Raw genomic sequence first — 230,686 nt, 5'->3', positions numbered from 1 at the left:
CTGCCTATCGCGCTTATTACGTTGACAGTTACGGAATTATCTTCCAATATATCGTCGGATGACGTATACTATCGTTAAAATAACGTTAGTGATCGGAGTGAATACTATGTCTTTCATCGCGCATAATTTCGCGGAATCCCTCGAAGCCTATATCTCGGTGGACAAATTCAACCGTCTGTATCTATCGTCCGCACTTCGCACCAAGCTCGGCATAGTGCCCGGCACGCCGTTTAAATGCCACGTGGGTTACGATCCTGTGACCGGCAACATCGGAATCGCACGTCCGGGCGAAGTCTCCGTCGAAGACTCGGTTCAGCCGGCTACATTCGACGGCAAACGTTACTACGCGGCTGTGAGCTCCTTTGTCCGTAAAAATAACGTTCCCGTCGGCAAGTATCTGTATATCGAACGATCCAACAACTGGTACGCGTTCCGTCACGAGAATCAGGAGGCGCCGTCGCCAGCATCGGCTTCACCCGGACGTGGCCGTAAGAAATCGTAAGTAATTTCCGTTGAGGCGGCGTGGCGGCCATCCGTGTAGCCAGCACGGTAGCCGTCCGCATAGGCCTCGAGAACATAAGTAGGCCAGTCGGGTGTGAACGGGTCTACTTGACGATCAGCTTCACTATCTCGAATATCCAGCCCATCACTACAAACACAAGAATTAAGAATACTATCGGGTTCTCGTTTGCAAACTTCCACATCAAGCCGCCTCCTCGATTAGTTCGAAGTCAACAGACTCCGAATAATATCCGTTAGATGTCCCGTACCAACGGAGAGTCACGCTTCCTTTGATAGTCGCGAACTTATAAAAAGTCCACGTATAACGCTCGTCCCACTCATCGACAGGACCGCGCTCCTCACTAACTTCTTCCGCGAGTAAGAGTGGCGTTCCGAGTAAATCGTTCAAGTCTCCACAAATGTCTTCAAGATACACGGTCTCACAGCAGTCTTGCTCGTGGTACATCCGGTAACACTTGCCGTCCTCCGTATAAAAAATCAACTCATCTTCACGGCTGTCGTCGATTATCGTTAGTACCTTTCCACGCAAAACGTTTACCTCTACCATCAAACCGCCTCCCTACGCATAATCTCCCGCATCACAACGTCAATCTGCTCCCATAAGTCGAGGACTGAGCCGTTATTGTTCAACTCGTAATGGACCGCGAACATATCTACGTATCGTTCCGTATCGTGCGTTAAGTCCGCGAGATCAAACGTATCGCCTGCCGAGCGCATCCGGTCTATTCGCACATCGTCCGAAGCGTTTACGCGAATGATGACGTAGCCTTCCGAGTAAAGGCGTGCGTATTCGTTCGGCTGACGAAGGTCCGTGATCACTACATCGAAGCCCTGTGCTTGATATACTTCGCGCATGGTTCGTTTAATCCACACGTCAGGGTCAATCGCTCTCATCGCCTGCCCCACGCCTTGCAATAGCGCACGGGGCTTTTTGCCATTTGCGACTTGTTCGGGGAATAGTTCGCGACACACACGTTTGATGCCGTCGCCGAATGCGTACGGTACGAAGTCGTAATGTTCGACTAGATAGCCCGCGACGGTATCTTTTCCGCTCCGCATTTTGCCGCAGAGGGCAAGTTTAGTCGGACTAGGCAACGGCATACACCTCCGACACATATGCGGACTGCGGATTGCTGTCGTCAATTATTTTTACGTTCTTTAGATACGTCCAGCAACGTGAATAACCTTTTAGTTTTTCGTATTCTGTGTTACGGAAAACTAGTCCGTTAGCACCGTTGATAAAGCTTGTATCTCCTACAGATTCAACAAGACCACTGATGCCACCGTGTATCCCATCTATTGCTTTTACGACGTCACCTACACGCGGCTCCGTAGGATGTGGTGCGTTTAAGTAATCCGTGGGCACATCGAGTCCCAACGCGCGACGTAACGCGATAGCCTTGCCGATATGGACGTTGAAGCAGTCGTCAGGCGAACATTTGGCGGTGCCGCGAGCGAATACCCTTTCCGGCGGTACTCCGCCGCGAAGTAAGCAGGCTACCGTTCTCTTTTCCTTGTTGACGATAAAATCCGCAGTCAATCCGAGGTGTCCTTTGAGAAGGTAAATGTCGGCGCGTCCTCGAAGAGCCGGATTCAATACGTCGGACATGTCAGACCTTAGCTCCACCAAGTCCGCCTTTGCTCGTTCTACGGTGTTATCACGGATTTTCTGTAAAGCGCCACTTACAGCTCCCTTACTCGCCTGTTCTACGATCCCGTCACGTGATTTATTCGTTAGAACTTCCGTTATCTTATCCCGAGTTTCCTCGTTGTTTGGCGCACCCACGAATTTTGCCAACTCCGCCTGTACACTGTCCACGATCGCTTTAAGGATTTCGGTAGGAGACGATGAGGTTACGTTGACGGTTAAGTTCACCGTGATATTATTCGTGGCCGGTTCGTCTAAAGGCGTTATTACTACGTATTCGCGATGATAGATGATTCGACTGTGTTCGTTTACAATCACGCAATTAAACTGCTCCGGTATTTCTTTGACAGTTCGAACACTCCCGTTATCGTACATTCTATCAGCACTTTCAGCCGCGACGATTAGAATACGCTCGCCGGCCTTAGCCTCTCGCTTCTCTTCACGGTAGCGTACGCCGTCAACGTGGATAATGTCGGTGGGTTCGAGGACTACGTAAGAACTAACCCGATAAAGATCGTGTTCTCCAACTTTCACGTTTCCCTGACCAGAAAAATCCACGTTGTGATACCCGCCCACAAACTTACCAATGTCACCCTTTTGAAAAAACGGGGACGATTTCTTGTCTGCTTTCACTAGCTCTCCGACGTTTCCTTCACGTTTAACCTCGCGATACTCACGCTTAACTCCGTTACCATCCGTCAAAATAGTTACGTTCATCATATACCGATCACCCTCCGAAATTTTTATTTAGGCTACGTCAAAGTACGGTGCTGTCCACGGCTCTGCTTTCGTGACCTCTTTACGTAATTGTTCGGCTAATTCCGCAATCTCCCACTGACTACCACGCCCCTCTCGTCGTTTGCCGTAGAAGTCGAGCAAGGCCCGGAGATTCGCGGTCATAACTAGATTGGTTGCGGCCGCGTTCGGAAGTACCATTCGGGCGTCTTCCGGTGGGACTCCAGCACGACGTAGACGGTCGTATACCGATTGTAGGGTGCTCATCGCTTCTTCGAACTCTTCTAACGCCGTTATCTTTCGGAATATGAGGTCACCTGTCTCTTCGTCAAATCCGGTTCCTCTCGATGAATCAGTATCCTTTCCGTTGAGAGAAGGCGGCACCACGTAATCAAATCCGCCTGTCTTATCGGAACTCCCCATCCGTACATATCGTTGTGACTGGACGGAGTAACTAAAGCCGACCCGATGACGTGTCAATTGCGCTAGAAGGGCGCGGGATACGCCCTCGATTGCGAATGTGAACGTGAGGTGTTCCAAAGTGGACGTATGGCCCGATCGTGTAATGTGGCGGAACAGGCGGTCGGCTTCCGTTCCTTCTTCACCGTCAGATGCGGTCTGGCCGAAGTACTTGTCGCCTTCGAGAGCAACGATTTCGGACGGCTTGTTGGCGGAGTAACACGTTCTGATTGCGGTTAGGGCTACGGCTTGGCCGTCGGTTACGCCCCATCGGACTAGCTGATTTCCCTCAAACTCATCGAAGCTATCGTAAAACTCTTCGCTCAGTTGCGTATGAGAGATTAATTTTACGGACATTTGCGTCTCTGCCATTACGCCGATACCCCCGTACTCCCGAATCCGCCGGCTCCGCGTTCCGTCTCGCTTAATTCGTCCGCAACGATAAACTGCGCCTGCATCACCGGCAATATCAATCCTTGGGCAACGCGGTCTCCTTTACGGATTAGATAGTAACCGTCTACACCCGGATCATAGTAGTTGCCGTCCACCTCTATTCCCTCTCCGTTAGAACTAACGAGATAGTTTCCATTAACCAAACCGTAGGTGAAATCGTGAAATTCACTCTCTCCGCAAGTATTAACGAACATCATCGCAACTTCGCCCCGATAGTCACTGTCGATAATACCGATACCATTCGGCTGTCGAAGCGTCGTGTTATACGCAATGCCCGACCGCATGCACACTAACATCACGAAGCCCTCCGGTATTTCAAACGCGAGTCCTAACGGAACCTTTTTCGTCTCACCGGGCGAGATAGCCACGTCCTCAACCGCGACAAGATCGAAGCCGGCCGAGCCAGCCGTTGCGTACTGCGGGATTACTGCGTCCGGGTGCAGACGTTTGATTTTTACGGGGATCATTCGGTACCCTCCTTCATGGATTCGTAGACATCGAGAAGTTTTCGTTCGGCAAAATACAGACCAGCCTTGTAGGCTTTCGTTTCCAAGTCGTCTGGTTCTCGTAGGTTCACTCGGTAGTGTTCATCGTGTAGTTTACAAAGCGCATGAAATACGATATCAACTAGTTGTTCACCAACCGTGGGCTTGCCTCGTAATATTTCGATTAACTCGCGTTGTTCATTCGTTGGGCCGTAGCTCATCGACGTACTTCCTTAACGACGAATACCTTGCCCCGTTGTTCAATAATCTGGTACTTGTCGGTGTCAAATCGGGATATGTCCGTTATGGTGACCTCGTATCTTGGTGTAACGTAATCTACCGCAGCATGATATGTCCCGAACAGACATAACGCCGACATTACAGTAAGCGCTAACCCCACACTCTCACCACCGAGTATGCAGAGAGATGCCAGTGCTATAAATAGGAACGTCAGCAGTCCAAGACCTATAACTCCAAACAGTGCCCCGCCGTTTGATGCCGTACTCAGAATTTCCATCCCGCCACCTCCATTTATCTAATTGGACACGCCCCACCCTCACATGAATCAGCGCCCTCCAAATCGCTAGTTCCGTCCGTCTCGTACTTCGCTAGAATTGCCGGATCGAACGGCTTCATCTTGGCACGTAGCTCCTCGTATTCCTCTTTCGTAATAGCCTCGTACGGCGCGAGCTGATAGGTACCCCCGTCTAACGCTAAGAACGATACGCCCACAAAGTCGTCCCATCCGTCCCACACCGTCTGCTCGACCGTTGCCCACTCGTCCGGCCTTACCGTAATCGTATTGGACGAATTGTGGTCGGTGTACGATCGCTGGAATCGGAAGTAAGTATCGAATTGACGCGTGGCACTTACGTCGTCTTTCGTTTCTAACGCGCCAGAAGCTACAGGAAAGTCGATGACCAACGTTCGGGCATTAGCAAGACGTTCTGCTTCGGTTGTCGCCCGGTGTACCTACCTCGGGGCTAACTGTCCAGCCAAGCTCCTGCGCCACCTTAACGAGTGGATCGGACGCGTTGATACGGATGCGTCGAATGTAATACGGGCTGTGCGACCAGTGGAGACCGGACGATACGCCGCCGGCTAACTGCGATATGGTGCCCTCCGGTTTGACCGTTGTCACAAGTAAGGGCGCGTTCACACGGAGTTCCTTAGCGTAAGATTCCGCCTCGTTATTTGCTACTGTGCCGAGAAGTTCGAGTAAGTCACGTTCCTGACGTTCGTTATAGTTAACGGCCGCCATCGCATCTTTCCATCCGGTTAGTGACGTGCCGAGAAGCCTGTCACGTTGTTGGATCGCGTCCCAATGTGGTAATTCGAGTGTTACGAGAGTCATACGTAGGCCTGCACGGGCGGAGCGTCGTTGAGCTTGTAAAAGTGCGCGGATGTCGAGTTTACCGCCACTTACGAACTGCATAACGTTGACCGTCGTTAAGTTACAGACTCCGTATGAATCTAGTAGTATTTCCGCACATGGATTTAAGCCTTCGGCGTTCGGTCGTCTTCGTCTCGCCTCTTCCAAGTTGATGAATCCCGGCTCGCCTTCCGATTGCATAATTGTAAACACTAGATTTAAAAACTCACGACTAGGCTTAGATTCAAACGCGATAGAGTTATTCGATAGTCGCCGATGGTCAAGTCCGAACCGTCCGTCTCCTACTTTCGAAATGGTGTTGAACCACTCCGGCTTTTGTCCGATGGCTTCTAGCATTTCGCCCACCTTACGATGATGCGCGAGTTGATCTTCCGTCCACACGCCGTTTATACCGTATTTGGCGAGGAGGCACTCGTAGTCGTCCGCATCAAAGAGGAAGATTTCGGCTGTTCTGCGCACGCCTCCGACCACCACGTTAGCTCCGATGAGGTTTCCGATATCGAGAATATGGATCGGGCGGACGCGTTTGTAATCCGTCTCATAGCCTTTTGGAGCCAGGAAGGGCGTAGGAATATTGTTTTTTAATGGAGCTAACGTCGGGTCGATCTGGTTCTTTAGTACGCGGTCGATTCCCGCAAACATCTCCGCAAGAGGCTCATGCCCCGATGCCGTCCCTCCGAATCGTTTCAATCGTTCCCCTTTAGGTCGGACGGAGTTGTACGAAATCTTGATCGTATGGACACTCCGGTAATCTGGCTCCGTTAGGATTTCGAAATAGGCTCGGAGCGCTTCGACCCACCCCTCTTTACTGTCGCCCACGTAGATTTTCACGTAGCCGTTGTCGAGTTCGGTCACTTTCGTTCGCTCTAATCGTCGGCCTACGGGAACAGGTTCGTAAGGCGCGTTGATTAACGTGGTATTTGTACGGATTGACGCTAGGCCTGCCGCGAACTCCTTCGTACACTTGAATCCGACGCCTGTGCCGATCATCAATAGGTAGAACAGGTCGCCTAAATCCGACCACGATCGAATGTTAATACTAGAGCAATTGAAATTAGACAGTGGGTATTTGTCCGCGATCCCACTTTCGGCACCCCCAATCCACAACGTCCGCCCACTCAGGAATTGACGTAGATTGAACATCTCGTCAAAGAACGCCTCGGCTTCGGCCCGTAAACTCGCGTAAGGCACCGTATAGCCGATCTTTTCGTAATGCTTTGCTGCGAGACCGAGGTTGTACTCCGTAGCCCTGCGGCACGTTTCTTTCCACGTCTCACGGCGGCCAATTTCGGGTAGCCACCGTGAATATGTCCGGTAATATACGAACTTGCCGAGCTCGTTCATGTGTTCGGGAAAGTCCGGGTACTTTTCGACGAACTCATCCGTTAGTAGTTGGGTCAATCCGCGTCATCTCCCTTTCAATTTCGTTTATCGCGTTAATTATCGTTTGCCTGCGTAATCTTAGCGCCAGACATCTTCGTTCACTGACGAACAGGCTCTCGTTTACGTCCTCTAGCTCCTCGCGTAGGTAACGGAGTGATCGTTCAATGTGGGTTTCTTTCATTTATTCTCGGGCATCTTCGAAAAGAATACTTTACTCACGATGGATAGGAGTATTAACGATGCTATCGACTGCCAGAATCCGAAGTCAATGCCGAAAATGAATGTCACTAGTACGGACACTACCCACGCGAGAAACACGTTGATTCCGATGTCTAGTAACAACGCGCCTAAAATGAAGAGAGTAGATTGTTTACTATCGAACATCAAACCGCCTCCCACACTTTGACCATTTTTTCTACTTGATGTACTTCCGTGCATTCGACTTCATTCTCGTATTCCCACGGCCTCTCGTCTTGGCACTCTGTTGCTCCGACACTATAGCCGGTGGAGTAATACTTCCCATCAATCCATTTAAAGATAATGTCGTGGTGTATAGACCACCTCGATTGGTCGACAATTTGATCTAAAATCACTTCTACTCCGTCGTAACCTTCCCACGGGAGCCCGTACTCTCTTAACTCTTCTGTTCTAAAAGTAACCTTTGCCATTCTCACTCCGCCTCCTCAACGTCTATCAATTTATTCGCGATAAGATACGCCAGCACAACCGCACACGCATCGCTGTCATCGTAGCCAGCCGCAAACTCATAATCTTCCGGCAATCCTAGCATCTTACGGACACTTGCCGCGACCTCGCTCTTCTCCGCCCTCCCATCACCAGTTACCAGCCGTTTCACAGACGTCGGGCTAATCTCGTCAGTCACCGTGTAGCCATACCGAGCCAACCCTTGATCCACCGCCGCCCACGCACCGAACACGCCTTGGCGGGCACGCTTCGACCGGCCGTCCGTAAAGTCCTCACGTATAATTGCGATAAGTGGACCGGCATCGTGAGCTACTGCTACCGTCTTGGCTTCGATGTATGCGAAACGTTGGCCGTCCGTATGCGTCGTAGATGTAACGAGTGATGACGCGTATATTAGCGTAGGCACCCGGTTTACTACGTCTATGACCGCGAATCCCGGGTTCATCGAAATGTCTAAACCGAGATACCTACTCGACTGTTTCCGTCTTGCCATTCGCTAGCCCCCTTTAGACCCAGCCTTCCCGAATCTCTCTGTGAGTGGCATCAATGTGATATCTCTCGGATTTTATGCCGTATCTTCCTGCCATCTCAGCAGAGATGGCGTTTTTTTCTGCGGCTGACCTTGCGGCTAACTCTGCGTAGTGTTTAGAAAGTCCGTCGTAATACTGGCACTCTCCATTTGCTCTCGTCAGCTTCTCAGCTTCTTGTTGCGTAATAGTAGCCAAAACGTTTCTTTTTCCCATGATTACCTCCGTAAGCCCGCCGCGTTCTCTAAATGACGCGCATAGTCGAGCAGATTGTCGTACACCACATCGCTATCCTCCGTATGTAGCTCGGAGGCTAAACGGCGGAGGTCGCCGGACACGACCACCATCACCGTTTTAAGCGAGTCTACTTCGCGTTCCAATTCGTCATAATTATCGATCATCTCATGAGGGACTATCGGCATTTGGTAGACACCTCCTCTGTTAAACCCAGAGTTAACAGATGTGGATGCTCGTAAACATTGCCGATGACTTCGAAAGTAGTACATAATTCTTCAACCATAAATGTGTATTTCCCAATGCCGTACACAATAAATTCGTTATATCTGTATTGGACTTTTCCGATAAGCCGTCTAGGCCTAGTTTGCGTATAGCTTTTCCCTTTAACGATATCCCCCTCATGAATCTCCTTGCCGTTGCGGTCTTTGAGTCCGGTGTATTGCCTGATTACAAGATGTGGTAAGGTAAAAAACTCAGACAAGCGAATTGTTGGATCGGCTACGATCTCTTCCCATGTCACCATGATCTTAGCGATTGTATTGAAGGCTTGAAACTTTATCTCTCGCATCAGGCGTCCACCTCCTCTAACAACGACTCATGGACCACCGTTGATTCTCTAAGTTCCTCCGAGTAGATCACATGCAAACGTCCTTCCTCCGCGTACTTCGTGGCTTCCTGGTGGTGTACGACACCTAGAACGAAAACTTCATCACCCTTCGCGAACATAGTCCTACCCACAATATCAGATTCGTCCAATTCAGCGAGTGCTATCTCAGTGTTTAATTTTTTCTTAGGGCATTTTTTAAAATCAATCATCACGCCACCTCCACGATTTTCGCCCCGTAAGGTACGTATTTCAACGGCCGATCCAGCGCATTTACGACTACATTCCGGTAGTCAATTCCACGATAATCTGCAATCGGTTTAAGCTTGCGGAAGACCTCGATTGTGGCGAGTACGTCGTTCATTGCACGATGGTGCCCGGTTAACTCAACGCCATATCGAGCACACACGTCTTTTAACGAAGCTGACTCCGTGGGCGCTACCAGCTTGGCGAGTGCTCGGGTGCAGACGAACTTTTCAAGGAAAATAGCGCGTCCAGAAATAAACGATAAATCGAACGGAGCATTATGAGCAACGACCGTAGTATCAGTGAAAAATTTAGCTAACGCACCGACAGCGAAGAAACTATAAGTACCTCCGTGCAGTTCTCTTTCTGCGATACCCGTCAGCTCCGTGATAAAGTCAGGCAAGTCGCGCCCTTCATCGAGTTGCACAAACGTCTGGAACCGTCCGTACTCGCGTTCTAAATCCGTTTTCACCGCGGCTATCTCGATTATCTGGTCGTTCTCATGATCGAGCCCCGTTGTTTCCAAGTCAATGAACGTATAGATTTCGCCCATCAAGCCGCCCCTCCCTCTGCTAAATAGTTTCGTAAGCTTCGGTGATCCTGTTTGCCTGCAAGACTTGATCGAGCCATCCGCACGTCAACCTTTTGTAAGAACGCTAGGTTCTCAGCACTCAACGTCGCTTGACAATGACCGGCAAAGAATGGACAAAATCCGCACTTCGTTGTCATGTCCGCAGTCACTTCCGGTTGTTGTCCCTCGTAAACTAGCCGGGCTTGTCTCGCGAGATCACGGAGTAACCGTTCCTGCATTTCGTCGGTGATGTAAAAATAGAACGGGCGCATGTCCGCCATAGGCTTACCGTCAGCCCATGTCTTTTGTCCCTTTGTCACATACGATCGGTCCTCGTCAGAAAACCATGCGGGCTTCTGCGTCGACTCGTATAGAAGGACGCCCTCGTGGATACCGAATACGAGTGATTCAGCAGTTACTTGGCGCAAGTGGTCGTCCTGCGCCCCGTTGCGGTCGAGTTTGCTGTTCATCGCACGTAGACCGGACGCCTTCGTTTTGTATTCAAATAGTAGGCGATCGCTTCCGTTATATCGTAATATTCCGTCAGGCTTTGCAGTGATAGCGAACTTAACACCGTCGTATTCGAACACTACGCGTTGCTGTGCCTCGTCCTCGAACATGTACGCGCCCTCTTCGTTCGTTTCGACGGTAAACTTCGCGTTATCACCGAGTCGCTTCTCCATGTGTACGAGGTCAAGCTGTACAAGTTCGATGTTCGCGTTACCTTGACGGCGTTGGCGTCCTCGGAACGGGATGTCATCGGATTTCTTCGGCTTCACCTTCTGATTGCGGAAGAATACTTCGAGATCGCATTTGTCGGTACCAGACGCGCCGAAGGTTACAAGTCCGTCTTGTGGGTACGGCTTAAACTTTAGATGGCGGAGTTTCTGTTCATAGAACCTACGGGAAATAGCGTTGTCATAGTAGGATGTCGCGGGTGAGGCGTAGTAAGCGTCTAGCTGTTCGGTGAATTCACGTTCAATGCGGGGTGCTCGCTCGGATGTTACGATAAGGCATCGTCCTCCTTCTTAATCTTTGGCCGGCAATGTTCGTAGTCCCACTCTTCCGGCTTGTGTTCGTCCATCCATCGCGGCATGATTACTATGTCCGTCACTAACGGAACACTCAGCGAAACGGTTTCCGTCATGATCTCATTGACTAGCGCTACCGTCTCGGGCGTCAATTGTTCGCGTGGAACCGAAATCAATATTTCATCGTGTATAGACGCGTTCATTTCCCAACCTCGCGCCATACATTCGCGAGCCATTCGGTTACCGTTCATTTTCAGAATGTCAGCGCCAGTCCCTTGTATAACAGCGTTAAATGCTGCGCGTTCCCAGTAGCCGACGAGTCCCGATATTTCATATAAATGATCAAGCTCAGTTTGAATTTCTCTAAGGCGACGTTCCTCTTTACTAGAGCTGTCTTTGATCGTCAGATCACCGTTTAACGTAGACATACCGTTGCTTATCACTTTAGTTGAAATCCTATCAAGTAGACGTTTGCGCTCCGTGAACAACTGTATACGTCGACGCTCGTTCCCTTTTTTCTCGTCCGCTACACGCTTATAGTCCGGGAATCTGCGTTTTCTTCCGCGAAGTGTTTCAACGTATTGGTCACGTTTGAGGCCAGCGATGATGTCGTCGACCATTGTGTTAAATGACGGGAATGTGCGGTCGAAGTTTTCGAAAAACATTTCCGCAACCTCTTCCGTTACGCCCATTTTCTTCGCGAAAGAACGTTTGGATTGACGGTAGGCTACCGCGAGTACGCCGGTTTTCATAAGCTTACGTGGCTGAAACGAGCCTGTCGGATCGTACGCCTTGTCTACGCAAAACTCTTCCGCCAGATTAAACGTCATCATCGCCATAGTCGTGTAAAGGTCAACGCCATCAACGAAGATTTGACGCATGGAGTTATCTCGGTATTTCTCGTACATGATGTGCGCCATGATACGTGGTTCTATTTGACCGAGGTCGGCGCCGATGAAGATAAACCCCTCGGCTGGAATAAAACAGTTTCGAACACGATCGCCTTCGCCTTTAGACGGGAGGTTCTGTAAATTCGTACCGAGCTGTACTTTACGTTCATCTGCGATTAGCTTGCGGACGATTGCGTGATAATTTTCGTCAGTTATCGTCGGCATCTTCTTCTCCTAAATAGTGACGTGGATCAAACCCACTCCAAGAGACGCCTAGAACCTCAACAACCTTCTCAACAGTCTCTGAATCAAGATTGATTTTAGCGAAGTCTCCTTGCTCTAGTGTCCCGTAAACCTCACTGTGTTTACCGAGAACCTCCCCAAAATATGCAGACTTGCCGGCTAACCCTTGTATTTCATTCTCAGTAGCAACAAACAGCCCTTCAAGCTCGCCACTACGACCCCAGTCCCAATAAAATCTCCAGAGAAACCTCTCCATCTCTACACCTCCGTTTTGAACTCGTCAAGAATATCGATAGGTCGTCCGTTATATCCACTCGAACTATAACGCCCAGTTGCCGTCCCTCCCGCCTTAAATTCGGAATGCAATCGTCCATCCGGCTCTAGTGCGTTCGGAATCTTATTAACGTAAGTCGACAGTAGTTTCTCGTATGCGGCAACGGTTGCCAGCGGTGCTAGCGCCTCCTCATCTTTGTAGTACATTTCGAGTACATCTGCGGCAGTCGATCGTACCTTGCCGCGCTTTACGAGATGCGTTCTATCTCTAATTCCGACGTGATCGTAAATGAGATACGCGATATGATTACCGTTCGTCAGCTTGAACTCTGCATCATCCACGAATATAGGCGCGTGCTCCTCGTCTGCTGGCGCTAAGTCTTCCGCAAGATACTTTGCTAGTTGTTGTCGCGCGTTCTCATACTTCTTTAGCTTCGTTTTGCCCTGCGCCTCCAATTCTGCAATGATCGCCTGCTGCTTAGCTACGTTCTCTCCGCGTTTGGCAATGCGTTTCTTTTGCGCCGCGATCCAATCGGCTACTTTCTTCGCGTTAATAGTCCGATCCATCTTGCGGACAAACGCGTCGTCAATTTCGTAAGCCTCGAACAGTTGTCGCCTAGCTTCCGCCAATTTTTCCTCAAACTCAACGCTTAGTCCGTGCATCGTTTCAAGGTCGATTTCGAAGCCGCACCGTGCCATGAATACGTCCGTTTCCGGTAGTTTCGCATCAATTTCCGCATAGCAATCGAGTAGACGGTTTGTTCGCGCCATCGTTTCGTACTGCCACTCGAATAGTTTCCAGCCGTACAGTACGTCTTTGATCGCATAGATGCCGACAAGCTCGGTATTGAACGGAGCAGGCGATCTGTTACCGAAGAGGTCTTCGAAAGTGTATATCGGACCCGGTAAACCGAACCATCGTCCGTACTTCGCGACCAACGGTTTCAAACCGTACGCTTCCTCGTGTTCATTGAGATCGTTCATCGCGTCCAACGTATCCCAAACGCAACCCTTGATCGTGTAGCCATCGTTTCTAGCTACGTGTAAGTCGTAACGTGCGGACCCCATATGAAACGTCTTCCCGTGTTCGGGTCGTGAGAGATACGGTGTGATTGCGGCGAGTACTTTTGACCGTGTTAATTGCGGATCGCCCGCCTTGAACGCATTCGGCACATCGAAGCCATCCACGTGACCATACGGAAGATAATAACCTTCGTCGAGCAACGGGAGCCATATGGAGAATCCGATTGATATATCGATGTACGCGTCCACGCCCGTACCCTCGAAGTCGCCCGCGGTCATTGACTCTACGCCTAGCTTACGGAAACGGTCGGTCCACTCAGCTCGTTGCCGCCGGACTTCTTCGCGCAATCGCTCGACAAATGCCGGTAACTGCGTGTCGTCCGTGAGGATAAAGTAATTGTCCGGTTTATTCGCGAGCACTTCCGCAATCCGCCCTTCGCGGGCCTCCGCGTCACGTTTGCGTATGACACGGCGGCCCATTTCGAGGGCTTCGTCTTTAGCGAGCTTCTTCTCCGAGAGCCTGCCTATCGCCCCGGAGAAGAATGCGGTCTTGGCTGTTTCGTAGATGACACGTTCCTTGTCGGTTAGTTTCTGAGCGCCGACCCGTGCCCACGCCTGCTCAATCGTTTCTGTTGCGGCATACTTACGTTTGGTCGCGTCGGCTACTCGCTGTCTAACCTCGGCGTCGGCTACGGTCGGTGAACGGAGTTTTAACGATAACTTTACGGTCAGAGCGACCGCCTCCTTTCGTTAGGCTACTCGTAAGTTTACGATGGATTCTACAGGTGCGATGAGTTCTAGTTGGTCCGCCGTAGTCCACGTTCCGTTACCATCATTCACAAACCCGGGCTTACTAAGCCAATAAGGTACAAGGCTTCCACTAATCCGTTCAATAGTAGTAATAACTCCTACGTGCTTGTTTAAACCATGAATACCACCCGGGTGTCCAAGGAATCTTACTGTGTCGCCCGCCTTAAACTCGCCAACCTTACGGCCGAGCGCGGCCCATTTCGCCTCTTCGCTGGTTAGCTTCTCTAGTTGATCGGGGTTCGCGTAGCCCTCCAATCCGTCTTGATCTTGAATAGACGCTCTGTACTCGCCAGCGTCCACCGTAACCTTGTTTTGGACAACGGTATAAATACCGCCGTTCTTAAAACCGAATAGCGGAAACTTACCTCCACCGCTAACCAAACGCACCTTATCGCCCGGTTTAAACTGGTCAAATGCTTGTTGTCGCTTGGCTTCCGCAACTTCTTCGTCAGTGGCGCGGACTATCATACCCTCTCGGAACCAACCTGTAAACTCCCCGTTTAAGTCCTCGGTACGGAATGGCATATGGGACTCATCATCGATGACGACCTTCACTATTTGTCCAACCGTAGCTATCTCTCTACCGGCTTCTACTACTTTCGCATATTCCCCGATTTTCAAACGGTTTGCCTCCGCTACTTCCTTCTTCTTCATCGCTTCCAATTCGGCAACTCTCGCTTGTGCTACGGCTAACTCCTCGTCGATGGAAACCGGTTCTAGTACGGTGTACTCTCCTGGCGTTACGTAATATTCCTCGTTTACGTCGTCATTAAAGTGAGGATTACCACTACCGCCTAAACTGACGATCTCGTAAACTTTACCCGCGGTATAATCCATGGCTGATTCATTCTGAACTACAAATTTATCACCCGGCTTCGCCTCCCGGGCAACCTTACGGTAACTTACGCCTACATGCGTTACTAGTTCGTTCGGAACGGTGCCGATTTTTTCAAGTAACTCGTAGGAGGCAGACCATGAAGCATCGAACTCATCGCCTTCCTCATCAATAAATTGAGGATCACCGAAGGAGTCAACTTCCACTACCTCATACGGCTTACCTTCTTCAATATAGGACCTTGGTGATTCATCGTAGAACACATAATCGCCTACCTGCGCATCACGATCCGTTACCACACGATATTGAACGCCATTTACCGTTTTAATGTTCGATTGTTTTCCCATTATTAGACCGCCTCCGATAATTGTTTTTTAATAACAGTCGATAACTTGCACCATTTCTCGTTGATATTGTCTGGAGTCGCCCAATATTCGGACAGCTCCCGATTTTCGATCAAGTACACTTCGCCGTCGAGCACTCCGATGAGATAGTCCGCGTCGTCCCGCGTGTAAACTTCGCCACTGTTACGCGACCCACATACAACGAGCGCACCGCCTCGGTCTTCCCGTCTACGCACGGTCTTTACTTGAAACGTCTGCCAGTCGCGTGACAACGGGTGCCGCGCTACAATGTCGTACACTTCGGGGGCTTCGGGATTGGCGATCTCATAGCCGTTGGCAAGGAGCGCCGTTTTCGCCACTAACTGTGAATGGGCTCCGATATTATTCGAGTAGTTCGCCATCTGATCGCCTCCTTACTCGCATAGTGAGTTCGCGTACATTAGCGCGACGAACGCGATTAACATACTGTATTGGGTCTGGAAGAAGTCGGCACCTAAGCATCGGGCGACAAACGCCGGCACTACGTTAATGGCTACGATAAAGGCAAACATTATTAAAAACTTACGCATACGCGACCTCCTCTCGGTTAAAATGGCAAGTCCTCATCGGAAACGGTAATCGGCCCGTCCTCTAATACCGTCTGGTCTACGTTCTTCGTTGCGTTCTTGAGTATCTCGCGAATATCATCTTCGGTACGGAAGTTCGCGAGCTCTTCGTATTTGATTTCGGCTGATCCGATAAAGGCACGGGCGGCTTCGATGAGGGTTTCGTCAAGGTTCCCCGATTCCATCGAATACGATTTACCGTCGGAGGTTTTCGCGATAGTCACCGCATCACCAACGAGTGTATAGTCCGGCTTGAACTTCTGCGCGGTAATTTGAATCTTATCGAAGTCATCCATAATGTTTTTCGCGTGGAACTCTTTCAGGTCGAGAACGCGCCACGTTTTATACTCGGGGTCGTACACCGGCACCATGAAGTAGAGTTTGCGTTTGGCTTTCGCCTTGCACGATAGGCAGTTAGTTCCGTTCGGCTTCGCGTGCTGGTCGAAGAGTGTAACGCCCTCGTCGTCGTTAGCCGGCGCCTTTTTCGGGCTATGTGAGCACGTATGCTTTCGATAGTAGGTTTCGCGTGACGGGTACTTCTCGCCGTCCTCGTGTGTGTAATAAAAGTACCATTGGCCGTATGGTGCGAGGAGGACAAACGTCTTGCCCCCGGCTAGTTCTTGACCGAGCTTAACGTAGCGTGTAACACCTTCCGGCAAGCCTGCGTTAATGCCTCCGCCTGCTCCTTGTGCCGCCTTGTCGCGGGCTTCTTCACGTTCTTTTAACTTTTCGCGGATTCCCATGCACATCGCTCCTTTTTCGTTATGAATTGCGGATGGCTTCGAATTTGTCTCGTAGTTCCTCGCCGATTGGCTCATCCGATGCGAAATAACGTAGTGCGTTGATCAGCTCGCCCATCGTGTGTTCCGTTAGCTGGATCGTGTACGTCTTCTCGACGGCTGGCGTTGTGGAGATTAGCGTGATTGGTGTGCTGTGTGCGGTGTCTGTCACCGGCTCCAGTACAACGTATTGTTTACCCAAAGTATACCGAATGCCGCCTGTGTCACCGTAAAATAACCCGTCTCCGTCCCCGTCGAAACTTGTTAGAGCGTAAACTCTTCCAATAGTTAAATCCCATGCTCTTGTTTCCGTAATCTGAATGAACTTATCGCCCTCTTTCGCCTTACGCGCAACCTTACGATACAACTTACCTTCGTGCATAATCGTCTCCATCGTCAACACTCCTCGTCATCATTTCGGACACCGGTAGTCCCGCGTCCGCAAGACGGCATGAACGGTCGTCTACTAGAATCAGCTATCCAAGGACGCTGAATACTCCCCACAGGTTTACGACAGGCATACGGGGTGCCTCGCCTTCTTCGTCCACACCGCCTTGCCGACGCGGGAGGTCGGCCATACTAGCCCGCTGTAGCCCTCGCATACGCTACAACCGACTTAGCAACAAGACTTTTTCGCGCGATCAACTTTTCAATGTCAGCGTCTATCTGCGTAAAATATTCGTTAATGGCGTTTATACGCGCTTGACACGCTAACTTAACGGCGACACTTCGCGTTTTAAGCATACGAAGTTCTAGCTCCGATTTCTCACAATTAAGCTGTGCTTTGGTAATCGTTGCTTTACGTTCAGCCACCCTTATCGAACGATCAATTTTACGCATCTCTTTCGATACAATTTCGCTGAATTTGCGATATAGATTCGGGCAACTAATCGCGCCCGGAAATACCGTTCGTATAATATCTCGCCCAATATCGACGCATAACGAAACCCCATCACAACTAAAGAGGCGGCCGATGTTACCCTTCGAGTCTTTCGTATTAGCTACGAAAGTTGATTGTGTGAACTTATCCGCGAGCCATTGTGCGGCGCTCTCTGTCTCGATGCCGAACCGTTCCCTAGCCCGTTGTATCGCGTGCTTACGTACAAGTACGTTTCCCACCGATACACATCCGTCAGGTACGTTGTTTTTGGGCGGCTCATACGTTCCACTCGCACTTTCTACGACTACTTGTACGGGTGATACCTGTCGTACCTGAAATTGTATTCCGTGGTATTCGTACAAACCATCGTCAATCATCGTCGCCTTTCGGATTTTGTCCGCGATCCATGAATGTACTTTGTCGGCAGGTCTGCGGGTGATCCTCGCTACTTCTTGACATACTCGCGGCGTAACTCTTAGTCGGTAGTCGGCGAGATTCATCCGAGCCGCACCGCCTTTCGGAGCGAGGTGGATAAGGTAATCGGAATATAGTCCGCAGGATCATCATAGGGCGGGAAACCTCCGTTGTAGATATATTCGGTGTCTTCGTATTGCTCACGTTCAAACATCGGGATCAGCTCCGTTTCAAGAGTAATTAATTCGCTGTATTTAACAGAACGTTCTGTATAATAACAATTAAAGATGGTTAAGATTTTGTAATAACCACTTTGTTACAATTGAGTTATTACACAGAAATGAACTATACTAATATTAAGGCACCTATCTTACGCAATAATCTTGCGTGAATAGGAACGCTTGTATTAAACCGCTAAGTAATCGCGTAAGTCTCCGAATCGATTAGCGTCGTACAATCGTGAGACTCTGCGTAACTTACGGTTTACAGTCTCGTGGTGTAGCCCTAAAGCTTTGGCGAGCTTGTTGGGCGAATCGTACTTCGAGAACTCTGTCAGTATTTTCACGGTAACCTCATCGGATAGAGTCTTGGCGGACTCGATGAGGTGGGAGACAAGTTCACGCTTGTCTCTTTCTTTTTTTTCTAAGTAATTCTCTTCTGTTGAAGACGTGTATTTAACAGCGTCGAAATTATCGGATATTCGTTCGAGAGTGTTGGCGCACTCTTCTTCGGCTGTGAGAACCCGTTCTAATTTCAACCGTCTGGTATACTTCCGTCCTATGTCTATACGTCTTCTACTAATATGGAAATTTAGAAGATGTAAAAACTCGTCTGACCTTTCTTGGTAATCGTACAAATCTAAGGTTTTTATCAGTGCGTCTTCATACATCGCCAGGATTGAATCTTCATCAACACTCGTATTTCTTGAATCAATTTTTTTACGGCGGTTCCAGTCCTTCGTCAGCTCGCGGTATAACTCGTTAAAGACGTTCTGGTCACTGGACTGCTTGTACAAGATTGCAAGGCTATTTATTTTTCTTTTTCTTTCCAATTTTGACCCTCCTTAGTTACCCTACATAATGATATACGCTTCTCATTTTTAATTCGCACACATTGCTTGAATATTTTTATTACGATTTCATTTTGATATACTTAATGTATTACTTATATAGAGGTGCCGTATGACGTTTAAAGTCGGAAGGTGCCGCTTGTATGAACGGTTGAAGATCGCTGATATGACGCAGACTGACCTTGCGGAAAAAATCAAGATGAAACGCCAGCAAATATCTGACTACGCAAACAACCGGAATGTCATGTCACTGTCTAACGCGAAGTCTATTGCGCACGCTTTAGACTGTCATATCGACGATCTGTACGAGTGGATCGAAATACCTCCCTCGAAACGAAACCGTAACAGCAATCGGGACCAAGAAGAGTAGCGGAGACTTCCGCTCTCACCAACTTTTGTACCGATACTTCGGTAATATTTTTTTTATTAGTTACCTCCCTTTCTGCTATATATCGCTTTCTTGTTTTTATTGTATACCCGGTAAAGGGTAATTTTACTACTAGGTTTATAATTTTGATTTTTCTCGCATTTTGTCGAATTTAGGCGAAATAAAAGAAAAAACACACAAAAAAAAAGACACCCATTACAGGTGTCTTAAATAGGTTAGTAGTACTACCAACCTCCCCCAACTATTCTGGAAGTTACATATGCCACGCTCTCTTCTGATCCATTATCATAAGTAAACTGTTCTGCCTGTGCTGGTTGAGTAAATAAAACGGAGACAATTGCTACTAATGTAACCATAAATGCTTTCATTCTAATTCGCCCCTTTTAAAATATTTAAATATCTATGTTCAACGTCCTCTCCTAAAATAGCCTTGTGCTCGAAGAGGATCGCGGACATTTTTTGGTATATTGAAATATCTCCGAACTCTAGTGCTGTTTTAACGACTTCAAGAACGTCGTTGAATGCTTCATTATACTGTTTCACAGCTAGAAAGTACTGTAATCTAACAACTTGAAAATTATAGAATTGACTCTTATTATACTTATCCTTCTTTAATGCAACAGACTCAAAAATCGCGTTATATTTCTCTAAAAACACACCTATTCTTTCTAACTGCCCTTTTGAAAGTAGTATCTCCATGGCGTATGGGGCTACCGTAATAATCTCATGTTCACAATTCTTGTCTACCACCAGTCGGATAAACTCATTTACTGCTTCGATCTTGCCTTCCATTACTTCAATTAACTTCTCATTTGATAACGCCGCCCAACGGTAATGATCGTCTAGTCCGCGACATTCTCGGAGGAGTTCTGCCGCTTTTCTGAGTTCTCCCAGTCCTATTAAACTTGCGGCTTGATAGAGAAGCGACTCCCCTAGATGCTTAGTATCTTTAGCGTCCTTTGCCTCTTTGTAGTAGGCATCTGCTACAGCAGAAAGTTCCTCCCACTCTTTGGTAACATTATACCAAGTAACGACGCGATAGTACCCATCTAATTGTAAATTTACTGTTTCTGCAACACCATTTTTTTGTGCGGGATATTCTGTGGGTAGATCGTTCAATACTGCTCGTAATTTATGTAATGCTTCTACGCCTTTCTTACGCATATCCCTGTCGCGTTCGATCAAGAAAATTCGATGGCAGCAAACCGCAAATCTTTCTGATATTTTCTTTTCAATATTTGTAATTGCGTAATATACAGACGCGGCCTCTGCTAGAAAGCCGTAGCCGAAAAGTGTCTCTGCAAAAGTTAAGGCGGTGGACATATCCTTTATATCTATTGTTTCCAAGAATAACTCGACTACTTTACCACAATGATTGACACCTTGTTTGCAGTGAAAGCATGCCCTAATAAAGTCTGTTACTTTGGGAAGAGAAACTTTGGACGAGTCCTTGAAAAGCTCTCCATAAACCATTCCATAAAAAAAATCGTCGTCTAACCTGAATACGCGTGTCAGTAAATCTATCTGGTTCAGCGTAAGCGCTTGCTTGTTCTTCATAATATAAGAAAGCGATTGGGGAGAGATATACATCAATTTAGCTAGGTCTCGTTGACTAAGATTATTTGAATGCATTTGGATTAGTATTTCTTCCCTTAATTTAAGACGATAATAAGTCAAGTCACTGATGTCGATCATTGGTTATCACCTGCCATCAATTATTCGAAATAGTATAATTAAAGTATACGACACATAATGTAACGTGTCAATACATTATGTGTCATTAAAATACACTATGTGCTGTATTTTATTTAAATATATGCTATGATGAATATAAACTTAATAAAGGAGAGATATTCCAGATGAAGAAAGAAATTGAACTACAAGGAAATACATTTAAAGAGTGCTTAGATATTATGAAATCAGAGAAGAAAATAAAAACTTATAAGGAATTAGCTGAACTATTAGGGGTGAAGGAAACAACTTTTCGCCAGCGCCTTATTCGAGAAAATATGAACCTGAGTGACGTCGCTACCCTACTCGAAGCTCTTGATTATGAAGTCATATTTCGTAAAAAATAATTATTACCTTTACAAAAATTTATCTTAATAAAACTTTTTTTATCTGTAAACACATTTTTTAACACTTGATTTAATTCCGCCTTATTTTTTATTTCGTTCGGGTCCTTGTATCGGATCGGATACCCTACGACGTTAACCGTCATATATCCCGACAGCCCTCCGACGACCGCCCGTTTCATCTTCTGACCCGCCTTGTCGTGGTCCGCCATCACCCCGATAATCTCTATCGGGCTCTTCCGCAAAGCCTCCGCCTTCTCTTCGCTAAGCACCGAGCCACCTAACGCCACCGCCGGCACTCCCGCACTCCACAGATACATCGCGTCAATCTCCGATTCCACGAGTACCGCCCCTGTAATTCTCTGCCTATAAACAATGTCCAACCCGTACACCATTTCACGTATAGGCCGCCCTCCCTTGGCGTACCAAAACGTCTTCTCATTAACTTTTCGGTATTTAACGTTGCCTAACGTTCCCTCTGCGTTAAACCAAGGTATAGTAATCGCATTAGTCCTCGGATCATAGCCCGTCTGGAATAGACGTTGTACCTCTTCGGTAATACCTCGCGAAGATAGATACGGATGGTCACGGTCTGTGTACTGCTTATGAAAGTCGGAATCTAACGTCTGTGTTCGCGCCTGGCTCATACGTAAACTCCCCGACAGGTCCAACGTAAGAGCCTCGGGGTCAACTGTTCCCTCCCCGTATTTCCACCGTAAGTAATCCCGCGTCTCCTCTTCCGTTTCTTCCCGTAGAAACGCCAGCAACTTTACGATCCCGCCGTGTTGATAGTCCGTATCCTTTGCGCCTAAATCCGACCAGTAGCCGGCCTTTGCTATATTACGTGGGTCGTTACTATCCCGTAACCATACGTAGAATGACGGCGACCTGTCCCAACGGAAAGGACTCGCCGCAAGTAGCTTGTCACCCGTCCACGTTGCGGCTGTCCACGGAAACTGTTCGAGCTCGGCCCGAATATCTATCTGCATCTATACGCCCTCCTTAAAACGGTAGCTTAAATTGATCTGCGGCCGCTTCAACGCTAGGTAGCTCACGTAGTACACCGTAGTCCATTAGCGCTATCAAATCCACCGTAAGGTCCTCCGCGCCATTTCGCCCTTTCTCGATCCCCAGTTGTGCATTACCATCCGCTGAATCAAACGAGAATAGATTCGTTGCAATGTCGAGGAGTGCCTTCGTTGTCTTCACTTGATCGCGAGTCGGGAGCTTGATTTCACGATCCCCTTCTTCGCGTGTTTTCTTCTCAACCGTTGCCTGCACCGCGTATATTCCGACTACATCGTTTTCCCCAACAATTCGTTCGAATTTACGTGCTGCCTGTTCCGCCGCGCCTCCTGTTGTTTTATTTGCGTTACTTCCATAAACATCCGATATCCCGTAGAAGGGATCGACTACCACTACGTCAATATCTGGCCGTAGTTTAAGCTCCCGCTCTAATTCCGTAAGAGATCGCGTAAGGTCTCGATCTCCTTTCGCTTGCAATACCAACTTACCCGGATAATATTCGTTGAGTCGCGTTAACATTTCGAAGAAATAACTTTCAACCTCACCCTCGAGTTTTCCGGCAAGTATCTCTTTATTCGGCAGACCTACCGATTGGTTCGTCCGCTCATCGACAAACGCCTCATCCCTTGCAGTCGCGACCGAAAGGAGACGTGATACCCATAGGAATGCTTTTAACTCGAATGATTTAACTAAAACCGTTGCACCTTGGCGTAATAATTCGTCTATTAACACAATGATGAGATACGATTTACCCCGACCTGATTCTGCCATTATCCCGTAAATGTCACCGGTAAATAGCCCGCCGATCGCCTCGTTTAGTACGTTAAATGGCGTTTTCCAAAGTCTGAACGACTTACCCTCTTTACGTTTGTTATACTCTTCGCGCATTTCGTCTGACAGTTCATCGAGAGATCGGCCTATACTCTTTTTTGTCTGCACGCTTACTTGTACTTCTTCGACGCGCTCTACTAACCACGCGGCAAACTCTTCCGTCGGCAGTTCCGTGAATTTATCGCTCACGTCCCGCCCGGTTAGGAACGAATGTAACCGTACCTTGCCCGCGTCATTCCTAATCTTTTTCGCCATATATTCGAAGGAGTCGCCCACTTCCGGCATGTACGTGAAGCCCGCACACTCAGCGACTACAGTCCGGTAATCAGGCGCCTGCCCTCCGTTACTGTCCGCGTAGTCCTTTATGAATCGGTAGGCCTTCCGTTCAGCTTCCGTGGGGAAATGCTCGGCCCGAATATCGTATCGAAGCAATGCTCCCGTATCGTTTGTGTCAATCACTTTCGATAGAAACGATTCACCGTATGCCAAAACCGTTCACCTCCGTGTATGAAAACGCTTTACAACCAAATGATACCATGGTTGTGTTTGCCAATTGTATGCATAAATATTTACAATTCTTTCTATTTATTGGATTTTATAAACTTAAATTTTTGATGCCATTCCTCTAGCTTATTATTTAAACGGTCAGCCTTCTCGTCCGACAACTCCCCGAACTCATTCCGAAACTCAATTAACAGCGCGTAATCAATAAATGCCTCTGCGCAGTAATCCCGTTCCTCGTCGGTCACACGCGGCTTCGTACGGAATAATCTCGCAATCATTTTCGTATCCCCCTCTTAGAATCGCCATTAAACCCTAGTTGCAAGCATTGCTCCCGCACGCGATCCGCTAGTCTTTTATCGTATAGAGTAACCAACTCTTCCATCGGTATATTCGACGTATAAACCGTAGGCAGTCCGTTGGTGACACGCGCGTTAATTACCGTGTGCAGATCGCCCCTGAACGCACTTGTCGCGTCCCTCACGCCTATATCGTCCAGCACAGCGAACGGAGCCTTTTTAGCGTGCGCCATCCAGTCGTAGTATACTCGCGCGGCAGGCTCCGCAATATCCGCAGGAACGTGCTTACGGTTGAACTCGTTATACTTCTCTTGCCACTCGTTTACGTCGAGGAAGAAGACCGGCCGCTGTAACGGCTGGCGCCCTCGTTGGACCGAGCCGATATAGTGCGTTGTTAGATACGCGTTCGCAATTGCGGCGGCTGTCGTGGTTTTGCCTGTGCCGGGTTCATACGAAAATAGATACAACGACTTGATACGTTCAGAAGGTTCTGAAACCTCGTTAAATTGGCGAATAAACGTCGCTATATAACGTTCGATACCCGAATAGATACCGCGCTGTTCGACCCGTGGCGGTGCCGTCTCGACGGTTACATGGGCATAGTCACTCGGGATGCAGGCGGCGGCTACTCGGCCCCCCGTTCCGCTGGCTCCGTGCATAGCGATGAAGGACGAGCACAGGCGAGTGCAGGCGATCGGGTCGGCGGTGTGGCGGCAGGGTTCGCGTAGTATGCAGGAATTAGCGTTCGTCAATCGCATTCACCTCCGAATTACATTTACTTACAATAACTTCATACGTGTTATACTGAATAAAAACATGAGGTGTCAAAAGTGCCAAAACCTATCTTCTGCCCTAACTGTGCAGGTCCAATACCTGATATTTCTTTTAATCTTAAAAAATTTACAGGCCTCGAATGTAAAGATAGAAAAGGCAAAACAGTCGTAGCCGCGATCAATGGGTGGGGTGTTGATTGTGACATTTGTGGGTGGAATGGCGAAATTTTACCCACAGACGAAGACGATAAGATGTACTAAAGTCACAACCACTCCGCCAGCTCCTCCGTACTCATTACGTTCCCCTCCGCAGTTACTCGTTTCTCCTCGCGCAATACCATCGCCAGTACCCGCGCCCGCATATACGTATACATAAACGTAAAGGTCAACGTTGGGTACTGTCGCGTTGGCTTATACGCCCGGAAGCACCCGTCAATAAACCGTTTGACTACCTCCGTTCCGTGTTCGTCGATCATCCGTTTAATCATCCCTTGTTCAGATCGCCAGCCCCGGGCAGGAACGTAGGGGAGTCTGTAGAGTTCTGCGTGTCGGTCACGTAGATACTCGGTAAATGTAGTCGTATTCCAATCCGCAATTTCCCGTTCGCGCCATGCCTTCGCAGGCGGGAGTTTACACTTTGTCATCGAGGGACACCTCCTCTGATTCGTACTCCATCACGAAAGCCCAAAAGTCCTGACATCCGTAGGGATCGAGCATACGCCCTACAGTAGATTCAACCGCGCGAAGTCTTCGTTCCATCTGCGCTACTTTCATTTCCGCATCCAGTGCTCTTTCAATCGCATGAGGCCATCCGTCACGGGCTTCGGCAATAAACCGAGCGTCTTCGTAGCTTACAGCGCAAGCTAGTCCGTCATGATGCGTAGATACCCAATGGCGCAGGTTAGCATTACCCGGCCACTCATCATGGCTCGCGCCCCAAGGGCCTTCTGTCGCCGCGTAACATGTCTCTAAGTCTTCTTGTAAATTACGGTCAGTCGTATACAGTAATCCTTTCGCATCTATTATTTTCCGTGCCTCATTTGCCAGCTCAGATATCTCAGCATCGTCACAAAACGTTTCCTCTGCGATGATTACTGCCTCTGGATTTTCGGCATGAATCAGGGCTCCTACGAGGCAATCTCGATGTACAAATGTGTCAAATGCGGTGTCGAACACCATGTCGTTCGTTTTCGTATAACAAAACCAACATCCGCCGTCATGAGGCGTTACCCTTTTATTCATTTACACATCGCTCCCTTTCCGTGTCGTAGCGCGTGCCATTCGCAAAAGTGTCGTGTGTACGCCTTATCTGCGGCAACCATCCGTTTGACTGCGCGTTTTAATTGAAAAGCGTGGTAAGCTAGTTTGATTCGGGTTAACATTCCTCGCCCTCCCGCTCTAGTGCTCGAATCATCTCTTGCACGTTATTAAATGCGCTGAGCCTACCTGCGAAGAAGTATTGAGCACCACTGCTCTCTGACACGTCGTGATCCTCGAAGGATTTGTCTTGCCATTCACATACGTACTCTTCCAACCGTTGCCAATTCGTCTGCAATCGTTCGATCTCCGCTAGTAACTTCGGTATGTCTTCCCGGGCATGCGCTATGAACTCTGCGTCTTCATTACGTAAAACCTTAATATAACTCATATCATCGCCAACTACTGTAACTATCACGTTGCCTTCACTATTTGATAGTGAACAATCATAGTATTCTTGCCATTTCCATGACCCTTCTGTTGCCTTCTCCGCACGTTCACGTATCGCTCCGATTTCTTCACGCGTCATCATATTAGACCACGTTCCCCTTTCCATTCGATCATTAAGTAGTCGTCATCTCGCGAATAGAGCGCCCCGTTGTCATATATAACACCTGCCCAATACTCAAAACTACATAGCGTGTTATTGAGAGCTAAGTACAGTTCTTCGTCAGGCCCAACGTCTTCTACGTAATCCTCGATGCCTTTAAGAGCTTCGTTCAATCCGTTTACGATGCGGTCGATAGCGTCATTCTTTCGTTCAGCTCGTTTTATTGCCGCAGTCTGTTCGGGGTCAAATAACACGTAGGGTCTTCCGCATACCTTCGTCATAAGGACGCCTCCTCCATTAACTCTGGATTTTCGTAGATATTGCCGATGACTTCAAGGAATTCGTGATAATCTCTCAGATCGTCAATATCGGGTCCGTGCCAATTAACAATAAAACTTCCATATGACAATTCCACCATTCCTGTTGCTGGTTCATTTCGATCAAGAACAATATCTCCCACATAGATATCCTTGCCGTTCTCGTCGTCTAGTCCGGTATGAAGCATGAGATTTTGACTAGCCGAGGAAGGACACATGTCATCTTGTGCTTCTTCGTTAAATGCCATGTATAACGCCACATCGAAATAGTACATTTTCATTCCGTCCCAACCTCGAACCTTTACCTCTCGCATAGTCAGTCCCCTTTCCCATCCAAACTACCGTACAACGCTAAATTCGCGATTTCTTCCGCAGTAAGAATACGAGCCCTCCACGCATCTAGCTCGAAAGTCGGAGTCTCGTACATTTCGCAATCCAACTCCGCTTTATCCGCGTCTAGTTCGAAGTAAAGTTTCCCTAGGGAAAAGTCTTGTCCGACGCACTTTTTAACGATCTTGTCGTCGATTATGCAAACCTCGCCTCGAAAATCATCCATTAACGCGCACCCCCGTATAATTTAACCGCTCTCTGTGCCGCGGTCGTCTGACTAAACGACGTGCCCACGCGAATACACTCACGCACAAACTCAGGGTCTACGTCGCGATGCGGTAATCCTAGCGACCAAAGCCGCCAGTGTACGAGTTCGTGGAGTAACGTGTCTATTACCTCGTCTCGTGTTTGTTGTGCATTAACAACGGAGCAAAATCGTATCGCCGCATACTCAGGTTCGTTTCTACGAGTAGAAAAGCAAGCAAGTCGACGTCTCCAGTTACGACGCTTCAATTCGATAATACCCGTATAATCTACGCCCCAATGTTTACGGCACATCTCATTCGCGACCTCATACAGTTCGCATAACGTTAAGTTACCGTCCATTACCGAACACCTCGATTCATACGTATATAATCTGCACGCGGACTATAGCTCTCCATTTCCAACCGTATTTCTTCTACAGTTTGAATGTAAACCAGTAGCCACGCACTGACTCGTATAAAAGAGTTGATAGATACTTGTTCCACTCCTAAGTCTCGTGCAAGTTTCGCCTGTTGTATCATCGCTTTAATGTCCTCAATAGTTTCACTGTTTGTCATTAACGTGCACCCCCGTACATCGCAAATAAATTCGCCTTCATCTCTTCACGTATCAGTCGTTCACGTAACTCTGTGACCTCTTTTTCCGCCTGCTGTGCTACGTACTCGCATAATTCCAACGCCTCTACCAGCGCATCAACAGAAACCTCATCTACTCCACCTTCACTTAACCCTTTTGCCCTACCAACTTGTATCCCGATCTGTACTCTAATCGCGCCCCAATTTGCCATACGTACCGCCTCCGATTAATTAATTTTGTCCCAATTGATCTGTTGTTCGGTCATATTTGCCTCCCCATTTTCAAAAGCCGCCATACACTTTGACTTCTCCTGTCATTTTGTCTACTTCTACATATGCATAGTTCTCAGACAAAGTTTGCACTGTTTCGTGTATAATCTTTTCATCACAATGGGGACATTTATCCAGACGGAAATCTATGAGTTCCCAGCCAACCCATTTCTTTTTTTCAATCTGTTCATCAAATTCATAAAAAACACCATTACATACATTACATTGCATTTCTTTAACCAGTAAAGACGGACTTCCTCCTATGTTTTTCATTGCTTATCCCCCTATTTTTGTCTCAACTCCTCACACTATAATTCGCAGTAAAGGAGTGTGAACTATATTGAATATTTCGTTTACTTACGTTGTACCTTACGAAGATATTTCGATGATTCTTCCGGAATTAAATTCCGCCGCGATCCCGTACAAACTCGAATGGGAAGGCGGGCATTACACGTTAGGATTTCCAGAATTACATGTGCGACAGTTTGCGGTAGTACATCGTCTACTGGGTCACGATGCCTCCGCAAGCAAGTCACGGTACCATCGGTAGTCACCGTCGTGTTCGGTCGACGCTGTTTTAACCTCTAGCCGAATCTCATCCGTAAAAAGAAACTTTCGGAAATAGTCTAGTTTTTTCAGTGTCCGATCGGTGAGCTTACGATAGCACTCGTCGAAATACTGATAGACGTTATGGCCGCGGACTACGGGTATGACCTCTTTTCCGAACCACCTTCGGTTCAACGCGAAGTAGATGAACTCTAAGCCTTGGTAAACCGCACGGGGGACGTTCTTCCTCGCGCCGTAATCGTAAACAACGCATGTATGTCCGAGGGCCAGCGACATCAGAAACGTATAGTCGAGGTCTTGAAGCAGGTAGTCCCATCGTTTCTGCTCGCAAGCTGTCGACTGAATACGGATAAATGAATACTCGCCCGGGATGACCGGGATAGCCTCGATTCCATTCGTTAGATTGACGAAGTGCTTACGCATCATATGACCTCCATATTCGTTTTATTTACGTGACCACGCGTTGAGTAATCGTATTTTTGTGGCGGGAGATAACCGGCGCCACGTTCCGGCGAGTATACGCATTGGGCTAGGCTCCTTTCTTCTTGACGTGATACGCGATAAAATCAAGCTCATCTTCGTCATAGGCCGCGATTACGTTACGCGGTAATAATGGGGCCCCTTCGCGAACAATCAGCAGTCCGTACCCCTCTCGATAGTAAGCGTCCGTGCGGATGCCGTGTCGTGAATAGATGCCAGCTTGAATTGCGGTGATAATTTCCATAGAACGCGATCCCTCCTATTGATTAGCCGTAGCCATCGTCCTACTCATCAATTCACTTATACATCCGTTACCGCGTCATAATCTTTTTCGTGCTTTTATTTCTATTAATACATTGACCGCGCGATAGAAGGAACATAGTGACTGATTGATGCGCTATCTTTTTCTTGTTAAAGATTAGTTCTTGTTAAAGAGTAGTTATAGTTAGTGTCAAGTCTATCCGTATCCGACGTATCGGTGTCAGACGTGTGAGACATGGACACAAACCCGCCCTATCCGGAGTTAAATATCGCTAGATGACTGATCGGGAGCACTGTATACCTCGCATTAACCCACCGCCCCTTCCCGTCACGCTCCTTCACCGCCCGTATGACCTCGCGCCCATTCCAACGATATTCTAGTAGTCGTTTGACGCGCCTATTCGCTGTCTGGCGGCTTACGCCGAGCCTGTGTGCGATCATCTCTTGCGTTGGGTAACACTCGCCCTTCTCGTTCATGAACGAAGCTATAACGCAGAGTGTGCGCCAGTTTTCGTCGCCAATATCCGCTAAGAAGCCGGAGTGTACGGCGTCCACGTACATTTTAAGGAAGATGCGGGTCTCGCGACGGCCGCTAGTGACGGAGAACTCCGATTGTGTTTCGACTGATACGAGATTCTGTTCGGTCATGAACGTTTCACCTCTGGACTTTTGACTTCTATTTGGTTATACGGACGCCAAATTGTTTTCGCACACTTTCATAAGAACTTTTTATCCCTTTACTCCTAATAGGGGCATGTGATTGTAGTAATTGGGACATTTCATAAAAATTTATTGATGAAAAACTCTAAGACTAGTAGACGTGGTACCTTTTTGAAAAAAAAAAAATAGCCGAGGAGTCATAAACCCTCCTCAGCTATCCCATTTTATACTGGATACAATTGTAACTTTCGCCCCTGTCGATATTATTGTCTCGTCAGGCGTTGCGACTGTAATTATCAAATCATAATAATCGTAGACCTCTCCATAATAGTCCTTTTCTGGGGATTTCCCGCCTGCTGCTGATCCAAGAGTGCGTACAAAGTTATCACCGATACGTTTTGCAGTCTCTTTATTAACAGTATAGTCAACGATTACTGCCAGACTAACTCGGTCCTTGTCTACGGTAATTGCCGCGTCTTTAACGAAGTCTCTTTTCTTCACGTCATCGGTCACTCTTTTTATAATCGCGTCCTCAATCTGTATCTTAGGCTGTTCTTCACTTTGTACATTACTCGTTGTCGAGACGGAACCTGTTGGTCCATCCAAGGCTACCGCACATACAAATCCTACAAATGACAATAATAAAACTATTAAACCATGTTTTCTCGCAAGATGAAATTTTCCCCTTGATAGCCATCTTGGATTTATAACGACTACTATTGCAATAAAAAATATAATTATTGAGGTTGCTCCTAGTACGGCCAACTACGTTCCTCCTATGCATTAAATAATAATAAAATCCTAAAACTCTAATTACCTTCGACTGGTTCAAGCGTCGGTTTTCCGTGCTCTGCTACGTTAATATAATTCACCTCCATACCGATATGTTTTCGATAGAGGGAAAGGATTCCCTTTCTAATAATTTGCGAACTTATGAACATAAATACGCCAGCCCCGAAGGACTAGCGTATTGCCTCGCGATATACATTTGGGTTACACTATGAAACAACGACACGTCCGATAAATTATGGTCCTTTGCGAAAGGTGTTTACGCTATCTTCATTAGATATCGTAACAAAAAAGTTTATCGGAATCTCCGCCAAATTTCCGCTTAAATTTACGGGAACAGGACGCCTAGCTTAACGTGAGAACAGCGTAGGTATAGACATCAAGACACCTTATGCTCAATCCGCAGCTTGTCTGCAACCATCGCAATAAACTCACTATTCGTAGGTTTTGCCTTGGTATTTGAAACCGTATAGCCAAACAAGCTAGAAATGGAATCCAAATTACCTCGCGACCAAGCCACTTCAATGGCATGACGGATTGCACGTTCCACACGACTGGCTGTTGTATTAAACTTTTTAGCAATATCCGGATATAGCACCTTTGTGATAGAACCCAATAGCTCGACATCGTTATAGACCATGGTAATAGCTTCTCGTAAATATAAATAGCCTTTAATATGAGCCGGTACTCCTATCTCATGGATGATGCTGGTTATACTAGCATCTAAATTACGTCCCTTATTTTGCATCATAGAAGAGGTTTTCATCACTGGGATAAAAGAGGTCTTGCTACCGATCATTTGGCGAATTCGCTGTGCAAGAATGTCCATGTCAAAAGGCTTTAATATATAGTAAGATGCCCCAAGTTCTACCGCGCGCTTTGTGATCTCTTCTTGGCCAAATACTGTCAGCATAATGATTTTGGGTTGAGGTGTTAGTCGCATCGCTTGAATTTGCTCTAATACAGCCAAGCCATCCAGATGAGGCATAATAATGTCCAAAATGATAATATCTGGAACGCGCTCTTGGACGATCTTTAATACATCATTTCCGTTGTAAGCGACCCCACTTACGTTCATATCACTCTGAGTGTTAATATACTCTTCAAGAAGACCTACAAACTCACGATTGTCATCAGCTAATACCACGCTTATCTTACTCAAATTCCGTTCCTCCTTAACGCATTCGGTCACAGAGCATGATCCAACACTTCTTTCCTGTGAAGAAGTACGTTTCTCTTGATTCCTTATGGTAAATAATTCGACAGGTCATTTTCAACTCCTGCCCATGACGAAAGATTGAATGATATCTCTGATGATTCGACAAATAAGAATAAAAGGATAAATGATCGGATTTTCATATGAGGGTTGCCCTGTAATTTGCTGTAGAACTTTGCTATTTTCCGTTCGTTTCATCAAAATCACATATGAAAAAAAGGTCTCAAGCAAGCATTAGCTCGCCTTGAGACCCACAGGTTGTTGCTGCTTTATCGTCAGTCCTGCATCCTGTAGCATCCATTCAATAAAACAACCATAGCCAGAAGTAGGATCATTGACGAATACATGTGTAACTGCTCCAACCACTTTACCATCTTGAATAATAGGGCTACCGCTCATACCTTGTACAATGCCACCTGTTTTTTCTAGTAATCGCTTATCATTAACCTTAATGATCATCCCTTTAGTTGCAGGAAAATGCTGTTTTACAACGTTGACAATCTCAATCTCAAACTCTTCTACCTCTTGTCCATTCACGACTGTTAAAATTTTAGCTGGACCTTCTTTTACCTGCTCAGCTAATGCTACCGGCAATGGTTCATTTTGTTTTGCTCTTTTGGGTTTATCGTACATTTTTCCGAAAATGCCAAACGGGGTGTTTTTAGAAATGTTGCCTAACACTTCATTTTCATTGTAAAAGCGGGCGAATTTCTCACCTGGATTACCACTCTGCCCTTTCTCAATGGAAGTAACACTAGCCTGCACGATTTGTCCATCTCCCACAACGATAGCCTGTCCTGTATCTACATCAGAAATGACGTGACCAAGGGCTCCGTATGCCTTTGAATCTGGCTCATAAAAAGTTAACGTTCCCACACCTGCAGCGGAATCACGAATATAAAGTCCCATACGATACTGATTATCTTTCTTGTCTTGTGCTGGTTTAAGTGTCAAAACGATCTTTTCTTTTCCGCGTACAACCATGAGTTGAATGGATTGATTTTTTGCACCAGCTTCATTTACAATCTTTTTTACCTCACTCATGTCATTAATGTACAGATCATTCATTTTGACAATCATATCTCCAACATGAATGCCAGAGCTTTCACCAGGTGAAACTTTTTCTTTACCTGTGTCAACCAAATGATGCCCAACTACCAGAACGCCAGCAGTCTGTAGTTTAACACCTATAGATTGACCTCCAGGTATGACTTTCAGATCGGGGAGCACATTAACTTTAACTTCTTTAATGGGAAGGCTGCCAACTCGCCATTGCAGACGAGCTTGCCCTACTTTTTTGGGTGCTACTTGCAATGGTTGGCTAAAATCGACGTGTACTTCACGGGCTTCTATTCCGTTTACGTGCAAAATTTCGGGGTTACTGTTTACTAGCGTTCCCATAACAGGTACGGAAAGCTTCAATTGGCTAAGGGAACCTTCAAATAACCGTAGTTCTTTGGGTAAAGAGGTTACATCATGAAAGGGGGTTGAAGTAACAATGAACGCAGTCAAGAGTAAGAGCAGAGATCCAATCCATTTTCTTTTGTGATTTCGTATCACCCAGCAATCACTCCTAGCTTCCCTACCTACACCTACAGCTACACCTCACTTACTAATATTTAATGTTACCTGCACGCCACCTGTTTATAACAACAAAAAGCTGTCAATTTCAATTGACAGCTTTCCGCTCGTTTCCAAGGAGAATCATTTCCTTAGCATGTTCTTTTGTTTTCTCTGTTACTTCAGCCCCACCAAGCATACGAGCAAGCTCGTTAACACGCTCTTCTGGTGACATAAGGATAACCGTCGTGCTGGTCTCCTGTTCATCCATCTGCTTTTGAATATAAAAATGGGCATCCGCCATAGAAGCTACTTGCGGTAAATGTGTAATACATAAAACTTGACGATGTTTCGCTACTCGTGCCAATTTTTCAGCAATAGCTTGAGCTGCTCGACCACTTACACCAGTATCCACCTCGTCGAAGATCAAAGTACCTACTTGCTCGGTAGTAGCTAGAATACTTTTAATTGCCAACATGACACGAGATAATTCCCCTCCAGAAGCAATCTTGGTTAAAGGGCGTAGTGGTTCACCCGGGTTCGGCGCAATCAAAAATTCTATCTCGTCAATCCCACGGGAATTCACTCTGACTCGATTTCCTTCCACCTCAATACCACGCTCGTCTGGCATATGCTTAATCTCAATCGCAAAGCGGGCTCGCTCCATGTGCAATTCTTTTAGCTCATGTTCAATTAAGTCAGCTAGTTCTATCGCTAACTCACGGCGAAGCGTACTTAACTCCAAAGCCTCAACCGCTACGTCAGCTTCGGCTTCACGGAGTGTCTTCTCCATTTGTTGCAAGCGATCATCATAATGTTGGATTTCATCTAATTCGTCCTGGATACCTGCTGCATATTCCAGGATTTCATCCACAGATTTACCATACTTTCGCTTTAATCCGGATAGCTGATCTAATCTGCCTTCTACTTCTGCCAATATAGCTGGATCAAAATCAAGACGATCTTTTATATGACGCAATTGTTGGACAGTATCTTCTACCTGATAATACGCACTTTGAATTGTTTCTACGATCGGGACAAGCTGTTCATCATATTGTTGCACCCGTTCCAATTCTCCCATGGCATGCCCAAGCCAATCTTGTCCCCTCTGGTCTCCATATAGGGACATGTAAGCATCCTGTACACCAGCAAATATTTTTTCAATATTAGCCCACTTCTTGCGTTGTTGCATGAGCTTATCATCTTCGCCTGGGGTCAATTTTGCAGCTTCAATTTCATTTAGCTGATAGCTTAATAAATCAATGCGTTGCATCAATTCTCGTTCATTTTTAGCCATTCGTGACAAATCTTGCACTGCTTTGCGGTACTTTTGATATAAATGACCAAATTCCTGTTTTGTCCCGACCAAGCGGGGCTCCCCGTAAGCATCAAGCCAGCGAATATGCTTGTCTGATTGCATAAGCGCCTGATGATCATGCTGACCATGTACGTTTACCAGCCATGGACCTAACTCTCGTAACATTGCTAAGGTAATTAGCTGACCGTTAACACGAATGATACTTTTCCCAGTGGAGGAAATATCGCGACGTACAACCAGAATACCGTCAGGATCGACCTGAATTCCAAAGCTCTCACAGACCGAATAAGCAGGATGGCTAGGCTTACATTCGAAAAGTCCTTCTATCTCTGCCCGTTTTTCTCCATAACGGATAAGCTCTGCTGAACTTCGATCACCGAGCAATTGCCCAAGCGCATCAATAATAATGGATTTACCTGCCCCCGTCTCCCCTGTCAGGATATTAAGCCCTTGACAAAAAGAGATTGTGGTGTGTTTGATAATCGCAAAATTGCGTATGGTTAGTTCGTGGATCATGCATACCCTTCCTTATAGCATGTCTAAGAAGCGTTGTGACACTTCTTTTGCATTCTCTTTGGTTCGACAAATGATTAAAATAGTATCATCACCGCAAACACAACCCATTATCTCATTCCAATGTAAATTGTCAATCAGAACAGCAACAGAATTGGCATTTCCTGGCATTGTTTTTAGTACGATAAGGTTCTCAGAAAAATCAATGCTCACAAAGGAATCCAGTAACACACGTTTCATTTTTTGCAACGGATTAAACTTCTGGTCCGTCGGTACAGAATATTTATAACGACCGTCACTCATCGGGATTTTAATTAAGTGAAGTTCTTTAATATCACGTGAAACAGTTGCCTGTGTTACACTGTACCCGTTTGAACGAAGATATTCTACGAGCTCATCCTGTGTTTCGATATCATTATTCATGATGATCTCTTTGATTTTGATATGTCGTTGGCCTTTATTCATACATTTACTCCCATTCACCTTGTAATTTAGTTCGAATTAATTCATAAAAATTGCCTTGTGTCCATTTAATTAGTTGTGTAACATGCTTGGATTGCTCAACAAAAATCTCATCGCCGCCCTCTAAACGAGAACCAAACTGCCCATCGATTGAAAGTCCTATCTCATCATGTACAGCATCTACCTCAATTCGTAGACGCTGATCTGACGCTAACACAATGGGTCTAGCAGTCAAGGAATGAGAAGCAATTGGTGTAAGCAAGAGCATGGCCACATTTGGAGCCACAATTGGACCACCAGCTGCTAAAGAATAGGCTGTAGAACCGGTCGGGCTAGAAACGATAATTCCATCCCCACTAAAAGTTCCTACATAAAACCCATTTGAATAAACCGAACACTTAATGATTCGACAGAATGATCCTTTAGTTATCCCAATGTCATTCATAGCTGTATAAGTGGCAAGTCGTTCACCTTGTCGGTACAGTTCAGTCGTGAGCATACTTCGCTCTTCTGTATAGTATTGCCCTGATAATAGCTTCTCTACGGCATCGGTTAGATTATCTGGTTCAGCCTCTGACAAAAAGCCTAGCGTACCGAGATTGATACCGAGTACTGGTAAATTCTGACCAGCTAACTGTCGAGCAATACCGAGCAAGGTGCCATCTCCTCCAAGCACGCAAAGAATCTCAACATATTTTGAAAAATCATAAAGGGATACGGCTACATCTTCTCGGCCAATCACTCCTGCTAAATCTTGTTCCAAATAAACTTTTGCCCCACGCGCTTCCAACAAGTATAATAACTCACGGGCGACGACGCGGGCTTTAGGCTTACCCTTGTTTGCGATAATTCCAATGGACTTCACAATGTCACCCCAGTATCTTTGATCATCTGCTTCTAGCAGGGAGATTACGCGAATCTTATCCCAATGAATTCTTGCTGATCATCTCAGATGAGGGTTACTCGTTTGATTTACTTGAAACGATGGATTCGCTTTACACTTTGTTCATCTTTATACAATTATACATACTTTTTTGCATAATGGATAGGGGATTGAGCCTTCCTTCTTAGATTGAATAGGTAAAAATGCATAAAATTTTCTAATTGTTATGCAAGTTATAATCTTTCCACATAATCCTTTGCTTCTTTTAGTGAAAGTCCCAACTCTTTTCTTGCTTCTTTTATCGCTTCAATTTTTTTCCCTTCTGAAAGTAGCCTACTTAATTTTGTGTTTATCGGATGATTTTGAACTCCAATGGAACTTAATTTCGTGATGTCTGAATAATCTGGAACTCCAACCTGTGTAGCAATTTGCTGTAGGATTACATCCATTTTTTTTAGTTGCTTTTGTAGGGAACTTACCTTTTCAAATAAAAGGAAAACAATGCCTAGCAAGGCCATGATCAGCGCAAATTCCATGATCTTCACTCCTCATTTTTTACCAAATTCTTTGCTTGCTTACCCATCTTATAGACGATGTGTAGGGACAAATCAATTTTTCTTGCAATGAAAGCCTATATTGATTTTTTATAGATAGCAAATAGGAAAAAAACCTCAAATTCATTAGAAAATGATTTGAGGTTCTGTTATTCATTAGCTTATATTCTTTAACTCAACCGCCTATGCGCTTCGGCTACTACTTCTTCAATACGAGCAAGCCACCAAGGCTCATCCTGATCTGCTACTTTCTCGTCAGCCCGCGGTTTGTAAAGATGGAGCAGAAATTCAATATTTCCCTCTCCACCCGTGATTGGCGAATAGCTGACACCATTTACTTGGAAACCTAATGTCGTAGCAAATCCGGCAATCTCCTCCACCACTTGACGATGAACAGTGGCATCCCGGACTATTCCATTTTTTCCTACTTTCTCTTTACCTGCTTCAAATTGTGGCTTCACCAATGCTAGTACATTTCCACCATCTTGTAAGAACATGTACAGCACTGGCAGAATCAGCCTTAAAGAGATAAATGATACATCAATCGAAGCCATATTTGGCATCTCGTGTTCAAAAGAGGCCGGATCCATGTGACGAAAGTTGGTGCGTTCCATGACAATGACCCGCTCATCCTGACGCAATTTCCACGCTAGTTGATTGTAGCCTACATCAATGGCATAAACCTTTCGAGCCCCATTTTGCAGGGCACAATCTGTAAAACCTCCCGTGGATGATCCAATATCCATCATGATCCGATCAGTTATGTCAATTTGAAACTCTTTAATAGCCTTTTCCAGCTTCAGGCCGCCACGGCTTACATAAGGATGAAGGTGACCTTTCACTTGAATGACAACATCTTCTGGAAATTTTGTGCCTGGTTTATCACATCTTTCACCTGCAACAATAACAAGCCCTGCCATGACGGCTCGTTTTGCTTTCTCACGGGTCTCATACAGACCTCGATCTGCAAGCAAGACATCTAATCGTTCTTTTTTCATAGTCGTTATTAGGCCCTCTGTTTATTTACTGGTAGTAAGGAGCGTACACGTGCAGCGATTGCTTCGGCTGTTAAACTGATCTCTTGTCGTTGTTCCTTAACACTTCCATGCTCAACAAAATAATCAGGAACACCCATTGGTTCCACTACTATATTATGATAGCCCTGTTCAGCATAAAATTCCATGACTGCACTGCCAAAGCCACCTTGTACACAGCCTTCTTCAACAGTAACAATATCCATATTTTCCTTAGCTAGTCGCAAGAGTAATTCTTCATCTAGTGGTTTACAAAAACGAGCATTGACAAACATCGGCATGATTCCGTCCATTTGCAAAAGATTAATTGCTTTTTCCGCTACGTCATAGATATGCCCAAATGAAAGAACAGCTACGCCTTTTCCCTCTTTAACCACTTCCATCTGACCGATTGGAAGTGCCTTGAGCTCTTCATCCATTTTGACACCAAGACCGTTTCCACGTGGATAGCGGAAAGAACTAGGGCCATCATAATCGGCCGCTGTTTTCATCATATGCTGCATTTCATTCTCATCTTTTGGTGCCATAATTACCATATTCGGAATGGCACGCATAAAAGCAATGTCATAAACACCTTGATGGGTCTCTCCATCGGCTCCTACCAATCCAGCCCGGTCTACAGCAAAAACAACTGGTAGCTTCATTCGAGCAACATCGTGAATGAGCTGGTCGTAGGCACGTTGCAAAAATGTGGAGTAGATTGCTAGAAACGGCTTCATCCCTTGTGTCGCCAACCCAGCAGCGAACGTACATGCATGCTGTTCAGCAATCCCAACATCAAACATTCGCTCTGGATATACTGATGCATACTTTAAGAGACCTGAACCATCGGGCATAGCCGGTGTAATTGCTACAATGCGATCGTCTTGTTGTGTTAGCTTAATCAGTGTATCTGCAAAGACACTTTTGTAGGCTGGTGCAGTAGCAACTGCTTTAATCATTTCACCAGATTCAATCTTATAAGTATCCGTACCGTGCCATTTCATAGCGTTTTGTTCCGCTGGCAGATACCCTTTTCCTTTTTTTGTAATTACATGCAATAAGACCGGACCTCGTGTATTCGCGGCTGTACGAAGTGAATCAATCACAAGCTCTAGGTTATGTCCATCAATAGGACCAATGTACGTAAAGCCCAGCTCTTCGAACAAAATGCCGGACACAAGCATATATTTCATGCTGTCCTTGACCTTCTCCGCCAGTTGAGCCAATTTGCCACCTACAGCAGGAATCGCCTTCAGTAGGCTTTCTACCTCATCCTTAGCTCTGTTATAAATATGATCGGTACGTAATTTTCCCAGATAGTTATGCATAGCACCTACATTTGGCGCGATGGACATTTCATTATCATTTAAGACCACGATTACATTCTTTTTTTCATGTCCGATGTGATTTAAGGCTTCAAAAGCCATACCGCCTGTCAATGCACCATCCCCAATGACACCTATCACATGGAAATTTTCCTTTTTTAAATCGCGGGCGCTAGCCATGCCCATGGCACCTGACAACGAAGTGCTGCTATGCCCTGTTTCCCAAACATCATGAGCGCTTTCTGACATTTTTGGAAAACCGCACAATCCCTTATATTGACGCAGTGTCGGAAAATCATCTTTTCGTCCTGTTAAAATTTTGTGCACATAGGCTTGATGGCCAACATCCCATAAAATTTTATCCTTTGGACTGTTAAAGAAATAATGTAAAGCGATCGTTAGCTCCACAACCCCTAAGTTGGGAGCTAAATGCCCTCCCGTTTGAGAGAGGTTTTCTATCAGGAACCGACGAATTTCTTCGGACAACTGCTGTAATTGGGAGATTGTCAAATGCTTGAGATCATCTGGGCTCTTCATGTTTTCAAGCAACACTGTAACCCCTCGCTTTCACTAAGTCGCAAACCTTCCATACTAATCATACATTATGATTCACAAAAAATTACACGTACACGCATTATATCCTTTTCTTATGTAAAAAACCATAAGAGAGTGATGATATCTCTCTTTAGATAAAGATAATTAACTAACCCGCTCCATTACATACTCCGCTAGAGCAAATAAGGCAGGGTGATTGATTTCTACTGCTTCAAGCTCTGCTTGAGCCTCTTTTACAAGCATCGCTAGTCGTCGTTTTGACTCTACAAGTCCGAGTAACGCAGGATAAGTTGCTTTCTCTTTGCTGGCATCACTTCCCACAGCTTTACCAAGCAAAGTAGCATCCCCCTCAACGTTTAAAATGTCATCTTTAATCTGGAAGGCTAGTCCAATCTTAATAGCATAATTGGTTAGGGCCTGCAATTGCTTAGGGGTTGCTTCCGCTAGATAGCCTCCGCCTCGCAAAGCTGCAACAAGCAAATCCCCTGTTTTATGTAAATGGATATACTCCAATTGCTCGAGGGAAAGCTGTTTACCTTCTCCCATAATATCAGCCATTTGTCCACCCACCATTCCTTGTTCACCGGCACGTTGCCCAAGCTCAGCTAGCAATTGAACGGTTGTCTCAGCTTTTACCTCGGGATGATGTAAATAAGAACTAGCCACCAATCCAAACGCTCTGGTCAATAAAGCATCCCCTGCTAAAATGGCAGTAGCTTCACCAAATACCTTATGATTAGTCGGTTTGCCCCTACGCAAATCATCGTCGTCCATGGCAGGAAGATCATCATGGATTAATGAGTAAGTATGAATCATTTCTAAGGCCGTCGCATAAGGAAGACCACGTTCAATCGGTTGATGAAACGCTTCCAGTACAGCTAGAACAAGAATAGGACGTAATCGCTTCCCACCAGCCATCAGTGAGTAGTGCATTGATTCGTACAGATTAGGGGGAACTCCTTCTGTAGATAGTGCCTTAGGTAATTCCGCTTCCAGTAAAGCAATCTTTTCATTCAAATAATCCTTCAGGCTAAAACTCATGCTAGTCCTCCTCCACATGGAACGGACGATCCGATACGCTGCCGTCTTGGTCTAGAAGCTGAATTACCTTAGCTTCAATTACATCTAGCTTCGTTGCACATTGACGAGATAGTTGAATTCCTTCTTGGTACAAATCAATCGCTTTCTCCAAAGGAACATCACCTTCTTCTAGCTGACGCACCACTTCTTCCAGCCGTTGCATTGCTTCTTCAAATAGAAGTTCCGTTTCCTGTTCTGCTTTTTTACGAGCCATGGTTCTCTTCCTTTCGCTCTATGTCTGTTACCGTTGTCATGATCTTTCCATCTTGATATCGTATCATGAGCTGATCGCCCACTTCAATTCCCTCAACAGATTTGATTAATGTATCACCCTTATAAGATAGGCTAAAACCACGTTGCATAACCTTTAACGGACTTAACGCATCCAGGTGCTGAACCAAAGCCAACCATGCTTGTCGAGACCGTTCAGTTTTTTGCTTCATATGCTGTGTCAATTGGCTTTGCATGCGGTTGATCTGAACACGTTTCTCTTCCACTTGTCGCTCTAATCGAATTTGTTTTAACCGTTGTTTCACATGGCGTACTTGCTCTCGTTTTCGAACTACCTTCATTTTCATGATGGCACTAAGACGTAACGTTACCTCATCAATTCGCTGTCGTCTCTCTTCTACTCGACGCAACGGATTTTTTAACCCATACGATTGCTGTAATCTTTGTAAATGGGTGCGCTTCTCTTGAAGTTGTGTTTGTAGGGCACGAGCCAGTCGATGATCTAACTGCTTGACTCGCTCCATCCACTCCAAATAATGAGGTACGGCTAATTCGGCTGCAGCAGTCGGGGTTGCTGCTCTCATATCTGCCACAAAATCTGCAATAGTAAAATCTGTCTCGTGACCAACTGCTGAAATCACAGGAGCTTGTGAAGCCACTATAGCTCTGGCAACCGCTTCATCATTAAATGCCCAAAGCTCTTCAATCGAGCCTCCTCCCCGACCTACGATCATTACATCTACTTGATACTGATTCATATTTCGTATAGCACGGATGATGGAAGCAGGAGCCTCGACACCTTGTACAATCGCCGGAGCAAGCATAATTCCTGCTTGGGGGTACCTGCGCTTGAGTGTGGTAATAATATCGCGTATTGCTGCTCCAGTAGGTGATGTAACCACTCCGATCGTTTTCGGAAACCTGGGTAATGCCCGCTTTCTTTCAGAAGCAAACAAACCTTCCTGTTGCAGTTTTTCTTTTAATTGCTCATAGGCAAGAAATAAAGCCCCTATCCCATCAGGCTGTAATTCTCTTGCATATAATTGATATGCTCCGTCCCTCTCAAATACAGAAATGGAACCACGCACAATCGCTTTGGTTCCATTCTTCGGTATAAATGTAAGGAAACGGTTATAGCTAGCAAACATCACGATTTTAAGCCGTGAATCTTTGTCTTTTAACGTGAAGTACATATGACCACTGTGATGATGCGTAAAGTTAGAGATCTCTCCGCGAATCCAAACATCAGCTAGCCTAAGATCTCCCTCCATCATACGCTTCACATAGCGGTTTAACTCCGCTACAGACATAACCTCTGCTGGCTTCATAAACGCTCCCTTCCTCTATCCACAATTATACAGTCAGTTTTCGCTTTGCAGAGATGACCGTGTTCTGCATGAGCATTGTGATTGTCATTGGTCCAACGCCACCTGGAACTGGAGTGATATGACTCGCTACTTCCTTCACTTCATCAAACAAAACATCTCCAGTCAGCTTGCCATCTAAACGGTTCATTCCAACATCAATGACAATAGCACCTTCTTTTACATGCTCTTTCTTGATTAAGTGAGCTATTCCTACTGCAACCACCAATATATCAGCCTGACGAGTTTGTTCCTCCAGATTTTTTGTACGAGAATGACACATGGTAACCGTAGCATTTTCATGCAAAAGTAATAAAGAAACTGGTTTCCCTACTATATTACTCCGACCTACTACTACAGCATGCTTACCCTCCATACTAATTCCTGTACTTTTAATCAGCTCAATCACACCATGTGGCGTGCAAGGAAGAAACGTGTCTTTACCAATACATAAGTTACCTACACTGATCGGATGAAACCCGTCAACATCCTTTTCCGGGGAAATAGTATCAATAATCGCTTCCTCGTTCATATGCTTAGGCAAAGGTAATTGTACCAAAATTCCATGAATGTTCGGATCTTGATTTAATTCCTCTACCAAATCTACTACTTCCTGCTGTGTTACGGTACTTTCAAGACGAAATGATTTAGAGGTAATTCCTGTTTCTTCACATGCTTTGATTTTGCCGTTCACATACGTTTGAGAAGCAGGATCATCACCGACTAAAACAACAGCCAAACCAGGTTGAATTCCTTTATCAACTAGTTCTGCTACCTCTTGTTTGATTCGTGCACGATACGATTTTGCAAACTCTTTACCATTGATTACTTGGGCTGTCATATTTGTCACTCCTCCATATTCGTTCATCTGTATACAGTAAGTGTAGCGGAAAGAGGATACAGGTGTAAAGACGAATTTTATTTATTAAAAAACTATTAATGTTCGCCTTTAGCTTTCATCCATCCTAACATAGCTACACCATATGCATTATCACCTGTATAAGCAGGGTCGCAGAAAAAGAGTTTGCCCTTTACCGCTGGATGTTCGAGTCGTTTAATCAAGCGTTCACGTATGTATTGGTTAGCCGCTACGCCACCTACAATCAGCACTTCCCGACCGTGACCAGCTTCAATCGCATTGCGCAAGGCTTTTTCTAAACTGTTAGCCACACACTGTTCCGTTGCCCGAGCGATTTGGGAAGGGGTTGCCATTCCCTCTTTGTTTGCTCGTAATAAAGCATTTTCTGGACCAGAGAAGCTAAAGGTAAGTCCTTTTACAGAAGAGGACACTCTGAATTCTTCTACTGAGGTCTCTACGTGATCTACCTCTTTAGCTAGTTCCTCCAGATAAGGCCCAGCAGGGAAAGGCAGTTTCAAAGCTACCCCGATGCGATCAACCAGTTGTCCTGCATGCAGATCGATTGTTCCTCCAATGATATCTATCAGGTAGCCTGTTTCAGTACGTTGGCACGAAAGAATTTCACTGGTTCCCCCAGATAAATGGACAGCTAAAAATCGGTCGTTTACAGGTCTTTGCCTAGCTGTATATTCGCCTGCCGCGATGTGACCTTCCTGATGCGTAGTCAGGTAAAGAGGGACACGCAAAAATAAAGAAAGTGATTTACCTAGGCCTTCACCCACTTTAAAGACAGGCATGTAGGACCCATCTTTAGGGCGAGGCTTTTCACTTACACAAATCCCCTTTACTTGATACTCTTGTAATTTTAATTGATCACAAAGTTCAGGAAGGTTCATCACATGCTGAAAGACGGCTTCCGATTGTTGCAAACCCCGCTCTCCTTCTTTCACACGCAAGAGTTTTTTGGCTTCTGCGACAATCTCACCGTCTTCTGTTGCAAGGCAAAGCGATGTCCGATAATTGCTGGTGTCAATTCCTACCATCACGTTTTTCATTCGCTTCACCTATCATTTATTCTTGAGTTTCTACTCTTTCTTTGCTTTGCAGATAATTAGATAGCACGCCATTCACAAAACGATAAGACTGATCGTCGCTAAACAGCTTCGCTAGCTCAATCGCTTCATTCACTATTACGCGAGCTGGTACTCCCTCTTCAAACATCAATTCAAAAAAGGCAAGGCGTAAAATCGCACGGTCTACATTTGCAATACGATCCAATTGCCATCCACGCAGATATTGTTTCACTGCTTCATCGATGGAATCTAAATTATTTAATGAGCCTTCTACCAGGTACAAAAGGTATTTGTTGTCTTCTGAGCTGTCTTCCATCACCATATGTAAAGCATGGTGTAGCTCAACCTCAGCCATGTCGATTTGAAAAAGGATTTGAACCGCTTTTTCGCGTGCAATTCTGCGTTTCATGTACTTAGTCACCTACTATTTAAATTTGCCAGGTAAAATCCGATCGAGAATTTCTCGCAGGTCTTCTTTTCGATCCAGTTTTTGTCCAATAAAGTAGCCTGTCCCAATAAACACGATGAAAACCAGCGTGTTCCAGAAACCCACCAACAAATAAATGATACCAAAAAGAAAACCAGCCAGTACTCCTAACAGTTTCCCCTTATGTTCCCATAATAACTCCCAAAGCATCCTATTCACCCTCTAATCCAACTTTCTGTTTCGAACGGCGACATTATTTTCCTTTGAGACGACTTCCGTTACCACAACAGTCACCTCTGCGATGTCAACGCCAGCGATGCTTTCCACTTGCTGTTTTACTTCGGTTTGCAACGTTTGCGTCATTTCAGGAATAGGGGATTCACCATCTACAGTGATTTTCAAAATGATTGCATTCCCGTTTTCCATTGAGCGAATTGTGGTTGTAAGATCGCGAACACCGCGAACTTTTCGCCCTGCGCGTTCTGCAATCGCTTTGATTGTTGCAAAGCTGATATTTACCATTCCATTCTCATTACGTTGATAGATCCCTTTTTCTTCTCGTACCTTTCGCTGTGGAAAAGCACTAAAAATAAATCGAACGCTAATCACCAAAAAGATGACAGCTACAATTAGATAGGGAATGTTAATCATATCCGTATTATACAGTTCATTGAGCACCGCTTCTACATAGTACGGCTGAATTAAACGAGTAATGACACCAATCGCAATAATTGAGCCCGCTGTGAGCGCAATACTGTAAATTGTTAGGATAAACCGGTCAAAAAGATTCATGCGCGCCTCTCCTTTGTAGGAACCATCAACCAGCAAAAAACTCTGATCAGCATGCTCGACCAGTAGGAAAAATGCCCCCTAAGCTGGGGGCACTCCTAATAAGGTTTATCGAACCCGCTGATATTCTTCCGTTTGTGTAGCAGGTGGAGTTGCTGCTGGTTGTACTTTTTCCTCGGATTTTAATTCAACATCGATGATATGTACATTCACTTCCACCACTGATAGCCCAGTCATCGCTTCAATTGCGTTACGTACGCTATCTTGAATGTTACGAGCTACCTCAGGAATTCGATGGCCGTATTTTACGATAATGGAAACGTCAACTGCTGCTTCTTTGGAGCCTACTTCTACACGTACTCCTCGGGCTGCGTTTTTTTTCCCTAACTTTTCAACGAAATCTCCAACTAATCCACCGGTCATATGTGCAACTCCGTCAACCTCAGCAGATGCCATACCAGCAATAACTTCCAAGACTTCGGGAGCGATCTGGATTTTTCCAAGCTCTGATTTTGTCTCTTCTGCATCTATAAATTCCACGCTTCGCACCTCCCTTTTCAATTACACCTCATTATAACAGCGGGGTATGTTTTTTTGCAAACTTCCTATAGATCATTCAAATGAAGATCGTATGTCTCTAAAAATTTTGTGTCAAATTGTCCACCGGTGAAAACTTCATGCTCTAATAATTTTAAATGGAAAGGAATTGTCGTATGAATGCCTTCGATCATAAATTCCTGCAACGCACGCTTCATTCGTTCAATAGCTTCCTCACGTGTTTTCCCCCAAACGATTACCTTTGCAATCATGGAGTCATAATATGGCGGAATCGAATAACCCGGATATGCAGCGCTATCAATACGGACACCAAATCCACCTGGCGCTAAGTAGCCCTCAATTTTTCCCGGTGACGGCATAAAGTTCTTTGCCGGATTTTCAGCATTGATACGACACTCCATTGACCAGCCATCCAGTACGATATCTTCCTGTGTAAAGGACAGATAGTTGCCAAATGCTACACTGATTTGCTCTTTAATAAGGTCTAAACCCGTGACCATTTCGGTTACCGGATGCTCTACTTGAATACGAGTATTCATTTCCATGAAGTAAAACTGGCCATGTTTGTCCAATAGGAACTCTACAGTACCTGCTCCATGGTAATGCACCGCTTTAGCAGCAGCCACGGCAGCCTCTCCCATCTGTTTACGTAGCTCTTGGCTTAGCGCTGGAGATGGAGCTTCTTCGACTAATTTTTGGTGACGTCGTTGAATTGAGCAGTCACGCTCTCCAAGATAAACCACATTACCATACTTATCGCCCATGATTTGGATTTCTACGTGACGAGGACCTTCTACGAATTTTTCCAAATAGACGCCAGCATTTCCAAATGCCGTTTTCGCTTCATTCTGTGCTTGACGAATTGCTTTTTCTAAATCCTCGTCGTCTACAGCTACTCGCATACCTCGACCGCCGCCGCCTGCTGTAGCTTTAACCATAACAGGATAACCGATCTCTTTTGCTGTATCCAATGCTTCAACAATGCTCTCGATTAGCCCGTCCGTTCCAGGAACAGTGGGAACTCCAGCACGCTTCATGGTATCTTTAGCTGTGGATTTATCCCCCATGCCTGTAATGGCTTCTGGATCTGGTCCGATAAAAGTAATGTTACAAGCCGAACAGATCTCAGCAAAGTCAGCATTCTCTGCCAAAAATCCATATCCTGGATGAATTGCATCTGCTCCCACCTTGGTTGCAACGCTCATGATACTTGCCATATTTAAATAGCTGTCTTTCGAAGCAGTAGGCCCTATACAGTAAGCTTCATCAGCGAGCTTAACATGTAAGGCTTCTCGATCTGCCTCTGAGTATACAGCAACCGTTTGGATACCTAATTCGCGGCATGCACGGATAACGCGCACGGCAATTTCACCGCGGTTGGCAATGAGAATCTTTTGAAACATCGCGTTTCTCCTCCAATTATTGTGCCTTTACCAAGAATAAAGGTTGACCATACTCAACCAATTGTCCATCTTCTACTAGGACTTTGACGATTTCGCCAGACACTTCTGCTTCGATTTCATTAAATAATTTCATTGCTTCTACAATACAAACAACCTTGTTTGGCGTAACTCGATCACCCGGATTTACATAGACTGGTGCTCCTGGTTCTGGGGATGTATAGAATGTACCTACCATTGGAGAAACAATTTTATGCAAATTAGCTTCATTTTCTACTGGTGGAGCCGCAACAACTGGTGCTACAGGTGTTGATTGCGGTGCAACATCAGCTTCAACTTTCGGTATGAATTGCTCAGCTGGAGCTGATGTATAAGCAACAGGCTCAGAGCGTACAACAACTGGTTGAGATGCTTCTACTCCGCCGCTTTTTTTAATAGAGAGCTTAGAGCCATCCGCCTCAAGCTCAAATTCTTTAATGGAGGATTGGTCCAGCAATTTGATAATTTCACGGATCTCATGCAGTTTAAACACTACTTAGCACCCCTTTGTTCATTCAATAATTCAGCTCTTTTGTCGATCGGGAATGACAATTATGATTGCATGTTATGAGCTGGTCATAAAATTTATGGTAACTTTTTGTCACGCGAACGTCAAGAAAGGATTTCTTTCTCATCCATATCTAGATTCGAGAAAGAAATCCTTTTTCCCCCCTTAGGGTTGAAAACTAACTGTAATATTTTTGCCTGGAACATTTAAATGTTGTTTGGCAAGAGCAATCAATTTAATTGCTTCTTTTGAATCCACCTTGTCTTTCTGAACAATAATACTGATACTCTCCTTTTGCGTATTCACTACGCAATCCTTATAACCCTTGGTTTTGATTAACTCTTCTAACGCTAGTGTTTGCTGCTCAAGGGTAGATAATTCCTCTAAACGTGCGTTTGCTTCTGCAATCGCTTGTGGAGTCGAACCTGAGTTGGTCATAATGGCCGTTTGCTCATCTTTTTGTAATTGGGTCATTGCCTCACGCTTAAGCTTATATCCTTGGAAAACGTCGGCTGCTTCTGGTGCAGGTAATGCAGTAACATCAGGTGTTGTGGCTGCTCCTGGATTTTTATTTGTAGCTTTCTGATCCGACTTCTCAGCATCTTTAGCGGTAGCTTGTGTTGTATCTTTATCTACTTCTCCTTTGCTTTCAACCGGTTTTGCATCTGGCATTGGTTGATCTAATTGCTTCGTATCTACTTCAATCCCTGTAATCGATTGATTTTCCTTTTGTGCTTCTTTATGATCGGTGGTTGCCGGCACCTGGTCGTTTGGACCTTTTACCATATAATATCCAGACAGCACGACCATTACTGCGAGCATTGTCAACAACCAGACTGTTTGTTTACGTAAAATCATTTGAAATCCCTCCTACTATTTTTTGGGTAAAATAGAAATTTTATAAGCGGGTACTTCCAATGTTTTTTGCACAGCTTCTGTAATCCAAGCCTTCACCTGAATGTTCTCGGCTCCTTTTGCTACAACCAGCACTCCTCTCACTTTAGGTTTTAAGGTTTTCACTATGACAGGCTGTTCTTGTTTGGAACCATTCATGACAACTACCTGTTCGTTGCGGGATTGGTCACTTTGAGCGCGGGTCGCTTTTTCTTTGTCGGTTTCGTTTGTAGTAGCTTGGCGTTGTTCCCGATTTTTCTCAACCACCACTTCTGGAGTCGAATCGAGATTCACCATCACTTCTACAGAGCCTACTCCAGTTACCTTTTCTAAAATATCTTTAAGTTGGGTCTCAAAACGATTTTCGTATTCTCGAATTAAGTCGCCACCTGTTGCATTAGAAGAGAAAGCGGGTGCGCTTTTAACCGGATCGTCAGGAGGCTGCACGGAGCTATAGTTACCTTCCTGTTCACGTGCTATATCTGGGGTGAACGACAAAAAATCAGTGAAAATCATGAATGCCGCCCCTAAGCAAAGCAGGATAATAAAATAATGAAGCGGCTTCATCTTTTTTGGCTCATCCTTGGATTGAATCAATTTCTTTAGTGAATTCAGCATAATGGGTCCCCCCTTTCAGATACCGCCCAATTAGCGCTTTTCCGCTTCCCGTTTGGGAGCAATTACTTCGACCTGCTTTATTTCCACACCACATTCCTTGGCAATATAGGCCGCAATCTCTGCATGAAGTGGGTCTTGTTTAACCACCGAAGCAGAAGCTTCGATAGCTTCATTCTTTCTCTCATTTCCCTCTCGTTGGTCATTTAGGTTGATTTCAACAGATTGGATCTGCGTAATTTTCTCAATAGGTGTAATGGTATCTTCTTGTCGCTCTTGCTTGGGTGGACTTGTAGGGTGTTGACCTGAACTAATCGTTGCTGTAATCTCTTTGATCACTTGTTCTTTCGAGTCAGGTGATGCAAATCGAATTGCTACATCCGAGAGTGTTATCCCATAAGTCTGCTTTACCTTTTCAGTAAGTAGGTTACTTAATTGTGATGAGACGTATTGGGTCATTTGTGCATCTTTATGTTGAACCAATTTCTGTGTTAATTGCTCCCACTGTGACTGTTTTTCGGTCTTTTCCTGTTCGTTTTGGTAAATACCAATTTTAGTAGCTAATTCATCTGGTGTAATTTGAAATATCGAGAAGACCGGCGACATGATTGTTAACAGAATAATAAGACCCATCACCATTTTCACGTATTGCTGTATCTTCGTATTGGGCAAGATGAGATCCAGAAAGGCGGCTAACAGCACTAGTAGAACAACTTTTCGTAACCAGAGATTTAACCATTCCATTTCACTTCACCTACCGAACCATCAAGGATATATTTCCAGCTGCAATAATGATGGTGATGGCCAAAAAGAACATCAATCCAACTGTTGCAAGGGCTGCAAAGACATACAGTAGACTTTTACCGATAGTTCCTAGAGCTTTGATAATTGGGCTATTTCCCAACGGTTGCAGTACCGCTGAGGAAAAATTATAAATCAGAGCCAATATGAGAATCTTCATAGCTGGAAAAGCACATAAAAGTAGTAGAATGAAAACACCAGCCAGTCCCACTGCATTTTTTACTAGCACAGAAGCACTTACGACGGTGTCTGCTGCATCCGTGAACATTCGCCCAACCACAGGTACAAAATTTCCTGTGATATACTTTGCTGTTCGAATCGTCACTCCGTCTGCCATGGCTGAGGTAGCTCCCTGAATACTTAGAATGGCAAGAAAGATAGTTAAGAAGGAACCCATCACTCCCATGGCTACATTTCGAAGCAATATAGCTAATTGGGTTACTTTATACCTTTCTGAGAATAGACTCACAATTGAAAGCATCGCTGAGAGAAATAAAAGTGGAAAGATTATCGTGGAAATAAGAAAACCGCTTATATTGATCATGAAGACGATAATGGGATGGAACATAGCTGCTGAAGCTAAGTTGCCCATGGAGGCCAGCAAGGCAAGGACAAGAGGTATCATGGCGAGCATAAAGTCTGACATCCCTTGGATTGCATCCTTAGCGTAGGTAATCGCCACATGAAAGCTATTCATCGCAAGCACCATCAGAACCAAGTAAGCAATAGCGTAGGCTACAACAGATACTGTATTTTTTTCAAAAGCATTCTGCATGGATTCTAGTAGCATCGCAAATACGGTAATGATGATGATCGAGCTGAGTAGCTTCCCGTTCATGAGAATTTCGTGAAAGAAGAATTTTAGAATCCCTTTAAACATGCCAGATGGCGACAAACCACCATCCTCCATCAGTAATTGCATGAAGCCTTTTTGTTTCAGATCTGGCAGGTACCCCTCGTATTGGTCTAATGTCTTTTTCCAAAAGGTCTCTATTTGTTGCAGATTTAGGTGCTCCGCCTGCTGCTTGACCATTTTTTCCACCGGCGAGAAATTCTCGGAGGTTGATGCTACTGCGATGGCACCATCTGCAAAGAATAGCAGAAGAAACAGGAGCAAGAGGGTACATCTTTGTGCCACCGTTCATCCTCACCTCCCTTTATGCAGGCAGTAAATTGACTACTGTTTCAATAATAATTTGAATAATGGGAACCGCCATGACAAGAATAAGCACTTTACCGGCTAATTCAATTTTGGAGGCGATCGCCCCTTGTCCAGCGTCTCTTGTCACCTGAGCCCCAAATTCTGCAATATAGGCAATCCCAATAATCTTTAGGATCGTTCCAAGAAAAACAAGATTGAGGTCAGCATGGACTGCTAACTTTTCCAAAACACGAATAACATCAGAAATCTTGCCAATTAAAAAGGTAAAAATGATGACACCGCTCACTACGGCCAACAAAAAGGCGAATAAGGGTTTTTGTTCTTTGATGACTAGGGCGAGAAGCGTTGCTACTAAGCCCAGACCGACAATTTGTACGATGTCCATCGGCTCCCCACCCCCTAATTAAAAAGGAAGACTCGTTTGACCTCGGTAAATAAATCACCCAGATAATGCGCTACCATAAACAATACAATGATAAATCCAACCAACGTCGCCCATTGAGCAATGTCTTCCTTTCCTGAGGCTTTCAGTACCGTCTGAATAATCGCAACGATAAACCCAACGCCGGCAATTTGAAACACTGGAGTCAAATCAAAGCCCACGCCCCACACCTCGCTCTTACATCATTAGTATGACAATGAGAAGTCCACCTAAAAATCCTAAACTTTTGTACATTTTTTCATACTTAATCTGTTCTGCCTTCGCTTCTTCCTCTAACCCTCGCAGATGAAAGACGGTTAGTTGCAGATGCTTCTTCTGGTCCTCTCGATCCGAATTTCCCATCACATAGCCTAGATTCTTTAAAATTTCTTTCTCCTCTTTTCGCAATGCTGTAGAGTTCCATGTCTGCTCTAATGCGGTTTGCCAAACCATTTGGGTGGATTCGCCTTCTTTTGTTTGTAAAAGCTCACTAGCCCGCTTGTACAGATTCCCAACGCTTTGGATCACTCGAACAGAAATTTTTTCAAAGGCTAGCGAGAGAGGAGTAGCTCCATAAACAATCTCCGTCTCTAACATTTGCAACGAATGAAGCAAAGCTCTTAATTCTTTAACCCGGTCGCTATAACGCTTTCCTAGCTGGACACCAATCAGAGAGGCTGACAATAGCACTACGATAGCTGCCCCTATCTTAAGCATATGACATTCTCCTTTTGAATCGATCGCAAGTGCTCATCATATAGTCCATGAATTGTGCCGGCTCCGTGTTCACGACTAAGAATCACGTACCGTTTAAATACCCTTTCCGTGATTAAACGAGAAATCGTAGGCCGCTTCGCGATATCTTCAAGCGCTATTCCATGAGCACTGCATAACACGGCTACCCCTGCATGCAAAGCTTCCCATATAGCTTCGCTGTCTTCCTGTCTTCCGATTTCGTCCACCACAATAAGGTCAGGTGACATGGAACGAATCATCATCATCATTCCAATCGCTTTAGGACAAGCATCCAACACATCGGTTCGCGGCCCTACGTCTCGTTGAGGAATACCATTGTAACAACCTGCTATTTCGGAGCGTTCGTCTACAATCCCCACTTTTTTGCTAGAAGACCACTCATTACCGTAGCTAATGCTTCTAGCCAAATCACGGAGTAATGTTGTTTTACCACATTGAGGAGGTGAGATCACCAATGTTGATAGGAATTGCCCCTGGTCAAACAAATAGGCTAGAACGTCCCTAGCAACTCCCTTTTTCTCACGTGCAATCCTTATATTGAAACTGGTAATATCTCGTATCCCTTTGACATCTCCATGCTCTAGAACCACTCTGCCAGCAATACCGATACGATGTCCCCCGACAACCGTAATGTAGCCCCGCCTCAACTCTTCCTCCAGCGCATAAAGCGAGTGCTGGCTAATCTGATTAAGCAGTTTCACGCTTGAATCCTCACGGAACATCCACCCTTGGCGAAAATTGGCTGTAAGCTGACCAGTGGGTGTTACATAACTAGCCTGATGTCCGTAACGGATTTCCATAGGTAAGTTTTGACGTAGTCGAATCTCTTCTACATGTTCTTGCACTTTTACAGGCAGAGCGGCTATCACGGCGCGAATCTCTGTCGGCAACAAAGACAAGATATGTTTCATAAAGTCTCCCCTTTGTCCACTCAGACTTATCTCATCCTATGCAGGAAGGGACAACATTTATGACTAAGAAACAAGGAAAACTAGTACAACTTTTCCCATTGCTAGAGTGACCTATCTCTACTTGTAAAATGGGGCTATGAAGGATTATAAACATCCTGATGGTAGCGATTCGTTATTTCATAGGAATGATAGCCCTCAGGATCAACCTCTTCTTTCACCATTAAAACCTCTCTGCATTGCGGACATTCTATTTCATGTACATGGGAAACAATCCCTTTCCTGTCAGCCGTGTGAAGCGCTTCGTAATAATACGCTTCGTCTGAGTCGTCCAAATCCGAGAATCGGTCTCGGTAATTCATCGCTTCTTGATAGTCTTCGTATACCGTTTCGTAAAATTCTTCATCATCATATAGCAAGTACTCCAAGTCGGTTAAATCTTCATCTACGGCTTCAACATATTGTTCACATTCTTCCACACGTACATGGATCGTTCTCAATTCCGCTACCAGATCATCACAAAGCTGTACAAGTCTGTACAAAGCTTTTTCTTCTAACCCTGCTAGTTCTGGGTCTAATCCCTCCACTAATCCTTGTAAGTAAGCCAAATGCTGTTCTACATGATCCATAAGAATTCCTCCTCACTTATGCTAGTGGGTAGTATTCCCCAGAACCATCGACCACTATTTACTTTTTACGCCAATCAAAATACAAGTCACCCCGATAAAGATCCATAATATTTTCGTAAGTGACAATTTGTCGGATATACTACCATTCCCATCGTAGTAGTTGCGAGTAAGATCATGGGACCAACCAACGCTAAACCGGAATTATAGATCAACGCTTTATCGACTTGATTTACCTTGAGGATTAGCAAAGCTACAATAATTTCCAGACTGCCGGACAACAATCGTAGGGACGCCATCCCAATAATTGCTTTTTCCCACATGCACGTCTCTCCCTTCTCTTACCCACTCTATGCAACTTGTCCGATGTTATGTCCTTTACCAATCAAAAATAGATAGGCTCATACCTCTTCGACCATGTAGACACAGATTGCATATGGTAAAACAAATGCCTATGGATTGGAGAGAGCTTGCTAATGGAAAAAGAGACTACGTTCTGGCCGACTCAATGGGTAGATCCATCCTGTACCCGAGAATGTAAGCCACGTCATACCGGAGTTACAATGGTAATAGACAAAGGATTAGGCTTACACGCAATGAAAGACTTGCTACACACCGCTTCCTCCTATATTGATATTTATAAACTAGGCTTCGGAACCTCCGTTCTCTATCCCTTTTCTGTGCTAGAAGAAAAGCTAACTCTAGCTCTCTCTCTAGATATTGCGGTTATGCCAGGTGGAACCTTTTTTGAAATAGCCTATACGCAGGATGGGATAAAAACATATCTGGAACGAATTCGCGATGCTGGATTTAATGCAGTGGAAATTTCAGATGGCAGCATGCCTATTTCAATCCAAGAAAGGCATGATGCAATTTCGATGGCTAGGGAAATGGGTTTTCGTGTATTTTCTGAATATGGTCAAAAGGCGAGTACCTTCCGTGCTGATCAAGAGATGCTCTTGTCTACACTCATGAAAGACGTGAATGCTGGTGCCGACTATGTCATTGTGGAAGCACGTGAAAGCGGAAATGTGGGGATTTATAACAAACAAGGAGAGATCGATTCGGAATTCGTGCAACAAGTCATTCAACAAGCATCTACACTAGCAACTAGGCTAATCTGGGAAGCTCCTCAGAAGCCCCAACAGATCGGTTTGTTGAAGACGATCGGACTTGACGCTAATCTAGGAAACATCGCTCCCGCTGATCTCTTATCTCTTGAAACCCTTCGTCGTGGGTTGCGTGGTGATACCGCCTATCAGGTATTAGAAGACAGGAGAAGATTAGTATGCGAATAGAAGTGGTTCCCACCGTAGAAGAAATTCGAGCCGAACAGATTATACATCGAACCGTCATCGTAATTGATGTACTCCGTTCCACTAGCACGATTGTCAGCGCACTAGCTCATGGTTGCCAGGCGGTTAGTACTACTGAGACAATTGGGCAGGCTATGGCACTACGTACATCACAATCTCTTCTAGCTGGGGAACGCCACTGTAAAAAAATCGCCTCGTTTGATGAAAATAATTCGCCTATTGCCATGAAAAAGGTGAACTGGGAACACACACCTCATTTAGTTTTAACCACTACAAACGGTACCCGTGCCATGCAAAAGGCTGAGAAGGCTGAGTATTTGTATATTGCCTCTTTTCTAAATGCAACAGCTTGTATTACACAGGCCCTTCAATTAAAACGCGATATCACTCTATATTGTTCTGGTACCCGAATGGAATTCGCTTTAGAGGATGGTCTGTGTGCCGGCTTATTAGTGCAAGAGGCGAAGCGTTTTCTTCCCTCCATCGAGGTATGTGATTTAGCTGAAGCATTACAAGCAGCATATCAGACTTTTGCTCCCTCCCTCTTACAAGTAATGATGAATAGTAAGACAGGGAAACGTCTACAGCAACATCATCATCACGAAGATATAGAAATGGCTAGTCAGCTCAATCTTTATAAAATCGTTCCTGTATGCAAGGAACAATGCATACTCCCCCTGCTTGGCTCATAAATTTGAGAAGAAGACAAAGGACAGGGGTTCGATGAAGCATGCATGTCGCAAGCGGTGAAATTATGTTGGTAGTGCTCATCATTGTTGGCCTAATTGGTCGTTCTCCCATCATTGCTACCGCAGCCAGCTTATTGTTGGTCTTAAAATTAACTTCGTTAGAACGCCTATTTCCATCTGTGGAGAGACGTGGTCTGGAATTGGGCCTTCTCTTTTTAACCGTATCCGTTCTCGTACCGTTTGCCAGTGAAAAGGTATCGCTTAAAGATGTAACTCCACTGTTTACCACCGTTGTCGGGATTATGGCACTGATAGGAGGTATCTTAGCTACCCATCTAAACGGAAAAGGACTGGATATGCTGCGTGCTGACCCTCAGTTAATTGTAGGTTTAGTTATTGGTTCTATTATTGGAATTGTATTTTTTAAAGGAGTGCCTGTCGGTCCTTTAATGGCCGCTGGTATAACAGCTTTTTTCATGAAACTATTGGACTGGATAGGCAAAGCAATGTGAGGGTTAGTTATGACAAGAAAAATGTAAAAATACACCCACTCATGTAGGCGTTGGTTCTTAGGAGAACATGAAGTCTCTACTAAGCTTCCCAATGCCATCGGGTAGGGTGTATTTTTGTATGTGATCAGCTACATTCTTTCTATGAATTTATCTTAATTCTACTTTTCCTGTAATAGCGTTCAAATAAATATGTTTATCAGCACTCTCTTTCGCACTTAATGGAACGTAGATTAACTTCGGCTCTGACAAGTTCTCTTTATCGACTCCCTTAAGGGTATATGCTAATTGAAGTGGCATAACTTTGAGGTATTCTTGTACAGCTTCCTTTACTGGAACGGCTTGACTCTTATCGGGCAGAACAATTTTGTCCTTCCATTGTGTATGATTTTGGAACCTATTGACCTTACCCGTAGACGGGTCAACCGATACATCATAAGCCTGATCAGGATATTGTTCGAGAACAGGTACCCCATCCTGACTCTTAAAGAATGAAAAATGCCAGTCACCAGAATTTACAGGGTTAGCCTCTCCTGGCTCCAGAATTCGGCTAATTTGTACCTCCGTAACACCTGGATCTACGTATTTTTCCAAAGTAGCGATCGCTTCCTTTAAAGCGTCTTGTTGAGAAACGGTTATTTTGCCATCAGCTCTCGGGATATAAATTTGCTCAACCTGACCTGTTTTGGCATTCGTAACCACCTCAAGCCGCTTCTCATTTTTTGTTTGCCATTGGAATGCATGTTGTTTTTCTCCAAACCTAGATTCTCCTTCCCTCTCACTCGATGGAAGGCCAGTTACCTCCACTCCAAATTGATCCGTCAATAGACGAGCCGCCTCTTCCTTCGTTTTGATAATGGTTGGTTGTGAGGCTTTGAGTCTGATTGGCTCATGGTTCGTACGACGATCATAATCAATCCCATTATTACCTAATCCATACTCCAATTTTCCGGTATCTGCATCTATATACCAGTTTAGTGAACGAATTTCACCCATTTGTACATGTGAAACGGCTGGAGTATAGTCAAGCAACGGGCGCTCTTCTATCACCTGATGTGTTTCTGGATCACGCTTCACTACTGAACGCTCGATGTAACGTAGTTTCATATTTTGAGTTAATTCTTCTTCAGCTTTTTTCTGAGAAATCGCTTTTGACGGTTCAGGTAAACTAGCTAGGTCGTACAAGCCTGTAGCCCTGGAGTAATAAAGAATACGTCCCCCTTTATCTACCACAACGGTAAGATTATCCTCTAGAACAGGCAGTCCGTTATAAAAACGCATGTAGCTAGCTCTGTCAGGTGTTCCTGTCTCTTGATAATTGGTAAAATCCTTCCCGAGCATATGCTGCAAAAACAGATTCGCTTTTTCATTAATCAACGACTTATGCGCCCATTCAAAACTCTCATCCCGAAGGCTTTCGAGTTCGTAGCTTTTTAATAAATCACCTTTTCCCTCCGTCCTGATCATTACCGAGTTGCCGTCTTTATCAGCATTCGCTAATGAAAAATGGTACCCAGGGGACTCTACCTCTTTGTTTGTCAAAGTAGCTTCGGTATTTAACTCAGGAATGGCTTCCTTCAGCTTGGTGAGCATCGCTTGCTCTGATTTGTTCAGTTCCCCATAGGAGACGATCCTCCCGGAACCATCCACCCATACTGATAGCTTAGCGAAAGGAACAGGTTCTCCGTTCTTCATCTGCTGGTAGGAGACATTCATTCCTTTAACATCTAACTCTAGGTATCCATTTTGTGGCCGCTTTATCTCACTTATAGCAAGCTGCTGGTATTCTTCACTGTGATCACCGAGTAGTGCTTTCAAAAATAAATCCGCCTTTTCTTTTGCAATCTTTTCGGATGGAATTTGCTCTGTGGAACCTCCATTAAACCACTTGAATACTTCTACACTCCCTGTTTCCTTGTTGATTGCCACTTTAGCAAGCTTTCCATCCGTTTTTCGTAACACAACGTTAATTCTATTATTCGCTGTTTCCTTTATGTCAACCTGATAGCTGTTTAAATCTGGTATTGCCTTCAGAAGAGACTGTAGGGCTTTTTCCACTATGGCACTTGTCTTTTGCTCCGTCAAAGCCGCTGCCGACTGTTTCAAAACCTCCTGCAATCCCGAAGGTGTCAATTTCCATACCGTTACCGCTAAGGCAAGGCAGGCTACTGCCGTGGCCACTGTATATAGTCTACGGTGGCGTTTTATGGCACCCTTGCTCGCCTTTTCTTTAATCCTTTCCTCCAAATCAGCGGAAAAACGCACATCCTTAACTGAATTACGGCTTACAGCCTGAACGGATTCTCGAAACTCTTTTTCTACATCCATTCCAACCCCTCCTTTTCTAACAGTGACTTAAAGCTCATTCGTGCCCGATGTAGCTTCGTACGAACTGCCTCTGCAGATATTTCAAGCACTTGTGCTATTTCTTTAACTGTAAAATCTTCATAATAATGTAGTAAAATAATTTGCCGATACGAAGGTGACAGTGCCATAACCCTTTCTGCCATTTCTGCCTTCGTCAGCTTACCAATGACCGTTTCCTCCACTCGCTGTTCTGTTTGTTCATATTGATTGTGAAAAACTTCTTCTTTTTTAAAGGTAGAGAAAATTCTCCGAAAGGACCATGAACGTAAGTATTTTTTTGCTTCGTTAATAGCAATACGGTACAACCACGTTTTAACATTACTTTCTCCTCGAAATGAATGTAAACCTCGAAAGGCTTTCAGAAATACCTCCTGTGTGATATCTTCCGCCATATTTTGATCCTTTACGATTAGATACACCAATTGAATAATTTTATCTCCGTACTCTTTCATCATGAATTCCAAGTATGCCTCTCTGGTCATCGTAAGATCCTGCTCTACCTGCTTTATATCCTCATACACAATGAAATGTCCCCTCCTTTTTCGTTTTGTATGTCTATTTGATCCATCTAAACGAAAACATGACAGTTCCTTTTGAAATACTTTTACGATTGTTTGAAAAAGAGAAACAAATTGCTATAATTCATGATTGAATCCCAAAATTTATAAGTTGTAGGAGCGATTAAACATGAATCCTTTTGATCAATGGATAAATGAAGCAAACGTAACGACAAAAGATAACCTTGTCCAAATTACTGCACCTTCAAAATCAGATTTTTTTATTAACCCAGCTACTGGAGAACGGAAGTTAAACGCCCCTTTCTTCTTTACGGATATTCAAGGTGATTTTGTTCTACGTTCTAAAGTAAGTCATCAATTCCTGGCAACCTATGATGCAGCTGTTCTCATGGTCATGGAAAGCGAGACGATATGGGCGAAGCTTTGTTTAGAATTTACTGATTTCAATACATACTCGATCGTAAGTGTAGTGACTAATGGCGTATCTGATGATGCTAACGGTCCTATTATTTCGAATAAAAGTGCTTGGCTTCAAATGGCTAGAAAAGGGAATACCTTCGCCTTGCATTATTCCTTGGATGGAGAAAAATTTCAAATGGTTAGATATTTCAGTTTACCAGTTAGCGATACAGTAAAAGTAGGAATCGTTTCTCAATCCCCAACAGGTGAAGGCTTAACCAGTGATTTTTCTGAGCTCTACCTAAAACGAATCACTTTACATGACATTCGAGCAGGTCAATAAATAATAAAAACAAGCCCTAGATGCTGCAATGCTAGTGGCTTGTTTTATTAATCAGAAAGCAAAATCTTCATTTTTACAATATATCCTGACATTCATCGCATGGGGGTCCCCGCAATCTCCCTTTTCTTATTTCCTCCAACAATGCCTTGTATTTGCTCATAGTTCACAGGTCCAATCACCTTTTGACGAATAATTCCTTGCTCATCAATAAAATAACTAGTTGGAATAGATATCGCTTGATATCGTTTGGCAACCTCTCTCGTGACATCCAATAAGATAGGAAATGTAACACCTTCCTGCTGAACAAAACCAGCCACCGACTCCATATTTTTCTCAGTTGCAGTTAAATTTACTCCTAGAATCACCACACCCTTTTGCCGATAATCCTGATGAAATTCTTGTAAATCAGGCATTTCGATCTGACAAGGCGGACACCAGGTTGCCCAAAAATTCAGAATCACTTTTTGTCCACGATAGGTTGACAGCTTTACTTTCTGTCCTTCTAGCGTGTTCAATTCAAAATCCGGAGCTTGCTCTCCTTTTTTTATCCCAATTGGAGCCTCCTGTTCTTTGGATAAGCTTCCTTGAAGATAAGAAGGTGAGTCTTTATGTACTAAAAACTCTGATGTTCCATAAAAAGTATCAATGATCGTTTTACATATGAGAGAAACCAACAAGGCAACGGACAATACTTGAGGAGTTACCCGTCTTTTTTTGACAAGAATCAAAAAGAGACAACCGGTTCCAATCATCAATAAATCAGCTGTCCACTCTTGCTTATCCCATAATAACGACAATGATAAGTAAAAAACCCAAAATAGAACAAAACCAACTGCGATTGGGTCAACATACTCCCAAATGGAGATTTTCTGCCTTTTGCTCCATACAAACAACAAAGCCATACAGCTAGCGACAGCAATCCATATTCCCGTTACACCACCAGAGAAGTATAACAGCGTCATGGGATTATCTATTACCTTCTGTGGGTGAAGGAACAAATAGCTACCTTTCCAAATGACAATTCCAAGCAAAATGAGTGAACCAATGGTATTCTCCATCAATTCTGAAGCACCCAGATTAGCTTGTTTTATCCGAAGTTTCATGACTAGATAACCAACCACTGCGGATACCACTATAACAATCCAACTACTTTTTATAAAAAAGGGCCCCAGTTGAAATACATCTGCCATGCCATGACTCCTTTCTTTCATGTAGCTTTGTATATGTTATACCACTTCATCTAGCATCAGATAGCAAAAAAACCACCGAAAATCGGCAGTTTTTCTTTGCTATTCTGTGTAATTACTTTACTTATGCACGAGATACGTACGCTTGAGTACGAGTATCAATGATTAACTTATCACCTTGGTTTACGAACAAAGGTACGTTTACGATAAATCCAGTTTCCAATGTTGCTTTTTTAGAAGCACCAGTAGCTGTATCACCTTTAATACCTGGTTCTGTTTCTGTTACTTCCAACTCAACAGTGTTTGGAAGTTGGATACCGATAGTCTCACCATTATATTGCATGATTTGAACGTTCATGTTTTCTTTAAGGAATTTCAATTCATGCTCAATTTGTTTTTGAGTAAAAGTGATTTGCTCATACGTTTCCGTATTCATGAACGTATAATCATCACCGCTTGCATACAGGTACTGCATTGTGCTTGATTCGATACGAGCAGGGTTTACTTTTTCTCCACCACGGAAGGTCATTTCCGTTACGTTACCACTGCGTAGGTTACGCAATTTGGAACGGACGAATGCCGCACCTTTTCCTGGTTTTACGTGTTGGAATTCAAGTACTGAATAAATATTACCGTCAACTTCAATAGTTAAACCAGTGCGAAAATCGTTTACAGAAATCATGCTTTTCCTCCTAAATATAACTCAACCTTACATAGTATAATTTATACAGGCAAAATCAGCAACTCTTTTGGTGTTTTGTTCAGAATCTCGATTCCATTTTCAGTTAATACCACATCATCTTCAATACGCACTCCACCAAGGCCTTCCACATAAATGCCCGGCTCAATTGTAATTACCATACCTGGCTCCAGTACAGTTTCTGATAGCATCGAGACCGCAGGAGCCTCGTGGACATCCATCCCCAAGCCATGACCTGCCGCATGACCATAATACTCCCCATACCCTGCTTCCTTGATGATATCACGAGTCAAGGCATCTACTTCTTTACCCGTCATACCAACCTTTACCCGATTTACACCTTCCAGCTCTGCCTTTAAAACAATCTCATAGATTTCTTTCATTTTCGGGTCAGGTTCGCCAACAGCAAAGGTACGTGTCATGTCAGAGTGATAGCCTTTATAATGTGCCCCAAAATCAATCGTAACCATATCTCCCTCTTCAATGACCTTTTCACTCGCACGACCATGAGGTAAGGCTCCACGTTTACCTGAGGCTACAATAATATCAAAGCCGGAGCCTTTTGCACCATGCTTACGTAGATAGTATTCCAGCTCACTGGCTACGTCTATTTCACGAATTCCTGGTTTAATCATTTTGATCACATGGGTAAAAGCATCGTCAGATAACTGGGCTGCCTGTCTCATGATAGCTAATTCTGCTTCCTCTTTGTACAAACGCAATTTCTCTACAAGACCTTTCGTAGTCACTAGCTCTACATTGTCTAATGTATGCTTCCATGCTTCAAAGGTAGCATAGCTCGTATGCTCCGCCTCAAATCCAACTCTGGTTACTTTCATATCTTGTAGCGCTCGTTTAATAGTCGGCAACGCTTGACGTTTATTATTAATGATTTCAAAAGCTGTACACTCTTTCGTAGCTTGTTCGATATAGCGGAAATCCGTTACAAATTTAGCTTGGTCCAAAGATACGATTGCCCACCCTGTGGAACCACTAAAATTACTAATATACTGACGATTTACTTCACTCTCAATAATGAGTGCATCCACATTTTGTTCCTTCAATACCGCTCTTAGTTTGTCCAAACGATGTGACATCATGATCTCTCCCATTCTTGTTGACTTTCTATGTACTTCTGTTGTGCTGCAAATGGCGAACCAATGCCCGTAATGCCCATTCGTAACCATCGTTCCCCAGTCCAACAATCTGTCCCAACGCTACAGGGGCAATGACGGACGTATGTCGAAACTCTTCTCGTTTGTGGACATTGGAGATGTGAACCTCAATGAGAGGCAACGACACACTGGCTATTGCGTCACGTATCGCATAGCTATAGTGAGTGAACGCCCCAGGATTCATAATAATCCCATCGTATGCATCGCGTGCATCGTGAATAGCATCGATCAATACACCTTCATGATTAGACTGAAGATGTCCAATTGATACTTGTAGTTCATTTGCTATCTCTTGTAAATGCGCCACGATATCTTCTAACGTATCCTGACCATAAATAGTAGGTTCACGTTTACCTAATGCATTCAAATTGGGTCCATTTATTACCAAGACAGAGATCATTTTGGTCATCTCCCTTCCCCCTCAATCTCTGTCTATTTTACCATATTCTTTTCATCGCTACATTATTGGTCTACTTCATTCTTGCTTGTTTCCTCTGTATCAAACCTCTCAGCTACGATACTCATCCCAATAAACATCCCAAGTGACATAAACCAGAAAAATTCAGTACTCCAGACCCCCCATCCCCAGTGACGCATCCGGAAGAAATATCCAAATACATAAAAAAATGCGATTCCATACAAGACACCCAGCCACCAATTATATAGGTTGCCCAGAACAAAGCTATATACCAAGCATGCGACAAAAATAATAAGAAATAACATAACCACTCCTACAGCTAAACCCGCATAGGAATTCTCATGAGCTTTGCCAAGGAATGGACGAGCAAAGATATAGGCCCCATATGGTGTGAATTGAAAGAAATGCATTAAAATACGAAGAATGCTCCAGATCAACGTTCCACATACAGCAATTTGTAAGATTGTCTTCGCTGGAATCGGTTTTGTTTTGATTTTTTTATCTGACGATGATCGATTATTTTGACGTTGCTCATCAGATTCCTTTGTTTTTTGCCCTTGTTGTTTAGACAGAGTTGCACTCACGTTAATCACCTCAGTACTAGTATGGCTATGTCTAGGAAAAACATGAGAAATCCATAGCGAAAAGTACCTTGGAACATTAGGTGGCAGAAGGATATAACTTTCGGTTACAATAGGAATAAGGATGGTGATTAAATTTGAAGCAACAAAATGTGCCTGCATATGGCGGGCAAGCCGTAATAGAAGGCGTTATGTTTGGCGGTAGAAAAGTGACCGTAACCGCCATCCGCCGAAAGAATCAGGAAATTGAATACTTTGAGGAACCTAAAAAGACGATCACATGGGTGAATAACCTGAAAAAAATTCCTTTTCTTCGCGGAATCGTTGGATTGATTGAGGCAAGTGCCAGCGGAGCCAAGCATCTGAACTTCGCTTCTGAACAATACAGCATGGAATCGGATGATGAGGCAGATAAAAGCTCTGGTCCATCTAAGATGGACTGACCCAGGTTAATGAGACATTGAAAAAACACCTATGCTACCTGTTTTCCATACTCGTATGGGGACAGGTAGTTTAATTTTTCCTGAATTCGTTCCTGATTGTAAAAACAGATGTAATTTTCTACTTTTTGTAATACCATTAGATTTGTTAGGAACTCTCTCTTCGGAGAGGCGAATTCTTCCGACTTTAGCGAGGAGTGGAAGGATTCAATGACAGCATTATCATGGCAATTTCCCTTACGGGACATGCTCGTGGTAATGCTGTTTTCTTTTGCTTTATTTTGAAAAGCGTATGAGGTATAAACTGAACCTTGGTCACTATGGAGAAGGACACCTCGCGCGTCTCTAGTTTTCGTGGCTTGTTCAAGCGTCTCTAGAACGAGAGAAACATCTTGTCTGTCACTTATTCGGTAAGCAATGATCTCGTTGTTATATAGATCCATTATCGAAGATAAGTACAACATGCTTTGACCGTAAGGTAAATACGTAATATCCGTTACCCACTTTTCATTTGGCTTTAAAGCTATAAATTCCCGGTTCAGCTTGTTTGAAACAATCATTTTACTCTCGCCACTACTAAACGTCTTGCGCTTTACTTTTACACGACATTGTAAATTTTTCCTTTGCATAACCCTCTGCACTGTTTTACGATTCACTTTTTTATTATAAATACGACCTAGTAAAGCAGTTATCTTGCGATGACCAAAACGATAGTGATACTTCAAGCAGAGTTGTTCAATTAGGTATTCAAGTTCTGTACTTGTGTTTTGAAACTTCGCTTTCCAGCGATAATACGTTGCTCGTGGTACAGCAAACAATTTTAGTATCTCCGTAATAGTAAACCGATCTTTAAAGCTCTCTACAACGTCAATTAGGCTCGATTTTTTCACCTCCTTTGAAATTCCTGATACTTTTTTAGGACTTCTATCTGCAACTCTAATTGACGAATTCTCAGGTCTTTGGTAGCTATCTCGTCTAGCTGATCTTGTCCGTATTTTCCATACATATATTGTTTGCCTACCTGTTGAGCAAACCGATACGTTTCTCCATTACGAAACCACTTCATCCATGTCTTTATCTGAGATTTATCCTTGATACCAAGTTCATCCATAATCTGTTTATTCGTATAACCCTCTTGCTTCATCTTTACGACTTGCCACTTCACCTCTTCTGGATAAGAAACTCTTGTACCCATGAAAGAAGCACCTCCCATCAAATCATATTGTTTAATACGATTCAGGAGGTGCTTTTTCCTTGTCTCAATTTACTGGGTCACTTCAAACCGATGAAACCAGGATTAAAGCGATCGGTAACAGCTAATCGTCGCCCTAATCCCTTTCAGGTTATTGAAGGCAGTAAGGGCACCAAAAAAGACAAACGTGATAAAGCGAAACAAAATAAGCCGAAGATGTATCAATAACAGCTTTCAAACCAGAAAGCTGTTATTTTTTTCGCTTCGAAAAGCAGTAACATACTTATTAAAATCCCACTTATCCAAAAAGTCTTCCGCTGCTTTTTTACCTGAATCAAATAACTCTTGTCGTTGAACTGCACTTAAATGAAAATCAATTGCACTATAACCCTTGGTGGGAATGAATACCGTTCGCACAGCCTCTGCTTTTTTCACATGAAAACGGTCATGGGCATCCATCATGGTCATCAGTAAAGCTTTAGATAACCCATATAGACTTTTCACTGTTTGAGGACGAACAGGAACAGCCCCATCATTTAATCGAAAACCAAAAGTCGGCCATAAGGGCTTCTCCTTAGAATCAAATAGCCAGACAGGAAAATTACTCAGCAGACCACCATCCACAATGATATGGGGGATCTTTTTTTTATATAAAAAATTAGGTTGAAAAAAGTAGGGGATTGCACAGCTCATTCGAACAGCTTTGGCAATAGGGAAGGTTTCTGGAACAATTTCAAAATCAGGAAGATCATCTGGCAAAGTTAGCATGGTGCCAGCACTGATGTCAGAAGCAATAATACGCAGTTTTTCTTTAGGTAAATCACCAAATGTACGAATTCCTTTTTTTCGTAACAATTGACTGACAAAACGTTCAATTTCATCACTGGGATACAACCCCTTTTGGACTAGCAGGTTATAGCATGATCCAAGATACGGTATTTTTGACCAGCCTTTTCTTTTTAAAAATTGCAAAAAGTTCAATGTTTCAAATATTTCTCGGAGCTCCAGATGACGATATCCGGCAGCCAACAGAGCGGCGACGATAGAACCAGCCGACGTACCAGCAACACTCTCCCACTGGTACCCATGCTGTTCCATAGCCGTAATCGCTCCAATCAAGGCTATACCTTTCATGCCTCCTCCTTCAAAAACCGCATCTACTCGCATGTGCTCCCTCCGTTCATACAAAGATGCATCCACATGTAGTTTATGCGACAGGGGAGTTATCCTACTCCTGAAAGTTGAGCATCCAATGCCAAAAAAGCAAGCTTAACTCGCTTGATTTTTGTGTTATACGGAATCTGAGTTTGTATCCGTAGCCTCTTTTTGTTCGTCTTCTTCTCGAATACGCATGAGCTCAGCAACACGGGTAGGGTCCTCTTTTAAAAATTGAACTAAATATTCAATGCTGGCAATCGATTCCCAGCTTAGATGGTGTTCAATTCCCTCAACGTCTTTGTAAATTAGATCCTGATCTACACCGATTAGCGTCAAGAAATCTTCCAACAATGCATGTCTGCGCACCAAACGTTTACCCACTTTTTTTCCTTTGGCCGTTAAGACTAGCCCACGATATTTTTCATAGACTAAATAGTTGTCTTTATCTAGTTTCTGTACCATTTTTGTAACAGAGGACGGATGCACCTCTAACGCTTCCGCAATATCAGACACACGAGCATATCCCTTGGTATCAATTAAACTATATATTCTTTCCAGATAATCTTCCATACTTGGAGTTGGCACTCTCATCCCTCGTTTCAGCCAGTATCGCCCAAAGACATATGACTCTATCATACCGCTTCCGTTGCTTTTGTTTCAAGGGAAAGTTGAAAGATTTTCCGACATTTGCTAAAATGATTGTCCTATTTTAATTTTTTGGTCATCCAAACCAGTTCTTTTCCCAAATTCACAAAGCGATCTTGGAGACGTTCGTCGTGCAAGGTGTTGTCCTCTTTAAACGCTTTATAGGAATTAGAAACACTCGGAGAACCTGGTAATGGATAAGCATGCAAATTACGTAATATAAGCTGTAGTGTATTAACCGTATTAGTTGCTCCCATACCTCCGCCTGCTACTCCGATAATAGCGACTGGTTTTCCGTGTAAAAATCGCCCTTCCAAAAAATCAAAAGAGTTTTTCAACGCACCTGTAATGGTTCCATGATATTCTGGAGAGCCAACCACAAGCGCGTCCGCTTCTGCTACTTTCTTCACAAATTGATGAACAATCTCAGGATACGTGCTAACATCGTTTCTTGCGTCATATAGAGGCAGAGGCCATTTTGCTAAATGAATTAATTCAACTTCTGCTCCTTCCATTCTTGCCGACTCTAATACAATTTGCATTACCTTTTTTGTGCTGGATTCAACATTCATTGTTCCTGCTATTCCTACAATTTTCATAAAGAAAACATCCTTTCTTCTATAAGGGCATTCCATTTATTTCTTTTTATTTATTTCTATGATAACGAATCTCATCATTTCAGTAAACAATTATATTTAATAAGTATAAAAATCAGGCTGTTGTTCTGAATGAACAGGCTTAGCTCATAGACTGATATCAGGATATAACTCCTTGTCTACTTCATCATTTTTCCAACAAGAAAAGGAAGATGATAAATGATAAAAAATACCTTTCGTGTCACGTCCTTACTTACATCCTCAATGCTAGGGGCGGGATTTCTCAGTGGTTATGAATGGTTGCGTTTTTTCAGCTACTATGGCACCTGGGGTTCCATTGGTTTGGTTTTGTCTATTATAGCGATGACTTGGATTCTATATGAATCTCTTCACTCAGCCTATCGAAATCAGCTATTCTCACTCTCTCAGTTTTTAGCCCACCTGATTGGACCACAGCTCACTCATGTACTTGGTTTCTTTACAGCTCTGATCATCATTTTATACAGTGGAATCGCACTAGCTGAACAAGCACTCTTCTTGGAACAGACAACCTCCCTATCACCATTGCTTGGTTTACTTGTTATACTGGTGCTAGTCTTTTTCGGTGCCAGACTCTCCAACTCTTCCTTAGCTAAAATAGCCGCAGGGTGCATAATGGGGGCTCTGATCATTGTATTGTTTTTATATAGCAATCAGACCCATATTCCCTTACCCAGTCTATCTTATCAACTAAACCTGAAGTGGCTATGGAATGGATTATTATTTACTGGTCTACATTTATTTTTCAGCATGGCTGTGCTGTTCCCTTTAATAAGAGAAGCGGAATCACTACCCTCACTGCGTCTAGGAATCGGACTAAGTAGCTTATTATTTGGTGTTATTGGATTGTTTATTCATTTGCAAATTTTATCTCATTGGCATGATGTTCATACCCAGATCAAACCCATTGTAGAAATTCTTATGGCTCAAATTCCGTATAGTGTGTATGCTTACCTCCCCATAAGTCTCGGACATGTCATTCTACTGGCAAGCATTCTCTTACGCAGTCTAACTAGACCATTAATTCAAGAGACGCAGGTGAGTGAACTACCACTAGTTCTTACCTTAGTAACCTTTGTTGGAGTGATCTCCTTCTTCGGCATCTTCTTCTCATTTCTTTACCCCTTGCTTTACAGTACAATCACCTATGTGGGCTTCGCTCTATTTAGCATTCTCATCGTGCAATTTAGTGGCAAGCGTAAGCCTCCTCCAGGTACTAGTGATACCTGATACTTGTGAACACAATACAAGTACACAAAATAGTAGCCATTCTATCTCATGATAAAAATGATAAAAAGCGCTTCTCTTTGCAGGAATTGCTCCTGTAAGAGAAACGCTTTTTTGATTAGTACTTATATGTTGGCCCTAGTATTGCGAGTTCGATACTTCACCTTTTACGATGGACACACCCGCGCTTGCACCGATCCGGCACGCTCCAGCTTGAAGCATTTTTTCAACATCTGCATAGCTACGAATTCCACCCGAGGCTTTTACACCTAGCTCGGGACCTACTGTTTTACGCATTAATGCAATATCTTCCACGGTGGCACCACTTGTTGAAAAACCAGTTGATGTCTTCACAAAGTCAGCTCCAGCCTTCACAGCTAACTCGCAAGCACGTACTTTTTCTTCTTCCGTTAGTAAGCACGTTTCGATAATAACTTTTACCACTGCTTTTCCTTTTGCTGCTTCTACTACTGCAAGGATATCTTGTTCAACTAGCAGGTCATTTTTATCCTTTAATGCACCGACGTTTATGACCATATCTACCTCAGTAGCACCATTTTCAATTGCGTTCGTCGTTTCATAGGCTTTCAGTTGCGGAGTGTTCGCTCCTAAAGGAAACCCGATAACCGTGCATACTTTGACCTCTGGTGCTTCTTTTAATAGTTCCGCGCATAAGCTTACCCAAGTAGGGTTCACACATACGGAAGCAAATCGGTATTCTTTTGCTTCTTCGCAAAGCCCTACGATCATGTCTTTAGTAGTATCTGGCTTCAGCGCTGTGTGATCAATATATTTTCCTACGCTTTCTTTGGACATGTACATCCCTCTTTCGTAACCGTTACCAGTTATCTATTCTTTAATCTCACAATAGACCAACGGCAATGCATCCACTGGATCTTTGGAGAATCCATACGATTGATATATACGTTCTACTACCTGTTCTACGTCCTGAGTATTACTATGGATCGTTACAAGTGACTCCCCTTGCTTAACCTGATCCCCAACTTTTTTGTGCAGAATCAGACCAACTGCTAGGTCGATTTCGGATTCTTTCGTTGCACGTCCTGCTCCTAAAATCATTGCCGCTGTACCAATATCATCTGCAATAATTTCGGCTACATATCCATCTGCTTTCGCTGGAACTTCCATTGTATATTGAGCTGTTGGCAAACGCTCTGGTTGATCGACAACGCTAGCATCTCCACCTTGTGCAGCCAAGAAGGTTTTAAAGGTATCAAGAGCTTTGCCGTTTGCAATCACTTCTTCTAGCTTCGTTCGCGCTTCTTCAAGACTTGTAGCTTCCCCTGCTAAATAAACCATTTGAGAGCCTAATACTAAGCAGAGTTCACGCAGATCTTCAGGACCCTCACCTTTTAAGGTATCAATTGCTTCCTTTACTTCTAAAGCATTCCCGATGGCAAAGCCAAGCGGTTGACTCATATCTGAAATAACCGCCATCGTTTTACGCCCTACTTGGTTTCCGATTTTCACCATAGTACTAGCTAATTCTTTAGCGTCATCTAGCGTTTTCATAAAAGCTCCAGCGCCCGTTTTTACATCTAAAACAATGGCATCAGCACCAGAAGCAATCTTTTTACTCATAATCGAACTTGCAATTAATGGAATGGAACTTACCGATCCTGTGACATCACGTAATCCATATAGCTTCTTGTCAGCTGGGGTAAGATTACCGCTTTGTCCGACAACAGCCACTTTGTTTGTGTTCACTAAACGGTTAAATTCAGCGTTATCAATCTCTACATGGAAACCAGCTACTGCTTCCAGCTTGTCTATTGTGCCTCCTGTGTGTCCCAGACCACGTCCTGACATTTTTGCAACAGGAACCCCTACGGCCGCAACCAGTGGAGCGAGAACTAGCGTTGTAGTGTCACCAACACCACCTGTGCTGTGTTTGTCTACTTTTACACCTTCTATAGCGGACAAATCAATCTGATCACCCGATTCAACCATTGCCATCGTCAGATAAGCCGTTTCTTCTGGGGTCATTCCCTGAAAGTAAATAGCCATAGCTAAGCCAGACATTTGATAATCCGGAATAGATCCATCCGTAAAACCCTCAACGATAAAGATAATCTCTTCTTTGGTCAGTTCTTTCCCATCGCGTTTCTTTTCAATTAAATCGACCATTCTCATATTGATCACCTGCTGTTTCATTATGTATGTTGACAGCTACTACCGTGAGATTACCTACTTCAGTATCTCCATCTTCACCTTACCAGTCTCATGAAAAAATGTCAAATCTCGTTTGAACATTTGTCCAATTCACATCATATACAAATAGAGCTCTATTCAGAAGGTAGTAACGGGTTGCTGTCTTTAAAAAGGGTAAGCACCTATTTTAAGACATTTTGTGAAGATTACAAGCAGAAATTTTCGATAATCAAAAAGAGGCCTGCTCCGTAAGGTAGAGCTTGCCTCTTTTTCTTGTAAAATAAAAGTGATTTGAGTTGTTTCATCCACTCTTTATTTTTTTAATAGTTCCTTGGCAGTATATTGATCTGTAACCAAAACATTATTATAGCCACCACGGATGGCCCCTCGAATTGCCTCTAGCTTGGTTGACCCTCCAGCCACTAGAATAGACCGCTCTTTACTCTTCAGCTCTTCTATAGGAATACCAACTGTCCGGTTCGTTAGCTCTTCATTTACAATGTTACCCTCCTGATCATAGAATCGAGAGCAAATATCGCCAACTGCCCGTTTGGCTAACAGAGCTAAATCATGTTCACTAAAATAGCCTAAACGAAACAATAACGCATCTGACATGACTCCACCAACAGTAAAAATAGCAATGTTAGCCTTTCGTGCCAAATCTAACTGTCGTTGTATGTAACGATCTGTCTCCACTGTTTCTTTTACCAACGCTGAGTCGACTATTGCAGGCAGAGGCAAATAATGCGGTGTAGTGTGATAGGCTTGTCCAAATAAATGTAATACCTCTGAAGCATAGGTGTTTGTTTGAGAATGACTCACACCGCCCTTCAATTGCACCACCTGTGCTCCCTGGATGGCTTTTGGCTGTAATTCCATGGCTACTCGGTACATTGTCGTGCCCCATGTAACAGCGATAATATCATTGTCTGTGACAACCTCGTGGAGATACTGCGCTGTTCGTTTACCAATCATTTCTTTAATGAGCGACTCATCATTAGTCGCTACTGGAACAACCAAAGCATCTTTGAGATTATATTTTTGCGCTAGCTCCAACTCAATACGCTGAAGACTTTCATCTGGGTCCATAATTTCAATGCGCACAATGCCTTCCGCCTTCGCTTGCTGTAGTAGTCTCGATACGGTTGGTCTTGATACACCTAGTTGCTTAGCAATCTCTTGCTGGCTTAAATCCAGCTGATAATACATTTTGGCTGCTTCAACCATCTTACTAATTTTATTCTCTTCCATAAGTCACCCGTCTACCATTACGTCATCTATCAAGACTATACAAGCAAACCCATGTTCTCGCAACCTTCTCTAAGCATCTCCATGTTTGAAACAAGATTACCTTGCGCAGATTAGTAACTAAACATGTAAAACGGAGGTATCATATGCCTTACTTTATTGCTAACGGCGCAACCATCCATTATGAGATAAAAGGGGAAGGGCTTCCTATCTTATGTATCCATCCCCCTCTACTTACGGGTAGCATTTTTTATTATCAACAAAAAGAACTACAAGACCGCTATCAGGTTATTACCGTGGATTTGAGGGGGCATGGCAGAAGTAGTCTTTCAGCCCATCCCTTTACCTATAAAGGAATCGCTTCTGACCTAAATCAATTACTGGAGCATCTCTGTATCGAACAAGCAGTCCTGTTAGGCTACTCAACTGGTGGTTCTATTGCATTAGAAATGATGTTACAAACACCTCAACACATAAGAGGTGCGATTTTATTAAGCGGTATGGCACACTGTAGAAGTCCCTATCTACATCGATTAATTTCTGTTGCTGAAAAAATAGCACGACGGGGTGCTCTACACACGTTAGCAATGGTTATCGGGTATAGCAATGCCAATAACCCTCTCACTTTTATCCGAAATTATCGAGATGCCGTTAAAGGAAACCCGATAGGTATTGCTGATTATTATCACTATGCTACTTGCTACGATGTATTGGATCGCCTCAATGAGATCAATCACCCCATTCTCCTATTAACGGGGGAAAAGGATCCGCATTTTTCCTGTTTTGCTAAAGAAATGGCTTCTCAATTACCTATGGCAAAAGTTCGTTCCATTCCCCGTTATAAGCATCAGCTACCTACCAAAGCTTATCATGAGGTAAATTTATTAGTTCATCAGTTTATTAACAGCTTTTGCCTTCGTTCTCAAAACGATCAGCATCAATAGAAAGGTAGTCTTCACGAGCATAAATGTCGATCTAACAAAAAGAAAGTAATATATTCATCCCGTTAGCACGTATGTTTTTTATAAAAAACCGACCGTATGTTAGATGTAACTCACACGGTCGGTTTTCCTTTTCAAGAAAAACGAAGCAGACTAGAAATGTGATAAAAACCTGCTTCACAGCTCTAGTCTGCACATGATAGTAATTTGTCTTTTTCCTATAGGGATATTCTGATTACTTCATCACATGACAGGGGAAAACCAACGAAACTGTCGTTCCCACGCCTACTTTTGAGGTGATGCTCACCTGATGCTCTAATTTATCGCTGATCTGTTGCACTAAATATAGCCCCATTCCAGTTGATTCACGATATTTACGTCCATTCTCTCCGGTAAAGAAAGGGCGAAATACACGCTTAATATCTGGCTCTGGAATTCCGACTCCTCGATCGGTAATCTCTAATCTAACCTCTGTCTCCTCTTGGGTACCAGAAATCGTAATCTTTTGCTTGGAGCCTGCGGAATATTTAATCGCATTCGTAATAATTTGATTTAACATAAAGGGAAGCCATTTTGAATCTGATTTCACATACAGTCCGTCCGGAATTTGTACATCCGGATAAACCTGGTTGCGAATAAAATAGGTTTTATTCTCCTGTATGACCCGTTGTACAATCGGCTTCAATTCAACGGAATCTACACGAAAGTCTCGTTCGAACACTTCCAACCGGGACGTATGTAGGACCATTTCTAATCCCCGTCCAATCCTCTCCGCTTCTTCCCTTATACTAGGAAAAGGAGGTTCATCCTCATCTTGCACTAATAGCTGGATAACAGATAAAGGTGTCTTCATCTGATGAACCCATTGATTCATGAAAGTAACATGCTCGTCTTTCTTGCGTTCATGTTCGAGGATCATTTGCTGATACATTCGATATTGACTCTGCATCGCTTCCGCATATGCTTCACTAACTGGTGTTTCATGAAAATCCACTAACGAATCTTCCAGAGTCTCCATTGGCTTTTCCAAATGCAAATAAAATTCTCTCGAACGGATATAGGTAATAAAAAGATAGATGGCTAACAAACCTATACTTAGTACAAACATATAGATTAAGACGGAATTTTTAGCATAACCATCTAATAATAAGATGAACAAAACAAATAGCAATTGAAAAACCTGAAAGAATATCAGGCGTAAATGTTCACGAAAGAACAACTTCACGCTTCATTCCCCCACGTTAGTACCAATCGGTATCCAGCTCCACGCACAGTTTCAATTGCATCTTCAATACCTAATTCCTGAAACTTTTTTCGGACACGTGTGATATTCACATTTAATGTATTGTCGTCCACGTATACCTGATCATCCCATAAATTTTCTAGCAAACGCTCACGGCTCACAATACGGGGATAGCGTTTCATTAGTTCCTCAATTAATACAGCCTCTTTTTTCGTTAAACTCACCATTTCATTATGTAATGTGAGCTCCATTCGTTCGGGATATAATGTTAATCCTGCCTGCTGTACAATTCGTTCCTGCATTTTAGGAGCATAATCGCCATAATTACGGCGTAAATGGCTACGAATTTTGGCCATAACAACATCATAGTGGAACGGTTTTGCTATATAGTCATCTGCTCCGTTTTCCAAGCCTAGAATCTGATCCATTTCTCCTGCTCGGGCTGAAATGAACAGTATCGGACATGTAGAAATTTTTCTGATCTGGCGACACCAATAATAACCATCGAATTTTGGTAAATTTACATCTAAAAGAACCAATTGCGGATTCAGCTCTTGAAACTCTTCCATCACACGCTCAAAGTTCTTAACAATAACAGCTTGGTATCCATATTTTTCAATATAACTTTGTAAAAGTTCAGCCAGTTTGGGATCATCTTCCACGATGTATACAGTATTTACATTCATCTCATTTTCCCCTTTTCCAAACGTTTGCTTCCCTATAGTTTATCACATTTTTATCCTAATTCCTCTTGTAACATTACCACACACGAAAAAAGTCATCGACACAACGAACGACAGCTGTTCGCTAATTTAGTGAACCACCATTTCGCGACAAGCCGCTGCACATTGATAGCAAATCTGGGCACATGTTTGGCAATAATCTTGTTCATGCTGACTGCATATTTTTGCACATGCTTCGCAGATTTCCGCTGTTAATTTGCAGATTTGACTACTAAACATACTATCCAAGGACAATGCACTAATAGCTAGCATACATATTTCTGCACTTTGCCGTACTATGAGAAGACAGTCTCTGAAGGTATCTAACTCACTTTCTTGTAAACAGGCTACATAGCATTCGTTACAGGCCTTTAAACAAGCTTTACACACTTGTAAGCAATTCTCTACCTGTTGAGGAGTTATTTGCATCTTTTCTACCTCCAACTCTTTAGTTGTAACTATTTACCCGTTGCAAGAAAAGGAGAATCATCAGGGCAAAACATTCAAACATTCAAATAAATATTTGAATGTTTTGCGGTTTGGTTATATAATATAAATCAAACAAGGCAACAATACATAAACCTCTATACACGTTTATAGGAATTTGAACCTACTCATTCGCTTTTGAAAGGAGCAATTATATGGGACACCCTCATGATCATTCTCACGGAGGAGGACATCATCATCACGGGAGGGGAGCCAACAAACAGGCTCTGTTAATTTCTTTATTTATAATCACTGCTTTTTTAATTGTAGAAGTGATTGGTGGCTTTCTAACAAACAGCCTTGCCCTCTTGTCGGATGCAGGGCATATGCTAAGCGACTCTTCTGCCTTATTTCTTAGTCTAATCGCCATGTTTTTTGCTGCTAGAAAACCTTCAGCAAAAAAAACATACGGCTTTTATCGCTTTGAAATCCTTGCCGCTCTCATTAATGGTGTAATGCTAGTGGTTATCTCCCTTGTAATCATTTGGGAAGCTTATCAACGTTTCTTTGCACCACCTGAAGTAGCAAGCCTTTCGATGATGGGTATCGCGTTCGTTGGATTATTGGCTAACATTGCAGCAGCCTTTGTTCTAATGCGTGGAGATTACAAAAACAACCTGAATATTCGTAGTGCTTTTTTGCATGTACTTGGTGATCTATTGGGATCTGTGGGTGCCATTCTAGCAGGTTTCCTCATGTGGAAATTCGATTGGTATATCGCTGATCCAATCATTAGTGTAGTAGTAGCTGTCCTGATTATGCTAAGTGCATGGCGTGTTACTAGAGATTCTGTCAACGTTCTAATGGAAAGCACCCCAGCTTCTATAGACGCTGAGCAAGTTTCACGTGCTTTATCCAAGATTCAAGGAGTTACTAGCGTGCATGATTTACACATTTGGACGGTTACCTCCGGATTTGATTCACTCAGTTGTCACTTACACGTTCAAGACGGACTCGCCAGTTACCCTATTCTGCAAGAAGCATTACATACTTTAGAACATCAATTCGGCATTACTCACTCCACCATCCAGATTGAAGATTCGAGTATTTTACATCAGGAGCTTTTATGTGAAACAGGGCCTCAAGCTAGTGAGAGGCTTGAACATAATCATGATCATAAGCACAGCCATTAACCTCTAGGTCTTTCCTTTTTTAGGAAAGGCTTTTTTTTCGGTTAATCTTACCTGATTTCGATCACACTAAGAAAAATCCATTTTTAGTAAATGGAGGATATCTTGTGAGATATAGAGATACACCTATTACGTTCCTACAAACCTGCTGTATTTTCTTTCTATCAGCAGGACTTCTTAATCATGTTATTTTAATTCCATTATTGCTTCGTACGGTTGAAAGAGATGGTTGGATCAGTATTTTAATCGCTATGGTACTTACAGTTTGCTGGCTTCCTCTGTTGCTGTTCATTATTCGTCGGCAAAAAGGAATGAAATTGTTTTCATGGATTAAACAACAGAGCAGTACTTGGCTTGCTTGGCTCATCATCGGACTGCTCATTCTCTACTTACTCTCAGATATATATGTAACAACTCTAGATGTGACAATGTGGACAAAGATATCTTATTTACCGCAAACTCCTGTATTTGTGGTTGCCGCCAGCATGCTTCTCTTGGCGATACTCTGTGCTTTATCTGGTATACAACCGTTAGCCATCTGTTCAGGAGTATTATTGCCGATCGTTATTTTATTAGGGTATTTCGTTATGGGCGCCAACTTTCAGTATAAAAATTACTCTCTTTTACTACCCATCCTTGAAAATGGTTATCTTTCTGTTTTTAAAGGAGCGATGGTCATCGGAAATGGCATGGTAGAAATCATCTTTCTTCTGTTGCTACAACATCACATCTCTACCTCCATTACCTTTAAAAAAGCAGTATGGCTCTGTATCTTACTCGCTGGACTAACACTTGGTCCCTATATGGGTGCAATTGCTAGCTTCGGTCCAAAGGAAGCAGCGAATCAAATGTATCCAGCTTTTGAACAATGGCGTCTTGTTACCATTGGCAAGTATATTGAACATGTTGATTTTCTCTCTATCTTCCAATGGTTATCTGGAGCATTTATACGTGTATCCCTAGCTTTATTCCTTATTTATGACGTTCTCCCTATTAAAAAACGTGGCCATCAAATTCTAGTAACTATTTTGTCTGGCATACTTATTGTGGTCATTATTTTATTGCATACGAAGGATCCTTTATTAATTGATACCTTTAAAAAGATCTATTTCCCCTTATCTTTACTTATTTTATTGGCCATTTCACTCTTACTTGCTCTCATTGGAAGCTGGTCAAAAAAGAACGCGAGAGGTACGGATGAACATGCGGAAGGAAACTAATCAACTTAACCAATTTACCAACACAAACAGCACCCAAAGCTTAAGTCAGCTTCTCTGTGACCATTTTGCAAAATGTGCAGATGTGAAAGTAGAAACATTTCAGTTTGCTACCACAGATTCGCCTGTGCCCATCTCGTTTTTCTATTGTGATGGACTTATCGATGCTAGAATGTATCGGCAAATTGTGTTTTCCGATCTCCAAAAAAAGTTTAGCATGTATTCCTCTTTAGAAGAGTTAGAGCAACATCGGACTTTACCTTTGCAGCCTATAGATTCACCTATTGATCTAAAAGAGATTGAGCGAGAGTTGTTTACTGGGAAGCTCATCATTACTCTAGATAAATATAATCGAGCCTTTTTATTGGATATTTCAGATCCACCAAATCGTTCACCCGAAGAATCTAACACGGAGATTTCAGTCAAAGGACCAAAGGATGGGTTTACGGAAAGCGTTTCAACAAACATAGCCCTGATTAGAAAAAGACTTCGTTCTGAATCAATGTGGAATGAAAGCTTCACAATCGGTCTACGCAGTCAATCTCAGGTAGCTCTTTTGTATATCAATGATATTATTGACCCCACTCTCGTAGAAGATGTACGACTTCGGCTTACAAACATCAGTGTAGATGCCTTAGTTAGTAGCTCACAGCTTGGAGAAGCCTTGGGTGACTCCTCTTATGCCTTATTTCCTTTATTGGATTATATTGGGCGCCCTGATTATGTTGTACAAAGTTTATTACGTGGTCGTTTTATCATTTTTATAGAAGGTTCTCCTATGGCATTGATTGGGCCTACCAATCTTCTTATGACCTTGAAATCACCTGAGGATGCCCACTTTCCGTTCTATTTCGTTACTTTTGAACGTATCCTCAGGCTTCTTGGATTGATTGTTTCTATTTTTACGCCTGGATTATGGACTGCCCTGATTGCTTTTAATGTAGAACAATTACCATTCCCTCTGTTAGCTACAGTAACCACTGCACGACTTGGACTACCTCTTTCATCCTCCATGGAAATGTTTTTGATGCTAGGGTTGTTTGAAATTTTTCGCGAGGCAGGTGTTCGCCTACCAAAGGCAGTAGGACAAACAGTAGCAGTAGTCGGAGGATTAATTGTTGGGGATGCCTCTATCCGTGCTGGGCTTGGTTCACCCACTACCTTGGTCGTTGCAGCAGTGACGGCGGTGGCAACCTTTACCTTGGTCAATCAGTCGTTGAGTGGAACGGTTAGTGTCTTACGAATATTTGTACTCGTTTTATCGTCCTTTCTAGGCATGTACGGTTTTTTTCTATCACTTTTATCAATTGTACTCTATCTGTCTACTCAGGAATCGTTCGGTCTCCCTTATTTAGCACCAATTTCTCCGCCCACCTTTGGAGATATGCTGAAATCATTAATCGCTATTCCTTTAAAATCGATGAAAAAACGACCAAAAATCCTGCATACAACTGATTCTACTAGACAAGGCAGTGATCAATCATGAGGAAAAAGACTTGGGCTTGTTGCTGCTACCTTCTTATAATCCCCCTGTTGTTTTTGTTAACCGGCTGTTGGGATAATAAAAACATTCAAGACTTAAATTACGTGACCGCACTCGGGATTGATTATAAGGACGGAGAATTTATTATCTACACGCAGTCTCTCGATTTCACGAATATTGCTAAGCAGGAAGGAGCTACTACCAGAGTAAACAAGCCTATTTGGATCGCTCAAGCCAAAGGAAAAACGATTGACCGGGCCATCAATCATTTTTTTAAATCTAACCAATTGCGAGTAGTTTGGGATTATATTACCGGAATTGTTCTAAGTGAGAGGGTATTAGAGAAAGATATTTTAGCAAATATTGATAGCTTGCTCCGTTACCCTGAGGTCCGATACACCCCCTGGATTTTTGGCTCAGAGAAACCTATCGACAGCTTATTTGTTACTCCCTCTCTATTTGGGCTGTCTTCGCTACTTACCATCTTACACAATCCAGAAGAACCCTTTAAGCAGAACTCGATCATTGAACCGATTAGGTTCCACCGGTTTGTCTACGAAGTTAGGGAGCCCGGACTTACTTTATTACTACCATCCTTAAGTATTAGCCAAAAGGAATGGAAGAAAGATCAAAAAAAAACACCTCAATTTAAAATAGATGGAGTCTATGCCATTAAAGCTGGAACCAATGGCGGGTGGTTTCCAGAAACTCAGCTTTCTGGTCTACGCTGGATGACACCCAGTACTGCTCAATCCTTCGTTCATCTTGATCGAGAAGGCAAACCATTAGCTGACCTGTCCTTTTCCAAGCCCAAACATAAAGTAAAGATTACATTTGATCAAAGTGGTCAACTTCGGTTTTCCATATATGTAGATGTGCATGGATTTATAGATGAATTATCCGAAAAAACGGATATGGAGGAGCTACGTAAAAGAGCCGAGCAGAAAATAAAACAAGAAATTAGAGATACCTATCAAAATGGAATCAAAAAGGGAATTGATCTATATTCGTTAAAAAATTATCTGTACAAACAAGATATACAAACCTGGAAACGTCTATCCGAAAGTAACAAAATTACCTTAACGAAAGCGTCGCTGAAAACCATTCAAGTTCACGTCAGATTAGACCACTCTGGCTTGTATCGTTTAAAAAAATAGAGAAAGTAGCAAAAGGGGCCATCTCCAATTGCTACTTTCTCATTTTCAAGAAAAAAATTTTCATTTCACTTGAAATTCCTCAGGTCGATCCAAACGATATAAATTCTGATAACGAGGCTCTTTGTTCATTAATTCCGCATGTGTTCCTCGCATGACAATCTTTCCAGCTTCCATAAATATAATTTCATCCATATGCTCTGCACCCACCAGATGATGAGTAATCCAAATGAGTGTTTTCCCGTTCATGGTTTTAAAAATAGTCCGTAATAGCTCTCGTTCCGTACGAGGATCTAACCCTACTGTAGGTTCATCGAGCAGCACGATCGGTGTATTTTGTAGAAGGATACGTGCTAGTGCAATGCGTTGACGCTCACCGCCCGAAAAACGTTGCCCCGTTTCATTCATCGGCGTCTGATACCCTTCTGGCAAAGACTCGATTAAGCGATCCAATTGAACCTGCCTACAAACCTGCTTCAATTCCTCATCAGATGCCTCTACATTTCCAAGTCGAATATTATTGCCTACAGTAGTGTCAAACAGATGAGGACTTTGATTTAATACTGACATGATCGTTGGTATATGCTCACCATAATGATCTGCCGGCATACCTTGAATGCTGACACGGCCCTGAGTAGGAAGTAGCGCACCTTGAATTAGCTTTAATAAAGTAGATTTACCAGCACCACTTCGTCCAATGATTGCTATTTTTTTACCTTGTGGCACACTAAGCGATACCTGCCCAACCGCAATTGGTGCTTCTGGAGCATATTGATATGTGACTTCCTCTATTCGGATGTGTGCATCCTTCTGGGCTACTTGTATCAGCTGCTCATCTATCCTTGAATGAAACTCGCTTGTTTGATTGTTTCCATCTATCTTATTAATACTGTGCAAGCGGTCTAATGAGTTTTGATATTGGGGGATTTTCTCAATAGCTTCTGAGATTGGCAAAAAGATATCCATCACTGGAAACATGACCAGTACAAAAGCCGCAATCAACGTCACAGCAATTTCTCCCATAGCGTATTGATCACCTGTCCAAAATAACATGGCTACGACAATGCAACCTACAATACCTTGTCCCAAGAAATTGCGCCACTTACTCCATTCGCTTAATGTAGTGTCAATACGGGCTACTTTCTCCTCATCCTGCTCGTAGGAATGAACAAATTGCTCCTCCCTACCACTTATCACCCAGTCACTCATACCCATTATGGCATCTGTCAGTTTTTGATATAAACCATTGCGTTCTGATTTACTTTCTGTTTGCAGTTGTTTAGTCAGCATAAGGGAAATAGCCGGAAATACAAATAGCAATAACATGATTAAAAAAGCCAAGAACAAGGCAAATCCTGCATCAAACCACCCAATGACAGCAAGCACCACCATAAACATTACCAATGCAACAATGCTGGGAAAAATGGTGCGTAAGTATACATTTTGAAGATACTCGACATCATCAGCTAGAACACCCAGTAAATCACCTGTACGAAAACGTGAACGAACAAATAATGCTTGCGGTTCAAGAATTTGATACAACCGTAAACGCATTTTCGATAGAATCCGCAAGATTGTATCATGCCCGATCAAACGTTCCACATAATGCACGACAGCACGACTGATACCAAACGTGCGAACTAATACTACCGGCACATAGACCAACAAAATATTCTCAGGTCGCAATGCCGATTTAGAAATGAGAAAACCTGATGTAAACATCAAAGAACTAGCTGTAAGAGCTGTACATACTCCTAAAAGGATAATAACAACAAACCTTCTGGCATGAGCTTTCATGTAGGGGAAAAACCATTCATCTCGCTTCATTAGATTTCCTCCCCTTGCATTACAATCATTTGATAGTATGTTCCTTGTTTGGCAAGCAACTCTGCATGTGTCCCTATTTCTTTTATCGTACCCTGTTCCAATACGATGATAAGATCCATATCAGGCATCCAATGTAGCCTATGTGTTGCCAGAAGCACTAATTTATCTTCAAACAAAGAGAGCATCGTCTCTTTTAGTTCATATTCAGTTTCAATATCAAGATGGGCGGTCGGTTCGTCCAATAAAATAATAGGGCGATTACTTAAAAAGGCACGAGCAAGAGCGACGCGTTGCTCCTGTCCACCACTTAACGCACGTCCACCATTCCCGATTCGTTCCTCACCTTTTCTAGGTAGACTGTTGAACAAATCACCTAAACCAGCGGCTTGAATCGCTTTTTCAACCTGCTCATCACTAGCTAAAGGAGAGTAAAACTTTACATTGTCATAGAATGAGCTTGAAAAAATATAGGGGTGCTGAGGAATATAGGTTGTCTGGCTTTGCCATTCAGGTTGGCAAAGCGAAGATACCCGTTGCCCATTTAACTCCATTTGTCCAGATGTAGGGACTAAAAATCCAGCAAGTACATCTATCAATGTAGACTTACCAGCGCCACTTTCTCCAATAATTCCGATCTTTTGCTTTCCCGTTATAGTAAAAGAGATATCTCGTAAAGAAGGCTTGGCTTCCATATGAGCTTCTTCTACTTGAATTGAGTTTGTATTACTCTCATGCTTCATGCCAATAGAAGTAAGCATTAGCGAGCTTTCCTTCGTCCATTCGTTTATGGTTACGTTGGCATCGTCTTTCTTGTCTTGAGCAACCTGCTTCTGAAGGATCGCTTGAATCGCCTCTCCCGCTTCTTTTCCATTTAACGTCGCATGATAATCAGCGCCCACCATGCGAATTGGCAAGAAATACTCAGGTGCCAAAATCAACACGGTTAACCCTGTTAAGAGAAAGATTTCCCCTGAAATAAGACGTAGCCCTAGACTAACCGCAACACAGGCCACAGAAAGCATTGTGAAAAAGTCCAAAGCAAATGATGATAGGAATGCTACACGCAAAGTTCCCATCGTAGCAGAGCGATAACGATCACTCACCCGCTCAATTGTTTTACTATGTGTACGGCTCAACCCTAAATATCTAAGGGTTTCCAACCCACGTAATGCATCTACAAAATGGTTGGATAAAATGCGATATGATTTCCATTGACGATCCATTTTCCCCTTAGCTGCAAGACCAATTAGAATCATGAACACAATTAAAATCGGCATAGTAACAAGCAATATAATCCCAGAAATCATATCCTGCCAAGCTACATAAGCAAGAATAACCCAAGGCGTAATCGCAGTACTAACCATACGTGGAATAATCAATTCAAGATAGGTACGAAATTGTGCAACGCCCTCTATCACGAGCGTTACCACATTCCCTGTACCCTGTGTTTTTGCAAAACGCGGTCCTAATAAAAATAGCTTCTCCATTAAACTTTTACGTACATCACTGCCTGTTTTCATCGCAAAACGATAGGCGATTTTCTGTTGCAACAAGTTGGTCAAATGACGAACGAGAAACGCCAGTAAAAATAAGCCCAATCCCATATATAGCTCTTGTAGTTTTTGACCAGCAAAAAGGGCGGAAATAACTTCCGCCAACCATTTTGCCTGGTATAGAATCGACAAGCTTTGGATTAGAACAAGCACAGCTACTGCTATTAGAACTGGCACAATTCCTTTATAACCGAGTAAGTTTTTACCCATTAATATTCCAAGTGCTCCTTCTCATGTACACGTTTATGAAATACGAAGTAACTCCAAATTTGATAGCCCAATACGAATGGTAGCAAGGATAAAGCTACGATCGTCATGATTTTAAGAGAGTAAGGACTAGACGATGCATTTTGAATTGTCAGGTTGAACATACTATCAATCGAGCTAATCATTACACGTGGGAACAATCCAATAAATACTGAACTAATGGAAAGGGCAATCACTGTACCAGTCATCCCGAATGCCCATCCATCGCGTTTTTTCGTAATAAAGTAACCAGCTAGCACATAAGCAATAACACCCAATACTGCTATCACACTTAGTATGCCACCCCGAACGGCAAAAATATCCGTCATGAAGTAGGTCATACCTCCAAAGATAACCAATAGAAGCGCTAGTGGAGCCAACAACATTTTTGCTTGTTTGCGAGCACGCATGCGCAAATCACCTGTTGTCCGTAGCGTTGCAAACAAAAGACCGTGTACTTGGCAAAGAACAACGACAGTTACTCCACCCATCACACTATACAAATTAACCATGTCAAACAATCCTGCATTCATTTCCATGTTTGCATCGATTGGTAAACCCTTTAACAGACAAGCAAATACCACACCAAGTAAGAATGGTGGTAAAAAACTACCGATAAAAATCGCAACATCCCAAACTTTTCTCCATACGGGATTATCTACTTTTCCACGGTATTCAAAAGCAACACCGCGACCGATTAACGCTAACAAAAGAAATACTAATGGCAAGTAAAACCCACTAAACAACGTTGCATACCAGTTAGGGAACGCAGCAAACATCGCTCCCCCTGCGGTCAATAACCATACTTCATTCGCATCCCAGAACGGGCCAATTGAATTGATTAAAACGCGGCGCTCCATGTCTGATTTGGCTAGGAAAGTAGTAGACATCCCAATTCCAAAATCAAAACCCTCTAAAAAGAAGAATCCAATGAATAAAACAGCGATTAAAACAAACCAGAGTTCATTAAGAGAAAGCATGAGTTTCCTCCTTATTAAACGGGTCATTTGTGCTTGCTTCTGCCTTCACTAGAGCATAAGGACCCTTCTTGATAACACGAGTGAACAAATAAAGGAGCACAATGAATAGCGCCAAATAAATCGTACTAAAAGCAATCAGTGAGAATAACACTTCCCCAGCAGATACGCTTGGAGAAATACTATCTTCCGTTTTCATCAATCCAAAAACAGTCCACGGTTGACGACCAAATTCAGTCATAACCCAGCCTGCCGTATTAGCGATAAATGGTAAAGAAATACTATATACCATTGAATACATAAACCATTTATTTGGCTTGTCTAGCTTTTTGCGCCATGACAGATAGAGTCCAATCATGGAAAGTAGAATCATTAAGCTACCACCGGCTACCATGATGCGGAAACTCCAGAATGTCGTACGAACAGGTGGAATATAATCACCAGGACCATATTTTTGTTCGTATTCAGCTTGTAATTCAATCATTCCAGGAAGGTCACCTGAGAATTTACTATAGGATAGATAGCTTAACATATAAGGAATTGAAACCTGTATTCCATTTTTCTGATTTTGTGTATCAATCGTAGCAAATACCGTCCAAGGAGCAGGGTCCGGACTTCTTTCCCACAGCGCTTCACTCGCGGCCATTTTCATAGGCTGTGTTCCCACCAAGTATTGTGCTTGTTGGTGACCAAATACAGCAACAAGGATAGAAGATATAAGAGCAATCACAATCGATAACTGAAATGATGATTTAAAGAATGGTATCTCTTGTTTACGCAATAATTTATAAGCACTAACACCAGCTACTAGAAAAGCTCCTGTTGCAAACGCGGAAAAAATCGTATGCGGGAACTCTACCATTAACTGTCCATTTGTAACGAGCGCAAAAAAGTCATTCATCTCTGCTCGACCATTATTGATTTCAAAGCCTACAGGTCGTTGCATAAAAGAGTTAGCTAACAAAATCCAGAAAGCAGACATTGTCGTACCGAAAGACACCAGCCAAATACAGAGACAGTGGACTTTCTTTGATAAACGCTCCCAACCAAAAATCCATAAACCAATAAATGTAGATTCTAAAAAGAAAGCTAATAATGCCTCAATTGCAAGGGGTGCACCGAAAACGTCACCAACAAATCTAGAGTAATTAGACCAGTTCATACCAAATTGGAACTCCTGTAGAATCCCTGTTACCACACCTACACCAAAGTTAATTAGGAACAGCTTGCCCCAGAACTTTGCCATGTGCTTATATTTTTCTTCGCCTTTGACCACATACATCGTTTCCATTATTGCGATTAGAAAAGATAATCCAATCGTCAATGGGACGAAGATGAAGTGGAAAATCGTTGTGGAAGCAAACTGAGTACGTGATAGCAATACCAGATCCAAATCCATTGATTTCCTCATCCCTCTCTCTTGATAGTTTTTTAACTAAAAGGTATTTTATCTATCCTTGCGTTATTTTCTCAGATTGTTCCATACCCCATGTGTGATATTTATCACATTTAGTTCGATAGTTTCAATCTAATTTGAAAAGATTCATCTATCCGACAAAAAGTAACATTTTAACAAAAAACTATTCAGAAAATTACCTATATAACAACGTTCATAAAATGATTAGTTGATCGAGGTAATTTTATTGAAAAAATGTTATTTTTTTGATAAACAAAAAAGACGACTACTATTTTCTGTAGCCGTCTTTTTTATTTTCGTTTTACGTTCATTTATTCTCTTCTTAAAGTTTTACCCGTTGCAATCGCAAAGCATTTAACACAACTGATACGGAACTCAGTGCCATCGCTGCACCTGCCAACCATGGAGCTAATAAGCCAGCAGCAGCAATTGGAATCCCCAAACAATTGTAGGCAAGAGCCCAAAACAAATTTTGTTTAATGTTCGTCATCGTTTTCTTGCTCATTTTGAAAGCATCCGCGATGCTATTTAGATCGCCCCGCATCAATGTAATATCAGCTGCTTCCATTGCTATATCTGTACCCGTTCCCATAGCAATACCTATATCTGCTGTGGCTAAAGCTGGAGCGTCATTGATTCCATCTCCAACCATCGCTACTTTTTTACCAGCTTGTTGTAATCTGGTTACTTCTGCTGCCTTTTCCTCTGGTAACACTTCTGCAATTACATGATCGACACCCACTTGAGCTGCAATCGCTTTTGCTGTTCGTTCATTATCGCCTGTTACCATATAGACACTTAGACCCATTTCTCTTAAGCGAGTAATCGCTTCCCGGGAGGTTTGTTTGACTGTATCCGCTACCGCAATTACTCCAGCATATTGTTGATCAATGGCAGCTAGCATTGCTGTTTTCCCTTCCTGCTCCCATTTTTCCATAATAGGTAATGCTTGATCGATCTGTACGTCAAATTTCTTCATTAGTTTACGTGTTCCAACTAATAGTTCTTTCCCATCAATAATGGCACGCACCCCATACCCTGGAATTGCTTCAAATTCGGTAGGAATTTGTAATACAATCCCCTGCTCGATAGCACCTGTAACAATCGCTTCTGCTAAAGGATGTTCGGAATTTTTCTCCGCACTAGCAATATATCGAAGAAATTCTTGTTTTTCCCAAATATCTATTGATAGGACATCCGTCAATTCAGGCTTACCTTTTGTAATCGTCCCTGTTTTATCAAGTAGTACTGTATCAATTCGATGGGTTGCTTCCAAATGTTCCCCACCTTTAAATAGAACACCCGCTTCGGCTGCCCGACCAGAGCCTGCCATGATTGAGGTTGGGGTTGCCAGACCGAGTGCACACGGGCAAGCAATGACAAGTACAGCTATTAGAATTTCTAGTGCGCTAGTAAAATCACTCGGTGTAATGAGGAAGTACCAAATCAAAAAAGACAAGATAGCAAGCGATACGACAATCGGAACAAAAATTCCTGAAATCTTGTCGGCCACACGCTGAATCGGTGCTTTTGAGCCTTGTGCTTCTTCCACCACTTTAATAATTTGGGCCAATGCTGTTTCCTTACCGACCTTTGTAGCCCTTACTTGTAAAACACCGTTTTTATTAATCGTAGCTCCTATTACATGATCGCCTGACTGTTTTTCCACTGGGATGCTTTCTCCCGTGAGCATTGATTCGTCTACTGTAGATTTTCCCTCAACAATCTCTCCATCTACCGGTATTTTTTCACCTGGCTTTACGAGAAACAGATCATCAACATGTACGTCCTCCACAGCAATGACCAGTTCTTCACCATTGCGAATAACCGTAGCTGTTTTAGCCTGAAGTCCCATTAAGGTTTTAATTGCTTCTGATGTACGACCCTTCGCTAATGCTTCAAAAAGTTTTCCTAATAGAATTAATGTAATAAGTACAGCACTAGTTTCATAATAAAGATGGACTTCATGATGCATGGTTTCCATACTTCTAATCGTTTCATAAAGACTATAAAAATAAGCTGCGGATGTTCCCAATGCTACTAATACATCCATGTTTGCTGAGCCATTGCGGAGTGCCTTGTATGCTCCTTGGTAAAATTGCCAACCAATAATGAACTGTACTGGAGTCGCCAAAAGGAATTGAAACCATGGGTTCATTAATATGTCAGGGGCCCAAATAAATGATGTAAACGAAAAATGCTTCACCATCGTCCATAACAAAGGCAGAGATAGGATTGCAGAGATAATAAGTTTACGCTTTTGCCGAGCAATCTCTTTTTTACGATGATCAGACTCCGACGCTTGCTCACCCTGCTTCAGACTTGCTCCATATCCCAGATTCTCTACCTTTTTTATTAAATCGACCATGGTTGTCTCAGATGGTTGATACACCACAGTTGCTCTTTCCATCGTTAGATTAACGTTTGCTTCCATGACCCCAGGAAGTTTGTTTAGTCCCTTTTCAATTCGAGTCGCACATGCGGCACATGTCATTCCCGTGATAAGAAGCTCAGCTTTTTCTTTGGCTGTACCATACCCAAGGGATTCTATACGTTGTTCTAAATCAACCACACCTACCTTTTTGGGATCAAAAGTAACCGTAGCTCGCTCTAAACTCAGATTAACAGTAGCATCTTGAACCCCTTCTGTCTTCTGCAATCCTTTTTCAATTCGTCGGGCACATGCGGCACAAGTCATACCGGTAATTTGCATCGTTGTTTTTTGTTGCTTGGTTGCTGCGACACTCTCAGCCATGCTACTACCTCCTCACACATACTATACCCTAGTTGCCTTACACTATCTTATATCCCAATTTCTCCACTTGTTCTTTTAGAAGACCTACTTCTAGACTATTGGGGTCGTGCTCAATTTCTACCTGCTTCTGAACTAGATCTACCTGAACTTTTATTGCTCCTACTTCATTACATGCTTGTTCAATCTTTGCTGCACAACTTTTGCAAGACATTCCTTCTACATAAAAAACTGTTTTTGTCATTATGACATCTCCCCTTGTTTGTATCGTCACATTTATAATACTATACCCCCCTACCCTATGTAAAGAGTAAAAAAGAAAGACCTACATTTTATGATATTATCCCCTTTTAGTAGACAGTAAGAAGCAAGACCCCTTACTGTATTAACTAGGAGGGGAATTTTCTATGGGGGAAATTAGAAAAACATATTCAAAGGATTTTAAGTTAAAAGCCGTACGGCTTTATTTGAGCGGTGAACAAGGGTACAAAACACTTACAAGGGATCTCGGCATTAGTGACCCTTCTATTTTAAGAAGATGGGTTGATCATTATAGAAAGGAAGGTATACAGGGACTAGATGAAAAACGCGGGAGAACAAAAAATCCTCTTAGAGGAAGACCACGAATAAGGCCAGAGAGTACGGAGGAAGAGATAGTTCGATTACGTGCAGAGAACGAATTCTTAAAAAAGTGGCTAGGTCTAGAAAAGAGGTGAAACCGAAAGATAAATGCTGTTTTTTCGAGCTTATTAAAGAATTGTCTAAAAAGTATTCTATTACTTTATTGTGTAAAATTACGAAAGTATCTCGTAGTGGTTTTTACAAGTGGCTTTCTCGTGAGAAACACCCCACCTCAAAACAATTGGTAAATGAAAAATTAAGAGAAATGATCATGGAGTGTCATCAAGAGGTCAAAGGTATTTACGGGTATCCCCGAATAAAAGTGTGGTTATTTAGAAGGTACGGGCTAAAAGTCAATCATAAACGTGTGTATCGCATTATGAAGGAACTTGGGATACAAGCGCTAATCCGTAAAAAACGAAAATTCTTTGGGCGCAAAGAGAAGGTTGTCATCTCCGAAAACAAGCTGAATCGAAATTTTTGCGCCTCACGGCCAAATGAGAAATGGGCTACAGATATTACCTACATACTATTTAATGGTCGCCGTCTTTATCTGTCTGTCATATACGACATGTATAACAACGAAGTTGTTGCCTACAAAACAAGCAAACGTAATGATTTACGACTCGTAATGGATACCGTAAAATTAGCGATTAAAAAGCGGGATGTAAGCGGAGTCCTCCTACACAGTGATCAAGGATACCAGTACACCTCAAAGCAGTATAACCAGTTCCTTCAGCAATATAAAATCGTAGCAAGTATGTCTAGAAAAGGTAACTGTTTAGATAACGCCTGTATTGAGGGGTTCTTTGGGCATTTAAAAACAGAGTGTTTGTACCTTCATTCGTTTCAAACAGATAAAGAAGTGGAAGAAGCTCTTCACGGTTACATTAATTTCTATAATCAGCAACGGTTTCAATCTCGATTAAAAAACCTGAGTCCGATAGAATACCGAACTCAGGTAGCCTAGATGGGGCTTGTTTAAAGTTGTCTACTTGACAGGGGCAAGATCATTATTGTAAGTCCTTCTTTTCTCATTATTTAATCGATTTTAGATGGAGTCATCAGGTTGTAGCTGACAATTACCATGACCAGAGCCAATAAAAGAAAATACATTGGCATAGGAAGCAGTGTTCCATTATGAAGGTAGCTCATACCTGTAGTAATAAAACTAACAATAAAGTAATAGCTTAACCCAAATATAGCGCCTGCTGTTCCTTGTGTGTCATGATAATTCACCAGTGCTAAGCTTAGGCAATTAGGTATTGCCATCCCAATCCCCATCAAAAGTGTAAAAACAGAACTAACAAGTAATACCAATGACAGGATTGAAGAATCTAATCCAATAAGCACCAGACTTGTTAAAAAACCTGCACCCAATGTCGTTACAAGTGATCCTAGATAAATAATTCTCTCAGCTGAAAGTTTCTGTAGCAATTTCTTTGAAAGTAGCGCACCAATTATGGACGCTAAAGCTACAAAAACTCCAAAAAACCCAAACACACCTGGTGTCATATGAAAAAACTCAATGTAAATAAAAGGTGCTTCTGCATAGTAACTGAACAAAATCCCATTCGTTAGTCCAATCAGCAATCCAAACAACCATACTCTTTTATCACGAGCCATACGTTTAGCTACTAAACGTACACTACTTTTGGAAGTTACAGATAATTTTGTCTCTGGTAACGCCATAAACGTGTACACAAAAACAACCGCACCCAGCACAACAAGGGTAAAGAAAACAGCCCGGAATCCCCAAGCCTGATCGATGAATCCCCCAAGCAAGGGACCAATCGCAGGAGTAAAGGCAAGCGCAGCAGATATCTGGGCAAACACAACGTGACGCCTGACTCCGTCAATGCTTTCACGAAGAATCGTTTGTGTCACCACAGAGCCAGTACTCGCTCCAAAAGCCTGAACAAATCTGCTGATTAATAACCATTCAACTGCATTAGATAGATAGCAGCCAAGACTGCCAACTCCATAAATAAATATGCCCCATAGCATTGCGGGCCGCCTTCCAATGACATCAGATAGCCTTCCCCAAAAGAAAACCCCTAAGGCAAAGCCAAAGAAATAAAGGCTCAATGTTAACTGAATGATATTGCTGCTAACACCAAACGTTTGTGAAATATCAGGTAAAGAAGGTGTATATATCGTTTCACTAATTTGTGGAAAGCCCACAAGGATAATAAATAGTAACAGTGACGGTGTTGAGATTTTTTTGGTCATACCGATTCCCCCTATTATGTGCAAATCTCAAAACTCTGCACATACCCTACGGAATAGGGGGTTTACACTTACATAATCTAGTAAACGAGAGCATTTCTATCACCATACTTTTAATAGGGGGTCAAACCTTTACTAAAGATAGTAGCATAGATAAAACTAGTCCTCAACTTTGGTCACGCTATTCTCTACTGCTTATCCCCGCCAGTGATAGAACTTTTTTGACTTCTCGTCTGATCTTCCTGATAGTAGATACGGCTTACCGTTTCCTGGGAGACCCTTTGTTGGTGATGATTTCAGCTTTGTCTTACCAATATGTACTTTCGTTCCCAATGGGACTAAGCTATACAACTCTTCCACATCTTGATTAAACAGTCTGATACACCCTTTGGACACAGCTTTGCCGATAGAAGATGGGTCATTCGTTCCGTGAATGGCATAATCTGGGTTACTCAAGGCGAGAGCACGTGTACCGTATACTTTGGTTGCTGATTTTGGCTTATTTACTTTTAATGCAATGCTAAAATCTCCTACAGGCGTCTGATTATGAGTTCCTAGTGCCACAGGATAGGAGCGTAATAGATAGGAACCACTCACTACATGCATCCGAAATTCAGGAATGGAGATGTTTAATTCAATTGGTTGAAGCCCTTTTGCTACCATGTCTAGCCCCTTTGCCCTTACTACTTGTTCCATACTTTCCCAAGGTCTTTGCGGTTGAAAGGCAGCTGGGTTATAAATCCATCCGTCCTGATCCCCTGCGGGAGGTACAGGGATTTGAGACAAATAATTATTTGGAGATGCTTGTGTCAATTGACTAAGTTGCTTGGGAAGCGTTTGGGTTTGAAGATAGTAATGATAAAGTGCTGTTCGCAAAGATAATAATCCTAGTAAAGAATGCTGCTGCTCACCTACTCTTTTTTTTATGGACTCGACGAGTTGCTGACTATCACAGGCGCAATGAGCATCCGTTATAGGGAACCATTCCCCGGCGGCATTCGTAATTCCAAGAACCTGTTCTGGTGTGTAAAAAGGTAGTGCTTGGTACACTGGGAGTTGCTTGTTTGGTGGTACGACGACAACTAAAGGAGATTCCTGACCCGTCTGCTGCACGTCATGAAACAACGGAGCTAAAGAGGTTGAAAGCTGAGCCCCTATAACATCCTCATTCAACTCTTTATGCACAGGTCCTGCGATAACAACCAACGGACGCTTTTGCAAAAGTGATGCAATTGAACTAGCATGCAACGTCTTTTGTTCACTAGTGGACAAGACTTTATCTGTGTTACGTGAATTAGTCGTAATTTGATCCGAATTCACCAGATTTCTGTTGATAATCTCGGAACCTCCTAAGAAAAGGGTCGTAACATACATGAACAGAATGACTAGAAAGATTACAATCCTTCGTTCGTTTACCATGTGTGCCTCCTTCCGCTTTTCGGAGCCTGAAATAAAAATTCTCTTCCTTTATGTAACGACAAATATTGGCACTTTTATGAGTAAAAAGCCCAACGAATCCTTTCTACAAGGAAATACGTTAGGCTTTTTGTCCGTACAAATCATTACTTTTCCATAAATTTAATTTCAAGTAAATCAAGTAGGAATATGAAGATAGGAATCCCCAGTATTAGTCCCCATACCCCGATAAAATGTTCTGAGATAATCAATACCGCAAATGTTACAAAGATCGGTAGCTTGGTTTTTGACGACATCAGCTTAGGATTAAGCACATAGGCTTCAATAGCATGCAGCACAGTAATCATGATAAGTACATAGATAATCTTGATAAAACCTCCGATACTAAAAGCGATAGCGCACAGAGGAATTAACGAAATAATGACACCTGCCACCGGAATCAAGCCAAGTACGAAAATCATTATTCCTAATGCAAATAGATGTGGAAAATCCATAATCCATAAAGCAATAATCGACATGATGCAGTTAACCAAAGAAATCACAAATTGTACTTCAATTACTTTACCAAAGGACTGCGTAAACTTATTTCCGAAGTAACGAAAATCCTCGTAGAAATAGGATAGCTTACTTGTTCTTACTTTGGAGGTTAAGAAGAAAATCTTTTCTTTTTCCAGCAGGAAGAAGAGACTTAAAATCATGGCAATCACAAAATTGATACCTAACTTACTTGCATTGGTAACAACACCAACTAAAAATTCCATCCCATTATTCACATAGCTCGCCACATTAATCTTTTGCAACGACTCCACCATGAATTCTAGAATAAAATTATCCACTGGAAAAATCGGTTTCTCATAAAAAGCAATCACTTGCTGTACAAGCGGCGACAATTCAGAAATCACACTTGGTAAAAATCTTAGAATGCCAATGACAATTAGTGAAATAAACACTGCATATTGGAGAATCAATGTGATCTTCCTAAGTATCTTTCGCTCGATGCTTAGTTGACGGACAAGAAATTGATGTAATTCATTCATCAGAAAGGTGATGATGAAGAAAAGCAAGATCATGTTCATCATACTTCGAAATATGTAGACAAACGCAACTAAGATAAGTAATACAATAATTTTTTTCATGATTGTACTTTTAAATACTTCTTTTAGAGAGGTCATATAAGGGTTCCGTGCTCCTTTATGTTGGTATATCTTAATACGTTTCATAACGTAATCTGGTTTCAAATGTAGGTAAGCATATTAGTAAAGTAACATGTTAGGGAATCCAAGTCCATTTTTTTCCTCTCTATCTCATTACAAGCTGATAAGAAATTAATTATTCATCCTCATCACGAAATAACTCTGCTAGCATTGCCTCTCTATTTTCTAAAAAACGTCTTGTAATTTGATAGTGTAACGTCTGCTCATAGCTGGTCGTTGCAATAGGAGATTGGTCAAAATTATAAATTTTCGCTCCCGGAAATGCTAGCAGAATCGGAGAATGGGTAGCAATGATAAATTGTGCTGATTGCTCTAAGTCCTTCATTAAGCGTAATAAGGAAAGCTGTCGCGCAGGCGACAAGGCCGCTTCTGGCTCATCTAGTAAATAAATGGCTTTATGACCAAACCGATTGCGAAAGAGAGAGAGAAACGATTCACCATGTGACTGGGCATGTAAAGAACGTCCACCATAGTGACTCGTACCATATATACTGTCTATATGGCTAGCGAACTGATAGAAAGTTTCTGCCCTCAAAAAAAAACCATTTGTTATCTTAGGAAGCCATGACAACTGAATATACTCCCCTAGCGAAGCATCAGAAGCGTCTACCTCATAGTAATTATGTCTGCCCCCACCTGCTGTGTGGAAATCACATTGATAAGCAATAGCTTCTAATAGAGTTGATTTTCCCGAACCATTCTCACCTACAAAAAAGGTGATATTTTTATCAAACGATAAACTCTCTAGGTTTTGCAAAGCAGAAATCGAAAACGGATATTCCTTACGATTAGGGTATTTTTCTGTTAGTAGCCGCACTTGGCGAAGATACACGCTCTACACTCTCCTATTTGTTCAACGGTCGCATTAGAGGAAGTAATATTGCCAAGCCTATGACGCCAAGCAAAACTCTCATGGATCTCGAAAACATTTACTCGTTTAGCAAAAACCAAATGGAACTAAAAACTCCTCCTTGTTATTATACAACATCGTGGGAGAACCGTTACGTTGCTTTTTTGTAAACTTATTACTTCTATAACCTCTCTACTTGTTTATGATAATCCTTCATTTATTTGAAAAAAAGAGAAACGATAGAAGTCTCACACAATATAGGTTATCTTCTAAGCCTAATCGTGTAGCTTTATCGTTCCTTTTTTTCTATTGTTGCTTAAATGCTATATCTCCCGAAGTCGTTTCAATTCTCACCGTACGTTTAACCTCTTTCCCATTCGTTGCCTCTACGTTATCATTTGAGATACTGTTGAATCGGAACCCTTCAATATCAGTCTGAATCTCTCCAGAGGATGTCTTTGCTACAAACCGTGTATCTGTAGGCTGTTTATTCGTAACTACCTTAATGTTTCCGCTAGATGCTTCCAATGTTAGATCGTTCGTTACTTCAGCTGTGTGCAGAGCAATATTTCCAGAGGTACTATTTGCTTTTACCTCTCCAGTTACTAATTCTACTTCCACGTCGCCTGATGTAGATTCAAATGAAGAATGCGTAGCTATAAGCCGTGAAATTTCCACATTTCCTGACGTAACCTGAATATCATTCTTTTCGCTTTCAAGACGTTCAATCTCTATGTCCCCAGATGTACTGGATGCTACAAATTCCTTAGTTAACACATCGTCCACCGTAATATTACCTGATGTGCTACTAAGCTTCATTTTCTCCCACGTTTGTTTGGGAAGCGAGATGGTTAGCCCTCTGTCATTCATGCTAAAATCAATGGTAAACCAGTTCTGGGGGTGTATTGTCGTAATCAGAAGCTTGTCATTCTCCTCCCTTACTTGTAGTTCTGTATTCTTAGTATTCAACCATCCAGATTTCTCATCCAAACGAATTTTTATTTGATTGTCATTACTTGAGACAATATGGATATCCTCACTAGCACTATCCACCACAATTTGTTTGAATTGTGGGTGCTCGATCGTCTTTTTGCTGGTTGTATTTGCTGTTTCCTGTCCAAAAATCCCCCCAGATAAAAACCATCCCACACACCCGATAACACCTATAACAATAAATAGTACGCCTATGATTGCTGATTTTCTCATCTGAATCCTCTCCTATTTACCTTCTATACAGTTGCCCTAGCCAGATGTTGTTAAGAAGCTACATGTTTTGACCTTACGATCGTAATATTCATTTTCAAATAGCGAATAAACAGCTTATACATAAAGATAGTGGCATAATACATACCATTCATAAGTAAAATTCCAAGTCCGCATAAGGTAAGGGCTGCAAACACTTGCAACCATTGAGATGAAGAAAAACCAAACATAATGGCAGAAAGCACAGCAAGAATTGGTGAAATCATAAATGCCAGGCTAATTCCCCATCCTGCCAATAAGAAACCTAGGATAACGATACTCGGTCCCAATACAAAGACGAAGTTCATAAAGCTTACTCCAATCATAGCTACGATGACACCGAATAAATTCCCTAGTGTAGGTTGACTCTGAGCCTTATCTAAATGGAAGGTGACCAGCAATTCTTTAGCAATCATTTTGGGAGAGCCCAGCTTTTCAATAATCTCTTTTTCACTCTTTCCTTCTTCCAGACCAATTTGAAAATGCTCTATATAATCGTACAAAATGTCTTCTCGCTCTTCTGCGGAAATGTTGGATAAACTAATCTTTAATTCATGCAAAAAAGCATCTTTATTCACTCCTCATGCCCTCCTCAATAATGATATTGACACTAGTAGCAAACATTCTCCACTCTGCAACCAACTGTTGCATATACGTTCGCCCTTGACTCGTAATTTGATAATATTTTCGGGGAGGTCCTTCGGAAGATTCCTTCAAATAAGTCGTAAAATACCCTTCATTTGTCAGCCTTCTTAATAAGGGATAGACTGCTCCTTCCGAAATCTCGAATCTACTGGATATTTTTTGTACCAATTCATATCCATAACGATCTTTTTTATCCAATAAAACTAGCACACAAAGTTCTAATACACCTTTTTTAAATTGTATATTCATCCTTTCACCACCTTGCATAAAACAGTATTATACAAACTGAGGTACTGTTTAACATATAATACATTATTGTATGTATTTACACAACACCACAAAGCACCTATCAAAAAAGCCACTCGATCCCTATATGACAAGGGAAAGTGGCTTTTCTCTGCTTATTTTTTATTTTTATTTACGAGTAGATCAACAATGATATCCAACTGTTTCTCCAAATTCAATCCATCTGTCATCCAGAACTTCTTAGAATCAAGCATGTATACATGATTATGTTTTACTGCCTCTAGATTTTTCCAGATTGGACTACTCATGATTTCTTTTGCCCGCTCTGCTCCACCGTCAGGCTCATATACGCTAATAAACATGTGATCAGCAGCATATTCAGACAACAGCTCTAAGGAAATATCCTTCCCTTGACCTGTAGGAAAAATCTCTTTTTTTACTTTTTCTACTGGCTTTAATTCAAACATTTCCATCAGATTGTATCCAGCATCACGTGTTTTTGGCCACACCCAGAAATTTTTGGCCCAGATCGAGTAGCTTCCTACTGTTTCATTTGATCCAATTATACTTTTTACTTTTTCTTTAGCTGCTTCAGCTTTTTGCTTATAACGAGTAATAAATGCTTCAGCTTCCGCTTCTTTTCCTACTAGCTCTCCAAAGGTCCGAACTTCCTCAATCGGATCCGTACCTTCAAGTGTTCCCGAAGGTAAAGAAACAGTCGGGGCAATTTTCTTCAACTGCCCCGTAATTTCTGTAGGTAAATAGGTTGGTACAATGATTAAATCGGGTTTCAACTGCATCACTTTCTCAATCGATACATCCCCTACATTTTCTACACCCTCAAGCTCTTTAGATAGCAATACAGAATTCTCTAATGCAATAGAGCCCGCCCCGACTGGTTTAACACCAAGCGCTGCCAAATCTCCCAAAAACGTAATGCTGACGATACGCTCTGGATGAATAGGAATTTCAATTTCACCCGTAGCATCCCTAAACACCTTCGTCTTCTTTTCGGCAGATGATTTGCCCTCGTTATTAAGCTGTGACACTGTCTTTGATGTGGTATTACAAGCACTAACCATCATAGCTAGTAGTAGCATAACTATAATCGGCATGAAGCCTCGTTGTTTGATATATAGCATGTTCATCCTCCAATATGTAAGCCAGGTCTTTTCATCAGAAACTCATAATTTTGATAACTATTATCAATCATTTTCTTCATTGCACATTTTAACTTTCTATTAAAAAGATGTCTATATTAAATTTTGCCATTTGGTAAAAGGTGTAAATCTAGCTCCTTACTAATGAAGGAACACATTTGAGCAAGAAAATGGCTATTTTATCTGAATTTCTGTGTAACTTATTCCCTTCTCCAACGTCTCTATTTACGATTACCAAAAATATGCTTTGGGGTTATCAACGACTTCCCCTGTTTTGCCCTGTTTTTTGGCTTAAAGAGGGAGTAGGTTGCTGTCTACAGGCAAAATTTAAGGATATTCAGGAGGAAAACAATGAGGAAACAAATGAAGAAAAGCGCATTCTTACTGCTAGCCACAACTCTGGCAATCACACCCCTACTCTCTGTGCCACAAGGTGCTTATGCTGCATCAGATTTAAGTATCGACGCCAAGAGCACCAAAGCAGGTGAGAAAACTACTTATACGATAAAGTTTGAATCAGACAAAAAAACAAGTGAGATTGAAGTAGATTTTGATTCTGACTTTGACTTGAGCAAAGTAGAAACTGATTCTGTTGAAGTAAATGGTAAAGATCCAAAAGATGTTACTGTTAAAAAAGGCAAAGTTACAATTAAACTAAGCAAAAATATCGGTAAAGGTGATGATGTCAAAATTATCATTAAAGATGTCATCAACCCTGATAAAGCCGACGATTACAAAATCTCCGTTGATGATGGCGACAGTGATGATGATGAAAAAATCGAGATCACAAAAGGCTCCTCTAGTAAAAGTGGCTCTGAAAAAAATGCCTTCTCTGTGTCTTTAGGCAGTAGCTACTCAGATGAGAAAACCTCTATTGAACTCTCTAAATTTACTTTAGAAGACAAATTGGATGATTCAAAATATATTGAGGTTATTTTCCCTGAGTCTGGCATGGTTCCAAGCAGACTCAGCACGGACGATGTAGAAATTAACGGTCACACTCCTAAAGATGTCAGCGTCTCTGGTAAAACGGTAAAAATTAAACCGAGCTCCAAAGATAATGATGAGAAAAAACTTGAGATCTCATTTAAAAAAGGAGCTGGCTTTAAAACACCATCATCCAGCTCTTCCTATAAAATCGAAGTTGAGTATAAAAGCACCACATATACATCAAAAGAATTTGATGTAAAGAAAGGCTCTTCTTCTGTTAACAGCGACTATAGTGTTTCGCTCTCAGATAGCTCGGTTGGCGCACGTACAAGCGTCTCTATGGAATTGAGATTAAAAGAAGAACTAAGATACGGAAATGATATTTATATCGAATTCCCGTCCCAAGATATGGTGCCTGGTTATATTTCTGCTTCATCAGTAACAATTAATGGTACACAAGTCAGCACTGCAAATGTATCTGGACGTACCGTTTCTCTAAGAACACCAAGTAATTTCTCTAGCACTGATAAAATTCGTGTCGATGTAAAAATGGAAGCCTTTATTAAGAACCCAACAACATCAGGTAGCTATGACTTGGCTGTTAAGCATAATGATGTTACCTATCGTTCAAAATCCTTTACTGTTTCAGGTACTTCCGTAACACCTACGAACCCAACTAACCCAACATATCCGACTAATCCAACTCCAACCCCAGTGCCAGTGAATAACAGCGCTGCTACGGTAAAATTGAGTAAGCCGAATCCAAATGCGATTTCAGGTATGACAGTTGGAATTAAAGCGTTGGGGGTTGGACTCAGTACTAATGATTACATTGAAGTAGCGATGCCAACTACTTTCCGTGTACCTACTACCATTCCAACCAATGCTGTGACAGTAAATGGTGCATATCCTAGCTTTGTAGGCACTCGTGGTCAGAATCTAGTTATCTATCCATCACTTGCTCTTCCTGCAGGTCAAGCAGTAAGTGTAACAATCAACGAAAATGCTAAAATCCAAACACCAGCAGCATCCAATGTTTACAATATTGGTGTTTATACATCAGAGGAAAGAAATCCACTGTTCATTCGTCAAGTAATGGTAGGTGCACAAAATGGGGTCAGCTTCAAAGTTGGCACTGCTTCCTATAAAGCACAAGGTAAAACCTTCCCATTAGCTGTAGCACCACTAACTGTGAATGGTAACACAATGGTGCCTGCTACTTTCGTTCGTGATGGGTTGAAAGTAAGCACATCCTATACAAAAACAAGTGCTACCGTTAAAAGTGGAAACACAACCCTGGTATTTAAAGTTGGATCAAAGGTTGTTTCCATTAATGGTAAAAACTACACCATGACAGATGCGGTTCAATTGAAAAACAACGTCCCAATGCTACCAATCCGTACGATTACGGACAATTTACGTTTTAACCTGGCTTGGGATGAAGCAACCTCTAGCGTAGTTATTTTTAAATAAGAGAAAGGCACTTGCGAAGCTACCATTTGCAAGTGCCTTTTTTATAAAAAAATAGCTATTTATTTCATCATGGTACCTGTTGTCTGTTTCGATTCTAGTCATATGGGACAATTTTTTTCCAGGATTGTTTTAATATATTGTTACCTCACGACTACATTATTCGTAGTATAATATAAGCCTAAGTCGTAACACGTAGATTGATCCAGGGCTTATACTTATTTGAAACCAGAGGACTCTTACATGAATATGATTTTCAAACATCTGAAAAAATTAGATTGGCTCATCATGGTAATTCTAGCTATTTTTCTCGCTACTAGCCTTCTCTTTATTTATAGCAGTCAACAAACCGGTCAATACGGACAAACAAACTTTGTAGGAAAACAAACCATTTACTATGTAATTGGTTTTGCTCTCATGCTCTACATTTCTATTTTAGACATTGAACAGATTAAAAAATTGTCTTGGGTTTTTTATGTTTTTTGTCTGCTAGGTATTATTGTTCTTAAATTCGCTCCAGAAAAAATTGCACCTATCCTTAATGGGGCAAAGCGATGGTTTACCCTACCAGGAATAGGCTCCGTTCAACCATCAGAATTCTTAAAGGTTGCTATTATTCTGTTAGCTAGCCATTTGGTAATGGAGCATCAAAAAAAACATACCTTTAAAACAATTGGAAGCGATCTATTATTAATTGCTAAATTACTAGGAATAACCCTGCTTCCTTCCTTTTTAGTATATACCCAGCCAGATACCGGTATGGTTATTTTATACGTAATTTCCATAGTAGCAATTTTGTTCATTTCCCAGCTACAAACAAAATTAATCCTAGCACTCTCATTAATTCCAGCCTTGTTGGTATCCTTTTTGCTGTATTTGTACTTTGAACTCCCTGATGTATTCAGAACCTATGTCCTCTCGCTCTTTAGTGGCCATAGACAGCAAAGAATCCTGGGTTGGCTTGATCCTTCTACCTTTAAGGATGAAGGCTATCAATCCATGCAGAGTCTGTTAGCAATTGGTTCTGGAGGCTTGGAAGGAAAAGGCATTGGACAAGGAAATGTTTATATTCCTGAAAAGCATTCTGATTTTATTTTTGCTACGATTGGGGAAGAAGGCGGGTATCTAATTGCAGTACTGATTGTTTCACTCTTCTTTATTCTTATGTATCGTGTGATAAAAATTGGTAATGAATCAAATGATATATTTTGCGCCTGCATATGCTCAGGAATTGTAGCTGTTCTCACCTTTCAAACCTTTCAAAACATTGGAATGACCATTGGATTAATGCCAGTAAAGGGAATAGCCTTACCGTTCTTATCTTATGGTGGTAGTTCTCTCCTTTCCAACATGTTATTGATTGGGATTGTTTTATCTATGCGTAAACAGTATAGGAGATAGACATTTTCAAGTAATCTGTATATTACTGATTTTTATCATTTATGGAGCATGTAAAAGCACCTTTAGAAGCAGATCCATTAACGATTCTAAAGGTGCTTTTCCTATGGTTTTAACTTACATGTATGCTCCAACAGGAGTTAACTCCGGAGTTGCCCCAGATATAGCCAGCTCGTATTGAAGAACGATAGCACCGTGTAGCAAGCCTGAGGTAGAATAACTTTTTTATCTTATTTATTCGATAGACGCTAATAGTTGATATGCTTCTTCCTTTGTTTTAATAGACAATAGTTGTTCTCTAAAGCCCTCGTCCATGAGCTTTCGAGAAAGCATTTGAAGAATTTTTAAGTGTTCATTTCCTTCGCTCTCTTTTGGAACAGCGATCATAAAAATCAGTTTTGCATCTGTACCATCAAGACTTTTCCAGTCTACTCCGTCTCGTTTAAGTCCAAACACCACACTTGTTTTTTGGACGGTATCTGATTTTCCATGAGGAATAGCAATGTTCATACCAATTCCTGTGGAACTTTCTTGTTCACGACTGAGTATCGCTTGCTTGAATTCTGATGTGGAACGAATTGTTCCTGCACGATCTAATTTTTGAATCATTTCATCAATGACCTCATCACGTGTTGATCCTGCTACGTCTACATCTATTAATTCTAAGCTGGTAATGTCAGTTAATTTTTTGATTTCCATAGGTGCTACTTTTGTTTCTTCCTTTGGCAAGCTTTGCTGAGCTATGGATTCTTCTACTGCTTGTGTAGTAGCAACATTTACTTTTTGTATATCTTTTTTTAAGAGATTGACCAATACAGCTGTTACAATTGCACCCACAATAACTGCGATGAAGAACATTAACACATTATCAACAGCACCAAGAACAGCAACAATTGGTCCACCATGTGCTACTTTATCTCCAACATGTCCCACCATTGCAATTACCGAACCTACGATTGAACCGATCATGATACTTGGGATAACACGGAATGGGTCCTGAGCCGCGAACGGAATAGCTCCTTCTGTAATTCCAAATAACCCCATTGTAAATGTTGCTTTCCCTGCTTCTCGTTCTGTATCGTGATATTTCTTCTTACCAATAAAAGTAGCTAGACCCATACCAATCGGAGGAATACAGATAGCGACTGCAACCGCTCCCATAATATCGTAGTTGCCCTCTGCAATCATGGCAGAACCGAACAAGAAAGCAACTTTATTAACTGGACCACCCATATCAAAGGAAATCATAGCACCTAGGATAATGGCTAAGAGAATCGAGCTTGTACCTTGCATACCTGATAACCATGCTGTTAAAGACTCAAAAATCTGTGCGATAGGTGATCCTATTACATAAACAAACACCAGACCTACAATAAGGGAAGCAAATACTGGAATGATAATGATTGGCATAATAGGCTGAATTGCTTTTGGAACTTTGATGCTCTTAATGCCTAATGCTACGTAACCAGCTAAAAAGCCTGCGATAATACCACCGATAAAACCGGCACCAGCTGCACTTCCATAAAAGCTACCATTCGCTGCAATTAATCCACCAATCATACCAGGAGCAAGACCTGGTCTATCAGCAATACTAAAAGCAATGAAACCGGAAAGGATGGGAACCATGAAAGTGAATGAAGCGGCACCAAGCTTTTCAATTGTCTTCCAGAATGAAGCATCTGGAATAACCAAACCACCAGGTGTTTTTTCTCCTCCAAGTGTTAAAGCAATCGCGATCAATAATCCACCGATAACAATGAATGGGACCATGTAAGATACACCACTCATCAAATGACGATAAAATGAATTTTGTTTATCAGCTTTCTCACTATTCTTGTTCTCTACCACATTTGATTGAGCCTGATAGACAGGTACCTCTCCACTTGATACTAAGTTGATTAGCTCTTCGGGTTTACGAATACCATCCTGAACTCCAACAAGTAATACTTTTTTCCCAATGAAGCGATCTTTGTCGACTGTTTTATCAGCTGCTATTATAATAGCATCCGCTTCACGTATATCCTGTTCCGTAAGTTTATTTTCTACTCCAATCGAGCCCTGCGTTTCAACTTTCATTTGGACACCTAATTTATCAGCAGCTTTTTGTAGATTTTCTGCCGCCATATACGTATGGGCAATTCCATTAGGACATGAAGTAATTGCTAAGAGTTTCATCACTAATCCCCCTTTATCTATTTCGAAATCGCTTACACATACTATACTGCGAGATCTTTCAGACAAAAGTTTAGTTTTTTTCCGTAGATTCCGGAAAAATGGATTTTATCTCCCTTGAAATAGGCAAAGCAAGATGGGGGGGTTATTTTTTGTGGTGGAGATGAGACAGAAATTGCATGGTATCCGTTTCCTTCATGAGGGTTTGGATAAAAGCAGGTTGCTCACTGATAAATGATAATTCATGGAATAGCTGTCTTGTATCTTCTTGATTGTCATTCTTTACTGCCAGCATAAATACGAGTGACACCTTCTCCGCTCCCCACTCAATTGGCTCTTTTAATGTAGCAATAGCAATGGCCGAATGTCTAATCAGTCTTGGATTGCCATGTGGAATAGCAACGCCTGCGCCAATATTAGTCGACGACATTCTTTCCCGGGTAATTGCATTATGGGTATATTCCTTTTCCACAAATCCTTTTTCATGTAAGACAGTTGCAAGCATTTCAATCAATTCATAACGATGCTCGATATCCTGATGTAAAAAAACTAAAAAAGGGGTTGTGAACTTCAAAAGCACAGATTCTTTTGGTGCTTTTTGCATAGGTTCATTCAGATGTTTTATAAAATTCTCCAGTCTTTTTTCTTCCGTTACTTCTAATAAAGGAGAAATAACAATATATGGAATATTTATTTCAGGCAGTGGAACGGTAGATATAATAAAGTCTACGTCATTGGTGGCAAGATACTCTTTTACGTCAGCTTTGGCTAGACACGCTATAATATGAATGGAAATAAATTTCCGTTCGAGCTTTGTTCGCAAGAGTTGCGACATTCCAATTCCCATATGGCAAACGATGACAACATCCTTCGTTTTTTCTCGATTGCTATGAAATCGTTCAATTGACGCTTGGAAATGTAAAACAAGATAAGCTGCTTCCTCCTCAGGTATGGAAAGAGAAAGCGATTGGTATACTTCTTCTAGTACACAAAGCACCATATCAAACATATATGGATACATTCTTTTTATATCACTTAGCATCGGATTCGGTACAGAAAGCCCGTAATTAAGGCGATTTAAAGTTGTATATAAATGAACCTTCAAACCGTCTATTAAGGTTTGATCATTCACAAATTCAATCATATTAAACTCAGACATTCGCTTAATTAATAGTGATAAAAGCTGAGAAAGAACAGGGTTATCTTCAGTAAAATCATCGATTTTCAATGGTTCATTCTTTTGTTGATAACGAAATTTACCGCCCAGAATGTGTAAGGCCAAATAAGTTATTTCAGCTTGTGGAAACTTTACTGCAAAAATAGATTCCAGTTGTTTAAGTAATTCAGCGGTCCATTCATATTCTTTTTTATCTTGTAGAAGTGTTTTTTCTTTTTCCGAGAGAGTAATAGGCTGTTTAAGCTTCGTTCGCCTAATCATCAAAAGAGCATGTACAATTAATCCTTCAAGCGTTTCATCCGTAAAAAAGAAGGAATGCCGCTTTTGTAGCTGTTTCAATTCATTCTTGACAATTTCAACCTCATGCGATGAAAATTGCTCCTTAATAAATGAATCACTAAGCTGAGAATTATTGGTCAACTGTGATAACCGAGCTAACGCGGTTCTTTTATCCTTTTCGTTACCTTCGATTATAAGACCTACTTTTTGCTTAGAAACCAAGGTTAGCCCCCAAACGTTTAACCAGTTTTCTATTTTATCCAAACTTTTTTTGATGACCGATTTGTTGACAAAGTATTTGGAGGCAAGGTCCTGAGCTGATATTGGCTTTACGTTCATTACTAACTGATAAGCTATTTCAAGAATCATTTTTTCATCAGATACATATTTGATTGGATGATTCACCATGTGTAATTTGTGAAATAAGCTTGCTTTTTCATGCTCCTCTATCTCTAAGAAAACACCTAATCCTGGTTTTCGAATTAAGGTGGCATGTGAATGTTCTTTAAGATAGTCCTGAATACTTCTAAAATCATTACGAATGGTTTTTTCCGAGCAGCCTACCGTTTCTGCAATCTCTTGTACCAATACATGCTGATCGGATTGAGTTAATAGAATACGCAAGATATCTATTTGTCTGGCCTTCATTTGATTCACCTGCTTATCTACGTAGCAATCGTATATAAATTATCTATCGGATTTAACATCACTTTTTATACCATAGAATTGGTGAAAATACTACATACCGGTTCTAGTGATAGGTTCCTATGTCTATATAATAGTTGCTAATATCAAATATGCTTGATAAAATGTACTTTTTAACAAAGACAAAATGTTCTTTCTATATTTTTAAAAGTCGTAAGAATAATCCCATATGTAAAAATAAACTAAACAGCAGAGGGTGGTCACACTGGAAATGAATATAGGAAAAGAATCAAGGATGGAGGAAGCAAATGCCCCTACATTCCTGCAAGGTGTCAAAGATTGTATCCCTACTTTGTTGGGATACATTAGTATTGGAGTAGCAGCTGGTGTGATAGGTGTATCTTCTCACTTGAGCATCTTAGAAATTACTTTACTATCAGCTTTGGTGTATGCAGGGTCGGCTCAATTTATCATTTGTGCCCTATTAGCAACAAACAGTCCCTCATCAGCAATTATTGTAACAACTTTTATTGTAAACCTACGTAACTTTTTACTAAGCGCAACTCTCGCTCCTTATTTTACAAAATATTCTTTATTAAAAAACATTGGTATTGGTGCACTGGTTACCGATGAATCCTTCGGTGTTGCCATCAATAAAATTACAAAGGGAGAACAGATTAATGATCGCTGGATGAATGGTCTAAATCTTACTGCATATATCATTTGGATCTTTTCGTGTATGCTAGGAGCTATTCTTGGGAAATGGATTCCGAATCCAACGATATTCGGATTAGATTTTGCTTTAACAGCAATGTTTGTTGCCTTACTGGTCTTGCAGTTGCAATCTATGCAGCCTTCAAAACTAAAGCATTCTCTCTGTCTAATTCTTTATATGATCATAGCTATGCTAGTTTTATCCTTTATTGTACCTTCGCACGTTGCAGTTATTTTAGCAACGGTCATTGTAGCTACTATTGGGGTGGTGACAGATAAATGAGCCTTAATCAATCAATTCTCCTTCTGATTTTAGGATGTACATTAGTGACATTCCTTCCACGTATTTTGCCATTTTTAGTGGTTCGTAATTTACAATTGCCTGCACCTGTACTGAAATGGCTTTCTTTTATACCTATTTGTATTCTCACAGCCTTAGTTGTAGAGAGTGTCATTGTGAAAACCAGTCATTCAATCGCAGTGAATTGGCTAACACTCATAGCGATCGTTCCTACCTTATTATTAGCATTGCGGACGAAAAGTCTGGCGATTACTGTCATTTTCGGCGTTATTTTTATGGGATTATTGAGATTATGTAGTACTTATTTATAAAAATATCCCCTTTGCTCAACATCAACGAATCCATGCTTGCATGGAACTTCATTAGTTGTTGACACTAAGGGGATTTGCTTTCATTTTAGCTGACTATCATCATGCTTTTTCTTCAAACACCCGGGCTATCTCGACAATAACATGAACAGCTTTTTCCATAATATCTACAGAAGCGTATTCAAATTTTCCGTGATAGTTTTCCCCGCCAGTAAAAATATTAGGTGTTGGCAGACCCATATACGATAATTGAGAACCATCCGTACCACCTCGGATCGGGCTGATTACTGGCTCGATTCCGAGGTTTTTCATCGCTTCATAAGCAATATCAACAACTTCCTTAACCGGTTCAATTTTATCACGCATGTTGTAGTATTGATCATTCATCTCCATAATGATATTTTCTGCTCCGTATTTCTCCTGCATCTGTTTCACGATGCTTGCTGCTTTCTCTTTTCTGCTGTTAAAGTTGTCTTTATCAAAATCTCTAATAATATATTGAGATTTGCTTTGTTCAACATCGCCATTTATGGAGCTAAGGTGGTAAAAGCCTTCATAGCCATCTGTATACTCTGGTGCCTCATCTACAGGTAGTTGTGCATGGAATTCCATTGCTAGCTTACTTGCGTTAAGCATTTTATTCTTGGCCGTTCCAGGATGCGTGCTAATCCCCTTAAAGGTGAGCTTGAGTTCTGCGGCATTAAAGCTTTCATACTCCAATCCACCTAGAGGCCCTCCATCCATCGTGTAGGCAAATTTCGCGCCGAAAGCAGCTACATCAAAATGAGCTGGTCCTCTACTGATTTCTTCATCAGGAGTGAATGCTACTCTAATTTTTCCATGCTTGATTTCTGGATGCTTTAGTAAGTAATCCATCGCTGTCATAATCTCAGTAATTCCAGCTTTATCATCTGCTCCGAGCAATGTTGTCCCATCGGTAGTAATCAATGTATGACCTTTGTAGGACGGTAGCTCTGGGAATAATTCTGGTGTTAGAACAACGCCAAGTTCTTTATTTAATGTAATAGCTTTTCCGTCAAAATTTTCGTGGACTTGCGGATTGACATTTTTACCTGTAAAATCCGTAGCCGTATCTAAATGGGATAAAAAACCGATCACTGGAACTTGCTTATCCGTATTTGCAGGGAGTGTCGCCATTACATATCCATTTGCATCGATTGTAACTTCCGAGAGTCCCATCGCCTTTAATTCTTCGACTAGCAAATTACCCAACTCTAACTGTCCTGGTGTTGACGGAACTGTCTGGCTTTGTGCATTGGACTGTGTATCAATCTTTACATATCTTGTAAACCGCTCTATGATATCTTGCTTCACTTACATTCACTCCCTTTTTCATTGCATCTTTCTTTATTATATCGCTTGATGGACGATATTTCCATTTATACTCATGTAGCTGTTCTATCAATTGGAGCAAGCCAAATATAGCCGGATCACTTGCATAAGTTAAATAGTACTAAAAAATATTTGACATTTTGTGTAGGAAAGAGTAAAGTAAAAAAAGATTAATCAATAGAGAATAAAATATGAAACCTTCTTATCAAGAGAGGCGGAGGGACTGGCCCTTTGATGCCTCGGCAGCGGACTCGTATTTAGAGTGCTGTGCCAAATCCAGCAAGCATGTGCTTGAAAGATGAGAAGAGTGTTTCTTATATGCCATATAAGACCTCTTCTCATAAGAAGAGGTCTTCTTCATTTTTCTCTAGGAAAAGTTTAGAAATAGAGAGGGTGTTATTGATGAATCAAACAAAAGGGAGTGCGTTGGCTTTATTGCCGCTTGGTATATTTTTAGCACTATTTATCGGCTCTGGAGTTATTACAGGAGATTTTTATCAGCTCCCAATCATCGTTGCCATTATCATTGCAAGTACAGTTGCATTAGTAATGAACCGAAAGGAAAGCTTTCAGACAAAGGTAGAACGGTTTGCTAAAGGAGCCGGCAATCCAAATATCGTCGTTATGTTATTAATCTTTGTGTTGGCTGGAGCGTTTTCTCAAACAGCAAAAGGCATGGGTAGCGTTGAAGCTACCGTGAACCTAGCACTTTCTGTATTACCTCAGAGTCTCTTAGTAGTTGGCTTATTTGTAATTGGATCATTTATCTCACTAGCAATGGGGACATCCATGGGAACGATTGCTGCGTTAGCTCCGATTGCAGTAGGGATTAGCCAACAAACAGATATCTCGGTTGCATTCACAATGGCAACCGTTGTCGGAGGAGCTATGTTCGGTGATAATTTATCATTTATTTCCGATACGACAATTGCCGCAGTACGCACGCAAGGAACGGAAATGAAAGATAAATTCAAAACAAACTTTTTAATTGTATTACCAGCTGCCATTCTGACGTGCATACTTTTAGTCGTTTTTACATTAGGAAATCATACAAATATTACAATAGGGACCTTCAATTGGGTGAAAGTGTTACCGTATGCAGGAGTTCTGCTTGCAGCCTTACTTGGATGGAATGTACTAGTAGTTCTAATGGGAGGAACTATATTAGCAGGTATTATCGGCATGATAGATGGAAGCTACACACTTGCCACTTTCTTCAAAAATGTGACGTTAGGGATTAGTGGGATGATGGAGCTCGTCTTATTAACCATGCTTATCGGTGGAATGATTGAAATTATTCAACATAATGGCGGGATTCAATATCTATTGAATGTATTGACGCGCAATATTCGTTCGAAAAAAGGCGCAGAGTTTAGTATTGCTGGTCTTGTGGGTCTGACAAATATGTGTACGGCTAACAATACAATCGCTATTATTTTCGCAGGTCCACTTGCTAAAAACATTTCAGATCAATATGGAATCGATCCGAGAAAATCAGCAAGCTTACTAGATTTATTTTCTTGTAGCGTACAAGGAATCATTCCTTATGGAGCGCAAATGTTAACTGCGGCAGGATTTGCTGCACTCTCACCAATCGAATTATTACCATTTGCTTTTTATCCATTGTTAGTAGCTGTTTGTGGCTTTATTTCAATCTTGATTAACTTCCCACGGTTTTCAGCTAATACGAAAAAAGCTAGTATCATAAAACCGCTGAATGAAAAAGAAGATGTCCTATACAAAACATCCTAGTTGGTATTCCCCTAATATAAATACCAACTCATAGAATTCATCAAAGAAATAAACGATTCCTGCGATAAGTAAGGTAGCATCCGAATTCACTATATTCGATTATTCTTGTTGTTTTAACCATAGTACGTGTATATGAAAACGTAAAAAGCTACCTTCCGAAAAGGAAAGGTAGCTTTACTTTCATACGTATGCTTGATCATGATTTTGATTCTATTAAACTCTATTGTTTTAAAACGGTGTCGCGAACCTTTTCAATCGCTTTCTCTTTTCCCAGTGGGAATGTTCCAAGAGACCATGTAGGGTTATCTAACATATAAACATGTCCATTTTTTGCTGCTTTTAGCTTACCCCAAAGCTCTGATTTCTGCATATCATCTAGCTTTTTCTGCGCCACGGCTAGATTATCACCGTATAATCCTAAGAAAATATAGTCTGGATCAAACTTGAATAAGCTTTCAAGCGATACGATTTCCACAAGCTTTTCTTTCGGTGCTCCTTCTGCCATAGGCAAGCCTAAATCAGTAAATAGGACGTCTCCTAAAAGAGCCTTACCATAGATACGGTATTGGGAAGCGTTTGTAACATATAGTGCAAACGTTGCATCTTTCGTTTTCCTTTTAATTTCATCCCCAATTTTTTTCGCTTTTTCATTGTATTGTGCGAGCCATTCGTTCATTTCTTTTTCCTTGCCCAAAATGCTTGCCATTTCTAGGAAGCGTTCACGCCAAGTGTAAAAGTCTCCTTCAAGCTGTACCGTTGGTGCAATTTGTGAAAGCTGGTCGTAAAGCTTTTCAGTACGGTTGCTCGTAATAATTAAATCCGGATTTAGGGCCATCACATCTTCTACTTTAACAGAACTGGTTTCAACTAACGGTACTCCGTCAAGCTTTTCTTTTAGATAATCCTTCAAATCAGGTCCTGAAGAAGACATCACCGGCTTGATCCCCATAATCAATAACTCTTCAGTTGCATAAGCGAGATCAACAACACGTTTTGGATGTACCGGAATTTTGACTTCTCCACGGGAAGTTTTTACTGTTTTAAACTCAGTATCCCCTGCTTGTTGGGAAGCTCCCTCTTGATTACCTGCTACTGAAGCCGAATCCTTCTGACTGCAACCTGCAAAGACAAACAATAGTACAGATAAGTAATGAGGATACACCGGCACCAATTAATGCGAACAAAGGAATCATCATAACAGGCAAAACATTCTTAATATCCTTTGTTTCGAATGCAAAATACATGAAGAGCACTACGGCTAATCCAGCACCTGCGTTAATTCCCAGAATACCTGGGTCTGCCAATGCATTTCGAGACAATCCCTGTAAAATCACACCAGAAACAGCCAGGCCACAACCGATGAGTAAAGCAATGACCAAACGTGGCATGCGAAATTGAAATAGCACAGTTTCTTGTTGACGTGTCCCACCGTTTAGCAACGTATCCCACACTTCCAGCGGTGAAATGGGAATTGAACCTGAATTCAAGCTAATTAAGACCACTGTAATAATCATGGCAACAAGCAATCCCATGATGAGAGGTGCTCGTTTGTATAAACTTGATTGCATCATAAACTCCTTCCTTCCCTACGAGCCATATAAAGGAAGAACGGTACACCAATAACAGCTGTAACAGTACCGATTGGTGTTTCGTATGGTGAGTTGAACCATCTTGCTGCAATATCTGCAAAGGTGACGAGTACGCCACCAAATACTGCCGAACAAGGTATAATCAACCGATAATCAACACCAACAATCGAACGCATGATATGGGGAACAATCAATCCTACAAATCCAACTCCCCCTGCAACAGATACTGCTGCCCCAGTCATGAACAATACGATGATCGTGCAACATGTCTTAATCAACAAGGTTCGTTGCCCAAGCCCAGTAGCAACGTCTTCACCAAAACTGAGAACTGTCACAAAACGCGACAGCATAATCGCCAGGATAAGGCAAACGGCGCTAACTGGCACAAGCATACCAATTGCATACCATCGCACCATCGTTAATCCACCCACTGCAAAAAAGCTCATGTCCTGAGCGATTTTAAAATAAATCGCTAGTCCAGTTGATAGAGCACCAAATAGAGTGCTTACCGCTGTTCCAGCCAAAACGAGCTTAACTGGTGACATCCCTCCTGGTGATAACGCACTGATAGCATAAACAACCATGACCCCAACCGCAGCCCCGCAAAAGGAAAAAATGACCATTTTAAAATAATTAATTGCTGGGAAGAAAATCATAGTGATCGCAATCGCCAGCCCTGAACCTTGTGACAGGCCCATAATGGAAGGAGTTGCTAATGGATTACGAGTGATCCCCTGCATAATTGATCCGGATACCGCAAGGCAAGCACCGACAAAAATTCCACTTAATGCTCTTGGCATTCGCAATTCGTATACGAGCAAATGTGCCGGTGAATCAGAGTTGAAAAAAAAGATCATATCCCATACTTCACGAAAACCGACGTCCGCGGTACCATATGAAATAGAAAGTACAAATCCAAGTATTAGTAGGAAAGCACCAATTGTAAACATCATGCTAGCAACCCAAAAACGCGGTGCTGTTTAATGTTAATTGATTTATAGAATGAAATTCGTCCAGCTATTATTTCACAATCAAGAGATCATGATGATTGTGAACAAAATGGTTGAGAAAAAATAGAGGAATGTTTTAAATAAACACTCCTCTCAAAAGCATATGACATATTTCATTTTATCTAGATAAGATGAAAACGCCTTCAATATACTATCTCATTTTCCGGTAATTTTGTTACCATCTTAGCAATTTCCCGATAATACGTAGTAATATCCGAAAAGCCTAATGAATCAGAGATACTTAGTCCAATAAGATCTAGATGATCCCATCCTGCTTTTTTGCCTAAATAGTTCCATTTTCCGATTTGTGCTTGCTGATTATACGGAACAATTTCATCTGTTTCGGGACCGATCATAGATTTTGTATTGATTACTCCATCATTTTCCCACCAGGATTCATCAATAGTCGGTCGATTATTATCATTTCGCAAATATGCTCCCATAAATAGTGCATTTCCCATTAATGCTTTATTCATTGATAAGATTGGTATATGCACCCCTGTCAATACTCCCTGCTTTGTTGCGCTAGCACTATAAGAGAAATAATATACATCTGGTTGAGTCTTTACCCAGTTATTTAATTCTCTAGCCCCATCTGTGCTAAGATCCCATTGACAAGTATCTTTGGTATCACTCCAAATGGGACTATTCCATACTCGCTTTGAATAATCGAAAAACGATTCACCTTTGTTCTTCTTAATGCCCCATTGATCCAGTTTAAAATCATACACCATGTAATCTGAGCTATGCACAAAAAAGGCAGTAGCGACAAGAAGATCCTTAGCAAACGGGATAAACGTTCCTATCCCATCAGCTAGGGTTGTCCCATTATGAGGACTAGCAATTGTTGTAACACTCCGAACGAATGATTTCCCACCTTCAAACAAGGAAGAGATTTCTACTTCAGGATGCTGGTTTTTATATTCCTGTTCCTCATGACTACCTTCTTTTAATAATTGGACAAGAGTACGGCTTGTCTGTCCTCCCATACTATGACCGACTAGGTGAACTTTATTGTCCTCATTCCAATTCACCCCAAATCCTTCATAAGTACGACCAAAACGGGCATGTCCATGTTCTTCAGCATGGGCCGCTCCATAATCCACTGTTCCTCCATTTATTTGAGCATACAGCTCACAAGCACGATCCCAGTTACTTGAAACAGGCCCTACAGCTGAGGTAAATACTTGGTAACCATCTGTTTTTAACTTTTCCTGTATATCATGAAATCCACCCCAATACTTAAAACCAAGTGCTTCTTCACGTCCCCAGCCTAGAAACCCATTCACAAGAATGATCGGTTCTTTGTTTTTATTTTCTGATAATTCATTCGCCTTTACAGCAGGTAAAAGCCCCATACAGGCATATGTCATCAATGAAATAACCAAGAGCAAAATCGCTTTCTTCATATTCCTTCTCCTCCTATCAAATAAGATTTGAATGATGATACACCCGTGCAATATAGCAATAGGAAACCAAATACACCTAGAACAAGGCAGTTAAAATGGAGAACACTCCTTTCATCTACAAATTAGTTTTCTATAAAATAACATCTAGTAATAACATATATTATCTTATTAATTTTTACAATATTTTACAATAAAAATAATTTGGATTATTTTTATCAGTTGCGTTTAATCTGATGAACTAGTAAGCTATAAAGATAATCAATTTCATAGAAGGAACGAGTAGATGACTAACATGATTGAAATTAGAAATTCTAAACTTAGTAATGGCGAATTTAATAGAGGAGTTTTTGCAACTCGAGATATTAAAAAAGGTGAGCTTATACATGATGCACCTGTTATTCCTTATCCAAATCATGAGCATGTTTTCATCGAGAAAACGCTACTTGCTGACTACGCGTTTGAATATGGCAATGACCATACAGCTCTCCTCTTGGGCTACGGTATGCTATTTAACCATTCCTATCAGCCTAATGCCACTTATGAAAATAATTTTGAGAATCTCACAATCGATTTCTATGCTTACACAGATATAAAGGCAGGAGAAGAGATACTGATCAACTATAATGGTGAAGTCGATAACGAGGATCCACTATGGTTTGAAAAAGAACTAAATCAATAACAAAAGGCTGAAACCAAAGGATCATAACAAAGAGACAACGAAATGAAGCCGTTGTCTCTTTGTCATGATTTACAAGTTATGGTTAGTTGTTTACTAACATGATAAAATCAAATATGTAGTTTCCATAAGACTGCTACTCTTTATCAATAGGAGATTTTATATGATCTGCATAAAAATCATAAACAATAGTCCCGTTTGTTGTTTTTACAGCATAGAAAACCTCATCTAGTTCCTTTCCAATACGGTTTATTTCTTTATACAGCCAGTCCTTTGACAAATTATTTTCGCGTAGATTGTCTTCTATAATTTGTCCGTCCATAACTAGCTCTATGGGAAATTTTTCCTTTTCTCCTGTATATACCTTCAAATCTTTCTTTGTTACACTTTGAAATTCTTTTTTCTTTTGTACAGATAATTTCCCATTACTCTCTACAATCGCATTCTCGACCTCTTGGATATTAAAAATATCTTTTTGCCGAAGTGATTGGTTAAGGGAATCCAGTGTATATTTATTTTTTCTCATATTCTCCTCTAAAATTTTTCCATTTTCAATAAGTACTGTAGGTGCTCCAGATATCCATTTTCTGGATTTTTTCACTTTAATAGCTAAACCTGATATAAGATAAGAAGTCCCTGAAAATACCACTAAAGATAAAATCAATTCTAACGATTTAATTTTTTCATTAAAGGCAAGATTGGCTGCAATCGCCCCCATCGTAATCCCTGTCACAAAATCGTGAAACGTCATATTGGAGACTGTCTGCTTTCCTAGAATTCTCGCTATCAGTAAAAGAAGAACAAATGAAATGATTGTTCGCCCTATTGTTTCAATATATTCATACACGATTGCTCACCTCACGTACAGTTTTGACCAATTGTATAAATACATATACCTTATCAGTAGCGAGCTGTCGTTTCATTCAAATGCATGCCTTATCTATAGCCTATGTTGCATTATTGTCCCCCTTTTAAAGCTTTCCTTGATACCTCGCTTTGCTTATAAAAAAACCTCATTCAACCATATCTCCAATACATGCATGGGAGCTATCTGGTCTCATGAGGTGTAGATCACATTTCAATTCTCACTCTATTTGGTTGTTTCAGGAATAACCCTTTTTGCAAAAAGGAAGTAGTTGTACCAATAGTCTTCCTCAAGTTTATCATTTCGGAAATCACTAATAATTACACCTATTCCCTCTTCATAGGTGTGCAGGATTTTTCCATTTCCCAAGTAGATTCCAACATGTCGAACCTTATTTAGACCCGTTTCATTAGGGAATTTTTCATCTGCAAAAAATAAAAGATCTCCCTTTTGAATTTGATCAAATGGAATCCATGTACCCTGTTTAGCTTGCTCTCTAGCGTGCCACCCTAGTGAAATGCCAAATTTACCATACAGGTACTGAACATAAGAGGAACAATCAAATGTTGTATCTTGAAAACGTTCTGCACCATAAACATAAGGAGTTCCCATATAGGTTTTCCCCAAAGAAATAATATGATCGGCCGTATCTTCCCACTTTGGTTTCGATACAGTTATAGTAGAGCTACTATCTGTTGTTCCTTTATCCTTTTTTTCATCTGTCGCCGTTGCAAAAGCAGTGCCACAGGTAAAAAGAAGACCAATGGAACATATAAACACGGACTTTGTTAGGATTGAGCTGAGTTTTATTCTTGAAGCCATACCTATATCCTCCCTTCTTTCCTCACACAATCCTACCAAAGTAATCGATACTTTCCATTAGTAAAAGCTTTCCAACATAAAAATACTTTCAAATCACGGCAAACTGAATACACTACATATAGATTATTCTTCTCGAAAAACGCAGAAGAACGTATAGAGATATACAACCAAAGTAAAGTACAACATGAATGAATAAAGGTAAACTATCTAAAATGCTTGCAAATGCATAGCACAAAACAAGAAATATGACAGATTCAATTAATATTTTCAATGATAAAAAATGTCGCATGTATTGTAAATTCCAAAGTAAAGAGGTTAGTTCAAACGATAAAATTCCAATAACAATCCCACTGTATTGAAATGACGGAATTCCAACCAGATAATAGTTGATAATGATTGAAATAATAGCGCCTAATACTACACCTACTAACGGTCCTTTTTTCCTACCTTTCACCCATAGTATGTTAGTGGAAATATCTCGAATCCCTGATAAAAAAGGAATCAAAGACAAACAAATTAAAGAATAAGCGAGCGACCCATCTCCCGTAATCGCTTGTGAAATGTTTTGTCCATATAAAAAGAAATACAAGGATGTACTAATTCCCCATAACCAGCCAACCTTCATGGCTTTGTTGACACGGCTCCTAAATTGCCCAACATTGTTTTTTTCCAAATTACCAGCAATTTTCGGAATAATTACATGTAGAAAAGCAGAGGTAACCATCGAAGGTAAATAAACAATGGTTAATGCCATACCTGTTATTTCCCCATAGATGATGGTAGACTGATGGGCAGTTAAACCTGAATGCATGAGACGGTTGGGAATTAATATGGAGTCTATAAAATCCGTTAATGGAAGCAAAAGCCTAGTTGCAAGCACACTTACAGACATTTTTAAAAAGACTGATGTTTCGGTACTATGATTAAAACGAGAAGGTAAACTCAAGTAACGTAGTTTCTTTCGTTGCTGAATATATATCCCGATAAAAAAAAGAAGAGCTGACAATCCACCTAGTACAGCTCCAAGTATCGCTCCTCCAACCGCAACAGAAACTCCATACGCTATCCATAGATTCGCTAAAACCAGCATCGTAATAATTCGCATTGATTGCTCTAGTAGCTCAGAAAAGGAGATGACACCGTATATTTCAACCCCTTGAAAAAAGCCACGAAATAAATGGAGTTGTGGTACAAACAAAAAAACGGGTGACAAGAGTTGAATGGCCACAGTTAATTTCGAATCCCCATACCAATCAGCAATTATCTCGGCGTAACTATATGATAGTACTGTTGCACTTCCACCTAAAATACACGTAAGAATTATCGATACCTTTAGAAAATAAATGCCTTTATGAACATCCTTAGCTGTTGATAAAGACAAAGAGGTAGGTAGTCCTGCTGTTACTAAAGTTAAAACAAACCCATAAAAGGCATACACCATTTGATACAATCCCATGCCTTCTGCTCCAAAAATACGGAATAACAAAATACGTCCGATTGCACCAATTATTTTGACAAGGAATAAAAGACCACTTCGTAAAAGAAATTGACGTATAATAAGCGGCAGCCCCATATGTTTACTCCTTATGAAGAGTTTTCATTAAGAAATGTTTATGTGGGGCTGTCCCATGTTATACCATAAATTCTCCCCTGTTAATCTCTAATATGGATCAGATAAAATTTTGTTTTCTTATCCCATCCTAAATCCCACGGTACATGATAACGATCAGCAGTATGAGAATTTACTAATACATAGCCCTGATCATCCCTAGCAGTTACGATGGAGAAATGGTCAATATTCCCTTCAAGTTCATAAGCAATTAAATCACCTGGTTGAAGATGGGAAAGTGCACCTTGAGGGAATTTTTTGTTCGGTTTAGCTACCTCTTCATAGGTTCCTCGCGTAATTAGCTTACCGTACCCGCTATGAATAAGAAATTGATATAAGGAATCGGTTCTAATCCAAGCAACGCTCCCACCTTTTTTATAAAACCAGCTTCCATGCATAGGTAAGCCTCCACCCTCTAGCCGATCGCCCAGAACTTGAGAGGTGAAATTGGTACAATCCCCTCCTTCGTAGGTATAATCTACGTATTTCGGATTGTATCGGTGTTTGTTTCCTGACATGGAAGCTGCTCCAGCATACTTTTCCGCATAAGAAACAGCTTTTTCACGGTTATATCTTGTTCTATTCTTTCTTTGCTTATATACGACTAACTCTTCTTTGGTAACTGCTTTTTTTGATACAGGAATTAAATTGGGGTTTTCCTCCAAAGGATCAAGGTACCATTCTTTTACAATGTGCCATTTCCTATCTTTTTGCTCTAGAGTCAAGAGATGTCGTGTTCCAATCCCAAATTTTTGCGGATTGAATGGAATACCGTGATGCTGGTACGTGATTAATTGCGATTGTTTTAAAAAAACCTTTGCTTTCGTACCTATGCGTTTGATATGTACAATCTGAATTTTACTTTCAGCATCAATAAATGATAGATTTCTTTTTGACCCCCATGTATGAATATAAGTACTTCGATCCCTTTCATGTTCCAGGGCAGATCGACTACTTTTATGATTAGAAAGATAATGATGTTTTATTGCTTCATACTCCTTGGTGATCATTGCGTTCGAACGTTCTTTAAACATGCTATGCAACAAACTCTCAATTTCTGCATGCTCTGCTTTGACCTCTTTTGTATTATTTATGAAAATAATGACCAAAGCTACAAGAATCCAAAATACCTTTTTCATTTTGAGTCCCCTACATTTCGTATTTTGTTCGATTTTTTATTTGGTATAGTAAGCCTAACTTACCTGATGGCAATAAAAATAATTCATTTTATAGGTTATCCATTGACTATCAGGAGTATTTAGGATTAAGTTACCAGTTACAATTCGAAATGAAGAGATTACTCCAATAGAAGATGTTTGCTTTGATAAATTTCATTTCACTTCCTAAAAGGATACACAATGTAATCTTAGCTAGGAATATTTTACTGTCATATCCCCTTACCGAGTGGAGAGTATATGAAATGTAGTACACCATTAGAATTGGAAAGGACGAATAAAATGAAAAAATTATTAGCTGCTACACTTGCCATTTGTTTTGTGTTCTCTAATGCTTCAGTATTCGCTATGGAAGAAGGGCACCATAAGAAACATCACAAGGCAAAAACAATGTCCCATAAAAAGCACAAAGCGAAAACAATGTCTCATAAAAAACATCACAAATTCCATATCAAAGGTATGCCTAAAACAGGCATGGGTGGAGCAAGTAACTAATCAATAAACCATTTTGTGTTTCCATCAGGGAACTCTCAGATTCTGAACGATCCCTGATGGAATTTTATTAATGAACCAAATAGGAAAGAAGTTATGAATAAGAGGTATGTAAGATGAGAAGAATAATTTTCCTTACTTTACTTATATGTATACTTTCTGGATGTTCAAACTCTGCTAGTCCAGAAAAAAAGCCAAATATATCCACTCCTCTACCTATTGATCAACCCTTTCCTCAAGTACAAGAAAAACAATTACACACGAAACAATCTAAAGCTATTCCCTCTCCGAATTCACAGACAAAACCGGAAATGAATACAATAAGCTTCATACCAAATCGTCTGCAAATTCCTTCTATTGGGTTGGATACAGCAATAGAAACAGTAGGTATAACAGTGGAAGGGAATATGGATGTTCCAAAGTCATTTGATAAAGTAGGTATCTTAACTCCCTGGACCAAACCAGGTGAAAAAGGGAATGCCGTTATTGCAGGCCATTTTGATCATTATACTGGTCCAGCAATCTTCTATCATTTGAAAAAATTGAAGCATGGTGATCACGTTATCGTCTCAGATTCAAACGATCATCAGCTTATTTATGTAGTCAAAGAGGTAACAGCCTTTAAAACAAAAGAGGCTCCCTTGGAGAGAATTTTCGGCGAAACAGGTACATCCAATCTGAATCTTATTACTTGTTCTGGAAAGTTTAATAAAAAAACACAAGAACATGCAAAAAGATTGGTAGTATTTACTGAATTAAATCAGTGAATACTTGTAATCAAATCAAAATCAAGGATATAGAAAGACCCCTGCTAGTCCAATTCCTCAAAAAAATTGAAAGTCCCCTTTCTGTTAAGTATGTAATTGTTTCAAATAGAGATCAACGTTACTATTCAAGAAATCGCTCATAGTGAAAAAGGCTTCCAAAAAATGAAAAACGGCTCTCCCGCAAAAGATACGAAAAGAGCCGTTTTACAATTACTTTCTCTTACATGTTTACAGGATCAAAAGCAGATTTTATGTTTCTTTACTCATGACACTGACATTAGTCAAACTACGAACACTTCGAAAAACCGCAAGTGGTACATGTCTTACATCCTTCTGCATGCAATAATGTTGCAGATCCGCACGATGGGCAAAAATCTTTGTGATCAGCATCACCGTATACATCGTGATGTGCCTCTTCCTTGTCTGGCGCTGGGGTAATCGGATAGCTATTAGTAGCTGCTACTGCCTGATGCTCGTCTTCTCCGTCAAGATGCATTTCCAAGGCTTTCGCTACAGCATCTGGGATTGATTCCACACGGTTTGCTCCAAAACCAACCGCTCCTGAGCCACCAATTCCTTTTAAATGCTTAATTAACAAACGAGCCTTGTTGCCATCAGGTAACTCTCCAAAACGCAGGAATAATGTGGATACCCGCCCTAATGCCTCTGACATTGCAAAGACATCACTGCCTGCTTTTCCTACATTCACAATTACTTCAAACGGGGCATGATCTACATCATTAATCGTAATATAAGCTTTTCCCAATGGTGTGTTCATTTTATAGGTAGCGCCACTTAAGCGTTTCGGACGTTTGTTATAAGCACGATCCGCGGTGCCCCCTTTTACGCTCTTCACACCCTGAGTCTGTATAGTAGATGAAGCTTCCTCGCTTGTATTTGACCTCAGGTGCTCTACTGCTTTCGCTTGTTCTTGATTTGCACCTGCTTCTACTTTCTCTTCCTTTTTCTCCGTAGACAATACTTGGACATCACGACTACCATCTCGGTAGATCGTTACCCCTTTGCACCCTAAGTCAAAAGCCAACTCATACAGATTTTTTGTATCTTCTACTGTAAAATCGTGTGGAGCATTTGCTGTCTTCGAAATGGATGAGTCCACCCACTTTTGAATCGCAGCTTGAACACGTACATGATCTTCAGCTGCTAAGTCCATCGCACAAACAAAATGCACTGGCAAGTCTTGCCCCGGATGCGTATCCATCCATTCTTGAGCGATCGGTACATACTGCTTATCAAAACCGAGGCGGCTTTGACGGAAATATTCAAATGCATAATAGGGCTCAATTCCTGTAGATGTACCTACCATCGTTCCAGTAGATCCAGTTGGTGCTTGTGTTAGTAAGGTAACATTACGTATTCCCTTTTCACGTATGGCACCACGTACTTCTTCATCAAACTGTTTCATAAAACCGCTCATGAGGTACTTTTCTGCGTCAAATTTAGGAAAGCTACCTTTTTCCTTTGCAATATCGGCCGACGCCAGATATGCTTCACGGGCAATAAAGTTATACAGCTTGTCCAAAAAATCTAAAGACTCAGGACTACCATATCGAATCTCTAATTTAATCATCATTTCGGCAAGGCCCATGGTTCCTAATCCTACTCGACGTTCTGATTGTTGATTTTCTCTGTTCTCTTCAAAATGATATGGAGTTGCATCAATTACATTATCCAAGAAACGAATAGAATAGCGAACTGCCTCACCTAAACTTCCCCAGTCTACTTCATTATCGCGAACAAATTTAGACAGATTTAAAGAGGACAAATTACATACGCCCCAAGCTGGAAGTCCTTGCTCTCCACACGGATTCGTACAAATAATTGGGTTAAAATACCAGCTATTGGACATGTCATTATAATACTCTGTGAATACGACACCAGGCTCAGCTGATTTCCAAGCTGATTCGATGATTGTATGCCAAACCTCCCGAGCACGTACGGTTTTAACCACTGTAACTGGTTTACCTAGCTCCTCGCGCCACTTTTTCATGTTTCCGTCCCACATGGCATCATAATCTGGGTCATTCACATCTGGAAACACGAGTTCCCAATCTAAATCTTCTTTTACAGCTTTCATGAAGCTATTCGATACACAAACCGATAGATTGGCATTTGTGACAAGACCCATTGTCTGTTTTACAGTAATAAACTCCATTAGGTCTGGGTGCCAGTCATTCATCATTAGCATAAGAGCACCGCGACGCGAGCCTCCTTGCTCAATTAAACCCGTGGTATAACTGAACAAACCACCCCAGGATACTGAACCACTTGAGGAGCCATTTACTCCACGTACCAACGCACGACGTGGGCGTAAACTGGACAAGTTAATACCAACCCCGCCTCCTCGTGACATAATCTCTGTCATTTGTGTCAGAGTATCCATGATGCCACCTCGAGAATCATGCGGGGACGGAATCACATAGCAGTTAAACAAGGTTAATTCTTCGCTTGCTCCTGCGCCTGCTGCAATGCGACCACCTGGTACCAATTTCCAATCGTCTAGCAATTCACGAAATTTGCTTGTCCATTCTGCTTGTTTCTCTTCTGTTTTCTCCACAGAAGCAATTGCGGTAGCTAACCGATCCCACATTGCTTCTGGCTGTACTTCAATTGGACGGGTAGTTTTTTCTACCGTTGTGGTAATGGTATTGCCGCTTCTTAGTAGAATGGAGACTTGATTTCCCTCGAGGGCAATAATTTCACCCACTTCTTTTTGCGGAAACTTCGGGTCATCCTTGGTTAATAAGAGAACCGTATCTCCCACCTTTGTATTTTTGTAATTTAGATCTTTCATCGCATACCGGTCCAAAAAGATCTTTTCACTTAGGCCTTCTAATGGCTTATGTTCTACTAAACCCACGGTCTTTTCCCCTCCAAAATATATTTCAAATTGACCCTCTCAGATCATTTTGTTATCTTTATGTAAGACGGTTCTAACGATACCATACGCCCGTCCACAAATCAATATATTGAATATATAAGAATTTTTTTCGACATTTATCACTAGATATTGTGTTACTATCATCCTATTCCCTTGGGAGGAACTTTCATGTATTATGTAGATGGAGCTTGGTACAAGCCAGATGAGCCTGCCATTTTTCCAGAGGATCGAGGCTACCAGTTCGGTGACGGAATTTATGAAGTTGTGCGTATCTATAATGGTCACTTATATCAATGGGATGACCACATGATTCGCTTGGAACGCAGTGCAAAGGAACTTTCCCTAACGATTCCCTCTCGCAAAGAATTAACTGATATTGCCCAAAAAGTCCTTAAACAGTATTTGTTGCAATTTTCTGAAGATGCTATACTCTACATGCAAATTACGCGCGGAGTATCAGATCGGCAATTTCCATTTCCTTCAAATACCCGACCTACTTTAACCATGTATGCTACATCCAAATTACGCCCGATTCAACAGATGCAAAACGGTATACGCGCAGTGCTTGTCGATGACATTCGTTGGTTGCGTTGTGATATTAAAAGCTTAAATCTACTCGGCGCCAGTTGGGCAAAGCAACAGGCAGTGGAACAAAGGGTGGATGAAGCTATTCTTCATCGAAGTGGCACCATTACAGAAGCGACTTCAGCTAATCTATTTGCTGTTAAAGATGGCAAAATATATACACATCCAGCTACCAATCTTATTTTGCATGGTATTACTCGTCAAACCGTTATTCAATTAGCCAAAAATCTTGACCTACCGGTATTAGAAGAAGCATTTTCTGTGAATTTTGCGCAAATGTCTGATGAATTATTCATTACTGGAACCACCAGCGAAATCACTCCCCTCGTTGAGCTTCAAGGTGCTCCTGTAGGAGATGGTAAAGTAGGTTCTATCGTTCGACTTTTACAAAAAGCCTTTGAAGATCACATCGCCACTTAAAGCACTAAGTAGTCTATGGTGTATAAAATAGAGCGAATTTGCCTTTAAAAAGAGAGATGCCCTCTACCAGTAAAATACATGTCTATAAAAAAGCCGTTCCCCTCGTTGTTGTTTTGAGGAAACGACTTTTTTACTATTATTGCATTTTTTGAATCACATTATGTTTACTTGCCCCAATGCTTTATTGCGTTTTACGATAGCTTTTACGTAAAGGTGGGTATTTACTTCTATCGACGGAAATTCCATTCATCCGTACTATAGCGAGTTTGCGCTAATTCATTTGCCAATTGTTGCTCTTCATCTGTCAATTCCATCGGGACAAGCTCAATGCCCAGTCCCTCGGCAAAGCCCTGATAGAAGGCTTCAATAGCTTCTTCTAATGAAATTGGTTTTGAACTTACCTCGTTTATTGTAACAGCTTTTTGTTTAAAGCTTTTGATCATGCGTTCCTTGACACGTTCACTTGGGAACGTTAACAGAGAAAATAGCAGATCAACATCCATGTCCAACAAGATGGAGCCATGTTGTAAGATAACACCCTTCTGACGTGTTTGTGCGCTTCCTGCCACTTTTTTCCCTTCTACCACTAATTCATACCAAGAAGGCGAATCGAAGCATGCAGACGAGCCAGGGGAATTGTATTTTGCCTTCTCTTCCTCTGAAGCAAGTGACACCATCTCCGCTTGTAAACCTAACTTCTGAAATCCATGTAATAAGCCCATGGAGATCACTTTATAAGCTTCTGTTACACTTTTTGGCATCTGCGGATGATCCTCAGACACAATCACGCTATAAGTAAGTTCAGCATCATGAAGGACTGCTCGACCTCCTGTTGGGCGTCGTACCAATCCAAGCCCAAGACGCTTCACTTCATCAATTTTAATCTCTTTTTCCATTTTTTGAAAATAACCGATGGAGAGAGTCGCCGGGTTCCATGTATAAAAACGAACGGTAGGCGGTACTTTTCCTTGGCTGTGCAAAGTTAAAATGGCTTCGTCTATCGCCATATTCATTTCAGGTGACATAGGTGGAGTCACCAAATAACGCCATTTTTCCATTTCCATGCTAAATACCTCCCATATATCTACATCCAATCATGCGGCTGGGAGCAATCTGTGTTAATGAGGACTGCTCGCACTCTATATCATTAGCAAACAACGCTGCCAAGACATAGTACACTCCTCATTGTAAGGCTTCTATAGAGTAAGAGACAAGCGCCAACTGTCAAACAGCCTGTTGCTACCTACATGCTCTTACCAAATTATACTTTGAAATTTTTCATGACATTCTGCATTTCATTGGTCATCTCAAACATAACCTCTGCTGTCGTAGCCACTTCCTGTGAAGACGCTGTTGTCTGTTCAGAGGTGCTGGCAATCTCTTCTGTCTTCGCAAATATTTCTTCCGCAACGGCTGTACTATTTTCCACTTTCGAAGAGATCGTTTCTTTTTCTTCAAGAATATGACCAGCACTTTGGCTAAGGTGATGAATTTTTGGTCCGATATCTTCAACTGCTTTTGTAATGTTGGTAAAGGAGTTCAATGCATTAGCAATATCGTTTTTCTGAGTATACATTTCCATCTGCATTTCATCTGCTGTTTGTAACATATGCTCGGCATCTTTCGAAATGGTACCAATCTGGTCACTGATACGTTGAGAGAAAATGCGAGACTGTTCTGCTAGCTTTCTCACTTCATTTGCTACTACGGCAAAGCCCTTTCCATGTTCACCGGCACGCGCCGATTCAATCGCTGCATTTAAGGCTAACAAATTAGTCTGATCGGCTATTGTATTTATTAAACTAGTAATTTCATCAATCTTATTCACATTCTCATTTACTTTTGAAATATTTTTAATTAGTCCCAAAAACACTTCATTGGTATGCTCTACAGATTGAGCTGCTTTATTCATATGTATGTCACTTTCACTTGCAATGTCTTGAATGTCACGAGTTAATCCATCAACTACTTGAATAGATTGGACAATTTCCGTTAGCTGTTCGCCGAATTCTGCCATGGTCTCAGCAATCACTACTAGATCTCTGGTTTGTTCCCCCACCCCTGTAGAGGTTTCATGGACAGATTGCGAGACTGTTTCAAACGCTGCACTTAATTGCTCAGATATAGCACTTAGATTATGCGAAGCCTTTGTTAAATCATCTGATTTTCGTTGTACAATATCAATCATTGATGAGGTAGTTATTACGGCATTAGCCAATGCGCCTCTCATCCTACCAAACTCTGTATTGTCAGCTTCCTCAATCTTAATTGTGAGATTCCCTTTTCCAAACTCTTCACAGTACTGAATCATTTCTTTAGCTGAACTATTAATTGAAGTAGAAAGTATATATGATACCAAAATGACACAAAAAACAACACATCCCATTAAAACAGCGTAATAGTTCCATGCATAATCATATTTTTCTGTTGCATCTGAATCTAGCTTGTCTCCATTTGTTGTTAAGTAAAGAATGATATCATTTACATTTGTATCTAATCTATTCGAGAACTCAGCAAAAGTCTGCTCTACTTCATCCGGGACTGGTTTGTTTGCTTTTAAATATGTATCGTGAATAATCATCCACTTGTCACGATAATCACTTAACAATTGATCCAGCTTGATTTTCTTTTCTCGATCAAACTCATATTGATCACGATTAGTAAAATAATCAGCTTCAGTAGCCAAAACAGTTTGGTATAGCTTGTCAACCTCTGCATTTTTTTGTGCATCATAATCACTTAGTGTTTGCAGAACAGCAATTCTTAGCTTATAAAAGTCTGAGCGTAAATTATTCGCTTTCACTAAAGGATCTACGACATCTCGATTAATTAACGTAGATGAATTATTAATATCATCCATAAAATACATTCCTAGCCCACTCATGATCAAGTTGAAAAGTAAACCAATCGCAACAAGGATGCGAATATTGGTCACTAGGCTAATTTTCTTACACATGTTAATTACTTTCATTCGGTATGATTCCCTCCAGTCATTCATATACACTTTTATATCGGACGAAAGTATCAAAATAAATGATAAATATGTTACAAATTTGAAAACTATTTTTGAATTATGGATATTTCGATACTCCAAACAGTCAATTTTCACCGTATAAGGGGGTAACCTGCTACTTTCATCTTAAAAATATAGCTGACGATACCTAATCCCCATTTGCTTTGATTCGTTGGATACTTCAAGATGATCTGACTTTCAAATAGTAGAAGAGATGTATTCATTCAAAAGTAAGAGAACAACAAAAACCCCCTATCTTTTAAACAGGGGTTCATACAGAAACATCCCGTGTACCTTTTCAAAGGACACGGGATGTTTGATTTCAACATATAAAACTAAGCTTCTGGTTGATATCGCAAGATTGGTTTTCTCGCTGCCGTTGCTTCGTCTAGTCGTTTTACTACCGTTGTATGTGGTGCTTCTTGCACCACCTCTGGACTTTCTTCACATTCTCTAGCAATCTGTATTAGAACCTCGATAAATTCATCAAGGGTTTCCTTGCTTTCTGTCTCGGTTGGTTCAATCATCAAACACTCATCTACAATCAATGGGAAGTAGATTGTGGGTGGATGATAGCCGAAATCTAGTAAACGCTTAGCCATATCAAGCGTACGTACCCCTAATTTCTTCTGACGAACACCGGAGAGAACAAATTCGTGTTTACATACTCGGTCAAATGGTAGCTCAAATGCAGTAGCTAACTTACGCATCATATAGTTAGCGTTTAACACGGCGTTTTGAGACACTTGCAGCAAGCCATCTGGGCCCATCGTGCGAATATAGCTATACGCGCGAACCAGAATACCAAAGTTACCATAGAAGCCTTTTACCCGCCCGATTGAAGCAGGAATGTTGTAATCAAGTGTAAAGCTTCCTTCCTCAGTCTTCTTCACCATTGGTTTTGGCAAGAATGGAATCAAATCATCTTTTACACCTACAGGACCTGCTCCTGGCCCACCGCCACCGTGAGGACCTGTGAATGTTTTATGCAAATTCAAATGCACAACATCAAAGCCCATATCACCAGGTCGAGCAATCCCTAAAATGGCATTCGCATTCGCTCCATCATAATACAGTTTTCCACCTGCTTCGTGTACGATCTTAGCCATTTCCACAATATTTTCTTCGAATAGACCGAGAGTATTTGGATTGGTGAGCATCAAGGCTGCCGTATCTGGACCTACTACCTGACGCAATGCTTCAATATCAACAAGTCCACGCTCATCAGACGGAATCGTGATTGTCTCTAGTCCCGCAATCGTTGCAGACGCAGGATTTGTACCGTGTGCAGAGTTTGGCACGATAACCTTTGTACGCTTTTCTCCACGACTTTCATGATAAGCACGAATCAATAGCAACCCTGTCCATTCTCCTGCTGCACCTGCCGCGGGTTGTAAGGTGACGGCGTCCATACCTGTGATTTCAGCTAGCTCATTTTGCAAGTTATACAGCATTTCGAGTGAACCTTGTATCGATTCTTCTGGTTGATAAGGATGTACCTGAGCAAATCCAGCATAACGAGCGATATCTTCATTAATTTTTGGATTATACTTCATCGTGCAAGAACCTAATGGATAGAACCCATTGTCAATACCATGATTGCGACGAGATAGTTCGGTATAGTGACGCACTAATTGTAATTCGGAGACTTCTGGCAATTCTGCTGGCGTTTTTCTGATCAGATGCTCTGGCAAATAGGAGGAGAGCTCAGCTTCTGGTACATCGTTTTTCGGTAAGCTATAAGCTACACGGCCTGGCTTGCTCATTTCAAAAATGATTTCTTTTTGTTTGTCGTTACGCATGTAGAATCGCCTCCATTTCTTTTGCCAACTGATCAATTTCCGCTTTCGTTCTTAACTCTGTCACGGCGACCAGCATATGGTTGGCAAGTCCTGGATAAGCGAGACCCAGATCATAACCGCCAATGATGCCTTTTTGTAATAAGCTATGATTCACATCAGCTACCGCTTTTGGCAGCTTGATGACAAATTCATTAAAGAATGGAGCTGTAAATACATCTTCCACCCCATCTAACTGGCAAAGCACTTGTTTAGCATAATGTGCTTTATGCAGGTTCATTTGTGACATTTCTTGCACACCCTGTTTACCAAGTCCGGTTAAGGCAATCGAAGACGCTAGGGCTAACAATGCTTGATTGGAACATATATTAGAAGTCGCTTTTTCTCGACGAATATGTTGTTCGCGTGCTTGAAGGGTAAGAACAAATCCTCGTTTGCCATCCTCGTCCTTAGTCTGACCCACAATACGACCTGGCATTTTCCGCATTAATTTAGAAGTCGTAGCAAAATATCCGCAGTGAGGACCTCCGAAAGACACAGGAATTCCGAACGGTTGCATATCGCCAACCACGACGTCTGCTCCTAATTTTCCCGGTGCTTCTAACAAGCCGAGTGCGACTGGATTAGAGGAGACAATGAGAAGAGCACCTTTTTCATGAGTAAGCTGTTCAATCGCACGTAAATCTTCTACGCTACCAAAAAAGTTCGGGTATTGAACCAGTACGGCAGCTGTTTCTATCTCTAAGGCAGCCTGTAGCTGCGATAAATTAGTGGCACCCTCTTGAGTAAAGTCTACCTCAACTACCTCTACTTGTTGACCATATGCATAGGTAGCGAGTACAGCGCGTGTTTCTGGATGAACTGTCTTGGAAACAATTACACGTGGTTTTCCTTTATGACCAGCAGCCATCATTGCCGCTTCCGCCATCGATGTGTACCCGTCATACATTGAGGAATTGGCTACCTCCATACCTGTCAGTTCACAAACCATCGTTTGAAACTCAAAGATAGCCTGTAGCTCCCCTTGGCTGATTTCGGGTTGATACGGGGTATAAGCGGTAAAAAACTCACCACGTAATAACATATGGTTAACGGTGCTTGGCGTATAATGCTGATAAACCCCAGCGCCTAAAAAGTTTACATGAGTTGTAAAGTTAGCATTTTTTGAAGCTAATCCGCCCATAAATTTCACTAAATCTGGTTCAGATAGTGCTTCGTCTATTGCTAGTTCTCTTGGAAAACGTACTTCTTCAGGTATATCGGAAAACAATTCATCCACACTGGAAACACCCAGAAATTCCAGCATCTCTTTCTTATCTTGTTCCGTTGTTGGTAGATAACGATATGTCACGGATGGTTCCCCCTCTGATTTAACTTCTCGATTTCCTTACTTTTTAGGTCGTTTATAAAATGGAGTAGCGATAATTTTAGCACGCAGGCGTTTCCCACGAATCTCTACTTCCACCTCATTGTCGATACCAGCATGAGCAGTTTGAATCAACGCTAGCCCTACATTCTTTTTTAAAGTGGGGGATTGTGTCCCAGTGGTAACTTCTCCAATCTGTTTATCCCCAACAAATACAGGGTAATGTGTACGTGGAATACCACGATCAATCATTTCTAACCCAACCAGCTTGCGTGGCGCCCCGTTCGTTTTTTGCTCCAGCAATACATCATGTCCAATACTAGGTACATCTTTATCTACCTTTACCGCAAAACCAATGCCTGCCTCTATTGGAGTAATGTTTTGAGATAGCTCCTGGCCATATAACGGTAACTTAGCTTCAAATCGCAAGGTGTCACGTGCACCTAACCCGCATGGAACCAAACCATCCTCTTTGCCATTTACCAACAATTTTCCCCACAGTTCAATGGCATCTGCTTGATCTACATACAGTTCAAAGCCATCTTCCCCAGTGTAGCCACTACGCGATACTAACGCGTTAATCCCCTCAATGGAAACGTTTTCTTTAAATTGGAAGAAACCGATCTCTTGCAGGTTCACATCCGTCATTTTCTGTAAAATGGTTTCAGCAAGCGGACCTTGAATCGCAAGTTGCGCTATTTTGGATGAAATATTAGTAACCGTGACATTTTCTGTTATATTTTCTTGCATCCAAGCAAAATCCTTATCAATATTGCCTGCATTAATAACCAGCAAGTAGTCATGATCTCGTTTTTTATAAATGATTAAATCATCGACAGTACCACCATCTGGGTAACACATCGCTGCATATTGAGCCTGACCGTCTTCTAATTTAGATACGTCATTAGTAGTTAAGCGCTGTAAATAATACAGTGCACCTTCCCCTTTTACTTCCACTTCCCCCATATGTGATACATCAAATAGTCCTGCTTTTGTACGAACTGCTTCATGTTCTAGCGTTATGCTACTAAATTGGACAGGTAAATCCCAGCCGCCAAAATCAATGGTTTTGGCACCGTGTGTAGCATAGATCGGATACAATGGCGTTTGCTTCAACTCTGACATGTAACCACTCGCTTTCTTCGTCTCTTTGTTTTTCACCTAAAGTAAACTTGGCGCCGGTAGAGTCTTCGTTGCTCTTTTACTATCTTTCCTACCTATTTATCGTTTTCGGATAGCACAAAAAAAGACAGCAAACCTGTGACAGCCAACGCAAATAAGCGCCCGCTCTCCAAGTTCTCTGTCCCGGTACCTGAGAGTTACCCTGCCCATAAGCAGGTTTCCCCTTTGGTGGCTTCTATGAAAAAGCTCTCTCCAGAGGTGCGTCCAGTAGAGGTTCTTTTGCCTGAGAGATTCACCATTTCTGGTTTGCTCCTTCGGCGCTGCACAGATAATACTCGCAGTCTCTCCCTACTACCTTCATTCGCAAAAGAAGGGTTATAAAATCTATGGAAGAAACGCATACTATAACGTGTCTTCCTGTTGTCTTCTTTATCCTAACATGACTTTGGAAAGAAGAAAACAGAAATTTGCAAACCAGCAATTATTCATTAACATTTAAGCGTTTTCACACAAAAAATGTTCGTTTTTTAATAGATTTAAAATGTATTTTCACGATAGAAAGAAGGGAGCTATCCATTTATGACGAATTTCTCACTTTCATTCGATACGAGCTGGGCTGCTCCTTTGGAAGAATTAATTCAACAGGATGGACCTTGGAATAAATGGGAGTTGTTTCAGCTCGCATTACAGGCAGAGGAAGCAATGGCAGTAACTGATTTTGATCAGCTTCAATGTTTAAAGTATCTCCCTTACGTAGAACCCTTCCCTCATCAAATCGAAACAGCTAATCGCGTCTTGAATCAGATGAGAGGTCGGGCTATTTTGGCCGATGAGGTAGGGCTAGGAAAAACAATCGAGGCCGGACTCATTATGAAAGAGTATATGGTTCGTGGATTAGCCAAAAAAATTCTGATCCTTGTGCCCGCTTCTCTTGTCATACAATGGACCAAAGAGCTTAATCAAAAATTTGGTATTTCTGCCATGCCACAGAAGAAGGAGTACATGTGGCGCCAATATGATGTTGTTGTGGCCTCAATTGATACAGCTAAACGAGACCCTCACCGGCGTCATGTGCTTGATATTGATTATGATATGTTAATCATTGATGAGGCACACAAGCTTAAAAATAAGCGAACTAAAAACTATCAGTTCGTAAAAGAGATTAAGAAAAAATATTGTCTGTTATTGACTGCAACCCCTATTCAAAACGAGATGGACGAGCTCTACAATCTGATCAACTTACTTCGGCCTGGTCATTTAGGACATACGCAGTCTTTCTCATCCACTTATGTAGATGGCAAACGCCAAGCTAAGAACAGTGGTAAATTGCAAAAGGAAATCAAAAAAATTATGATCCGTAATCGTCGTAGTGATGGCGGCGTTCATTTTACTCCTCGCCGTGTTCAATCTATTCCGATTGAGTTATCCCCTGAAGAACGTGCACTCTACGATGGAGTAACTCACTTCGTCAAGGAAAGATATCAGCAGGAGACGGGTAAGGTTAATGCTCTGGCTTTGTTAACGTTACAGCGGGAGGTATGCTCAAGTCGTGAAGCTGCTTTTATGACGTTATATCATATGCATCAAAAAGCTCCAGAGGACTCTCCCAAACGTGCAGAAATCATGCGCTTAGTAGATATGATCAAACAAATTGAGACGCATTCTAAAGCGGCTAAAACCGTTGAGCTGCTAAAAAAAATCAATGATAAGGTGATCATATTTACCGAATATCGTGCGACTCAAAACTATTTACAAAAATATTTAAGCGAGAACGGTATTACATCGGTACCATTTCGAGGTGGTTTTAAGCGTAGTAAAAAAGACTGGATGACTGATCTGTTCCAAAATCGAGCACAGGTTCTTATTGCTACTGAAGCTGGCGGAGAAGGAATTAACCTGCAATTTTGCAATCACGTCATCAATTATGACTTGCCCTGGAATCCGATGCGCATTGAACAAAGAATCGGACGTGTTCATCGACTCGGGCAAACAAAAGATGTGTTCATCTATAACCTATCTACCACAGATACGATTGAAGAACATATCCTTCGTTTGCTATATGAAAAAATTGATCTATTTGAAATGGTTATTGGCGAGCTAGATGATATTGTAGAGCGCCTTGCCTTAACAAAATCATTGGAGCAAAGCCTTGTAGAAATTATTATGGATTCTCGATCCAATAAAGAAATGGCACTAAAGATGGATAATATGGGTAGTGTGCTTCGCACTTTACGCCAAAATACAAAAGAGTTGCAAAACCACCCACAATCTCTTTCGCAATCATAAGCATCTTTGTAACCAGTGGTACAGGAAATTCTCACACCTTCATCACTTATCGAGAAAGGACGTTCCCCCTCATGCAACAGACGGAAGTACGGGAATTCGTAGAAAAATATTTTGCTGCCTTTCAGTCACACGTGGTTGAGAATCATCCCGACTATGTCACTGTAAAATTACCAGAGGATGTAGATAAGGATATCGGCAATCGCCCGTTTTACTGGTCTTGGGTGGAGAAGATGAGCATCGCTCCTCAGCCACTCCACCTTACCCTTTTCTTTCCTCAGACCGAGATTCCAAAGGAGCTACGGGCTGAGCATATTCATTTTGGTTCAAAGCGGCTACAACAAATCTTTGAATCTACCTCTAAGCACGGACGTTTTGTTTGTATGTACGAAGCTCCCAAAGGCATTTTACAAAAAACAAGTATGTCGACACGACGATCGACAGCGCTAACCCCTTGGCTCCATCTAAATATTAAAGTTTCTTTTATCTGTGACAAAAAACGCGATTTCCTTCTTTCTCTCGGGGTAAATCTACATCAAGCGCGAGTTGTTCAGGATTTTTATCCGTTTCTCAAGCGCTTACACCTTACCCCTGCTATACCTGATTATTTTTATACATTGGATCGTCGTCTGGACATTCTCCAAGCAATTGAGATGGCAAAAAAGGAAGTGTACCATTTTTTAGATAATCAAGATCATTCATGGGCTGACCAGGCTCGCCTCCGCCTTCAAGAGGAATTAGATATCTTAGAGGAATATTACAAGCATGTAGCACTAGAGCAAGAAAAAGTTTCAAAATCGGTTCCTGAAGGAGAAGACGATATAGAAAAGGCTTCAAAGGCTTCCATAGAAATCGTCCCCCCTTCCCCTCATACAAAGGGCCAAATCATCAATAGTATACAAAGTGAAACAAGTACAACTTCAGTTACTCTACCTGATTCTCCTTCCTCATTAGGACAGTTGCTCTCTGTGAAACGTCCGACACCATTGGCTGACGATTCCACTCCTATCACACTCTCACCATCTCCTGCTACGATGGAGGAGCATGTGCAAAAAGGTGGACGTATTCTTGATTTTCTACGATTAAACGGAATTCAAGAAACACCAAAAGAGCAATTAGAACAAGAGGAATGGAAAGCAAGTAGTATAGAGGAAGAAAAGGAGCGACGTATGAGTGAATTACGTTGGCAATACGAACCGCGTGTCGAGGTAAAGCTGATTAATGGTGGCTTGTTTTATTTGTTTAATTTACCACCAATCTAACCCTGTGCTCGCTTCGTTAGACCTGATTCTACATAGCGCAGAAATTTGTAAAACAACAGCGAAGAAAAATAGAGGAGAGCTGACAGCAACCAACAAATCTTTTGGTGGCATTTGGTTACAATAGGTAACGTACCTTACGAAGGGATGGTGTCTCAGTGTATGAAACTACGTTCACTAGCGAGCCGATTCTTGTTGCTCCTCCTCCTATTCTCGCTTTCCTCTTCTCAAGCGCATGCTGCCCAAGAAGGTCCATGGACTACTGCTTTCACTCAACACATTCAGACATGGATGAAAAAATTAGAAGAAAAGGATAGTCAGTTTAAAACTTGGCAACATGCTAGCATCGAAATCCAAACATTAGGCCCTGGTTCACATGAATGGCTAGTCACTATGAAAGAAAACAAAAAACCCCTTGGCTATATGATCGTCGCTGAGTCACAGAAGACAGCAAATCAAACAACTCCTGAATTTGTACTAATGGAATACGGACTCGGTGAATACACATTATTTGATGAAAAGTTAGCCCCGAGAGATGCGGGTGCTGAATTATATTATGATGGTTTTACTTCGTTTTGGCGAATACCTATAGCAGATACGCATGAATACATCGATGCCAAATCTGGTGAAAAGTTCCCTGCTCGACTTAAGCCCGATCCCTCTGTTATGCATCGTATAGCTAGTCAGAAATTAGTGGATAAAGAGGCTCAACTAACCTTGAGTCGGACGTTACTATCTACGGAGGCTGACCCTTTTTCCCGCATTGATTGGTTAACTGCCAAAGTTAATCGTTCCACTACTCAGACTCAGGAGCTTACCTACTTACTTACTCAAAAAACAAAAGAGCCGATTGTTATTACTGCTGATTTGTTCGAAAAAGAAGTGATGGCTCCCTTTACCATTGGAACCGTTCATGTATGGGATAATGAACCCTACATAGGTGTCTGGGACTCGGGATTACGTTTCTTACCCTACTCATATATCAAACAAGTGGGCAGTATCGTACACCCCTCATAAATCAATGTAAAATAGCAAAACGGTGGTTCTCTCCTTTGACTTGGGAGAATACCACCGTTTTGACCTTTATTCAGCGAAAACCACCATCGGCAGGGGAGCACCGCTCATTTACCTGATGAAAAATTTCATCAAGTGTCATACCCTCTGCATTGATTACAGGTGCTCCTGCAATGCTTTTAGACTGATCTCCAATCAAGTTTTCATCCATACCTGTAATGACTACAGCATCTACCATCTGTTGCCAATTTCCTAATTCAACCACATCAAATCCATTACGACGCAACATCGTGCTCACATGGGATAATGTTTTTTCTACGGCTACTTTTGGCATAAGAACCCCCAGATGTTATTTTTTGAATAATAGCTTGATGGACATCGGGATGGCGCCAAACCATTTCGAAGACCAAGGTTCACGTGGCATTTCACGCTGACGCCGACGCTCTTCCTTAGGTGTCTCCAAATATTGCACAAAGCGCTTGGTCATATATTTTACATATTCTTGTGATGACATCGCGCATCCCTCCCTTGGCATTAGTTTTGCCGAAGAGAAGGATTTTAATCGTTACGCGTTCGTTATTTCATCGACAATTTCTTCTATCGTTTTCCCAGTTGTATCTACTTGAATAGGGGCAAAATCGTATGCCCCTGCACGTGCTTGTAGCAGTTCTCGCACTTTTACCTTAACATTCCCTTGGAGAAGTGGTCTATTCTGATCTTGCTCAACTCGGCGAATAATCTCCTGCTCTTCAGCGGTAAGTGCTACTACGATTCCATGCTGAAGCATTACCTGAACATTTTCAGGTCGCAGCACCGCTCCGCCACCCGTAATTATCACTCGACGATTCCCGTCAATTAATCGGCGTAGCACATCCGACTCCAACTGCCGAAACATCTCTTCGCCATCCTTAGCAAAAATTTGGGAGATTGTTTTCCCCGTTGCTTTGACAATCTCTTCATCTAAGTCACAGCGCTCATACTGTAGTTGTTGTGCTAGCTGTTCACCAACTGTTGACTTACCTGTGCCCATAAATCCAATGAGAATGATGTTATTTGGTTGCATGGTGAATTTCCTTTCGTCATTATTATTGAATGGTGACCGTCCTTTTTTCCTTCTGATAGGTAACTCGGTATCCTAAGCCCTCCTCCAACAGTGCGAGAGGGAATAAGCTACGTGCGTGCCACTCTAACAAAGGAACCGGCATTTTCTGCTCGATACCATTTAACACATAACGATCTGATTTTTCGTGGAAAACAATCACGTTACGTTTTGACTCCGCTCGTATGATACGATTGGCTTGATCCGATGTTACCTTAAATCCTAGCTGTTCCAAGGTTTCTCGTAGAGGTAAATAAACCACTTGATTACGGATGCGTGCCCTTGTAGCCGGATAAAAATGAGTTTGACCGATAATAATATTTACATAATACTCAGCAGCAATTGGAATAAAGCTCTTTTGATTTTGTTTGTGTACATTTGGCACAAAATACTGGGCTTCGGCTCCTAAGATTTGACCTAACGCCTGATCCAAATGCTCTGGGCCAATGACTTGATGCTGGTAATTACTTTGCACCCTTTTTAAAAAGTCAAAGAACAATTCATCCCCAAGCTGCTTTCGTAAATTATCGTATAATAAGGCTGCATTGGAGTACCAGGTCCAATCGAATTCATAGTAATCCTTAAACTGTGTCAGGTGATTGGAGAGTTTCCCATATGGATAAGCTTTTGCTAATTTATTAACATCTGCTTGATATTCAGCTAATATTTTTGCTGCGGCTTTTTCTCCAAATCGCTCTCGATAATAGAAGGTGACACTCGCCTCTACTAACCCTTCATCCATCCATCCTGTATATGGCTCGATATTTTCTACAGAATTGTACCACCACAAATGGGCTAACTCATGCGGTAACCAATGCTCGACCTGATTAGCGTTAAACATATGCTTAGCGATAATAGCCATATTAGCGTATTCCATAGCGTACACTGTTTTATTTCCTGTCTCTGCAATACCAATACGGGGATAAGGAAGCTCTCCCATTAGTTTGGTGTAGATAGGCAGAACCTGTCTCGCTATATCCTTTAATCTAGCCAAGTGGGCTGCATCCGTCGACCCAATATCCACTGTTAACTTTGGCGAAATTTTGACCGTTTCAACTTTGTATAATGGACTGCCTACCATCGTAAAATTAAGCAACTTTCTACCAGTAAAATGATAAGTAGAGCGTCCGTCCCCATTACTGGATTTCATTCCTCTCCCCCATGAAGTTACCCATTCAAATGAAGAGGGTGCCACCATAGTGACTTCATAATCAGCATAATGATAAATATAAGGGTCTCCATAACCAATGACCTGTGGTGGTTCATACCAGCGCTTTTGTTGATCCATGGCCCCAAGCATAGGATACCAATGCGTTAAGGTCCAAATTCCTTCATGCACACCAAATCGAGTTGGCTCACGTGGAACCTTTGTTTCAAAAATTACTTCTAGTTGCGTGCGCGTCTCTTTTTTAGCTGGGTTGTCCAACACAATGACAGGATCGCGACGGCTAAACGGGATATTTTTTCCTTTCCAGCGAATCGCGGAAACTTTGTTGTTGTTCCATTTATAACCGTAATAATACAGATAAAGCTTATCCGTCTGTGGATTATCAAAAGTCATGGTAACGGTCCCTGCTATTATCGCTTGATCAGGCGACAAGGTTGCTTTAATCATATATGAAGGATTAAGCTCTTTGACGACTGGCGGTAACAACTCTTCTTTACGAAATGGATCTACCGATGTTCCACCGGAATAAAATAAAGAATCTGACTGTAAAGAAGACAAAAAATCCTTGATTTCAGGCGATTTCATGTAGGCTCCTATCGCTCCGAAGCAAATCAATAGGCCTATACATACTGCTAAACTTTTCTTATGTATTACTTTCATGTAGAACTCTCCCCACTACTTCCCAAGCCAAAGCTGAATAATAATTCCTCTTACTGGTACAATCGGCTAATGCAAGAAACTTCTTTACAGATTGTATCATAGTCGTTTTCTACTGTGGCACATCATTTCAAATGAAATTAAGAAGAAACGCAGAATAAACCTGTATCCTGACAGGAAATACCTCTGCGTTTCTCTGTTACTACTGCCTTTATCTTTTTCATAACTCCCTATGGTTCCCTTTCCTCTCCAGTCACTACATCAATTACACGCGTTGGGTTAGTTGGTATAGAAATGGTTTTATTAGCAGGAGGGCTAATTCCTTTTTCAACCCATTCGACTAGTAAATCAAAACACTGATGTGCATAAGGTAGCATAGGTTGTAATTCATGCTCAGGGTCAACCTTACTCCAAACCAAACCGTCCACATGATTAGCCTGTTTTATCATGTACAACCGATGCTTCTTTGCTTGGCCTGCTTGCTGGACTAACTCTGCATAGGCTTTGGCATGCAGATCAGGAAAAATCAGAGCGTCCCAGGTTCCAGCAAGTGAAATAAGCGGTACGTGTATACGACCTGTATTTGCAATCTGCTGAACTCCTCGTTTGACGGATGAAGGTCTTTTCTTATAATCATAAGAAGCATAAATATGGTCGTATCTTCGGTCACGCAAGCCAGTTTGATCAAAGCAAAGATAATTCTGCCAAGCCAATCGATTAGGAGCAGTGGGATCAAACTTATCTCGATAAATATTCAGGCTTACAAACCAATAGATCTGATCGTAGTACGCCCATAATTTTTCAGATCCTTTCGGCATTCCAGCCGCATAGATACATTCACGTGCTTGCTGCTGTATATGCCCTGTTTCATATATGGCAGCATGCGCTTTTTGTACAATAGTGGTGAGCGAGCTAATCAAATTTGGAGCCTCTGCTTGCCACATCACCCCTTCAAGCTCTACCCCTCCATCAAATAAAGCAGGTTCTCCAGTAAGTTGAGGATCGTCATGTTCTAGCGCAAATCGCACTACATAGCCACCGTTAGAAATCCCTATCGCATAGGTAGGAATAAGATGATGATCAGTAAGTAAGACATAAGCCGGATTACAAACATCCTTGGCAGAAATTAATTGATCTCGATGATGCGTTGCTAAGTATCTTTGAGCAGCCTTTGTTACCTGTCGAAAGCACCTATGCCATTTAGCTATACTGTCATCTTCTGCTACAAGTGCATTTTTCACTTTTGCCAGCGGATCATCTGGATCGTTCCATCCCTGGGTTCCTTTATCGATGGCTGCGAAAGCGTAGCCTTGGCCAAGAACATAATCACTAAATAATAAATCGGTTGATGTTTCATTACGCGTTGCTGGTATCCCAGACACGACTAATTTTCCATTCCATTCGTCCGGGATACGAATAAGGAATTTGGCGTCGTCAAGCATGCCATTGATCTGCTTTCCTGTAACCTCTCCGGGCTTGTACATATGATACCAGCCCGTTCCTTGCTCAGGCTCCCCCCAAGCCAGGGGAGCTAAGCTATCATTTCCATGCACAGTAGCTGCCTCATATTGAACAGGGTTTTTTGTAGTTAGCCAATTTCCAGCTTTGCCATCAAAGGATTGCACCGTAACACTGTGAGCACATGGAATGATCGAGGAATTATGTTGTACAAAATTAATTAACTTACTTTTCAGATATATCACCTCAATTTGAAATCACTAAAATAAGAAATAATATTAAACATATCATGTATGTAGAAAGGCGACCTAAGTCGCCTTTCCATTTAACAAACGGCAATTGCTTCTAAACGAACCTCATTTTGCTTTGCCCAGCGATGTAATTCCTTTAGAACGTGCAAGGAATCAGGGCTTTCTCTATGAATACAAAGCGTATCAGCCGCTAATTCGATTACACTTCCATCTACCGTTCGTACTTGCTGTTCTTTTACAAGCTGGCTTGCCTGATGCAATTGCTCCTCCTTACTAATTAAAATACTTCCTTCCAATTCTCGTGGAGCTAAGCGCCCATTAGGCAGGTATGCTCGATCCGCAAATACTTCCTCCGCCACATACAAACCATGCTCCAAACCTACCTGAACCAACGAACTCCCTGATAATGCGTACAAAATTAAATCATCTCGAATATCTGTAATAGCACGTACAACTGCTTCTGCCAATTCTGGTCGCTCGGCTGCTTCATTGTATAGAGCTCCATGTAGCTTCACATGATGTAATGTGCCTCCCAGTGCTCTCGTAATTCCTTCTAAAGCAGACACCTGATATAAAATCAATTCATAAACCTCGCGCATGGACAAATTCATAGAACGACGCCCAAACCCGTGAACGTCAGGATAACCGGGATGAGCACCTATTTTCACACCTTGTTTCAGTGCTGCTTCTACCGTACGGCATATCACGTGTGGGTCCCCAGAGTGAAAACCACAAGCAATATTGACCGATGTAATCCAGCGTAAAATCCCCATGTCTTCATCGAGTCTGTGACGCCCAAACATCTCTCCCATATCGCAGTTAATATCTAGTTTCATCCTGTCTTTGTCCCCTCGCTCTCTCTTATTGTCCATATTATTGTAAGCGCATTCAAATCGAACTGTAATAATTTACCTTACCTTAAACCTTATTTCCTTATCATACCACGTGGCCCAATTACAAAAAAGTGAAACAAATTTCACTTTTAATTTTACGGGTTCTTTACCTTAGATCATGTCAAGAAAAATAGCAAAGGGCTTCTCCCATCACACCTAATTGGTTACATGAGAAAAGCCCCCTATGTGTTTTTTGTTCGAACATACAGCTTGCTAGCTTTGAACCGGTACAGACCTTACAGCCTGATGTTCCGACTTACCAATCGACGAAGTATCACAGATTAACGATTCTGCCAAAGCCATCAGCTGATTTTTCTCTAATTGATAGTCAAATTCTTTCGCCTTATCCGGCTTCGCATTGTTATACTCGGTTGGGATTTCGTGGCGATGTGAACGTTCTACCTTTAATACAAAGTGGAGCCGTTCCAATTGTGATATCACTTGCTCAATTTCGTCTGCGTCCACATACATCGCAACGTAATTGAGCCTCTTGGATACGTAATGAATGGTGCCGAATTTTCGTAAATTCTTCGCAACACGAGGATTTTTAATCCAAACAGCTACTCCCAATCTTTTCAGTCTCATCGTACCCTGAAAACTCCTTCCTCTACTAACAATCCTATGTAATCAAGCTCAGCTACGCCTTTTTAGCAAACCAAAAGGCGTAGTTTTATGAGCTCTTTCGTATTTTTAATTTAAGCGTATTTTTTTTCTTTATTACCACAACCGCAACTGCCACCAGTACCGCAACCGCTGGCCATTGCCTCCATAATTGGGTTATTGCTAGGTACTTTAACACTCTCTGATACAGAGTCTGCTATAACACGGCCTACTTGATACAATAACTGGTCTAAACGTGCTTCCGCCTTCTTAAAATTACGAACAGCTGGCAATGCTTCGTATGATTGCTTTAATTCCCTAATCTCAGCCATTACCTTGTGAAAATCTGGGTGATATTTGCCAAACCGTTGCACTTCCTCATAATCTTGCCTTTTACGGTTGAAGCGCTGGATATATAATAACACTGCCTCGTCATCTTCCATAGCTTGCTTCGTTTGTAAATAATCATTCACTTCTCGTGATTCATTTATCATAATGGCTAAGTCGTCAGCCTCAAGTAGTAAGCTAGCCATATCTAATTCACTTGGTATTTCTATCATGTTTTACCTCCTTTACAGGCAAACCTACTATTATTTTAGCACGAAACCCCTTATGGGCGCACAGGAAAGATTTAAACATCACACACTTTTTGCTTAATTTTCCTATAAATACGCCGGAATAAGGATACGTAGACGCGATATTTCATCCACTTTTTCTGTCCATGATTGATCTTTTGACATCATACGTACTTGCCAGTATCCATGTTCCAATGCAACTTCCTGCACTCTGCCCGTCCATTCAACTTGTCGATGCGTTTGACATTGTATCTCCAATCGAAGCTCCTGAGCTCGTTTTAGCATAACGCGTACCGTATTTGGATGATAGCTTTGATAATGTTCCGTCCACATTTTTGGTAAGGTTGACAAGCCTGGGATAGCTTCACCAACATCAGGAAAAACATTTTCAACCTTAAAATCAAAAAAGGGTGTTATCAAGGGAAAAAAGCCTTCTCTATCCGTATTTATCTCTAATGGAATTTGATTGTTGTTCGAATGATCCTTACCTAAATGGAAGCCTATAGATTGAAAACGACGAATTTCCCCTGATTGTGGCTCATACCCACATTCCCTAAGCAAGGTAACAAATTCATCTAATTTGCTTGTAGGAATTAAAAATGCAACAGGAGAGATAACCTCCGAAATATACGGAGCAAGAATTCCTATATCACGTAATTCAGCTAACAAGGTAGAGCTTGCTGTTTTAAAACGAATCACCTGCTCAAAGGAGAGCTGTTTTGCTTCACCTGACCATTTTATTATTAATTGAGCTACAGAATCCGGCACTGGGTGTGCTGTATTCTCTTGGAGAAATTGTAGGATTTGATCCACACTTCCTCCTGTAGATAAGTAGGATTGCACGCCTCGGGAGGTAAGATTGCACGTTATAAAATCTCCAGCAACATTCATTTCTCCCAAACGGCTCAGCTCCCATAGTTGAGCTAAGACCATACCTGGGGGTACCATGACTTCACCAGTCGAATCCAAATACCATTTAGGCTGATGATCCCCCTTTTCCTGATGGTACGGATTATGACGAATCCATAGGTTTTGTTGATTATCTTCCCCTAGTTGAACCATGCCCAAACCCAGCAAGGGATGTAACCAGGTCTCTTTCAATTGCTCCTGACCCTGTTCTGGTAGTTTATAGCCTATCTGTGTAAGTTTGGAAAGAATTTCATCTACCCTGTACCACTCTTCATCAAACAATTGCAGCTCAAACAAAAATGCTTCTTGCCATGACTCCTTTGGTGCGTAGTATCGGAATAAATTTGCTTTTATCTCCTCAATTTGTTCCACATTTTTCTTATGTAACCAATCATTTAATATTGCGTAATGCAGGCAAATTCTTTTATCTTGTAGGTAGACAAGCCGCATTCGTAAAGATAGATCAAAGAGAAAAGAAACGGGCGTTTGATCATCTACCTTTACTTCAGACGGCAAAAGACTAGAAAACCAGCCCCGCATATGTTCACCTCTCAAAGAAATGCGTTCCATCCATTTGAGTACCATTCGCCGGGGTATTCCATTTTTTTGTGTTAAAGAAACCGATTGTTCTCTTAAGAACAGCAGAAAGGCAAGTATGTCCATATGGATACCTCGCCCTGCTGGAAGTGCATAGGAAAATACATGCGGGATGGCTTCCTCTTTTATTGATGGTTCTATCCTTTTTTTGTGTGTTTGATTACTAAGAGGGTATAAATTTTTTCGTAATTCAAATGGCATCATGTAGCCTATTTCGCTCCACATTTTTCGAACCGTATAAATAATACCTAGCCGACGTAGCTTGGTAAGACCCGCTGTTAACAGAATATCTTGTTGAGTAATTGTCTCAAAGTCACGCTTACGTATAAAGCCTTGTTGAGCATTTGTATAAAAAAGAGACACTGCTTGGCGCTCGTGCTCTGTTAAGGCATCCCATAATGTTTGGCAGAAAGCCGAATCTTGCAGTCGGTTAATTAAAGAGTTGTCGCATTTTATGTTTAATCGGCGATTTTGTTCCTGGATAATTTCTTCAATTGTACGTTCTGACAACATATCCAGACATTTATGTATATTCATGAAGCTCACCTCTATTCGTAACGGTGGATGGAGGAAATCATAGGAGGGATAGAGAATGAAACAAGTATTAGCAGGTTTATTGCTAATGGGAGGAATCCTGGTCTCCTACGTCAACATGACTCCAACTGTAACAGCTCAGGATGGCTCTTTGCATCAAAATACTCAACAGTCCAACCAAAAAGGAGTTGTATCTATGAGTGATTTTAGCACTGCTCCTACTCCCTACCCCACTTCTGTAGACCTGGCGCTTGCCAATATACAAGAGCAGGGTGGCTATCAGCTGATCCATGAAAATGATCTCACCTATGTAGCCATTGCGCTTGGTGAGCGCCCTACCAGTGGCTATTCTATCAAGGTTGACAATGTCCAGCAAGAGACTGACGGAACTTATGTCATCCATGTCGTAGAGGAACGCCCTCAAAAAACAATGTTGCTTCAAGTAATTACCTATCCAACTGCGGTGATTACCTTACCTCAAGATGCACAACACGTAACCATAAACTATCTATAATAACGAACGCGCAGGGCAAAAGCAAAAAGCTGTGGATGGTCTTTAATGGACTCCACAGCTTTTTCCTATGTAAGCGGGGTCGCATTTGGACTTTCATGTTTCATCCGCTTAGTTGACTACGATTTCAAAGGTCTGTTTGACACCATATGATTCATGGTTGTTATGGGCTAATTCTACTTCTATTTTGTGCTTTCCGGGAGCTACATCTGCTAAGGTAAATTGCGGGCCAAAAATCTTGGCTATTTTTTTCCCATCCACATATAAATGGACATGCCCTTCACCAACTTTATTTTCTTTTCCCATGTTTTCCAACGAGAATTGGAATCCTTGAACGACCAATTTCAATTCAAGATCATTACCTTTTACTTGATGTTCCACGATTAGTGAAGGCTTCTTCACTTCCTCAGCAAGTACATGTGTCTGATTGCTGTGAGTTGCTTTTTTTCCTTCCAAAGAATGCAATCCCATCATGGATAGCTCCAAAATAGCTACAAACAAAATAAATAAGTAAAAACGACGTCCACGCAATTTTTGGATCATACAGGACACTCCTTACTTTTTGGTGAATATAGCCCTAGAGTGCCCTGTTTCTCCCTGTTTATGCCACAAATTCTCTACTTCGTACATCGGGTACCAAGTACGATTTACTCTCTTATAAGATCACTTTCTCAATAATCTCATGCTATTAAGAATGACAATCATCGCTGCTCCTGTATCACTGATGACTGCCATCCACAGTGTGAGCCAGTTTGGTATGATCAAGAGTAGTGCTATAGCTTTGATCAATAAAGAGAAATATATGTTTTGCTTGATAATCGCTAGCGCTTGTTGGCTAAGCCCAATTACATATGGTAATTTTTCTAAGTCATCAGCCATCAATACGATTCCTGCTGTTTCCATAGCAGTGTCCGTTCCTGCTCCTCCCATCGCAATACCAACATCAGCAGTAGCTAGAGCTGGAGCATCATTAATACCGTCACCTACCATTGCAATTGTACCACTTTCGCGCTTTTTAGCTACCTTTATTGCCTCAAGCTTATCTTCTGGCAACAATCCTGCTTGTACGTGTCCAATCCCTACTTTTTGAGCCATATGTTGGGCCGCTCCTGCATTATCACCCGTAAGCAACAAAGTTTTTACGCCAATGCCATGTAATTGCTGCATCACCCTTTGACTTGTTGGTCGAATGGTATCAGATATGATAAGAGCACCCCAAATCTCTTTCGTCGTACCCACTAATACGATCGTTTTACCAGCTTGTTGCTCTTCCTTAATCTGCTCTTGTAAAAGTCCCAGTTCAACCTTATGTTCGGTAAACAGCTTCTCATTTCCCGCCAAATACGTGATTCCTGATAACGTAGCACTAGCACCCTTACCAACAATGGTTTGATGATTATCAGAATCCTGTGTTAGAATGCCATTTTCCTTTGCCTGTAACAAGATAGCAGTAGCAATGGGATGATGTGAAGATTGCTCGATCATGGCTGCCTTTTCAAGTATCTCTGACTCGGTGTGTTGCTGGAGAGTAAGTATTTTTTCAACATGTAGCTTTCCTGTTGTGATCGTACCTGTTTTATCAAAAGCTACTTGCTTTAAATGACCAATAATTTCCAAGGCTGCTCCACCTTTAATTAATACACCGTGACGTGCCGCACTTCCAATAGCAGACACTACTGCAACAGGGGTGGAAATAACCAAGGCGCAAGGGCAAGCGATAACCAATAGCTCTAGGCCACGGTAAAACCAATGTTGCCACTCTCCTGTAAATAAAGGTGGCAAAATAATAACAGCAAGGGCCACTACAATTACGATTGGAGTATAAATTCTAGCAAATTTCTCTACAAATTGTTCCGTTGGTGCTTTCTTCTCCTGTGCTTCCTCCACTAAATGAATAATGCGAGCTAGTGTGGAATCAGAACCTATCTTCGTCACTTCCATCTCAACAACCGCTGTTTCATTAATGCTACCAGCGAAGAGAGTGTCACCCACACCTTTGTCAACTGGCATAGACTCCCCAGTGATTGGTGCCTGATTAAAAGTAGATACCCCTTTAACGATAAACCCATCAAGTGGAATTCCTTCACCTGCTTTAATTAATAAACGCTCTCCAACTTCCACATCTTTTACTGGGATACTAACCCATTCTTGTTCTCTGTAAACCATAGCTTCTTTTGGTGCCAAACGTAGTAAGGAGCGAATGGATTGACGAGTCTTATTGATAGATAAGGTTTGCAAAGAGTTCCCAAGTCCAAATAAGAAAACAACCGTTGCCCCTTCTAACCATTCACCGATAAAAGCTGCTCCTATTGCCGCCAAACTCATTAGCAGGTTCATATCAGCTGATTTACTTTTTAGGGCATACCATGCGGCTTTTAAGGGTTTTAAACCAGCAACTACCATCGCAATAGCATAAGCAGTATTCCCGAGCAGTTCTATCTGGTACGCTTTTAACAAAAGCCCTACCAGAATAAAAAATCCTGCTATTCCTGTACGTTGAACTGCTTCATTTTGCCACCAAGCTTCTGGTTCAATGTTAGAAAAACGGTCACTCCCATCCTGATATGTACCTTTGTAACCAGCTTCTGTAATAGCTTGTAAGACTTTTTCTACATTAGCCTTTTTTCCTAATCGCATTTTGGCTGTACTAAAGTTTACTTCTACTTCTGGCATGTTCAAGGTTTTCTGCACGTGCTTCTGTAAAGTTAGAGCGCATGAGCCGCAATCCATACCCTCAATATGATATACCTGTGCAGCGGTTTTATTAGCTAATACCGTAGTCGCCAATTCGCGTTCAGCAAAACAACACCCTGCACCGTGAGAATGCCCTGTATGTTTGTGTTCGTGATGTTCGTGATGATTATGTTCGTGATGTTTGTGACTATGATCGTTGTGATGATGGTCATGATGAGAATGACCTGTGTCTCCACAATGTTCGTGCTGATGGTGATCCGTATGGGAATGATGCCCCTGTTCACCACAACATGTTTTCGTTACAATCTCGTTATCTTGATGTTCTACGTGAGAATAATTGGAGTTTTTTTCTTGACCATTATGCTTATCATTCAAATTTTTCCTCATCCCGCAGCACCTCGTTTTCCGATCTCTCTTCTCGTAGTGTATCAGATAACATTATAATATTCAAACAATCATCGAAATGTTATTCCTTTGATTTTCTAAAACCTGCTTTTATAGCATCTTCTTCTGTATCAAACCACTCTTCTGGTTTCGTTTGTTCATAATAACGTCCACCAGATACATGGTAGATTTTTTCACCCTTTGAATTAATATTTCCTTTGATTTGTTGCTTGCTGTCTTCCCTTTGCGAACTACTTTCCTTTTTTTCGGGAAGGTTCTTTGAGGAAGAAGTGTTCTTTTTCTTACCTTGATCCGCTTTCTTATAAACATCTAAAGCCCAGAGTCCTCGGTTGTTTTCTCTAGCATTCTGTTCTGCTTTCAAGAACACTTCTGACTGAGCAACATTAGGTGGCACTGTCATGATGCGCGCATATCCTTCATATACGAGATGTTCATTATAGAATGTGCCATCTTCTAAATAAACATAAGCTAATAGTCTCTGATATTTATCGAAAGGCTGTACATCAAATTGAAGGGTAACTTCTTTGCCTTCTAACATCTTTTTCGTATAGTCACTCGCTTCTTTTCCATATGGCTCCACAGGACTATTGGGCTTCACAGTCTCAGGCGTGTCCACTCCGATCAGTCTTACCTTATCTCCCTTCGTTGTTTTAAAGGTATCACCATCGACAACTCTCTCTATTTTAACTTTCATTTTCCCATTGGGTGTGGGCTCATTGTTCTCTTGCGTGTCTTTGTCAGTAGCACATCCACTTACCGCTAAGGCTACTCCAAGGGAAAGGATGGCAAATAAATGCTTTGTATTGGTTATCATTGTCCTCATGTACATATCCTCCATGTTTTTGATTAACTCTACCTTTCCCATCATACCAAACATACGTGCTTGTCTACAGTTTTTCTAATCTTCCAAAACAAAAAACGACCCACATGACTTGGTAGGCCGCCTTTTTATCTGGTCATTTATTCCCAGTCCCAATCAACAAGTAGAAAAAATAAAACAACAACAATTACGATGATCCATATCAGTTCCTCGCTATCTCCATTTAAGAAGTCAAAATCGAAAAAACCCATGTGGACCCTCCTTTCCTCTTCGTTACAGCCTATGCGAAAGGAATAATTTGGGTCCAAAAAAGACAAGCCCAAATGTTATAAAGTGACACATAAAAAAGACACTCGTTTCCGAGTGTCCACAAATGTTCTCTCTTCATTAGAAAAATTAATGGCGTGAAGCTGTTTCAGAAATCTCTGCTAATGCTTCTCCTGCTTCATCTTGTAAAATGTTGCGGATTGCCATGTCTCCAATCGCCACAATTCCTACTAACTTTCCGTTATCCACTACTGGCAGACGGCGAATTTGATGCTTAGCCATCAGCTTAGCTGCTGCATCTACAGTCATTTCTGGAGTTCCCAGCACGACATCTTTACTCATGACCTCTTCGACCTTACTAGAGCCTTGATGTTTTTCAGCAAGGCCACGAATGACGATATCACGGTCTGTAATGACTCCGATAACATCTTTTTGTTCATTCACAACTGGAATGACGCCAACGTTCCAATCTTTCATTTTCACTGCTACTTCATATACATTATCCTGTAACGTAACGGTAGCCAAGTTATCTGTCATAATTTGGCGTAGTGTTCTTGTTGCCATTTTTCTTCCTCCTTCCGTTCTTAAACAAAGGTTAGTTTCCCCCCTCCCGTATTCTTTCATGCAATCCAGCTATTTTTTACGTCTCATAATCATTGCACAAACAGGAAAAACCTACTATCATAAGGGAGTGAATATCACGAAGGAGGAAGGCAGAATGCTTCTCAAAGAAACGGGAATCGGCGGCCACCAAGGAACTTTAGCCGACTTAGACATTGCTATGAATAGCTCAGGTTTCACGCGTTTTGCTTGGGATTATGCCCACGCAACCTACGATTACAAGCTAAAGGATAGGGACACTACGTACTATCTTCGCATTCAAGCACATTGTGTAGAAGGCAAAATGGAAGATCCAGACACTGTATTAAAATTGGACGAGCCATTCATCGGCAAGCATCTGTTCCCACACGGAATCGATTATGACTGTCCTATGCCAGATGGCGTACTAAACAATGCAAAGCAAGTTTTACAAGGTTTAAAAGACAAATTAGCATAACAGTATGAAGGTTCAGTTTGTTCAAATACTTTACACAAGCAGAGAGGACATACCCACCTCTCTGTTTCATTTCTAGGGGTGATTTCTTTTTCAATGAAAACTCGGGGCGTACCAGATTTTCTCCTACTTTTTTTAACATTGCTACTTGTAGGCTTTGGAATTACGATGGTAATGAGCTCCAGCTACATCTATGCTCAAACCGGAATATTGACAGCCAAAGGTTGTAATCAATGTCTAGGTGACGGTTTGTACTTCGCAAAAAAACAAATCATCTTTGCCATTTTGGGTCTGTTTCTCATGCTCTTTGTTATGAACATCCCCTTCTCCTTTTATAAGAAAAACTTCCTGCTGATTGCCGCTGGTAGCTTTTTCTTACTTTTACTTGTTTATATTCCCGGATTTGCGATCAAGACGAACGGAGCGCATTCATGGGTTAACTTAGGCTTTATGACCTTACAAACCTCAGAGGTTGCCAAGCTGGGACTAATTCTGTATCTGTCAGCCCTCATTGCTAAAAAAGGAGATGCCTTCCGAAGTTTCAAAACAGGCTTAATACCACCTTTGACAGTTACGGGTATTTTCTTTTTAATGATTTTGGGACAGCCTGACTTAGGGACAGCTGCCATTATTTTGGGAACGGCTGGGGTTATCTTAATAGTAGGTGGAGCTAATATTAAGCATATCTTTTTGCTTACTGTCCCTCCATCGACTCTGTTTATTACTACCTATATCTTAGTAAAACCACATGCTTGGGCCCGAATAACCTCTTTTACTGATCCTTGGAGTGATCGATTAGATAAAGGATTTCAAATGGTTCAATCCTTATTTGCTATTGCGCGAGGCGGAATCTTCGGTACAGGGTTCGGTAAAAGCTTGCAAAAATATCTGTACCTACCAGAGGCTCATACAGATTTTATCTTTTCCGTTATTGCTGAAGAGATGGGCTTAATCGGAACCTCTATCTTCCTACTTTTGTATCTGTTATTAATCATTCGAGGACTACAGATCAGCTTACGATCTACTGATACCTTTGCCACACTTGCTGGAACAGGCATTGTTACCATGCTTAGTATTCAAGCAATAATCAACATCGGCGGTGTAACAGGTGCTATACCAATGACAGGCGTACCCTTGCCGTTTATCAGTTATGGTGGATCATCCTTGTTAATTTGTATGACAAGTATGGGAATCCTATTAAGTGTCTCTCGAGATGTTAACAGACAAAAGCATACCCAGAGCTCCTCGATGTAAGGATACGTTCCTATCCTTTCAAGAACATAAAAAACCAACGACAGCAGAAAATCTGTCGTTGGTTTTTTTATATTCCTGTTTATACCTATCTTACTCTTGTTATTCAATAGTGAGGCCCTCTACTCGTACATTTACCTCATACACCGTCAATCCTGTTAAAAACTCCACTGTTTCTTTTACTTTCTCTTGAAGATGCTGGCAGGTCTTGCTAATGATGGTACCGTAGCGAACAGAAACCCATAATGTAATAGAAGCACCCAAATCCCCTATTTCAACCATTATTCCTTTTGCATTATTTTTCGGACCCAATCGTTTCGTCCATTCATCATAAAATGAACTAGAACCACCTACAGCTACCTCTTCAATCTCTTGCGCTGCTACTCCTGCAATGACTGCAACTACTTGATCTGCCACTCTGATTTGGTCTTTCACGGATTCCATCCCTACCGCCTCCTTATGTGAACCGCCTTATGTAGCGCTACTTGCCTGTTGTACATAGTTTACCCAACTAATCATGTACTGCTTCAAAATGTTTTTTCTTTTATTATAACGGGTTTAGTCAACAGCTTGAAGCACTATTCTCGAAAATTTTACCAGCTTTTAAACCGAGAGAAAATCGGACAAACTAACTACCGTTTACAAACGTAGCTTTTTTACAAAAAGGGAGGCATACATACAGTGCAAAAAGTTATGTATTGGTGTTTCGGAGTAATCTTGTGTACTGCATTTCTGGTTAGTAGCATTCCAAGTATCACGCAGGCATTTACTATGGGTCCTACTTATAAAGAAGGGAACACAGGTGCCAATGTAAGAGAACTACAAGAACGACTTAAACATATTGGTTTTTATACAGGAGATATTGATTCTATTTTCGGTCCACGTACAAAAGCAGCTCTACGTCTTTTTCAATATGAGTTTGGTATGACGATTACGGGGGAGTTGGATGATAAAACGAAAGTTAGATTGTACAATTCAACAAAAAATTATGTCATGGGTACTTTTAAACCAAAAGAAAAAGGAAATCAAGTAATGACGCCTTCTAATGGCTTTTCTGCCAATGATCTGAAAATCATGGCCCAAGCTGTATATGGAGAAGCACGCGGTGAGCCTTATATCGGACAAGTTGCAGTCGCTGCCGTTATTTTAAATCGCACACAAAGCCCCTCATTTCCTAATTCACCAGCAGCTGTTGTGTTTGAGCCACGTGCATTTACAGCTGTAGCTGACGGTCAAATTTATCTTTCACCGGATGAATCAGCGCGAAAGGCTGTCCAAGACGCCCTAAAAGGCTGGGATCCTAGTGAAGGGGCAACCTATTATTTTAATCCAGATACAGCAACCTCTGCTTGGATCTGGAGTCGACCACAAATTAAAAAAATTGGTAAACACATTTTTTGTAGATAATATTTATATTAAACCATATAAAAATGTAAAACCTGGTATAAATAAATTACCAGGTTTCTCCCTTTTTAATGACATTATATTGTTTCAGCTTACTCATTTTGGGCCAAATGAGTGTTGTGCCATCTTTACGAATCGTTCTTCGCTTTCAATCGTGCCACAGATACCACATTGAATAAGATAATCATCCCCTTTATAGGGTTGATGAAAAGCATCTAGTTCGGTTTGGGTCAACTCTTCTATGGTCTCACCTGTTTGTGGATGTAAGCGGACATACTGTGGTTGTTGTCGTATAATGGTAAATCTCATACGATTGGTGCGACATACCGGACAACAATAGGGAGCAGACATAAAGCACCTCCTACAATTTTTCCTTAGTTTTCCTCTAATGTTAGTGGAATATGCACTCATGAATCTCGATAATCTTTACCTCATAGAGCAGAAAAGTAAGATTGAAATAATCCGGAAAGAAATGAGGGGTTATATGGTATGAAAAGCATGCGACTATTTTATTCGTTGGTAGGAGGAAGCTTTGCTCTGGCAACTGGTTTTCACTATTTCACTGACAATGAAGTATTACGATTTATCACAGCTTCCATAGCTATTATCTTTCTCGCATCCTGGTTAGGAAAAGCTACCGAGAATGTCGCTCATTATGCAGGTGATCGTATTGGGGGATTCTTAAACGCAACCTTCGGCAATGCAGCTGAATTAATTATTGCGTTCTTTTTAGTTAGAGAAGGTTTGTTTGAAATGGTGAAAGCGTCTATCACAGGTTCCGTTATCGGAAATCTTTTATTAGTGTTAGGATTAAGCGTATTGCTTGGTGGCTTAAAGTTTAAAGAACAAATCTTTAATAGTCAACTAGCCGGACACAACGCTTCCATGATGACTTTAGCCTTAGTTTCCTTGTTTATTCCTGCTATCTTTATGTCTGAACTATCCCTTGAAAAGATTAACACCTTGTCGATCGTAATCGCTATATTATTAATTCTTGCATATGCGCTGTGGCTGATCTTCTCCATGGTAACACATAAATCATTTCTCACTGATGTGGAACAGCACGAGAGCGAGGCTGTCTGGTCTAAGCCAGTATCCATCATCATGCTCGTGGTATCTACTTTCTTTGTAGCAGTCGTATCCGAGTGGTTAGTACATAGTGTGGAAGCAGTCTCACATACCTTCGGCTGGTCAGAGCTGTTTGTGGGAGCTTTTGTCATTGCCATTATTGGAAATGCCGCTGAACATAGTGCCGCAATCCTGCTCGCTATGAAGGGGCGTATCGGAGCAGCTGTGGAAATTGCTGTGGGCTCTAGTTTACAAGTAGCTTTGTTCGTAGCTCCTACACTGGTCTTAATCAGTCTCTTATTCGGGTCCCCTATGAACATCGTCTTTACTGTTCCAGAACTCACAGCAATTGCCGTATCAACCATTATCACGATTTCGATCTGTCGGGACGGTAAAACCAACTGGTTCGAAGGAGTATTATTGTTAATTGTGTATCTTATTCTTGGTACAGCCTTCTTCTTTGATTAGATCGTCCACACGTAACAAAAACTCGCTAAGGAAAGAAAGCTTTCCTAGCGAGTTTTTATTTTTTTTCGTTAAAGAGCTCATGTAAATCGGCTAATTTGTGTTCAAGATTTTCCAGAATAGTTCTGCCTTCATCTTCTACTACTACTCCTAGGCGAACCGCGAACTCAATTTCACGCGACAGACCAAACATCTGTGTATCAAGCACCTCTTCATACAAAGGGCACTGTGGCATGTTCAAGTTCTCCATCTGAACATCAATTAATTTATATATTTTATCCGCATCTGCTCTTAATAACGCTAAAGCTTTATTGGCCATATCGTTATGAATTTTTACGTCTGTCAAAACCTATCCCTCCGTTTGGACACGTCCTTACCATACATACATAGTACGTCATAACGCGTCATTTGAAAAGGGGATAACCTTTTATTCATAGTGTATAATATGTTAAATGCCTTTGAAAACGCTGTCAATAAACACTTGTAACCAAGCACATTCATTGCAGCTCTCTACATCCTGCGATACAATAATTAAGTAGTAAGAGCGCTAACAGAGAGGAAGACCGAAATGGCAGACGTGATTGTAGTAAAGGGAGCTGTAGAATTCCCTATCACCATTGATCCAAGTGTTTGGGTATTTGATGACCGAAAATTCGAACTGTCTACTTATATGGAACAGGATAATCTGGAGCTACAAGAGACGCAGAAATATATCCGTGGTGCAGCTCTACATTGGGAAAAAGAAATGAAGGAAGGCTCCACCCCTCCTAGTCAACGCAAAAGCTTGGTAGAAGAACGAAAAGTGCTAGAGGGCGATTATGCAATCAAATTTGCACCTTTCTTGGAAAATGCCAAGCCTTATGCAAATGCTACGACTCTTCGTATTCACCGTGAACAAGAAGATTATGTAGATGTTTCTTTGGAAAAATCCAAGCAAATAATTCTCCAATTCTCAAAAGACGGTAGACCAATTCGAGAGAAAGGTCCAGTGTTTTTATATTTCCCAGAAGATTTGCATGAAAATAAGCAACCCTTGAATAATATTACGATGTTTGAAATCCTACTCTAAGTAGAAAAATAAGTGCCACCCTTACATAGGGTGGCTATCTCTATTTGCCCGTTTTCTATTTATATGTCTGTAATTCTAATACCTTCATGACTTAAGCACTTTGAACAGAGAGTTTCCTACGCGCCATTTCAGCTTCTACCAGGAAAATAAAATCGGCATCGAGATGAAGGGCGACTGCACGTTGATATACTTCTATCAACATCGTATCACTTAAGTATCTCACGCTTGTCACCTCCCTTTTGTTCTATACCGTATTGTAACAGCTTATAAAAAAACGAACAATCGTTCCGATATCCACAAGTGCTGTGGAAATCCTGTTGATAGCCTGTGGGGCAATTGTGCAAAAGGTGGTTAAACAGGTATATATCCTTGTGGATTTCTTTTTTTAATTATCCACAAACGATTACATATTGTCGAAAAATATAGATGTACCATAAAAAAAGACGGCCATAATGGCCGCCCCTCTTTCTATCCGATTCACGTTTACATTCTACATTCGCTTTTCTGAGTATAAGGCTAATGCATAGAGACACGAATAATCTCTGTGACAACAACCATAGCGAAGACAGCAAACCCGAATGAACCAGTGAAGAATAGCATGTGGCGAATTTTCTTTTTATCTTCCACCTTATGTCCCTCGCTTTCAACCAGAATCCAACTCCGGTAGTATTATATATATCCATACGTATGAGAAGCCCATTTCGTTTCAATTTTTATGCACTCTTCTCTTTCTTTTTACCCCCAATTTCTGCGTTGAATCGACAACAGTGAAAATATCCAGCAAGAATTAGATAGCCACTCTCTTAGTTTGTACCGCCATTCTTTGCTCCATTCGATACATATGCCAGCATACAAGAAATCCGATTGCTAAACAGATTCCCCACGGCAACCATGGCATATACAATTGTTTTCCAAGCTCATAAGCCCATCCTCCTAATGAGGTCCCAATAGAGCCACCTATAGCAAGTGCATAGCCATTAAACCCGTAATAAGCGCCTAATTGGTGTTTAGGGGCAAAATACGGCACCATATCAATTAAATAAGGAACAGAGATCATTGTGCCGATCGCAAAAATACTAGCATCAAGCAAAATCATCCATAATTGATTTGAAAAGCTAAATAAAAATAGTCCAAATGCCATTATCAAAGTGCCCAACCCAATCAATGTAAACCGTTGACTATAGTTGCTCAACCATTGGAGTACCTTCATTTGAAACAGAATTGTTACGATAGCTACTGTTGACAACACAGTTCCTACTGCCATTTTATTTTGCAAGGTATCTTCAACAAATTGTGGAATGGCCAAAAACAATTGCATATAAATATAATAATGTCCTATCAATATAAACGTATAAAGCATAAAGCTTCGATCCAAAATGACAGTCTGAAAACTCCTCAGCACATTTGATTTAGTAGCTTTTACAGCCAGCGGTGGTAACACTAGCAAGGCAAGCCCTGCACATAAGAAGTATAACCCACCAGCGAAGATGGACAGCCAATAGAAATCGACCATAATTAATGCTGTACCGACCAATTGTGAACCCACAACACTTACATTGTTTAGGACATTCTTTACACCAAATACATCTTTACGGATTCCTTCAGGTGTCAATACAGCATACGAAGCACTAACAGCTGGTTCAAATAGCGAACCTCCCAGTCCAGAAAAGATTGCTGCAATGAAAAAATGCCAGGTTTCGGTACAAAAGGCAAAGGCGAGAAAACCTAAACCTCTCACAATCATCCCTAATATCATCGTTAGCTTATATCCACATCGATCGGCAATAATTCCTCCCAAAAAGGCTACGCCCTGTTGAGAAAACTGGCGTACACTCAAAACCAATCCCGCCATCGATAATGCCCATCCATAGCTACCGGTCAAATAAAGTGTCAAATATGGAATTAAGGCATAAAAGCCAAGGTTCATGCAGAAGGACAAGGCTAGCAACCATCTAATGGCGCCTGGCGTTTTCTTTAAAATGTGAAATCCCTGTATCATCAACTGTCACTCACTTTCGATTTTTCGAATTATCAGTATCAACAGATTACAAAGTATTGTATGATTTGAGAAACGAATCTTTTTGTTCACAGTAATCAAATATATGCATAAGAGGTTATATTATGGACTTTGAGCAGTTAAAAGCTTTTTATACACTAGCGCAAACCCGCAATTTCACACGCACCGCTGAAATTCTCCATTTGGTTCAATCCACAGTTACTATGCGTATTAAGCAATTGGAAGAACGAATTGGCAGGCCCTTATTTGTTCGGGATAAACGGAGTGTTGAAATCACACAAGCTGGACTCGCATTATTGCCATACGCAGAGCGTATCATCAAGCTAGCTCAGGAGGGTATGCAGGAGGTTGCCTCCTTACAACCCTATGAAGATCGTCTTACAATCGGTAGTGTCTCTTCGCTCTGGTCTTACGTTCTAGAGCCAATTCTAAAGGAATACTATCTACGTTATCCAACCATTGCTGTTAGGACGAAAACCGGGCATTCTTCAGACATTAACACCTATCTGCATGATCAAATTATCCAAATTGGTATGGTATATACCCCGCCCTCACTGCCTAATTATGAAATTATCCCGTTTTACGAAGATGAGATTCTGTTGGTAGGATCACCTCATCATCCGCTCAGTTCAGCAAAAAGTATTGATGTAGACGATCTAAGTAAAATACCATTGATTCTAGTCAATTGGGGTACACCCTTCACCGAGTGGATTATCAAGACTCTCCCACCTAGCTATATCCCACGTCTACAAGTAGATGGGGCTCATCTCGCCCTCGATTTGGTACAAGAAGGACTAGGTTTATCACTAGTAACACGCTCTATGGTTCGCAGAGCTTTAGAGGATGGGAGTATCTGTCAAATTAAGCTAACAGGAAGCATCCCTCCTAAACGCCCTGCCTACATTGTTCTACCAAAGGAAAAGAAAGACCGTCCAAGTATAGAAAAGTGGCTTTTATTGATGCAGGAATTTGGTTACAATTTTTAGTTAAAACTAGGTAGTTAGTGAGAGTAAGAAGAGCATTTCTACTTTAGAAATACAAAAACACTCATGTCAGTCCCTTCTAAGACCAAGCGTGAATGTTTTTGTATAAGGTTGGAAGGCACTGCTGTTTAACTAAAATACAGAAATTTGAGACTCTTTTCAGCTTAAACCATAAATAAAGAGAAGTAGATATTTTTGTGGGAGGTATTACGAATGCCACTGATTCTTGATTTTTTAAATTTATTAATGTATGTACCATTTTTAAAGCCAGACGAAGAACAAATTACGAAAAACATTAAAAAAATAAGAAAATGTAATTGGTACAAAGTCTTATTAGAAAATGACGAGTATAGAAAACTAATCATCTATAATACAGATGTTAGAACGGTAATCGGACGATTTAATACAGAAAAATTAAATCAGAAAAATTATCAAATGAAGTGTCAACGTAAATTGGAAGCTATTTTAAATAAGAAAATGTAGCTGAGTTAATTAAGGCGGCTTCTGGAATATTTGGTGCTTGATATACCATAGTGTAATAGAGTTGATTCTACATATTCGTAGAGCCGACTCTATTTTTTTCAGCTTAAAACACCAATATAAATTAACATAGCCATTTTTTGTTTTTCAACACCATTAGTTCTTGGTCTTCTTCATAAATTTAATCGCTAAATAGAATATTCCAATCAATAAAGCCAATGCTCCAACCGATAAAGTTATTATGTTTTTTAAAGGCTTGCCCACTAGCAACTGCGTGCCCGATTGACTAGTGTAACAAGGATGTGATTGGTTCAGAGTTTTAGAAATTATGATCCTTCTATAAGAGATATTGCTTCATTACTCTATCGTCATCACAAATAAACATTTGCACAAATTGTAAAATGTCAGTTTCGTAATGACAAATTACGTAATATACTAATCTCAACAGGACAATTATATTTCTTGAACATCTACCCTTGTAATACACACTTTTATGTAGTGAACGGAAAGATCACTTACCTGCTTAAATTATCACTAGACGACAGAGTCAAAATAGTAACCTATAGGGAATGAATGTAATGGCATCTTACATACGTGGGAAATGCCTATTACAACCCGTTCTGAATCTTATTGGTATGAAACAAGCTGAGTTAGCGAGACGAACAGGTTTTTCAGCTAGAATGATCTCGCATTATGCCACTAATACCAAACTGATGTCTCCAGAAGCTATGTATTCCATTACTTCTATCATTCAGATGTACATGCCAAACTTCCGCATGGAACACCTCTACGAATGGGAACGGGAACAATAGGCATTGATGAGTAGATTTTCTACTCTCTCCTGCGGTATTTAAGAACCTATAGGTACTTAATATTTTTAAAAACATTACTCATTTACTTTCATTTTTATTTACAATATTATCTAATTACAGTATGATAATGGAAAATTATATTTTCCTTATATTTCCACAAACGAAAAAGGGGATAGGTAAATGCACGTCTTAGATTACAATTATGAAGGTGCGCAGATAGAATTACGCCAACGTTTACAAGAAGCACTTGATGGTAAAGGGTGGAAACGAAAAGACCTTGGACTAGCTACTGGAATTGACTCAGTTATCATCAGCCAAATATTGAATTCCAAAAGGAAGATGACATTGCCCCAATTAGATTCGATGACAGAAGCCTTGGGATTACAAAAAGATACCTTCTATGAAGATTTTCTAGGTGAATGCTTCAATGAATCTGGGAGTATGTCCCCTATAAAAACCGCTGACTTTTTCATCGGTTGCATTAAAGCAGAAAGATATGATATTACAAAGAAAATCATGTATTTTATCAACGAAGAAACAGATAGAAAAAGGATTCTTGACAAGACATTTAGGATGGCAGAGCATATTTTTTCCTCTGACCAACGAAACTACAGCTTACCGTTGTATGAAATTGTGATATCCAACAGTACGACACGTAGTGTACAATTAGCTATCGCATATTTTAAACGTTTTTTAATAGCAAGAGATGTAGACCTACCTGTTTCTGGCTTTGAAGCTTTACATCAACTTTTTGAATACCTCCCTTTACTTCCAGAAGAATATAGATTTGAGGCATATTACAAAATATTGACTTTTTATAACGTCGTTGAGAATTGGGATAAATTGTTGAAGTATTCAAAAGAGTTAAAGGAATTAGCTACATCACAGAATAACAAGAAATATATTGCAGAGGCTTTGTTGTATGAATCTTTTAGCTATCAGGGTTTGAAAGATTATGAAAATGCCCTTCTTGTAGTGAAGGAATATTCTTCTTATAGTGAAGAGTATGCTCAACTAGCTAGAATTAATGAAACGTTGATACACGTTGATATGGGACATGTGGAGTATATTGATGAACATATAAAGCTAATCTCTCCTGATCCCAAAAAATTATTTCTTTTTTTACCCGCAGCAATAGAATCATATCTCCAAAAAGAAATGATTCACAACATTGATGAGCTTTTACAAAAACACAAACAAGAAATTGACCAGCTATCCAATAAGACGGATATCCTTAATCAGAAATATAAACTAAGATTATTTCAAGCGTTATCTACATATTATTGTGTAAGGGGGAAAAACGATTTAGGATTCCATTACAACATCGAGGCTCTACAATTGGCACTCTATTTCAAAAATGTAGAGCGACTAAAACGTATCATTCTTATGCATTATCAATTTACCCCTTCTGAAAAACACAAAGAGATGTTTATTAATATTATGGCAAAGGGTGATATCCAAAATGAAAAAAGCTATAATTTCCTCACTAATGATTCTGTCCTTATTAGGTTTTATCGGAATGAGTTTTGACACACCAATCTCAACAACAATTACAGAACAAAGTGTATCAACAAATGGATATGGTGAAGGTTGGTAAAAGGAGGGGTTGCATCCTCTCTTTTTTTTATAAAAAATTAACAGAAAAATTTTTTCTTAGAATTTGTATATCTTGATATATAATTAAGCTAACAAATGGTAATCCACACAAAATATAGAAATTACATTTTTTTATCATTTTTGTGGTTGCCAGAGAAAGGAGGATAGCAAAGAAGGAATATTCACAGAAAGGAGTTGAAAGATGTTAGCATGGGACGACGATAGATGTCGAGAGAAGGAAGCTAAAAAGGTAATAAAAACGGGATGTTCCCATTGGCCCTCAGAAAGCTTTGGAACACCCCATATCAAGCATTTAAAAAATGCTCCATTCAAGTTTATCATGCCCTTGCGTTCAAAGGGGAAAAAATATTTTTTATTGAAAAAATAGTTGTCGCACATGTGAATAAGCTGTACGGAAAACCTTTTAGAACAAATAAAGCCGTGTTTCAGAAATTCATTGAAGACAACTAGAATGATATGTATTCCTAATAATGTAAAATAGTTAGATTTTTAGTAAAATATACTTATATAAAGGGAAAGAGGATAAAAACAATGAAAAAAATAAGTAAATTATTTTCCGTTCCTGTTGCGTTAATAGTTACAGCCGTAGTAGTCACTGGTGCTAACGCCCATCCAAGTATTTCTACCGTTTCTCCAAATGTTTCTACTAATGTTAATTCTGATAATATTACTAAGCCAGAGGCTTCTAGTGCTGTAGTAAGTGAAAAATCTATAGATGAAAAGACTATATCACCTTACGTTTCAATTGCTAAAGATGAGGACGTGAGCTATAAATCAGGTCAAGGTTCCTTTGTCTTCGATTACTCTTCTCATAATGGCAAGTACCCACACCTACGTGTACACGTAGAGAATACAGGAAGCAAAAGTTTCCGACTAGAACTTCTTTCTGAGGACGGTACAGAAATTTGGGGTATCGAGCCTGTGAAAACTGGTGAAGTAGCCGAGTATGTAGTTCCAAAAGCATCTAAATATTACGGCGAGGGCGAGTATAGACTTAGATTTGCAGGAACAAAAGGTAGTGCTGTAAAGGCAAGAGTAAATGTACGCTCTTTAACACCTAACGATATTTAAGTTGAAGTTTTGTTATAAAAACTCTTAAATAGGGATAAAGCAAATGACTAAAGAGATTTTTGGAACAAAGATTAGAAAGGTTAGAATTTTATCTAAATTTGATGAGGGAGTTTGCAGTAGATCCAGAAACGTTTGCCTAGTTGGATCATGTTATTTCAGAAGGGTTAAATGAGAACCAGGCAAAACAGATTTTAGATGTTTTAAGAGAACACCATAGTAATATAAAATCTGCTGTAGAGGCTGGTGTTCCTATCCCCCGATTTAGAAGGCTTATTTACCAAAATAATTCCCCTTCCTCACATTGAAGGGAGAACCACTAATAAGGAAAAGGTAATGCAGATTTTGAGAAGAGCTTCTAAATTACTTATATTTCCTTATCTGAATAAACATCTTTAGATTATAAAAGGTAAACCAAACGTCCGAACCTAAATTCGGACGTTTTTGCTGTTATATTTTAGTCCCAATTCGTCCCCAATGTGGGATTATGAGAAAAGTATATAGAGATAAAAATAAAAAAAGCCTTGATATACAAGGCTTTTAGAGAAAAAATCTATGGAGCGGGTGATGGGAATCGAACCCACGCGACCAGCTTGGAAGGCTGGAGTTCTACCATTGAACTACACCCGCATCACTTAATTGGTGCGGACAAGAGGACTTGAACCTCCACGGTGTTGCCACCACTAGAACCTGAATCTAGCGCGTCTGCCAATTCCGCCATGACCGCAAAGGGAATGCATTTTCTAGGGCATTGTGACCGCGTCTTCTTTGACGCTCTGTAATAGACCGTTCTGGCAACCGTTAGGCCATCACACTAATACGGAATAGACTCAAAAGCGTGCCTTCGCAACTTACAAAACTTAGTTTAATACAAACGACTTAAACTTGTCAATCACCCAACTATTTTGACATTTAATGCGTTCAATACAACACTTGGTCCAGTTGTGGGCAAATGAGAAAAGTTTGATGTTATAACGTTTACGTTCCGTCAATTTATAATTGATCGCCATGATTTTGTCGTGATCAAGGTCTGGTTGTCTACTCGGAATCGAATAAAACGTAAGGTCTTTTGCATATCATTGTCATCTCCACAATACCTTCCCTTTATCTAACGTTTTTGCCAGTTTCCTTGTCATAATTATCTAGTAATCTTTGTAGACTTTGTAATAGTTGTTCCTTGGGTAAGCTTCCACAATACTCGTACAATCTGAAGTAGTTATCTCTAAATCTTAAAGTTTCATAGGGATTTTAATCAATTAATTTTATATAACGAAACAGAATTTTATCATTTTTTAATTTATACCAATAATTTCTTGCTGTATTATTTAAAAGTTTGAAATATAAATAATAATATAATAATATAATTGATGAACAATACATAATTTAACAGCAAAGGAGATCATTTCATGAAGAAAATAATGGGTGTATTTTTTACTGCTGCATTAATCGTTGGAGGCATGGTTACAATTTCACCTAAGCCTACTTTTGCAAATTTGTGCAACCCCGATCCTTATGTTAAATCCGATTGTCCAGTAGGTAAACCTGAATGCAAACCAGCGCCTAAAGGTATGCAACAGGAATGTCCATGGTAACTATTTCTGAAAATTAAATTCCTACACTACTAAAAAGAGAGAGTGATTATATGAAAAAGATATGTACTATAGGATTTATTACTTTGATGATCTTATCACTTTCCAGTGCGGCAATCGCTGCTGAACCACAAAGTTTTTGTAATGTTTGGCAATGTGATCAAATAAATTAATCTAATGCCTCCTAAAGGGAGGCTCTTTCATTTTTTAGATATTAATTTTCTTTTTCTTTACTACGATCTCTCATCCCATTCTTAAAACAGATAATACAAGCTACTTTATTCTTCATTGTAAGGTCGTTGTTGTGGTACATTTTTCGTATTCTTCCGTTATCCAAAGACCAAACTTTCTCCTCACGTTATAATGCCCCGCCAATCCCCCCCATATAATGCCAAGCCGGCCATCTCTTCCTTTGTAAGAATACAGGCCCTGCCCGCGTCTATCTTGAAAGTTGGAATTGAGTACCGTTCGAAGTAGCTACTACTTCCTCAAGAAGCGAGTGCGTTACTGGATAAAGATTTTGCGTACTATAATTGCCAATCAAACCACAGTAAGCATATGAGAAATGTACACTATAAAATCACAGCGTGGACATTTGGGCTTCCTTTGAATAGCTCCGTTTAAGACAAATGGACCCTTCTGAAATTCGAATGACCATAACGTCCGAATAGTGTTCTTCACAATATCGACACCGATATACCTTACGTGGGTATAGTAATATGTATGTGAGATGAATTATTCATATTGCTTACGGGAGGGATCATCATGGAAGTCGCAATCATGCTTTACAATGGGATCACAGCGCTGGATGCATTGGGGCCGTATGAAGTATTTGCTGCCGTAACGGGCAGCAAAGTAAAGTTTGTCGCTAAGGATAAGGGGTTAATCAAACTGGATTCGAAAATGGGTTATTTGCATGCGGATTACAGTTTTTCTGAAGTAACTTCAGCTGATATTCTTGTCGTTCCTGGTTGCAGTCCGCCTAATTATAAAACTCCGATGAATGATGAAACCACGTTGAATTGGATTCGGCAAATACATGAGACGACGAAGTGGACTACATCGGTGTGTACCGGTTCTCTAATTTTGAGTGCCGCAGGTTTGTTACATGGAGTGAAGGCAACTAGTCATTGGAGCTCCTTCGACCTACTCCATTCTCTTGGTGCCATCCCAACTGATGAGAGAGTGGTTCGCCAAGGCAAAATTGTTACAGCAGCCGGTGTCTCCTCCGGCATCGACATGGCACTCCAATTAGTAGCATGGGAATCGGGGGAAGATATGAGCAAAGCGGTTCAGCTGATTTTGGAATACGATCCTATGCCCCCGTTTGATTCAGGTTCACCAAAGAAAGCGCCGGCTCCAGTGGTAGAACAATTAAGAGGGATGCTTCAAGAGCTTGAAAAACAGGAGCCTGATTTGTAAATCACAAATAAGTCAGCAACGGTATTGGGGTTTAGCTTGAAGCGAAGGCATTGAACCGAGACCTTCATTCTGGTATCAAAGCGGTTAGAGAACTTGTTGAACTCGAAATTTCGATGAGTATGAGCTAAGAGAGACTTACTAATGGGAGTCGTGAACCTGAAGCACGGCTTTCTAGCAAAAGACAAATGTTGGGTCGCATAAAAGCTAGTAACTCTACAATAATACTGTACCTCCAAATTCATAACTGTACCTTAAGATTATTTTGGTACCCAAATATATCTAAAGAAGGGGCGAATACTGCTCCTTCTTTTTTTGTGCGATTGATAAATCGAACATCGATATTCGGTCGCCGATTTATTTTACACCTACAGTTGCGAAGCTGTAGATTTCTCGTAAATAGACGCTAATAAATCCCTCCGCTAGATTACCATAATTTATCCGATAATATTCCGGTTCTCTACGGTCTGACACCGCATAGGCTTGCGTCGGACAGACGTTTGTTGAACGGGTGAACCTGAATCTAGCACGTTTTTCCTTAGTAATCAATCTATTCCCCTAGTAAATGGGTGATTTTTCCAGCTTCCATGCATAATAACAGGAAAAATATGCAAAGGTAAGGAGGAACTTGTTACGGAGAAAGGTTGATGGGATATGGATCAAATTCTGATCGCCAGAAGCACCTTTGGAATGACTATGGGTTTTCATATTATTTTTGCTTCGCTTGGCGTTGGCTTACCGCTAATGATTTTAATCGCAGAGCTGTTGTATCAACGCACGAAGGACACCGACTATTCACTAATGGCAAAGCGTTGGACCAAGGGACAGGCCATTTTACTTGGAATCGCTATTCCCTCTGGAACGATCTCAGGTGTTCAATTATCCTTACTATGGCCCGGTTTTATGGAAGTCGTCGGCAAAGTTATCTCCCTCCCATTCCAAATTGAAATCTTTGCCTTTTTTTTAGAAGCCTTATTTTTATCTATTTATGTATATGCAGCACATCGACTATCTCCCAAAATGCGTATCCTAAGTGTACTACTTGTATTGATTGGGGCGACTGCTTCTGCTGTGCTCATTACTAATGTTCACGCCTTTGAGGGAACCCCGACCGGCTTTCATTTGGTTAATGGAGAAGTGGTTGACGTAGATCCTTGGAAGGCATTTTTTAACCCCAGCTTTTTTGTCACAGCCGGGCATGTAGTTGTTTCCGCCTATATGACGGGTGCATTTGTAATAGCATCCATCGCTGCCTACAAAATGCTACGAGTTAACAAATCCTCGCGTGAATATGCGTTTCATCAAAAAGCCTTATTAATGGGTCTAGTGGTAGGCGGTACATTTTCCTTATTAACAGGGATTAATGGGCATGATTCAGCTCAACATTTACATCAATATCAACCAGAAAAATTAGCCGCAGCAGAGGGCTTATTTGAGACTCAGTCCCATGCTCCTCTTGTTCTTGGTGGTGTTACAGATGAGGCAACACAGCAAGTAAAATATGGGGTCGAAATTCCTTGGATGCTAAGTGTGCTAGCCGGAAACACACCAAATGAGGTGGTAGTTGGGCTAAATGACTTTCCAAGGGATGAATGGCCACCACTCTTTGTCCACACTCTCTTTAATTTTATGGTCTTGGTTGGTGGTGCACTCATTTTTGTTGGTTTTATCGGTTTTGCTTGGAAAAAATGGCTCAAACATTCTCATTATCCTCGGTGGGTAATGTGGATTTTTGTCCTAAGTGGTCCTTTATCCATGCTAGGTATCGAGGCTGGCTGGATCTTCGCATGCACGGGCCGTCAACCCTGGATTTTATATCGTGTTATGAAGACAGCAGATGCTACTACGCAATCACAGGGCTTAGGTACGCTATTTCTGTTATTCTTAGGAATCTATCTGTTCATGGCTATCGCAACAATCCTAGTCTTCCGCTATTATTTCCGTCGACATCCCATCAGTTTGGAGGGAGAAGCATGAGTGAAACCATTATTGCCGTTACAATGCTGTGGGGCTTCGTATTTATTTACTCAGTCGCTGCTTCCATTGACTTCGGCGCAGGCTTTTGGTCCATGATTTATCGTGATCGTGAGCAGACGAAAGCAACGCAAATCGCTAATCGTTACCTCTCTCCATCCTGGGAAGTAACGAATGTCTTTATTGTACTTATCGTCATAGCACTTGTTACCTTCTTCCCAGGGGCTACCTATACATTAGGTACTGTATTGATTATACCTGGTAGTTTAATATTGCTATTGCTGTTGCTGCGAAGTGCCTTCCTAGTCTTCTCTCATGTAGTAGAGGATTATCGTAAAATGATGTCGATAGTCTCAGGTATTACTGGCATCTTAATTCCTGCTCTATTAATCAGTGTGTTACCAATCACGCAGGGCGGTTTTATAACGCTTGAAAATGGCTACGAACAGCTTCAACTACTCAGGCTGTTTTCAAGTCCACATGAATATATGTATATTGGACTGGCGATAACTAGTACTCTTTTTCTTTCTTCGTTATTACTAGCCGATTTTTCTAATGTTCTTGGTGAGCGAGAAGCATTTCAAATTTATCGCAGAGATGCTCGGATTGTAGGTCCCATCTCAATTGTACTGGCTATTGCTGTTGTGATCACCATGTCTACCGAAGCTAATTGGATATATACCAATCTACGTTCTCAAATTGGCTGGCTCGTTGCTTCTGCTGGTTTTTTCCTACTCTCCTATGCATCACTATTTGGTACGTCTAAACGAAAAGGCTGGCTTAGCTTACCTCGCCTGGCTACCATTGCTGCCGTCATCCAGTACTTGTTAGCTAGCTATGCCTATGGCGTGGCTCATCTTCCGTATTTGGTTTATCCACATGTTACGATTGAATCAGGCTTCACACACCCAGATAACTTTCGAGCTATGTTTGTTGTCTATATCGTAGGATTTGCTATTCTTGCTCCAGGCTTCCTATACTTCTGGCGATTATTTATGAATGATACTAGTGAGGTCAAAAAATCGTAACAGAGTACTAGCAACTAGTTAAACATGCAAAAAGCCACGTAGAGTGTATAAGCTCTACGTGGCTTTTAGTTATGAATTATAAGAAACAAGAGCAATCATGCCCTCTTCATCATCAATATCTAGCTGAATTCGAGCCGAAAATGGATCTAATTCCATTTGGTCACGTAAATACTTGCGCAGGGCCTCTAGCATGTTGGCCTCAATCAGCACCTGTTCACGTCCGTTCGCATTCACTTCTGCAGAATAACCATATTCCTCATCCCACATCAGTTCAACATTTACTTGAAAAGGTTCGACCTCTCTTTTTTCAGCAATGTAAAGACAGATTGCATTAATAAGATCTTGTTCTAATAGTCTTATTGTTTCCATCGGTTTTCCTGTTCCTTATATTTATTATTATTTTTATTATTTCGTACCATTTGGAAGAGACGAACCACCAACAAGATAATCCCTACTAAAATCAGGATATTCAATAATGCGGCAGCAAACGCTCCAAAACCGCCTAGGTGACCTAGGAGACCACCAAACAACATACCTGCCAATCCACCAAACAACAACCCTTTCATGAAACCGCCGCTTTTGCTAGCAGTACTTGCCGCTGGGGTAGTAGTGTTCGTTTTGCTATTTACGTTTTGATCTTGCTTTGCATTAGATTTGGGAGTAGTGGTACTTTGTGTAGGTTGGAATGACTTCGAACCAGATTTGTATCCACCACCGCGTTTTGCGTCTACTTCATGAGCGTTTATTCCAACGGTCGTAAACATTAGAGCTAATGCCATTAAGACCATCAACAGCTTGTTTCGTTTCATAATAGTATAAATTCCCCTCTCTTTTCGACTGACAAGTAAGGTATACGATCAAGCAGGTAAAAGGTTTCGCCATATAAAAAGTTATTTGAAGAACTGATTACACTACTGTCGTGTAGTCCCCAAAACAGCAACTCTTTTGCATACTGATGCATACCAATGTCAATATAAGTGTTTATGCATATCATTGTAACACAGTTTTTGTTTTTTTCCAGAAAAAAGCAAAGTTGAAACTGTTAAAAAGAAAATTTTCCTCAATAAAAAGAGACGCTCCCCCGCTAGGTCACGCCTCATCAATATAGAAACGAAAAAAGGAGTGCTCCCGACAGGAATCGAACCTGCGACCTCTTCCTTACCATGGAAACGCTCTACCGACTGAGCTACAGGAGCATGGATCCTCAGGATGGACTTGAACCGCCAGCCTACCGGTTAACAGCCGGGTGTTCCACTATTGAGCTACCGAGGAATAGTCAGATAAATATAACAATTCATCTTTACCGTACCATCTTTCCCATTAATATGTCAATAGAGTCTGTTTTGCTACTCTTTTTATTGATTGCTCACACCTCGTATCTGTCTTCTTTCATACAAATAGGCTGATACAAGAATACATCCAGCTGAATATAACCAAGCTGCGACAACATCACTGAAAAAATGAACCCCTAAATAAATTCGGCTACATCCAACCAACAAAGGAATTGCAATACCTATCATCGGCCAAATCCATGTGTTCGTACTCCCACGTTGATGCTTCCATAATAGATAGGCTCCCATTCCAAAAAATAAAGTACTAAAGGTCGTATGTCCACTGGGAAAGGACCATGAGGAAGGCAGATCGATCAAATTTACATCAATAGGTCGCTCACGCATAATCGTTCTTTTAAAAATTTCTTTACCTAAAAAACCAAGAGCAAGCGTGCCTAAAAAAAACAAGGATTCTACTCGATGTTTTTTCCACCAGCCAGTAACAAATAAGACAACAACAATCACTAAAATGTACACATCTCCCAATTGAGTGATAGCATGCATAATAATGGTTAAGTGGGGATTTCGTACTTCTTTACTCATCATGATGCCCCATTCATCCATTACATTAGAACCAAGCCCAATAACAATATAGGTTATCCAAAAGAAAGCAACAAACAAAACAGCTGCTAACATAAGTGAAAACCTGCTATAAAAGGGCGAGGGGTCTTGCATTCTATCGTTTTCCATCACTATTCCCCTCCCTCTTGCATCAGGTACATCAGTGCATCCTGAAAATGTTGGTCGTCTATTGGAGTTCTAGCATGTGGTCCTTTTGTCCGTCCACCACCCCGCCGGAATCGCGCCTTTTCATTACGTACTTCTAAATCAAACGCAATGCTATCTGAAGTAAAAACTTTACCATGTGGCGTCAGGGATTTTGCACCCTTTCCCATTACCATAGCTCCCAAACCAATATCCTGGGTCACCACAATATCTCCTGCTTTCGCTTCATTCGTTAAACGAATATCCACTGCTTGCGAGCCTGCATCAACAACCACATGATTATCATGTTGAAATTGATGGTTATAGCTAGCGAAGGTGATCAGCTCATAGCCGTTTTTTTGACATAGCTCTACTGCTATCTGGAGAGCCTTTTTTGGACAAGCATCTGCATCAATTAAGACTCTAGGCTTTTGATTCATATCATATTCCTTTCATATGACTGTATCTTGCATACATCAGCTTTTCTATTTTTGCAGTTTTATGTAGCATGGCTCTATATTCTTTGCTCTTTTTCGTATACGATAATTATAGCATGCTTTGCTGAAGGGAGTCAGATACGTGGTACGTTATGAATTTAAACGTGAGGAGCGGCTAGGTATTCCCCTTCCCTTTCTCTATCTGGAATGGGAAGAATACGATCCTTTTGAGCGAGCCGATATCTTGATAAAATGGGAAGAGATTCGTTCCAGAATACCAGATCGTGTCATCGCTCTTGAAGCTGTTATTAACCAAAAACAAGCTGAGCTGTATCAGGAAGATAATTTTGAACGCTCGTGTGAGCTTAATTCTGAAATTGCTGAGTTAGCTAGTACAATCAATGACCTAAACATTTGGTTTCGTGTTCAGCAGGACTTTGAGTCGACAGAAATACACCGGTGATATTGCGATGCTAGAACTGTAAATAGGTCAGCTGATCAATTGTGTAAGGAAATATGTATAAAGCTGTGTGTTTTTAAACGCCATTTTTGTTCAACATACTAACTGAATTACCTAAAAGAACATAATATCAAAAATACCCATGAAACCTTTATATGTAAGGAATCATGGGTTTATGACATTTTTCTTCTATATATGGTTTAACAGATTGTATAAATATTCTATTCGTTAATCCGGCGTATTGAGGATTCCTCGTGTTGGTCTTATCAGGCTCGAAGCCACTCTGCAATTACTTCATAGAAGATTTTCTCCTCTTTAAAATAAGCCATAGCATTTGGTTTGGCTAAATACTCCCCTATTTCAGCTAAACGCTCATCAGATAAAATAACTTGACGTTGTTTCCCATTTTCATCACGAAATTCCACAGTGATCGCTACCTCATGTTCACGTCCATAATCGGCAAGCTCAGCTGGGGTTTGAAAAGTAAGGCGTTTCATTATCTACATTCACTCCTGTCTGTTATTGACACTGTATGGCGACATTATGGCATTAAATAGAGCGTTGGTAAAGAGGAGAAGGTGTATAAGAAAAAGAACGCCTTCTACCCTTACTATTCAAAAAGTAACGAAAATCTTACAGAGGAAGTAAAACTTTTTTACATACAAAAAGACTTACTCCTTAAGAACTGGAATAAGCCGATCAAGAGAAGTAGCAATATTTGATATCTGTAGTCTACAACAACCCCGGGCCAAAACATTATCAACTAATTCCTTCTACGTCTATTAGAGACATCATAGAAGAATTTGAAGTCACCCAATTACTGGGATGTACAGGGTGTTTGCTGAGTCTCTATCATTGTTGATTGCACCATTCTTATTAATCTCTGCCCGCTCTAACCAGATTTTTGGCAATCATAGACGGTAGGACATAAAAAGAGGTCATATGATCCCCTTTTGATTTTATTAACCGAAACAATCCAAGCCGACTGGACATGTGTGGATGCCATCCGTACTGCTCTCCTTGTGGAAGCGCCGTATCCTCCGTGAGGTAATAGTAGCTTTTAGGAATAGAAAGACTATAGAATACGGAAAGATCCAGCTTCTGAAATAGTGGCCCTGCTGGTTCTGGAGTAACAGTCTGATAAATCTCCGAAGCCAGTTCAAGATCAGCTGTATTCATAAACGTTTCCCGCCAGTTTTGGAAAGGTAGCATGATCGTATTGTCAGGTGATTCTCTTGCAAGCTCCTCCCAAAGGGCCTTTCCTTCCGGTGGTATTTCGTCCGCAACACTATAGCCGTTACGTACAACGAACGCATCCATAAACACCAGTCGTCTGATTCGCTTGGGAATCTGTTCTGCCACTTTAGAGATCACTGTTCCCCCAAAGCTGTGCCCGACAAGAACAAAATTACACAAATTTCTTTCCTCTATGAAATCAATGACGGACCTCACATAATCATCGTGAGTTACCGATTTATTCGTATCTCCCCCATGTCCTGGTAAATTTGGAGTGTACACTGTGTTACCCATCTTATATAGTTCCTCCGCTGTATTATACCAATAGCTACAGTCACCCCATGAACCGTGAACTAAAACAAAGGTGATAGGAGAAGAATATGGAAAATCACTTGGGTAAGGATAATAGAAGTGCTGATGAGGGTATAGGCATGGCACATTTTCAAGATCACCTACTGGAGAAAACGGGTTCTCTCTTAGACCTTCGTACATTTTGGGTCACCTGCTTCTTGTTTTTGTTACTTTTGCCTATACATTATGCTTGGAGTAGTAAAGGGGTACTTAAAAAAAGTGTTGACCCATTTGCTGAAGTATTGCTTCTTAAAGAAAAAAAGCCATCCTAATCGGATAGCTTGACATATATTTTCGTACCTTTCATTGTAAGGCTAATCATTTTTTCTCTAGATGAATAGGTACTTCCCACTGTACGTTGTGGTCTTGTTTTAACACTTTATCATAGGTAATGGTAAGCTCTTTCGGAAGTTTGCCTTCATTATTAAATATCAGCTTCCCTTGTAATTGCACATTACCTTCTGGAGTAATCGTTGTCTTTCCAGAGTGGAAAACCCCAATTATTCGTTTTCCAGTTTCATCCTTAATTTTCCATCCACTCACTTTTATGACCTCTTGGGAAGGAACGTCTTGGGAGAAAACAGCTTCAAAGTCAATACTACTTCCTCCCTTCGCTGCTTTTTCGTCTTGATTAAACTTTGTAAAACGGAATAGATTCCCTTGCCCCTCAACTTTTATAGGTTCTTTTTGTAGCTTCTCTATGTTCAATTTTGCCTGGAAATCGGCTACTTCATTAAGAATTAAAGAGGTAAGCTTAAAAGACATTTTCTCTGAAGTAGGGGTAAAGGTATGGAACCATCTCTCTGATCCTTCTGCTAAATCGATACTCTTTGTGAGAGAATCAATTACATTTTTATTACTACTTCTACTTCCATAAGAAATAGGCTCATCAACAGGAGGAGCTCCTCTGAAGTAAGGACTTTCCCATGCAGCCATATTCTTTCCTTGTTCATCAACAAGCTCATAGGTAAACTCCTTATCTGCCCCCTTGGCGGTTGTCTCCATAATAAGCTGAGTACCACTTGGAGCAAATACGACCTCTTTTAAACTAATCTTTAATCCCTGAGGACTGGTATATTCCTGATTAATCTTTTTCGTTTTTGTCGCCTCCTTGGCCTTTTTCATATCAATTGGAATCTGTATTTTCCAGTTCCCATTCGTTTCGCCTAGTTTCTTCACATTGAGTTCAACGTTCATTTCATCTGGTAGAGCTTTTTCTTTCCCATAAAAATCGAATAGTGCTCGCTCTAGCACGATATAATCACCATTTATATCATGGGCCCAAAAATCTGACTCCTTCTCATAAAGGGGATTATTAGCGAGATCCTGATTCGGCTTCAATACATTTCCCTTTTTATCCTTCAGGCTAATTTCCTCTTCATCATACAACTTACTTATATCTAAGCGATTTCCCTTACTATCCTTCACACCAAGAATCATGGTAATTCGCAATGGATCTGCTAGAACCTCTTTTACTTCAAAAGTAAGCCCTTGATCTGTAACAGACAAATCAAGACGTTTTGAATATCCTTTTTGTATAGCATGTATAAGGCCTTCATCAGCATTCTTGTAGTCAGAAAATAAGCTGTTTTTCGTCGAAATGACATGTAAACCAATATCTGTTTTACCGTTATATAATCCATTTACATAGGTAGCAAAAGTAGGAGAAACAAGCGTTCCTAAAGATACAACCAATGCCAATCCAGCTACTGTTATCGTCATTTTTTTCATTATGTCTATACTCCTTTTTTTCCAATTCATTTTTTGGGACAACTTATGTGGGACTGATTGCTTTAATACACTTACCGGATAAGGGTGGATTTTACTTATGATGTCTTGTTCAAACATTTCTGAAAACGAATCATCTGTCCATCCGTCATCACCAAAGCTATCCAATTCATTAACAAATTGCTCTAGCTGTTTTTGGCAATCACTACAATGATCCAGATGTTTTTCTAGTTGCTCTCTCTTCGTTGTAGGAAGTTTATCGTGCATGTATGCTATCAGCTGTTGTTGGCTCAGGCACTTCATAAATAAACTCCCCCCTTTTGTTCATCCGAATAAATTCATCCTTTACCTTTTTTCTCGCATAAGAAAGACGCATTCTTACTGTACTCATCGATACACATAACTTTTCACTTATTTCTTTGTAGCTTAAATCTTGAATATAGTGCATCTCAATTATGATTCGATACTCGTCATCAACCCGTAATAAAAGGTGCTGTAAAAACTCTTTCTGCTCCTTGTCCAAATAGGCTTTTTCGGGTGTATAACTATCCATTATTTCAAAGGTTAGGTCAATAACGGACGGTGTTCTTTTTCGCTTGCGTACCTCGTCTAGTCCACGATTAATGGAGATACGATAAAGCCATGCTGAAAATTTTTGTTGTGATTGATATTCTGGCAAATGGTAGTATGCTTTAATAAAAATCTCTTGAACAATGTCTTGTATATTCGATGAATGACCTAACATTTTCTTAAGGATAGAAGCCACCTTACCCTTATACTTGTGAATAATTTGAGCATAAATTTCTTTGTTACCCTGTAAGATTTGCTCAATTATCTCCTCATCTTCCTGCATTTACTATCCTCCCATTCCAAAAAGGGGCTGCGCAGCTCTTACCTTTTTGTCTGTTCATTTATATATAACGAAAAATTAGAGAGACCCCTCTTACATTTTTTCAAATTTTTTTAAAACACTATAATTCGAACTATTATTCCAAAAATAACCTGATTCTATTGCAATAAAAACAGCTGAACATTAGGAGAAGATTTTCCTTTTCTACATGTTATGTAACAAAAGGAGTGAGGCTAGTTTTTCCTCACTCCTTTGTTTTGTAACTAGTAAGCTTACTTTTGAACATTTTGATGAAGCATTTGGGAATGGATGATTTGAAACGCCCAATCCCATGTATTAATGATCTCCAGAAAAGAGCTCACGTGCCGTGTGGATAAACATTTGAACAGCGATGGAAGACTCTTTCAACGAAGGAACTGCCAAACGGATCTCTCTAAATGCTTCTGGCTCCAGTTCTCGTTTGAGAACATTAGGTGGAAGCGCCCAAAGCGATAATTGCGACAGCACTGCGATTCCCAGACCTTCTTGTACCATACTTAGCGCTGTGTTTACGTTTTTCACAACAAATCTGATATTCAAATCTACTCGTGCTCTATTAAACAAATCAACAATGGGCGGCTCATAGCCTGATTTACAGCTAATCAACGACTCGCTACCCAAATCTTTGACAGAGATGACCGAACGATTTTGAAAAGGGTGGTCGTCTCTTATCACGGCGTACATTCTCTCTCGAAATAAAGGGATCGTTTCAAATTCATCGTCTGGTGGAATAATCAAACCAATATCCACCACTCGGGTTTCTAGCCACTCTTTAATCTCATCGATGGTTCCTTCGTAAATCACAAATTCCAACTGGGGATATTTTTCGGTCATGACTTTAATCATTTTGGGTAAAAAGTGAGCAGACGCCACCGGGAATGCTCCAACCCGTATCGTGCCAATTTCAAGACCTTTTTCACTAGCAATTTCTTGGTGTACTTTTTCAAAGGACTGTAAAATGTCCCGAAACAATACTAGAATTCGTTTTCCTACATCGGTAAGCATAATACCGTTTTTCCGATCACGAATTAGAAGAGTCACATCCAGCTCCGATTCCAGTGTAGAGATGGCACGGCTGACGGCAGGCTGCGTCATATTTAATTCTAGTCCTGCTTTGGTGAAACTTCCAGTATCAGCAATTTTGACGAATAACTCTATTTGTGAATGTGTCATAACAAAAACGATATGCCCCCTATAAAAAACATTCATTTTATTTATACAAAAAATCATTTTATCATGTACTGTGACACCAAGACAAGGAGTGAACTCACATGCTTCAACAATCTCGTATAAAGCCGGCTCTATATCTCACATTTTTGGTTCTTATGTGGGGCGTTAACTGGCCACTTTCCAAATACGCATTAACCTATACACCACCATTACTGTTCGCTGGCTTGAGGACATTTATCGGTGGCCTTATTTTAATTTCCTTTGCAATATTACAACGCAAACAGCTTCACTTAAAAGGAACATGGCATATCTATCTCATTGCCTCCGTTTTGAACATTATTCTCTACTATGGCTTTCAAACCATAGGATTACAGTACATGCCAGCTGGACTATTCTCGGCTATCGTATTTCTTCAGCCTGTACTACTCGGTATTTTTTCCTGGCTTTGGCTTGGAGAATCAATGTACGGATTAAAAATCCTCGGTCTCTTGTTAGGATTTTTCGGAGTTGTCTCGTTAACCACCGATGGGTTTACTGGAAGCATGTCAATCTGGGGGATTATGCTCGCCATCGCCTCTTCCTTCAGTTGGGCCTTTGGGACGGTCTATATGAAAAAAACAGCAGCACAGGTAGATTCTATTTGGATGACGGCAATACAGATTACATTTGGTGGTATCGTTATGCTGGGTTCAGGTTCAGCTGTTGAAAGCTGGTCTGACATTGCTTGGAATACTTTGTTTATCGTTGTTACTCTTTTTATATCAATTTTCGTCATTGCATTAGGCTGGCTTGTTTATTTTAAACTACTCGCTACAATCGAAGCCAGCAAGGTGGGGGCTTTTACCTTTCTCATTCCACTCATCTCCGTCATTATTAGCGTACTTTTCCTCAATGAGAAGGTGACAATTAACCTGATCGCTGGACTTGTCTTGATTACCGGAAGCATTGTATTGGTTAATTTCAAACCAAAACGTTTGAACAAAACGTCTAAAATTGCGATACATCGATAAACCTGCTTACTCTCGTTTATTTAATCACACCAATTATTTACTTTATCGGAAATATATTGTACATTCAAATGAAATAAACTTTATCATACGAAAAGGAGAATCTGGAATGAAAAAATGTAAAAATCCACTTATCTTTGTGACTCTACTTGCTGCCTTTTTCACGTCATCAAGTATAGCCCCTACCGAAGCTATGGCGAACACTAGCTCTCAGGAAAATTCATCAACATGCAGAATAGAAGACAATTACTGGATTACATATCCATTATTTATGAAAGAAACTAGTCCTGTAAAATATAGTAAGGACGGTTATACTGGATTACTCTATCCTTATAAGAGGGTTACTTATGGAACTTTAAGAAAAGTGGCGTATAAAGGAGAGGTATGTAAGTAAGTTCAATGTTACACCGCTTTATAGAGCATGTATCTAAACGATTGAAACAGAAAAGCCCGAATTGTAGGATTCGGGCTTTTACAGCCATCTTACTCATTTACATTTAATATAAACGCTGCTTGTACTCTTGGTTTGCCATGTCATCAAAAGCTTTGGCACTCATCCCTTTTATATATTTAGAATGGGCTAGTTGTTTCATCACCATCTCTCCCATCGTAGGGAACGTCGTCTTTCGATCTATTTGATTGGCTGGATTCCATAATCCAGCATTCACCATTGCTTGAGAGTAAGACAAGGTCACTTCTTCAATCTCTATCCATATGCCTAACGCTGGGCATTTGCCTTCTATTGATAAAGGTTCTAATAATTTTGCTTCTTTTACAATAGATGCTTTGCCTTGAATACTGAGGATCTGATCCACACCCGGAACAAAAAAGAGAACGCATATATACGGATTAATAAGTATATTTTGAAAATTATCGCAAATTTTGTTCCCGGGACGATCAGGAATTAAAATGGTTTGTTCGTCTACTATTTGTACAAACCCTGCTGGATCACCCTTGGGCGATATATCAGCTCCCCCCTCCATTTGACTGGAGCCGAGACAAATAAATGGAGAGTACTTCATAAACGATTGCATTTGTTCGTTTAGGATAGTCTGTCGAAGGAAGAGGTCACCTGTTGAAGGCATCTCCGCATGATAATTAGGCAGATAGGTTGTAGAATCCCACAGCTTAGAGCGAAAAAAGGCTTTGGCACAATGTAAAAAACACTCCTCGACCTCTACCTGTATCGCTGCTACTAGCTGCTGATCTGTTGGAAAATGAACGGTCAGTAATTCTTTTTCTCTAACAATGCTGGCTCTACCATTGACTCGTAGGGTTTCACTCACTCCTTGTACAAAAAATAATAGCCCGATGAATGGATTCGCATTGATATTTTCAATCATGCGCATGTAGTCCCCATCTTCTTTTATTGGAATAAGCAAACTATTCTCAGCAATGGAACGGACAAAGCCTTTCTCCCCACCGAACATAGACGCATGTAAGAGACCATTCTTTTGCTTCGTTGTGGCACATACAATGGACGAATGCTGAATGAAGTAGCGGCTTTGCTCCTCTAATGTGGGTAATTTTTTTCCCATTAAAGCCTCAGACGGAGAACCTACTACTTTTCGCAACTGAGCTTCCGTTTGCACTGTGAAATCTATGGGCACCTTCATCTTTGTTACCCCCTTTTAAAGCATTCTTTGAAAGGATTCATTCACCATAATTATACCTAAAATGATAATCATTACCAATCAAAAATAAGGTCTTTTCTCAGCTAGGAAGGCTTCACAAATTAGAAAAAACCCTTGTATCACTTTTTGTGTTCCAAGGGTTTGACTGATGCTTATTACCATATAAGTTACAACAAACGCGTTCTTTTCACTTCATAAACACCAAGATCCTGGGCAATCTGTGTGTTTGGAAAAACCTCCTCCGCTTCCTGTAGCATATCATCAAGAGTAATCGATCCATCCTCAATATCATAACGCGGGCTCAAATGCGTAAGCAACAAGCCTTTTACTTCTGCTGCAACAGCGATTTCCGCTGCTTGTTTAGCAGTTGAATGACCACTTCGTTCAGCTAATTCTAAATGCTGATGTACATAAGTAGATTCATGCACGAGCATATCTGCTCCTTGGGCTAAACGCACCATATTTTGACAAGGTACAGTATCTCCACTAAATGCGACCTTAAGACCTGGCTGAGGTGGGTTCACAAAGTCTTTACCATGAAAAACCCTGCCATCCTCTAATTGAATACTCCCTCCAGCTTTAAGCTGAGCATACATCGGTCCTTTTGGAATACCCGCTTCTTTTGCCAATTCAATCTTAAACGCACCAGGACGGGGCTTCTCCGTCATCGAATAGGCAAAAGCTGGAACACGATGCTTTACCTTTGCCGCTTCTACAACAATGGTATCATCCTCGTAAATAATTCCTTCCTCCACCACTTTAATGATAAGGGGATACTGTAAATGAACTGGACTAATACGCATAATAGCCTGTACATATTCATCAATGCCTTTTGGACCATATAGCGTTATTCCACCTGTATCAGCCCCTCTTAGAGAACGACTGGCAAGCATCCCGATTAATCCGTATAAATGATCGCCATGCAAATGCGTAATAAATATATTTTCCAACTGCGAAATATTTAGCACAGAACGCATGATTTGGTGTTGCGTACCTTCCCCGCAATCAATGAGCCACCACGTGCCTCTATCCATGAGACGAAGTCCGATACCCGATACATTCCGCTTAGTGGTAGGGGCTCCTGAGCTAGTTCCAAGAAAAACAATTTGCATGCCCTATCCACCTCCATCCTTTATGTAAAATCCACGTGCATATTTTACCAATCTTATCATATTTGAAGCGAAATTTCATCTAACCCTATAACATTACAATTCCTAAAGGTATAGCGATAAATACTCCTTATTATTCTTTTATCCGTTCACCATTCACCGCGACTGGGCATAGGTTACAGTAAAACGAAAAGCCTAGGAGGTTTTTTCATGAAACGTTTCCTTATCCTAGGCATTATTCTTTGCCTAGGTCTTGCCTGTTTTTTGAGCGGTTGCTCCAGCAGTAATTCGAATAGAATCCGAGTAGGAGAGGTGACTCGCTCCCTTTTCTACGCCCCACAATACGTTGCTTTAGAAAAGGAATTTTTTAAAGAAGAAGGGTTAGAAGTCGAAGTAACAACCACTTGGGGTGGCGATAAAACAATGACCTCCCTCTTATCTGATGGAATTGATGTCGCATTGGTAGGTTCTGAGACCAGCATTTATGTAGATCAACAAGGTCCGCAAGATCCAATCATCAATTTTGCCCAGCTCACCCAAACCGATGGTACATTCCTCGTCGCTCGTTCTAAACCAAAGCACTTCTCTTGGGATCAGGTAAAAGGCAAGGTATTTCTTGGCCAACGAAAAGGTGGTATGCCCCAGATGGTCGGAGAGTTTGTACTGAAAAAAAACAGCATTGATCCCCAAAAAGATGCCACCGTTCTGCAAAACATTGAATTTAAAAATATCCCGTCTGCCTTCGCCTCAGGTACTGGAGATTTTGTGCAACTCTTTGAACCAACAGCATCGCAATTTGAACAAGAAGGCATCGGTTATGTAGTCTCCTCCTTTGGTAAGGAAAGCGGTAATGTTCCCTATACCAGCTATATGACCAAACAAAGCTACATCCTGAAAAATAAAACAAACATTCAGAGATTTACTAACGCCATTTATAAAGGGCAACAATGGGTACATTCTCATACTGCCGAAGAAGTGGCAAAAGTGATTACTCCCTATTTTTCGGATGTAAAAGCAGATATCCTCACTCGTTCCGTTAAGCGCTATCAGGAACAGGCTACTTATTCAGCTACTCCCTTACTAAAAAAAGACGACTGGGAATTATTACTGGAAATTATGAAAGCTGCTGGAGAGCTGAAACAATCAGTGACTTATGAAAAACTAGTGAATGATACGTTTGCCAAACAGGCGTTAGGAGGTAAATAGCTCATGCTCCCTTCTCCTCAAGCAAAAATTGAGTTAAACCATGTCACCCACCTATACGTAACCCCACGCAACGCATTCATGGCAGTCAACAATATTTCCTTGCATGTGGAGGAAGGTGAGTTCGTCTGTTTAGTAGGACCGAGTGGTTGTGGAAAAACCACCTTACTTTCACTCATAGCAGGACTTGAAAAACCTACGGCAGGTCAAATTTACGTAGACGGAAATCACCTAACAGGAACTACTCGTAAGGTAGGCTATATGCTTCAACAAGATTATTTATTTAACTGGCGCACGATAGAAGAGAATGTGTTTCTCGGATTAGAGGTGCAAGGAATCCGTACCAAAGCGAATGAAGAATATGCCTTGCATCTCCTAGAAGAGATGGAGCTGATTCACTTTCGCAAGGCTTCCCCACAGCAATTATCTGGCGGAATGAAACAACGTGTAGCCTTGGTCCGAACACTTGCCTGTCAACCAGAAATCCTGCTTCTAGATGAACCCTTCTCCGCTCTGGATCACCAGACGAAGCTTAAACTTGAAGATCTTATTATTGAAACCTTGCGTCGCCACAAAAAAACGGCTATTTTAGTCACCCATGATTTACAAGAAGCAGTAGCTATGGGAGACCGAATCTACATATTAGATCGAAATCCGGGACGCATTCGTTCGGAAATGAAGATACCAGAGATCATCCGTCAGGCGTTGCCGTTCCAAGCTCGACAATTGACCGGCTTCTCCGATCTGTATAACCATGTGTGGAGAGAGATGGAGGGAAGTTCTGATGGAGCAGATTAACATCGATCGCATTCATCAGCAGTATAAACATAGCGTAATACGTACCAAATGGTTGGTTTTTCTCACTCAGCTTCTAATCTTACTCGTTTTTTTAGGTACGTGGGAAATGGCCGCTTTCTTCCAATGGATTGATGTTCTGTTGTTTAGCTCACCTAGTCGAATCTGGAGTTTGTTTATTGAAAAAATGACTGATATGAGCTTGGTGATGCATACCAGCGTAACCGTACTTGAAACCGTCATTGGCTTTATACTTGGAACCCTCTTTGGTACCTTACTCGCCATCATGATTTGGTGGTCTCCATTTTTATCACGAGTGCTGGAGCCTTATTTAATCATTGCAAATAGCATGCCCAAAGTTGCATTGGGTCCTCTGTTTATTGTAGGTTTAGGTCCTGGAGTCATCTCCATTATCGCAACGACACTCTCTGTTTCGATTATTATTACCGCCATAACGATTTATTCTAGCTTCCGTGAGGTTAATCCTAACTATCTGAAAGTCATGCAGACCTTTGGTGCAAGCAAAAGTCAAATGTTTGCCAAAGTGATCTTTCCCGCCACAATGCCTACGATTATTTCTTCTTTAAAAGTAAATGTCGGACTTTCTTGGATAGGCGTTGTTGTTGGAGAATTTTTAGTTGCTCAAAAAGGCTTAGGCTATCTAATTATTTATGGATTTCAGGTTTTCAATTTTTCCCTGGTCATGGTATCTCTCTTCGTCATTGCCCTCGTCGCCGCTTTGATGTACCAAGGTGTAAGCTATTTAGAGAAGGGGCTTACCAGCCAGTTTAAATAGATAGCAATACCGAAAAGTCGCTCCAATTCAGGGCGGCTTTTTCCTTTCATCCCCCTCAAAGAATAACAATGCACACAACCTACATTTACAAATCTATAAAAATAGATATAATAATCCGTATGGAACCTTCATTGATTTATAAAGCACTGACAAACGAGACGCGTAGACAAATCTTGCTATGGCTAAAAAATCCAGGGAAATTCTTTGATGAAAAACCCTATTTACAGCAAGGGCTAAGTTTTCAAATTGGTGTATGTGTGGGCGATATTCAAACGAAATCTGGTTTAGCACAATCAGTCATCTCTAGTTATTTGTTAACCATGCAAAAAGCTGGGCTGTTGGATTCTGAACGAATCGGAAAATGGACGTATTATCGACGAAATGAAAAGACCATCCAGGAATTTTCCGAGTATGTCCAAAAAGAACTATAAACGGAAAGGAGGCATATTTTTTTGATTATTGATATCTACATATATAGATATGTATATATAAATAGAAGGTTCCCTATACGAGGAAGGATGGAGATTTATTTATATGAAACAGATTAACCCTCTTCTTATCATGATGCTGGCTTTAGGCGTATTCGGTATCATTACCACTGAAATGGGGATTGTAGGGGTTCTTCCCCAGATCACACAGAAATTTAACATAACAACTTCACAGGCAGGAATACTTGTAAGTATATTTGCTTTAGTCGTTGCTATTTCAGGCCCATTTCTGACATTGCTTGCTTCTGGTGTCAATCGAAAAGTAATTCTGTTAACTGCTGTCCTTATGTTCACGATTGCAAATATTGTTTATGCTTATACAACTAGCTTCGAGGTCATGCTAGCTTTCCGTATTCTGCCTGCTATTTTTCATCCTGTCTTTTTTTCAGTGGCTCTCGTGACCGCAGCCAAGCTTGTCCCTCCAGAAAAAAGCGGGCAAGCAATCACAAAGGTTTTCGCTGGAATAACTGTCGGATTTGCTTTTGGCATCCCTTTGACATCTTTTCTCGCCGAACAATTGTCGTTAGAGGCGGCTTTCCTGTTTGGGGCTATTGTAAGCGCGATTGCTTTTGCAGGAATTTTATTTTGGCTTCCCTCCATGCCTGTAAAAGAAAAGATGTCTTATGGAAAGCAGGTTAGCATATTACGCAAGCCTGAATTATGGTTAAATATCGCTACAGTTATATGTATCTTTGCAGCTATGTTTTCTGTATATAGCTATTTTGCCGAATATCTGGGACAGGTAACACACATGAATGGCTCCTGGATTAGTTTAATGTTGATGGTGTTTGGACTAATTATGATATTTGGCAATTTTTTGTTTGGGGGTTCCTTACAAAAAAGCTTACCTAAGACAGTGATATCGTTTCCGCTTCTATATATGGTAATTTACGTACTTGCTTACTATTTGGGTTCATGTTTCATCCCGATGGTGGTTATCGTATGTATTTGGGGAATCATACATTCTGGTGGTCTTATCATCAGCCAAACCTGGCTCATGACTGAGGCAAAAGAATCTCCTGAGTTCGGCAATAGTTTATTTGTCTCGTTCTCCAATCTTGGAATTACGTTGGGAGCTTCTATTGGTGGCTGGTTTATTTCTCAACTGGGAATCCATCAGCTTCTCTGGAGTGGAATAGCATTTGCATTGCTTGCTTTCCTCTTCATCATGATAAAAATAAAAATATTCAGTTCTGCCAAAGAGGAAATAGATGTGGCGTAAAATATGACATAAAAGTTTGCAAAAGAAATCCCGTCTCGTCTGATGAAAAGTTGATTTTTTCGTATGTAAAAAATGTTGTAAATATTGGTATAATAGAAATAATCAACTCTAGTAAAAAAGGAGATACTACTATGATGGGTACAAGGGTAATGACGTTTGCACTAGTTGGGGGAGGTATTGGCTTTTTCTTGGACGGTGTGATGGTCGGGGCACTTGTGGGAACTTTGATGTACATATCTATTCAACTTGAGGAATTCTTAAAACAAAGGAAGTAAGCTAATTCCTACAATAGTACGTCCGCTAAATAGGAATAATCCACCTAACAGATTAATCGGCTTAGCCCTGTAAAGATTTTATCCTTCACAGTACTGTTAATCATCCCTCCTGTATACTACTTAAATTAGAAAAATAGCCGGTATACCCATGCTAGTGGTATATCCGGCTTTTTTTATCTTAGATTCAAAGTTCTCTATCTTCATAGAGTACGATTTATGAGCCTATAACGTTTTAGTGAAATCTACCAAGGACTGTGACATTTTATTGATCTCATCCATCGATGAATTTACTTGCTCTGTCAAGGCGGCTTGGGTCTGTGTAAGAGTATTCATTTTTCCGATATGTTGTAGAATAGTTTCAATGAGTTCCTTCATATCATTCAAACTGTTTTCAATGTTTACGGTAGCATTTGCACTATGTACAGCTAATTTCCTTACCTCATCTGCGACAATACCAAAACCACGCCCCTGTTCACCTGCACGAGCTGCTTCAATTGCTGCATTTAACCCTAATAGATTCGTCTGTTCAGCAATTTCTTTAATGAACTTTGAAATATTTTTCGTTTCATCTGCACTACCTTTTGCTTTATTAGCGGCTTCAGTAGATTGATCCTGAGCAATGGCAAGCTCCTGTGCCTGATTGGTTATTGAATTGACACCTTTAACCATATCGCTAATAGAGTCTGACAGATGCTGCATTTGAGTGGTCATCTCACGTACGACCTGTTCTTTGTTTTTTTCGAGGGTAATATCCCGTATCGTCCCAGCTACTCGTAGTGGAATACCTCTACTACTTCGAATGGTTTCACCACTGGCATGATACCAACGATACTCACCATTTTTTAAACAAAGGCGATATTCAATATCAAATGGAGTATTCCCACTATAATCGTTTAAATGATTAGCAAAGGCTTCTAATGTCCGTTTTTCATCCTCTGGGTGAAGTCTACTACTCCAGCTACTCATCACATTTGGGAAATCTGTTTCGTCTTTAAATCCAAGTGCTCTTCGGAATTGAGGTGACCACCAAAATTCATTATTCGGATTAATAACGTCCCCCTCAACAACGGTCATATCCCAAGGAGCTTCCACGAGAACTCGATTGATAAGATCATACCGCTCAGCCAAGGATATTAATTCTTGTTCTTTCATCTTCTTGTCATGTATATCAAATAAAGCACCTGCTACTCGTAAAGGAATGCCATCCGGATCTCGAACTGTTGCCCCAGTAGCTCGGAACCAGCGATATTCGCCGTTCTTTAACAGTAAACGATATTCCACATCATAAGATGTTTTTCCTGAATGGTCCAATAGATGTTTTTCAAAAGCTTCTAGAACCTGACCATGATCTTCTGGATGCAGTTTTGATGCCCAACTATCAAGGACATTGGGAAAATCCGTTTCATCCCGATAGCCTACCATTTTGCGAAATTCATTCGTCCATGTAAAGGTGTTCTGAGGATTTACAGGATCGCCCGCTATAACATTCATATCCCATAAACCCACTTCAATGGCTTCCGTCACCAAATCAAGTCGAACGGCTACGTTTTCTCTGAAGCTTTGCATGGCGTTTAGAACAACATTCAGATTCTCAGCAATTTCCTTTAATTCTGGATTATCTGTAGACGGTTGAAATACACTTGAAAAGTCATTTTTTTCAACCATCTTTCGTAATTTTCGACTTTCCTCTACGAATGCAGTAAGCTCGTTAGCTTGTACTGACTTAAAAAACATAGATCATCTCCCCTTTTACAGTTGTATAAAATCCTAAAGTAATCGAATCCCTAACCAAACCTGCCCAATCTATGAATCTTCTGCTGAATTATTTAACTGCAATTTTACCCATTATGGAGAACAAGGCTTAAAAAGCTCTTTTGCTTTCGAAAGGGTTTTTTCTGATCATTTGTTATTCATACTTACTGTTGTTTAAACAAACGCTAGACTGAGAACTTACGTTTTCCACCATTGGATTGAAAGATAACAAGTTTGAAAGGTACGCTTATTATACAAATTTCGTCAATATACGACAATGATTAAAATGCATCAACTCGTTCACTATTGCATCTATGACTGTAACGTTCACCATTGCTGATGGGCATAAAAAAATGACTCTGAACGAATAACAGAGTCATTTTTTTAATTTATGGGTATGTTTTGATATTTTTCTTTGAGGATATAACGCTTGTTTCTCTCAGCCTAGTTTTCTATTATTTTGACATCCTTAGGTAAATCAAGAGTAAAGTCTTTTTCATTGAATTGTGGATGAAAATCTACTTTAGTAACTGTATACTCGGAAATTTGTTTGTCATTCGCATTCGAAATAGACTTTAGCTTTAGACCGGTTTTCTTATCTATCCAAAGTTCATTATAAGTAACATTAGATTGATTGTTTCTTACCTTCTCTTGTTTTTTAGAGATATGATAGACATCTCGGTTAAGCAACGTTTCTTCCACAATATGAAAAGTAACTTTGGCGTCAGAAAGAATATCCTTTTTAAGTTTTTTTAATTCTTGCTTTGTATTATTAATTTTGTTATCGACAGCAGCCTTTACTCCCGTTGAAGATATTACAGCTTGCTCATTACCTTCCATACTTTCTTCCTTATAACTAGTAGACGTACCACCCTTACTAACATAAAAACTCGTCCTACCATCCTTCGTAGTTTCTATACGCATCTCATTATTTATCGTATTGTCCCACCATTTATAATTCGTTGTAGCTGTTCTAGGACTGTTTTCAATAAGTCGATTCTGCGTCGTAAATGTTGCCTCCGTATAGGTAGAGATCGGCGTTTTTTTATTCATTTCAGCAATTACCTGATCCAGAGTTAGAGTTTGCTGATTCTTGCTAGCCGCTGCATTCACTCTATCGGCTAGCACTGGAGAAAATGGAGATATGGCTGATAACATTACTGCCAATGTACTTACTACTATAAGCGTTTGTTTCTTCATATAAGTCATCCTCTCTTTCTTTGATTCGTTTATTTGATCCAGCAAAACAGAGAACATTACACTATATTTTTATTTTTAGACAATGTCGTTCTAAAATGGCTTTATGTTGTTATCTCTTAGTCTGTTAGGTAACAAAAAAGTCACCCACTTCCCTTGGATGACTTTATAGCCTCTATATCATTGGAAGAACAGCTTTTCGCGTAGCCTAATCATTTTCCTAGCAAATAAAATGACAATCGCAAACCCAATGGCTCCTACTCCAAATGTCAAAACAAATCGTCCATCTTGATACAATAAGCTACCGATAATAGGTCCTACCGCCATACCAACATAACGAATAAAATTATAGAAGCCAATCGCCGTTGCCCGCTCTGCTACAAAGAGCTCGGTTAGTAACGTGCTTTGGAATGGCATGGCATAACCACCACTAAATCCATATAAAGATAAACTAAACAAGAGCCACCCAATAGATATATTTGCTGTCAGTGTAAAAATGACGACTGCTATCAGGTGCAAAAAGCAAGTGAACAGCAATCTTTGTTCGCTTCTCCCCAGTTGTTTATCTTTTAATCGACCACTTACAAAACTCCCCGCCATCAAGCATAGGGACAATGGTAAAAAAGCAAGCCCTGTTTGTTGTGCAGATAAGCCATATATGTTCTGTAGTACATGTGGTAAAAACACCAACACACTGTAAAATAAATAGAATTGAGCAAAGCCAAGCAACAATACTAGCCGGCCAATCGGGTGAACAAGTACTTTTACATAGGCTTGTAGTTGGAATGTTCGTGCGATTCCCTTTGTTGGCTTAGTTTCTGGGATAATGACTAGACTAGCAATAAACATAATAAGACCCGTTACACCTAAAAAGGAGAAAATACCCGTAAATCCACTCTGACCTCCAATAAACCCGCCTAACAACGGTCCGATTACCGAAGCCAAGGAGAGAAGCATCTGATAGTTACTCATTGCTTGTGCTCTCTGTGATCCTTCGAATATATCTCCAATTACCGTAGCAGCCACCACGGGTATTGCAGCTACCCCAATCCCTTGTAATACACGAAAGAATAAAAACCAAGAAATGCTTCCTGAAAAGGCGCATCCCACAGAAGCTATAACATAGAGGAACAGACTAGGTAGTAACACAGCTCTACGTCCTTTCGTATCAATAAAGGGGCCATACACAATTTGCATGATAGCTAGGGCAATAGTGAACACAGAAATACTTAGATTGATCAGGTATGGTGATGTTTGTAATTGCTCCTGCATTTGCTGTAAGATCGGCGTGTAGATGTTTTGAGACAGCGATCCTACTAACGCGCTGATTGCTAATGTATACAAAATCAATTTTGTTTTCATGCTCTATTTCCTCCTAACCAAATAAAAATGCTCTATTCTGTCTGCTTGCTCTTATGTTCTGCAATGGCATCGGTCAGCAGACGATCGATAAAAGCTAGCTCAGAGCTAGAGTATTTTTGTAAAAACCTCTCTATTCTCCTCTCTGCCTGTTCATGTAGCTCTTCATGTAAACGGAAAATTTCAGCTCCCATAGATGTTAATTGAAAATGAACCTCCTTTTGATTATCAGCTTTTTGTTTTTTTACTAGATAACCTCTTTTCAAAAGCTTCGTACTAATCTTAGAAATAGCTCCACGAGTCATATCCATCTCTTGTGAAATGGCCGTCACATTAACCTGTCCATGTTTTCCTATACAAGCGATAACATGCAGTTCTGATAAAGTCAGCTCCTCTGTCGGTCTGTCTATATCTCGAATGGAGTTCAGTAGGCCTGACTGTCGCGTTTTACTATTTTCTTCATGTTGGTGCAGTAGCTTTTGCAACTTCCCTACAATTTGTTGTGTAGTCATGTATTTACTTCTCCTTATCTTTCTGTCATTTTTGTTTCCTAGGAAACAAAATAAGTATATCCTGCCTAATTTCAAATCACAAGATTATGCAAAATTACTTATGTCTCTTACCTACATATTAAAAAACATTCCATCACCACACACTGGTGGTACATGGAATGTTGATATTGCTATTTTCGAACCTATATTATTTGACACCCTCTTGAATACTCGATACCCATTGATCTAACGACCGGCGTTCCTTGGCTTTAGGTATTTGTTGTGGATAGCCTAAATGAAGCGAGCCTACAATTTTTTGGTTGGAACGAAAACCTATTTCCTTTATAAATTCTGAATCAAAAATATAAGGATTGGTCCGCCACACAGCCCCAATATTCTGTTCCCAGCATAGCAGTTGAATGTTTTGGATAAATGCACAAGTAGCCCCAACTGATTCAAAATCCTTTTTTTCATGGTCGAACACATCTGTTGCTATCAGAATCGAAATTGGTGTACCTTCAAAGTATTCCCGATAGGACTCTCTTACCTTTTCTATTTTTTCATCCGTATAAGATTCAAAAAGACCAATACGCTCGTAACTCTTAAAGACACATTGAAAAAAATACTTTTTTTCTTGCTCAGTCGAAGCAATTTTGACTGCCCAAGGCTCTACTTCGCTATGAAACGGAGCGTATGCTGCTTGTTCTAAAATTTTATTAATCGTCTCCAGTGGAATAGGAGTGTTTTGCGTTTGTCGTACCGTTCTTCTCGATGTAATCAGTGTTGCCAACGTCTGCGTTGCTTCTGTCATGTGTATATTCCTCCCCAATGGTTTATTAATCTGATGGTATCGTGCAGTTTTTTATATGTGTGTAGGCATTAACAGGTAGCCCTGTTAGTTAGCATTTTTACGTTTACATTTGTAAGCTCATTCCACGGAATATATCTCCATCACTAAAAATGATAATCATTATCAAATATACAATTGCATTTTATCACCTTTTTGACTAGGATACTAGAGGATATCGTCAACAAACTGTTTACGCTACGAACATCGATAAAACAAAAACAAGACCCTATCTTCCCAAAAGGGAATAGAGCCTTGTTTCAATTTTTATATGTTTATGTTGCTTATTACCAAACTTTCCACCAAGGTTTCTTTGTTTCTCCGTTGGTAGCTGCTGAATTTTTCTCATCTGCTTGGTGTGCTTCTAGCAGTTCCTGTGGCAATCTGTCCACGTACTCTTGTACCGCTGGTTTAAACTCTTCACGCGTATGTTCAACTAATTCTTTTAGGACATCAATCGCTTTTTTTGTCTCATCGGTTTGCAAGAGCGCATTGATATAATTAAAGCCGGCATATGGTCGCTCAAAGCTTGGTTTCCAATATTGCTCGCTAATTTGGATCAGCTGATAAACGTACCCTGCTTGTCCTAGTTCCCCTGTCACGTTCATTACAATTTCTTCATGACCGTTCACTTTATCTAGTGTTTCTTTAAACATGTTCATAGCAGTCAAGAGGTCGCCTTCCTTTAATGCGACAAGTGCTAACACATAATGCGGACGCCATGCACCTTCTCGATTTCCAAGTTCTGTTAAATATTGATATAGTTCTTCTTTTTTTCCTGCCTCCATAAAGGAATTGGTCAACCATTCTAACCCATTATCTTGGTTTGGATCAATAAGTAATGACTTTTGCAACAGCAAACCAGCTGTATGCTCTTCCCCTCCCTGTGCATACAGGCGGGCTAGGTTAAGATGAGCGGTAGCTGATTCTGGGTATTGATCAATTGTTTCATGCAATAGCTTCTGTGCTTGAGGAAATTCCCCCAATTGCATATGTACAATGGAACGGAAAATCATTGCTGGTTCAATGGGACCATACAATTCCAATAAACGATCCGCTGCTTTGGAAGCATGTTCAGGAAATTCTTGACGTACCAGTTCCATAGCGAACTCTCGTAATTTTTCATTCTCATTCCAGTAAAGATCCATATACTTCGGAATTATTTTATTTTGAAAATCCTCGCGGGATAACTGCATACTCTGTCCATCTTCATTTTGAAATTCGATAAAATCTGACATGGCTAAAAGGCCTCTCTTTCCATGGCGATACAAGCTTCGTCACCTAGTTTTTATAAAATCGATCTCTTCTCTAACAGACTTCTTGTTTTCCCCCTGCAATTCCTGCAATGAAGGTATAGAAAATACAAAATGATCTCCCCAAGCCAACTTTCTTTGGCCCTATGGGGAAATCATTCTGGTAGTCACTTATATCCAAGCTTTCATATTTACCTTACGAATAAATTCCTCAGGTGATTCCTTTGTCGCACCTTGTTCAGGCTCTTCGTCAGCGAGACCTACCACTCTACGAAACAATGCTTCATTTTTGGTAGCCAACGCAAAGTCAAGCAAAGCTTCTTGCTGCGCTCGCTCAGCTGCTTCTTCCCAAATGCTCTCTTCTAAAGAGATATCTTTATCCGTCACAGGAAAATGTCGATCATACTTTGGGACACGAATCAACCAGTCAAAAGCCGAATCCGGGTTGCGATCGCGGCCAATTAGATAGGCATGTTCTCCGATTGGCAACGATTGTTCGAAGGAATCTGCTGTGATAATTACCCGTTGTCCAAGTGTAAACATAGGCACGAGCCCCCTTTTCCAACAGCTATTGTACTATCTATCTTACTCATTTCGTGTAGAATTGGAAAGAGAAAATCCTTGATTAGGCAAATCAGGATAGGTAAATGGTGTTCATTTAGGTAGTTTCTGCATATTCCTCCTCTTAAAAAAACAAAATATTTGTTGTACAATGAAAATAAGGTCAATAGTTGAATTACGGATACTAAGAAGCATAATGATAACGAGGTGTAGCTTGTGAACGGAATGTTTTCCTGGTTTATTATCGGTTGGACCATTGTGCTGGTTGGACTGTTTGCCATTGGTGGCTATTTTATGTTCCGAAAATTTCTAAAATCAATGCCCAAACAAGATGGTAAATCTGACTTAGATTGGCAAGATCACTTTATTGATCAGACAAGGCATATGTGGGACGATGACAGCTTAGAGTTATTAAACGAATTAGTACACCCTGTTCCCGAATTATTCCGTCCAGTCGCAAGACGTACGATTGCTGCTAAAATTGGACAGTTGGCACTGGATGAAAAAGCTGAGCATATGACGACAGAGCTGATCATTCGTGGCTACATCATTGCCACGCCAAAACGTGATCATAAATTTTTGATTGCTCATTTAAAAGAAAAAGAGATTGACTTTACACCTTTTCAAAAATATTTACAAGCCTGAAACTTCCCCGCTCCTATTTCGTATATATTACTAACCGACTCAAAGGGGAGACACAGAAATGAAATTCTTACTCATTTTAGCGATGTTAGCTTTAATTCCGATTGTATTGATTGCCGTAGTGGCACTTGTTATAGCAGGCAAAGCTAGTCGGTTTATCCAAGGACTGAAAAATGGCAATAACTCTCGTAGTTTTACCAGTACCGTGTCACATAAAAACGAGGCTTTTCAGAACAAACCTCGCGAACATTCCATCTCAGATGATGACGATGTCGTATTCCTTGGTAAACGTCAATAACAAAAATAAACGAAAGTAGCTTCTTGTAAAAAGCTCAGTGAAAGCTACATTCGTACGTTTATGATAAAACATCGATGTAGATAACAAATCAAAACCCTTCTGATCATCCCCCACCTCAAAAAGAGGGCTGGAGCATCAGAAGGGTTTTCGTATGGAATTTTACATAGCGTATGCTTACATAAAAAATCGCTGCTCCAACAGAGCCTTATTTAAAATCTTCTAACACCTGCTCCAACTGTCTCTCTGCAAGAGATTCCATCCGTACATCATACTCTGCAAAAGTATGCTTACGAGATAGCTCATGCGGTGTAATAATACAGTACATACCAGCCGCTTTGGCAGCTGTCGCCCCTGTGACTGAATCCTCCACGGCAACCGCTTCATACGGTCTTACCCCAAAGCAAGTAAGCGTTTTTATGTAAAGCTCTGGGTCAGGTTTGACTTGTAGCACATCATCCTTGGTTAAGACACAAGAAAAATAATCACGTATGCCATATTTTTTTAGATGAGGGTCTACCCAGGAGCGAGGGGAGCTAGATGCAAGACCAATTTTTAACCCTAGAGAACGCGCTGCTTCTAAATATTCCCTCACACCTGGACGTAAATCTGTTGTCTGCAACAATTCTCTGTGGCGATTCAACCATCTATCTTCTGTTGCAACTCGGTCAACAGGCGCCTTGATCATCTCTTCTAAATGAGCAAAAGGATCAAATACAAGTTCACTCCCCACCCCCTGTGACCATAGATCAATAGGAAGTATTACACCATAAGAATCATAGATTTCCTTAAATGATTGATATAATGTCCATTCTGTATCCAAGATAGTTCCGTCAAAATCAAACACGAGTGCTTTTATCATGGTATCCTCCTACCTGTTTATCTATCTTATATATGAACCTGACAATCTATGAAAAACCAAAACTGCTTCTTTGCTCTAGATCATATGTACCCCATGAAATTTGGGAAGTATGCCCCTCTATACCTCAATGTATCATCCTTTTCAAAGACGAAACAACTTTTAATCTGTTATAGTAGAAAAAAGGCAAGAATTTCGATCTTTTTTGGAAAAGAGGGATAAAATGTCACAGGATAAGCTACAAGACCCCATGGTACAGGTTGATTGGCTTTATGAGCATCTTAACGATCCTTCACTAGTGATACTAGACTGCCGTTTTATTCTCGGACAACCAGATGCAGGTCGTGCAGAATACGATGCAGGTCATATTCCGGGCGCCACCTACATCAGCTTGGAGTCAGACCTATCCGGTCAAAAAACAGAGCAAGGGCACGGTGGACGCCATCCATTACCGAACATTTCCGTCATGGAAGAATTATTTTCCCAAATCGGTATCGACCAGCATACAACCGTTGTTGCCTATGATGGGGATGATATGGCAATGGCAGCTCGCTTGTGGTGGATGTTACGCTACGTTGGACATGAGCGTGTGTATGTCCTGGATGGTGGTTATGCCGCATGGAACAGAGCAAATTATCCGACTAGCACAGAAATCCTCCAGCGGAAATCGCGTTCCTTCACAGCTAATGTTCAATCAGATATGCTTCTGACCAAGAATGCGATTGAACAACGAGAGGCTACTATACCTCTTCTCGATTCTCGTGCACCGGAGCGTTATCGTGGTGATGTGGAACCATTGGACTATAAGGCAGGACACATTCCTGGAGCTGAATGCTTCTTTTACAAAAACACCCTACAAGCAGATGGTACATTAAAAACGAAAGAGCAGTTGCAAAACCATTTCGGTGAGTTATTACAGCAAAAGCAAATCATGGTTTACTGTGGATCGGGTGTAACAGCATGCGTCAACCTCCTAGCACTTATGAGAGCAGGTCGAGCCGATGCAAAGTTATACGGAGGTAGCTGGAGCGATTGGTCATCCTATAAGGATAGTCCTGTGGCGACAGGAGATGAGTAAATACAAGAAAGACCCCCCCTGACAAGTTTGATATTATGATATTATCCCCTTTTAGTAGACAGTAAGAAGCAAGACCCCTTACTGTATTAACTAGGAGGGGAATTTTCTATGGGGGAAATTAGAAAAACATATTCAAAGGATTTTAAGTTAAAAGCCGTACGGCTTTATTTGAGCGGTGAACAAGGGTACAAAACACTTACAAGGGATCTCGGCATTAATGACCCAAACCTTATTTTAAGTCAAATCCGTGGTACAGTGCAGTTCCTTCGCTAGATGAAAAAAGGCTGCTCAGCAAATTGCCTCCACGTTTGGATTTGTAGTACGATGATAAGGAATCCAAGCAATGGGAAAATGTAACTTATATAACAGAGGATAGGAGTGCTGCTACATGCTGACGCCACTGAAGGATAAGACGGTCGTAGTGACCGGAGCCAGCAAAGGAATCGGCAAAGGAATTGCGAGAACCTTCGCCGCACAGGGGGCGAAAGTCGCGGTCGTCGCACGCAGCCTGACGAAAGCGGAGGAAACCGCGGTGGAAATCCGGAAGAACGGAGGCATTGCTCATGCCTTCCAGGGCAATGTCGCCGATTTGGAGTCGATGAAGTGCGTTGCGAGCGAGACGGCCGGTACTTTCGGGGGGATCGACGTGCTGTGCGCCAATGCCGGTATTTTTCCGAATGTGCCGATCGAGGAGATGACCGGCGAGCATTGGGATCAGGTGATGAACACGAATGCTCGCGGGACTCTGTTTTCCCTTCAAGCCTGCCTGCCCTTTCTGAAGAAGGCGGAATACGGCCGGATCATTGTTACCTCTTCGATTACGGGGCCGGCCACCGGCTATGCCGGATGGTCGCACTACGGCGCAAGCAAAGCCGCTCAGCTTGGATTCATGCGCAGTGCGGCGCTCGAGCTCGCGCGTTACAGCATTACCATTAACGCCGTCATGCCCGGCAACATAATGACGGAAGGCTTGGATGGCCTTGGAGATCATTATCTGCAGGCGATGACGGCGTCCATCCCGCTCAAGCGGCTCGGAAGCGTCGAAGATATCGCTTACGCCGCTCTTTTTTTGGCTTCGAAGGAGGCAGGTTATATTACGGGCCAAACCATCATCGTTGATGGCGGTCAGATTATTCCAGAGAGTCTGGAAGCGATGGGGCAAACCTGATTCGATTACGATAGGACACCATATCGATACCCCGAGAGAGAAGGCAGGCGCATGTCTTTGTCTTTTGAAGAGCGAAACATTTCATCATGAACCTCTGCTGGCCGAGCTCAATGTAATCATCATAACCTATGTATAAGTGGACATCCGTTTTAGAAGAACGGTTATGTCCACTTTTTTGTGAAGGTGAAGGTGGAAGTAGGGGCCTTGGGAGGTTGGCCAATAAGTATCCTATATTACCGGAGATGCCTTGCAAAGCCTTGAAAAATTAGTTGGGGAAAATCCGATAGAATGCCGAACTCAGGTAGCCTAGATGGGGCTTGTTTAAAGTTGTCTACTTGACAGGGGTAAGATCAGTTTAAGTGGTCTTTCTCTAGTAGGCCTCTAATATTATGATTCACATATATGTAGATAAATTGGCTACAAAAAATAGGAATCTGACACCGCTCATTTTTACGTATTTATACCATGCAATGCTTCCAATGCTTCCTCTTCTGTCGGTTTGAAAAATACCTGTTTTCCTTTGTTGCATTCGTAAATAAAGTCGTTCAAACTTTTGCTGTTATAGGATTCAAACTCACCAACAATTGCAATCTTCATTTTATAATTCGTATACTTTTGTAAAACCTCACCCGCAAAACCTGTTCTCAAATTAAAGAAATCTTCAGTCAGATGCTCTTTTCTCACCAGCATTTTCTCGCATCCATTATTATATCGGACATTTGCCATTACATCCAAAGCGTCGTTTACGTTATTAATAATGATGCTATCGCTTGATATAATGGCAACTTTTGAATCGCCATTTTGATTCACCTTAATTTCCATATTGCGCCTCTCCCCCATTCTCATTCTTCTTGTATCAATATACCACACTCCACATGTTGTAGAACTGAGCGTTTGCAATAAATTCCAAAATAATACTCTACTCTTCGTAATTACACCATTTAGAGTAGCAGTTGTTTTTTTGCATTAAATTCCATATACTAATACATAGATTTACGATGCATCATATATCTATGTAAATTCCAATTTTATTTGGAGGTAAATATGAAAATAAACAAAGAATTAATGAAAGGAAGTACCGTTATCTTGATATTGACTCTTCTGGATAGAAAGGAAATGTACGGGTATGAAATAGCTAAAGAGATTGAGAAGAATTCAGATGGTATTTTCACCTTAAAAGAAGGGACTATGTATCCGATCCTTCACACTTTAGAGAGTAATACTTTTGTTAAATCCTATTGGAAAGAGTATGACGGCCGGAAAAGAAAATACTATCGCATTACTGATGAAGGCCGAGCACATTTAAAAGATAAGAAAAAGGAATGGCACGTGTTCCGTACCACTGTAGATCGGATTGTAGGGGAGGAATAACCTCAGTTTTCTTACGGTTGTCTTTTTGGTTAGAGTAGGACGAAAAGAACTCAGATGGTATTTGTATTAAATTCTCAGTATTTTCATATACGCAGCAATCTTCCTTTTTATAGGTTCTAGTAGGAACTTTATTGGATTTATAAATCCATACGTTGATCCACTAGACTCTGGATGGATATATATTCAAATTTCAAACCTACTACATTCTGCAGGCTTATGGGGGCAAGGCTTTCTTTCAGCATTTAAAATAATCACATATATGGACGATCGTTTGATATTTGTATACCTAATCTATAGCTTTGGATGGGTTCTAGGAATAATCTTCCTTGCCTTAATAGCCTTTTTTGCTATACGCATTACGAGAATGATCAAAAGAGTAAATGATTCCTATGGAAAACGGATAATAACTAGTTTTCTCGCGATATTTTCACTTACATTCTTAGGAAATATTTTAATGTCCGTAGGGTATTTACCAATTGACCTTTACGATTCGATTCCGCTACCATTTATTAACGACAGTGGTGTTCATCTTATATACAAATTCATTGCTATCGGCATCATAATAAGTGTATATAGACACAAAGATATGATAGGTACACAAGCTCAGGTAAAGTAGACATTACGATAAAAATACTAGAAGGATCTTAAATATATATACACTTTCCTCTATCAATCTGCTCTTCTACAAATAGTAAAAGCCCCATTCAACGGGGCTTTTACTTCTTTTATCTGTTCGATTAGCGCTGATAGCCTGGGAATGCCCAGATTCCAGAGGTACGTAATAAATCACGGTAAATCCCTAGCTTTTCATCCTTTGTTACTTGCTTTGCTTTATCGGCAGAAGCGTAATCCATATATACCATATTCGTAAAGATACGTTTATTTTCTTTTCCCATAAGGCGAGCATAGTGGTCACTAGATGCTTGGAAGCCAGATAGAGCTCGACGCATATGAGTTGCATTTGTTACTAAGGTTGCATCAGTAATCTCCATGGTTTCTAAAATAGCCGTTGTGCATAATGCGTTTTCTACTGTATCAGATGCACTTTTTTCTAGAACAATACGATTCTTATCTACACCTTTTTCCAACAACCATTTGCTCATCGCTTCCGCTTCAGTAATGCCATTTTTAGCCGAGCCACCTGTAACGATAATTTTTGAATTAGGATATTTTTTTGCAATAGCTAATCCAGCTTGTAAACGTTCAATTAATGGCTGTTTCATAGAACCATCATTTTCAAGTGCAAAGCCTAAAATGATAATGGCATGATTTTTTTGAGGTAGGTTTTGAGGCACTGTGGTATTCAGTTCAGTCTTTAAATAAGCATCTGCTGCCTGTAGCTTCGCTTGAAAAGCAACTGCTCGCTGTGGATCAATCTTTTGTAAGGTAGCCATGGATTTGTTATATGTAGCCTCATCACCATTTACCTTTGAATAAACGCCATACAATAGATTTGCATCGAAATGATTAGGCTGGAAGTTAACGATTTGTTTGTAGATGCCCACAGCCTCTTCTACTTTCTTCTGAAAAACCAAGGTTGAGGCCAAATAGAACTTTAACTCCATATTAAATGGGTCTAAGGAGCTTGCTTCCTTCAGATTTTTTTCCATTAGCTCAAATTTATCTTTTTGAGAGCTATTACGAAATAGGTCAATCGTTGAATCAACCAAATGCTGTATCCGTTGTGCTGTTGTTTCATTTTTTACAACAGGAGTTTTTTCTCCTTCAGCAAATGCGCTAGTCAAAGGAGAGACGGTGAGTGCCAGCGCTAATGACAGGATCAGTTTGTTTTTGTGTTTTATCATGGTAGTTCCTCCTAAAATATCTTGGTGATGTAAATTACCTTTTGATTCATAATAGGTATAGCTAGTTCATGTAAGCGCATAAAAAATAATAGAATAAAATAAAAAAGGCATGACCCAAAAAACGGCAGAAAAAGCTCCGTTTAATTGGCTTATGCCTAGTCTAACTAGTAACACGCCGTATGATTGATATCGCTTACAAAAAACATGATACCATAGTCTATTTATACAAACAATTGTAGATAATGATTATTTTTCATTCGAAAGGTAAAAAACTGACTAACTTACTAAAAATGTAAGGCGTATACAGTAAAAAACATCTTTGGTATAGAAGCAGAAGGATAGGTAAAAATGACCAATCAGCGAATAATTCTTCTCCAAATACGCTGTAGTTATAGCTTGTAAGTAATTATCAGAATATTACGGGAGGATGTACATATGGTGAAACCAATTTCTATTTTTCTTCTGCTATTGTATAGTTTTTACATATAAGAGCGCTCTTACACCATAAAATTAAGAAAGGAACATAAAAATGGATAACGATCAAAAATATTACAAGCATGTAATTTTGACAAATTTGATTGCCAAAGTTTCATTTATAGCAAATAACGTAGCTGAAATGTCAGTTAAAAATACTGAAAATTACGTCAAAACAGATTGTGGTCTTCCCGCAGATACGTTTAACATTATCGTGTTACGAAATAATCATCTCAACCAATCGGAGGCAGACGAGGTAAAATTAGAGATACATCAATTTCATACAAAGAAATTCCCAATGGCGTTTTGGTATTGGGAGGATGACCACGATTTGAGTCATATACTGGAAGGTACTGGATTAGTAGAAGCCGAAATGAATGTGGCAATGGTAGCAAATTTAGAACAATTAGAACCAGTTGTATTGATACCCGAGGGCTTTGTCATAAGGGAGATATCAACCGCTGAAGACATCGTACAATTTGGCGAAATACTTGCCTCTTTGTTTGGTACATCACAAGAATCCATCTCGGTACGCTCTTATTATGAACAGCTCTCCTCCTATCCACAATTACTTACAGAAAAGATGAAGCTCTACCTTGGTGAGTACAAAGGTGAAATTGTATCAATTGGATCTTTAATTTTCACAAAAGAGAGTGTTGGTATCTACGATATTGCTACAAGATCAGAATACAGAGGAAAAGGCTTTGGATCGGCAATGTTTAATTTTCTTGTCGAAGAAGCAAAGAAACAAAAGATTCCTCTGTGTGTTCTACAAGCCTCTCCTGATGGAATCAATATCTATAAAAAATCTGGCTTTCAATCCGTCGGTCAGATAAAAGTTTTTGAGAATAGGCATTTAGTTGATTAAGCCTAGATAGCTCTCCTCAAAATCAAATCTCCACATGTGATGCTTGTTAGGCCTTAAACACGAAAAGCCCATGATTCCCCCTATTGTGGAAATCGTGGGCTTTTCGATGAAGTTTTATGTCACTTACAAGACAGGTATCCGTATACCACTAGCCCTTTTTTGACCATCTTTCAATCAGTTCTTCCGCTGTCAATATGGTTTCGACTTCCCCCCACTCCTTGCCAAGCTGCGTCACATATGGCGTGTCCAAACCTGCGCGTTGTAAAAGCTCCTGGTGGGAAAAGACATGGCGAGTGTCTGCGTCTATTAGTACCTGCCCTTGGTTCAAGACAATTGTTCGCTCAAAATGAGCAGCGACAAAATCCATATCATGTAAAATAGCCAGCACTAGTTTACCTTCCTGCTTCAACTGCTTGATAATCTCTGCAATCCGACGTTTTCCAGCATCATCCTGTGCAATTGTTGGTTCATCTAAAATGATGACGTCTGTATTCATAGCAACCACAGATGCGATGGTTATTAGTTTTTTCTCCGATAACCCCAGATCATGTGGATTCTCAGCATGACGATCCCATAAACCTACTAGCTGCAAAGCTTCCTTGGTACGTTGCTTTGCCGTTTGTACATCTACCTTGAGCTGTAGGGGGCCAAACATCACTTCATCTAATACTGTTCTTTTAAAAATCTGATCATGTGGATTTTGAAAGACGAGCCCAATTGTACCAGCAAGCTGTGCTACAGTCGCTGTTTTGGTATTAACCTCTCCAATACAAATGTCACCTGCTGTTGGTTGCAATAAGCCTTTTAATAGCTTGACTAAGGTCGTTTTCCCAGCACCATTCTGACCAATAATAGCCGTTGTGCGTTGGTCAAAAGCAAGTGATATTCCTTTTAGTACTTCCTGTCCACTTTGATAACCAAAACGAACATCCTTTAGTTTAATCATGCTGGTCACCCTCATTAGACTGCGATCTATTTTGTTGCTGATGTGCCTCATAAGAGCGCTGTGCTTCTTTTAACGTAACAGGATATGTATTTGCACCAGGTAATCTCAGACCTAATTCCCGACATACTCGGGTATAGACGGGTGGTTGAATATCATACTGTGCCAAGTCATCTCGTGAGAACAGGCGAGACGGTGTATCCACATCAATCAATTTCCCCTGGTGAAACAAGGCAATACGGTCAGCGTATACGGCCAGCTTTTCCATTTTGTGTTCAGCCAATATGACGGTCATGCCTTCTTTACTCAAACTTTGAATAGCGCGAAATACCTCTTCGGAACCTTGAGGATCAAGCTGAGATGTAGGCTCATCTAACACAATCACCTGAGGCCGCATAGCAATGACGCTAGCAATTGCCATCCGTTGCATCTGACCACCTGACAAGTCAAAAGGGGCACGGTCTTTGCATTCTTCGATATCTAACAAATGCAGGACGTGATCAATTCTCTCGATCATTTGTTGCCGAGGTACACCCAAGTGCTCTAGTCCAAACGCAATCTCTTCATACACCGTTAGCTTAGCACCTGTTACCTGTGTAAAAGGATTCTGGAAGACAATGCCCACCTTGCGTATGGTTTCGTCAATTCCCTCTTTGCCCACATCTGTACCATCAATCAACACACTACCACCATAAGCCCCTTTATAAAAGTGGGGCACTAGTCCAGTTAATGCTTGGCAAAATGTTGATTTACCAGCTCGATTTTGTCCAATCACACCGAGGAACTCACCACGTTGTACTGTCATGCTTACACCATCTAACGCCAATTGTTCGCTCATTGGGTACCGATATTTTAGCTGATTAATCTCAATGTGACTCATCCGATAACCCTCCAAACAATCGCAATCACTATGCATACTCCCATAAGTGCTCGTAACATTTTTCCATGTGCATATTGTGTTTCTTCTTGTAGAAACGTCTTGGGACCCGATACATTAAACCCGCGAACCTGTAAAGCAAGACTCCGTTCCTTCGTATCTATGAGCGAGCTTAATACAACCGGACCGATTAGCGGAACAAATGCTTTCATTCTGGCCAACAAGCCCCCTTGTGTCTCCATCCCGCGCGATCGCTGTGCATCTGTAATCGTTTCCATTGTTGTCATCATTTGTGGGATAATTTGAAATACAGAGCTTAACACATATCCGAAGCGAGGTGACAAACCTTTTCGGACGAGTGATTCAATTAAATCCGACGGCTTAGTAGTTAATACCAGAATGAGAAAAGCTCCTACAATATTAAGGGCACGAAAACAAATACCCAGAGCATATAGTAAGCCTTCCTGATAAAACATCCAAGAGCCTATTTGAAAAAGCACCGTTTCATTTTTCACATAAAAAAATCCTTGGATAAGAACAATGGTTACCAGTACAAATCCAACAAAGCTAATGACTGCCAAAGCACGCCTGAACACCTTGCCAATCAATAAAATAAGGAAGCTAACGAGCATACCAATCAAAGCAGTGTACAAAGACGGTAAAATGATTGGTACCAATATAGCAAAAACAATATAGAAAAGCTTAGTAATCGGATCAATCTGGTGTATTACCGTATCCTTTGGAACATATAGACTCAATGTTTTCATGGTTTCTACACCTCTTATCTACCAACTTTAGTCCAGTGACTCAATATCTGACTTGTTTTTGTACATATGAATAAGGCTCTTTGGCAACACACGATATATGCCATAGGCAACCAAAACAGTTAATAATTTATCAGGAACATCCACCACCAATTCGTCTAAGAAAGAAGCAAGCCAGATTGATTGCGTCTTGTTCATTACAGAAGCAAACACAATGTCGCCCCATAAATTCCCAGTCTGTCCACCCCAAAACCATACATTTAATGGTGTAGAAATGAGCACAGCAGTTACACCAACAGTTAGTCCAACAACAGCCGCCTTACCCCAGCTGTTTATCCAGCCTTTGAAAGCCATTGCCCCTGCAACTAAGCCCATACAAAGACTAGTCAAAGCATATACAAACGAAATCGGGTCCACCGTTAAACCATAAATAATGTTATTAATGAGTCCAGACAATCCCCCGATAATAGGACCTGCAAGTAAACTAGCCAGCACTGTTCCAATAGCATCCAGCCACAGAGGTAATTTTAAGAGTCCTGCAAACAATTTACCAATGTAATTAACACCAACCGCTACTGGAATAAGTACGAGCGCTGTAGTTGATAACGACCACATGCTGCGTTTTGTAGACATGATCATTCCTCCTTAACAAAATTAGTTTTAGTATGGGGGCTAAAAGCCATACTAGCAATAGTTTCGTAACAATTTGAGCAAGAAGTTTTTTATTTCTCTTCGTTCTCTAATATATTTACCATGTAATGACAATTCACTCCTCTAAAAATGAAATTCTCCCCGTTACGACGCCATATTAGCGCCGCACCGGAGAGACTGCTTGCCACTTTTTATCCTGAAACAAAATACAACACACACTAGCCGTCATCAGTACGAGGAATCCAGTAAAAAAGGAACGGCTGATATTATCATACATTCCAGCTACTATCGGGCTTAAAATGGCTCCAGCAGACATTATAGCAGAGTAAAAGCTAAAAGCAGTACCGTAGAGATGACGTGGTGAATAGGAAGTCAAAATGGTTGTCATTGCAGGAAATAACAGCCCAAAGGCTCCCCCTACTAAAAACATCATCCAGTAAATCGAGACATTCCAATTCATTGCTGTCACATAAAACATGGCACTCAAAATGGAAAGACCAAATAAGCAGCGAACCACTGGCGACTTACGTTGTATCTGTGCCAAACTCAGTGTAAGCAATGAACCTAATCCCATCATGCTGAAAACCATACCAGTTACAGTAGGGTCTAAATGCTGACGAGCAATCAATAATGGCACTTCATACATCATAGTTCCTTGTGCATACATGATTGCAAAAGCAGAAAAGAAAGCAGGATACATCCCAACACTTCCAAATATCACGTGCAGCGTTGCTTTTACAGTTTTCTTTTGAGTCTGGTCGTTTTGGTGATCCTGCTTTTGTTCATCTACGTCTGCTTTGAATAAATACTCCTCAGGAGTCACCTTCCTTCCTTCTCCGCTATGCTTCGGTAAAAAGAGTAATGCGATTAGTCCTGTGATTAGCATTACCCATCCCAAGATGACAAAGGAGTTAGCAAATCCAAACCTTCCCGCTAAAAATCCCCCCACTGCTGGTGACAAAATAGAGGCAAAGGTTAGAATAATGCCTTTTTGTACAAATATTTTATTTTGTTCATCAATCGTATCCGCAGATGAGGCGAGCACCGCAAAACAAGCAGGAGAGACAAAAGCCATAACATACCCATAGGTCAACCGGATACCGAGCAATTGCGTAGAGCTATCAATAATCCCATGTAGCATTAATAAAATTCCTGAGATCATCAAGCCTGCGCTAATAAATCCTTTTTTGTTATAGCGATCGATGATAGGTCCTGCTGTCAAATTGCCAATGAGATTAGTGAAGGAATACGCACTTAACAAAAGTCCAATTAACAAAGCAGGCGCTCCCAATTCTTCAATAAAGGGTGATAAGAGGGGCATTTGTGCATGCATGTCGAACGAGGCTAAAAACAAAATGACAAACAGCAACCAAAGGGCATACTTTCTCCGCAAAACATTTCCACTCCTTCCTTTGCTACTGCTCTTTTCACTATATGAGAGTGGCTGTCCGCTTCATGAATGAAAAAAAAACCTTTTTATACAAGAAAGACGCAAAAGATGTCTTTTGCATCCTTGCGTCTTTTGGTATTTGCTTTGCTTATATTAGTCCGTCACTCGGTGTAATCCTAAGGAACTCTCATGGAAAGTAAGCTTCGGATATTTTTCTTGAGCCATGCGTAATTGGTATTCACTATCAAATAGCATGACTAGACGACCATAACGATCTGTAACGGATTGGCTGCGGGATTTAACCGCATCCATTGCTTCCTTATCTCCTTCGATCCAACGTGCAATTTGGTACGACATACGTTGTAAATCAATATCAACGCCGTACTCTGCTTTCAAGCGATACTCCAGTACTTCAAATTGCAAGACACCAACCACTCCAATAATGAGCTCTTCCCATGGATGGGTCTTAAACAACTGCACTGTACCTTCTTCTGTCAGTTGCATGATGCCTTTTTGGAACTGTTTATGCTTCATCGCATCTTTAACGGTCACCTTGGCAAAGAATTCTGGAGAGAAATGCGGCATTTCTTCGTATTCAAAGGCAGGCCCAACACAGAGTGTGTCCCCTATTTGAAAAATTCCCGGGTCAAATAAACCAATTACATCACCAGCAAATGACTCATCAACTATTTCACGATCTTGCGCCATAAATTGCATAGGTTGAGCCAATTTGATATCTTTACCTAACCGCACGTGGCGAACGCTCATTCCTCTTTGGAATTTACCTGAGCAAATTCGCATAAATGCTACACGATCCCGATGTGCTGGGTTCATGTTAGCCTGAATTTTAAAGATGAAGCCAGAGAATTTACCATTTAATGGATCAACTTCTCCGATTGTACTTTTCTTTGGCGAAGGTGGCGGTGCCATCTGCAAGAAATTTTCTAGGAAGGTTTGTACTCCGAAGTTATTGATCGCCGAACCGAAAAACACAGGAGTCAACTCCCCCTTAGCGATCAGTGACTCATCGTATTCATCACCTGCGATATCTAACAAGGAAACTTCTTCCTGTAGCTGATCGTACAGAACCTCGCCTACGCTACTCTTAATTTTGGGATCATCAGGTCCACTTACTTCAACGGAGGAAATCTCTTGGTGATCACTATCATCCTGATACAGCTCCACGCGATTTTTCACACGGTCATATACACCACAAAGATCGCTTCCCATACCAATTGGCCAGTTCATTGGATAAGAGCGGATTCCCAATACATTCTCTAATTCTTCTAAAAGAGAGAACGGGTCTTTTCCGTGACGATCCAATTTGTTGATAAAGGTAAAAATAGGAATTCCACGCATCCGACAAACCTTAAACAGCTTGATGGTCTGCGCCTCTACCCCTTTTGCTACGTCAATGATCATGACCGCAGCATCAGCAGCAGTCAACGTACGGTACGTATCCTCACTAAAGTCTTCATGACCAGGTGTATCCAAAATATTAATATGGTGTCCTTTATATTCAAAGTCCATCGCGGAGGAGGTTACTGAGATACCACGTTTTTTCTCAATTTCCATCCAGTCGGAAGTAGCATGTTTAGAGTTTTTACGTCCTTTCACCACGCCGGCTTCTCGAATGGCGCCTCCATAATACAATAATTTTTCAGTCATCGTCGTTTTCCCGGCATCCGGGTGGGAAATGATAGCGAATGTACGCCGTCTCGTGATTTCATTCTCCCAATTCGCTTGTGATTGAGTCATTTATTCATTCTCCTATGGCAATCAAATTCTTCCTTACGCTTCTCTACCAGTACGATTATACAAACAAACTCGCTTCGATAAAAGAGAAAAGTCTACAATTAGCGTGATTCTCTTCTACTACATCCTACTTTACATGAAACTTTAACCAAAATGGCTCGTAATTCGTATATAAGATTTAAAGGAGATCGGCTGACTATGAAAGACAGTATTAGTAGCAAAGTTTATGTAATTAAAGAAAATTTGTTCTTAAATGACACAACAGTAAAACCTGAGTTTGTCGGTGAAATTATCAATGAAGGTCAAAAACTATCAGTCGGTTCAATCTAAAGATACCCACAATAGTGATAAAACTGGACTATCATTATGGCACCAATCGTTGCTATCTTCTTTATTGGCTATATTATCATCAGTTATTCAAAACGAAGAGCGGGCAAATAAATCGCCTGCTTTTCTGTTAGAAGATAGATGTACATACACAAAAAATCCGCTATAATAATGAGACAGTCAGCATGTGTAAGCGAAGATAATCCTAGGCATTCTGTATATACATAATTTTCGAACAAAAATTTTTTATCAGAAAATTTTCTTTAGGAGGCGTTCTCTCTATGAGTAAGATTAATCAATTAGCTACAGATTTTACTACTTTCTCTAAAAAAATTCAGGCGTACAATAATGCAACCGCTGTCTTATACTGGGATCTTCGTACGAAAGCACCGAAAAAAGGGATGGATGCACGCTCTGAAGTAATTTCTACCTTATCCACTGAGGCATTCAAGCTCTCTACATCCGAACAAATGGAGGATTACTTACAACGTCTGACTGAAGAGCAAACCTACAAGCAATTAGATGCGGTTACTCAAAAATTAGTGGAAGAATCCAAAAAAGAATTTGATTTAAACAAAAAGATTCCAACCGACCGTTATCAAGAATATGTGCTCGTGACAAACCAAGCTGAAAATCTCTGGGAAGAGGCTCGCGAAAAAAATGATTTTTCTCTGTTCCGTCCCTACCTAGAAAAGATCGTTAAAATGAAATTGGAATTCATTAATTATTGGGGAGCGAAGCCAGATAAATATGATACCCTATTGGATCAATATGAACCAGGTATGACAGTAAAACAATTGGACCAAATTTTCACCTTATTGCGTGATAAAACGGTTCCATTGGTACATGCAATCAATGAATCTAATCGTCGACCAAATATTAGCTTTATGGAAAAACATTTCGCCAAAGCAGATCAAGCAGCATTTAATCAGCTTGTGTTGAAGAAAATTGGCTTTGACTTCCAAGCAGGTCGCCTGGATACCAGTACCCATCCCTTCTGCATTCACTTTGGTTCCAGCGATGTCCGTCTAACCACCCGATACGATGAACAAGATTTCCGTTATGCTTTATGGAGTAGTATTCATGAAGCAGGTCATGGTATGTATGAGCAAAATGTAAATACAGCTTATAATGGTCTATTGCTAAGTAACGGTACATCCATGGGCGTTCATGAGTCCCAGTCACGTTTTTGGGAAAACATGGTCGGTCGTAGTCTGCCTTTCTGGGAGCATTTCTATCCAGCTGCACAACAAGCATTCCCTGAGCAATTTGCCGGTGTAGCATTGGAAGATTTCTACCGGGCAGCCAATTTAGTAGAACCATCCTTTATCCGTACGGAGTCAGATGAGCTTACTTACAATTTGCATATCATGGTTCGCTATGAGATCGAAAAGGGCTTAATCAACGAAACCATTGAGGTAGGCGAACTACCACAAATTTGGAATAAGAAAATGAAAGAATACCTAGGCGTCGATGTACCTAGTGATGATCTTGGGGTCTTGCAGGATGTTCACTGGTCTAGCGGTTTAATGGGTTACTTCCCAACATATTCCCTAGGAAATGTTTATGCCGCACAATTTACACATGCAATGAAGAAGCAGCTTCCTAGCTTTGATGATCTCTTACGTGCTGGTGACTTTACACCGCTTAACCAATGGTTACGCGAGAATATCCACCAATTCGGAAAAATGAAATCTCCACAGGAGTTATTGCAGCATGTAACCGGAGAGCAAGTGAATGCAAGCTATCTAGTTGATTATTTAGAAACGAAATATAAAGACTTATATCAGCTTTAAAAATAAGCATAGCCTATTCTTTATAAGAGCATAAAAATAGCCTCCTTGTGCGCTCATCATTTTCTAGATGCTGCGACACATGGAGGCAAATTACTCTTTTATTCCCTTATTTATAATTAGCTTCGTCTGTTTTTACCACATTCATTCCTACTGATTTTTCATTTGTTCTGGTCAGAACAATTATCCCCAATACTACAAACCCCATTCCTAAAATATGATACCAGTAGATGTCTTCCTTAAGCACTAAGCTCGATAATAAAATCGTAGTTATTGGCGTTAGTGCAGTGAACACGGAGGCTACACTAGCAGGTATCACTTTTAATCCTTGATTCATTAAAATGACTGCCAGTATTGTAACGATAATGGCTGTATAGAAAACCAATAGCCAAACCGATATAGATATTTGAGAAAAATCGATGCTCAATGAATCATGAATAGCTAGTGGTAAAAATAAAATGGCCCCTATAATACTCAATGCCGTTGAAATAGCTAAAGGAGACCACGCTTTCGATAATAGTTTTCCAAACGAAAAAAAGATAGCATCCCCTATAACAGCACAGAGAATCAGAAAATTCCCAAAAAGTGAACTAAAACTTATACTATTTGTAGAAATAATTCCAAAAACATTTATTGAAATTGTGCCTAAGATAGTTAATAAAATTCCCGAAATCTTTACAACACCTAATTTCTCTTTAAGAAAAACGTATGCAATGACTCCCATTGCAGCAGGAGTACAACTTAGAACAATTCCACTTTCTACAGCAGAGGTATATTGTAATCCATATAATAAGCATACACTAAATAGAAAAATTCCTACGAAGCTTTGTACGAGTAGAACAAAAGCATCTTTTTTATATAAGGTAGGAAACCTTCTTTCTTTTCGATAAAACATTGGCAGCAAAATAAGACTAGCAATAAGTAGCCTTAATTCAGATGCTAAAAAAATAGGAATTTGCTCCAAAATAAATTTATTTACTACTACAAAGCTTCCTACAATAGACATGGCAATGGATACTTTAACATACGCAATCGTGCTATTAGACAAGTAAATCTCTCCCACTATTTAATAAAAAATCGCTTTTTCTCTATTTAGCTTATATTTATGGCGAAACCCGATTGTTTACCATCAACAGTAATAGTACCATAATTAGCTATTCTATTGGTTTTTTTTAGAAGCAAAAGTGCACTCACATTCCTGTTAGGTTACGGATAAAATATGCACAATCCATTCAATTTTTCGTTTTTTAAAATATCCCACTTTCGGATAGTACAAAAAAGGCTTTTTGACTAGAACAAAAAGCCTCACCTTTCCTTAGAACGATTTTTCAAATTAGACTAGTGAATATTTCTAGCCAGCTGTACAGCTTTCTTTGCATTAGCTAGTCCACTTCCTGTCGCTACATCACTTCCAGGGCCCGCAGGTGCACCTAGAGCATTTACTCCTACTGTAATATCTGTTGCTGTACTCATTAGTACTTCTTTTATTTTTTGTGGGGTTATGGCTGGGTTCGCTTGTTTTAGCAATGCACATATACCTGCTAGCTGTGGTGCTGCTGCTGACGTTCCACTAAATCTAGCCCACCCATCACTTGGCGTTGTCCCATCCACATCTGTACTTCCCGACATCGGATCAATTTTTGCTTCAGCTTCATCTAACTCATCTCCTGGTTCGACAGGAAGCATGATATATTGTGCACGAGGTTGCATTCCTACTAGACCACATACATCAGGAACCTTACGTCCAGGAAAGATACGACTATTAAAACCACTTGCATAGTTAGATGCTTGCATACGTCCAGTTTCATCGACATAGACCCCACCTGCAGAAATTACGTCAGGATGCTGTCCCGGAAATGAAATATGACCATTCCCTGCTGAGAAAACCACTGTAATACCTTGCCTTACTGCATTCGCAACTGCGGTAGATAGCACTCTCTCAAAAGCTGATATAGAACTGCGCTGTTTTGTATCAAATCCCCAGCTACATGTAATGACATCTGGTTGAAGCTGTACTGCCGTGTTGAAATCACCTGCTGCATTGACAGCTGCATCAACATTAGGAAGCCCTCCCTGTTTTACCATCGTAAAGGTAATATGTGGAGCTAAGGCAAAAATATTAGCCGACTCTCCCGTCCCATGCCCACTCTCATCATGGGTTGGAGCAGTTGCACCAGGTGCTAGTACTACTTGATTGGCATGATATCCTTTCGCTTCAAAATACGGATGACGATACCACCCACTATCTACCATGGCAACATGAACGCCTCGTCCTGTAATGCCTTCATCGTGAACAGAATCTGCTTGTAAAATACGAGCTACGTCTTCTGGAACATCCAAATAATAGCCTTGTACGTTTGGCGCAGTAGCTAAGGGAGGAGTAGCCATCGAGGAAGGCCTCTCTAATGTAGCCACACCACCATCACCTAATGAAAGATAATAGACTGGTTCATTGATTGCTACACCTTCTAATACATCAGAAAGCGTACTATTAGACGTATCGATCAGTCCAGACATCTCCGTTGATGGATCATCTAAAATCGTGGCAGTACCCATCTGACCATGTTTCATGACACTGCGTTCTTCTGCTACAATCTTCGTGTTAAAGGCCTTCTCATAAGTCTCTGGTGGAGCTGATATGTTGATTGTCGTATTTCCAATATGTAAAACTTCAAACCCTGCCTCTTTCAACTTTTCCACCGCTTTATCCACTAATTCTGGTTTGTTATAGTAACGCTCAACATTTTCATGCGTGATAGATCCTGTTGTTGCAAAAAGAGACTCTCCCTCAACAGAATGTACAGATGCCTCCGCAAATATGATAGGAGGCATTGAGGATACCCCTGTTACGTCATGATTCTCAGTCATTTCTCTCGTCCCCTTTTCCACTAGTTTTGTCATAATAAATAGGCTTGTTTTCTTGAAACACAACTTGTTCTACGACATGTTGCATATGAGAAGGAATCTGTAAATTTCCTTTGTTCCATTCCTCTCCCAGCCATTGTGCAAACTGCTTTTTCGTCCCACTTACAGTCATTGTCACACCAGCGGTATGTACTGTTAGACCATTCGCTTCAATGAGTTGCTTCGCTTCTGCCAATACTTTTTCACTTGGCTGAAATAACTCGACGTTTTCCGACGTAATTGGTACATTTGTTGTTAAGAGAGATTGTCCACTTTTTGACTGTAAGACTACCTCAGCAGAAATCATTTGATCGGATGAATGTATGTTCATTTATTCCCCCACCAAATCAGGATGTTTTTATTATTACAAATGTCCATTTTCTTATTCTGGTAACATACACTCTTCCTATTCACAAAAAATACAGTGATTACCGTTCCTCTGGCGACATCAGAGTCGTAGTTGCATTTTTACTATCAGAGAGTATAAAAAAGGAGCGACTTTAATCGCTCTCTACCTAATCTTTTAGCCGTCTACCTCCTCTTTATATGTAATTTTTGATTTATCTATTAATTGTTGTATATATTTACTGTTTTTTCTGATAACGAAAACTTCATAAGTCTTTTAGACATTATTCTGTATGACAAGACTGCTCTCATACAGTGATTGATCTCCGCTTGTAGCTATTTTTCCTCAACCGGTTTCAAGCGCGCAGTGAAATGGCGGAGCATTGGTGGTTCGTATGTAAACGTAAGCCCCCGCAACTCATGTGCACGCTCTTTAATCCGAATTAAACCGTCTGCAATAACATCCATATGGGCATAGGTGTACACCCTTCGTGGAATCGTTAGGCGTAATAATTCTAGGGGACTTACAAGTTGTTGGTTGGTTTTTGGGTCTCTTCCCAGTAATAATGAGCCTACCTCTACCGCCCGAACCCCGCTTTCTACATAAAGCTCATTGGCAAGTACCTGACCTGGGAATTGATCAAACGGAATGTGTGATAACATTTTTTTGGCATCTACAAATACAGCATGACCTCCAGTTGGCGTCTGGATCGGGATTCCACCTGCTACCAGTCGATCTCCTAAATAAGCAATCTGCGCAATCCGATAGTGCAAATACTCCTCCTCTACAACCTCCTGTAAGCCTGCTGCTAATGCTTCCATATCACGTCCCGCCAAACCTCCATATGTCGGGAACCCTTCAAGAGGGACAACAGCAGAACGGATTTGTTCATACAACTCTTGTTCTTCACGAATCCCAATAAGTCCTCCAATATTGACCAATCCGTCCTTTTTAGCACTCATGGTAAAAGCATCTGCGTAAGTAAACATTTCCCGAACAATTTGACGAATTGATTTTTGCTGATAGCCAGCTTCACGCTGTTTAATAAAATAAGCGTTCTCAGAAAAACGAGCGGCATCTAGCAAAAATCGAAGACCATATTCTTTGGCTAATGCTGAAGCTTGCTTAATATTCTCCATAGATACAGGCTGGCCACCTGCACTGTTATTTGTAATCGTTATGATTAGTAAAGCAATATTTTCCTTCCCTGTTTCTTCGATAACTTTTCTTGCTTTCTCAATATCTATATTTCCCTTAAAAGCATGGTAGGTATTTGTGTCTAAAGCTTCGTCCGTCACAAGATCAATGGCTTTTCCGCCTGCCAATTCCACATGAGCTCGGGTTGTATCAAAGTGCCAGTTACTAATGACAGACTGGCCTGGCTTGATCAGCAGAGGAAACAGAACTTGTTCGGCTCCCCTCCCCTGATGAGTTGGAACAACATAAGAATACCCGATTACATCTCGCACACTATCTTGTAAATGATAAAAACTACGACTACCTGCATAGGATTCATCGCCTTGCATAAGCCCTGCCCATTGCCGATCGCTCATTGCTCCTGTTCCACTGTCCGTTAGCAAATCAATGTAGACATCTTCAGCGCGAAGTGAAAACGGATTATACCCCGCTTCCTTTAATGCAGTAATCCGTTCGTCTCGTGAAATAAGTCGCAATGGTTCTATCATTTTGATTTTAAATGGTTCCGCTGGATATTTCATTTTTTCCTCACCTCTTCACATATTTTCTTACCAATTATTGATACGGATACCTGTTATACTACGTTACTGATCTTTAGACTCTTTATTTTATGATGCAAAGATTTGAAGCATATCAGGTAAACAAGAAAAAATTTTAACCAGCAAACAACTAAGAAATAAAAATATAAAAAGCCTGTTCCCACGTGCCGAGGAACAGACCTTTCTTCACTTATGAAATATATATTATTTCGCTTGCAGGCTAGCATTCTCTGCTGTAGCTAACTGCTGCTTTTCTGTACGTTCTTCCTGTTGTTTTCCTTTTGTTAACTTGGTTTTGATAGGCGATACCAACCAGTACATGGTACCTACAAATAGTGCTCCCCCGACAATGTTTCCTAAAGTAACAATGCTCAGGTTATGAACCCAGCCCGCAATGGTAATGGTCTCTGGGTGTGGAAGCATTAGCGCCAGTGTTAACACTGTCATGTTGGCTACGCTATGCTCATAGCCAGAGGTAATAAAGGCAAACAACATCCAGAAAATCAGAATTAGTTTCGCTGTATCTTCCTTGGCCCGGGTCGCTGTCCAAATAGACAAACAAACTAACCAGTTACAAAGAATTCCTCTGAAAAATAATTGCACAGTTGGTAGGTTCATTTTTTTAGCTGCTAGATAAAAGAGCATATGGTCGCTTGAAGCGTGACTAAACACTCCCGAACCTAAGATGATCAGGCAGAAAACAGTTGCACCGAGTAGGTTACCAATCCAGCACCACACCCAGTTCTTCCCTGCATCCTTCCATTTAGTCGCACCACTTAATGCACCTATTGTGAAATACATATTATTGCCGGTAAACAAATCGGAACCAGCGAAGATCACCAGGGTTAAGGCAATCCCAAACGACACGCCCATTAATGTCATAGTAAGGGGGGAACCAGCTTGTAACAGTGGTTCACCCACCGTTAAAATTAATACGATTCCAATCCCTACATAGCATCCCGCTAGAGCAGCGTGTAGCAAGTAGCGTGCTATGCTTTTATCCAGCATCTCTTTTTTCTTTAGTGCGTTCTTAGCCATCACTTCCAGAGTATCAGTATACAAGGTCTCCAACTCCTTAGGGTGTTAGGCACGTGTTGTCGTTAAGATAAAAAGTTATCGCAAGCAGGCAAGCCTAGTTTCACCGTTTTTCCTTCGACCTTTACGGGGTATACTTCTATCTGACCTCTATCAGGAGCTTGCACCATTCCATCCACTAACGAAATTTTCCAGTCATACAAAGGGTCATACAAAAATAAATCAGAAATGATTCCGTCTACTAATGTACCCCCTTTAGGATGTGGATTACGGTTAGCCACTGCATAGAATTGATTATCTTCTAAACGAAACAGAGCGATCTCTGTTTCTTCTACACAGACAACTCTGCCTACTTTCTTTGGAAAATCATCAATGTTCCCTATTTCATAGAAACAAACTAACTGTTCAGCAACAGGATACAGCATGCTTCTAACACTTCCTTCCCTTTGGACATACATAAAATAATCTCTATTTCATTCTACATTCGTAGTATAACGGGTTCGATTGAAATGCAAAAGATATATACGTCACTTTATGAGAAATTTTTCACTTTCTTTTCTGTTTTGTCACATTTGGGAAGAAAATTTGTTATTTATCTCCCCATATATAGAATACTAACCAATAATATCTGGCCATTTTGGAGGTGAAATAATGGATTTTTCTCAACTACGCCAGTATTTTAACGACATCGCACACAGTATTGGAGATATCAGTAGTAAGACAGGGAATGCTTTGATAGGTATTCATTCTGAATTAAGTAAAATAAGTAAAGCTATACAAACTACAAATATTTTGCTTGCTATTCTCATTTTTATGATTGTGGTTCATTTTATTTATTCTGTTGTCCAAAACAGAAAAAAGGGTACATAACGAAGAAGACCTCCTACGTTTTTGTAAGGGTCTTCCTTTATCTAGACGGTATGGTTTGTTTCTTGCTCTTTAGGAACTCGACACTTCCTTAAATCCTGCTTTTACTTGCTCTTGTTGTCTAATATATTGTGTCAACTCTACGGTCATCTGATAGTAATTGAACGGGGTTATCAAGTAAATTCCATTAAAGTATTGAAGCGTCACATCGATTAGTTCCTTTGCCATGCGATTACCTTCCAGACGGGCAGCCTCACCTGTAAATAGCTTCATTTGTTCAAGCGCATAGGTGGACAGCTTAATGCCAGGTACTTCGTTATGCAAGAACTCCGCATTACGTGAGCTCGTTAATGGCATGATGCCTATAAAGATAGGTACACGAATATGTTTTGTAGCTTCATAAATCTGAACGATGGTCTCTGCATCATAAACGGGTTGCGTCATAATGTAATCGGCCCCAGCCTCAACCTTCTTTTCCAAACGTGCCACAGCTGCATCCAAATGGCGCACATGTGGATTAAAAGCCGCTCCGACAATAAATTGAGCATGCTGCTTCAATTGTTTGCCTGAAAACGCATAGCCTTGATTTAACTGCTTTACCATGCGGATTAAATCAAACGAGCTCACATCATAGACAGAACTAGCACCTGGCAAGTCTCCAAAGCGTGAAGGATCACCAGTAATGACTAGTACCTGATCAATACCCAGAGCGTGAAGGCCCATTAAATGTGATTGTTGACCAATCAGATTACGATCTCGGCAGGCAATATGAAGTAGCGGCTCTACTCCTAATCGCTTCATCATAGCTCCCAAAGCCATATTGCTCATACGAACTGTTGCTAGTGAGTTATCTGCTAACGTTATTGCATTAGCACCAGCAGCATGTAAAGCACAACAGCCCTGTAAGAAATCTTCTGTATGCAGGTCTTTGGGCGGATCAAACTCAACGATAATCGTCGGATGATGCTTCACTTCCTCGATGATACTTGGTTCAAGACGTTTTTGAACCGCCTGTACCTCAATTGTCTCCGAATGAACAGAGACTGGTGGATTAACCCGTGGCACAGGGACGCATCCGGCCAATTTTTCAGCAATTGCTCTCGTATGTTCCGGCGTCGTGCCACAACAACCTCCAATCAGTCTTACACCCTGTTCATGTAAACGCAAGGCACTTTCTGCAAAATAATCTGGTGAAGATTTATAAGACAGAGTTCCATCAGCCAATCCAAGACGGCCTGCATTCGGAAATGCAGAGAGATAAACGTCACTTGGACATACTGTTGCTTCAAAGGAACGCAAGATTTCCGCCGGCCCCAGCCGACAGTTAAGTCCAATTACATCCGCTCCTGCCCCTTTAATCAGTTGGAATGCTTGAGTCAACGAATGACCATCACGAGTAGTTCCCACTTCCAATGTAGCAAGCTGGGCTATGATAGGTAGCTCTGTTAGGGGACGAATCACCTCTAGCGCTAGCAATAATTCATCAACATCCAAGAACGTTTCTAGCAAAATACCATCTACTCCTGCATGTAGCAGGGAAGTAGCTTGCTCTTCGAACTGATCTTTAAATTGGTCGATTTGCTTGTCGCGGACACGTCCGGCAATAATAGAGCCCATTGCTCCAACTACGAACGCATCATCTCCAACCGCTTCTCTTGCAATGGTAACCGCAGCACGATTCATCCGTGTAACCTTATTCTCTAGGCCATACCGAGACAAGCTATCCCGATTAGCCCCAAATGTATTCGTCTCGATCAAACGTGCACCCGCTTTATAGTAAGCAGCATGTACGTTACGTATTATTTGTGGATTACTTAAACATAACTCTTCGTAACTAACACCAATAGGAACTCCCTGCTCATATAGCTGAGTAGCCATCGCCCCATCACCCACTAGTAAGTGTTCCGTGAGATAGGCTCGTAAATCCCGTTTTCCCACCGAGACTCCTCCTTTTCGTCGTTTTATGATTACACTTCCGCTCCAACTGGTGGAGTTGCATTAAAATACCGAGCTTCAGGGTGAGCAAATACCATAGCCGACACGGATGCTTCAGGGTCCATCATAAAGCCTTCTGTTAGTTGAATTCCGATGTCTTGTGGTGATAATAGCTTAAAGAGCTTTTCTTGATCCTCTAAATCAGGGCAAGCGGGATAGCCAAATGATACACGAATTCCCTGATAACGAGCCCCAAAACGCTCTAGCATCGTCATATCGGCAGGGTCTGGAAAGCCCCATGAATCGCGAATAACATGATGAATACGTTCGGCAAACGCTTCTGCTAGCTCTAATGCTACTGCTTGCAAGACATGAGACCGCAGATAGTCCCCTTTCTCTTTCCATTGCTGTGCTAAATCTCTTACGCCCTTTCCAGCTGTAACCGTCAAGAAAGCTACGTAATCCATCTCATTCGTTTCTACAGGACGTAAAAAATCGGCTAGACAAAGGTGAGGAGCTTGCGGTTGTCGCGGGAAAGTGAAACGTTCTAGCACCTTCGTGTGATCATTTGGATCATAGATCAGGATGTCATTGCCAGAAGATTGGGCCGGGAAGAAACGATACATCCCACTCGCCTGCAAAATCTGATTACGGATTGCTTCATTCAACAAATCATCTACGATTTCATACAATTCGGTCGTTTTTTTGTCTCCTGATTCGATTAATTTATCTACGTTGCCCTTAATGCCCAGATGCTTTCCAAGCAACATACGTAAATTTACATAAGGACGCAAATGGTTAATCGGATAATTACGCAAGACATGGCGCTCCAAATCAGGCGCTACGTAAACCGGTGTCGTAGTACTGGTCGTAGAGCGAATAATCTCAGTCTGTGGAATAACAACCGATTCGCTGGCTTTTTCTTCTGTTTGAGCTTGGGTAACAGTCGCTTGTGCTTGTAATTCTTCCACCAGCTTCGTTCGCGCTTGTGGATCTTGTAATTTATTAGCTAGATCCAGTCCATCCATTGCATCTTTTGCGTATAAGACTAAACCTTCGTATTCAGTAGCAATTCGGTTTGTCGTAAATTTACGCGTGAGGGCTGCTCCCCCAACCATCAACGGTACATCAATACCAGAACTTCGCAAATCCTGCGCGGTAATCACCATCTGCTGCGCCGATTTTACCAATAAGCCTGAAAGGCCAATTGCATCTGGTTTTTCTTGCTGACACGCAGCAATCAGCTGATCTGGTGCAACTTTAATCCCCAAATTTACTACCTCATAGCCATTGTTGGATAAAATGATTTCCACTAGGTTTTTACCTATATCGTGGACATCCCCTTTTACAGTAGCTAACAAAATTTTTCCTTTTACTATTGTCTCAGACTTTTCCATGTATGGTTCCAGAAAGGCAACTGATGCCTTCATGACCTCTGCACTCTGCAATACTTCTGCTACAATTAATTGGTTTCCGTTAAACAGACGACCTACTTCTTCCATCCCTCTCATAAGTGGACCGTTAATAATATCAAGTGGCACATATTTTTCTAAAGCGAGGGACAAATCTGTAAGTAATCCATCTTTAGAGCCTTCCACCACATAATTAGCTAAACGTTCTTCTAACGACAGATTCGATACCTCTTTTACAACCTCTTTCTTTTTCTGGCGATAAAAGTCAGTAAATGTCGCTAAGGTTTCATCGTTTGTATGAAATAACAAATCCTCTGCTAATTTTCGTTCTTCTTCTGAAATCGAAGCATAACGTTCTATCTTTTCAGTGTTAACAATGGCATAATCAAGACCGGCTAACGTCGTATGGTATAAAAAGACCGCATTCAGAACCTCACGACCTGCTGGTGGTAAGCCAAAGGAGACATTGCTCACACCAAGAATTTGCTTACATAATGGGAATTTTTGTTTAATGGAACGAATTCCTTCTACCGTTTCTTTTGCTGAACCAATGTACTGCTCGTCTCCTGTTCCAACTGGAAACACAAGGGCATCAAAGATTATGTCCTGCGGGTTAATCCCAAACTTATTCACTAACAAATCATAGGAACGTGTGGCTACTTCCAGCTTGCGTTCGCGAGTGATTGCCATACCCACTTCATCAATGGTACCAACAACAACAGCCGCTCCATATTTATGAATGAGTGGTACAACCTCTTCAAAACGATCTAAACCATCTTCAAGATTAATCGAATTAATGATTGCCTTCCCTTGAGAGTATTTCAAACCCAGCTCCAATACCTTCTTATCAGTGGAATCAATCATCAACGGTGCTTTTACCTTGCGGCTTACGTATGGAAGAAATTTTTCCATGTCCTCATACTCATCACGATCAGGGTCTGCTAAACAAATATCGATAACAGCCGCTCCCCGCTTTACTTGTGCCCGTGCAATGTCTGATCCTTCCTCAAATTGACCAGCTGCAATCAAGTCACGGAACTTTTTAGATCCGATGACGTTGGTACGTTCACCTACAAAAATAGGGCGATTGTCGTCCTCAACATATAGCACCTCAATACCTGATACAGCAGTAACATGTGACTGTTTATTGGCTCGAGGTGTAATATCCTGCAATGCTTCGTGTAGCGCACGAATATGTTCAGGTGTGGTTCCACAACAACCACCTGCTACATTAAGCCACCCCTTTTGCGCGAATGCTTTCATTTTCATAGCTAACCCTTGTGGTGATTCGTGGTAATGACCATTCTCATCAGGTAAACCTGCATTGGGATAACAACTAACCCCACACAAAGCCAGATCAGATAAGGTTCGTAAATGGTCACGCATGAATTCCGGACCTGTCGCACAATTCAGACCAATCGTAATAGGCTTAAGATGTTCAATCGACACGTAAAAGGCCTCAATGTTTTGGCCAGCCAGAGTCGTTCCCATCGGTTCAATTGTTCCAGAAATCATGATAGGAATCTCATAGCCAAGCTCTTCAAAAGCTTGACGTATGCCAATACCGCCAGCTTTTACGTTCAATGTGTCCTGAGATGTTTCCAACAGTAGTAAATCTACGCCACCCTCCATCAATGCTTTAGCTTGGCGATAGTATGCATGAATTAATTGCTCAAATGTAACGCCTCCTGTTAACGCAAGCGTTTTTGTAGTAGGACCCATAGAGCCCGCTACATAACGTGGCCACGCCCCTGTGCTAAATTCATCCGCTACCTCTCTAGCAATACGTGCAGCGGCCAAATTGAGTTCATAATCTCGATCTGCTATGTCATATTCAGCAAGAACAATATCGGTTGATCCAAATGTGTTGGTTTCTACAATGTCAGCTCCTGCCTCAAAATAGGTGGCATGAATATACCGGATGACGTCTGGTCTTGTTACATTCAATAGTTCATTACAGCCTTCATATTCCTCACCGCCAAAATCGTCCGCTGTGAGATTAGCTTGCTGTAGCATCGTTCCCATTGCGCCATCGAGTATCAATATTTTACGTGCTAGCTGCTCTTGCAATGTTGGTTTGTTCATCCCCCATACCCTCCGTAATCTCCCTTAGACTTGGCAAATAAAAAATCCTCTTCCTGCCTGAAAGCAAGAAGAGGATTACTAATGTTCGCTATTAGGAACTCATCCCCTCTTATCTTTCAAGGCATACAGCCCTGCTGGAATTGGCACCTGATTTATCGGTTGCCGAGGCATCTCTGGGCCAGTCCCTCCGCCTCTCTAGATAAGAGAAATCATATTTAGTTAAATGTCTATAGATCGTTTTGTTCGTGTTTTGAATACAGGTATCTTAACATTCAGTTATTACGACGTCAATGGATATCTGACAATCTTTCTTAGTTTGTAGCCTTCTGCCCAATTTTACTTCCTATAGGCGTAAGCCCACACCAGATAGACAGATATGTATAGACTGTAGAATAACAAAGCGAAGGAGGAATTGCCAGATGAGTACATCGTTTTGCGGTAACTGGGGAGGCGGAAGTTTTTGCTTCATTCTAGTGTTGTTCATTCTGCTGGTAATCATAAGCTGCGGCTGCTTCGATAACTAGCTGCGGCTGCTTCGATAACTAGCAGCAGTGAAGCGACACCTTCAAACATATAACCTTTAAGGAGGAATTCTTTCATGAGCACATCCTATAGCGGAAATTTCTTCGGTGATAACTTCAGCTTCATTTTAGTGCTGTTCATCCTACTGGTCATCATTTCTTGCGGCTGCTGCTAATATAGTAGGTTATTTCACCGACAAACCTGAATACAGTTATGCTCTTCTTTATCTACACGCAACTCTACATGATCCTAATTTATTAGATACAACAACAAAGCCACCAGAAAATCAAATCAGGTTTGCACACTTCACCAATATACCTAGAGGAAAAGGGGCAGGCACATGCCCCTTTGCTCTCTTTTCCTTACATTTCCTCGCTTGTAGAGATACTTGTCCTCTGCTAGGATAAAGGGGAAAGATGGAGGGATTTACATGGAAAATAATCAAGCATGTTTACATACATCTGTGTTTCAAGCCTCATTGACCCACATAAAGATTACAAACAGCAGTTTGAGTCTGCCACTGATAAAGAAGCTCTAACCACCTATTTTTTTAAACAATGGGATCAGCAAAAAAAGAGACAGTGATAAACCTTGCTAGAATGCCTTTTGTTGGGTATACTAGACGCTATATAACCATGTATTCGATGATGAGGAAAGTAATGATGGTTCCGTGCTACTAGCGAGTCAGGATTGGTGGAAGCCTGATAGAACGGCCATGATGAAGCGCACCTCGGAGACGCGGCTTGAATCTTGTCTATAGACAATGTATAGAGTTCGCCGGGTTTGCCCGTTACAGCTATCAAGCAGGTTTTATTCAATTAAGATCAATGATTGGTCTAATTGAAAAAAACAAGAAGAGTGGCACCGCGGGAGTATGCTAAAAATAACCTCTCGTCTCTTTACGGATTGATTTGTGATGGTATCTATCCAAAAGAGACGGGAGGTTTTTTGCTGTTGTTACTTTGTACCATCGTATGCTCCTTCTAATCAAAACGATCTATGCTTGTATACCCTATGGTTATATTTATATTTGTATCCCACTTTTCACGGAATGATCAGATATTCCCTGAAAGTTTGTGTCGATCGATTAAAAGAAAGGATGAAATAAACATGAATTACAAACAGCTTGTTGCCGAACAAATCTCCACTGCTCTAACTGACATGGGCGTAGAGGATTTTTCCTGCGAACGTATCCTAGGCATACTCGAAACTCCTCCTAACCCACAGATGGGTGATTTAGCCTTCCCTTGCTTCCAATTAGCGAAAGCTTTGCGAAAGGCACCACCAATGATCGCAACAGAGTTAGCTTCTAAGATTTCCTTGCCTTTCTTACAAGAAGTACAAGTGGCAAATGCATATATCAATCTGTTTTATAATCAAACCAGTGTTATTACCACTTGTATTGAAACCATTCTAGAGCAGGGTTCTGCTTATGGTACTACTGATGTTGGTGCTGGTAAAAAGGTACCAATCGACTTATCTTCTCCAAACATTGCGAAACCATTCTCAATGGGACATTTACGCTCAACCGTTATCGGGAATGCACTTGCAAACATCATGGAAAAGCATGGTTATCAGCCAGTTCGAATCAATCACTTAGGAGATTGGGGTACACAATTTGGTAAACTAATCGTTGCCTATAAAAAATGGGGCGACGAGGATAAAGTAAAAGCCGAGCCTATTAAGGAATTGCTGAAGCTATATGTTCACTTCCATGAACAAGTAGAAAATGATCCAACACTTGAAGACCAAGGTCGCGAATGGTTCAAAAAATTAGAAGATGGCGATGAGGAAGCCCAGCAATTATGGCAATGGTTCCGCGATGAATCTCTAAAAGAATTTAAGAAAATCTATGAATTGATGGGTGTTTCCTTTGACTCCTTTAATGGAGAAGCATTTTACAACAATCAAATGGATCGCGTTGTAGATTTGTTGGAGGAAAAAGGATTATTAACAGAATCGGATGGCGCAATGGTTGTATCCTTAGATGAGTACGACATGCCTCCTTGCTTGATTAAAAAACGCGATGGCGCTACCTTATACGCGACGCGCGACCTAGCTGCCGCTTTTTATCGTCATGAACACTATGATTTCGGAAAAGCATTATATGTAGTTGGTGGAGAACAACGCCTGCATTTCCAACAATTATTTAAGGTCTTATTAAAAATGGGTTATGACTGGGCCAATAACATGCATCATATTCCATTCGGCATGATGTTAAAAGATGGTAAAAAAATGTCCACTCGTAAAGGGCAAGTTGTTCTGTTAGAAGAAGTATTGTCTCAAGCAATCACTGATGTACTCAAAGTTATCCAAGAGAAAAATCCATCTCTTCCAAATAAAGAACAGGTCGCTCGCCAAGTCGGTGTAGGTGCCGTTATCTTCCATGATTTGAAAAATTATCGTTTAAATGATGTCAACTTTTCATGGGAAGAAATGCTTACTTTTGAAGGAGAAACAGGGCCTTACGTACAATATACACATGCCCGTGCTTGCTCTCTATTGAAAAAAGGTGGCTACCATCCAGGAGCAGTCACAGTAGTAGATCAAGCTCTAGAGGGTCCAGAAACGTGGGCGGTCGTTACTACTCTCATTCAGTTCCCTGTTATTCTAGAGAAAGCTCGTGATCAATTCGATCCTTCTCAGATTGGAAAATACGTGATTGATCTGGCACAAACCTTCAATAAGTTCTACGCACATGTCCGTATTGTTGCAGAAGATGAACAAGTAAAACAAGCTCGCCTGCAATTGGTTGCAGCAGTCATTGTTGTACTAAAAGAAGGACTTCGTCTATTAGGATTGGAAACTCCTGAAGAAATGTAAGAAAATAGAAGGGCACCTAACACAGTAGGTGCCCTTCTATTTTTGACAACAAAAAGCTACTTTCCATGAGGAAAAAAGGAAGATTTTTTCCCCGCCTCTTTTAGATCCGGCGCTTTAACAAAGCACCTCTAATTTAATACTCTCTTTACTCTTTTTCGTTTATTTTTGGTTCTACAGCTGGCTTTGGTGTTGAAAACCAAGCTTTTGCTAATTGCTCTACCAGCTTTTTCGGTAAGGAAACTGGCTCTACTTTCACAGTTCCAATAGGATCAACACCGCGATACAACATTGCCTTATCGTCATTAGGGTCTGACATCGTTTCTAAAATCAGCTCGTCTATTTTACCAGCCACTTTCCATTCCATAATCATCAGCTCATACTCATCAGGTGCTAATTCAATGTAATCTTCTTCTGTAATATCTACAATAGCATAGCCATCTGTTTCAATCTCAGCTTCTAGGACTTTGCCGTTTGCTTCTTCATAAAGCTTTAGTTCATTACTCTCCGCTAGATTTTCTTTGATTTTATCAAAGTTGTGAATGGTTACTTTAATTGTACGTGTCATAGTATCTCCTCTGTCTAGTAAATTGCCCGCTCTGAAGTACGGTCACTCTAATCATATCCTACTGTGGACTTCCAAACAATTGTTTGACAAAAGCGATTTCTGCCTTATGACCACCAGGTCGTTCTCCAGGCGTTTCTAAAAATAGGGGAACCTCACGAATAACCATACTTCTAATCAATTCACCCAGTCTTTCTACTCCGATCTCTCCCCATCCAATATCAGCATGACGATCACGATAGGAGCCTGTAGGATAACGAGAATCATTGAGATGAACCGCTTTTAAATGAGTAAAATACCCTAATTCCTCGCCTCGTTTCTGCACATCTATCCAATTTTCTCCTGTCCATAACCCACTTGCAAAGGCATGGCAGGTATCTAAACAAAACCCGACCAGTTCTGGTCTGTTGATCAGTGCACGTACTTGAACAAGCTCTTCTAATGTCAAACCCATCTTATTTCCCTGACCAGCATTATTTTCAAGTAAAATGAGCGCATTGCCTGTCCACCCCTCTAAAATTTCATTTAGAGAATGGATCATCAATTGATAGCCATATAACGGATCTGAGTGATTTCCTTTATATTGCCCAAAATGAACGACAACTCCAATAGATCCACAGGCATCCGCAATCTCCAAATCATTGCGTACGGAGGCAACCATTGCCGCATGTTCCCCCTTCCCCTCTATACACAGATTAGTTGGATATGGTG

246 protein-coding genes, 3 tRNA genes, 3 pseudogenes, 4 riboswitches and 1 other annotated feature (1 of these 257 running past the window's edge) are annotated in these 230,686 nt (G+C 41.3%); of the genes and pseudogenes, 69 read left to right on the top strand and 183 right to left on the bottom strand.

Features of this window, described 5'->3' with window-relative positions:
- Positions 1-106 precede the first annotated feature (106 nt).
- Positions 107-502 carry a hypothetical protein gene (locus BrL25_RS19400; protein ID WP_018672649.1) on the top strand — a complete coding sequence of 132 codons (396 nt, stop codon included), beginning with the start codon at positions 107-109 and terminating at the stop codon, positions 500-502.
- A gap of 201 nt (positions 503-703) precedes the next feature.
- Here BrL25_RS19400 and BrL25_RS19395 read toward each other — a convergent pair whose 3' ends face one another.
- The 26 genes and pseudogenes from BrL25_RS19395 to BrL25_RS19270 all read right to left on the bottom strand — a co-directional run bounded on the left by BrL25_RS19395 (position 704) and on the right by BrL25_RS19270 (position 19,146).
- Complete coding sequence (locus tag BrL25_RS19395) at positions 704-1,069, bottom strand: DUF7448 domain-containing protein (RefSeq protein WP_018672647.1); 366 nt, start codon at positions 1,067-1,069, stop codon at positions 704-706.
- A complete protein-coding gene (locus tag BrL25_RS19390) occupies positions 1,069-1,623 on the bottom strand; it encodes a deoxynucleotide monophosphate kinase family protein (protein WP_035312119.1) in 555 nt (184 codons plus the stop codon). The genes BrL25_RS19395 and BrL25_RS19390 overlap by 1 nt, the downstream gene beginning before the upstream one ends.
- Positions 1,610-2,890: a hypothetical protein gene (locus tag BrL25_RS19385; RefSeq protein ID WP_018672645.1), complete on the bottom strand. Its 1,281-nt coding sequence runs from the start codon at positions 2,888-2,890 to the stop codon at positions 1,610-1,612. Before BrL25_RS19385 ends, BrL25_RS19390 begins: the two co-directional genes overlap by 14 nt.
- 27 nt (positions 2,891-2,917) lie before the next feature.
- Positions 2,918-3,736: an FAD-dependent thymidylate synthase gene (gene thyX, locus BrL25_RS19380; protein ID WP_018672644.1), complete on the bottom strand. Its 819-nt coding sequence runs from the start codon at positions 3,734-3,736 to the stop codon at positions 2,918-2,920.
- The gene (locus tag BrL25_RS19375; protein WP_018672643.1) at positions 3,736-4,284 is read right to left on the bottom strand and encodes a dUTP diphosphatase; all 549 of its coding nucleotides are present in this window, start codon (positions 4,282-4,284) and stop codon (positions 3,736-3,738) included. Before BrL25_RS19375 ends, thyX begins: the two co-directional genes overlap by 1 nt.
- Positions 4,281-4,523: a hypothetical protein gene (locus BrL25_RS19370; protein ID WP_018672642.1), complete on the bottom strand. Its 243-nt coding sequence runs from the start codon at positions 4,521-4,523 to the stop codon at positions 4,281-4,283. The genes BrL25_RS19375 and BrL25_RS19370 overlap by 4 nt, the downstream gene beginning before the upstream one ends.
- Positions 4,520-4,819 carry a hypothetical protein gene (locus tag BrL25_RS19365; protein ID WP_018672641.1) on the bottom strand — a complete coding sequence of 100 codons (300 nt, stop codon included), beginning with the start codon at positions 4,817-4,819 and terminating at the stop codon, positions 4,520-4,522. The genes BrL25_RS19370 and BrL25_RS19365 overlap by 4 nt, the downstream gene beginning before the upstream one ends.
- A 14-nt stretch (positions 4,820-4,833) precedes the next feature.
- Positions 4,834-7,039, bottom strand: a pseudogene (nrdJ, locus tag BrL25_RS19360) (ribonucleoside-triphosphate reductase, adenosylcobalamin-dependent).
- 216 nt (positions 7,040-7,255) lie between these two features.
- The gene (locus BrL25_RS19355; RefSeq protein WP_018672640.1) at positions 7,256-7,462 is read right to left on the bottom strand and encodes a hypothetical protein; all 207 of its coding nucleotides are present in this window, start codon (positions 7,460-7,462) and stop codon (positions 7,256-7,258) included.
- Positions 7,462-7,746, bottom strand: a complete 285-nt coding sequence (locus tag BrL25_RS19350) for a hypothetical protein (protein ID WP_018672639.1) — start codon at positions 7,744-7,746, stop codon at positions 7,462-7,464. Before BrL25_RS19350 ends, BrL25_RS19355 begins: the two co-directional genes overlap by 1 nt.
- 2 nt (positions 7,747-7,748) lie before the next feature.
- Complete coding sequence (locus BrL25_RS19345; RefSeq protein ID WP_018672638.1) at positions 7,749-8,276, bottom strand: crossover junction endodeoxyribonuclease RuvC; 528 nt, start codon at positions 8,274-8,276, stop codon at positions 7,749-7,751.
- A 13-nt stretch (positions 8,277-8,289) separates the two neighbouring features.
- Positions 8,290-8,508 (bottom strand): hypothetical protein, encoded by a 219-nt coding sequence (locus BrL25_RS19340; protein WP_157775858.1) that lies wholly within the window; start codon positions 8,506-8,508, stop codon positions 8,290-8,292.
- A 20-nt stretch (positions 8,509-8,528) separates the two neighbouring features.
- Positions 8,529-8,732 carry a hypothetical protein gene (locus BrL25_RS19335; RefSeq protein ID WP_018672636.1) on the bottom strand — a complete coding sequence of 68 codons (204 nt, stop codon included), beginning with the start codon at positions 8,730-8,732 and terminating at the stop codon, positions 8,529-8,531.
- Positions 8,723-9,115 carry a YopX family protein gene (locus BrL25_RS19330; protein ID WP_018672635.1) on the bottom strand — a complete coding sequence of 131 codons (393 nt, stop codon included), beginning with the start codon at positions 9,113-9,115 and terminating at the stop codon, positions 8,723-8,725. The genes BrL25_RS19335 and BrL25_RS19330 overlap by 10 nt, the downstream gene beginning before the upstream one ends.
- The gene (locus tag BrL25_RS19325; protein WP_018672634.1) at positions 9,115-9,363 is read right to left on the bottom strand and encodes a hypothetical protein; all 249 of its coding nucleotides are present in this window, start codon (positions 9,361-9,363) and stop codon (positions 9,115-9,117) included. Before BrL25_RS19325 ends, BrL25_RS19330 begins: the two co-directional genes overlap by 1 nt.
- Positions 9,363-9,950, bottom strand: coding sequence for a 3'-5' exonuclease (locus tag BrL25_RS19320; RefSeq protein ID WP_018672633.1), 588 nt, complete (start codon positions 9,948-9,950; stop codon positions 9,363-9,365). Before BrL25_RS19320 ends, BrL25_RS19325 begins: the two co-directional genes overlap by 1 nt.
- A complete protein-coding gene (locus tag BrL25_RS25805; RefSeq protein WP_236848058.1) occupies positions 9,950-10,396 on the bottom strand; it encodes a hypothetical protein in 447 nt (148 codons plus the stop codon). The genes BrL25_RS19320 and BrL25_RS25805 overlap by 1 nt, the downstream gene beginning before the upstream one ends.
- A 575-nt stretch (positions 10,397-10,971) precedes the next feature.
- Positions 10,972-12,114, bottom strand: coding sequence for a DNA polymerase (locus BrL25_RS19310; protein ID WP_018672631.1), 1,143 nt, complete (start codon positions 12,112-12,114; stop codon positions 10,972-10,974).
- Positions 12,098-12,388 carry a hypothetical protein gene (locus BrL25_RS19305; protein WP_018672630.1) on the bottom strand — a complete coding sequence of 97 codons (291 nt, stop codon included), beginning with the start codon at positions 12,386-12,388 and terminating at the stop codon, positions 12,098-12,100. The genes BrL25_RS19310 and BrL25_RS19305 overlap by 17 nt, the downstream gene beginning before the upstream one ends.
- A gap of 2 nt (positions 12,389-12,390) precedes the next feature.
- A complete protein-coding gene (locus tag BrL25_RS19300) occupies positions 12,391-13,908 on the bottom strand; it encodes a DNA polymerase (protein WP_018672629.1) in 1,518 nt (505 codons plus the stop codon).
- Positions 13,909-14,178: 270 nt separating this feature from the next.
- Positions 14,179-15,420 carry a hypothetical protein gene (locus BrL25_RS19295; RefSeq protein ID WP_018672628.1) on the bottom strand — a complete coding sequence of 414 codons (1,242 nt, stop codon included), beginning with the start codon at positions 15,418-15,420 and terminating at the stop codon, positions 14,179-14,181.
- 2 nt (positions 15,421-15,422) lie between these two features.
- The gene (locus BrL25_RS19290) at positions 15,423-15,818 is read right to left on the bottom strand and encodes a hypothetical protein (protein WP_018672627.1); all 396 of its coding nucleotides are present in this window, start codon (positions 15,816-15,818) and stop codon (positions 15,423-15,425) included.
- A 185-nt stretch (positions 15,819-16,003) separates the two neighbouring features.
- Positions 16,004-16,765 carry a hypothetical protein gene (locus tag BrL25_RS19285; RefSeq protein ID WP_018672625.1) on the bottom strand — a complete coding sequence of 254 codons (762 nt, stop codon included), beginning with the start codon at positions 16,763-16,765 and terminating at the stop codon, positions 16,004-16,006.
- A gap of 19 nt (positions 16,766-16,784) precedes the next feature.
- Positions 16,785-17,195: a hypothetical protein gene (locus BrL25_RS19280; protein ID WP_018672624.1), complete on the bottom strand. Its 411-nt coding sequence runs from the start codon at positions 17,193-17,195 to the stop codon at positions 16,785-16,787.
- A 185-nt stretch (positions 17,196-17,380) separates the two neighbouring features.
- Positions 17,381-18,058 carry a hypothetical protein gene (locus tag BrL25_RS19275; RefSeq protein WP_155803051.1) on the bottom strand — a complete coding sequence of 226 codons (678 nt, stop codon included), beginning with the start codon at positions 18,056-18,058 and terminating at the stop codon, positions 17,381-17,383.
- 443 nt (positions 18,059-18,501) lie between these two features.
- Positions 18,502-19,146, bottom strand: a complete 645-nt coding sequence (locus tag BrL25_RS19270; protein WP_018672621.1) for a hypothetical protein — start codon at positions 19,144-19,146, stop codon at positions 18,502-18,504.
- Between the two features lie 130 nt (positions 19,147-19,276).
- On the opposite strand from BrL25_RS19270, the gene BrL25_RS19265 reads away from it, so the two are divergent.
- A complete protein-coding gene (locus BrL25_RS19265; protein WP_018672620.1) occupies positions 19,277-19,534 on the top strand; it encodes a helix-turn-helix transcriptional regulator in 258 nt (85 codons plus the stop codon).
- 242 nt (positions 19,535-19,776) lie between these two features.
- Here BrL25_RS19265 and BrL25_RS24905 read toward each other — a convergent pair whose 3' ends face one another.
- Both BrL25_RS24905 and BrL25_RS19260 read right to left on the bottom strand, forming a co-directional pair.
- Positions 19,777-19,920, bottom strand: coding sequence for a hypothetical protein (locus BrL25_RS24905; protein WP_018672619.1), 144 nt, complete (start codon positions 19,918-19,920; stop codon positions 19,777-19,779).
- Between the two features lies 1 nt (position 19,921).
- Positions 19,922-21,247 (bottom strand): helix-turn-helix transcriptional regulator, encoded by a 1,326-nt coding sequence (locus BrL25_RS19260; protein ID WP_018672618.1) that lies wholly within the window; start codon positions 21,245-21,247, stop codon positions 19,922-19,924.
- A 164-nt stretch (positions 21,248-21,411) separates the two neighbouring features.
- Between BrL25_RS19260 and BrL25_RS19255 the strand changes: the two genes are divergently transcribed.
- On the top strand, positions 21,412-21,630 hold the full coding sequence (locus BrL25_RS19255; protein ID WP_018672617.1) for a hypothetical protein: 219 nt from the start codon (positions 21,412-21,414) through the stop codon (positions 21,628-21,630).
- Here the strand turns inward: BrL25_RS19255 and BrL25_RS19250 are convergent.
- The 4 genes from BrL25_RS19250 to BrL25_RS19235 form a co-directional block, all read right to left on the bottom strand.
- On the bottom strand, positions 21,603-22,274 hold the full coding sequence (locus BrL25_RS19250) for a toprim domain-containing protein (protein WP_157775857.1): 672 nt from the start codon (positions 22,272-22,274) through the stop codon (positions 21,603-21,605). The genes BrL25_RS19255 and BrL25_RS19250 overlap by 28 nt on opposite strands.
- Positions 22,275-22,629: 355 nt before the next feature.
- The gene (locus BrL25_RS19245) at positions 22,630-23,769 is read right to left on the bottom strand and encodes an AAA family ATPase (RefSeq protein WP_236848057.1); all 1,140 of its coding nucleotides are present in this window, start codon (positions 23,767-23,769) and stop codon (positions 22,630-22,632) included.
- Positions 23,770-24,065: 296 nt separating this feature from the next.
- Entirely contained in the window at positions 24,066-24,266 is a 201-nt protein-coding gene (locus BrL25_RS19240) for a hypothetical protein (RefSeq protein ID WP_018672614.1), read from the bottom strand.
- Entirely contained in the window at positions 24,263-25,036 is a 774-nt protein-coding gene (locus tag BrL25_RS19235; protein ID WP_018672613.1) for a P-loop NTPase family protein, read from the bottom strand. The genes BrL25_RS19240 and BrL25_RS19235 overlap by 4 nt, the downstream gene beginning before the upstream one ends.
- 78 nt (positions 25,037-25,114) lie before the next feature.
- Here BrL25_RS19235 and BrL25_RS19230 point away from each other — a divergent pair, with 78 nt between their 5' ends.
- Positions 25,115-25,318, top strand: a complete 204-nt coding sequence (locus BrL25_RS19230) for a hypothetical protein (RefSeq protein WP_018672612.1) — start codon at positions 25,115-25,117, stop codon at positions 25,316-25,318.
- Between the two features lie 2 nt (positions 25,319-25,320).
- Here the strand turns inward: BrL25_RS19230 and BrL25_RS25800 are convergent, their stop codons facing one another.
- From BrL25_RS25800 to BrL25_RS19015, 44 genes and pseudogenes are all read right to left on the bottom strand, one after another.
- Complete coding sequence (locus BrL25_RS25800) at positions 25,321-25,533, bottom strand: hypothetical protein (protein WP_236848056.1); 213 nt, start codon at positions 25,531-25,533, stop codon at positions 25,321-25,323.
- A gap of 154 nt (positions 25,534-25,687) precedes the next feature.
- Positions 25,688-26,236 carry a hypothetical protein gene (locus BrL25_RS19220; protein ID WP_157775856.1) on the bottom strand — a complete coding sequence of 183 codons (549 nt, stop codon included), beginning with the start codon at positions 26,234-26,236 and terminating at the stop codon, positions 25,688-25,690.
- A gap of 59 nt (positions 26,237-26,295) precedes the next feature.
- Complete coding sequence (locus tag BrL25_RS24900; RefSeq protein WP_018672609.1) at positions 26,296-26,439, bottom strand: hypothetical protein; 144 nt, start codon at positions 26,437-26,439, stop codon at positions 26,296-26,298.
- Entirely contained in the window at positions 26,433-26,846 is a 414-nt protein-coding gene (locus tag BrL25_RS19215) for a hypothetical protein (RefSeq protein ID WP_018672608.1), read from the bottom strand. Before BrL25_RS19215 ends, BrL25_RS24900 begins: the two co-directional genes overlap by 7 nt.
- The gene (locus BrL25_RS19210) at positions 26,843-27,145 is read right to left on the bottom strand and encodes a hypothetical protein (RefSeq protein WP_018672607.1); all 303 of its coding nucleotides are present in this window, start codon (positions 27,143-27,145) and stop codon (positions 26,843-26,845) included. Before BrL25_RS19210 ends, BrL25_RS19215 begins: the two co-directional genes overlap by 4 nt.
- Positions 27,142-27,495 (bottom strand): YopX family protein, encoded by a 354-nt coding sequence (locus tag BrL25_RS19205; RefSeq protein ID WP_018672606.1) that lies wholly within the window; start codon positions 27,493-27,495, stop codon positions 27,142-27,144. Before BrL25_RS19205 ends, BrL25_RS19210 begins: the two co-directional genes overlap by 4 nt.
- Positions 27,496-27,497: 2 nt before the next feature.
- Complete coding sequence (locus BrL25_RS19200) at positions 27,498-27,737, bottom strand: hypothetical protein (RefSeq protein ID WP_018672605.1); 240 nt, start codon at positions 27,735-27,737, stop codon at positions 27,498-27,500.
- Positions 27,737-28,117, bottom strand: coding sequence for a SprT-like domain-containing protein (locus BrL25_RS19195; RefSeq protein WP_018672604.1), 381 nt, complete (start codon positions 28,115-28,117; stop codon positions 27,737-27,739). Before BrL25_RS19195 ends, BrL25_RS19200 begins: the two co-directional genes overlap by 1 nt.
- Positions 28,117-28,332 carry a hypothetical protein gene (locus BrL25_RS19190; protein ID WP_018672603.1) on the bottom strand — a complete coding sequence of 72 codons (216 nt, stop codon included), beginning with the start codon at positions 28,330-28,332 and terminating at the stop codon, positions 28,117-28,119. The genes BrL25_RS19195 and BrL25_RS19190 overlap by 1 nt, the downstream gene beginning before the upstream one ends.
- On the bottom strand, positions 28,332-28,562 hold the full coding sequence (locus BrL25_RS19185) for a hypothetical protein (protein ID WP_018672602.1): 231 nt from the start codon (positions 28,560-28,562) through the stop codon (positions 28,332-28,334). Before BrL25_RS19185 ends, BrL25_RS19190 begins: the two co-directional genes overlap by 1 nt.
- A 70-nt stretch (positions 28,563-28,632) precedes the next feature.
- On the bottom strand, positions 28,633-28,893 hold the full coding sequence (locus BrL25_RS19180) for a hypothetical protein (protein WP_018672601.1): 261 nt from the start codon (positions 28,891-28,893) through the stop codon (positions 28,633-28,635).
- Between the two features lie 237 nt (positions 28,894-29,130).
- Positions 29,131-29,613 (bottom strand): hypothetical protein, encoded by a 483-nt coding sequence (locus BrL25_RS19175; protein WP_155803048.1) that lies wholly within the window; start codon positions 29,611-29,613, stop codon positions 29,131-29,133.
- A 103-nt stretch (positions 29,614-29,716) separates the two neighbouring features.
- Positions 29,717-29,911 (bottom strand): hypothetical protein, encoded by a 195-nt coding sequence (locus tag BrL25_RS19170; protein WP_018672599.1) that lies wholly within the window; start codon positions 29,909-29,911, stop codon positions 29,717-29,719.
- A gap of 269 nt (positions 29,912-30,180) precedes the next feature.
- Positions 30,181-30,405, bottom strand: coding sequence for a helix-turn-helix domain-containing protein (locus BrL25_RS25795; protein ID WP_335639112.1), 225 nt, complete (start codon positions 30,403-30,405; stop codon positions 30,181-30,183).
- Positions 30,406-30,798: 393 nt separating this feature from the next.
- On the bottom strand, positions 30,799-31,353 hold the full coding sequence (locus BrL25_RS19160) for a hypothetical protein (protein WP_018672597.1): 555 nt from the start codon (positions 31,351-31,353) through the stop codon (positions 30,799-30,801).
- Positions 31,354-31,756: 403 nt separating this feature from the next.
- The gene (gene spo0A, locus BrL25_RS19155; protein ID WP_018672596.1) at positions 31,757-32,539 is read right to left on the bottom strand and encodes a sporulation transcription factor Spo0A; all 783 of its coding nucleotides are present in this window, start codon (positions 32,537-32,539) and stop codon (positions 31,757-31,759) included.
- A 288-nt stretch (positions 32,540-32,827) separates the two neighbouring features.
- The gene (gene spoIVB / locus BrL25_RS19150; RefSeq protein ID WP_018672595.1) at positions 32,828-34,153 is read right to left on the bottom strand and encodes a SpoIVB peptidase; all 1,326 of its coding nucleotides are present in this window, start codon (positions 34,151-34,153) and stop codon (positions 32,828-32,830) included.
- 109 nt (positions 34,154-34,262) lie between these two features.
- Positions 34,263-35,987 (bottom strand): DNA repair protein RecN, encoded by a 1,725-nt coding sequence (gene recN / locus BrL25_RS19145; RefSeq protein ID WP_018672594.1) that lies wholly within the window; start codon positions 35,985-35,987, stop codon positions 34,263-34,265.
- 12 nt (positions 35,988-35,999) lie between these two features.
- Entirely contained in the window at positions 36,000-36,449 is a 450-nt protein-coding gene (ahrC, locus tag BrL25_RS19140) for a transcriptional regulator AhrC/ArgR (protein ID WP_003337877.1), read from the bottom strand.
- A 4-nt stretch (positions 36,450-36,453) separates the two neighbouring features.
- Positions 36,454-37,311, bottom strand: coding sequence for an NAD(+)/NADH kinase (locus BrL25_RS19135; RefSeq protein WP_018672593.1), 858 nt, complete (start codon positions 37,309-37,311; stop codon positions 36,454-36,456).
- Between the two features lie 251 nt (positions 37,312-37,562).
- The gene (locus BrL25_RS19130; protein ID WP_018672592.1) at positions 37,563-37,865 is read right to left on the bottom strand and encodes a hypothetical protein; all 303 of its coding nucleotides are present in this window, start codon (positions 37,863-37,865) and stop codon (positions 37,563-37,565) included.
- 188 nt (positions 37,866-38,053) lie between these two features.
- A complete protein-coding gene (locus BrL25_RS19125; RefSeq protein WP_018672591.1) occupies positions 38,054-38,881 on the bottom strand; it encodes a TlyA family RNA methyltransferase in 828 nt (275 codons plus the stop codon).
- 8 nt (positions 38,882-38,889) lie between these two features.
- Positions 38,890-40,761, bottom strand: coding sequence for a 1-deoxy-D-xylulose-5-phosphate synthase (dxs, locus tag BrL25_RS19120; protein ID WP_205828413.1), 1,872 nt, complete (start codon positions 40,759-40,761; stop codon positions 38,890-38,892).
- Positions 40,762-40,923: 162 nt separating this feature from the next.
- Complete coding sequence (locus BrL25_RS19115; RefSeq protein ID WP_018672589.1) at positions 40,924-41,820, bottom strand: polyprenyl synthetase family protein; 897 nt, start codon at positions 41,818-41,820, stop codon at positions 40,924-40,926.
- 1 nt (position 41,821) lies between these two features.
- Positions 41,822-42,073 (bottom strand): exodeoxyribonuclease VII small subunit, encoded by a 252-nt coding sequence (gene xseB, locus BrL25_RS19110; RefSeq protein ID WP_018672588.1) that lies wholly within the window; start codon positions 42,071-42,073, stop codon positions 41,822-41,824.
- Positions 42,063-43,418, bottom strand: a complete 1,356-nt coding sequence (gene xseA, locus BrL25_RS19105; RefSeq protein ID WP_018672587.1) for an exodeoxyribonuclease VII large subunit — start codon at positions 43,416-43,418, stop codon at positions 42,063-42,065. Before xseA ends, xseB begins: the two co-directional genes overlap by 11 nt.
- A gap of 25 nt (positions 43,419-43,443) precedes the next feature.
- Positions 43,444-44,295 (bottom strand): bifunctional methylenetetrahydrofolate dehydrogenase/methenyltetrahydrofolate cyclohydrolase FolD, encoded by an 852-nt coding sequence (gene folD / locus BrL25_RS19100; protein ID WP_018672586.1) that lies wholly within the window; start codon positions 44,293-44,295, stop codon positions 43,444-43,446.
- Positions 44,296-44,390: 95 nt separating this feature from the next.
- A complete protein-coding gene (locus BrL25_RS19095) occupies positions 44,391-45,368 on the bottom strand; it encodes a tRNA (adenosine(37)-N6)-threonylcarbamoyltransferase complex transferase subunit TsaD (protein WP_018672585.1) in 978 nt (325 codons plus the stop codon).
- 16 nt (positions 45,369-45,384) lie between these two features.
- The gene (gene nusB, locus BrL25_RS19090) at positions 45,385-45,795 is read right to left on the bottom strand and encodes a transcription antitermination factor NusB (protein ID WP_018672584.1); all 411 of its coding nucleotides are present in this window, start codon (positions 45,793-45,795) and stop codon (positions 45,385-45,387) included.
- Positions 45,796-45,810: 15 nt separating this feature from the next.
- Positions 45,811-46,023: a DUF2273 domain-containing protein gene (locus tag BrL25_RS19085; protein ID WP_018672583.1), complete on the bottom strand. Its 213-nt coding sequence runs from the start codon at positions 46,021-46,023 to the stop codon at positions 45,811-45,813.
- Between the two features lie 12 nt (positions 46,024-46,035).
- Positions 46,036-46,605 (bottom strand): alkaline shock response membrane anchor protein AmaP, encoded by a 570-nt coding sequence (gene amaP / locus BrL25_RS19080; RefSeq protein ID WP_018672582.1) that lies wholly within the window; start codon positions 46,603-46,605, stop codon positions 46,036-46,038.
- A 105-nt stretch (positions 46,606-46,710) separates the two neighbouring features.
- Positions 46,711-47,142 (bottom strand): Asp23/Gls24 family envelope stress response protein, encoded by a 432-nt coding sequence (locus BrL25_RS19075; RefSeq protein WP_018672581.1) that lies wholly within the window; start codon positions 47,140-47,142, stop codon positions 46,711-46,713.
- A 65-nt stretch (positions 47,143-47,207) separates the two neighbouring features.
- Positions 47,208-48,563: an acetyl-CoA carboxylase biotin carboxylase subunit gene (gene accC, locus BrL25_RS19070; protein ID WP_018672580.1), complete on the bottom strand. Its 1,356-nt coding sequence runs from the start codon at positions 48,561-48,563 to the stop codon at positions 47,208-47,210.
- A gap of 16 nt (positions 48,564-48,579) precedes the next feature.
- On the bottom strand, positions 48,580-49,092 hold the full coding sequence (gene accB / locus BrL25_RS19065; RefSeq protein ID WP_018672579.1) for an acetyl-CoA carboxylase biotin carboxyl carrier protein: 513 nt from the start codon (positions 49,090-49,092) through the stop codon (positions 48,580-48,582).
- A 180-nt stretch (positions 49,093-49,272) separates the two neighbouring features.
- Positions 49,273-49,965 (bottom strand): SpoIIIAH-like family protein, encoded by a 693-nt coding sequence (locus tag BrL25_RS19060; protein WP_018672578.1) that lies wholly within the window; start codon positions 49,963-49,965, stop codon positions 49,273-49,275.
- 15 nt (positions 49,966-49,980) lie between these two features.
- A complete protein-coding gene (spoIIIAG, locus tag BrL25_RS19055) occupies positions 49,981-50,619 on the bottom strand; it encodes a stage III sporulation protein AG (protein ID WP_018672577.1) in 639 nt (212 codons plus the stop codon).
- Positions 50,620-50,649: 30 nt separating this feature from the next.
- The gene (spoIIIAF, locus tag BrL25_RS19050; protein ID WP_018672576.1) at positions 50,650-51,360 is read right to left on the bottom strand and encodes a stage III sporulation protein AF; all 711 of its coding nucleotides are present in this window, start codon (positions 51,358-51,360) and stop codon (positions 50,650-50,652) included.
- A 10-nt stretch (positions 51,361-51,370) separates the two neighbouring features.
- Entirely contained in the window at positions 51,371-52,555 is a 1,185-nt protein-coding gene (gene spoIIIAE / locus BrL25_RS19045; protein WP_018672575.1) for a stage III sporulation protein AE, read from the bottom strand.
- A gap of 19 nt (positions 52,556-52,574) precedes the next feature.
- Positions 52,575-52,964 carry a stage III sporulation protein AD gene (spoIIIAD, locus tag BrL25_RS19040; protein WP_018672574.1) on the bottom strand — a complete coding sequence of 130 codons (390 nt, stop codon included), beginning with the start codon at positions 52,962-52,964 and terminating at the stop codon, positions 52,575-52,577.
- Positions 52,965-52,978: 14 nt separating this feature from the next.
- Entirely contained in the window at positions 52,979-53,182 is a 204-nt protein-coding gene (spoIIIAC, locus tag BrL25_RS19035) for a stage III sporulation protein AC (protein ID WP_003337900.1), read from the bottom strand.
- A 16-nt stretch (positions 53,183-53,198) separates the two neighbouring features.
- The gene (gene spoIIIAB / locus BrL25_RS19030) at positions 53,199-53,717 is read right to left on the bottom strand and encodes a stage III sporulation protein SpoIIIAB (RefSeq protein ID WP_026315252.1); all 519 of its coding nucleotides are present in this window, start codon (positions 53,715-53,717) and stop codon (positions 53,199-53,201) included.
- Entirely contained in the window at positions 53,705-54,667 is a 963-nt protein-coding gene (gene spoIIIAA, locus BrL25_RS19025; RefSeq protein WP_018672572.1) for a stage III sporulation protein AA, read from the bottom strand. The genes spoIIIAB and spoIIIAA overlap by 13 nt, the downstream gene beginning before the upstream one ends.
- A gap of 134 nt (positions 54,668-54,801) precedes the next feature.
- Positions 54,802-55,293: a CD1247 N-terminal domain-containing protein gene (locus BrL25_RS19020; protein ID WP_018672571.1), complete on the bottom strand. Its 492-nt coding sequence runs from the start codon at positions 55,291-55,293 to the stop codon at positions 54,802-54,804.
- Between the two features lie 54 nt (positions 55,294-55,347).
- Positions 55,348-55,613 (bottom strand): annotated as a pseudogene (locus tag BrL25_RS19015) (YqhV family protein).
- Positions 55,614-55,766: 153 nt separating this feature from the next.
- Here BrL25_RS19015 and comA point away from each other — a divergent pair.
- From comA to BrL25_RS19000, 3 genes are read left to right on the top strand one after another with little or no spacing between them, the layout of a single operon-like run.
- Positions 55,767-56,588 (top strand): phosphosulfolactate synthase, encoded by an 822-nt coding sequence (comA, locus tag BrL25_RS19010; RefSeq protein ID WP_018672570.1) that lies wholly within the window; start codon positions 55,767-55,769, stop codon positions 56,586-56,588.
- A complete protein-coding gene (locus BrL25_RS19005; RefSeq protein WP_018672569.1) occupies positions 56,579-57,298 on the top strand; it encodes a 2-phosphosulfolactate phosphatase in 720 nt (239 codons plus the stop codon). The genes comA and BrL25_RS19005 overlap by 10 nt, the downstream gene beginning before the upstream one ends.
- A 38-nt stretch (positions 57,299-57,336) precedes the next feature.
- The gene (locus BrL25_RS19000) at positions 57,337-57,807 is read left to right on the top strand and encodes a DUF441 domain-containing protein (RefSeq protein WP_018672568.1); all 471 of its coding nucleotides are present in this window, start codon (positions 57,337-57,339) and stop codon (positions 57,805-57,807) included.
- 147 nt (positions 57,808-57,954) lie between these two features.
- Here the strand turns inward: BrL25_RS19000 and BrL25_RS18995 are convergent, their stop codons facing one another.
- Together BrL25_RS18995 and BrL25_RS18990 are read right to left on the bottom strand one after the other, a co-directional pair.
- On the bottom strand, positions 57,955-60,132 hold the full coding sequence (locus BrL25_RS18995) for a YcdB/YcdC domain-containing protein (protein ID WP_018672567.1): 2,178 nt from the start codon (positions 60,130-60,132) through the stop codon (positions 57,955-57,957).
- Positions 60,123-60,692 (bottom strand): sigma-70 family RNA polymerase sigma factor, encoded by a 570-nt coding sequence (locus BrL25_RS18990; RefSeq protein ID WP_018672566.1) that lies wholly within the window; start codon positions 60,690-60,692, stop codon positions 60,123-60,125. Before BrL25_RS18990 ends, BrL25_RS18995 begins: the two co-directional genes overlap by 10 nt.
- 166 nt (positions 60,693-60,858) lie before the next feature.
- On the opposite strand from BrL25_RS18990, the gene BrL25_RS18985 reads away from it, so the two are divergent.
- Entirely contained in the window at positions 60,859-61,431 is a 573-nt protein-coding gene (locus BrL25_RS18985; protein ID WP_018672565.1) for a DUF1349 domain-containing protein, read from the top strand.
- Between the two features lie 92 nt (positions 61,432-61,523).
- On the opposite strand, the gene BrL25_RS18980 is transcribed toward BrL25_RS18985, so the two are convergent.
- The 5 genes from BrL25_RS18980 to BrL25_RS18960 all read right to left on the bottom strand — a co-directional run bounded on the left by BrL25_RS18980 (position 61,524) and on the right by BrL25_RS18960 (position 65,495).
- Complete coding sequence (locus BrL25_RS18980; protein WP_018672564.1) at positions 61,524-62,621, bottom strand: peroxiredoxin family protein; 1,098 nt, start codon at positions 62,619-62,621, stop codon at positions 61,524-61,526.
- 121 nt (positions 62,622-62,742) lie between these two features.
- The gene (efp, locus tag BrL25_RS18975) at positions 62,743-63,300 is read right to left on the bottom strand and encodes an elongation factor P (RefSeq protein WP_018672563.1); all 558 of its coding nucleotides are present in this window, start codon (positions 63,298-63,300) and stop codon (positions 62,743-62,745) included.
- A gap of 41 nt (positions 63,301-63,341) precedes the next feature.
- Positions 63,342-64,415 carry a M24 family metallopeptidase gene (locus BrL25_RS18970; RefSeq protein ID WP_018672562.1) on the bottom strand — a complete coding sequence of 358 codons (1,074 nt, stop codon included), beginning with the start codon at positions 64,413-64,415 and terminating at the stop codon, positions 63,342-63,344.
- Between the two features lie 28 nt (positions 64,416-64,443).
- A complete protein-coding gene (aroQ, locus tag BrL25_RS18965) occupies positions 64,444-64,893 on the bottom strand; it encodes a type II 3-dehydroquinate dehydratase (RefSeq protein ID WP_026315242.1) in 450 nt (149 codons plus the stop codon).
- A 62-nt stretch (positions 64,894-64,955) separates the two neighbouring features.
- Positions 64,956-65,495 carry a YqhR family membrane protein gene (locus BrL25_RS18960; protein WP_018672560.1) on the bottom strand — a complete coding sequence of 180 codons (540 nt, stop codon included), beginning with the start codon at positions 65,493-65,495 and terminating at the stop codon, positions 64,956-64,958.
- A gap of 134 nt (positions 65,496-65,629) precedes the next feature.
- Between BrL25_RS18960 and BrL25_RS18955 the strand changes: the two are divergent.
- A pseudogene (locus BrL25_RS18955) lies at positions 65,630-65,929 on the top strand (DUF1385 domain-containing protein); the annotation flags it as partial.
- 35 nt (positions 65,930-65,964) lie between these two features.
- Here the strand turns inward: BrL25_RS18955 and BrL25_RS18950 are convergent.
- Positions 65,965-67,127 (bottom strand): IS3 family transposase gene (locus BrL25_RS18950; RefSeq protein WP_099327220.1). Its coding sequence is split into 2 segments (ribosomal slippage): positions 65,965-66,848 and positions 66,848-67,127, totalling 1,164 coding nucleotides; the frame shifts between segments, so codons are not numbered across the junction.
- Between the two features lie 90 nt (positions 67,128-67,217).
- Between BrL25_RS18950 and BrL25_RS26285 the strand changes: the two genes are divergently transcribed.
- Positions 67,218-67,352, top strand: coding sequence for a hypothetical protein (locus tag BrL25_RS26285; protein ID WP_257790522.1), 135 nt, complete (start codon positions 67,218-67,220; stop codon positions 67,350-67,352).
- A gap of 6 nt (positions 67,353-67,358) precedes the next feature.
- Here the strand turns inward: BrL25_RS26285 and BrL25_RS18940 are convergent, their stop codons facing one another.
- The 3 genes from BrL25_RS18940 to BrL25_RS18930 all read right to left on the bottom strand — a co-directional run bounded on the left by BrL25_RS18940 (position 67,359) and on the right by BrL25_RS18930 (position 69,526).
- The gene (locus BrL25_RS18940) at positions 67,359-68,291 is read right to left on the bottom strand and encodes a patatin-like phospholipase family protein (RefSeq protein WP_018674270.1); all 933 of its coding nucleotides are present in this window, start codon (positions 68,289-68,291) and stop codon (positions 67,359-67,361) included.
- Between the two features lie 123 nt (positions 68,292-68,414).
- The gene (gene mntR, locus BrL25_RS18935) at positions 68,415-68,867 is read right to left on the bottom strand and encodes a transcriptional regulator MntR (protein ID WP_018674269.1); all 453 of its coding nucleotides are present in this window, start codon (positions 68,865-68,867) and stop codon (positions 68,415-68,417) included.
- A 119-nt stretch (positions 68,868-68,986) separates the two neighbouring features.
- Positions 68,987-69,526, bottom strand: a complete 540-nt coding sequence (locus BrL25_RS18930; RefSeq protein WP_018674268.1) for an NADPH-dependent FMN reductase — start codon at positions 69,524-69,526, stop codon at positions 68,987-68,989.
- A 216-nt stretch (positions 69,527-69,742) separates the two neighbouring features.
- On the opposite strand from BrL25_RS18930, the gene BrL25_RS18925 reads away from it, so the two are divergent.
- A complete protein-coding gene (locus tag BrL25_RS18925) occupies positions 69,743-70,792 on the top strand; it encodes a membrane protein (protein WP_018674267.1) in 1,050 nt (349 codons plus the stop codon).
- A gap of 135 nt (positions 70,793-70,927) precedes the next feature.
- Here the strand turns inward: BrL25_RS18925 and deoC are convergent, their stop codons facing one another.
- The 3 genes from deoC to BrL25_RS18910 all read right to left on the bottom strand — a co-directional run bounded on the left by deoC (position 70,928) and on the right by BrL25_RS18910 (position 74,212).
- Positions 70,928-71,605: a deoxyribose-phosphate aldolase gene (gene deoC / locus BrL25_RS18920; protein WP_018674266.1), complete on the bottom strand. Its 678-nt coding sequence runs from the start codon at positions 71,603-71,605 to the stop codon at positions 70,928-70,930.
- A 33-nt stretch (positions 71,606-71,638) separates the two neighbouring features.
- Positions 71,639-72,943, bottom strand: a complete 1,305-nt coding sequence (locus tag BrL25_RS18915; RefSeq protein ID WP_035312425.1) for a pyrimidine-nucleoside phosphorylase — start codon at positions 72,941-72,943, stop codon at positions 71,639-71,641.
- Between the two features lie 330 nt (positions 72,944-73,273).
- Complete coding sequence (locus tag BrL25_RS18910; RefSeq protein ID WP_018674264.1) at positions 73,274-74,212, bottom strand: DNA-binding transcriptional repressor DeoR; 939 nt, start codon at positions 74,210-74,212, stop codon at positions 73,274-73,276.
- Positions 74,213-74,355: 143 nt separating this feature from the next.
- Here BrL25_RS18910 and BrL25_RS18905 point away from each other — a divergent pair, with 143 nt between their 5' ends.
- On the top strand, positions 74,356-75,153 hold the full coding sequence (locus tag BrL25_RS18905) for an alpha/beta fold hydrolase (protein ID WP_018674263.1): 798 nt from the start codon (positions 74,356-74,358) through the stop codon (positions 75,151-75,153).
- 232 nt (positions 75,154-75,385) lie between these two features.
- Here BrL25_RS18905 and BrL25_RS18900 read toward each other — a convergent pair whose 3' ends face one another.
- From BrL25_RS18900 to BrL25_RS18890, 3 genes are all read right to left on the bottom strand, one after another.
- Positions 75,386-76,375: a sensor histidine kinase gene (locus BrL25_RS18900; protein WP_018674262.1), complete on the bottom strand. Its 990-nt coding sequence runs from the start codon at positions 76,373-76,375 to the stop codon at positions 75,386-75,388.
- Positions 76,372-77,079 (bottom strand): response regulator transcription factor, encoded by a 708-nt coding sequence (locus tag BrL25_RS18895; RefSeq protein WP_018674261.1) that lies wholly within the window; start codon positions 77,077-77,079, stop codon positions 76,372-76,374. The genes BrL25_RS18900 and BrL25_RS18895 overlap by 4 nt, the downstream gene beginning before the upstream one ends.
- A gap of 126 nt (positions 77,080-77,205) precedes the next feature.
- Positions 77,206-77,544 (bottom strand): four-helix bundle copper-binding protein, encoded by a 339-nt coding sequence (locus tag BrL25_RS18890; protein WP_018674260.1) that lies wholly within the window; start codon positions 77,542-77,544, stop codon positions 77,206-77,208.
- 212 nt (positions 77,545-77,756) lie between these two features.
- Here BrL25_RS18890 and BrL25_RS18885 point away from each other — a divergent pair, with 212 nt between their 5' ends.
- From BrL25_RS18885 to BrL25_RS18870, 4 genes are all read left to right on the top strand, one after another.
- Complete coding sequence (locus BrL25_RS18885; RefSeq protein ID WP_018674259.1) at positions 77,757-78,734, top strand: cation diffusion facilitator family transporter; 978 nt, start codon at positions 77,757-77,759, stop codon at positions 78,732-78,734.
- A 104-nt stretch (positions 78,735-78,838) separates the two neighbouring features.
- Positions 78,839-79,951: an endospore germination permease gene (locus tag BrL25_RS18880; protein WP_018674258.1), complete on the top strand. Its 1,113-nt coding sequence runs from the start codon at positions 78,839-78,841 to the stop codon at positions 79,949-79,951.
- Complete coding sequence (locus tag BrL25_RS18875) at positions 79,935-81,434, top strand: spore germination protein (protein WP_018674257.1); 1,500 nt, start codon at positions 79,935-79,937, stop codon at positions 81,432-81,434. Before BrL25_RS18880 ends, BrL25_RS18875 begins: the two co-directional genes overlap by 17 nt.
- Positions 81,431-82,588, top strand: a complete 1,158-nt coding sequence (locus BrL25_RS18870; protein ID WP_026315377.1) for a Ger(x)C family spore germination protein — start codon at positions 81,431-81,433, stop codon at positions 82,586-82,588. The genes BrL25_RS18875 and BrL25_RS18870 overlap by 4 nt, the downstream gene beginning before the upstream one ends.
- A gap of 60 nt (positions 82,589-82,648) precedes the next feature.
- Here BrL25_RS18870 and cydC read toward each other — a convergent pair whose 3' ends face one another.
- The 6 genes from cydC to BrL25_RS18840 form a co-directional block, all read right to left on the bottom strand.
- Positions 82,649-84,412 carry a thiol reductant ABC exporter subunit CydC gene (gene cydC / locus BrL25_RS18865; protein WP_018674255.1) on the bottom strand — a complete coding sequence of 588 codons (1,764 nt, stop codon included), beginning with the start codon at positions 84,410-84,412 and terminating at the stop codon, positions 82,649-82,651.
- Positions 84,412-86,175, bottom strand: a complete 1,764-nt coding sequence (gene cydD, locus BrL25_RS18860; protein WP_018674254.1) for a thiol reductant ABC exporter subunit CydD — start codon at positions 86,173-86,175, stop codon at positions 84,412-84,414. The genes cydC and cydD overlap by 1 nt, the downstream gene beginning before the upstream one ends.
- Positions 86,175-87,191: a cytochrome d ubiquinol oxidase subunit II gene (gene cydB, locus BrL25_RS18855; RefSeq protein ID WP_018674253.1), complete on the bottom strand. Its 1,017-nt coding sequence runs from the start codon at positions 87,189-87,191 to the stop codon at positions 86,175-86,177. The genes cydD and cydB overlap by 1 nt, the downstream gene beginning before the upstream one ends.
- Positions 87,178-88,587, bottom strand: coding sequence for a cytochrome ubiquinol oxidase subunit I (locus BrL25_RS18850; protein ID WP_018674252.1), 1,410 nt, complete (start codon positions 88,585-88,587; stop codon positions 87,178-87,180). The genes cydB and BrL25_RS18850 overlap by 14 nt, the downstream gene beginning before the upstream one ends.
- Before the next feature lie 340 nt (positions 88,588-88,927).
- A complete protein-coding gene (locus tag BrL25_RS18845) occupies positions 88,928-91,360 on the bottom strand; it encodes a heavy metal translocating P-type ATPase (protein WP_018674251.1) in 2,433 nt (810 codons plus the stop codon).
- A gap of 37 nt (positions 91,361-91,397) precedes the next feature.
- The gene (locus BrL25_RS18840; RefSeq protein WP_018674250.1) at positions 91,398-91,601 is read right to left on the bottom strand and encodes a heavy-metal-associated domain-containing protein; all 204 of its coding nucleotides are present in this window, start codon (positions 91,599-91,601) and stop codon (positions 91,398-91,400) included.
- Between the two features lie 163 nt (positions 91,602-91,764).
- On the opposite strand from BrL25_RS18840, the gene BrL25_RS18835 reads away from it, so the two are divergent.
- A complete protein-coding gene (locus BrL25_RS18835; protein ID WP_099327224.1) occupies positions 91,765-92,073 on the top strand; it encodes a transposase in 309 nt (102 codons plus the stop codon).
- Positions 92,070-92,948, top strand: a complete 879-nt coding sequence (locus tag BrL25_RS18830) for an IS3 family transposase (protein ID WP_236848055.1) — start codon at positions 92,070-92,072, stop codon at positions 92,946-92,948. The genes BrL25_RS18835 and BrL25_RS18830 overlap by 4 nt, the downstream gene beginning before the upstream one ends.
- Positions 92,949-93,019: 71 nt before the next feature.
- Here the strand turns inward: BrL25_RS18830 and BrL25_RS18825 are convergent, their stop codons facing one another.
- The 8 genes from BrL25_RS18825 to BrL25_RS18790 all read right to left on the bottom strand — a co-directional run bounded on the left by BrL25_RS18825 (position 93,020) and on the right by BrL25_RS18790 (position 100,962).
- Positions 93,020-94,210, bottom strand: a complete 1,191-nt coding sequence (locus BrL25_RS18825) for a multidrug effflux MFS transporter (RefSeq protein WP_018672175.1) — start codon at positions 94,208-94,210, stop codon at positions 93,020-93,022.
- A 192-nt stretch (positions 94,211-94,402) separates the two neighbouring features.
- Positions 94,403-95,626, bottom strand: coding sequence for a L,D-transpeptidase (locus BrL25_RS18820; protein WP_018672174.1), 1,224 nt, complete (start codon positions 95,624-95,626; stop codon positions 94,403-94,405).
- Between the two features lie 143 nt (positions 95,627-95,769).
- On the bottom strand, positions 95,770-96,795 hold the full coding sequence (locus tag BrL25_RS18815) for an AI-2E family transporter (RefSeq protein WP_018672173.1): 1,026 nt from the start codon (positions 96,793-96,795) through the stop codon (positions 95,770-95,772).
- A 157-nt stretch (positions 96,796-96,952) separates the two neighbouring features.
- On the bottom strand, positions 96,953-97,669 hold the full coding sequence (locus BrL25_RS18810; RefSeq protein WP_018672172.1) for an AAA family ATPase: 717 nt from the start codon (positions 97,667-97,669) through the stop codon (positions 96,953-96,955).
- Positions 97,670-97,993: 324 nt separating this feature from the next.
- A complete protein-coding gene (locus tag BrL25_RS18805) occupies positions 97,994-98,893 on the bottom strand; it encodes a DUF4097 family beta strand repeat-containing protein (RefSeq protein WP_018672171.1) in 900 nt (299 codons plus the stop codon).
- 50 nt (positions 98,894-98,943) lie between these two features.
- Positions 98,944-99,507 (bottom strand): HAAS signaling domain-containing protein, encoded by a 564-nt coding sequence (locus BrL25_RS18800; RefSeq protein ID WP_018672170.1) that lies wholly within the window; start codon positions 99,505-99,507, stop codon positions 98,944-98,946.
- Positions 99,500-99,823, bottom strand: a complete 324-nt coding sequence (locus BrL25_RS18795; protein ID WP_018672169.1) for a PadR family transcriptional regulator — start codon at positions 99,821-99,823, stop codon at positions 99,500-99,502. Before BrL25_RS18795 ends, BrL25_RS18800 begins: the two co-directional genes overlap by 8 nt.
- 152 nt (positions 99,824-99,975) lie before the next feature.
- Positions 99,976-100,962, bottom strand: coding sequence for an ABC transporter substrate-binding protein (locus tag BrL25_RS18790; RefSeq protein ID WP_018672168.1), 987 nt, complete (start codon positions 100,960-100,962; stop codon positions 99,976-99,978).
- Positions 100,963-101,331: 369 nt separating this feature from the next.
- Between BrL25_RS18790 and BrL25_RS18785 the strand changes: the two genes are divergently transcribed.
- Positions 101,332-103,383, top strand: coding sequence for a stalk domain-containing protein (locus BrL25_RS18785; protein WP_018672167.1), 2,052 nt, complete (start codon positions 101,332-101,334; stop codon positions 103,381-103,383).
- Positions 103,384-103,623: 240 nt separating this feature from the next.
- Positions 103,624-104,781 carry an FtsW/RodA/SpoVE family cell cycle protein gene (locus BrL25_RS18780; RefSeq protein ID WP_018672166.1) on the top strand — a complete coding sequence of 386 codons (1,158 nt, stop codon included), beginning with the start codon at positions 103,624-103,626 and terminating at the stop codon, positions 104,779-104,781.
- A gap of 231 nt (positions 104,782-105,012) precedes the next feature.
- Here BrL25_RS18780 and BrL25_RS18775 read toward each other — a convergent pair whose 3' ends face one another.
- Both BrL25_RS18775 and BrL25_RS18770 read right to left on the bottom strand, forming a co-directional pair.
- Positions 105,013-106,953 (bottom strand): PTS fructose transporter subunit IIABC, encoded by a 1,941-nt coding sequence (locus tag BrL25_RS18775; RefSeq protein WP_018672165.1) that lies wholly within the window; start codon positions 106,951-106,953, stop codon positions 105,013-105,015.
- Between the two features lie 142 nt (positions 106,954-107,095).
- A complete protein-coding gene (locus tag BrL25_RS18770) occupies positions 107,096-109,054 on the bottom strand; it encodes a BglG family transcription antiterminator (RefSeq protein WP_018672164.1) in 1,959 nt (652 codons plus the stop codon).
- Positions 109,055-109,322: 268 nt separating this feature from the next.
- Here BrL25_RS18770 and BrL25_RS18765 point away from each other — a divergent pair, with 268 nt between their 5' ends.
- Together BrL25_RS18765 and BrL25_RS18760 are read left to right on the top strand one after the other, a co-directional pair.
- Positions 109,323-110,048: an AzlC family ABC transporter permease gene (locus BrL25_RS18765; RefSeq protein ID WP_018672163.1), complete on the top strand. Its 726-nt coding sequence runs from the start codon at positions 109,323-109,325 to the stop codon at positions 110,046-110,048.
- Complete coding sequence (locus BrL25_RS18760) at positions 110,045-110,377, top strand: AzlD domain-containing protein (RefSeq protein ID WP_018672162.1); 333 nt, start codon at positions 110,045-110,047, stop codon at positions 110,375-110,377. Before BrL25_RS18765 ends, BrL25_RS18760 begins: the two co-directional genes overlap by 4 nt.
- A 99-nt stretch (positions 110,378-110,476) precedes the next feature.
- On the opposite strand, the gene pepT is transcribed toward BrL25_RS18760, so the two are convergent.
- Entirely contained in the window at positions 110,477-111,709 is a 1,233-nt protein-coding gene (pepT, locus tag BrL25_RS18755) for a peptidase T (protein WP_018672161.1), read from the bottom strand.
- A gap of 217 nt (positions 111,710-111,926) precedes the next feature.
- A riboswitch (SAM riboswitch) is annotated at positions 111,927-112,032 on the top strand.
- On the opposite strand from pepT, the gene BrL25_RS18750 reads away from it, so the two are divergent.
- Positions 112,013-113,479: a Na+/H+ antiporter NhaC family protein gene (locus BrL25_RS18750; protein WP_335639109.1), complete on the top strand. Its 1,467-nt coding sequence runs from the start codon at positions 112,013-112,015 to the stop codon at positions 113,477-113,479. It overlaps the preceding riboswitch by 20 nt.
- A 220-nt stretch (positions 113,480-113,699) precedes the next feature.
- Here BrL25_RS18750 and BrL25_RS18745 read toward each other — a convergent pair whose 3' ends face one another.
- The 4 genes from BrL25_RS18745 to BrL25_RS18730 form a co-directional block, all read right to left on the bottom strand.
- Positions 113,700-114,641: an ABC transporter substrate-binding protein gene (locus BrL25_RS18745; protein ID WP_236848054.1), complete on the bottom strand. Its 942-nt coding sequence runs from the start codon at positions 114,639-114,641 to the stop codon at positions 113,700-113,702.
- Complete coding sequence (locus BrL25_RS18740; protein WP_018672159.1) at positions 114,562-115,050, bottom strand: iron chelate uptake ABC transporter family permease subunit; 489 nt, start codon at positions 115,048-115,050, stop codon at positions 114,562-114,564. The genes BrL25_RS18745 and BrL25_RS18740 overlap by 80 nt, the downstream gene beginning before the upstream one ends.
- A complete protein-coding gene (locus tag BrL25_RS18735) occupies positions 115,047-116,021 on the bottom strand; it encodes a FecCD family ABC transporter permease (RefSeq protein ID WP_236848053.1) in 975 nt (324 codons plus the stop codon). Before BrL25_RS18735 ends, BrL25_RS18740 begins: the two co-directional genes overlap by 4 nt.
- A gap of 200 nt (positions 116,022-116,221) precedes the next feature.
- Positions 116,222-117,487, bottom strand: coding sequence for an esterase/lipase family protein (locus BrL25_RS18730; protein ID WP_018672157.1), 1,266 nt, complete (start codon positions 117,485-117,487; stop codon positions 116,222-116,224).
- A gap of 283 nt (positions 117,488-117,770) precedes the next feature.
- Here BrL25_RS18730 and BrL25_RS18725 point away from each other — a divergent pair, with 283 nt between their 5' ends.
- Positions 117,771-118,166, top strand: coding sequence for an SET domain-containing protein (locus BrL25_RS18725; protein WP_018672156.1), 396 nt, complete (start codon positions 117,771-117,773; stop codon positions 118,164-118,166).
- Positions 118,167-118,299: 133 nt separating this feature from the next.
- Here BrL25_RS18725 and BrL25_RS18720 read toward each other — a convergent pair whose 3' ends face one another.
- The 4 genes from BrL25_RS18720 to BrL25_RS18705 form a co-directional block, all read right to left on the bottom strand.
- Entirely contained in the window at positions 118,300-119,010 is a 711-nt protein-coding gene (locus tag BrL25_RS18720; RefSeq protein WP_018672155.1) for a DUF421 domain-containing protein, read from the bottom strand.
- Positions 119,011-119,253: 243 nt separating this feature from the next.
- Positions 119,254-119,850, bottom strand: coding sequence for a C40 family peptidase (locus tag BrL25_RS18715; RefSeq protein WP_018672154.1), 597 nt, complete (start codon positions 119,848-119,850; stop codon positions 119,254-119,256).
- Between the two features lie 112 nt (positions 119,851-119,962).
- Positions 119,963-121,423 (bottom strand): oligosaccharide flippase family protein, encoded by a 1,461-nt coding sequence (locus BrL25_RS18710; protein WP_018672153.1) that lies wholly within the window; start codon positions 121,421-121,423, stop codon positions 119,963-119,965.
- An 80-nt stretch (positions 121,424-121,503) separates the two neighbouring features.
- Positions 121,504-122,598 (bottom strand): amidase domain-containing protein, encoded by a 1,095-nt coding sequence (locus tag BrL25_RS18705; RefSeq protein WP_018672152.1) that lies wholly within the window; start codon positions 122,596-122,598, stop codon positions 121,504-121,506.
- Positions 122,599-122,916: 318 nt separating this feature from the next.
- On the opposite strand from BrL25_RS18705, the gene BrL25_RS18700 reads away from it, so the two are divergent.
- Both BrL25_RS18700 and BrL25_RS18695 read left to right on the top strand, forming a co-directional pair.
- A complete protein-coding gene (locus BrL25_RS18700; protein WP_026315206.1) occupies positions 122,917-123,129 on the top strand; it encodes a hypothetical protein in 213 nt (70 codons plus the stop codon).
- A gap of 113 nt (positions 123,130-123,242) precedes the next feature.
- Complete coding sequence (locus tag BrL25_RS18695; RefSeq protein WP_018672150.1) at positions 123,243-123,893, top strand: class F sortase; 651 nt, start codon at positions 123,243-123,245, stop codon at positions 123,891-123,893.
- Between the two features lie 286 nt (positions 123,894-124,179).
- Here BrL25_RS18695 and BrL25_RS18690 read toward each other — a convergent pair whose 3' ends face one another.
- A complete protein-coding gene (locus tag BrL25_RS18690) occupies positions 124,180-126,774 on the bottom strand; it encodes an adenosylcobalamin-dependent ribonucleoside-diphosphate reductase (protein ID WP_018672149.1) in 2,595 nt (864 codons plus the stop codon).
- Between the two features lie 189 nt (positions 126,775-126,963).
- On the opposite strand from BrL25_RS18690, the gene dat reads away from it, so the two are divergent.
- Positions 126,964-127,800, top strand: a complete 837-nt coding sequence (dat, locus tag BrL25_RS18685) for a D-amino-acid transaminase (RefSeq protein ID WP_018672148.1) — start codon at positions 126,964-126,966, stop codon at positions 127,798-127,800.
- Positions 127,801-128,027: 227 nt separating this feature from the next.
- Here the strand turns inward: dat and BrL25_RS18680 are convergent, their stop codons facing one another.
- The 5 genes from BrL25_RS18680 to gcvT all read right to left on the bottom strand — a co-directional run bounded on the left by BrL25_RS18680 (position 128,028) and on the right by gcvT (position 135,103).
- Positions 128,028-128,858, bottom strand: coding sequence for a lipoate--protein ligase family protein (locus BrL25_RS18680; RefSeq protein WP_181021738.1), 831 nt, complete (start codon positions 128,856-128,858; stop codon positions 128,028-128,030).
- 203 nt (positions 128,859-129,061) lie between these two features.
- Positions 129,062-130,771 (bottom strand): methyl-accepting chemotaxis protein, encoded by a 1,710-nt coding sequence (locus BrL25_RS18675; protein WP_018672146.1) that lies wholly within the window; start codon positions 130,769-130,771, stop codon positions 129,062-129,064.
- Between the two features lie 377 nt (positions 130,772-131,148).
- On the bottom strand, positions 131,149-132,615 hold the full coding sequence (gcvPB, locus tag BrL25_RS18670; RefSeq protein WP_018672145.1) for an aminomethyl-transferring glycine dehydrogenase subunit GcvPB: 1,467 nt from the start codon (positions 132,613-132,615) through the stop codon (positions 131,149-131,151).
- Positions 132,608-133,963, bottom strand: coding sequence for an aminomethyl-transferring glycine dehydrogenase subunit GcvPA (gcvPA, locus tag BrL25_RS18665; RefSeq protein ID WP_018672144.1), 1,356 nt, complete (start codon positions 133,961-133,963; stop codon positions 132,608-132,610). The genes gcvPB and gcvPA overlap by 8 nt, the downstream gene beginning before the upstream one ends.
- Before the next feature lie 36 nt (positions 133,964-133,999).
- Positions 134,000-135,103 (bottom strand): glycine cleavage system aminomethyltransferase GcvT, encoded by a 1,104-nt coding sequence (gcvT, locus tag BrL25_RS18660; protein WP_018672143.1) that lies wholly within the window; start codon positions 135,101-135,103, stop codon positions 134,000-134,002.
- Positions 135,104-135,276: 173 nt separating this feature from the next.
- Positions 135,277-135,358: riboswitch (glycine riboswitch) on the bottom strand.
- Between the two features lie 4 nt (positions 135,359-135,362).
- Positions 135,363-135,460: riboswitch (glycine riboswitch) on the bottom strand.
- A 219-nt stretch (positions 135,461-135,679) separates the two neighbouring features.
- On the opposite strand from gcvT, the gene BrL25_RS18655 reads away from it, so the two are divergent.
- The 3 genes from BrL25_RS18655 (at position 135,680) to BrL25_RS18645 (ending at position 139,659) form a co-directional block, all read left to right on the top strand.
- Positions 135,680-137,386 (top strand): DEAD/DEAH box helicase, encoded by a 1,707-nt coding sequence (locus BrL25_RS18655; RefSeq protein ID WP_018672141.1) that lies wholly within the window; start codon positions 135,680-135,682, stop codon positions 137,384-137,386.
- Positions 137,387-137,457: 71 nt separating this feature from the next.
- On the top strand, positions 137,458-138,645 hold the full coding sequence (locus BrL25_RS18650) for a YqhG family protein (RefSeq protein WP_018672140.1): 1,188 nt from the start codon (positions 137,458-137,460) through the stop codon (positions 138,643-138,645).
- 159 nt (positions 138,646-138,804) lie between these two features.
- Positions 138,805-139,659, top strand: coding sequence for a hypothetical protein (locus tag BrL25_RS18645; RefSeq protein WP_018672139.1), 855 nt, complete (start codon positions 138,805-138,807; stop codon positions 139,657-139,659).
- A 70-nt stretch (positions 139,660-139,729) separates the two neighbouring features.
- Here BrL25_RS18645 and BrL25_RS18640 read toward each other — a convergent pair whose 3' ends face one another.
- The 9 genes from BrL25_RS18640 to BrL25_RS18600 form a co-directional block, all read right to left on the bottom strand.
- Entirely contained in the window at positions 139,730-139,990 is a 261-nt protein-coding gene (locus tag BrL25_RS18640) for a YkuS family protein (RefSeq protein WP_018672138.1), read from the bottom strand.
- A 15-nt stretch (positions 139,991-140,005) separates the two neighbouring features.
- The gene (locus BrL25_RS18635; protein WP_018672137.1) at positions 140,006-140,170 is read right to left on the bottom strand and encodes a YqzE family protein; all 165 of its coding nucleotides are present in this window, start codon (positions 140,168-140,170) and stop codon (positions 140,006-140,008) included.
- A 51-nt stretch (positions 140,171-140,221) separates the two neighbouring features.
- Positions 140,222-140,719: a shikimate kinase gene (locus BrL25_RS18630; RefSeq protein ID WP_018672136.1), complete on the bottom strand. Its 498-nt coding sequence runs from the start codon at positions 140,717-140,719 to the stop codon at positions 140,222-140,224.
- Between the two features lie 22 nt (positions 140,720-140,741).
- Positions 140,742-142,583 carry a stalk domain-containing protein gene (locus BrL25_RS18625; RefSeq protein WP_018672135.1) on the bottom strand — a complete coding sequence of 614 codons (1,842 nt, stop codon included), beginning with the start codon at positions 142,581-142,583 and terminating at the stop codon, positions 140,742-140,744.
- 227 nt (positions 142,584-142,810) lie between these two features.
- Complete coding sequence (locus BrL25_RS18620) at positions 142,811-144,133, bottom strand: alpha/beta hydrolase (protein ID WP_236847685.1); 1,323 nt, start codon at positions 144,131-144,133, stop codon at positions 142,811-142,813.
- A gap of 230 nt (positions 144,134-144,363) precedes the next feature.
- Positions 144,364-145,125, bottom strand: coding sequence for a 5-oxoprolinase subunit PxpA (locus BrL25_RS18615; protein ID WP_018672133.1), 762 nt, complete (start codon positions 145,123-145,125; stop codon positions 144,364-144,366).
- Between the two features lie 270 nt (positions 145,126-145,395).
- On the bottom strand, positions 145,396-145,767 hold the full coding sequence (locus BrL25_RS18610) for a YlbG family protein (protein ID WP_018672132.1): 372 nt from the start codon (positions 145,765-145,767) through the stop codon (positions 145,396-145,398).
- A gap of 110 nt (positions 145,768-145,877) precedes the next feature.
- Positions 145,878-146,342, bottom strand: a complete 465-nt coding sequence (locus BrL25_RS18605; RefSeq protein ID WP_018672131.1) for a YlbF/YmcA family competence regulator — start codon at positions 146,340-146,342, stop codon at positions 145,878-145,880.
- A gap of 102 nt (positions 146,343-146,444) precedes the next feature.
- On the bottom strand, positions 146,445-148,400 hold the full coding sequence (locus BrL25_RS18600; protein ID WP_018672130.1) for a hypothetical protein: 1,956 nt from the start codon (positions 148,398-148,400) through the stop codon (positions 146,445-146,447).
- A gap of 55 nt (positions 148,401-148,455) precedes the next feature.
- Between BrL25_RS18600 and BrL25_RS18595 the strand changes: the two genes are divergently transcribed.
- Positions 148,456-148,911, top strand: a complete 456-nt coding sequence (locus tag BrL25_RS18595; protein ID WP_018672129.1) for a protease complex subunit PrcB family protein — start codon at positions 148,456-148,458, stop codon at positions 148,909-148,911.
- Between the two features lie 108 nt (positions 148,912-149,019).
- Here the strand turns inward: BrL25_RS18595 and BrL25_RS18590 are convergent, their stop codons facing one another.
- The 4 genes from BrL25_RS18590 to BrL25_RS18575 all read right to left on the bottom strand — a co-directional run bounded on the left by BrL25_RS18590 (position 149,020) and on the right by BrL25_RS18575 (position 153,658).
- Complete coding sequence (locus tag BrL25_RS18590; protein WP_018672128.1) at positions 149,020-149,451, bottom strand: hypothetical protein; 432 nt, start codon at positions 149,449-149,451, stop codon at positions 149,020-149,022.
- Positions 149,452-149,571: 120 nt separating this feature from the next.
- Positions 149,572-151,989, bottom strand: a complete 2,418-nt coding sequence (locus BrL25_RS18585; RefSeq protein WP_018672127.1) for a heavy metal translocating P-type ATPase — start codon at positions 151,987-151,989, stop codon at positions 149,572-149,574.
- 79 nt (positions 151,990-152,068) lie between these two features.
- Positions 152,069-152,830, bottom strand: a complete 762-nt coding sequence (locus BrL25_RS18580) for a thermonuclease family protein (protein WP_081621620.1) — start codon at positions 152,828-152,830, stop codon at positions 152,069-152,071.
- 393 nt (positions 152,831-153,223) lie between these two features.
- Complete coding sequence (locus BrL25_RS18575; RefSeq protein ID WP_018672124.1) at positions 153,224-153,658, bottom strand: CBS domain-containing protein; 435 nt, start codon at positions 153,656-153,658, stop codon at positions 153,224-153,226.
- Between the two features lie 154 nt (positions 153,659-153,812).
- On the opposite strand from BrL25_RS18575, the gene BrL25_RS18570 reads away from it, so the two are divergent.
- Together BrL25_RS18570 and ftsW are read left to right on the top strand one after the other, a co-directional pair.
- Positions 153,813-154,151, top strand: a complete 339-nt coding sequence (locus BrL25_RS18570) for a YugN family protein (RefSeq protein WP_018672123.1) — start codon at positions 153,813-153,815, stop codon at positions 154,149-154,151.
- 93 nt (positions 154,152-154,244) lie between these two features.
- Entirely contained in the window at positions 154,245-155,402 is a 1,158-nt protein-coding gene (gene ftsW, locus BrL25_RS18565; protein WP_018672122.1) for a putative lipid II flippase FtsW, read from the top strand.
- 99 nt (positions 155,403-155,501) lie between these two features.
- Here the strand turns inward: ftsW and BrL25_RS18560 are convergent, their stop codons facing one another.
- A complete protein-coding gene (locus BrL25_RS18560; RefSeq protein WP_018672121.1) occupies positions 155,502-155,843 on the bottom strand; it encodes an Asp23/Gls24 family envelope stress response protein in 342 nt (113 codons plus the stop codon).
- Between the two features lie 237 nt (positions 155,844-156,080).
- Between BrL25_RS18560 and sleB the strand changes: the two genes are divergently transcribed.
- The gene (sleB, locus tag BrL25_RS18555) at positions 156,081-156,806 is read left to right on the top strand and encodes a spore cortex-lytic enzyme (protein WP_018672120.1); all 726 of its coding nucleotides are present in this window, start codon (positions 156,081-156,083) and stop codon (positions 156,804-156,806) included.
- Positions 156,807-156,899: 93 nt separating this feature from the next.
- Here sleB and BrL25_RS18550 read toward each other — a convergent pair whose 3' ends face one another.
- On the bottom strand, positions 156,900-157,154 hold the full coding sequence (locus tag BrL25_RS18550) for a hypothetical protein (RefSeq protein ID WP_018672119.1): 255 nt from the start codon (positions 157,152-157,154) through the stop codon (positions 156,900-156,902).
- A gap of 138 nt (positions 157,155-157,292) precedes the next feature.
- Between BrL25_RS18550 and cax the strand changes: the two genes are divergently transcribed.
- Entirely contained in the window at positions 157,293-158,339 is a 1,047-nt protein-coding gene (cax, locus tag BrL25_RS18545) for a calcium/proton exchanger (RefSeq protein WP_018672118.1), read from the top strand.
- A 55-nt stretch (positions 158,340-158,394) separates the two neighbouring features.
- Here cax and BrL25_RS18540 read toward each other — a convergent pair whose 3' ends face one another.
- Positions 158,395-158,655: an Fpa/YlaN family protein gene (locus tag BrL25_RS18540; protein ID WP_035312096.1), complete on the bottom strand. Its 261-nt coding sequence runs from the start codon at positions 158,653-158,655 to the stop codon at positions 158,395-158,397.
- Between the two features lie 249 nt (positions 158,656-158,904).
- Here BrL25_RS18540 and BrL25_RS18535 point away from each other — a divergent pair, with 249 nt between their 5' ends.
- The gene (locus BrL25_RS18535) at positions 158,905-159,405 is read left to right on the top strand and encodes a hypothetical protein (RefSeq protein ID WP_018672116.1); all 501 of its coding nucleotides are present in this window, start codon (positions 158,905-158,907) and stop codon (positions 159,403-159,405) included.
- Between the two features lie 91 nt (positions 159,406-159,496).
- On the opposite strand, the gene sda is transcribed toward BrL25_RS18535, so the two are convergent.
- Complete coding sequence (sda, locus tag BrL25_RS18530) at positions 159,497-159,628, bottom strand: sporulation histidine kinase inhibitor Sda (RefSeq protein ID WP_018672115.1); 132 nt, start codon at positions 159,626-159,628, stop codon at positions 159,497-159,499.
- A 564-nt stretch (positions 159,629-160,192) separates the two neighbouring features.
- Positions 160,193-161,404, bottom strand: coding sequence for an MDR family MFS transporter (locus BrL25_RS18525; RefSeq protein WP_018672114.1), 1,212 nt, complete (start codon positions 161,402-161,404; stop codon positions 160,193-160,195).
- A gap of 122 nt (positions 161,405-161,526) precedes the next feature.
- On the opposite strand from BrL25_RS18525, the gene BrL25_RS18520 reads away from it, so the two are divergent.
- The 5 genes from BrL25_RS18520 (at position 161,527) to BrL25_RS18495 (ending at position 166,385) form a co-directional block, all read left to right on the top strand.
- Entirely contained in the window at positions 161,527-162,408 is an 882-nt protein-coding gene (locus BrL25_RS18520; protein WP_018672113.1) for a LysR family transcriptional regulator, read from the top strand.
- A gap of 210 nt (positions 162,409-162,618) precedes the next feature.
- A complete protein-coding gene (locus BrL25_RS18515) occupies positions 162,619-162,888 on the top strand; it encodes a hypothetical protein (RefSeq protein ID WP_018672112.1) in 270 nt (89 codons plus the stop codon).
- A gap of 575 nt (positions 162,889-163,463) precedes the next feature.
- Positions 163,464-163,697, top strand: coding sequence for a helix-turn-helix domain-containing protein (locus tag BrL25_RS18510; RefSeq protein WP_018672111.1), 234 nt, complete (start codon positions 163,464-163,466; stop codon positions 163,695-163,697).
- A 180-nt stretch (positions 163,698-163,877) separates the two neighbouring features.
- Positions 163,878-165,227 (top strand): helix-turn-helix domain-containing protein, encoded by a 1,350-nt coding sequence (locus BrL25_RS18505; RefSeq protein WP_018672110.1) that lies wholly within the window; start codon positions 163,878-163,880, stop codon positions 165,225-165,227.
- A 618-nt stretch (positions 165,228-165,845) separates the two neighbouring features.
- Positions 165,846-166,385 (top strand): hypothetical protein, encoded by a 540-nt coding sequence (locus BrL25_RS18495; protein ID WP_018672108.1) that lies wholly within the window; start codon positions 165,846-165,848, stop codon positions 166,383-166,385.
- A gap of 553 nt (positions 166,386-166,938) precedes the next feature.
- Here BrL25_RS18495 and BrL25_RS18485 read toward each other — a convergent pair.
- Both BrL25_RS18485 and BrL25_RS18480 read right to left on the bottom strand, forming a co-directional pair.
- Positions 166,939-167,012 (bottom strand) — tRNA-Gly (locus BrL25_RS18485).
- A gap of 10 nt (positions 167,013-167,022) precedes the next feature.
- A tRNA-Leu gene (locus BrL25_RS18480) sits at positions 167,023-167,109 on the bottom strand.
- A gap of 679 nt (positions 167,110-167,788) precedes the next feature.
- On the opposite strand from BrL25_RS18480, the gene BrL25_RS18475 reads away from it, so the two are divergent.
- The gene (locus BrL25_RS18475; RefSeq protein WP_018672107.1) at positions 167,789-167,974 is read left to right on the top strand and encodes a hypothetical protein; all 186 of its coding nucleotides are present in this window, start codon (positions 167,789-167,791) and stop codon (positions 167,972-167,974) included.
- A gap of 762 nt (positions 167,975-168,736) precedes the next feature.
- Positions 168,737-169,393: a DJ-1/PfpI family protein gene (locus BrL25_RS18470; RefSeq protein WP_018672105.1), complete on the top strand. Its 657-nt coding sequence runs from the start codon at positions 168,737-168,739 to the stop codon at positions 169,391-169,393.
- A gap of 354 nt (positions 169,394-169,747) precedes the next feature.
- Here BrL25_RS18470 and BrL25_RS24895 read toward each other — a convergent pair whose 3' ends face one another.
- Positions 169,748-169,939: a hypothetical protein gene (locus tag BrL25_RS24895; protein ID WP_140575718.1), complete on the bottom strand. Its 192-nt coding sequence runs from the start codon at positions 169,937-169,939 to the stop codon at positions 169,748-169,750.
- 105 nt (positions 169,940-170,044) lie between these two features.
- On the opposite strand from BrL25_RS24895, the gene BrL25_RS18465 reads away from it, so the two are divergent.
- Both BrL25_RS18465 and BrL25_RS18460 read left to right on the top strand, forming a co-directional pair.
- Positions 170,045-171,367 carry a cytochrome ubiquinol oxidase subunit I gene (locus BrL25_RS18465; protein WP_018672104.1) on the top strand — a complete coding sequence of 441 codons (1,323 nt, stop codon included), beginning with the start codon at positions 170,045-170,047 and terminating at the stop codon, positions 171,365-171,367.
- Complete coding sequence (locus BrL25_RS18460) at positions 171,364-172,392, top strand: cytochrome d ubiquinol oxidase subunit II (RefSeq protein ID WP_018672103.1); 1,029 nt, start codon at positions 171,364-171,366, stop codon at positions 172,390-172,392. Before BrL25_RS18465 ends, BrL25_RS18460 begins: the two co-directional genes overlap by 4 nt.
- Before the next feature lie 69 nt (positions 172,393-172,461).
- On the opposite strand, the gene BrL25_RS18455 is transcribed toward BrL25_RS18460, so the two are convergent.
- From BrL25_RS18455 to BrL25_RS18430, 5 genes are all read right to left on the bottom strand, one after another.
- Positions 172,462-172,761 carry a YxcD family protein gene (locus tag BrL25_RS18455; protein WP_018672102.1) on the bottom strand — a complete coding sequence of 100 codons (300 nt, stop codon included), beginning with the start codon at positions 172,759-172,761 and terminating at the stop codon, positions 172,462-172,464.
- Positions 172,749-173,201 (bottom strand): hypothetical protein, encoded by a 453-nt coding sequence (locus tag BrL25_RS18450; RefSeq protein ID WP_018672101.1) that lies wholly within the window; start codon positions 173,199-173,201, stop codon positions 172,749-172,751. Before BrL25_RS18450 ends, BrL25_RS18455 begins: the two co-directional genes overlap by 13 nt.
- A 314-nt stretch (positions 173,202-173,515) precedes the next feature.
- Positions 173,516-173,588 (bottom strand) — tRNA-Thr (locus BrL25_RS18440).
- A gap of 159 nt (positions 173,589-173,747) precedes the next feature.
- Positions 173,748-174,413: a phosphatase PAP2 family protein gene (locus BrL25_RS18435; RefSeq protein WP_018672100.1), complete on the bottom strand. Its 666-nt coding sequence runs from the start codon at positions 174,411-174,413 to the stop codon at positions 173,748-173,750.
- A 2-nt stretch (positions 174,414-174,415) separates the two neighbouring features.
- Positions 174,416-174,868 (bottom strand): YaiI/YqxD family protein, encoded by a 453-nt coding sequence (locus BrL25_RS18430; protein WP_018672099.1) that lies wholly within the window; start codon positions 174,866-174,868, stop codon positions 174,416-174,418.
- Positions 174,869-175,007: 139 nt separating this feature from the next.
- Between BrL25_RS18430 and BrL25_RS18425 the strand changes: the two genes are divergently transcribed.
- Positions 175,008-175,328 (top strand): hypothetical protein, encoded by a 321-nt coding sequence (locus tag BrL25_RS18425; protein ID WP_018672098.1) that lies wholly within the window; start codon positions 175,008-175,010, stop codon positions 175,326-175,328.
- Positions 175,329-175,591: 263 nt separating this feature from the next.
- Here BrL25_RS18425 and BrL25_RS18420 read toward each other — a convergent pair whose 3' ends face one another.
- Positions 175,592-175,822 (bottom strand): hypothetical protein, encoded by a 231-nt coding sequence (locus BrL25_RS18420; protein WP_018672097.1) that lies wholly within the window; start codon positions 175,820-175,822, stop codon positions 175,592-175,594.
- A 379-nt stretch (positions 175,823-176,201) separates the two neighbouring features.
- Positions 176,202-177,053 carry an alpha/beta hydrolase gene (locus BrL25_RS18415; RefSeq protein ID WP_026315203.1) on the bottom strand — a complete coding sequence of 284 codons (852 nt, stop codon included), beginning with the start codon at positions 177,051-177,053 and terminating at the stop codon, positions 176,202-176,204.
- On the opposite strand from BrL25_RS18415, the gene BrL25_RS25270 reads away from it, so the two are divergent.
- Positions 176,942-177,184: a hypothetical protein gene (locus BrL25_RS25270; RefSeq protein ID WP_018672094.1), complete on the top strand. Its 243-nt coding sequence runs from the start codon at positions 176,942-176,944 to the stop codon at positions 177,182-177,184. The two genes, BrL25_RS18415 and BrL25_RS25270, sit on opposite strands and share 112 nt — an antisense overlap.
- 46 nt (positions 177,185-177,230) lie before the next feature.
- On the opposite strand, the gene BrL25_RS18410 is transcribed toward BrL25_RS25270, so the two are convergent.
- The 3 genes from BrL25_RS18410 to BrL25_RS18400 all read right to left on the bottom strand — a co-directional run bounded on the left by BrL25_RS18410 (position 177,231) and on the right by BrL25_RS18400 (position 180,702).
- Positions 177,231-178,943 carry a DUF4179 domain-containing protein gene (locus tag BrL25_RS18410; protein ID WP_018672093.1) on the bottom strand — a complete coding sequence of 571 codons (1,713 nt, stop codon included), beginning with the start codon at positions 178,941-178,943 and terminating at the stop codon, positions 177,231-177,233.
- Complete coding sequence (locus tag BrL25_RS18405; RefSeq protein ID WP_018672092.1) at positions 178,897-179,493, bottom strand: RNA polymerase sigma factor; 597 nt, start codon at positions 179,491-179,493, stop codon at positions 178,897-178,899. Before BrL25_RS18405 ends, BrL25_RS18410 begins: the two co-directional genes overlap by 47 nt.
- Before the next feature lie 333 nt (positions 179,494-179,826).
- Positions 179,827-180,702, bottom strand: a complete 876-nt coding sequence (locus tag BrL25_RS18400; protein WP_018672091.1) for a LysR family transcriptional regulator — start codon at positions 180,700-180,702, stop codon at positions 179,827-179,829.
- Positions 180,703-180,800: 98 nt separating this feature from the next.
- Between BrL25_RS18400 and BrL25_RS18395 the strand changes: the two genes are divergently transcribed.
- Both BrL25_RS18395 and BrL25_RS18390 read left to right on the top strand, forming a co-directional pair.
- Complete coding sequence (locus tag BrL25_RS18395; RefSeq protein WP_018672090.1) at positions 180,801-181,709, top strand: DMT family transporter; 909 nt, start codon at positions 180,801-180,803, stop codon at positions 181,707-181,709.
- Positions 181,710-181,815: 106 nt separating this feature from the next.
- Positions 181,816-182,100 carry a hypothetical protein gene (locus tag BrL25_RS18390; protein ID WP_018672089.1) on the top strand — a complete coding sequence of 95 codons (285 nt, stop codon included), beginning with the start codon at positions 181,816-181,818 and terminating at the stop codon, positions 182,098-182,100.
- Positions 182,101-182,203: 103 nt separating this feature from the next.
- On the opposite strand, the gene BrL25_RS18385 is transcribed toward BrL25_RS18390, so the two are convergent.
- Both BrL25_RS18385 and rnz read right to left on the bottom strand, forming a co-directional pair.
- Positions 182,204-183,322, bottom strand: a complete 1,119-nt coding sequence (locus tag BrL25_RS18385; protein WP_018672088.1) for a pyridoxamine 5'-phosphate oxidase family protein — start codon at positions 183,320-183,322, stop codon at positions 182,204-182,206.
- Between the two features lie 185 nt (positions 183,323-183,507).
- Positions 183,508-184,452 (bottom strand): ribonuclease Z, encoded by a 945-nt coding sequence (gene rnz / locus BrL25_RS18380; RefSeq protein ID WP_018672087.1) that lies wholly within the window; start codon positions 184,450-184,452, stop codon positions 183,508-183,510.
- A gap of 207 nt (positions 184,453-184,659) precedes the next feature.
- Here rnz and BrL25_RS18375 point away from each other — a divergent pair, with 207 nt between their 5' ends.
- The 6 genes from BrL25_RS18375 to BrL25_RS25265 all read left to right on the top strand — a co-directional run bounded on the left by BrL25_RS18375 (position 184,660) and on the right by BrL25_RS25265 (position 189,228).
- Positions 184,660-185,655, top strand: coding sequence for an ABC transporter substrate-binding protein (locus BrL25_RS18375; RefSeq protein ID WP_018672086.1), 996 nt, complete (start codon positions 184,660-184,662; stop codon positions 185,653-185,655).
- A 3-nt stretch (positions 185,656-185,658) separates the two neighbouring features.
- Positions 185,659-186,450 (top strand): ABC transporter ATP-binding protein, encoded by a 792-nt coding sequence (locus tag BrL25_RS18370; RefSeq protein WP_018672085.1) that lies wholly within the window; start codon positions 185,659-185,661, stop codon positions 186,448-186,450.
- Positions 186,437-187,243 carry an ABC transporter permease gene (locus BrL25_RS18365; protein WP_018672084.1) on the top strand — a complete coding sequence of 269 codons (807 nt, stop codon included), beginning with the start codon at positions 186,437-186,439 and terminating at the stop codon, positions 187,241-187,243. The genes BrL25_RS18370 and BrL25_RS18365 overlap by 14 nt, the downstream gene beginning before the upstream one ends.
- 119 nt (positions 187,244-187,362) lie before the next feature.
- Positions 187,363-187,674 (top strand): ArsR/SmtB family transcription factor, encoded by a 312-nt coding sequence (locus tag BrL25_RS18360; RefSeq protein WP_018672083.1) that lies wholly within the window; start codon positions 187,363-187,365, stop codon positions 187,672-187,674.
- A gap of 103 nt (positions 187,675-187,777) precedes the next feature.
- Positions 187,778-188,953 (top strand): MFS transporter, encoded by a 1,176-nt coding sequence (locus BrL25_RS18355; protein ID WP_018672082.1) that lies wholly within the window; start codon positions 187,778-187,780, stop codon positions 188,951-188,953.
- A 131-nt stretch (positions 188,954-189,084) separates the two neighbouring features.
- Positions 189,085-189,228 (top strand): hypothetical protein, encoded by a 144-nt coding sequence (locus BrL25_RS25265; protein ID WP_018672081.1) that lies wholly within the window; start codon positions 189,085-189,087, stop codon positions 189,226-189,228.
- Positions 189,229-189,450: 222 nt separating this feature from the next.
- Here the strand turns inward: BrL25_RS25265 and BrL25_RS26315 are convergent, their stop codons facing one another.
- From BrL25_RS26315 to BrL25_RS18320, 7 genes are all read right to left on the bottom strand, one after another.
- Positions 189,451-190,962: a methyl-accepting chemotaxis protein gene (locus BrL25_RS26315; RefSeq protein ID WP_018672080.1), complete on the bottom strand. Its 1,512-nt coding sequence runs from the start codon at positions 190,960-190,962 to the stop codon at positions 189,451-189,453.
- Positions 190,963-191,424: 462 nt separating this feature from the next.
- Entirely contained in the window at positions 191,425-192,180 is a 756-nt protein-coding gene (locus BrL25_RS25780; protein ID WP_018672079.1) for a LolA family protein, read from the bottom strand.
- Between the two features lie 177 nt (positions 192,181-192,357).
- Entirely contained in the window at positions 192,358-193,539 is a 1,182-nt protein-coding gene (locus BrL25_RS18340) for an MFS transporter (protein WP_018672078.1), read from the bottom strand.
- A gap of 32 nt (positions 193,540-193,571) precedes the next feature.
- Positions 193,572-194,048 carry a MarR family transcriptional regulator gene (locus tag BrL25_RS18335; RefSeq protein WP_018672077.1) on the bottom strand — a complete coding sequence of 159 codons (477 nt, stop codon included), beginning with the start codon at positions 194,046-194,048 and terminating at the stop codon, positions 193,572-193,574.
- Between the two features lie 187 nt (positions 194,049-194,235).
- Positions 194,236-194,838, bottom strand: a complete 603-nt coding sequence (locus BrL25_RS18330; RefSeq protein ID WP_018672076.1) for a nitroreductase family protein — start codon at positions 194,836-194,838, stop codon at positions 194,236-194,238.
- A 323-nt stretch (positions 194,839-195,161) separates the two neighbouring features.
- Positions 195,162-196,112: a tetratricopeptide repeat protein gene (locus BrL25_RS18325; protein WP_018672075.1), complete on the bottom strand. Its 951-nt coding sequence runs from the start codon at positions 196,110-196,112 to the stop codon at positions 195,162-195,164.
- Positions 196,113-196,298: 186 nt separating this feature from the next.
- Positions 196,299-196,670 carry a hypothetical protein gene (locus BrL25_RS18320; protein ID WP_018672074.1) on the bottom strand — a complete coding sequence of 124 codons (372 nt, stop codon included), beginning with the start codon at positions 196,668-196,670 and terminating at the stop codon, positions 196,299-196,301.
- 243 nt (positions 196,671-196,913) lie between these two features.
- On the opposite strand from BrL25_RS18320, the gene BrL25_RS18315 reads away from it, so the two are divergent.
- Both BrL25_RS18315 and BrL25_RS18310 read left to right on the top strand, forming a co-directional pair.
- A complete protein-coding gene (locus tag BrL25_RS18315; protein ID WP_176452334.1) occupies positions 196,914-197,333 on the top strand; it encodes a DUF2621 family protein in 420 nt (139 codons plus the stop codon).
- Between the two features lie 58 nt (positions 197,334-197,391).
- On the top strand, positions 197,392-197,628 hold the full coding sequence (locus BrL25_RS18310; protein WP_018672072.1) for a hypothetical protein: 237 nt from the start codon (positions 197,392-197,394) through the stop codon (positions 197,626-197,628).
- 205 nt (positions 197,629-197,833) lie between these two features.
- Here the strand turns inward: BrL25_RS18310 and BrL25_RS18305 are convergent, their stop codons facing one another.
- Complete coding sequence (locus BrL25_RS18305) at positions 197,834-198,487, bottom strand: HAD family hydrolase (protein WP_018672071.1); 654 nt, start codon at positions 198,485-198,487, stop codon at positions 197,834-197,836.
- Positions 198,488-198,707: 220 nt separating this feature from the next.
- On the opposite strand from BrL25_RS18305, the gene BrL25_RS18300 reads away from it, so the two are divergent.
- The 3 genes from BrL25_RS18300 to fabG all read left to right on the top strand — a co-directional run bounded on the left by BrL25_RS18300 (position 198,708) and on the right by fabG (position 200,730).
- Positions 198,708-199,562 carry a sulfurtransferase gene (locus tag BrL25_RS18300; RefSeq protein ID WP_018672070.1) on the top strand — a complete coding sequence of 285 codons (855 nt, stop codon included), beginning with the start codon at positions 198,708-198,710 and terminating at the stop codon, positions 199,560-199,562.
- Positions 199,563-199,670: 108 nt separating this feature from the next.
- A complete protein-coding gene (locus tag BrL25_RS24890; RefSeq protein WP_018672069.1) occupies positions 199,671-199,835 on the top strand; it encodes a hypothetical protein in 165 nt (54 codons plus the stop codon).
- A 115-nt stretch (positions 199,836-199,950) separates the two neighbouring features.
- Complete coding sequence (gene fabG, locus BrL25_RS18295) at positions 199,951-200,730, top strand: 3-oxoacyl-ACP reductase FabG (RefSeq protein ID WP_099327274.1); 780 nt, start codon at positions 199,951-199,953, stop codon at positions 200,728-200,730.
- A gap of 450 nt (positions 200,731-201,180) precedes the next feature.
- On the opposite strand, the gene BrL25_RS18290 is transcribed toward fabG, so the two are convergent.
- Positions 201,181-201,552, bottom strand: a complete 372-nt coding sequence (locus BrL25_RS18290; protein WP_018673119.1) for a DUF4180 domain-containing protein — start codon at positions 201,550-201,552, stop codon at positions 201,181-201,183.
- 222 nt (positions 201,553-201,774) lie between these two features.
- Between BrL25_RS18290 and BrL25_RS18285 the strand changes: the two genes are divergently transcribed.
- Together BrL25_RS18285 and BrL25_RS26555 are read left to right on the top strand one after the other, a co-directional pair.
- Positions 201,775-202,101 (top strand): PadR family transcriptional regulator, encoded by a 327-nt coding sequence (locus BrL25_RS18285; protein WP_018673118.1) that lies wholly within the window; start codon positions 201,775-201,777, stop codon positions 202,099-202,101.
- A gap of 70 nt (positions 202,102-202,171) precedes the next feature.
- Positions 202,172-202,717 (top strand): FtsW/RodA/SpoVE family cell cycle protein, encoded by a 546-nt coding sequence (locus BrL25_RS26555; RefSeq protein ID WP_081621643.1) that lies wholly within the window; start codon positions 202,172-202,174, stop codon positions 202,715-202,717.
- Between the two features lie 121 nt (positions 202,718-202,838).
- On the opposite strand, the gene BrL25_RS18275 is transcribed toward BrL25_RS26555, so the two are convergent.
- The gene (locus BrL25_RS18275; protein ID WP_018673116.1) at positions 202,839-203,906 is read right to left on the bottom strand and encodes a YdcF family protein; all 1,068 of its coding nucleotides are present in this window, start codon (positions 203,904-203,906) and stop codon (positions 202,839-202,841) included.
- 529 nt (positions 203,907-204,435) lie between these two features.
- Between BrL25_RS18275 and BrL25_RS18270 the strand changes: the two genes are divergently transcribed.
- Positions 204,436-205,248 (top strand): GNAT family N-acetyltransferase, encoded by an 813-nt coding sequence (locus BrL25_RS18270; RefSeq protein ID WP_018673115.1) that lies wholly within the window; start codon positions 204,436-204,438, stop codon positions 205,246-205,248.
- A 148-nt stretch (positions 205,249-205,396) separates the two neighbouring features.
- On the opposite strand, the gene BrL25_RS18265 is transcribed toward BrL25_RS18270, so the two are convergent.
- The 6 genes from BrL25_RS18265 to BrL25_RS18240 all read right to left on the bottom strand — a co-directional run bounded on the left by BrL25_RS18265 (position 205,397) and on the right by BrL25_RS18240 (position 211,631).
- Entirely contained in the window at positions 205,397-206,194 is a 798-nt protein-coding gene (locus tag BrL25_RS18265) for an energy-coupling factor ABC transporter ATP-binding protein (protein ID WP_018673114.1), read from the bottom strand.
- Positions 206,187-207,071, bottom strand: coding sequence for an energy-coupling factor ABC transporter ATP-binding protein (locus tag BrL25_RS18260; protein WP_018673113.1), 885 nt, complete (start codon positions 207,069-207,071; stop codon positions 206,187-206,189). Before BrL25_RS18260 ends, BrL25_RS18265 begins: the two co-directional genes overlap by 8 nt.
- The gene (locus BrL25_RS18255; protein ID WP_018673112.1) at positions 207,068-207,835 is read right to left on the bottom strand and encodes an energy-coupling factor transporter transmembrane component T family protein; all 768 of its coding nucleotides are present in this window, start codon (positions 207,833-207,835) and stop codon (positions 207,068-207,070) included. The genes BrL25_RS18260 and BrL25_RS18255 overlap by 4 nt, the downstream gene beginning before the upstream one ends.
- Before the next feature lie 27 nt (positions 207,836-207,862).
- The gene (locus BrL25_RS18250; protein ID WP_018673111.1) at positions 207,863-208,465 is read right to left on the bottom strand and encodes a membrane protein; all 603 of its coding nucleotides are present in this window, start codon (positions 208,463-208,465) and stop codon (positions 207,863-207,865) included.
- 175 nt (positions 208,466-208,640) lie between these two features.
- Positions 208,641-209,876 (bottom strand): MFS transporter, encoded by a 1,236-nt coding sequence (locus BrL25_RS18245; protein ID WP_018673110.1) that lies wholly within the window; start codon positions 209,874-209,876, stop codon positions 208,641-208,643.
- A 150-nt stretch (positions 209,877-210,026) separates the two neighbouring features.
- On the bottom strand, positions 210,027-211,631 hold the full coding sequence (locus tag BrL25_RS18240; protein WP_018673109.1) for a peptide chain release factor 3: 1,605 nt from the start codon (positions 211,629-211,631) through the stop codon (positions 210,027-210,029).
- A 195-nt stretch (positions 211,632-211,826) separates the two neighbouring features.
- On the opposite strand from BrL25_RS18240, the gene BrL25_RS26280 reads away from it, so the two are divergent.
- Together BrL25_RS26280 and BrL25_RS18235 are read left to right on the top strand one after the other, a co-directional pair.
- Positions 211,827-211,958, top strand: coding sequence for a hypothetical protein (locus tag BrL25_RS26280; RefSeq protein ID WP_018673108.1), 132 nt, complete (start codon positions 211,827-211,829; stop codon positions 211,956-211,958).
- A gap of 278 nt (positions 211,959-212,236) precedes the next feature.
- Positions 212,237-213,751, top strand: a complete 1,515-nt coding sequence (locus BrL25_RS18235; RefSeq protein WP_018673107.1) for a carboxypeptidase M32 — start codon at positions 212,237-212,239, stop codon at positions 213,749-213,751.
- Positions 213,752-213,857: 106 nt separating this feature from the next.
- Here BrL25_RS18235 and BrL25_RS18230 read toward each other — a convergent pair whose 3' ends face one another.
- The 6 genes from BrL25_RS18230 to nirD form a co-directional block, all read right to left on the bottom strand.
- Positions 213,858-214,796 (bottom strand): DMT family transporter, encoded by a 939-nt coding sequence (locus BrL25_RS18230; protein WP_018673106.1) that lies wholly within the window; start codon positions 214,794-214,796, stop codon positions 213,858-213,860.
- A 290-nt stretch (positions 214,797-215,086) separates the two neighbouring features.
- Positions 215,087-216,616 (bottom strand): S8 family serine peptidase, encoded by a 1,530-nt coding sequence (locus tag BrL25_RS18225; protein ID WP_018673105.1) that lies wholly within the window; start codon positions 216,614-216,616, stop codon positions 215,087-215,089.
- The gene (locus BrL25_RS18220) at positions 216,609-216,983 is read right to left on the bottom strand and encodes a hypothetical protein (RefSeq protein WP_018673104.1); all 375 of its coding nucleotides are present in this window, start codon (positions 216,981-216,983) and stop codon (positions 216,609-216,611) included. Before BrL25_RS18220 ends, BrL25_RS18225 begins: the two co-directional genes overlap by 8 nt.
- Positions 216,984-217,333: 350 nt before the next feature.
- Positions 217,334-218,716 (bottom strand): tryptophanase, encoded by a 1,383-nt coding sequence (locus BrL25_RS18215; protein WP_018673103.1) that lies wholly within the window; start codon positions 218,714-218,716, stop codon positions 217,334-217,336.
- A 222-nt stretch (positions 218,717-218,938) separates the two neighbouring features.
- Entirely contained in the window at positions 218,939-219,796 is an 858-nt protein-coding gene (locus BrL25_RS18210; RefSeq protein WP_018673102.1) for a formate/nitrite transporter family protein, read from the bottom strand.
- Between the two features lie 38 nt (positions 219,797-219,834).
- On the bottom strand, positions 219,835-220,194 hold the full coding sequence (nirD, locus tag BrL25_RS18205; RefSeq protein ID WP_018673101.1) for a nitrite reductase small subunit NirD: 360 nt from the start codon (positions 220,192-220,194) through the stop codon (positions 219,835-219,837).
- A 226-nt stretch (positions 220,195-220,420) separates the two neighbouring features.
- On the opposite strand from nirD, the gene BrL25_RS18200 reads away from it, so the two are divergent.
- Positions 220,421-220,639, top strand: a complete 219-nt coding sequence (locus BrL25_RS18200; protein ID WP_018673100.1) for a hypothetical protein — start codon at positions 220,421-220,423, stop codon at positions 220,637-220,639.
- Positions 220,640-220,708: 69 nt separating this feature from the next.
- Here BrL25_RS18200 and BrL25_RS18195 read toward each other — a convergent pair whose 3' ends face one another.
- Both BrL25_RS18195 and metH read right to left on the bottom strand, forming a co-directional pair.
- Positions 220,709-222,574, bottom strand: coding sequence for a bifunctional homocysteine S-methyltransferase/methylenetetrahydrofolate reductase (locus tag BrL25_RS18195; protein WP_018673099.1), 1,866 nt, complete (start codon positions 222,572-222,574; stop codon positions 220,709-220,711).
- Positions 222,575-222,603: 29 nt separating this feature from the next.
- Positions 222,604-226,068 (bottom strand): methionine synthase, encoded by a 3,465-nt coding sequence (gene metH / locus BrL25_RS18190; RefSeq protein WP_018673098.1) that lies wholly within the window; start codon positions 226,066-226,068, stop codon positions 222,604-222,606.
- 106 nt (positions 226,069-226,174) lie between these two features.
- A riboswitch (SAM riboswitch) is annotated at positions 226,175-226,274 on the bottom strand.
- A gap of 213 nt (positions 226,275-226,487) precedes the next feature.
- Between metH and BrL25_RS18185 the strand changes: the two genes are divergently transcribed.
- From BrL25_RS18185 to argS, 3 genes are all read left to right on the top strand, one after another.
- Positions 226,488-226,592, top strand: a complete 105-nt coding sequence (locus BrL25_RS18185) for a YjcZ family sporulation protein (RefSeq protein ID WP_081621642.1) — start codon at positions 226,488-226,490, stop codon at positions 226,590-226,592.
- A 74-nt stretch (positions 226,593-226,666) separates the two neighbouring features.
- Positions 226,667-226,765, top strand: coding sequence for a YjcZ family sporulation protein (locus tag BrL25_RS18180; RefSeq protein ID WP_018673096.1), 99 nt, complete (start codon positions 226,667-226,669; stop codon positions 226,763-226,765).
- A gap of 460 nt (positions 226,766-227,225) precedes the next feature.
- Positions 227,226-227,492, top strand: a binding site (T-box leader).
- A gap of 208 nt (positions 227,493-227,700) precedes the next feature.
- Positions 227,701-229,413, top strand: coding sequence for an arginine--tRNA ligase (gene argS, locus BrL25_RS18175; RefSeq protein ID WP_018673094.1), 1,713 nt, complete (start codon positions 227,701-227,703; stop codon positions 229,411-229,413).
- 145 nt (positions 229,414-229,558) lie between these two features.
- On the opposite strand, the gene BrL25_RS18170 is transcribed toward argS, so the two are convergent.
- Together BrL25_RS18170 and BrL25_RS18165 are read right to left on the bottom strand one after the other, a co-directional pair.
- A complete protein-coding gene (locus BrL25_RS18170) occupies positions 229,559-229,978 on the bottom strand; it encodes a hypothetical protein (protein WP_018673093.1) in 420 nt (139 codons plus the stop codon).
- 58 nt (positions 229,979-230,036) lie between these two features.
- A protein-coding gene (locus BrL25_RS18165; RefSeq protein WP_018673092.1) for a deoxyribonuclease IV crosses the window boundary here: on the bottom strand, positions 230,037-230,686 show its 3' portion. The gene runs 196 nt beyond the window's last position; only the last 650 of its 846 coding nucleotides appear in the window; its start codon lies off the right edge, out of view; the stop codon is at positions 230,037-230,039.

Source organism: Brevibacillus laterosporus DSM 25 (assembly GCF_002706795.1).
GTDB classification, from domain to species: Bacteria; Bacillota; Bacilli; order Brevibacillales; family Brevibacillaceae; genus Brevibacillus_B; species Brevibacillus_B laterosporus.
Note: the sequence above shows the minus strand (reverse complement) of the source record. Positions and strands in the feature narration are given on the sequence as shown.

Bases quoted from the DNA above. Each gene is read 5' to 3' on its own strand.
- BrL25_RS19400 (WP_018672649.1), top strand. From the start codon at position 107: ATGTCTTTCATCGCGCATAATTTCGCGGAATCCCTCGAAGCCTATATC.
- BrL25_RS19395 (WP_018672647.1), bottom strand. From the start codon at position 1,069: ATGGTAGAGGTAAACGTTTTGCGTGGAAAGGTACTAACGATAATCGAC.
- BrL25_RS19390 (WP_035312119.1), bottom strand. From the start codon at position 1,623: ATGCCGTTGCCTAGTCCGACTAAACTTGCCCTCTGCGGCAAAATGCGG.
- BrL25_RS19385 (WP_018672645.1), bottom strand. From the start codon at position 2,890: ATGATGAACGTAACTATTTTGACGGATGGTAACGGAGTTAAGCGTGAG.
- thyX (WP_018672644.1), bottom strand. From the start codon at position 3,736: ATGGCAGAGACGCAAATGTCCGTAAAATTAATCTCTCATACGCAACTG.
- BrL25_RS19375 (WP_018672643.1), bottom strand. From the start codon at position 4,284: ATGATCCCCGTAAAAATCAAACGTCTGCACCCGGACGCAGTAATCCCG.
- BrL25_RS19370 (WP_018672642.1), bottom strand. From the start codon at position 4,523: ATGAGCTACGGCCCAACGAATGAACAACGCGAGTTAATCGAAATATTA.
- BrL25_RS19365 (WP_018672641.1), bottom strand. From the start codon at position 4,819: ATGGAAATTCTGAGTACGGCATCAAACGGCGGGGCACTGTTTGGAGTT.
- BrL25_RS19355 (WP_018672640.1), bottom strand. From the start codon at position 7,462: ATGTTCGATAGTAAACAATCTACTCTCTTCATTTTAGGCGCGTTGTTA.
- BrL25_RS19350 (WP_018672639.1), bottom strand. From the start codon at position 7,746: ATGGCAAAGGTTACTTTTAGAACAGAAGAGTTAAGAGAGTACGGGCTC.
- BrL25_RS19345 (WP_018672638.1), bottom strand. From the start codon at position 8,276: ATGGCAAGACGGAAACAGTCGAGTAGGTATCTCGGTTTAGACATTTCG.
- BrL25_RS19335 (WP_018672636.1), bottom strand. From the start codon at position 8,732: ATGCCGATAGTCCCTCATGAGATGATCGATAATTATGACGAATTGGAA.
- BrL25_RS19330 (WP_018672635.1), bottom strand. From the start codon at position 9,115: ATGCGAGAGATAAAGTTTCAAGCCTTCAATACAATCGCTAAGATCATG.
- BrL25_RS19325 (WP_018672634.1), bottom strand. From the start codon at position 9,363: ATGATTGATTTTAAAAAATGCCCTAAGAAAAAATTAAACACTGAGATA.
- BrL25_RS19320 (WP_018672633.1), bottom strand. From the start codon at position 9,950: ATGGGCGAAATCTATACGTTCATTGACTTGGAAACAACGGGGCTCGAT.
- BrL25_RS19310 (WP_018672631.1), bottom strand. From the start codon at position 12,114: ATGCCGACGATAACTGACGAAAATTATCACGCAATCGTCCGCAAGCTA.
- BrL25_RS19305 (WP_018672630.1), bottom strand. From the start codon at position 12,388: ATGGAGAGGTTTCTCTGGAGATTTTATTGGGACTGGGGTCGTAGTGGC.
- BrL25_RS19300 (WP_018672629.1), bottom strand. From the start codon at position 13,908: ATGGGCCGCCGTGTCATACGCAAACGTGACGCGGAGGCCCGCGAAGGG.
- BrL25_RS19295 (WP_018672628.1), bottom strand. From the start codon at position 15,420: ATGGGAAAACAATCGAACATTAAAACGGTAAATGGCGTTCAATATCGT.
- BrL25_RS19290 (WP_018672627.1), bottom strand. From the start codon at position 15,818: ATGGCGAACTACTCGAATAATATCGGAGCCCATTCACAGTTAGTGGCG.
- BrL25_RS19285 (WP_018672625.1), bottom strand. From the start codon at position 16,765: ATGGGAATCCGCGAAAAGTTAAAAGAACGTGAAGAAGCCCGCGACAAG.
- BrL25_RS19280 (WP_018672624.1), bottom strand. From the start codon at position 17,195: ATGGAGACGATTATGCACGAAGGTAAGTTGTATCGTAAGGTTGCGCGT.
- BrL25_RS19275 (WP_155803051.1), bottom strand. From the start codon at position 18,058: ATGATTGACGATGGTTTGTACGAATACCACGGAATACAATTTCAGGTA.
- BrL25_RS19265 (WP_018672620.1), top strand. From the start codon at position 19,277: ATGACGTTTAAAGTCGGAAGGTGCCGCTTGTATGAACGGTTGAAGATC.
- BrL25_RS24905 (WP_018672619.1), bottom strand. From the start codon at position 19,920: ATGAAAGCATTTATGGTTACATTAGTAGCAATTGTCTCCGTTTTATTT.
- BrL25_RS19260 (WP_018672618.1), bottom strand. From the start codon at position 21,247: ATGATCGACATCAGTGACTTGACTTATTATCGTCTTAAATTAAGGGAA.
- BrL25_RS19255 (WP_018672617.1), top strand. From the start codon at position 21,412: ATGAAGAAAGAAATTGAACTACAAGGAAATACATTTAAAGAGTGCTTA.
- BrL25_RS19250 (WP_157775857.1), bottom strand. From the start codon at position 22,274: ATGAGCCAGGCGCGAACACAGACGTTAGATTCCGACTTTCATAAGCAG.
- BrL25_RS19245 (WP_236848057.1), bottom strand. From the start codon at position 23,769: ATGCCGGAAGTGGGCGACTCCTTCGAATATATGGCGAAAAAGATTAGG.
- BrL25_RS19240 (WP_018672614.1), bottom strand. From the start codon at position 24,266: ATGATTGCGAGATTATTCCGTACGAAGCCGCGTGTGACCGACGAGGAA.
- BrL25_RS25800 (WP_236848056.1), bottom strand. From the start codon at position 25,533: ATGATCGACGAACACGGAACGGAGGTAGTCAAACGGTTTATTGACGGG.
- BrL25_RS19220 (WP_157775856.1), bottom strand. From the start codon at position 26,236: ATGGTGTTCGACACCGCATTTGACACATTTGTACATCGAGATTGCCTC.
- BrL25_RS24900 (WP_018672609.1), bottom strand. From the start codon at position 26,439: ATGTTAACCCGAATCAAACTAGCTTACCACGCTTTTCAATTAAAACGC.
- BrL25_RS19215 (WP_018672608.1), bottom strand. From the start codon at position 26,846: ATGATGACGCGTGAAGAAATCGGAGCGATACGTGAACGTGCGGAGAAG.
- BrL25_RS19210 (WP_018672607.1), bottom strand. From the start codon at position 27,145: ATGACGAAGGTATGCGGAAGACCCTACGTGTTATTTGACCCCGAACAG.
- BrL25_RS19205 (WP_018672606.1), bottom strand. From the start codon at position 27,495: ATGCGAGAGGTAAAGGTTCGAGGTTGGGACGGAATGAAAATGTACTAT.
- BrL25_RS19200 (WP_018672605.1), bottom strand. From the start codon at position 27,737: ATGGATGATTTTCGAGGCGAGGTTTGCATAATCGACGACAAGATCGTT.
- BrL25_RS19195 (WP_018672604.1), bottom strand. From the start codon at position 28,117: ATGGACGGTAACTTAACGTTATGCGAACTGTATGAGGTCGCGAATGAG.
- BrL25_RS19190 (WP_018672603.1), bottom strand. From the start codon at position 28,332: ATGACAAACAGTGAAACTATTGAGGACATTAAAGCGATGATACAACAG.
- BrL25_RS19185 (WP_018672602.1), bottom strand. From the start codon at position 28,562: ATGGCAAATTGGGGCGCGATTAGAGTACAGATCGGGATACAAGTTGGT.
- BrL25_RS19180 (WP_018672601.1), bottom strand. From the start codon at position 28,893: ATGAAAAACATAGGAGGAAGTCCGTCTTTACTGGTTAAAGAAATGCAA.
- BrL25_RS19175 (WP_155803048.1), bottom strand. From the start codon at position 29,613: ATGATGCGTAAGCACTTCGTCAATCTAACGAATGGAATCGAGGCTATC.
- BrL25_RS19170 (WP_018672599.1), bottom strand. From the start codon at position 29,911: ATGGAAATTATCACCGCAATTCAAGCTGGCATCTATTCACGACACGGC.
- BrL25_RS25795 (WP_335639112.1), bottom strand. From the start codon at position 30,405: ATGAACGAGAAGGGCGAGTGTTACCCAACGCAAGAGATGATCGCACAC.
- recN (WP_018672594.1), bottom strand. From the start codon at position 35,987: ATGATCCACGAACTAACCATACGCAATTTTGCGATTATCAAACACACC.
- ahrC (WP_003337877.1), bottom strand. From the start codon at position 36,449: ATGAATAAAGGCCAACGACATATCAAAATCAAAGAGATCATCATGAAT.
- BrL25_RS19130 (WP_018672592.1), bottom strand. From the start codon at position 37,865: ATGGAATTTGCGCTGATCATGGCCTTGCTAGGCATTGTTTTCCTTTTA.
- BrL25_RS19125 (WP_018672591.1), bottom strand. From the start codon at position 38,881: ATGAAAAAAGAACGATTAGATGTCTTGCTTGCAGATCGAGGTCTGTAT.
- dxs (WP_205828413.1), bottom strand. From the start codon at position 40,761: ATGAAGAGCCCAGATGATCTCAAGCATTTGACAATCTCCCAATTACAG.
- BrL25_RS19115 (WP_018672589.1), bottom strand. From the start codon at position 41,820: ATGAGTTTTAGCCTGAAGGATTATTTGAATGAAAAGATTGCTTTACTG.
- xseB (WP_018672588.1), bottom strand. From the start codon at position 42,073: ATGGCTCGTAAAAAAGCAGAACAGGAAACGGAACTTCTATTTGAAGAA.
- xseA (WP_018672587.1), bottom strand. From the start codon at position 43,418: ATGAAGCCAGCAGAGGTTATGTCTGTAGCGGAGTTAAACCGCTATGTG.
- folD (WP_018672586.1), bottom strand. From the start codon at position 44,295: ATGACAGCCCAAGTAATCAATGGTAAAGAGTTTGCAAAATCGTATCGT.
- BrL25_RS19095 (WP_018672585.1), bottom strand. From the start codon at position 45,368: ATGAAAAACGTGATGGTAGGAATTGACACCAGCAATTATCGGACATCG.
- nusB (WP_018672584.1), bottom strand. From the start codon at position 45,795: ATGAAACGCAGAATTGCACGCGAAAAAGCGGTTCAAATCCTTTTTCAA.
- BrL25_RS19085 (WP_018672583.1), bottom strand. From the start codon at position 46,023: ATGCTTTGGGAGTTATTATGGGAACATAAGGGGAAACTGTTAGGAGTA.
- amaP (WP_018672582.1), bottom strand. From the start codon at position 46,605: ATGAATCTTTTTGACCGGTTTATCCTAACAATTTACAGTATTGCGCTC.
- accC (WP_018672580.1), bottom strand. From the start codon at position 48,563: ATGTTTCAAAAGATTCTCATTGCCAACCGCGGTGAAATTGCCGTGCGC.
- BrL25_RS19060 (WP_018672578.1), bottom strand. From the start codon at position 49,965: ATGATTTTACGTAAACAAACAGTCTGGTTGTTGACAATGCTCGCAGTA.
- spoIIIAG (WP_018672577.1), bottom strand. From the start codon at position 50,619: ATGCTGAATTCACTAAAGAAATTGATTCAATCCAAGGATGAGCCAAAA.
- spoIIIAF (WP_018672576.1), bottom strand. From the start codon at position 51,360: ATGGAATGGTTAAATCTCTGGTTACGAAAAGTTGTTCTACTAGTGCTG.
- spoIIIAD (WP_018672574.1), bottom strand. From the start codon at position 52,964: ATGGACATCGTACAAATTGTCGGTCTGGGCTTAGTAGCAACGCTTCTC.
- spoIIIAB (WP_026315252.1), bottom strand. From the start codon at position 53,717: ATGCTTAAGATAGGGGCAGCTATCGTAGTGCTATTGTCAGCCTCTCTG.
- spoIIIAA (WP_018672572.1), bottom strand. From the start codon at position 54,667: ATGAAACATATCTTGTCTTTGTTGCCGACAGAGATTCGCGCCGTGATA.
- BrL25_RS19020 (WP_018672571.1), bottom strand. From the start codon at position 55,293: ATGGATCATGTAGAACAGCATTTGGCTTACTTACAAGGATTAGTGGAG.
- comA (WP_018672570.1), top strand. From the start codon at position 55,767: ATGGAAAAAGAGACTACGTTCTGGCCGACTCAATGGGTAGATCCATCC.
- BrL25_RS19005 (WP_018672569.1), top strand. From the start codon at position 56,579: ATGCGAATAGAAGTGGTTCCCACCGTAGAAGAAATTCGAGCCGAACAG.
- BrL25_RS19000 (WP_018672568.1), top strand. From the start codon at position 57,337: ATGCATGTCGCAAGCGGTGAAATTATGTTGGTAGTGCTCATCATTGTT.
- BrL25_RS18995 (WP_018672567.1), bottom strand. From the start codon at position 60,132: ATGGATGTAGAAAAAGAGTTTCGAGAATCCGTTCAGGCTGTAAGCCGT.
- BrL25_RS18985 (WP_018672565.1), top strand. From the start codon at position 60,859: ATGAATCCTTTTGATCAATGGATAAATGAAGCAAACGTAACGACAAAA.
- BrL25_RS18980 (WP_018672564.1), bottom strand. From the start codon at position 62,621: ATGGCAGATGTATTTCAACTGGGGCCCTTTTTTATAAAAAGTAGTTGG.
- efp (WP_018672563.1), bottom strand. From the start codon at position 63,300: ATGATTTCTGTAAACGATTTTCGCACTGGTTTAACTATTGAAGTTGAC.
- BrL25_RS18970 (WP_018672562.1), bottom strand. From the start codon at position 64,415: ATGTCACATCGTTTGGACAAACTAAGAGCGGTATTGAAGGAACAAAAT.
- aroQ (WP_026315242.1), bottom strand. From the start codon at position 64,893: ATGATCTCTGTCTTGGTAATAAATGGACCCAATTTGAATGCATTAGGT.
- BrL25_RS26285 (WP_257790522.1), top strand. From the start codon at position 67,218: ATGAAACCAGGATTAAAGCGATCGGTAACAGCTAATCGTCGCCCTAAT.
- BrL25_RS18940 (WP_018674270.1), bottom strand. From the start codon at position 68,291: ATGCGAGTAGATGCGGTTTTTGAAGGAGGAGGCATGAAAGGTATAGCC.
- BrL25_RS18930 (WP_018674268.1), bottom strand. From the start codon at position 69,526: ATGAAAATTGTAGGAATAGCAGGAACAATGAATGTTGAATCCAGCACA.
- BrL25_RS18925 (WP_018674267.1), top strand. From the start codon at position 69,743: ATGATAAAAAATACCTTTCGTGTCACGTCCTTACTTACATCCTCAATG.
- deoC (WP_018674266.1), bottom strand. From the start codon at position 71,605: ATGTCCAAAGAAAGCGTAGGAAAATATATTGATCACACAGCGCTGAAG.
- BrL25_RS18915 (WP_035312425.1), bottom strand. From the start codon at position 72,943: ATGAGAATGGTCGATTTAATTGAAAAGAAACGCGATGGGAAAGAACTG.
- BrL25_RS18910 (WP_018674264.1), bottom strand. From the start codon at position 74,212: ATGGAAGAGAATAAAATTAGTAAGATGGTTGAAGCAGCCAAAATGTAT.
- BrL25_RS18905 (WP_018674263.1), top strand. From the start codon at position 74,356: ATGCCTTACTTTATTGCTAACGGCGCAACCATCCATTATGAGATAAAA.
- BrL25_RS18895 (WP_018674261.1), bottom strand. From the start codon at position 77,079: ATGAATGTAAATACTGTATACATCGTGGAAGATGATCCCAAACTGGCT.
- BrL25_RS18890 (WP_018674260.1), bottom strand. From the start codon at position 77,544: ATGCAAATAACTCCTCAACAGGTAGAGAATTGCTTACAAGTGTGTAAA.
- BrL25_RS18885 (WP_018674259.1), top strand. From the start codon at position 77,757: ATGGGACACCCTCATGATCATTCTCACGGAGGAGGACATCATCATCAC.
- BrL25_RS18875 (WP_018674257.1), top strand. From the start codon at position 79,935: ATGCGGAAGGAAACTAATCAACTTAACCAATTTACCAACACAAACAGC.
- BrL25_RS18870 (WP_026315377.1), top strand. From the start codon at position 81,431: ATGAGGAAAAAGACTTGGGCTTGTTGCTGCTACCTTCTTATAATCCCC.
- cydC (WP_018674255.1), bottom strand. From the start codon at position 84,412: ATGAAGCGAGATGAATGGTTTTTCCCCTACATGAAAGCTCATGCCAGA.
- cydD (WP_018674254.1), bottom strand. From the start codon at position 86,175: ATGGGTAAAAACTTACTCGGTTATAAAGGAATTGTGCCAGTTCTAATA.
- cydB (WP_018674253.1), bottom strand. From the start codon at position 87,191: ATGCTTTCTCTTAATGAACTCTGGTTTGTTTTAATCGCTGTTTTATTC.
- BrL25_RS18850 (WP_018674252.1), bottom strand. From the start codon at position 88,587: ATGGATTTGGATCTGGTATTGCTATCACGTACTCAGTTTGCTTCCACA.
- BrL25_RS18845 (WP_018674251.1), bottom strand. From the start codon at position 91,360: ATGGCTGAGAGTGTCGCAGCAACCAAGCAACAAAAAACAACGATGCAA.
- BrL25_RS18840 (WP_018674250.1), bottom strand. From the start codon at position 91,601: ATGACAAAAACAGTTTTTTATGTAGAAGGAATGTCTTGCAAAAGTTGT.
- BrL25_RS18835 (WP_099327224.1), top strand. From the start codon at position 91,765: ATGGGGGAAATTAGAAAAACATATTCAAAGGATTTTAAGTTAAAAGCC.
- BrL25_RS18825 (WP_018672175.1), bottom strand. From the start codon at position 94,210: ATGACCAAAAAAATCTCAACACCGTCACTGTTACTATTTATTATCCTT.
- BrL25_RS18820 (WP_018672174.1), bottom strand. From the start codon at position 95,626: ATGGTAAACGAACGAAGGATTGTAATCTTTCTAGTCATTCTGTTCATG.
- BrL25_RS18815 (WP_018672173.1), bottom strand. From the start codon at position 96,795: ATGACCTCTCTAAAAGAAGTATTTAAAAGTACAATCATGAAAAAAATT.
- BrL25_RS18805 (WP_018672171.1), bottom strand. From the start codon at position 98,893: ATGAGAAAATCAGCAATCATAGGCGTACTATTTATTGTTATAGGTGTT.
- BrL25_RS18795 (WP_018672169.1), bottom strand. From the start codon at position 99,823: ATGAATATACAATTTAAAAAAGGTGTATTAGAACTTTGTGTGCTAGTT.
- BrL25_RS18790 (WP_018672168.1), bottom strand. From the start codon at position 100,962: ATGCTATATATCAAACAACGAGGCTTCATGCCGATTATAGTTATGCTA.
- BrL25_RS18785 (WP_018672167.1), top strand. From the start codon at position 101,332: ATGAGGAAACAAATGAAGAAAAGCGCATTCTTACTGCTAGCCACAACT.
- BrL25_RS18780 (WP_018672166.1), top strand. From the start codon at position 103,624: ATGAATATGATTTTCAAACATCTGAAAAAATTAGATTGGCTCATCATG.
- BrL25_RS18775 (WP_018672165.1), bottom strand. From the start codon at position 106,953: ATGAAACTCTTAGCAATTACTTCATGTCCTAATGGAATTGCCCATACG.
- BrL25_RS18770 (WP_018672164.1), bottom strand. From the start codon at position 109,054: ATGAAGGCCAGACAAATAGATATCTTGCGTATTCTATTAACTCAATCC.
- BrL25_RS18765 (WP_018672163.1), top strand. From the start codon at position 109,323: ATGAATATAGGAAAAGAATCAAGGATGGAGGAAGCAAATGCCCCTACA.
- BrL25_RS18760 (WP_018672162.1), top strand. From the start codon at position 110,045: ATGAGCCTTAATCAATCAATTCTCCTTCTGATTTTAGGATGTACATTA.
- BrL25_RS18750 (WP_335639109.1), top strand. From the start codon at position 112,013: ATGTGCTTGAAAGATGAGAAGAGTGTTTCTTATATGCCATATAAGACC.
- BrL25_RS18740 (WP_018672159.1), bottom strand. From the start codon at position 115,050: ATGATGCAATCAAGTTTATACAAACGAGCACCTCTCATCATGGGATTG.
- BrL25_RS18735 (WP_236848053.1), bottom strand. From the start codon at position 116,021: ATGATGTTTACAATTGGTGCTTTCCTACTAATACTTGGATTTGTACTT.
- BrL25_RS18730 (WP_018672157.1), bottom strand. From the start codon at position 117,487: ATGAAGAAAGCGATTTTGCTCTTGGTTATTTCATTGATGACATATGCC.
- BrL25_RS18725 (WP_018672156.1), top strand. From the start codon at position 117,771: ATGACTAACATGATTGAAATTAGAAATTCTAAACTTAGTAATGGCGAA.
- BrL25_RS18715 (WP_018672154.1), bottom strand. From the start codon at position 119,850: ATGGCTTCAAGAATAAAACTCAGCTCAATCCTAACAAAGTCCGTGTTT.
- BrL25_RS18710 (WP_018672153.1), bottom strand. From the start codon at position 121,423: ATGGGGCTGCCGCTTATTATACGTCAATTTCTTTTACGAAGTGGTCTT.
- BrL25_RS18705 (WP_018672152.1), bottom strand. From the start codon at position 122,598: ATGAAAAAGGTATTTTGGATTCTTGTAGCTTTGGTCATTATTTTCATA.
- BrL25_RS18700 (WP_026315206.1), top strand. From the start codon at position 122,917: ATGAAAAAATTATTAGCTGCTACACTTGCCATTTGTTTTGTGTTCTCT.
- BrL25_RS18695 (WP_018672150.1), top strand. From the start codon at position 123,243: ATGAGAAGAATAATTTTCCTTACTTTACTTATATGTATACTTTCTGGA.
- dat (WP_018672148.1), top strand. From the start codon at position 126,964: ATGTATTATGTAGATGGAGCTTGGTACAAGCCAGATGAGCCTGCCATT.
- BrL25_RS18680 (WP_181021738.1), bottom strand. From the start codon at position 128,858: ATGGAAAAATGGCGTTATTTGGTGACTCCACCTATGTCACCTGAAATG.
- BrL25_RS18675 (WP_018672146.1), bottom strand. From the start codon at position 130,771: ATGAAAGTAATTAACATGTGTAAGAAAATTAGCCTAGTGACCAATATT.
- gcvPB (WP_018672145.1), bottom strand. From the start codon at position 132,615: ATGCGTAACGACAAACAAAAAGAAATCATTTTTGAAATGAGCAAGCCA.
- gcvT (WP_018672143.1), bottom strand. From the start codon at position 135,103: ATGTCAGAGTTGAAGCAAACGCCATTGTATCCGATCTATGCTACACAC.
- BrL25_RS18655 (WP_018672141.1), top strand. From the start codon at position 135,680: ATGACGAATTTCTCACTTTCATTCGATACGAGCTGGGCTGCTCCTTTG.
- BrL25_RS18650 (WP_018672140.1), top strand. From the start codon at position 137,458: ATGCAACAGACGGAAGTACGGGAATTCGTAGAAAAATATTTTGCTGCC.
- BrL25_RS18645 (WP_018672139.1), top strand. From the start codon at position 138,805: ATGAAACTACGTTCACTAGCGAGCCGATTCTTGTTGCTCCTCCTCCTA.
- BrL25_RS18640 (WP_018672138.1), bottom strand. From the start codon at position 139,990: ATGCCAAAAGTAGCCGTAGAAAAAACATTATCCCATGTGAGCACGATG.
- BrL25_RS18635 (WP_018672137.1), bottom strand. From the start codon at position 140,170: ATGTCATCACAAGAATATGTAAAATATATGACCAAGCGCTTTGTGCAA.
- BrL25_RS18630 (WP_018672136.1), bottom strand. From the start codon at position 140,719: ATGCAACCAAATAACATCATTCTCATTGGATTTATGGGCACAGGTAAG.
- BrL25_RS18625 (WP_018672135.1), bottom strand. From the start codon at position 142,583: ATGAAAGTAATACATAAGAAAAGTTTAGCAGTATGTATAGGCCTATTG.
- BrL25_RS18615 (WP_018672133.1), bottom strand. From the start codon at position 145,125: ATGAAACTAGATATTAACTGCGATATGGGAGAGATGTTTGGGCGTCAC.
- BrL25_RS18610 (WP_018672132.1), bottom strand. From the start codon at position 145,767: ATGAGACTGAAAAGATTGGGAGTAGCTGTTTGGATTAAAAATCCTCGT.
- BrL25_RS18605 (WP_018672131.1), bottom strand. From the start codon at position 146,342: ATGATAGAAATACCAAGTGAATTAGATATGGCTAGCTTACTACTTGAG.
- BrL25_RS18600 (WP_018672130.1), bottom strand. From the start codon at position 148,400: ATGAATATACATAAATGTCTGGATATGTTGTCAGAACGTACAATTGAA.
- BrL25_RS18595 (WP_018672129.1), top strand. From the start codon at position 148,456: ATGAAACAAGTATTAGCAGGTTTATTGCTAATGGGAGGAATCCTGGTC.
- BrL25_RS18590 (WP_018672128.1), bottom strand. From the start codon at position 149,451: ATGATCCAAAAATTGCGTGGACGTCGTTTTTACTTATTTATTTTGTTT.
- BrL25_RS18585 (WP_018672127.1), bottom strand. From the start codon at position 151,989: ATGAGGAAAAATTTGAATGATAAGCATAATGGTCAAGAAAAAAACTCC.
- BrL25_RS18580 (WP_081621620.1), bottom strand. From the start codon at position 152,830: ATGAGGACAATGATAACCAATACAAAGCATTTATTTGCCATCCTTTCC.
- BrL25_RS18575 (WP_018672124.1), bottom strand. From the start codon at position 153,658: ATGGCAACAAGAACACTACGCCAAATTATGACAGATAACTTGGCTACC.
- BrL25_RS18570 (WP_018672123.1), top strand. From the start codon at position 153,813: ATGCTTCTCAAAGAAACGGGAATCGGCGGCCACCAAGGAACTTTAGCC.
- ftsW (WP_018672122.1), top strand. From the start codon at position 154,245: ATGAAAACTCGGGGCGTACCAGATTTTCTCCTACTTTTTTTAACATTG.
- BrL25_RS18560 (WP_018672121.1), bottom strand. From the start codon at position 155,843: ATGGAATCCGTGAAAGACCAAATCAGAGTGGCAGATCAAGTAGTTGCA.
- BrL25_RS18550 (WP_018672119.1), bottom strand. From the start codon at position 157,154: ATGTCTGCTCCCTATTGTTGTCCGGTATGTCGCACCAATCGTATGAGA.
- cax (WP_018672118.1), top strand. From the start codon at position 157,293: ATGAAAAGCATGCGACTATTTTATTCGTTGGTAGGAGGAAGCTTTGCT.
- BrL25_RS18540 (WP_035312096.1), bottom strand. From the start codon at position 158,655: ATGGCCAATAAAGCTTTAGCGTTATTAAGAGCAGATGCGGATAAAATA.
- BrL25_RS18535 (WP_018672116.1), top strand. From the start codon at position 158,905: ATGGCAGACGTGATTGTAGTAAAGGGAGCTGTAGAATTCCCTATCACC.
- BrL25_RS18525 (WP_018672114.1), bottom strand. From the start codon at position 161,404: ATGATACAGGGATTTCACATTTTAAAGAAAACGCCAGGCGCCATTAGA.
- BrL25_RS18520 (WP_018672113.1), top strand. From the start codon at position 161,527: ATGGACTTTGAGCAGTTAAAAGCTTTTTATACACTAGCGCAAACCCGC.
- BrL25_RS18515 (WP_018672112.1), top strand. From the start codon at position 162,619: ATGCCACTGATTCTTGATTTTTTAAATTTATTAATGTATGTACCATTT.
- BrL25_RS18510 (WP_018672111.1), top strand. From the start codon at position 163,464: ATGGCATCTTACATACGTGGGAAATGCCTATTACAACCCGTTCTGAAT.
- BrL25_RS18505 (WP_018672110.1), top strand. From the start codon at position 163,878: ATGCACGTCTTAGATTACAATTATGAAGGTGCGCAGATAGAATTACGC.
- BrL25_RS18495 (WP_018672108.1), top strand. From the start codon at position 165,846: ATGAAAAAAATAAGTAAATTATTTTCCGTTCCTGTTGCGTTAATAGTT.
- BrL25_RS18475 (WP_018672107.1), top strand. From the start codon at position 167,789: ATGAAGAAAATAATGGGTGTATTTTTTACTGCTGCATTAATCGTTGGA.
- BrL25_RS18470 (WP_018672105.1), top strand. From the start codon at position 168,737: ATGGAAGTCGCAATCATGCTTTACAATGGGATCACAGCGCTGGATGCA.
- BrL25_RS18465 (WP_018672104.1), top strand. From the start codon at position 170,045: ATGGATCAAATTCTGATCGCCAGAAGCACCTTTGGAATGACTATGGGT.
- BrL25_RS18460 (WP_018672103.1), top strand. From the start codon at position 171,364: ATGAGTGAAACCATTATTGCCGTTACAATGCTGTGGGGCTTCGTATTT.
- BrL25_RS18455 (WP_018672102.1), bottom strand. From the start codon at position 172,761: ATGGAAACAATAAGACTATTAGAACAAGATCTTATTAATGCAATCTGT.
- BrL25_RS18450 (WP_018672101.1), bottom strand. From the start codon at position 173,201: ATGAAACGAAACAAGCTGTTGATGGTCTTAATGGCATTAGCTCTAATG.
- BrL25_RS18435 (WP_018672100.1), bottom strand. From the start codon at position 174,413: ATGGAAAACGATAGAATGCAAGACCCCTCGCCCTTTTATAGCAGGTTT.
- BrL25_RS18430 (WP_018672099.1), bottom strand. From the start codon at position 174,868: ATGAATCAAAAGCCTAGAGTCTTAATTGATGCAGATGCTTGTCCAAAA.
- BrL25_RS18420 (WP_018672097.1), bottom strand. From the start codon at position 175,822: ATGAAACGCCTTACTTTTCAAACCCCAGCTGAGCTTGCCGATTATGGA.
- BrL25_RS25270 (WP_018672094.1), top strand. From the start codon at position 176,942: ATGGAAAATCACTTGGGTAAGGATAATAGAAGTGCTGATGAGGGTATA.
- BrL25_RS18415 (WP_026315203.1), bottom strand. From the start codon at position 177,053: ATGTACGAAGGTCTAAGAGAGAACCCGTTTTCTCCAGTAGGTGATCTT.
- BrL25_RS18410 (WP_018672093.1), bottom strand. From the start codon at position 178,943: ATGAAGTGCCTGAGCCAACAACAGCTGATAGCATACATGCACGATAAA.
- BrL25_RS18405 (WP_018672092.1), bottom strand. From the start codon at position 179,493: ATGCAGGAAGATGAGGAGATAATTGAGCAAATCTTACAGGGTAACAAA.
- BrL25_RS18400 (WP_018672091.1), bottom strand. From the start codon at position 180,702: ATGACACATTCACAAATAGAGTTATTCGTCAAAATTGCTGATACTGGA.
- BrL25_RS18395 (WP_018672090.1), top strand. From the start codon at position 180,801: ATGCTTCAACAATCTCGTATAAAGCCGGCTCTATATCTCACATTTTTG.
- BrL25_RS18390 (WP_018672089.1), top strand. From the start codon at position 181,816: ATGAAAAAATGTAAAAATCCACTTATCTTTGTGACTCTACTTGCTGCC.
- BrL25_RS18385 (WP_018672088.1), bottom strand. From the start codon at position 183,322: ATGAAGGTGCCCATAGATTTCACAGTGCAAACGGAAGCTCAGTTGCGA.
- rnz (WP_018672087.1), bottom strand. From the start codon at position 184,452: ATGCAAATTGTTTTTCTTGGAACTAGCTCAGGAGCCCCTACCACTAAG.
- BrL25_RS18375 (WP_018672086.1), top strand. From the start codon at position 184,660: ATGAAACGTTTCCTTATCCTAGGCATTATTCTTTGCCTAGGTCTTGCC.
- BrL25_RS18370 (WP_018672085.1), top strand. From the start codon at position 185,659: ATGCTCCCTTCTCCTCAAGCAAAAATTGAGTTAAACCATGTCACCCAC.
- BrL25_RS18365 (WP_018672084.1), top strand. From the start codon at position 186,437: ATGGAGCAGATTAACATCGATCGCATTCATCAGCAGTATAAACATAGC.
- BrL25_RS18360 (WP_018672083.1), top strand. From the start codon at position 187,363: ATGGAACCTTCATTGATTTATAAAGCACTGACAAACGAGACGCGTAGA.
- BrL25_RS18355 (WP_018672082.1), top strand. From the start codon at position 187,778: ATGAAACAGATTAACCCTCTTCTTATCATGATGCTGGCTTTAGGCGTA.
- BrL25_RS25265 (WP_018672081.1), top strand. From the start codon at position 189,085: ATGATGGGTACAAGGGTAATGACGTTTGCACTAGTTGGGGGAGGTATT.
- BrL25_RS26315 (WP_018672080.1), bottom strand. From the start codon at position 190,962: ATGTTTTTTAAGTCAGTACAAGCTAACGAGCTTACTGCATTCGTAGAG.
- BrL25_RS25780 (WP_018672079.1), bottom strand. From the start codon at position 192,180: ATGAAGAAACAAACGCTTATAGTAGTAAGTACATTGGCAGTAATGTTA.
- BrL25_RS18340 (WP_018672078.1), bottom strand. From the start codon at position 193,539: ATGAAAACAAAATTGATTTTGTATACATTAGCAATCAGCGCGTTAGTA.
- BrL25_RS18335 (WP_018672077.1), bottom strand. From the start codon at position 194,048: ATGACTACACAACAAATTGTAGGGAAGTTGCAAAAGCTACTGCACCAA.
- BrL25_RS18330 (WP_018672076.1), bottom strand. From the start codon at position 194,838: ATGACAGAAGCAACGCAGACGTTGGCAACACTGATTACATCGAGAAGA.
- BrL25_RS18325 (WP_018672075.1), bottom strand. From the start codon at position 196,112: ATGTCAGATTTTATCGAATTTCAAAATGAAGATGGACAGAGTATGCAG.
- BrL25_RS18320 (WP_018672074.1), bottom strand. From the start codon at position 196,670: ATGTTTACACTTGGACAACGGGTAATTATCACAGCAGATTCCTTCGAA.
- BrL25_RS18315 (WP_176452334.1), top strand. From the start codon at position 196,914: ATGTTTTCCTGGTTTATTATCGGTTGGACCATTGTGCTGGTTGGACTG.
- BrL25_RS18310 (WP_018672072.1), top strand. From the start codon at position 197,392: ATGAAATTCTTACTCATTTTAGCGATGTTAGCTTTAATTCCGATTGTA.
- BrL25_RS18305 (WP_018672071.1), bottom strand. From the start codon at position 198,487: ATGATAAAAGCACTCGTGTTTGATTTTGACGGAACTATCTTGGATACA.
- BrL25_RS18300 (WP_018672070.1), top strand. From the start codon at position 198,708: ATGTCACAGGATAAGCTACAAGACCCCATGGTACAGGTTGATTGGCTT.
- BrL25_RS24890 (WP_018672069.1), top strand. From the start codon at position 199,671: ATGGGGGAAATTAGAAAAACATATTCAAAGGATTTTAAGTTAAAAGCC.
- fabG (WP_099327274.1), top strand. From the start codon at position 199,951: ATGCTGACGCCACTGAAGGATAAGACGGTCGTAGTGACCGGAGCCAGC.
- BrL25_RS18290 (WP_018673119.1), bottom strand. From the start codon at position 201,552: ATGGAAATTAAGGTGAATCAAAATGGCGATTCAAAAGTTGCCATTATA.
- BrL25_RS18285 (WP_018673118.1), top strand. From the start codon at position 201,775: ATGAAAATAAACAAAGAATTAATGAAAGGAAGTACCGTTATCTTGATA.
- BrL25_RS18275 (WP_018673116.1), bottom strand. From the start codon at position 203,906: ATGATAAAACACAAAAACAAACTGATCCTGTCATTAGCGCTGGCACTC.
- BrL25_RS18270 (WP_018673115.1), top strand. From the start codon at position 204,436: ATGGATAACGATCAAAAATATTACAAGCATGTAATTTTGACAAATTTG.
- BrL25_RS18265 (WP_018673114.1), bottom strand. From the start codon at position 206,194: ATGATTAAACTAAAGGATGTTCGTTTTGGTTATCAAAGTGGACAGGAA.
- BrL25_RS18260 (WP_018673113.1), bottom strand. From the start codon at position 207,071: ATGAGTCACATTGAGATTAATCAGCTAAAATATCGGTACCCAATGAGC.
- BrL25_RS18255 (WP_018673112.1), bottom strand. From the start codon at position 207,835: ATGAAAACATTGAGTCTATATGTTCCAAAGGATACGGTAATACACCAG.
- BrL25_RS18250 (WP_018673111.1), bottom strand. From the start codon at position 208,465: ATGTCTACAAAACGCAGCATGTGGTCGTTATCAACTACAGCGCTCGTA.
- BrL25_RS18240 (WP_018673109.1), bottom strand. From the start codon at position 211,631: ATGACTCAATCACAAGCGAATTGGGAGAATGAAATCACGAGACGGCGT.
- BrL25_RS26280 (WP_018673108.1), top strand. From the start codon at position 211,827: ATGAAAGACAGTATTAGTAGCAAAGTTTATGTAATTAAAGAAAATTTG.
- BrL25_RS18235 (WP_018673107.1), top strand. From the start codon at position 212,237: ATGAGTAAGATTAATCAATTAGCTACAGATTTTACTACTTTCTCTAAA.
- BrL25_RS18225 (WP_018673105.1), bottom strand. From the start codon at position 216,616: ATGACTGAGAATCATGACGTAACAGGGGTATCCTCAATGCCTCCTATC.
- BrL25_RS18220 (WP_018673104.1), bottom strand. From the start codon at position 216,983: ATGAACATACATTCATCCGATCAAATGATTTCTGCTGAGGTAGTCTTA.
- BrL25_RS18215 (WP_018673103.1), bottom strand. From the start codon at position 218,716: ATGAAATATCCAGCGGAACCATTTAAAATCAAAATGATAGAACCATTG.
- nirD (WP_018673101.1), bottom strand. From the start codon at position 220,194: ATGCTGTATCCTGTTGCTGAACAGTTAGTTTGTTTCTATGAAATAGGG.
- BrL25_RS18200 (WP_018673100.1), top strand. From the start codon at position 220,421: ATGGATTTTTCTCAACTACGCCAGTATTTTAACGACATCGCACACAGT.
- metH (WP_018673098.1), bottom strand. From the start codon at position 226,068: ATGAACAAACCAACATTGCAAGAGCAGCTAGCACGTAAAATATTGATA.
- BrL25_RS18185 (WP_081621642.1), top strand. From the start codon at position 226,488: ATGAGTACATCGTTTTGCGGTAACTGGGGAGGCGGAAGTTTTTGCTTC.
- BrL25_RS18180 (WP_018673096.1), top strand. From the start codon at position 226,667: ATGAGCACATCCTATAGCGGAAATTTCTTCGGTGATAACTTCAGCTTC.
- argS (WP_018673094.1), top strand. From the start codon at position 227,701: ATGAATTACAAACAGCTTGTTGCCGAACAAATCTCCACTGCTCTAACT.
- BrL25_RS18170 (WP_018673093.1), bottom strand. From the start codon at position 229,978: ATGACACGTACAATTAAAGTAACCATTCACAACTTTGATAAAATCAAA.